General features: G+C 64.0%; 236 protein-coding genes and 2 tRNA genes (1 of these 238 running past the window's edge). 111 read left to right on the top strand and 127 right to left on the bottom strand.

The features are described 5' to 3' along the window. The 3 genes in view from nadB to H535_RS22770 are tightly spaced (each overlapping or abutting the next) and all read right to left on the bottom strand, a layout consistent with a single transcriptional unit that may run on beyond the window. Positions 1-1,330 carry the 5' portion of an L-aspartate oxidase gene (gene nadB, locus H535_RS22775; protein WP_051298294.1) on the bottom strand. Its footprint begins 218 nt before the window's first position, so 1,330 of the gene's 1,548 nt are visible here — the first part of the coding sequence; its start codon is at positions 1,328-1,330; its stop codon lies beyond the left edge, outside the window. Then, positions 1,327-2,613 (bottom strand): quinolinate synthase NadA, encoded by a 1,287-nt coding sequence (gene nadA, locus H535_RS0101190; RefSeq protein WP_026818093.1) that lies wholly within the window; start codon positions 2,611-2,613, stop codon positions 1,327-1,329. Before nadA ends, nadB begins: the two co-directional genes overlap by 4 nt. Continuing rightward, on the bottom strand, positions 2,591-3,394 hold the full coding sequence (locus H535_RS22770; protein WP_081416357.1) for an NUDIX hydrolase: 804 nt from the start codon (positions 3,392-3,394) through the stop codon (positions 2,591-2,593). Before H535_RS22770 ends, nadA begins: the two co-directional genes overlap by 23 nt. A gap of 228 nt (positions 3,395-3,622) precedes the next feature. Between H535_RS22770 and H535_RS0101180 the strand changes: the two genes are divergently transcribed. Continuing rightward, entirely contained in the window at positions 3,623-3,934 is a 312-nt protein-coding gene (locus tag H535_RS0101180; RefSeq protein WP_026818092.1) for a hypothetical protein, read from the top strand. 116 nt (positions 3,935-4,050) lie between these two features. On the opposite strand, the gene H535_RS0101175 is transcribed toward H535_RS0101180, so the two are convergent. Further along, the gene (locus H535_RS0101175; protein WP_026818091.1) at positions 4,051-4,521 is read right to left on the bottom strand and encodes an Lrp/AsnC family transcriptional regulator; all 471 of its coding nucleotides are present in this window, start codon (positions 4,519-4,521) and stop codon (positions 4,051-4,053) included. Between the two features lie 297 nt (positions 4,522-4,818). Between H535_RS0101175 and H535_RS22765 the strand changes: the two genes are divergently transcribed. The 7 genes from H535_RS22765 (at position 4,819) to H535_RS0101140 (ending at position 11,487) form a co-directional block, all read left to right on the top strand. Next, entirely contained in the window at positions 4,819-6,168 is a 1,350-nt protein-coding gene (locus H535_RS22765; RefSeq protein WP_035768049.1) for an amino acid permease, read from the top strand. Continuing rightward, a complete protein-coding gene (locus tag H535_RS0101165) occupies positions 6,165-7,178 on the top strand; it encodes a thiamine pyrophosphate-dependent enzyme (RefSeq protein WP_026818090.1) in 1,014 nt (337 codons plus the stop codon). Before H535_RS22765 ends, H535_RS0101165 begins: the two co-directional genes overlap by 4 nt. 121 nt (positions 7,179-7,299) lie before the next feature. Beyond that, entirely contained in the window at positions 7,300-8,271 is a 972-nt protein-coding gene (locus tag H535_RS0101160) for an alpha-ketoacid dehydrogenase subunit beta (protein WP_051298383.1), read from the top strand. Beyond that, entirely contained in the window at positions 8,264-8,596 is a 333-nt protein-coding gene (locus H535_RS0101155; RefSeq protein ID WP_026818088.1) for a biotin/lipoyl-containing protein, read from the top strand. Before H535_RS0101160 ends, H535_RS0101155 begins: the two co-directional genes overlap by 8 nt. 3 nt (positions 8,597-8,599) lie before the next feature. Beyond that, entirely contained in the window at positions 8,600-9,577 is a 978-nt protein-coding gene (locus tag H535_RS22760) for an alpha/beta fold hydrolase (protein ID WP_081416355.1), read from the top strand. Between the two features lie 57 nt (positions 9,578-9,634). Beyond that, the gene (locus H535_RS0101145; RefSeq protein WP_026818086.1) at positions 9,635-10,279 is read left to right on the top strand and encodes a dienelactone hydrolase family protein; all 645 of its coding nucleotides are present in this window, start codon (positions 9,635-9,637) and stop codon (positions 10,277-10,279) included. A gap of 233 nt (positions 10,280-10,512) precedes the next feature. Continuing rightward, the gene (locus tag H535_RS0101140) at positions 10,513-11,487 is read left to right on the top strand and encodes a serine/threonine-protein kinase (RefSeq protein WP_026818085.1); all 975 of its coding nucleotides are present in this window, start codon (positions 10,513-10,515) and stop codon (positions 11,485-11,487) included. A gap of 90 nt (positions 11,488-11,577) precedes the next feature. Here the strand turns inward: H535_RS0101140 and H535_RS0101135 are convergent, their stop codons facing one another. Continuing rightward, positions 11,578-11,823, bottom strand: coding sequence for a hypothetical protein (locus H535_RS0101135; RefSeq protein WP_026818084.1), 246 nt, complete (start codon positions 11,821-11,823; stop codon positions 11,578-11,580). Positions 11,824-11,989: 166 nt separating this feature from the next. Here H535_RS0101135 and H535_RS0101130 point away from each other — a divergent pair, with 166 nt between their 5' ends. The 10 genes from H535_RS0101130 (at position 11,990) to H535_RS0101080 (ending at position 20,075) form a co-directional block, all read left to right on the top strand. Further along, complete coding sequence (locus H535_RS0101130; protein ID WP_026818083.1) at positions 11,990-12,472, top strand: hypothetical protein; 483 nt, start codon at positions 11,990-11,992, stop codon at positions 12,470-12,472. Continuing rightward, positions 12,469-12,786 carry a transcriptional regulator gene (locus tag H535_RS0101125; protein WP_026818082.1) on the top strand — a complete coding sequence of 106 codons (318 nt, stop codon included), beginning with the start codon at positions 12,469-12,471 and terminating at the stop codon, positions 12,784-12,786. Before H535_RS0101130 ends, H535_RS0101125 begins: the two co-directional genes overlap by 4 nt. Positions 12,787-12,941: 155 nt before the next feature. Next, positions 12,942-13,181: a ribbon-helix-helix domain-containing protein gene (locus H535_RS0101120; protein ID WP_026818081.1), complete on the top strand. Its 240-nt coding sequence runs from the start codon at positions 12,942-12,944 to the stop codon at positions 13,179-13,181. Continuing rightward, entirely contained in the window at positions 13,181-13,480 is a 300-nt protein-coding gene (locus tag H535_RS0101115) for a type II toxin-antitoxin system PemK/MazF family toxin (RefSeq protein ID WP_026818080.1), read from the top strand. The genes H535_RS0101120 and H535_RS0101115 overlap by 1 nt, the downstream gene beginning before the upstream one ends. A gap of 169 nt (positions 13,481-13,649) precedes the next feature. Then, on the top strand, positions 13,650-15,095 hold the full coding sequence (locus H535_RS0101110; protein ID WP_026818079.1) for a fumarylacetoacetate hydrolase family protein: 1,446 nt from the start codon (positions 13,650-13,652) through the stop codon (positions 15,093-15,095). Next, the gene (locus tag H535_RS0101105) at positions 15,092-15,778 is read left to right on the top strand and encodes a GntR family transcriptional regulator (protein WP_026818078.1); all 687 of its coding nucleotides are present in this window, start codon (positions 15,092-15,094) and stop codon (positions 15,776-15,778) included. Before H535_RS0101110 ends, H535_RS0101105 begins: the two co-directional genes overlap by 4 nt. Further along, positions 15,778-16,722, top strand: a complete 945-nt coding sequence (gene dapA, locus H535_RS0101100; protein ID WP_026818077.1) for a 4-hydroxy-tetrahydrodipicolinate synthase — start codon at positions 15,778-15,780, stop codon at positions 16,720-16,722. The genes H535_RS0101105 and dapA overlap by 1 nt, the downstream gene beginning before the upstream one ends. Before the next feature lie 27 nt (positions 16,723-16,749). Next, positions 16,750-18,288: a 5-carboxymethyl-2-hydroxymuconate semialdehyde dehydrogenase gene (gene hpaE / locus H535_RS0101095; protein ID WP_026818076.1), complete on the top strand. Its 1,539-nt coding sequence runs from the start codon at positions 16,750-16,752 to the stop codon at positions 18,286-18,288. A gap of 161 nt (positions 18,289-18,449) precedes the next feature. Further along, entirely contained in the window at positions 18,450-19,523 is a 1,074-nt protein-coding gene (gene hpaD / locus H535_RS0101085) for a 3,4-dihydroxyphenylacetate 2,3-dioxygenase (RefSeq protein WP_026818075.1), read from the top strand. Between the two features lie 282 nt (positions 19,524-19,805). Next, entirely contained in the window at positions 19,806-20,075 is a 270-nt protein-coding gene (locus tag H535_RS0101080) for an MBL fold metallo-hydrolase (RefSeq protein ID WP_026818074.1), read from the top strand. 18 nt (positions 20,076-20,093) lie between these two features. On the opposite strand, the gene H535_RS0101075 is transcribed toward H535_RS0101080, so the two are convergent. Next, a complete protein-coding gene (locus H535_RS0101075; RefSeq protein ID WP_026818073.1) occupies positions 20,094-20,975 on the bottom strand; it encodes a DNA-formamidopyrimidine glycosylase family protein in 882 nt (293 codons plus the stop codon). A gap of 103 nt (positions 20,976-21,078) precedes the next feature. Here H535_RS0101075 and H535_RS22755 point away from each other — a divergent pair, with 103 nt between their 5' ends. From H535_RS22755 to H535_RS0101060, 3 genes are all read left to right on the top strand, one after another. Further along, positions 21,079-21,996, top strand: a complete 918-nt coding sequence (locus H535_RS22755; protein WP_051298290.1) for an MBL fold metallo-hydrolase — start codon at positions 21,079-21,081, stop codon at positions 21,994-21,996. A 104-nt stretch (positions 21,997-22,100) separates the two neighbouring features. Continuing rightward, the gene (locus H535_RS0101065; protein WP_211236495.1) at positions 22,101-22,682 is read left to right on the top strand and encodes a TetR/AcrR family transcriptional regulator; all 582 of its coding nucleotides are present in this window, start codon (positions 22,101-22,103) and stop codon (positions 22,680-22,682) included. Further along, positions 22,679-23,617: an EamA family transporter gene (locus tag H535_RS0101060; protein ID WP_026818071.1), complete on the top strand. Its 939-nt coding sequence runs from the start codon at positions 22,679-22,681 to the stop codon at positions 23,615-23,617. The genes H535_RS0101065 and H535_RS0101060 overlap by 4 nt, the downstream gene beginning before the upstream one ends. A gap of 34 nt (positions 23,618-23,651) precedes the next feature. Here H535_RS0101060 and H535_RS0101055 read toward each other — a convergent pair whose 3' ends face one another. The 4 genes from H535_RS0101055 to H535_RS0101040 form a co-directional block, all read right to left on the bottom strand. After that, positions 23,652-24,044: a hypothetical protein gene (locus tag H535_RS0101055; protein WP_155838457.1), complete on the bottom strand. Its 393-nt coding sequence runs from the start codon at positions 24,042-24,044 to the stop codon at positions 23,652-23,654. Positions 24,045-24,054: 10 nt separating this feature from the next. Next, positions 24,055-24,519: a hypothetical protein gene (locus tag H535_RS0101050; protein ID WP_026818069.1), complete on the bottom strand. Its 465-nt coding sequence runs from the start codon at positions 24,517-24,519 to the stop codon at positions 24,055-24,057. Further along, positions 24,519-25,976 (bottom strand): MFS transporter, encoded by a 1,458-nt coding sequence (locus tag H535_RS22750; RefSeq protein ID WP_051298288.1) that lies wholly within the window; start codon positions 25,974-25,976, stop codon positions 24,519-24,521. Before H535_RS22750 ends, H535_RS0101050 begins: the two co-directional genes overlap by 1 nt. A 66-nt stretch (positions 25,977-26,042) precedes the next feature. Beyond that, complete coding sequence (locus H535_RS0101040; RefSeq protein ID WP_026818068.1) at positions 26,043-27,380, bottom strand: MFS transporter; 1,338 nt, start codon at positions 27,378-27,380, stop codon at positions 26,043-26,045. A 246-nt stretch (positions 27,381-27,626) separates the two neighbouring features. On the opposite strand from H535_RS0101040, the gene H535_RS0101035 reads away from it, so the two are divergent. Continuing rightward, positions 27,627-29,552, top strand: coding sequence for an FAD-binding monooxygenase (locus H535_RS0101035; RefSeq protein WP_026818067.1), 1,926 nt, complete (start codon positions 27,627-27,629; stop codon positions 29,550-29,552). Positions 29,553-29,586: 34 nt separating this feature from the next. After that, positions 29,587-30,312 (top strand): IclR family transcriptional regulator, encoded by a 726-nt coding sequence (locus tag H535_RS0101030; protein WP_026818066.1) that lies wholly within the window; start codon positions 29,587-29,589, stop codon positions 30,310-30,312. Positions 30,313-30,329: 17 nt separating this feature from the next. On the opposite strand, the gene H535_RS0101025 is transcribed toward H535_RS0101030, so the two are convergent. The 4 genes from H535_RS0101025 to H535_RS27505 all read right to left on the bottom strand — a co-directional run bounded on the left by H535_RS0101025 (position 30,330) and on the right by H535_RS27505 (position 37,164). Continuing rightward, on the bottom strand, positions 30,330-31,655 hold the full coding sequence (locus H535_RS0101025) for an MFS transporter (protein WP_425387249.1): 1,326 nt from the start codon (positions 31,653-31,655) through the stop codon (positions 30,330-30,332). Between the two features lie 72 nt (positions 31,656-31,727). Next, entirely contained in the window at positions 31,728-34,772 is a 3,045-nt protein-coding gene (locus H535_RS0101020) for an AAA family ATPase (RefSeq protein ID WP_026818064.1), read from the bottom strand. Continuing rightward, on the bottom strand, positions 34,769-35,932 hold the full coding sequence (locus tag H535_RS0101015) for an exonuclease SbcCD subunit D (RefSeq protein ID WP_026818063.1): 1,164 nt from the start codon (positions 35,930-35,932) through the stop codon (positions 34,769-34,771). Before H535_RS0101015 ends, H535_RS0101020 begins: the two co-directional genes overlap by 4 nt. Before the next feature lie 89 nt (positions 35,933-36,021). Next, positions 36,022-37,164 carry an aquaporin gene (locus tag H535_RS27505; RefSeq protein ID WP_051298286.1) on the bottom strand — a complete coding sequence of 381 codons (1,143 nt, stop codon included), beginning with the start codon at positions 37,162-37,164 and terminating at the stop codon, positions 36,022-36,024. A gap of 189 nt (positions 37,165-37,353) precedes the next feature. Here H535_RS27505 and H535_RS0101005 point away from each other — a divergent pair, with 189 nt between their 5' ends. Further along, the gene (locus tag H535_RS0101005; protein WP_026818062.1) at positions 37,354-38,445 is read left to right on the top strand and encodes an ADP-ribosylglycohydrolase family protein; all 1,092 of its coding nucleotides are present in this window, start codon (positions 37,354-37,356) and stop codon (positions 38,443-38,445) included. 16 nt (positions 38,446-38,461) lie between these two features. Here H535_RS0101005 and H535_RS0101000 read toward each other — a convergent pair whose 3' ends face one another. The 6 genes from H535_RS0101000 to H535_RS22740 form a co-directional block, all read right to left on the bottom strand. Then, complete coding sequence (locus H535_RS0101000; protein WP_026818061.1) at positions 38,462-38,815, bottom strand: TfoX/Sxy family protein; 354 nt, start codon at positions 38,813-38,815, stop codon at positions 38,462-38,464. Positions 38,816-38,822: 7 nt separating this feature from the next. Next, positions 38,823-39,182, bottom strand: a complete 360-nt coding sequence (locus tag H535_RS0100995; RefSeq protein ID WP_026818060.1) for a nuclear transport factor 2 family protein — start codon at positions 39,180-39,182, stop codon at positions 38,823-38,825. 34 nt (positions 39,183-39,216) lie between these two features. Next, positions 39,217-39,651 carry an SRPBCC family protein gene (locus tag H535_RS0100990; RefSeq protein ID WP_026818059.1) on the bottom strand — a complete coding sequence of 145 codons (435 nt, stop codon included), beginning with the start codon at positions 39,649-39,651 and terminating at the stop codon, positions 39,217-39,219. Beyond that, positions 39,644-39,979, bottom strand: coding sequence for an ArsR/SmtB family transcription factor (locus H535_RS0100985; RefSeq protein ID WP_026818058.1), 336 nt, complete (start codon positions 39,977-39,979; stop codon positions 39,644-39,646). Before H535_RS0100985 ends, H535_RS0100990 begins: the two co-directional genes overlap by 8 nt. A 246-nt stretch (positions 39,980-40,225) precedes the next feature. Further along, entirely contained in the window at positions 40,226-41,053 is an 828-nt protein-coding gene (locus tag H535_RS0100980) for a hypothetical protein (RefSeq protein ID WP_026818057.1), read from the bottom strand. A 112-nt stretch (positions 41,054-41,165) separates the two neighbouring features. Continuing rightward, complete coding sequence (locus H535_RS22740) at positions 41,166-42,059, bottom strand: aminoglycoside phosphotransferase family protein (protein WP_051298284.1); 894 nt, start codon at positions 42,057-42,059, stop codon at positions 41,166-41,168. Positions 42,060-42,123: 64 nt separating this feature from the next. Here H535_RS22740 and H535_RS22735 point away from each other — a divergent pair, with 64 nt between their 5' ends. Continuing rightward, positions 42,124-43,647, top strand: a complete 1,524-nt coding sequence (locus H535_RS22735) for a CYTH and CHAD domain-containing protein (RefSeq protein ID WP_051298282.1) — start codon at positions 42,124-42,126, stop codon at positions 43,645-43,647. Between the two features lie 49 nt (positions 43,648-43,696). On the opposite strand, the gene H535_RS0100965 is transcribed toward H535_RS22735, so the two are convergent. The 8 genes from H535_RS0100965 to clpS form a co-directional block, all read right to left on the bottom strand. Next, complete coding sequence (locus H535_RS0100965; protein ID WP_026818056.1) at positions 43,697-44,698, bottom strand: 3'-5' exonuclease; 1,002 nt, start codon at positions 44,696-44,698, stop codon at positions 43,697-43,699. A 41-nt stretch (positions 44,699-44,739) separates the two neighbouring features. Next, positions 44,740-45,426 carry a DedA family protein gene (locus H535_RS0100960; RefSeq protein WP_026818055.1) on the bottom strand — a complete coding sequence of 229 codons (687 nt, stop codon included), beginning with the start codon at positions 45,424-45,426 and terminating at the stop codon, positions 44,740-44,742. Positions 45,427-45,457: 31 nt separating this feature from the next. Further along, positions 45,458-46,096 carry an RdgB/HAM1 family non-canonical purine NTP pyrophosphatase gene (gene rdgB / locus H535_RS22730; RefSeq protein ID WP_035768031.1) on the bottom strand — a complete coding sequence of 213 codons (639 nt, stop codon included), beginning with the start codon at positions 46,094-46,096 and terminating at the stop codon, positions 45,458-45,460. A 67-nt stretch (positions 46,097-46,163) separates the two neighbouring features. Then, on the bottom strand, positions 46,164-46,907 hold the full coding sequence (rph, locus tag H535_RS0100950; RefSeq protein ID WP_026818054.1) for a ribonuclease PH: 744 nt from the start codon (positions 46,905-46,907) through the stop codon (positions 46,164-46,166). A gap of 130 nt (positions 46,908-47,037) precedes the next feature. Continuing rightward, complete coding sequence (locus H535_RS0100945) at positions 47,038-47,820, bottom strand: MBL fold metallo-hydrolase (protein ID WP_026818053.1); 783 nt, start codon at positions 47,818-47,820, stop codon at positions 47,038-47,040. Then, positions 47,811-48,797: a glutamate racemase gene (murI, locus tag H535_RS22725; protein ID WP_051298280.1), complete on the bottom strand. Its 987-nt coding sequence runs from the start codon at positions 48,795-48,797 to the stop codon at positions 47,811-47,813. Before murI ends, H535_RS0100945 begins: the two co-directional genes overlap by 10 nt. A 114-nt stretch (positions 48,798-48,911) precedes the next feature. After that, complete coding sequence (locus tag H535_RS0100935) at positions 48,912-49,508, bottom strand: DUF2017 domain-containing protein (protein ID WP_026818052.1); 597 nt, start codon at positions 49,506-49,508, stop codon at positions 48,912-48,914. Between the two features lie 5 nt (positions 49,509-49,513). Beyond that, positions 49,514-49,816, bottom strand: a complete 303-nt coding sequence (clpS, locus tag H535_RS0100930; RefSeq protein WP_026818051.1) for an ATP-dependent Clp protease adapter ClpS — start codon at positions 49,814-49,816, stop codon at positions 49,514-49,516. Positions 49,817-49,955: 139 nt separating this feature from the next. Between clpS and H535_RS0100925 the strand changes: the two genes are divergently transcribed. Both H535_RS0100925 and H535_RS0100920 read left to right on the top strand, forming a co-directional pair. Then, complete coding sequence (locus H535_RS0100925; RefSeq protein WP_026818050.1) at positions 49,956-51,269, top strand: nicotinate phosphoribosyltransferase; 1,314 nt, start codon at positions 49,956-49,958, stop codon at positions 51,267-51,269. A 2-nt stretch (positions 51,270-51,271) separates the two neighbouring features. Continuing rightward, on the top strand, positions 51,272-51,889 hold the full coding sequence (locus H535_RS0100920; protein ID WP_026818049.1) for an isochorismatase family protein: 618 nt from the start codon (positions 51,272-51,274) through the stop codon (positions 51,887-51,889). A 74-nt stretch (positions 51,890-51,963) separates the two neighbouring features. On the opposite strand, the gene H535_RS0100915 is transcribed toward H535_RS0100920, so the two are convergent. The 14 genes from H535_RS0100915 to H535_RS0100850 form a co-directional block, all read right to left on the bottom strand. Further along, positions 51,964-52,242 carry a GIY-YIG nuclease family protein gene (locus H535_RS0100915; protein ID WP_026818048.1) on the bottom strand — a complete coding sequence of 93 codons (279 nt, stop codon included), beginning with the start codon at positions 52,240-52,242 and terminating at the stop codon, positions 51,964-51,966. Positions 52,243-52,411: 169 nt separating this feature from the next. Continuing rightward, the gene (locus tag H535_RS0100910) at positions 52,412-54,178 is read right to left on the bottom strand and encodes a DEAD/DEAH box helicase (RefSeq protein ID WP_026818047.1); all 1,767 of its coding nucleotides are present in this window, start codon (positions 54,176-54,178) and stop codon (positions 52,412-52,414) included. 305 nt (positions 54,179-54,483) lie between these two features. Further along, the gene (locus H535_RS0100905) at positions 54,484-54,843 is read right to left on the bottom strand and encodes a DUF3039 domain-containing protein (RefSeq protein ID WP_026818046.1); all 360 of its coding nucleotides are present in this window, start codon (positions 54,841-54,843) and stop codon (positions 54,484-54,486) included. Positions 54,844-54,904: 61 nt separating this feature from the next. After that, on the bottom strand, positions 54,905-55,687 hold the full coding sequence (gene nagB, locus H535_RS0100900; RefSeq protein ID WP_026818045.1) for a glucosamine-6-phosphate deaminase: 783 nt from the start codon (positions 55,685-55,687) through the stop codon (positions 54,905-54,907). A 31-nt stretch (positions 55,688-55,718) separates the two neighbouring features. Continuing rightward, positions 55,719-57,281 carry a hypothetical protein gene (locus tag H535_RS0100895; protein WP_026818044.1) on the bottom strand — a complete coding sequence of 521 codons (1,563 nt, stop codon included), beginning with the start codon at positions 57,279-57,281 and terminating at the stop codon, positions 55,719-55,721. After that, on the bottom strand, positions 57,263-58,129 hold the full coding sequence (locus H535_RS0100890) for an ABC transporter ATP-binding protein (protein ID WP_081416351.1): 867 nt from the start codon (positions 58,127-58,129) through the stop codon (positions 57,263-57,265). The genes H535_RS0100895 and H535_RS0100890 overlap by 19 nt, the downstream gene beginning before the upstream one ends. Before the next feature lie 166 nt (positions 58,130-58,295). After that, the gene (locus H535_RS0100885; protein WP_026818042.1) at positions 58,296-59,057 is read right to left on the bottom strand and encodes an ABC transporter permease; all 762 of its coding nucleotides are present in this window, start codon (positions 59,055-59,057) and stop codon (positions 58,296-58,298) included. 10 nt (positions 59,058-59,067) lie between these two features. Beyond that, positions 59,068-59,898, bottom strand: a complete 831-nt coding sequence (locus H535_RS22720; RefSeq protein ID WP_081416350.1) for an ABC transporter ATP-binding protein — start codon at positions 59,896-59,898, stop codon at positions 59,068-59,070. Continuing rightward, positions 59,898-60,287 (bottom strand): DUF1048 domain-containing protein, encoded by a 390-nt coding sequence (locus H535_RS22715; RefSeq protein WP_035767904.1) that lies wholly within the window; start codon positions 60,285-60,287, stop codon positions 59,898-59,900. The genes H535_RS22720 and H535_RS22715 overlap by 1 nt, the downstream gene beginning before the upstream one ends. Positions 60,288-60,289: 2 nt before the next feature. Continuing rightward, on the bottom strand, positions 60,290-60,619 hold the full coding sequence (locus tag H535_RS0100870) for a PadR family transcriptional regulator (RefSeq protein WP_026818041.1): 330 nt from the start codon (positions 60,617-60,619) through the stop codon (positions 60,290-60,292). 211 nt (positions 60,620-60,830) lie between these two features. Then, the gene (locus H535_RS0100865; protein ID WP_026818040.1) at positions 60,831-61,934 is read right to left on the bottom strand and encodes an NADH:flavin oxidoreductase/NADH oxidase; all 1,104 of its coding nucleotides are present in this window, start codon (positions 61,932-61,934) and stop codon (positions 60,831-60,833) included. Beyond that, positions 61,931-62,392, bottom strand: a complete 462-nt coding sequence (locus tag H535_RS29525) for a hypothetical protein (protein WP_211236494.1) — start codon at positions 62,390-62,392, stop codon at positions 61,931-61,933. The genes H535_RS0100865 and H535_RS29525 overlap by 4 nt, the downstream gene beginning before the upstream one ends. Before the next feature lie 21 nt (positions 62,393-62,413). Further along, positions 62,414-63,412 carry a tetratricopeptide repeat protein gene (locus tag H535_RS0100855; RefSeq protein WP_026818039.1) on the bottom strand — a complete coding sequence of 333 codons (999 nt, stop codon included), beginning with the start codon at positions 63,410-63,412 and terminating at the stop codon, positions 62,414-62,416. Positions 63,413-63,475: 63 nt separating this feature from the next. Then, the gene (locus H535_RS0100850) at positions 63,476-65,191 is read right to left on the bottom strand and encodes a DUF8094 domain-containing protein (protein WP_026818038.1); all 1,716 of its coding nucleotides are present in this window, start codon (positions 65,189-65,191) and stop codon (positions 63,476-63,478) included. A 229-nt stretch (positions 65,192-65,420) separates the two neighbouring features. Between H535_RS0100850 and H535_RS29785 the strand changes: the two genes are divergently transcribed. Next, on the top strand, positions 65,421-66,968 hold the full coding sequence (locus H535_RS29785; protein ID WP_245580099.1) for an AI-2E family transporter: 1,548 nt from the start codon (positions 65,421-65,423) through the stop codon (positions 66,966-66,968). A 62-nt stretch (positions 66,969-67,030) separates the two neighbouring features. Here H535_RS29785 and H535_RS0100840 read toward each other — a convergent pair whose 3' ends face one another. Together H535_RS0100840 and H535_RS0100835 are read right to left on the bottom strand one after the other, a co-directional pair. Continuing rightward, a complete protein-coding gene (locus tag H535_RS0100840) occupies positions 67,031-67,762 on the bottom strand; it encodes an alpha/beta hydrolase family protein (protein WP_051298279.1) in 732 nt (243 codons plus the stop codon). Positions 67,763-67,864: 102 nt separating this feature from the next. Further along, the gene (locus H535_RS0100835; protein ID WP_026818035.1) at positions 67,865-68,194 is read right to left on the bottom strand and encodes a hypothetical protein; all 330 of its coding nucleotides are present in this window, start codon (positions 68,192-68,194) and stop codon (positions 67,865-67,867) included. Positions 68,195-68,288: 94 nt separating this feature from the next. Here H535_RS0100835 and nucS point away from each other — a divergent pair, with 94 nt between their 5' ends. The 3 genes from nucS to H535_RS0100820 all read left to right on the top strand — a co-directional run bounded on the left by nucS (position 68,289) and on the right by H535_RS0100820 (position 70,813). After that, positions 68,289-68,984, top strand: a complete 696-nt coding sequence (nucS, locus tag H535_RS0100830; protein WP_026818034.1) for an endonuclease NucS — start codon at positions 68,289-68,291, stop codon at positions 68,982-68,984. 42 nt (positions 68,985-69,026) lie between these two features. Beyond that, positions 69,027-70,361: an N-acetylglucosamine-6-phosphate deacetylase gene (locus H535_RS0100825; protein ID WP_026818033.1), complete on the top strand. Its 1,335-nt coding sequence runs from the start codon at positions 69,027-69,029 to the stop codon at positions 70,359-70,361. Positions 70,362-70,609: 248 nt separating this feature from the next. Further along, positions 70,610-70,813, top strand: a complete 204-nt coding sequence (locus tag H535_RS0100820; RefSeq protein ID WP_026818032.1) for a cold-shock protein — start codon at positions 70,610-70,612, stop codon at positions 70,811-70,813. Between the two features lie 138 nt (positions 70,814-70,951). Here H535_RS0100820 and H535_RS0100815 read toward each other — a convergent pair whose 3' ends face one another. From H535_RS0100815 to argS, 21 genes are all read right to left on the bottom strand, one after another. Next, the gene (locus H535_RS0100815) at positions 70,952-71,383 is read right to left on the bottom strand and encodes a DUF2550 domain-containing protein (protein WP_026818031.1); all 432 of its coding nucleotides are present in this window, start codon (positions 71,381-71,383) and stop codon (positions 70,952-70,954) included. A gap of 10 nt (positions 71,384-71,393) precedes the next feature. Continuing rightward, positions 71,394-71,687 carry a F0F1 ATP synthase subunit epsilon gene (locus tag H535_RS0100810; protein ID WP_026818030.1) on the bottom strand — a complete coding sequence of 98 codons (294 nt, stop codon included), beginning with the start codon at positions 71,685-71,687 and terminating at the stop codon, positions 71,394-71,396. A gap of 2 nt (positions 71,688-71,689) precedes the next feature. Next, complete coding sequence (atpD, locus tag H535_RS0100805; RefSeq protein WP_026818029.1) at positions 71,690-73,162, bottom strand: F0F1 ATP synthase subunit beta; 1,473 nt, start codon at positions 73,160-73,162, stop codon at positions 71,690-71,692. 69 nt (positions 73,163-73,231) lie between these two features. Then, the gene (locus H535_RS0100800) at positions 73,232-74,122 is read right to left on the bottom strand and encodes a F0F1 ATP synthase subunit gamma (protein WP_026818028.1); all 891 of its coding nucleotides are present in this window, start codon (positions 74,120-74,122) and stop codon (positions 73,232-73,234) included. Between the two features lie 63 nt (positions 74,123-74,185). Continuing rightward, the gene (gene atpA, locus H535_RS0100795) at positions 74,186-75,823 is read right to left on the bottom strand and encodes a F0F1 ATP synthase subunit alpha (RefSeq protein WP_026818027.1); all 1,638 of its coding nucleotides are present in this window, start codon (positions 75,821-75,823) and stop codon (positions 74,186-74,188) included. 125 nt (positions 75,824-75,948) lie between these two features. After that, the gene (locus H535_RS0100790; protein WP_026818026.1) at positions 75,949-76,767 is read right to left on the bottom strand and encodes a F0F1 ATP synthase subunit delta; all 819 of its coding nucleotides are present in this window, start codon (positions 76,765-76,767) and stop codon (positions 75,949-75,951) included. Next, positions 76,767-77,321 carry a F0F1 ATP synthase subunit B gene (locus H535_RS0100785; RefSeq protein ID WP_026818025.1) on the bottom strand — a complete coding sequence of 185 codons (555 nt, stop codon included), beginning with the start codon at positions 77,319-77,321 and terminating at the stop codon, positions 76,767-76,769. Before H535_RS0100785 ends, H535_RS0100790 begins: the two co-directional genes overlap by 1 nt. Before the next feature lie 49 nt (positions 77,322-77,370). Further along, positions 77,371-77,580 (bottom strand): ATP synthase F0 subunit C, encoded by a 210-nt coding sequence (atpE, locus tag H535_RS0100780; protein ID WP_026818024.1) that lies wholly within the window; start codon positions 77,578-77,580, stop codon positions 77,371-77,373. A gap of 69 nt (positions 77,581-77,649) precedes the next feature. After that, positions 77,650-78,453, bottom strand: a complete 804-nt coding sequence (gene atpB, locus H535_RS0100775) for a F0F1 ATP synthase subunit A (RefSeq protein WP_026818023.1) — start codon at positions 78,451-78,453, stop codon at positions 77,650-77,652. A gap of 85 nt (positions 78,454-78,538) precedes the next feature. Continuing rightward, positions 78,539-78,841 (bottom strand): AtpZ/AtpI family protein, encoded by a 303-nt coding sequence (locus H535_RS22705; protein ID WP_035767902.1) that lies wholly within the window; start codon positions 78,839-78,841, stop codon positions 78,539-78,541. Further along, positions 78,838-79,326 carry a hypothetical protein gene (locus H535_RS0100765; protein ID WP_026818022.1) on the bottom strand — a complete coding sequence of 163 codons (489 nt, stop codon included), beginning with the start codon at positions 79,324-79,326 and terminating at the stop codon, positions 78,838-78,840. Before H535_RS0100765 ends, H535_RS22705 begins: the two co-directional genes overlap by 4 nt. A 152-nt stretch (positions 79,327-79,478) precedes the next feature. Beyond that, a complete protein-coding gene (locus tag H535_RS0100760) occupies positions 79,479-80,594 on the bottom strand; it encodes an MraY family glycosyltransferase (RefSeq protein ID WP_026818021.1) in 1,116 nt (371 codons plus the stop codon). Beyond that, the gene (locus H535_RS22700) at positions 80,594-81,277 is read right to left on the bottom strand and encodes an L-threonylcarbamoyladenylate synthase (protein ID WP_051298277.1); all 684 of its coding nucleotides are present in this window, start codon (positions 81,275-81,277) and stop codon (positions 80,594-80,596) included. Before H535_RS22700 ends, H535_RS0100760 begins: the two co-directional genes overlap by 1 nt. Before the next feature lie 52 nt (positions 81,278-81,329). Beyond that, positions 81,330-82,199 carry a peptide chain release factor N(5)-glutamine methyltransferase gene (gene prmC, locus H535_RS0100750; RefSeq protein ID WP_245580098.1) on the bottom strand — a complete coding sequence of 290 codons (870 nt, stop codon included), beginning with the start codon at positions 82,197-82,199 and terminating at the stop codon, positions 81,330-81,332. A 2-nt stretch (positions 82,200-82,201) separates the two neighbouring features. Then, positions 82,202-83,284, bottom strand: a complete 1,083-nt coding sequence (gene prfA / locus H535_RS0100745) for a peptide chain release factor 1 (protein ID WP_026818019.1) — start codon at positions 83,282-83,284, stop codon at positions 82,202-82,204. A 120-nt stretch (positions 83,285-83,404) separates the two neighbouring features. Continuing rightward, positions 83,405-85,681, bottom strand: coding sequence for a transcription termination factor Rho (rho, locus tag H535_RS0100740; protein ID WP_026818018.1), 2,277 nt, complete (start codon positions 85,679-85,681; stop codon positions 83,405-83,407). 271 nt (positions 85,682-85,952) lie between these two features. Next, positions 85,953-86,921 carry a homoserine kinase gene (thrB, locus tag H535_RS0100735; protein ID WP_026818017.1) on the bottom strand — a complete coding sequence of 323 codons (969 nt, stop codon included), beginning with the start codon at positions 86,919-86,921 and terminating at the stop codon, positions 85,953-85,955. A gap of 26 nt (positions 86,922-86,947) precedes the next feature. Next, positions 86,948-88,048, bottom strand: a complete 1,101-nt coding sequence (gene thrC, locus H535_RS0100730; protein ID WP_026818016.1) for a threonine synthase — start codon at positions 88,046-88,048, stop codon at positions 86,948-86,950. Then, positions 88,049-89,386, bottom strand: coding sequence for a homoserine dehydrogenase (locus H535_RS0100725; protein ID WP_026818015.1), 1,338 nt, complete (start codon positions 89,384-89,386; stop codon positions 88,049-88,051). It lies immediately after the preceding gene. 9 nt (positions 89,387-89,395) lie between these two features. Beyond that, positions 89,396-90,871 (bottom strand): diaminopimelate decarboxylase, encoded by a 1,476-nt coding sequence (lysA, locus tag H535_RS0100720; RefSeq protein ID WP_026818014.1) that lies wholly within the window; start codon positions 90,869-90,871, stop codon positions 89,396-89,398. Positions 90,872-90,879: 8 nt separating this feature from the next. Beyond that, entirely contained in the window at positions 90,880-92,538 is a 1,659-nt protein-coding gene (gene argS / locus H535_RS0100715; RefSeq protein WP_026818013.1) for an arginine--tRNA ligase, read from the bottom strand. A gap of 842 nt (positions 92,539-93,380) precedes the next feature. Between argS and H535_RS28825 the strand changes: the two genes are divergently transcribed. The 5 genes from H535_RS28825 to H535_RS22670 all read left to right on the top strand — a co-directional run bounded on the left by H535_RS28825 (position 93,381) and on the right by H535_RS22670 (position 97,834). Further along, on the top strand, positions 93,381-93,911 hold the full coding sequence (locus tag H535_RS28825) for an AAA family ATPase (protein WP_155838455.1): 531 nt from the start codon (positions 93,381-93,383) through the stop codon (positions 93,909-93,911). Positions 93,912-94,313: 402 nt separating this feature from the next. Beyond that, a complete protein-coding gene (locus H535_RS22685) occupies positions 94,314-94,619 on the top strand; it encodes a hypothetical protein (RefSeq protein WP_051298271.1) in 306 nt (101 codons plus the stop codon). A gap of 464 nt (positions 94,620-95,083) precedes the next feature. Next, positions 95,084-95,659 (top strand): hypothetical protein, encoded by a 576-nt coding sequence (locus tag H535_RS22680; protein WP_026818012.1) that lies wholly within the window; start codon positions 95,084-95,086, stop codon positions 95,657-95,659. 391 nt (positions 95,660-96,050) lie between these two features. Then, positions 96,051-97,556, top strand: coding sequence for an FAD-dependent monooxygenase (locus tag H535_RS22675; protein WP_035767896.1), 1,506 nt, complete (start codon positions 96,051-96,053; stop codon positions 97,554-97,556). Beyond that, the gene (locus H535_RS22670; protein ID WP_051298270.1) at positions 97,556-97,834 is read left to right on the top strand and encodes a putative quinol monooxygenase; all 279 of its coding nucleotides are present in this window, start codon (positions 97,556-97,558) and stop codon (positions 97,832-97,834) included. Before H535_RS22675 ends, H535_RS22670 begins: the two co-directional genes overlap by 1 nt. Before the next feature lie 34 nt (positions 97,835-97,868). Here H535_RS22670 and H535_RS22665 read toward each other — a convergent pair whose 3' ends face one another. Then, positions 97,869-99,299 (bottom strand): MFS transporter, encoded by a 1,431-nt coding sequence (locus H535_RS22665; RefSeq protein WP_155838453.1) that lies wholly within the window; start codon positions 99,297-99,299, stop codon positions 97,869-97,871. Between the two features lie 50 nt (positions 99,300-99,349). After that, entirely contained in the window at positions 99,350-99,619 is a 270-nt protein-coding gene (locus tag H535_RS22660; protein WP_051298268.1) for a PLD nuclease N-terminal domain-containing protein, read from the bottom strand. A 170-nt stretch (positions 99,620-99,789) separates the two neighbouring features. Between H535_RS22660 and H535_RS0100675 the strand changes: the two genes are divergently transcribed. Beyond that, positions 99,790-99,865: transfer RNA gene (locus H535_RS0100675), tRNA-Arg, on the top strand. A gap of 1 nt (position 99,866) precedes the next feature. Here the strand turns inward: H535_RS0100675 and H535_RS0100670 are convergent. The 8 genes from H535_RS0100670 to H535_RS0100635 form a co-directional block, all read right to left on the bottom strand. Then, positions 99,867-100,517 carry an alpha-ketoglutarate-dependent dioxygenase AlkB family protein gene (locus H535_RS0100670; RefSeq protein ID WP_026818011.1) on the bottom strand — a complete coding sequence of 217 codons (651 nt, stop codon included), beginning with the start codon at positions 100,515-100,517 and terminating at the stop codon, positions 99,867-99,869. A 10-nt stretch (positions 100,518-100,527) separates the two neighbouring features. Next, positions 100,528-101,163 carry a methylated-DNA--[protein]-cysteine S-methyltransferase gene (locus tag H535_RS0100665; RefSeq protein WP_081416348.1) on the bottom strand — a complete coding sequence of 212 codons (636 nt, stop codon included), beginning with the start codon at positions 101,161-101,163 and terminating at the stop codon, positions 100,528-100,530. Next, entirely contained in the window at positions 101,156-101,689 is a 534-nt protein-coding gene (locus tag H535_RS0100660; protein WP_051298267.1) for an RNA polymerase sigma factor, read from the bottom strand. The genes H535_RS0100665 and H535_RS0100660 overlap by 8 nt, the downstream gene beginning before the upstream one ends. Positions 101,690-101,693: 4 nt before the next feature. Then, positions 101,694-102,191: a methylated-DNA--[protein]-cysteine S-methyltransferase gene (locus tag H535_RS0100655; protein ID WP_026818008.1), complete on the bottom strand. Its 498-nt coding sequence runs from the start codon at positions 102,189-102,191 to the stop codon at positions 101,694-101,696. A gap of 204 nt (positions 102,192-102,395) precedes the next feature. After that, the gene (locus H535_RS29520) at positions 102,396-104,309 is read right to left on the bottom strand and encodes an HNH endonuclease (protein WP_245580096.1); all 1,914 of its coding nucleotides are present in this window, start codon (positions 104,307-104,309) and stop codon (positions 102,396-102,398) included. A gap of 331 nt (positions 104,310-104,640) precedes the next feature. After that, the gene (locus tag H535_RS0100645) at positions 104,641-105,435 is read right to left on the bottom strand and encodes an ABC transporter ATP-binding protein (RefSeq protein WP_026818007.1); all 795 of its coding nucleotides are present in this window, start codon (positions 105,433-105,435) and stop codon (positions 104,641-104,643) included. Further along, complete coding sequence (locus tag H535_RS0100640; RefSeq protein WP_026818006.1) at positions 105,422-106,348, bottom strand: ABC transporter permease; 927 nt, start codon at positions 106,346-106,348, stop codon at positions 105,422-105,424. The genes H535_RS0100645 and H535_RS0100640 overlap by 14 nt, the downstream gene beginning before the upstream one ends. Positions 106,349-106,375: 27 nt before the next feature. After that, entirely contained in the window at positions 106,376-107,371 is a 996-nt protein-coding gene (locus H535_RS0100635; protein ID WP_026818005.1) for an ABC transporter substrate-binding protein, read from the bottom strand. A 197-nt stretch (positions 107,372-107,568) separates the two neighbouring features. Between H535_RS0100635 and H535_RS27495 the strand changes: the two genes are divergently transcribed. From H535_RS27495 to H535_RS0100610, 5 genes are read left to right on the top strand one after another with little or no spacing between them, the layout of a single operon-like run. Continuing rightward, on the top strand, positions 107,569-108,378 hold the full coding sequence (locus tag H535_RS27495; RefSeq protein WP_026818004.1) for a DUF4129 domain-containing protein: 810 nt from the start codon (positions 107,569-107,571) through the stop codon (positions 108,376-108,378). Continuing rightward, complete coding sequence (locus H535_RS22645) at positions 108,375-108,956, top strand: hypothetical protein (RefSeq protein WP_026818003.1); 582 nt, start codon at positions 108,375-108,377, stop codon at positions 108,954-108,956. The genes H535_RS27495 and H535_RS22645 overlap by 4 nt, the downstream gene beginning before the upstream one ends. Continuing rightward, on the top strand, positions 108,953-109,933 hold the full coding sequence (locus H535_RS0100620) for an AAA family ATPase (RefSeq protein ID WP_026818002.1): 981 nt from the start codon (positions 108,953-108,955) through the stop codon (positions 109,931-109,933). The genes H535_RS22645 and H535_RS0100620 overlap by 4 nt, the downstream gene beginning before the upstream one ends. Beyond that, positions 109,926-111,293: a DUF58 domain-containing protein gene (locus tag H535_RS27490; RefSeq protein ID WP_162144842.1), complete on the top strand. Its 1,368-nt coding sequence runs from the start codon at positions 109,926-109,928 to the stop codon at positions 111,291-111,293. Before H535_RS0100620 ends, H535_RS27490 begins: the two co-directional genes overlap by 8 nt. After that, positions 111,290-111,844, top strand: a complete 555-nt coding sequence (locus tag H535_RS0100610; RefSeq protein WP_026818001.1) for a hypothetical protein — start codon at positions 111,290-111,292, stop codon at positions 111,842-111,844. Before H535_RS27490 ends, H535_RS0100610 begins: the two co-directional genes overlap by 4 nt. Before the next feature lie 7 nt (positions 111,845-111,851). Here H535_RS0100610 and H535_RS0100605 read toward each other — a convergent pair whose 3' ends face one another. After that, positions 111,852-112,502 (bottom strand): DJ-1/PfpI family protein, encoded by a 651-nt coding sequence (locus tag H535_RS0100605; protein WP_026818000.1) that lies wholly within the window; start codon positions 112,500-112,502, stop codon positions 111,852-111,854. 83 nt (positions 112,503-112,585) lie between these two features. On the opposite strand from H535_RS0100605, the gene H535_RS0100600 reads away from it, so the two are divergent. Continuing rightward, positions 112,586-113,551 (top strand): helix-turn-helix transcriptional regulator, encoded by a 966-nt coding sequence (locus H535_RS0100600; protein ID WP_026817999.1) that lies wholly within the window; start codon positions 112,586-112,588, stop codon positions 113,549-113,551. 56 nt (positions 113,552-113,607) lie between these two features. Here the strand turns inward: H535_RS0100600 and H535_RS0100595 are convergent, their stop codons facing one another. Further along, positions 113,608-113,994 (bottom strand): hypothetical protein, encoded by a 387-nt coding sequence (locus tag H535_RS0100595; protein WP_026817998.1) that lies wholly within the window; start codon positions 113,992-113,994, stop codon positions 113,608-113,610. A 192-nt stretch (positions 113,995-114,186) separates the two neighbouring features. Here H535_RS0100595 and hrpA point away from each other — a divergent pair, with 192 nt between their 5' ends. After that, positions 114,187-118,173: an ATP-dependent RNA helicase HrpA gene (gene hrpA, locus H535_RS0100590; protein ID WP_026817997.1), complete on the top strand. Its 3,987-nt coding sequence runs from the start codon at positions 114,187-114,189 to the stop codon at positions 118,171-118,173. 102 nt (positions 118,174-118,275) lie between these two features. Beyond that, positions 118,276-118,725, top strand: a complete 450-nt coding sequence (locus tag H535_RS0100585; RefSeq protein ID WP_026817996.1) for a DUF6174 domain-containing protein — start codon at positions 118,276-118,278, stop codon at positions 118,723-118,725. Between the two features lie 32 nt (positions 118,726-118,757). On the opposite strand, the gene H535_RS0100580 is transcribed toward H535_RS0100585, so the two are convergent. Next, on the bottom strand, positions 118,758-119,321 hold the full coding sequence (locus H535_RS0100580) for a TetR/AcrR family transcriptional regulator (RefSeq protein WP_026817995.1): 564 nt from the start codon (positions 119,319-119,321) through the stop codon (positions 118,758-118,760). 53 nt (positions 119,322-119,374) lie between these two features. Here H535_RS0100580 and H535_RS0100575 point away from each other — a divergent pair, with 53 nt between their 5' ends. Then, positions 119,375-120,424, top strand: coding sequence for an FAD-dependent oxidoreductase (locus H535_RS0100575; RefSeq protein ID WP_026817994.1), 1,050 nt, complete (start codon positions 119,375-119,377; stop codon positions 120,422-120,424). A gap of 404 nt (positions 120,425-120,828) precedes the next feature. On the opposite strand, the gene H535_RS0100570 is transcribed toward H535_RS0100575, so the two are convergent. From H535_RS0100570 to H535_RS0100550, 6 genes are all read right to left on the bottom strand, one after another. Then, positions 120,829-121,557, bottom strand: a complete 729-nt coding sequence (locus tag H535_RS0100570; RefSeq protein WP_026817993.1) for a class I SAM-dependent methyltransferase — start codon at positions 121,555-121,557, stop codon at positions 120,829-120,831. Between the two features lie 98 nt (positions 121,558-121,655). Beyond that, a complete protein-coding gene (locus H535_RS0100565; protein WP_035767886.1) occupies positions 121,656-122,114 on the bottom strand; it encodes a GNAT family N-acetyltransferase in 459 nt (152 codons plus the stop codon). Positions 122,115-122,233: 119 nt separating this feature from the next. Continuing rightward, the gene (locus H535_RS28165; RefSeq protein WP_081416345.1) at positions 122,234-122,626 is read right to left on the bottom strand and encodes a hypothetical protein; all 393 of its coding nucleotides are present in this window, start codon (positions 122,624-122,626) and stop codon (positions 122,234-122,236) included. 125 nt (positions 122,627-122,751) lie between these two features. Continuing rightward, positions 122,752-123,294: a GNAT family N-acetyltransferase gene (locus tag H535_RS0100560; protein ID WP_026817991.1), complete on the bottom strand. Its 543-nt coding sequence runs from the start codon at positions 123,292-123,294 to the stop codon at positions 122,752-122,754. A gap of 115 nt (positions 123,295-123,409) precedes the next feature. After that, entirely contained in the window at positions 123,410-123,778 is a 369-nt protein-coding gene (locus H535_RS0100555; RefSeq protein WP_155838451.1) for a hypothetical protein, read from the bottom strand. Between the two features lie 260 nt (positions 123,779-124,038). Beyond that, complete coding sequence (locus H535_RS0100550) at positions 124,039-124,257, bottom strand: hypothetical protein (RefSeq protein ID WP_026817989.1); 219 nt, start codon at positions 124,255-124,257, stop codon at positions 124,039-124,041. Between the two features lie 143 nt (positions 124,258-124,400). Between H535_RS0100550 and H535_RS0100545 the strand changes: the two genes are divergently transcribed. From H535_RS0100545 to H535_RS0100535, 3 genes are all read left to right on the top strand, one after another. After that, positions 124,401-125,585: a thiolase family protein gene (locus H535_RS0100545; protein WP_026817988.1), complete on the top strand. Its 1,185-nt coding sequence runs from the start codon at positions 124,401-124,403 to the stop codon at positions 125,583-125,585. 71 nt (positions 125,586-125,656) lie between these two features. After that, positions 125,657-126,358 (top strand): enoyl-CoA hydratase/isomerase family protein, encoded by a 702-nt coding sequence (locus H535_RS0100540; RefSeq protein ID WP_051298375.1) that lies wholly within the window; start codon positions 125,657-125,659, stop codon positions 126,356-126,358. Beyond that, on the top strand, positions 126,355-127,212 hold the full coding sequence (locus tag H535_RS0100535; protein WP_026817986.1) for a 3-hydroxyacyl-CoA dehydrogenase family protein: 858 nt from the start codon (positions 126,355-126,357) through the stop codon (positions 127,210-127,212). The genes H535_RS0100540 and H535_RS0100535 overlap by 4 nt, the downstream gene beginning before the upstream one ends. Before the next feature lie 7 nt (positions 127,213-127,219). Here the strand turns inward: H535_RS0100535 and H535_RS0100530 are convergent, their stop codons facing one another. Then, positions 127,220-128,179, bottom strand: a complete 960-nt coding sequence (locus H535_RS0100530; RefSeq protein WP_026817985.1) for a 5'-3' exonuclease — start codon at positions 128,177-128,179, stop codon at positions 127,220-127,222. Positions 128,180-128,235: 56 nt separating this feature from the next. On the opposite strand from H535_RS0100530, the gene H535_RS27485 reads away from it, so the two are divergent. Continuing rightward, on the top strand, positions 128,236-129,516 hold the full coding sequence (locus H535_RS27485; RefSeq protein WP_162144840.1) for a GNAT family N-acetyltransferase: 1,281 nt from the start codon (positions 128,236-128,238) through the stop codon (positions 129,514-129,516). Between the two features lie 21 nt (positions 129,517-129,537). Here H535_RS27485 and H535_RS0100520 read toward each other — a convergent pair whose 3' ends face one another. Further along, positions 129,538-129,975: a hotdog fold thioesterase gene (locus tag H535_RS0100520; protein ID WP_026817984.1), complete on the bottom strand. Its 438-nt coding sequence runs from the start codon at positions 129,973-129,975 to the stop codon at positions 129,538-129,540. Between the two features lie 152 nt (positions 129,976-130,127). Between H535_RS0100520 and paaZ the strand changes: the two genes are divergently transcribed. Then, a complete protein-coding gene (gene paaZ, locus H535_RS0100515; RefSeq protein WP_026817983.1) occupies positions 130,128-132,221 on the top strand; it encodes a phenylacetic acid degradation bifunctional protein PaaZ in 2,094 nt (697 codons plus the stop codon). 61 nt (positions 132,222-132,282) lie between these two features. Here the strand turns inward: paaZ and H535_RS0100510 are convergent, their stop codons facing one another. Further along, positions 132,283-133,005, bottom strand: a complete 723-nt coding sequence (locus tag H535_RS0100510; protein WP_026817982.1) for a nicotinamide mononucleotide transporter — start codon at positions 133,003-133,005, stop codon at positions 132,283-132,285. 130 nt (positions 133,006-133,135) lie between these two features. Between H535_RS0100510 and H535_RS0100505 the strand changes: the two genes are divergently transcribed. Beyond that, a complete protein-coding gene (locus tag H535_RS0100505; RefSeq protein ID WP_026817981.1) occupies positions 133,136-134,251 on the top strand; it encodes a GTP pyrophosphokinase in 1,116 nt (371 codons plus the stop codon). Between the two features lie 102 nt (positions 134,252-134,353). Here the strand turns inward: H535_RS0100505 and H535_RS0100500 are convergent, their stop codons facing one another. The 9 genes from H535_RS0100500 to H535_RS0100460 all read right to left on the bottom strand — a co-directional run bounded on the left by H535_RS0100500 (position 134,354) and on the right by H535_RS0100460 (position 140,567). After that, a complete protein-coding gene (locus H535_RS0100500; RefSeq protein ID WP_026817980.1) occupies positions 134,354-134,761 on the bottom strand; it encodes a type II toxin-antitoxin system VapC family toxin in 408 nt (135 codons plus the stop codon). A gap of 90 nt (positions 134,762-134,851) precedes the next feature. Then, a complete protein-coding gene (locus H535_RS0100495; protein ID WP_026817979.1) occupies positions 134,852-135,472 on the bottom strand; it encodes a TetR/AcrR family transcriptional regulator in 621 nt (206 codons plus the stop codon). A gap of 26 nt (positions 135,473-135,498) precedes the next feature. Next, a complete protein-coding gene (gene paaK, locus H535_RS0100490; RefSeq protein WP_081416387.1) occupies positions 135,499-136,767 on the bottom strand; it encodes a phenylacetate--CoA ligase PaaK in 1,269 nt (422 codons plus the stop codon). Positions 136,768-136,836: 69 nt separating this feature from the next. After that, entirely contained in the window at positions 136,837-137,214 is a 378-nt protein-coding gene (paaI, locus tag H535_RS0100485) for a hydroxyphenylacetyl-CoA thioesterase PaaI (RefSeq protein ID WP_245580129.1), read from the bottom strand. Positions 137,215-137,387: 173 nt separating this feature from the next. Further along, a complete protein-coding gene (locus tag H535_RS0100480) occupies positions 137,388-138,095 on the bottom strand; it encodes a hypothetical protein (protein WP_026817976.1) in 708 nt (235 codons plus the stop codon). A gap of 14 nt (positions 138,096-138,109) precedes the next feature. Further along, positions 138,110-138,841, bottom strand: coding sequence for a hypothetical protein (locus tag H535_RS0100475; protein ID WP_026817975.1), 732 nt, complete (start codon positions 138,839-138,841; stop codon positions 138,110-138,112). A gap of 2 nt (positions 138,842-138,843) precedes the next feature. Further along, the gene (locus tag H535_RS0100470) at positions 138,844-139,200 is read right to left on the bottom strand and encodes a PadR family transcriptional regulator (protein WP_026817974.1); all 357 of its coding nucleotides are present in this window, start codon (positions 139,198-139,200) and stop codon (positions 138,844-138,846) included. Between the two features lie 57 nt (positions 139,201-139,257). Continuing rightward, a complete protein-coding gene (locus tag H535_RS0100465; RefSeq protein WP_026817973.1) occupies positions 139,258-139,977 on the bottom strand; it encodes a PspA/IM30 family protein in 720 nt (239 codons plus the stop codon). A gap of 11 nt (positions 139,978-139,988) precedes the next feature. After that, a complete protein-coding gene (locus tag H535_RS0100460; protein WP_026817972.1) occupies positions 139,989-140,567 on the bottom strand; it encodes a hypothetical protein in 579 nt (192 codons plus the stop codon). A gap of 222 nt (positions 140,568-140,789) precedes the next feature. On the opposite strand from H535_RS0100460, the gene paaA reads away from it, so the two are divergent. The 6 genes from paaA (at position 140,790) to H535_RS0100430 (ending at position 145,739) form a co-directional block, all read left to right on the top strand. Further along, positions 140,790-141,815, top strand: a complete 1,026-nt coding sequence (gene paaA / locus H535_RS0100455; protein ID WP_026817971.1) for a 1,2-phenylacetyl-CoA epoxidase subunit PaaA — start codon at positions 140,790-140,792, stop codon at positions 141,813-141,815. Further along, entirely contained in the window at positions 141,812-142,168 is a 357-nt protein-coding gene (gene paaB / locus H535_RS0100450; RefSeq protein ID WP_026817970.1) for a 1,2-phenylacetyl-CoA epoxidase subunit PaaB, read from the top strand. Before paaA ends, paaB begins: the two co-directional genes overlap by 4 nt. Further along, the gene (gene paaC, locus H535_RS0100445; RefSeq protein ID WP_026817969.1) at positions 142,165-142,992 is read left to right on the top strand and encodes a 1,2-phenylacetyl-CoA epoxidase subunit PaaC; all 828 of its coding nucleotides are present in this window, start codon (positions 142,165-142,167) and stop codon (positions 142,990-142,992) included. Before paaB ends, paaC begins: the two co-directional genes overlap by 4 nt. A gap of 6 nt (positions 142,993-142,998) precedes the next feature. Beyond that, a complete protein-coding gene (paaD, locus tag H535_RS0100440) occupies positions 142,999-143,526 on the top strand; it encodes a 1,2-phenylacetyl-CoA epoxidase subunit PaaD (RefSeq protein WP_035767874.1) in 528 nt (175 codons plus the stop codon). Between the two features lie 41 nt (positions 143,527-143,567). After that, entirely contained in the window at positions 143,568-144,773 is a 1,206-nt protein-coding gene (gene paaE, locus H535_RS0100435; protein ID WP_081416386.1) for a 1,2-phenylacetyl-CoA epoxidase subunit PaaE, read from the top strand. Between the two features lie 198 nt (positions 144,774-144,971). Continuing rightward, on the top strand, positions 144,972-145,739 hold the full coding sequence (locus H535_RS0100430; RefSeq protein WP_026817966.1) for an enoyl-CoA hydratase/isomerase family protein: 768 nt from the start codon (positions 144,972-144,974) through the stop codon (positions 145,737-145,739). A gap of 24 nt (positions 145,740-145,763) precedes the next feature. On the opposite strand, the gene H535_RS0100425 is transcribed toward H535_RS0100430, so the two are convergent. Both H535_RS0100425 and H535_RS0100420 read right to left on the bottom strand, forming a co-directional pair. Beyond that, a complete protein-coding gene (locus H535_RS0100425; RefSeq protein WP_026817965.1) occupies positions 145,764-146,138 on the bottom strand; it encodes a hypothetical protein in 375 nt (124 codons plus the stop codon). A gap of 104 nt (positions 146,139-146,242) precedes the next feature. Next, positions 146,243-146,902, bottom strand: coding sequence for a hypothetical protein (locus tag H535_RS0100420; protein ID WP_026817964.1), 660 nt, complete (start codon positions 146,900-146,902; stop codon positions 146,243-146,245). A gap of 257 nt (positions 146,903-147,159) precedes the next feature. On the opposite strand from H535_RS0100420, the gene H535_RS29780 reads away from it, so the two are divergent. Continuing rightward, entirely contained in the window at positions 147,160-148,764 is a 1,605-nt protein-coding gene (locus tag H535_RS29780) for a MinD/ParA family protein (RefSeq protein ID WP_245580094.1), read from the top strand. A gap of 88 nt (positions 148,765-148,852) precedes the next feature. Here H535_RS29780 and H535_RS0100410 read toward each other — a convergent pair whose 3' ends face one another. Continuing rightward, the gene (locus H535_RS0100410; RefSeq protein WP_026817962.1) at positions 148,853-149,305 is read right to left on the bottom strand and encodes an Lrp/AsnC family transcriptional regulator; all 453 of its coding nucleotides are present in this window, start codon (positions 149,303-149,305) and stop codon (positions 148,853-148,855) included. Positions 149,306-149,487: 182 nt separating this feature from the next. On the opposite strand from H535_RS0100410, the gene pdhA reads away from it, so the two are divergent. The 5 genes from pdhA to H535_RS0100385 are packed head-to-tail and all read left to right on the top strand — an operon-like array spanning position 149,488 to position 155,285. Then, positions 149,488-150,615, top strand: a complete 1,128-nt coding sequence (pdhA, locus tag H535_RS22630; protein WP_035767872.1) for a pyruvate dehydrogenase (acetyl-transferring) E1 component subunit alpha — start codon at positions 149,488-149,490, stop codon at positions 150,613-150,615. Between the two features lie 2 nt (positions 150,616-150,617). Next, positions 150,618-151,700 (top strand): alpha-ketoacid dehydrogenase subunit beta, encoded by a 1,083-nt coding sequence (locus tag H535_RS0100400; protein WP_035767869.1) that lies wholly within the window; start codon positions 150,618-150,620, stop codon positions 151,698-151,700. After that, the gene (locus H535_RS0100395) at positions 151,701-153,119 is read left to right on the top strand and encodes a dihydrolipoamide acetyltransferase family protein (RefSeq protein ID WP_026817960.1); all 1,419 of its coding nucleotides are present in this window, start codon (positions 151,701-151,703) and stop codon (positions 153,117-153,119) included. Positions 153,120-153,154: 35 nt separating this feature from the next. Beyond that, entirely contained in the window at positions 153,155-153,976 is an 822-nt protein-coding gene (locus H535_RS0100390) for an MBL fold metallo-hydrolase (RefSeq protein WP_026817959.1), read from the top strand. A 22-nt stretch (positions 153,977-153,998) separates the two neighbouring features. Next, positions 153,999-155,285 carry an MFS transporter gene (locus H535_RS0100385; protein WP_026817958.1) on the top strand — a complete coding sequence of 429 codons (1,287 nt, stop codon included), beginning with the start codon at positions 153,999-154,001 and terminating at the stop codon, positions 155,283-155,285. Between the two features lie 110 nt (positions 155,286-155,395). Here the strand turns inward: H535_RS0100385 and H535_RS22625 are convergent, their stop codons facing one another. Then, on the bottom strand, positions 155,396-156,307 hold the full coding sequence (locus H535_RS22625) for a phosphatase PAP2 family protein (protein ID WP_051298261.1): 912 nt from the start codon (positions 156,305-156,307) through the stop codon (positions 155,396-155,398). Between the two features lie 195 nt (positions 156,308-156,502). Between H535_RS22625 and H535_RS0100375 the strand changes: the two genes are divergently transcribed. From H535_RS0100375 to menD, 3 genes are all read left to right on the top strand, one after another. Further along, complete coding sequence (locus H535_RS0100375) at positions 156,503-157,507, top strand: o-succinylbenzoate synthase (protein ID WP_026817957.1); 1,005 nt, start codon at positions 156,503-156,505, stop codon at positions 157,505-157,507. Positions 157,508-157,742: 235 nt separating this feature from the next. Then, positions 157,743-159,833, top strand: a complete 2,091-nt coding sequence (locus tag H535_RS0100370) for a PhoX family protein (protein ID WP_026817956.1) — start codon at positions 157,743-157,745, stop codon at positions 159,831-159,833. 61 nt (positions 159,834-159,894) lie between these two features. Beyond that, entirely contained in the window at positions 159,895-161,619 is a 1,725-nt protein-coding gene (gene menD, locus H535_RS0100365; protein ID WP_026817955.1) for a 2-succinyl-5-enolpyruvyl-6-hydroxy-3-cyclohexene-1-carboxylic-acid synthase, read from the top strand. 74 nt (positions 161,620-161,693) lie between these two features. Here menD and H535_RS0100360 read toward each other — a convergent pair whose 3' ends face one another. From H535_RS0100360 to H535_RS0100340, 5 genes are all read right to left on the bottom strand, one after another. Next, a complete protein-coding gene (locus H535_RS0100360) occupies positions 161,694-162,449 on the bottom strand; it encodes an amino acid ABC transporter ATP-binding protein (protein ID WP_026817954.1) in 756 nt (251 codons plus the stop codon). A 5-nt stretch (positions 162,450-162,454) separates the two neighbouring features. Then, a complete protein-coding gene (locus H535_RS0100355) occupies positions 162,455-163,243 on the bottom strand; it encodes an amino acid ABC transporter permease (RefSeq protein WP_026817953.1) in 789 nt (262 codons plus the stop codon). Positions 163,244-163,306: 63 nt separating this feature from the next. Beyond that, positions 163,307-164,107 carry a basic amino acid ABC transporter substrate-binding protein gene (locus tag H535_RS0100350; RefSeq protein WP_026817952.1) on the bottom strand — a complete coding sequence of 267 codons (801 nt, stop codon included), beginning with the start codon at positions 164,105-164,107 and terminating at the stop codon, positions 163,307-163,309. 212 nt (positions 164,108-164,319) lie between these two features. Beyond that, a complete protein-coding gene (locus H535_RS0100345) occupies positions 164,320-165,111 on the bottom strand; it encodes a transporter substrate-binding domain-containing protein (protein WP_026817951.1) in 792 nt (263 codons plus the stop codon). 115 nt (positions 165,112-165,226) lie between these two features. Beyond that, entirely contained in the window at positions 165,227-166,636 is a 1,410-nt protein-coding gene (locus H535_RS0100340; protein WP_081416342.1) for an isochorismate synthase, read from the bottom strand. Between the two features lie 76 nt (positions 166,637-166,712). On the opposite strand from H535_RS0100340, the gene H535_RS0100335 reads away from it, so the two are divergent. From H535_RS0100335 to H535_RS0100325, 3 genes are read left to right on the top strand one after another with little or no spacing between them, the layout of a single operon-like run. Beyond that, positions 166,713-167,483 (top strand): demethylmenaquinone methyltransferase, encoded by a 771-nt coding sequence (locus H535_RS0100335; protein WP_026817949.1) that lies wholly within the window; start codon positions 166,713-166,715, stop codon positions 167,481-167,483. After that, positions 167,484-168,884, top strand: coding sequence for an FAD-dependent oxidoreductase (locus H535_RS22620; protein ID WP_035767865.1), 1,401 nt, complete (start codon positions 167,484-167,486; stop codon positions 168,882-168,884). Between the two features lie 17 nt (positions 168,885-168,901). After that, positions 168,902-170,005 carry a polyprenyl synthetase family protein gene (locus H535_RS0100325; RefSeq protein WP_026817948.1) on the top strand — a complete coding sequence of 368 codons (1,104 nt, stop codon included), beginning with the start codon at positions 168,902-168,904 and terminating at the stop codon, positions 170,003-170,005. 6 nt (positions 170,006-170,011) lie between these two features. On the opposite strand, the gene H535_RS0100320 is transcribed toward H535_RS0100325, so the two are convergent. From H535_RS0100320 to H535_RS0100265, 12 genes are all read right to left on the bottom strand, one after another. Then, a complete protein-coding gene (locus H535_RS0100320; RefSeq protein ID WP_026817947.1) occupies positions 170,012-170,431 on the bottom strand; it encodes a hypothetical protein in 420 nt (139 codons plus the stop codon). Between the two features lie 119 nt (positions 170,432-170,550). Continuing rightward, entirely contained in the window at positions 170,551-171,396 is an 846-nt protein-coding gene (locus tag H535_RS0100315; protein ID WP_026817946.1) for a hypothetical protein, read from the bottom strand. Beyond that, positions 171,393-171,860: a hypothetical protein gene (locus H535_RS0100310; RefSeq protein WP_026817945.1), complete on the bottom strand. Its 468-nt coding sequence runs from the start codon at positions 171,858-171,860 to the stop codon at positions 171,393-171,395. The genes H535_RS0100315 and H535_RS0100310 overlap by 4 nt, the downstream gene beginning before the upstream one ends. A 22-nt stretch (positions 171,861-171,882) precedes the next feature. Continuing rightward, the gene (locus tag H535_RS0100305) at positions 171,883-173,172 is read right to left on the bottom strand and encodes a WXG100 family type VII secretion target (RefSeq protein ID WP_026817944.1); all 1,290 of its coding nucleotides are present in this window, start codon (positions 173,170-173,172) and stop codon (positions 171,883-171,885) included. After that, on the bottom strand, positions 173,159-173,485 hold the full coding sequence (locus H535_RS0100300; protein ID WP_026817943.1) for a DUF6507 family protein: 327 nt from the start codon (positions 173,483-173,485) through the stop codon (positions 173,159-173,161). Before H535_RS0100300 ends, H535_RS0100305 begins: the two co-directional genes overlap by 14 nt. A gap of 98 nt (positions 173,486-173,583) precedes the next feature. Next, positions 173,584-173,964, bottom strand: coding sequence for a hypothetical protein (locus tag H535_RS0100295; protein WP_026817942.1), 381 nt, complete (start codon positions 173,962-173,964; stop codon positions 173,584-173,586). A gap of 17 nt (positions 173,965-173,981) precedes the next feature. Beyond that, positions 173,982-175,004, bottom strand: coding sequence for a DUF6177 family protein (locus tag H535_RS0100290; protein ID WP_026817941.1), 1,023 nt, complete (start codon positions 175,002-175,004; stop codon positions 173,982-173,984). Further along, complete coding sequence (locus H535_RS0100285; RefSeq protein ID WP_026817940.1) at positions 175,001-175,438, bottom strand: hypothetical protein; 438 nt, start codon at positions 175,436-175,438, stop codon at positions 175,001-175,003. Before H535_RS0100285 ends, H535_RS0100290 begins: the two co-directional genes overlap by 4 nt. Further along, positions 175,428-179,420: a type VII secretion protein EccC gene (locus H535_RS0100280; RefSeq protein WP_026817939.1), complete on the bottom strand. Its 3,993-nt coding sequence runs from the start codon at positions 179,418-179,420 to the stop codon at positions 175,428-175,430. The genes H535_RS0100285 and H535_RS0100280 overlap by 11 nt, the downstream gene beginning before the upstream one ends. A 1-nt stretch (position 179,421) precedes the next feature. After that, entirely contained in the window at positions 179,422-180,393 is a 972-nt protein-coding gene (locus tag H535_RS0100275) for a nucleotide-binding protein (RefSeq protein ID WP_026817938.1), read from the bottom strand. Then, positions 180,393-181,721, bottom strand: a complete 1,329-nt coding sequence (eccD, locus tag H535_RS0100270) for a type VII secretion integral membrane protein EccD (protein ID WP_026817937.1) — start codon at positions 181,719-181,721, stop codon at positions 180,393-180,395. The genes H535_RS0100275 and eccD overlap by 1 nt, the downstream gene beginning before the upstream one ends. Beyond that, positions 181,714-182,010, bottom strand: coding sequence for a hypothetical protein (locus tag H535_RS0100265; protein ID WP_026817936.1), 297 nt, complete (start codon positions 182,008-182,010; stop codon positions 181,714-181,716). Before H535_RS0100265 ends, eccD begins: the two co-directional genes overlap by 8 nt. Positions 182,011-182,268: 258 nt before the next feature. Between H535_RS0100265 and H535_RS0100260 the strand changes: the two genes are divergently transcribed. The 12 genes from H535_RS0100260 to H535_RS0100205 all read left to right on the top strand — a co-directional run bounded on the left by H535_RS0100260 (position 182,269) and on the right by H535_RS0100205 (position 188,903). Beyond that, a complete protein-coding gene (locus H535_RS0100260; protein ID WP_245580092.1) occupies positions 182,269-182,604 on the top strand; it encodes a hypothetical protein in 336 nt (111 codons plus the stop codon). Positions 182,605-182,671: 67 nt separating this feature from the next. Further along, positions 182,672-182,977: a pore-forming ESAT-6 family protein gene (locus tag H535_RS0100255; RefSeq protein ID WP_026817934.1), complete on the top strand. Its 306-nt coding sequence runs from the start codon at positions 182,672-182,674 to the stop codon at positions 182,975-182,977. Continuing rightward, positions 182,977-183,345: a DUF6507 family protein gene (locus H535_RS0100250; protein WP_026817933.1), complete on the top strand. Its 369-nt coding sequence runs from the start codon at positions 182,977-182,979 to the stop codon at positions 183,343-183,345. The genes H535_RS0100255 and H535_RS0100250 overlap by 1 nt, the downstream gene beginning before the upstream one ends. Before the next feature lie 65 nt (positions 183,346-183,410). Beyond that, positions 183,411-185,681: a hypothetical protein gene (locus tag H535_RS0100245; protein WP_026817932.1), complete on the top strand. Its 2,271-nt coding sequence runs from the start codon at positions 183,411-183,413 to the stop codon at positions 185,679-185,681. A gap of 17 nt (positions 185,682-185,698) precedes the next feature. After that, the gene (locus tag H535_RS28160) at positions 185,699-185,962 is read left to right on the top strand and encodes a hypothetical protein (RefSeq protein WP_026817931.1); all 264 of its coding nucleotides are present in this window, start codon (positions 185,699-185,701) and stop codon (positions 185,960-185,962) included. Beyond that, positions 185,938-186,207 (top strand): aldehyde dehydrogenase family protein, encoded by a 270-nt coding sequence (locus H535_RS0100235; protein WP_081416341.1) that lies wholly within the window; start codon positions 185,938-185,940, stop codon positions 186,205-186,207. Before H535_RS28160 ends, H535_RS0100235 begins: the two co-directional genes overlap by 25 nt. After that, positions 186,200-186,628, top strand: coding sequence for a hypothetical protein (locus tag H535_RS0100230; RefSeq protein WP_026817929.1), 429 nt, complete (start codon positions 186,200-186,202; stop codon positions 186,626-186,628). Before H535_RS0100235 ends, H535_RS0100230 begins: the two co-directional genes overlap by 8 nt. Next, positions 186,621-187,085: a hypothetical protein gene (locus tag H535_RS28815; protein ID WP_155838449.1), complete on the top strand. Its 465-nt coding sequence runs from the start codon at positions 186,621-186,623 to the stop codon at positions 187,083-187,085. Before H535_RS0100230 ends, H535_RS28815 begins: the two co-directional genes overlap by 8 nt. Before the next feature lie 211 nt (positions 187,086-187,296). Continuing rightward, a complete protein-coding gene (locus H535_RS0100220) occupies positions 187,297-187,683 on the top strand; it encodes a hypothetical protein (protein ID WP_026817927.1) in 387 nt (128 codons plus the stop codon). A 46-nt stretch (positions 187,684-187,729) separates the two neighbouring features. Beyond that, complete coding sequence (locus tag H535_RS0100215) at positions 187,730-188,194, top strand: DNA circularization N-terminal domain-containing protein (protein WP_035767859.1); 465 nt, start codon at positions 187,730-187,732, stop codon at positions 188,192-188,194. 101 nt (positions 188,195-188,295) lie between these two features. Further along, complete coding sequence (locus tag H535_RS0100210; protein ID WP_026817925.1) at positions 188,296-188,541, top strand: AbrB/MazE/SpoVT family DNA-binding domain-containing protein; 246 nt, start codon at positions 188,296-188,298, stop codon at positions 188,539-188,541. Beyond that, on the top strand, positions 188,538-188,903 hold the full coding sequence (locus H535_RS0100205) for a type II toxin-antitoxin system VapC family toxin (protein WP_026817924.1): 366 nt from the start codon (positions 188,538-188,540) through the stop codon (positions 188,901-188,903). Before H535_RS0100210 ends, H535_RS0100205 begins: the two co-directional genes overlap by 4 nt. A 32-nt stretch (positions 188,904-188,935) precedes the next feature. Here H535_RS0100205 and H535_RS0100200 read toward each other — a convergent pair whose 3' ends face one another. Both H535_RS0100200 and H535_RS0100195 read right to left on the bottom strand, forming a co-directional pair. After that, positions 188,936-189,562, bottom strand: coding sequence for a trimeric intracellular cation channel family protein (locus tag H535_RS0100200; protein ID WP_035767857.1), 627 nt, complete (start codon positions 189,560-189,562; stop codon positions 188,936-188,938). Between the two features lie 6 nt (positions 189,563-189,568). Then, positions 189,569-189,937 carry a VOC family protein gene (locus H535_RS0100195; RefSeq protein WP_026817922.1) on the bottom strand — a complete coding sequence of 123 codons (369 nt, stop codon included), beginning with the start codon at positions 189,935-189,937 and terminating at the stop codon, positions 189,569-189,571. Positions 189,938-189,974: 37 nt separating this feature from the next. Between H535_RS0100195 and H535_RS0100190 the strand changes: the two genes are divergently transcribed. Continuing rightward, positions 189,975-190,535, top strand: a complete 561-nt coding sequence (locus H535_RS0100190) for a GNAT family N-acetyltransferase (protein ID WP_026817921.1) — start codon at positions 189,975-189,977, stop codon at positions 190,533-190,535. On the opposite strand, the gene H535_RS22610 is transcribed toward H535_RS0100190, so the two are convergent. Continuing rightward, a complete protein-coding gene (locus H535_RS22610; RefSeq protein ID WP_035767855.1) occupies positions 190,528-191,289 on the bottom strand; it encodes a phosphotransferase in 762 nt (253 codons plus the stop codon). The genes H535_RS0100190 and H535_RS22610 overlap by 8 nt on opposite strands. 7 nt (positions 191,290-191,296) lie before the next feature. Further along, positions 191,297-192,793 carry a PucR family transcriptional regulator gene (locus H535_RS22605; RefSeq protein ID WP_051298260.1) on the bottom strand — a complete coding sequence of 499 codons (1,497 nt, stop codon included), beginning with the start codon at positions 192,791-192,793 and terminating at the stop codon, positions 191,297-191,299. Positions 192,794-192,999: 206 nt separating this feature from the next. Between H535_RS22605 and H535_RS0100175 the strand changes: the two genes are divergently transcribed. Both H535_RS0100175 and gabT read left to right on the top strand, forming a co-directional pair. Next, on the top strand, positions 193,000-194,427 hold the full coding sequence (locus H535_RS0100175; RefSeq protein ID WP_026817920.1) for a gamma-aminobutyraldehyde dehydrogenase: 1,428 nt from the start codon (positions 193,000-193,002) through the stop codon (positions 194,425-194,427). Between the two features lie 122 nt (positions 194,428-194,549). Continuing rightward, positions 194,550-195,893 carry a 4-aminobutyrate--2-oxoglutarate transaminase gene (gene gabT, locus H535_RS0100170; RefSeq protein ID WP_026817919.1) on the top strand — a complete coding sequence of 448 codons (1,344 nt, stop codon included), beginning with the start codon at positions 194,550-194,552 and terminating at the stop codon, positions 195,891-195,893. Between the two features lie 61 nt (positions 195,894-195,954). Here the strand turns inward: gabT and rarD are convergent, their stop codons facing one another. Next, positions 195,955-196,914, bottom strand: a complete 960-nt coding sequence (rarD, locus tag H535_RS0100165) for an EamA family transporter RarD (RefSeq protein ID WP_081416340.1) — start codon at positions 196,912-196,914, stop codon at positions 195,955-195,957. Positions 196,915-197,181: 267 nt separating this feature from the next. Here rarD and H535_RS22600 point away from each other — a divergent pair, with 267 nt between their 5' ends. The 13 genes from H535_RS22600 (at position 197,182) to htpX (ending at position 212,935) form a co-directional block, all read left to right on the top strand. Beyond that, positions 197,182-198,567, top strand: coding sequence for an FAD-dependent oxidoreductase (locus tag H535_RS22600; protein WP_035767853.1), 1,386 nt, complete (start codon positions 197,182-197,184; stop codon positions 198,565-198,567). Between the two features lie 159 nt (positions 198,568-198,726). Next, the gene (locus H535_RS0100155; RefSeq protein WP_026817917.1) at positions 198,727-199,923 is read left to right on the top strand and encodes a TerC family protein; all 1,197 of its coding nucleotides are present in this window, start codon (positions 198,727-198,729) and stop codon (positions 199,921-199,923) included. Positions 199,924-200,136: 213 nt separating this feature from the next. After that, on the top strand, positions 200,137-201,525 hold the full coding sequence (locus H535_RS0100150) for a sigma-54-dependent transcriptional regulator family protein (protein ID WP_026817916.1): 1,389 nt from the start codon (positions 200,137-200,139) through the stop codon (positions 201,523-201,525). 169 nt (positions 201,526-201,694) lie between these two features. Next, positions 201,695-203,218: an acetaldehyde dehydrogenase ExaC gene (gene exaC / locus H535_RS0100145; RefSeq protein ID WP_026817915.1), complete on the top strand. Its 1,524-nt coding sequence runs from the start codon at positions 201,695-201,697 to the stop codon at positions 203,216-203,218. 78 nt (positions 203,219-203,296) lie between these two features. Next, a complete protein-coding gene (gene adhP / locus H535_RS0100140; protein WP_026817914.1) occupies positions 203,297-204,307 on the top strand; it encodes an alcohol dehydrogenase AdhP in 1,011 nt (336 codons plus the stop codon). A gap of 3 nt (positions 204,308-204,310) precedes the next feature. Then, complete coding sequence (locus tag H535_RS0100135) at positions 204,311-204,733, top strand: DUF779 domain-containing protein (RefSeq protein ID WP_026817913.1); 423 nt, start codon at positions 204,311-204,313, stop codon at positions 204,731-204,733. Between the two features lie 84 nt (positions 204,734-204,817). Next, on the top strand, positions 204,818-205,477 hold the full coding sequence (locus tag H535_RS0100130; RefSeq protein ID WP_026817912.1) for a TetR family transcriptional regulator: 660 nt from the start codon (positions 204,818-204,820) through the stop codon (positions 205,475-205,477). A gap of 28 nt (positions 205,478-205,505) precedes the next feature. After that, the gene (locus H535_RS0100125; protein ID WP_026817911.1) at positions 205,506-208,085 is read left to right on the top strand and encodes an MMPL family transporter; all 2,580 of its coding nucleotides are present in this window, start codon (positions 205,506-205,508) and stop codon (positions 208,083-208,085) included. 53 nt (positions 208,086-208,138) lie between these two features. Continuing rightward, positions 208,139-208,561: a Fur family transcriptional regulator gene (locus tag H535_RS0100120; protein WP_026817910.1), complete on the top strand. Its 423-nt coding sequence runs from the start codon at positions 208,139-208,141 to the stop codon at positions 208,559-208,561. A 42-nt stretch (positions 208,562-208,603) separates the two neighbouring features. Then, positions 208,604-210,097: a catalase gene (locus H535_RS0100115; protein ID WP_026817909.1), complete on the top strand. Its 1,494-nt coding sequence runs from the start codon at positions 208,604-208,606 to the stop codon at positions 210,095-210,097. A 132-nt stretch (positions 210,098-210,229) separates the two neighbouring features. Further along, positions 210,230-210,610 (top strand): ankyrin repeat domain-containing protein, encoded by a 381-nt coding sequence (locus H535_RS0100110; protein ID WP_051298259.1) that lies wholly within the window; start codon positions 210,230-210,232, stop codon positions 210,608-210,610. A gap of 68 nt (positions 210,611-210,678) precedes the next feature. Continuing rightward, positions 210,679-211,950, top strand: coding sequence for an MFS transporter (locus tag H535_RS0100105; RefSeq protein WP_026817907.1), 1,272 nt, complete (start codon positions 210,679-210,681; stop codon positions 211,948-211,950). Positions 211,951-212,062: 112 nt separating this feature from the next. Further along, positions 212,063-212,935 (top strand): zinc metalloprotease HtpX, encoded by an 873-nt coding sequence (gene htpX / locus H535_RS0100100; RefSeq protein WP_026817906.1) that lies wholly within the window; start codon positions 212,063-212,065, stop codon positions 212,933-212,935. Positions 212,936-212,970: 35 nt separating this feature from the next. Here the strand turns inward: htpX and H535_RS0100095 are convergent, their stop codons facing one another. Together H535_RS0100095 and H535_RS0100090 are read right to left on the bottom strand one after the other, a co-directional pair. Continuing rightward, positions 212,971-213,402 (bottom strand): hypothetical protein, encoded by a 432-nt coding sequence (locus H535_RS0100095; RefSeq protein ID WP_026817905.1) that lies wholly within the window; start codon positions 213,400-213,402, stop codon positions 212,971-212,973. A gap of 111 nt (positions 213,403-213,513) precedes the next feature. Next, complete coding sequence (locus H535_RS0100090) at positions 213,514-214,005, bottom strand: YajQ family cyclic di-GMP-binding protein (protein ID WP_026817904.1); 492 nt, start codon at positions 214,003-214,005, stop codon at positions 213,514-213,516. A 157-nt stretch (positions 214,006-214,162) separates the two neighbouring features. Between H535_RS0100090 and H535_RS22595 the strand changes: the two genes are divergently transcribed. The 5 genes from H535_RS22595 to H535_RS0100065 all read left to right on the top strand — a co-directional run bounded on the left by H535_RS22595 (position 214,163) and on the right by H535_RS0100065 (position 217,227). Further along, positions 214,163-214,495 (top strand): hypothetical protein, encoded by a 333-nt coding sequence (locus H535_RS22595; RefSeq protein ID WP_155838447.1) that lies wholly within the window; start codon positions 214,163-214,165, stop codon positions 214,493-214,495. 153 nt (positions 214,496-214,648) lie between these two features. Beyond that, positions 214,649-214,730 (top strand) — tRNA-Tyr (locus tag H535_RS0100080). A 217-nt stretch (positions 214,731-214,947) separates the two neighbouring features. Beyond that, positions 214,948-216,417: a catalase gene (locus H535_RS0100075; protein ID WP_026817903.1), complete on the top strand. Its 1,470-nt coding sequence runs from the start codon at positions 214,948-214,950 to the stop codon at positions 216,415-216,417. A gap of 151 nt (positions 216,418-216,568) precedes the next feature. Continuing rightward, a complete protein-coding gene (locus tag H535_RS0100070) occupies positions 216,569-216,835 on the top strand; it encodes a type II toxin-antitoxin system Phd/YefM family antitoxin (RefSeq protein WP_026817902.1) in 267 nt (88 codons plus the stop codon). Beyond that, complete coding sequence (locus tag H535_RS0100065; protein ID WP_026817901.1) at positions 216,823-217,227, top strand: PIN domain-containing protein; 405 nt, start codon at positions 216,823-216,825, stop codon at positions 217,225-217,227. Before H535_RS0100070 ends, H535_RS0100065 begins: the two co-directional genes overlap by 13 nt. Here the strand turns inward: H535_RS0100065 and H535_RS0100060 are convergent, their stop codons facing one another. After that, entirely contained in the window at positions 217,228-218,097 is an 870-nt protein-coding gene (locus H535_RS0100060; RefSeq protein WP_026817900.1) for a Rieske (2Fe-2S) protein, read from the bottom strand. It lies immediately after the preceding gene. Positions 218,098-218,245: 148 nt separating this feature from the next. Here H535_RS0100060 and H535_RS0100055 point away from each other — a divergent pair, with 148 nt between their 5' ends. From H535_RS0100055 to H535_RS0100030, 6 genes are all read left to right on the top strand, one after another. Continuing rightward, positions 218,246-218,653 carry a thioredoxin family protein gene (locus H535_RS0100055; protein WP_026817899.1) on the top strand — a complete coding sequence of 136 codons (408 nt, stop codon included), beginning with the start codon at positions 218,246-218,248 and terminating at the stop codon, positions 218,651-218,653. 248 nt (positions 218,654-218,901) lie between these two features. Further along, positions 218,902-220,593: an AMP-binding protein gene (locus tag H535_RS0100050; RefSeq protein ID WP_026817898.1), complete on the top strand. Its 1,692-nt coding sequence runs from the start codon at positions 218,902-218,904 to the stop codon at positions 220,591-220,593. A gap of 94 nt (positions 220,594-220,687) precedes the next feature. Then, positions 220,688-221,044 (top strand): hypothetical protein, encoded by a 357-nt coding sequence (locus H535_RS29310; RefSeq protein ID WP_026817897.1) that lies wholly within the window; start codon positions 220,688-220,690, stop codon positions 221,042-221,044. 754 nt (positions 221,045-221,798) lie between these two features. After that, the gene (gene hchA, locus H535_RS0100040) at positions 221,799-222,662 is read left to right on the top strand and encodes a glyoxalase III HchA (RefSeq protein WP_026817896.1); all 864 of its coding nucleotides are present in this window, start codon (positions 221,799-221,801) and stop codon (positions 222,660-222,662) included. Positions 222,663-222,887: 225 nt separating this feature from the next. Next, the gene (locus tag H535_RS22590) at positions 222,888-223,154 is read left to right on the top strand and encodes a ribbon-helix-helix domain-containing protein (RefSeq protein WP_051298258.1); all 267 of its coding nucleotides are present in this window, start codon (positions 222,888-222,890) and stop codon (positions 223,152-223,154) included. Beyond that, positions 223,118-223,360 carry a hypothetical protein gene (locus tag H535_RS0100030; protein WP_026817894.1) on the top strand — a complete coding sequence of 81 codons (243 nt, stop codon included), beginning with the start codon at positions 223,118-223,120 and terminating at the stop codon, positions 223,358-223,360. Before H535_RS22590 ends, H535_RS0100030 begins: the two co-directional genes overlap by 37 nt. Before the next feature lie 78 nt (positions 223,361-223,438). On the opposite strand, the gene H535_RS0100025 is transcribed toward H535_RS0100030, so the two are convergent. Both H535_RS0100025 and H535_RS0100020 read right to left on the bottom strand, forming a co-directional pair. Then, a complete protein-coding gene (locus H535_RS0100025; RefSeq protein ID WP_026817893.1) occupies positions 223,439-224,434 on the bottom strand; it encodes an NAD-dependent epimerase/dehydratase family protein in 996 nt (331 codons plus the stop codon). Positions 224,435-224,540: 106 nt separating this feature from the next. Further along, positions 224,541-225,080, bottom strand: a complete 540-nt coding sequence (locus tag H535_RS0100020; RefSeq protein ID WP_026817892.1) for a putative immunity protein — start codon at positions 225,078-225,080, stop codon at positions 224,541-224,543. Positions 225,081-225,291: 211 nt separating this feature from the next. Between H535_RS0100020 and H535_RS29305 the strand changes: the two genes are divergently transcribed. Then, positions 225,292-225,480, top strand: a complete 189-nt coding sequence (locus H535_RS29305) for a hypothetical protein (RefSeq protein ID WP_026817891.1) — start codon at positions 225,292-225,294, stop codon at positions 225,478-225,480. Beyond that, a complete protein-coding gene (locus tag H535_RS29300; protein WP_051298257.1) occupies positions 225,477-225,719 on the top strand; it encodes a PLD nuclease N-terminal domain-containing protein in 243 nt (80 codons plus the stop codon). The genes H535_RS29305 and H535_RS29300 overlap by 4 nt, the downstream gene beginning before the upstream one ends. The last annotated feature ends 147 nt before the right edge of the window (positions 225,720-225,866 follow it).

The following is a 225,866-nucleotide window of genomic DNA, read 5'->3' as shown; positions in this document are numbered from 1 at the left end:
TTAACGCCGCGTTGGCCGACATCAGCCGTTGAAGCTCCACACGAGTGAACGGCTCGCCGTCCGCCTCGGCCGGAAGGCGCAGCGGTTCGGCGTCGAACTCCGGCCACGGCCCGGGGCCGCCGGAGGTGATGTGCTCGACCGTACGCCGGGCGAACACCAGCGCTTCGAGCAACGAGTTGGACGCCAGCCGGTTGGCCCCGTGCACTCCCGTGCATGCAGCCTCGCCCGCCGCGTAAAGCCCGGGCACCGAGGTGCGGCCCCACAGATCGGTGGTGATGCCGCCCATCCAGTAATGCGCGGCGGGTTTAACCGGCAGCCATTGGGTGTCCCAGTCGAATCCGTGCTCGCGGGTGCGGCGGTCCAGGGTGGGGAACCGGCGGGCGAGGAACCCGCTACCGTGGCGGGCGGCGATGCCGGTGGCATCCAGGAAAACCGCGGGTTGTTCCCCATCGGGCCCCAGGGCCTGCAGCCGCCGGGCGATCCCGCGGGCCACCACGTCCCGCGGGGCCAGTTCGGCGTCCGGATGGATATCCGCCATGAACCGGTGCCCGTCGCCGTCGCGCAGCACCGCCCCTTCGCCGCGGACGGCCTCGGAGATCATGAAGCCACCGGGAACGTCGAGCCAGGTGGGGTGGAACTGGAAGAACTCCAGGTCGCTGACCGCGGCGCCGGCCCGCCAGGCGGCGGCCAGCCCGTCTGCGGTGGCCACGGCCGGGTTGGTGGTGTGTTCGAACAGCTGCCCTGCTCCCCCGGTGGCGAGGACGACGGCACCGGCAGCTATGGTTTGCACCGCGCCATCGCGTTCGACAGTGACGCCGGATACCGCACCGTCGGTGCAGCGGATGCCGTTCAGCCGGGTGTGTTCGAACACCGTCACGGCATCAGAGGCCCTGACGGCTGCGGTGAGCGCGGCCACCAGGCTCGCGCCGGTGGCATCGCCGCCGGCGTGCAGGATCCGGGGGGCAGAGTGCGCCGCTTCCAGCCCCAGCGCATAGAACTGTCCTTGGCCGAAGGTGGACCCGTCGAAACCGACCCCGAACCGGCGTAGTTGGTCGATGTCGTCCGCGGCCGCCGAACACAGCAGGTCAACGGCTTCCGGGGCATTCAGCCCGGCACCGGCGCGCATCGTGTCGCCGCGGTGGGCGGCGACAGTGTCACCGGCCGCGGCCCGTTCCGGGTGCAGCACGGCCGAAATTCCACCCTGCGCACAGGAGGTGTTGCTGTCGGACAGGGACGCCTTGCTGATCAGCACCACTTCGGCGCCGCGTTCAGCGGCGATCAATGAAGCGTACAGTCCGGCCGCGCCGGAGCCGACGACGGCGGTGGTCATGGCTTCGCCGCCAGCATCCGCTCCAGTGCGACCGTGGCCGGGGCGGAGACATCACCGGGCACGGTGATCTGGTTCCGCACCTCGCCGTCGACCAGCCCCTCCAGCACCCAGGCGAGATAGCCCGGGTGGATCCGGTACATGGTCGAGCAGGGGCAGATCACCGGATCCAGGCAGAAAATGGTGTGCTGCGGGTACTCGGCCGCCAGCCGGTTCACCAGGTTGATCTCGGTGCCGATCGCAAACGTGGTCGGCTCGGTCGCCGCGGCGATCGCCTTGCGGATGTAGTCGGTCGATCCCGATTCGTCCGCGGCGTCCACCACCGGCATCGGGCATTCGGGGTGCACGATCACCCGCACATCCGGGTAGTCCTCTCTGGCCTTCTCGATCTGCTTGACGTTGAACCGCTTGTGCACCGAGCAGAACCCGTGCCACAGGATGACCTTGGAGTCGTTCAGCGTCTGCTCGTCCGAGCCGCCGAAGGGCTTGCGGGGGCTCCACATCGGCATCTGCTCCAGCGGTATGCCCATCGCCTTGGCGGTGTTGCGGCCCAGGTGCTGATCCGGGAAGAACAGCACCCGCTGCGCCCGCTCGAACGCCCAGTCCAGCACCGTCGCGGCGTTGGACGAGGTGCAGACAATCCCACCGTGTTCGCCGCAGAAACCCTTCAGCGCGGCCGAGGAATTCATATACGTCACCGGCATCACCGGCATCCGACCGTCCTCGTCGGGCTCGGTGCCGAAGAGTTCCTCCAGCTCCTCCCAGCATTCGGTGACCGAGTCGATGTCGGCCATATCCGCCATCGAACATCCCGCCGCGAGGTTCGGCAGGATCACCTTCTGCTCCGGGGCGGACAACAGGTCCGCCGTCTCGGCCATGAAGTGCACGCCGCAGAACACAATCGCCTCAGCCTCGGGCTTGTCCCGGGCGGCCTTGGCCAGCTGGAAGGAATCACCCACGAAGTCCGCGTACTGCACCACCTCATCCCGCTGGTAGAAGTGCCCGAGGATCATCAACTTCTCGCCCAATTTCTCCTTGGCAGCCGTGATCCGCGCGTCGAGCTCCTCCTGCGGAGCCTGACGGTATTCATCCGGCAACTGGCCCTGAACCGGCGTCGACGACGGCGCGGTGTCGTCCATCGAGGCCCCGGGACCGTAGGATGGCTCGCCGGGCAGATCGAAGGCCCACGGGCCTTTGGCCAGGTCATCGCTGCACGTGGATGTGCCGGTGTTCGCCTGTTCGGCCGCTTCACGGGTGATCAGTTCAATGCTGGTCGCTACGGACATGCTTCACTCCATTACTCTGTGTTTGATGGTCAGCACCGCCACTGCCGGCGGCAGCGGCCGGTTCCGGCCTGTAGCGGTATAAGCGTGGCGGTCGATGGCGGCCGCCCTGAAGGTATTCGTCGGTGGGTTCAATATCGCGGGCACCGCGCAGTTGCCGGCGGAAATTCGCCGGGTCCAGGCGTTTATCAAGCACCGCCTCGTACACCTCGCGCAACTGCGCCAGCGTGAAGCGGTCACCCAGGAAGTGGTAGGCAATAGAGCCGTATTCCATCTTGTTCCGCAGCCGCCATAAGGCGTACTCGACAATTTCGTTGTGGTCGAAGGCCAATTCCTCCAGTCCGTCCGCCCGGAACCAGCGCACATTGTCGGTTTCTTCTGCCATGGCCGCCGCCTCGGCCTGGACCAGCGCCCAGTACACAATGCTGACCACGCGCTCGGCCGGGGAACGGTCGACGGCGCCGAAGCAGTACAGCTGCTCGAGGTAGCCCGGCTCCAGCTGCGTGGTTTCTTTCAGGTTCCGCCCGGCCGCTTCCACCAGCGATTCGCTTCTGGCCAGCGGGCCCCCGGGCAGCGCCCATTTACCCCGGTATGGTTGGCGGATCCGGCGCACCAGGGGCAGCCACAGCGTCGGCCGGCCGGAGGTCACGCTGGGCCGCAGCGCGAAAATCACCGTGGAAATAGCCAACGACGGCGGCACGAACTGCCGTTCCGTGACATTGGCTGCGTTGGTGTACACACCGTCTCCCCGGGTCGCTCTGAGTCGTCCGTGTCGTCTGATCATGTAAAGGTCATCTTGACTTTAAGTCATTCTAGACCCGCCGGGGCATCTGCACCAATCGAAGGGGTGAAATATGACGCCCGCGATCATCGCACCGGCCGACCCGGGCTCCCGCCAGGCAGGCACCGTCTCATTTAGCTCTCATATATGACGCCTACGCTCGGTGGAGGAAGCTGGAGAGAAAACGGAACGCCTGAATACGCATTCCGACGAAGACAAGGAGCAATTCCAATGGAGACCCAAAACTTGCGGAAACTGGCCGCCATCGTCGCCTTAAGCGCCCTGTTCCTGGTCGGCTGCGACAACAACACGGAGAACGAGGACGGCTCGGGCGACCAGGTGGAGCAGCAGCAGGAAACCAACCAGCAGGACGGCGATGACGATCAGGATGGCGGCGACGACAGCCAGGACGATCAGGATGGCGGCGACGATGGCGCTGGCGACCAGAACGACGGCGACGGCCAGGACGATCAGGATGGTCAAGATGATGCGAATGACGACCAGGGCGGCGGCAACGACAACCAGGACGACGACGGCAACTGACCGGCCCTCCCCGCTCCGTCAGTCTTTCGGAGGCCTGCTCCGAACGAAATGCACCCGTTCTCGGCGCGAGTGAGTTCAACGTGGAGAGGCTTCGGCGCAATGTCTGCCTCAGGGATTCAGGGCATCCGGGTGGTTTGCACCAGGGGCAGTGACCGATCCTGGAAGTGGGTATTCAAGACGAGCGTGGACGAGGATCTCACGACCATCCGGGTGGCGACGATGCTGTCGATGACGCGCTGCAGATCCGGATTGGAGCGGGCAACCACTTTCACCAGCAAATCACTGCCGCCGGAGACGGTATGGACCTCCTGCACCTCCGGGATGGAGGCCAACTTGTCGGCCACGACGTCGTGCCCGCTGTCCTGCTCGATGGTCAATGAGCAAAAAGCCATCACCGGATAGCCCAGGCTGGACGGATCGATTTTCGGCCCCCAACCACTGATCACGCCGCCCTTCGTCATCCGGTCCAGACGCGCCTGGACCGTCGCCCGGGCCACGGAGAGAATCCGCGAAGCCTCCAACACCGGGATCCGGGGCTGTTCGGTGAACAGTGTCAGGATCCGGCGGTCCAATTCATCCAGTTCCATCCGAGGCTCCTTGTCCCGGCGGGTGTGCAGGCCCGCACCGTCGATCGCTTTACATTTTGCACATCCAAAGTGTGCCCTACGCCACCATAGTGCACATTGTGCTCAAATTTTGGTGACGAGATTGCACACACCTCGTCAGGTGAATAGCGTCACAGCGTAGATCGCGTTTCCAACTTCGCAAGATTGCAGTTTCCTGTACGCCAACCTACGGAGCTTTCAAAGGTGACAGCCACCCCGCAGCAACAAACCACGGACCACGGATCCCCCGCCGGCAACGAGCCCGGCCTGGGACGGAAGATGAAATCCCGCCACCTGGTGATGATGAGCCTGGGCAGCGCCATCGGCACCGGGCTCTTCGTCGGCACCGGTGCCGGGATTGCCGCCGCCGGACCGGCCGTGCTGCTCTCCCTCATCGTGGCCAGCACACTGGTGATCCTGGTGATGCGGATGCTCGGCGAGATGGCCGCCGCCAACCCGAACAGCGGCGCGTTCTCGGTGTACGCCGAAAAGGCCATGGGCCGCACCGCCGGTTCCACCGTCGGCTGGCTCTGGTGGATCCAGCTGGTCGTGGTGGTTGCCGCCGAGGCCACCGCCGCGGCAGCCATCCTGAACTCGATGTGGCCGGTGCTGCCCCAATGGGTGCTGGCTCTGGTGTTCATCGCCGGCTTCACCGCCATCAACTTGTTCGGCGTCTCCAAGTTCGGCGAGATGGAATTCTGGTTCGCGATCCTCAAGGTCGCCGCCATCGTGGTCTTCCTCGCCGTCGGCGCCGCGCTGCTGTTCGGTTTGCTGCCCACCGCCGACTCCCCCGGCCTGAGCAATCTCTTCGAACACGGCGGCTTCATGCCCAACGGCCTCAGCGGCATCGCCGCCGGGCTGTTGGTGGTGATCTTCGCCTTTGGCGGCACCGAGATCGTAACTGTTGCCGCGGCGGAAACCGAAGACCCCGAGCGCAACGTGGGCAAGGCCATCCGCACGGTGCTGTGGCGGATCCTGGTGTTCTACATCGGCTCAGTCATCATCATGATCACCGTGCTGCCCTGGAACTCCGAGCAACTGGGCGCCAGCCCCTTCGTCGCCGTGCTGACCTTCGCCGGACTGCCCGGAATGCAGACCGCCATGGGCGTGGTCATTGCCATTGCGCTGCTGTCGGCACTGAACGCCAACCTCTACGGCGCCTCCCGGATGATCTATTCATTGAGCGAACGCGGCCGCGCTTCGGCCCGCCTGTCGAAGTTGTCCTCCAAGGGCGTGCCGCAAACGGCCGTGCTGGCCTCGGTCGGGTTCGGCTTTATCGCCGTCGTGCTGAACTACCTGTGGCCGGAGACCGTGCTGAACATCCTGCTCAACGCCGTCGGCTCCACCATCCTGCTGATCTGGGGGTCGTCGATCATTTCGCAGATCATCCTGCGACGCCGCGCCGACCGCGACCCGGATGCGCACCTGCCCCTGAAAATGTGGGCCTTCCCCTACCTGTCCTACGCTGCGCTGGCGATCCTGGCCGGCATCGTGGCACTGGCCCTGTTCGACCCCGCAGCCAGGACCCAGCTGCTGGCGACCGCCGCACTGACCGCGGTGATCGCGCTGGTGAGCTGGATGCGGGACCGGCGTTCCGCCGTCGACCACCTTGTGAAGGAGTCAGCATGAATTTCAGCAACGAAACGCTCAAAGAGCTGTACCGGTTGATGGTCTCTGTCAGGCACGTGGACCAGGCGGCCGTCTCGTGGCAGCGCCAGGGCCTGCTTCCGGCCTACGCACCGGAACTGGGCCAGGAGGCGGCCCAGGTGGGTAGCGGCTATGTCGTGGACACCTCGCGGGACTTCGTCTTTCCCACCTACCGCGAAATGGGCGTGGCCCGGGCGATGGGCGTGGACATGGTCGAGTACATGTCCACCCACAAGGCCACCTGGCACGGCGGCATGTACAACCCGGTCGAGACCCGGCTGGCCCCGATTCAGGCCGTCGTCGGCGGCTCGGTGCTGCATGCGGTCGGCTGGGCCCATGGTGCCCGGCTCAACGGCCCGGACGACGACGGCACGTACCCGGTGGCCATGACCTACTTTGGCGACGGGGCCAGCTCCCAGGGCGACGTCCACGAGGCAATGAATTTCGCCGCTGTGATGGCCGCACCGGTGGTGTTCTTCGTGCAGAACAATGGGTGGGCCATCTCCGTGCCAACCGAGCGGCAGGTAGCCGGCGGCTCCGTCGCGGCCCGCGCCGCCGGCTACGGCATGGAGTCGGTGCAGGTGGACGGGGACGACGTCGTCGCCGTCGCCGAAGCAACCTCCCGCGCCTTCGAACACGCCCGCGCCGGCAAGGGTCCCATGGTGGTTGAAGCGATGACTTACCGCCGCGGCCCGCACTCGACCAGCGATGACCCGGGCCGTTACCGCACCTTGGATCAGGAACGGGACGACGCCGGCGAGGACCCGGTGACTCGGCTGCGGAAGCGGCTGGAGGCCGACGGCGTGGCCGACGAACCCTTCTTCACCCGGGCGGTCGAAGACGCCAAGGCCGAAGCGGAACAGATTCGGGCGGGCATTGAGGCACTCGGCTCCCGGCCGGGGTCGGAGATGTTCGAGTACGTTTTCCAGGAATCGACGCCGGCCCTTCACGAGCAGGCACGGCAGTGGCGAGAGGAGTCCGAACATGTCTAACGAGGTAGCCGAAGACATCCAGCCGGCTGGGTCTCCACCACCGGTGGTCGACCAAGGCGCTCCGCGCCGCGCGGAGACCCGCGCGGAGACCCGCGCGGAGACCCCGGGCAACACGGTCACCATGTCCATGCAGCAGGCGCTGAACCGGGCGTTGACCGAGACCCTGGAGGAGAACCCGAAGACGCTGGTCTTTGGTGAGGACGTCGGCCGGCTCGGTGGCGTCTTCCGGATCACCGACGGGCTGCAGCAGAAGTTCGGCGCGGACCGGGTGTTCGACACCCCACTGGCCGAATCCGGCATCCTGGGCATGTCGGTGGGTCTGGCCATGGCCGGCTGGCATTCCATTCCGGAGGTCCAGTTCGACGGGTTTGCCTACCCCGCCACCAACCAGATCATTTCCCAAATCGGGCGGATGAACTACCGCAGCCGCGGGACCATGCCAATGCCCATCACCCTGCGCGTTCCCAGCTTCGGAGGCATCCGCGCACCCGAGCATCACGGCGAATCCCTCGAGGCTCTGTTCGCGCACGTGCCCGGGCTGAAGGTGGTGTCGCCGTCGAGCCCGCATGAGGCGTACCACCAGCTCAAGTACGCCGCCACGCGGCCGGACCCTGTGATGTTCATGGAGCCGAAGTCGCGCTACTGGCAGAAGGGCACCGTCGACCTGGACAACGCAGGCACCCGCACAGGTGCCGCCGTCGTCCGCGAAGGCAAGCACGCCACCCTGGTGGCGTGGGGGGCGATGGTGTCCCGCTGCCTGCAGGTGGCCGAGCTGGCCGCCGAAGACGGTGTCGAGCTGGAAGTGCTGGACATGCGCTGGCTCAAGCCCATCGACGCTTCAGCCCTGGCGGCGTCCGTGTCCAGGACGCGGCGCGCCGTCGTCGTCCATGAAGCACCCCGGACTTCCGGACTCGGTGCCGAGGTGGCTTCGACCGTTACTGAACAGTGCTTCAAGACCCTGAAGGCCCCCGTTGAGCGGGTTACCGGTTTCGATGTACCGTACCCTTCAGGTGATCTCGAAGACGAGTACATTCCCAACATTGATCGGATCCTCTTCGGGGTCCAGCGAGTATTGGAGTATCGCCGTGGCTGAACTTTCCTTCCCCCTTCCCGACCTCGGCGAGGGCCTGATCGAGGCGACCGTGCTGGAGTGGCTGGTGTCGGCCGGCGACCAGGTCGAGCGGAACCAGCCCCTGGTGGAGGTTGAAACGTCCAAATCCTCCGTCGAGCTGCCGTCCCCGCAGGCCGGCAAGGTGGTCAAGACTCACGGTGAACCTGGGGAAACGATCAACGTGGGAGAGCCGCTGATCGTCTTCGAAGTGGCCGATGACACCGCCGGCATCGTCGGGACCGTCCCGGCCGAGGAAGCGCCTAAGCGCCGGGTACGGCTCAGCGCACTGCCCGACGACGAGGACTAGGCGATGACGGCACAGGAGTCCGCCGGCGGAGAGCCGACCACGGTGAGCGCCGAGTCGACCCAAACAGTGGAGGGCAGGCAGGCCGGACTGCACGTGGAATTCCACGAGCCTGCCGGGTCTCCGCGCGGCGCGGAGCGCCTTGGTCGACCACCGGCGGTCGGTGATCGAGTAAGCGAGGAACGAGCGCATCGAGATCGCGAGCGCGCCCCGGTGGTCGACCAAGCGAGCGCCAGCGAGCGCGCGGAGACCCGCCCGGAGACCCGCCCGGTACTGCTGCTGCATGGGTTCGCGTCGTCGTCGAAACTGAACTGGCACGACGCCGGATGGCTGACCGCACTGACCGGCGCCGGCCGGCGGGTGATCAGTGTCGACCTTCCCGGCCACGGACACAGCGCTTCGCCCGAAGACCTGGACGCATATACGCCCAGCCGGATGCGTGCCGACATTCTGCAGGTACTCTACGACGCTCACGTCTCCCCCGTGGCCGATGATGATCCGACGTCGGGGGTGGACATCATCGGATACTCGCTTGGCTCCCGGCTGGCTTGGGAGTTTGGCGCCACCCAGCCCGAGTTGGTGCACCGGATGGTCCTCGGCGGTCCGTCCACGGATGATCCGCTGGCGGACTTCGACCTGGCGGCCGCCCAGCAGTATCTGGCTGACGGCACTGCAATGGCCGATGAGCGCAGCTACAGCCTGTTGAAGATGGCCCAACTGGTGCCGACCAACGATATTTTTTCGCTGCTGAGCATGATTCAGGCGATCAAAACCGAGCCATTCGTACCCGCCGAGGCGGTGCCCCACATGCCGATGCTGCTGGTGGCCGGGGAGAAGGACGAGTTGGCCGAGACCATGCCCCGGCTTGCCGGATTGAGCGCGAACGCGCGGACGCTGGTGCTGCCGGCCCGCTCCCACACCAATGCGGTGACATCGCGGACCTTCAAGAACGCAGCGGTCGATTTCCTCGCCGCTGGAGATTAGCCGGGACGGAGCCGGAATCCGCGCCGGGACCTGACGGGAACAGACGGGAGGTTTTCGATGGACACGCTTTCCTTGCAGGTGGACCAAGTGGAATTGGCTGCCGACCTGCATCCGGTTCCAGACGCAAACGGCCTGGTGGTGTTTGCCCATGGCAGCGGCAGCAGCAGGCGCAGCCCGCGCAATGTCTTCGTCGCCGAACAACTCCAGCAGGCCGGTTTCGCCACGCTGCTGTTCGACCTGCTGACAGCCGCTGAGGAACGCCGTGACGGACTGGACGCGTCATTGCGCTTCGACATCGACCTGCTCGGCGGGCGGCTGACTGACGTGGTGGACCAGGCCCCACGGCTTCCGGAGGTTGGTGGTCTGCCGATCGGGCTTTTCGGTGCGAGCACGGGGGCGGCTGCCGCACTGCGCACCGCCGCGGACCGCCCGGATCTGGTGAAATCCGTGGTCTCCAGGGGCGGGCGCCCCGACCTGACGGGAGATGCCCTGGAAAGGACCCAAGCGCCGGCGCTGCTGCTGGTTGGCGGCCGGGACCATCAGGTGATCCTGTTCAACGAAGCCGCCGCCGGTCGGATGCCCGTGGAGCCGGAGCTGTCGATCGTCGATGGCGCTACGCATCTGTTCGAAGAACCCGGCGCGCTGGAGGAAGTGGCTCGCCGGGCCACCGGTTGGTTCGGCTCGACACTGGCCAGGCAGTAGCGCGCAGTAACCGCCGGACCACGTTATACTGGTATGCGGGCCGTTCCAAGACAGTGGACGCCCTTCGGTTATTCCGGTCTCGAACCGCAACGGCGTTCAACCCCAGGGCAGTCACATCGGTAACACCTCTGCAATGGAATCGTTAGGGTCCTGAGACGCGTATGCCATGGCAGCTGCGCTAGGATAGCCGTAGTTATCAGTACACTTAGCGTTATTAAAGGGCCAGAGGTCTCGTGGATTTGTTACTGGGTGGGCGATATCGCGCGCACGATCTTTTGGGCACCGGCGGAGGCGCCACGGTGTACCACGCCGCCGACGAGTCCCTGGGCAGGGATGTGGCGGTGAAGATGTTCGCCCCCGCCACAGCCGATGACGACGATTACCGGCGCCAGCACACCGAAATGCAGCTGCTCGCCACGCTGAATCATCCCGGGCTGGTCACCCTCCATGACGCGGGCCTGCACACCGACGACGACGGCGCCATCGCCAGTTATCTCGTGATGGAACTGGTTGACGGCCAGGACCTGCGCAAATGGCTCAAGTCCGGACAGTTGGACCCGGTAACCATCGCGGAATTGGGCGCCGATCTGGCCGATGCCTTGAACTACATCCATCACAACGGGGTCATCCACCGCGACGTCAAGCCCGCGAACATCCTGATTTCAGGCGAGGACGAACAGGACACCCGGCTGACGGCCAAGCTGACGGACTTCGGTATTGCCAAGGTAATGGAGTCCACGCTGGCCACGGCACAAGGAGCGGCACTGGGCACTGCCAACTACCTCAGCCCCGAACAGGCCGAAGGCGTGCAGGTTGCACCCCCATCCGACATCTATTCACTGGGACTGGTGCTCCTCGAGTGCCTCACCGGGGAAAAGGCATTCCCCGGTCCAGTGGTGGAAGCAGCAGTTGCGCGGCTGCTGCGCGACCCCCTGATTCCTTCCGCCCTGGGACCCGGCTGGTGCGATTTGCTGGAACGGATGACACATCGGGACCCGCAGCAACGCCCCGAAGCCCACACCGTGGCATTGACCCTGCGCGACTGGACGCTGCCCCACGATGAGGAACCGAACCTCCATGCCGGCAGTGCCAGGCCGTCACCGGATCACCCGGACGACCCGCACACCGGCGGCAACTCGACCGGAAACGTGCATATCCCCAGCCCACCGAACCGGGCACCGAGCATCGGTACGGCATTTTCCCCCTGACCAGGTTCATGCGTTCAGTGTGACCGCGTCGCTTCCTGTCGTGAAGTGAAGCTCACTGGTTGAGCGCAGCGCCGGCCCAGGCCGGCAAGCTTAGTAGCCGAGCGCCGTGCCTACAGGAACAACCAGCCAAGCGAGCAACATACCGGTTCCGATGTATATGCCATACATGGCCCACTGGTTGTAGAAACCTTCTTGCGCGGACCACCGCTTCGCCACAATGCTGACCGGTAAACCGACGGGCGGGAGAAAGAACGCCACGATGAGTCCGATAACCCCCATGGGCTGGTACGGGTCAGTGATGGTTCGCTGTTGGCGACCAACGGGTATTGAGCTCACTCTTCGATTCTTCCTGCCTGCTCGTCCGGACTCTTCGTCCAGACTCCACCCTTGTTGCCCTTGTCGATGTGTGTTGCCAGTGTACGCGACCGGGACAAGGCTCTGGCTTCCACAGGGGCACCTGAGTCGCTTGCCATTACGGCAAGCCATTTATAGACTTGCCGTAATGGCAAGCGACTCAGAATCCAACAGGATCTCCCCTGCTGCGGCCCGGGAATCACTCGCGGGGCTCGACGCGGACCGGTCCCGGCTGGCCGGACGTATGGTCACGCCGTGGTGGTATTACCCCGCGCTGGGGCTGATCACCGTGCTTTTGGTGACGGCTCCGGCTCTGGACGGCACGATGGCGAGCATCCTGATGGCGATCGTCGTCATCGCCGCCGTGACTGTGCCGTCCATTCACGCTCGCCTGCACGGCGTCAGGATTTCCGGGCCGGCAGGCAAGGGAACCCGGACCATCGGCTTCAGCCTGGCCGGCATAGTCGTGGTGTTGATGCTCGCATCATTGAGCATCAACATCTTCGATATCCCGACCTGGTGGGCTCTGCTCCCCGCTATGGGTGCGTTCCTGGCTGTCGCATTGCTGGGCCCCCGGTATGATCGGCATTTACGCCGCGAACTCGGCGAACGCACCGGGGCGCGTCCGTGACTGCAGACGCAGGACCGGCCTTTGACGATATTGTTCATTCGCCTGTGCGGCTGAGGATTTGCGGGATACTCCACCGGGTGGATCGAATCGAGTTCCACGTGCTTCGAACAACCATGGAAATCACCGACGCGCACCTGTCGAAGAACCTGAAAATCCTTGTAGAAGCCGGGTATGCAGCCGTGACAAAGGAAGCGTCCCGAACGCGAGCTGATGCTCGACGCCTCACCTGGATCACAATCACCCAGGAAGGAAAGAAAGTCTTCGATCAACACGTCAAAGCGTTAGAGAACATCGCCAACGGGATACCCTCATGAGCACCCTGCGGACATCGCCACCGACTGGACACCGGGGATGGAACCATCCGGGAATGGTTGTATTTATACCAGCGGTTCCCCTCCGCCGAATCTACACGGCTCCGCTGCGTCTTTAGCATGCATAAGCGTGCATCCCAATCCGGTATCATTATGGTATGAGTAAGCAGATAGCCGTGCGGTTGCCCGAGGATCTGGTCGCCTTTCTTGACAGTCTTGTCACACACGGGCGGGCTCCGAGCAGAGCCGCAGCAGTCGCCCATGCGGTGGAACGGGAACGCCGAAACGAGATCGCAGCCCGCGATGCCGCCATCCTGGCGCGCACGAAGGGCGATGTTGACGACCTGGATGCGCTGGCCGATTTCGCCGTTGCAACCCCGATGGAAGACCTCGACTGATGCGGCCAATCCATATGGCCCAACTCGACAAGATGCGACCCGTGCTCATCCTTACCCGCGAGTTGGTGCGCCCGCATCTGACGCGGGTCACGGTCGCCCCAATCACGAGCACCATCCGCGGACTGTCGACCGAGGTACCTGTTGGGCGCGATAACGGCTTGGACCATGAAAGCGTCGTCAGCTGCGACAATCTCACCACCGTCCCGGCCTCCACGCTGCGCCGAAAAATCGGGTACTTCCTGCCCCACCAGGAACTTCAACTGGGCGAAGCGATCTGCACTGCGTTCGACCTCTACTAATCACCCGTTGATCCGCGCCTCGCTATGCCACGCCAGCCGTCGGCGCCGGCCCTCCCTTCATGAAAGAAATCCGCCTCAACTCCATCGCGCGGGCCCTTGACGTGACCGCCCGCACACGGTTAACTGATCGTATACGATTTTATACATCACCAACGGAAGCAGGGAACATATGGAGCAGGTGTCCGCGCAGACCATTTCCGACGCCGGTAAGGTCATTGCCGTCCACATCAATTATCCGAGCCGTGCGGCGGAGCGGGGCCGGACGCCGGAGCAGCCCTCCTACTTCCTCAAGCCCGGCTCGTCGCTGAGCTTGTCCGGCGGCACCGTGGAACGCCCCGCCGGCTGTGAACTGCTCGCCTACGAAGGCGAAGTTGCACTGGTGATCGGCACCCGCGCGCGCCGGGTGAGCCTCGAGGACGCCTGGGGCCACGTCGGGTACGTGACCGCCAGCAACGACCTCGGCGTCTATGACCTGCGCTACGCGGACAAGGGCTCCAATTTGCGGTCGAAGGGCGGCGACGGTTTCACCCCCGTCGGCCCGGGCCTGATCCCCGCCGCCGACGTCGACCCCGCCTCGCTGCGGGTGCGCACCTGGGTTAATGATGCGGTGGTGCAGGACGACACCACCGACACGCTGCTCTTCCCCTTCGCCCGGCTGGTCGCGGACCTGTCGCAGCTGCTCACCCTCGAGCCCGGCGACATGATCCTGACCGGCACCCCGACCGGAGCATCCGTGGCCCAGCCCGGCGACGTCGTCGAAGTTGAAGTCGACTCCCCCGCCGCATCGTTGTCCACCGGCCGGCTTTCCACCACCGTGACCCAGTCCGAGGTGCCGCTGGCTTCCTTCGGCGCCGGTCCCAAGGTCAACGACTCCGAACGTGAGGCTGCCTACGGAGCCGGCCAGGTCCCGCAGCCGGAACCGGTGTTGACGGCTGCCTTGAAGGACAAGCTCGCCTCGGTCGCCACGGCGACCCTGAGCTCGCAGCTGCGCAAACGCGGCCTGAACAATGTCAGCATCGACGGCCTGCAGTCCACGCGTCCGCAGCAGCGCATCGTGGGCCAGGCCCGCACCCTGCGCTACATGCCCAACCGCGAAGACCTGTTCAAGGCCCACGGCGCCGGATTCAACGCCCAGAAGCGGGTCATCGACTCGCTGACCGACGGCGATGTGCTGGTGATGGAGGCCCGCGGGGATAAGAGCTGTGGCACCATCGGAGACATCCTCGCGCTGCGTGCCCAGGTCAATGGGGCTTCCGCGGTGATCACCGACGGCGGCGTGCGCGACGTCGAAGCCGTCGCCGAACTGGACATGCCCACCTTCTTCGCCAGCGCCCACCCGGCCGTGCTCGGCCGCAAGCACATCCCATGGGATATCGACGCCACCATCGGCTGCGGCGGCGCCACCGTGCAGCCCGGCGACATCATCGTCGGAGACTCCGACGGCGTACTGGTGATCCCGCCGGCCATTGCCGAAGAACTCGCCGACGACTCCGTCGAGCAGGAACGCCAGGAAACGTTCATCGCCGAAAAGGTCGCGGCCGGACACAGCGTCGACGGGCTCTACCCGATGAACGCCGACTGGAAGAACACGTACCAACAGTGGGACGGCTCATGAGCCTCGCGGCGAATGTGGAACCGGCACCGGGCAGCAAGTCGGAGCGGGCCTATGACGCGATCAAGGCCAAAATCGCCGACGGCAGCTACGGTGCCGGCTACCGCCTGGTGCTCGGGCGGATCGCCAAGGACCTCAACGTCAGCGTGGTGCCCGTCCGCGAGGCGATCCGCCGGCTCGAAGCCGAAGGGCTGGTGACGTTTGAGCGAAATATCGGCGCCACTGTGGCGGGCATCGACACCGGCGAGTATCTGCACACCATGCAGACGTTGAGCATCGTCGAGGGAGCGGCCACCGCGCTGTCGGCCCCGCTGGTCAGCGACGCCGATATCGCCGCCGCCCGCCGCATCAATGAACAGATGCGCGACTGCCTGGATCATTTCGATCCGGTGCGATTCACCTCGCTGAACCTCGAATTCCACTCGGTGCTGTTCACCCACTGCCCCAATCCACACATCCTTGACCTGGTGCACCGCGGATGGGACCGGCTGAACACCATCCGCGCCTCCACCTTCAACTACGTACCGGGCCGGGCCCGCGAATCGGTGGCCGAACATGAAGAGCTGCTGCAGCTGATCGAGTCCGACGCCGACGTCGACACCATAGAACGCGCCGCACGGAACCACCGCGCGGCCACCCTGACCGCCTATTTGAACCACGCCGAAACATCCGTCGAAGGAGCATGATGAAATTCCGCAACGATCCGCAGACCCACCTGAAGGGCGCGCTGGCCGCCCTGTTCACTCCGTTCACCGACTCCGGCGAGGTCGACCATGACAGCCTGCGGAACATGATCCGCTGGCAGCTGGCCAACGGCACCGACGGCATCACCATAGGCGGCTCCACCAGCGAGCCGGGCGCGCAGTCCGTCGAAGAACGCGCCGCGGCCATCCGCACCGCCGCCGACGAAATCGGCGACCAGGCACCGCTGATGCCCGGAACCGGCACCGCCAAGATGTCCGAGACGCTGGAACTGACCGCCGCCGCCGTCGACGCCGGCGCCGACGCGGCCATGATCATCACCCCGTACTACGCCAAGCCCACGCAGGAGGCGCTGTACCAGTGGTTCGCCACCGTGGCCCGCGAATTCCCGCAGATGCCGCTGGTGATCTACAACGTGCCCACCCGCACCGCCGTCGACATTTCCCCGGAAACCGTCGCCCGGTTGTTCAAGGACTTCGACAACATCGTCGGCATCAAGGAGACCACCAAGGACTTTGAGCACTTCTCCCGGGTGATGCACGCCGCCGGCCCTGAGCTCATGGTCTGGTCCGGCATCGAACTGCTGTGCCTGCCGCTGATGGCCCTCGGCGGCGTCGGCTTCATCTCCGCCCTGGGCAACATGGCACCGAAGGCAGTGGCCGACATGTACGACGCCTGGGAGGCCGGCGACTTCGCCAAGGCCCGCGAGATCCACTACGGCGTGCACCCGCTGGTGGACCTGCTGTTCGCAGAGACCAATCCGGCGCCGTCGAAGTTGGTGATGGCCCAGCGCGGCCTGATCGCCTCCGAGCACGTCCGCCTGCCGCTGGTCGCCCCCACCGATGCGGGCCAGCGCAAGATCAAGGCGCTGCTCGACGAAGGCGCCGAGTACATGACCAGCGTCGACGGCTTCCAGATCACCAAGTAATCACCGGCACCACGTAAGGAGAGTGGCATGACACAGAATACGACTCAGACCGCGCAGACAGCAACGGAACACTTTGTCCCCGACAACCTGCCGACCAACCTGAAGCACTACATCGCCGGTAAGTTCGTTGATTCGGCCGACGGCGGCACCTTCGACATCCTCGACCCGGTCACCAACCAGCCCTACTGCACCGCCGCGTCCGGCCAGCAGGCCGACGTCGACGCCGCCACGGCAGCGGCCAAGGATGCCTTCGCCAACGGCCCGTGGCCGACGATGAAACCGCGCGAGCGGGCCAACGTGCTGTACAAGATCGCCGACGCCGTCGTCGCCCAGGAGGACCGGCTGGCGGAGATGGAGACCTTCGACACCGGCCTGCCGATCACCCAGGCCCGTGGCCAGGCACGGCGTGCGGCGGAAAACTTCCGGTTCTTCGCCGACCTGATCGTCGCCCAGCACGACAACGCCTTCAACGTCCCCGGCTCGCAAATGAACTACGTCAAGCGCAAACCAATCGGCGTTGCCGGGCTGATCACCCCGTGGAACACCCCGTTCATGCTCGAATCCTGGAAGCTGGCTCCGGCCATCGCATCCGGCTGCACGGTGGTGCTCAAGCCCGCCGAGTTCACCCCGCTGTCGGCCTCGCTGTGGGCGCAGATCTTCGAAGACGCGGGACTGCCCGAGGGGGTGTTCAACCTGGTCAACGGCTTTGGCGAGACCGCCGGCGATGCGTTGGTCAAGCACCCGGACGTGCCGCTGATCTCGTTCACCGGCGAATCAACCACCGGCCAGACGATCTTCCGCAACTGCGCCGAGGGCCTGAAGGGCATGTCCATGGAGCTGGGCGGCAAGTCACCGGCCGTGGTGTTCGACGACGCGGACTTCGATGCCGCCATCGACTCCACCCTGTTCGGTGTTTTCTCGCTGAACGGCGAGCGCTGCACCGCCGGTTCGAGGATCCTGGTCCACCGCAGTATCTACGACAAGTTCTGCGAGAGGTATGCGGCCCGTGCGAAGAACATTGTGGTCGGCGACCCGCACGATCCCGATACGCAAGTCGGCGCGCTGGTGCATCCCGAGCACTACGACAAGGTGATGTCCTACGTCGAGATGGGCAAGAGCGAAGGCAAACTGCTCGCTGGTGGCGGCCGCCCGGAGAACCTGCCGGCCGGCCAGGAGAACGGCTCCTACGTGGCCCCGACGGTCTTCGCCGATGTTGCCCCCGACGCGCGGATCTTCCAGGAGGAAATCTTCGGTCCCGTCGTGGCAATCACCCCGTTCGACACCGACGAAGAGGCCCTGGAACTGGCCAACAACACCAAGTACGGGCTGGCTGCCTACATCTGGACAAACGACCTGAAGCGCGGGCACAACTTCGCGCAGTCGGTGGAGGCCGGCATGGTGTGGTTGAACAGCCACAACGTGCGCGACCTGCGTTCCCCCTTCGGCGGGGTGAAGGCCTCCGGCCTGGGCCACGAGGGCGGCTACCGTTCCATCGACTTCTACACCGACCAGCAGGCCGTGCACATCACCCTCGGCGACGTGCACACCCCGAAGTTCGGCGCCTGACCTCGGTCAATAATCCACCGGTGGTCGACCACTCCAGCCCGGTCTCGATGCGGCGCGGAGCGCCTTACTCGACCAACGCACCGGCGGTCGAGTAAGCGAGGAACGAGCGCACCGAGACCCGCGCGGAGACCCGGAGAGCCCAGCAGAGAAAAGAGCACACCATGAGTGATTCCATCCCCACCCCCACCATCGCGCCGCCGGATATTGTCCGGTCCGCGTACATGGATATCGTCGTCACCGATCTGGCCAAGTCCAGGGAGTTCTACGTGGGCCTGCTGGGCCTGCATGTGACGACCGAAGACGAGAACGCGATCTACCTGCGCTCCTTCGAGGAGTTCATCCACCACAACCTGGTGCTGCGCGCCGGGCCGATTGCCGCCGTCGCCGCCTTCTCCTACCGCGTCCGGACTCCACAGGACGTGGACCAGGCCGAGGCGTACTACCAGGAGCTCGGGTGCCGCACTGAACGCCGCACCGAGGGGTTCAGCAAGGGCGTCGGCGACTCCGTGCGCGTGGAGGACCCCCTCGGGTTCCCCTACGAGTTCTTCCACGAGGTCGACCACGTGGAGCGGCTGACCCAGCGGTACGACATTTACAGTGCCGGCGAACTGGTGCGCCTGGATCACTTCAACCAGGTAACCCCGGACGTACCCAAGGGCCGTAAGTACCTCGAGGACCTGGGGTTCAAGGTCTCCGAGGACATCAAGGACAGCGACGGCGTCACTTATGCGGCCTGGATGTATCGCAAGCAGACCGTGCACGATACGGCGCTGACCGGCGGCGACGGCCCGCGGATGCACCATGCGGCCTTCGCCACCCACGAGAAGCACAACATCATCCAGATCTGCGACAAGATGGGTGCACTGCGCATCTCCGACCGGATCGAGCGCGGACCGGGCCGGCACGGCGTCTCCAATGCGTTCTACCTGTACATTCTCGACCCGGACGGCCACCGGATCGAGATCTACACGCAGGACTACTACACCGGCGACCCGGACAATCCGACGATCACCTGGGACGTCCACGACAACCAGCGCCGCGACTGGTGGGGCAATCCGGTGGTTCCCAGCTGGTACACCGACGCCTCACTGGTGCTGGACCTGGACGGAAATCCGCAGCCGGTTCTCGAGCGGAGCGAATCGCGGGAGATGGACGTCACGGTTGGCGCCGATGGCTTCTCCTACACGCGTGAGCCGGGCGAAGAGCGCGGCTTCAAGGTCGGCGAGCAGCTCTAAAGGAGGCTAACTCCAGTACCCACCGAAGCACCCCTCAGCAGAAGATGTGCGCCCGGCAAACCCTGCAGCCCGGCGCACATCTTCTGCTGTTTCGTTTAAATGCAGGTTTGCACAATCCCGACCCCGTCTCCGCCGTCCGCCCCGTCATCGCCGTCACTGCCGCTCCTATATAAGCAGACCTGATATTGAAGCATAGTTTTAACAGTTTTACAGGTGTTCGGTTCGTATTCATGATGGTGACAGACGTGACGCACACCATAACCATTGAGACGAAGGGTGCATATGCCTCCCCACAATTCCGACGCCCGCCCCCGGGTCATCACCCTCGGCACAGCCGGTGGCCCCCGCTGGTGGTCCGGCCAGACCGCCGGACAGCGGGCGGGCATCGCCACCGCCATTGTCGTCGGCGACAGCACATACCTGGTGGATGCAGGCCACGGGGTCGGACGGCAGCTCTCCCTGGCGGGACTGCCCGTCGGCTCGTTGCGGGGCATATTCGTAACCCACCTGCACTCGGACCACACCATCGATCTGGCCAGCCTTGCCACCTGACAAGCCCGCCCGCCGGTGCTATTTGAGAAATTTCGAGGTGCGCCGGTCAGCCAATGGTTTGCCGCCGGTCTGGCAGGTCGGGCAATACTGCAGCGCGGAATCCGCGAAGGACACCTCCCGCACGGTATCGCCACACTCCGGGCAGCTCTCACCGGCCCTGCCATGGACACGCATATTCCGCCGCTTGGCATCCTTGAGTTCGGCGGCCGGGCGCCCCGATGCCGCTTCGAGGGCGGATCGCAGCAGCTCCTGCATGCTCGAGTAGAGGGTCGTCACCTGTTCGTCATCGAGGGACGTGACCAGTGTGAACGGAGATAAGCGTGCCGCATGCAGAATCTCGTCGCTGTAGGCGTTGCCGATTCCGGCAATGACGGATTGGTCCCGCAACAGCCCCTTGACCTGGCCCCGGTGCCCGACGATGATCGCGCCAAATGCGTCGCGGTCCAGCTCCAGCGCATCCGGGCCAAGCCTGGCCACACCGGGGACCTGGTCCAGCGACTCCACCAGATACGCAGCCACGGATTTTTTGGTGCCCGCCTCGGTGACATCGAATCCGGCCTCGGGGGCGGCCGACGTCGAACATCGCACCCGCAGCGCAATCACCCCCTTGCCCGGCCGCAGTCGCCCCGGTTTGAACTCCTCAGACCAGCGCAACCATCCCGCCCTGGCCAAATGGATCACCAGATAGAACTTCCCTGCCTGCACGGCAATGAACTTTCCCCAGCGCTCGACGGCGGCCACCTCCAGTCCGCGCAACGACTCAACCGGCACGCCGGCCGTCTTCAGCACAGAAAAGGAAACTATCTCGACGTCGGACAGTACGGCGGGCTCGCCGTCATCGGGTACCAGTTTGCGGCGCAGGAATTCGACGAGTCCGGCCACTTCGGGCATCTCGGGCATCCCCTTAAGGTACCAGCAGCGCCCCACCCCGCTGGATAGACCGCAGCCTTTCAGCCACCGCACCCTATCGACATGCGGCAGCATTGACCGTAGGCTCCTCCCTATGGCCGACCCTGACCCGGATTCCACCGCCGCTATGCCCGCCGAGCTCAATCTTGACGTGCAGTGGATCGACGGGACGGACCCGGACGAGCCGTCGTACCAAACCCATCAGCTGGAGGCGCACACCTTCGTTATCCGGCAAAGCCTGCGCCTCAGCCCCGAAGGGCCCTTCATCTTCCTGCTGTTCGGGGCATCGAGGGCACTGCTGCTTGATACCGGTGCCGCCAAGGGGCCGGCCGCCTCGCAGCTGCGGTCCGTCGTCGACACGTTGATCGACGACTGGCTCACCGCCCATCCGCGTGAAAATTACGAGCTGCTGGTTGCCCATTCGCACGGTCACGGAGACCATACCGCCGGCGACGACGAGTTCATCGAGCGGCCCCGGACAACCGTGGTGCCCGGTGAGCTGGATTCCGTTGTTGAGTATTTCGGTTTCGCGCAATGGCCCGCCGGAACTGCCACCCTGGACCTGGGCAGTCGGGAGTTGTTGGTGATTCCGTCTCCTGGCCACCAGGCGGCCGCGGTTACGTTTTACGACCCGTGGACCGGCCTGCTGCTGACCGGCGACACCGTATATCCGGGACGGCTTTATGCCCCCGACATGGGCGCCTTCGCCTCAACAATCGACAAGCTCGTCGATCTGGCTGCCCACCACCCCGTGAGCCACCTCCTGGGCTGCCACATCGAACTGCCCCGCAAGCCCGGTGCAGATTATCCGCTCGGGGCACGCCGGCATCCGGATGAGCGGCCGCTGACCATGAGCGTTCCGCAGCTGCAGGCGCTCCGGAAACTGGCAGCCGAATGCGTCGACAATCCCGGCGTCCACGCCACCGATGACTTCATTGTCTACAGCGGCATGAGGAGGCGGGACCAGCTGAAACTCCTCTTCCGTTCCATCGGCTCCCCGCTGCGGAAATAGCGCCGTTCGATCTGAATCATGCCACAGATGACAGAAACGGCCTGAAATTGGCGTGCCTTACCGTAGTAGGTAGACTGGTCTACCTACCAAGTATGAGGTGTTCGATGGATGAAGTAATCAGTCGGGAGCGTCCGGCGCGTGAACGGCTGCTGGAGGCCGCTGCGGACTTGTTCTATGCCCACGGGATGGTGGGCACGGGCATCGATGCGATCACTGCGAGGGCCGGCGTGGCACGGAAGAGCCTGTACAACAATTTCACGTCCAAGGACGACTTGATGCTGGCCTACATCCAAGCCCGGCATCAGGAATGGATGGAGCTATATGAGCGGCGCCTGACGGCCGCGCAGACCGCCCGCGACCGAGTGCAGGCGGTGTTTGACGCATACATCGATCATGCTGAAAAGGCTCACACCCACGGGTTTCGCGGCTGTGGGCTGCTCAACGCCGCTGCTGAACTGCCTGTTGGTGCGGCGGGGCGCGTGGCTGTTCGTCAACACAAGGAAGTGGTCGAGGCGATCCTGACCGATCATCTGGCCGGGCTCCTTGGCAACCGGGAGGCCGCGGTTCTTGCCGAGCAGATGGCCTTCCTCCTCGAAGGGGCGGTGTCCCGTGCCGGTCTTGAAGGATCGTCACAGCGGCTAATGCGCGCCCGGATGATTGCCACCTCGCTGGTGGATGCTGCGTGAGGCAACAGTTGATCGCCATCGGTGCGATCACAGTCGCTTCGATTTTGTGGGGCACTACTGGCACCGCCGCCAGTTTCGCTCCCGAGGCTGGACCATTGGCGATCGGAGCCGCCGCCTTGGGCGTCGGAGGCGCCCTGCAGGCACTCGTCGCTCTCCCGGCATTGCGCCGGGCCGGCGGACAACTGCGTGCCAACCTGCCGTTGGTCTGTTCCGGCGGGTTAGCGGTGGCGATTTACCCACTCACGTTTTACAGCTCGATGCATCTGGCCGGCGTGGCGGTCGGCACAGTGGTGTCGCTCGCCTCAGCCCCGCTTGCGTCAGGGGTCTTGGAACGATGTGTGCAGCACGTCCCGCTCAGCCGGTGGTGGTTGATCGCCGTCGCCCTCGGGATCGTCGGCAGTGCCCTTCTCTGCTATTCGAAGATGACCTTCGCCACTGGCGATTTCGGGTCGACTATTGGTGGAATCATCCTCGGCCTCGTCGCCGGAACCAGCTATGCCGGCTACTCGTGGGCAGCCCATCGCCTGATGAATCGAGGCATCGGCCGGGCTGCCTCAATGGGCGCAGTGTTCGGCACGGGTGCCCTCCTGCTGCTTCCGGTCCTCCTCCTCAAAGGTGCACAACTGACCGTCACTTCCGATGCGTTTATGGTCTCGGTGTACATGGCTCTGATTCCGATGTTTCTGGGGTACCTTCTGTTCGGCTACGGGTTGACGCGTATCACTGCCAGCACCGCCACGACTATCACCATGAGTGAACCCGCTATCGCCGCGATCCTTGCAGTGACCATCGTTGGCGAACGCCTCACCACCATTGGCTGGGTCGGATTGGGCGTTATCGCCTTGGTGCTCGCAGTCCTGTCCTGTGCGCCCGCCAACGCCTCCACTGCACGAGCCGGAAGACCGGGCACCGCGCGTGAGGTCATCAGCACCTGACCTCGGGTTACCCGGATTCTGCGGCCCGCCTGCATCATTGACCGTCCCTGCGGGACGGGTCCTGGACAGGCCACAGCACTGCTCCGGCCACTGCTCCCGTGCACAGAGCCGCCGTGGATACGATGTCCGAAGCTCCCGGCGTTCCGAGGAACAACAGCGACAATCCCATCACCGCCAGCGACCCGCCAATCAGGATGATGTACCTCAAGGGACTGGGCACCAGCCTCGTCAGGCTGCGAGGTCCGTACCAGTGACCAATCAGCAGTCCCACCGGCCAGGCAGCCACTGCGGTGGCACGGAGCAGCTCAAAAAAGTCATTGAACACGCCTCCGGGAATGGTTTGGGTGACGATGACGTCCAGCAGCAGCAACAGCAGCGGCCCCAGGGCAAGGCCGATCGTCGTCATCGTAGCCCGTGTCATTGCCATGGGTCCCCCTTCACCCGACCGGCCACAACAGGGCGCCGGAGATCAGCCCGCCGACCACGATCAGCCAGGACGGGACGGGGCGGATATATTGCCGGCAGAGGTGAGTGCCAACCACCACCACGAACGTCACCGCCAGCAGCACCACCTTCCCGTCAGCGCCGAGCACGTCGAGACCGTCGAACGGGTGGAACCAGCGGCCGGCAAAGATACCGAGCGTCCACGGTATGACGGCCATCTGACGGCCGCCCTGGCGCAGCAGCTCGCTGAAAGTATTGCCTTCGACGGCGTCTATCGCGGCAGGCACATCCAGCACAATCAGCGCAACGACCAACACACAGGCCAGCCCGGCCAGCAAGGCCGCCCCGCCGGAGGATTGCAGCAGGAAATCTGCGAATACTCCCACTGCCGCGGCCGCAGCCACCGGCAGGAACGCCACCAGAATGGATACCCGGTGCCATCGGGTCGGACGTTCCATTAGACCACCGCCGCGTTGTGCCGCTGCCTGCGGTGCAGGTCATGGAAAGCCACCGCCAGGGCCAGCAGGATGATCAGGCCGATGACGACGAACCCGGCCGTGATTGCCGCAGCCCAATTACTCATGCCCAGCACGGCGAAAGCCACCGCGGTGATCATGGCGATGCCGACGGAGGTCCCGATACGTTGGCCGGTCTGCATGATGCCGCCGGAGCTTCCCGCATATTGCAGCGGCACCTCAGCGAGCGTCAACGTCTGGTTGGGGGTCACCACTGCCCCCTGGCCGACACCCACCAGACCGAGGCTCGCCAACAGCCACCACTCACTTGCCATGCCGGCAGCAGACAGCTGGATGACCAGTATGCTCAGCGCCAGACCGGCCAAGGCGCACAGCATGCCGGCGATCACCAGCGTGCGTCCGTAACGCAGTACAACCCTTCCTCCCCAGTTGGCCGCGACAGCCCCCAGGATGGCACTGGGAAGTCCCACTGTCCCGGCGGCCAGCGCGGAGTATCCCTGCCCCTGCTGCATATACAAGGCAACCAGGACGAAAATGCTCGTCATACCGGTGAAGTACAGGCTGATCAATAAGGCGCCGTTGGTGAAGCTGGACGTCCGGAAGATCGCCAGGTCGACCATGGGGCTGTACCCGGACGCCTTATAGCGACGCTCCCATAGCATCCACAACACGACGAGCATTGCGCTGACCGGCAACAGCGCCCACACCCACGCTGATCCCCGGGTTTCCACGAATGGCAGCAGCACCGTCAGCACCGCCAGGCCCAACAGCAATGCGCCAATGGGATCGAAGTCCTTCGAACGCAATCGTGCCGCATCCGGTGTACGCCGGTTCCGCAGCGGCCGGGGGAACCAGCGCAGTGCGAGGACCACGGCGGTGATGCCAACGGGAAGATTGACCAGGAAGGTCCAGCGCCATCCGTTCTCCGGTCCGCCGAGTTCGATCAGCAAACCTCCCAGCAGCGGGCCGACCGCCACTGACAAGCCCACGACGGTGCCGAAATAGCCAAATGCCTTACCCCGCTCCACGCCCTGGAAATAGTGCTGGATCATTCCGATTGCCTGCGGGTTGAGCAGTCCGGATCCAATGCCCTGAACGAAGCGGGCAATGTTCAACGACACCGGGTCGGGTGCCAGCCCCGCAGCGACCGAAGAGACGGTGAATATTACGACACCTGCAATAAAGATCGGTCCCCGGCCGAAAATATCGCCCGCGCGTCCGGCTGCCACCAGCACGATGCCGAAGGTCAAGGCGTACCCGGACAACACCCATTGGATGTCCGAACGGCTTGCTCCAAGTCCTTCCTGGATCGACGGGAGCGCAACATTGACGATGCTCACTCCAACCAGCGACATGAAGATAGTCACCAGCAGAACAGAAAGCACCCGCCAGCGTGCCGGGTGCTGCGTTCCTGGGGCCGGATTATCGTCGATGCTCACGTGTCTATTTCTACCCCGTCCGGGGTACAGCCCAAAGTCACGCACCCGGCACGTGGGTGGAACGGCTTAGCGCCCGGCGTGCGGGTGGACTTCCTCCACCCGCAGGTTGTTGCCCTTTGTCTCCCCCGCCACCATGGCGGCGATCCCGGAGATGAGCGCCAGGACCATAATGTAGAGCGCGATGGAGCCGGACCAGCCGGTGGTGCCCAGCAGCGCATCGGCGATCAGTGGCGCAAATGCCCCGCCGAAGACGGCACCCATGGCATAGCCGATCGATATTCCCGAATAGCGCACGCCCACCGGGAAGAGTTCGGCGAACATTGCCGACATCGGACCGTACGATATGCCCAGGCCCGCAGCCAGCACGATCAGGGCCAGCGCGTACAGCCAGATGTTGTTCGCGTCGATCATCAGGAACAGCGGGATCATCCACACGAAGATGATTCCGTAACCAATCTGCTGGCACCGCACCCGGCCGATCCTGTCCGAGAGCACCCCGCCGTACATGGTGAAGACCAGCCAGCTAAAGGCTCCGACGAGGGTGGCGGCCAGCACCGACGTCGGCTCCATCCCGACTTCGCGCTGCGCATAGGTCGAGAAGTAGGCGATCAACAGATAGCCGGCGGCATTGTTGGCGATGAAGATCAGCGCCGTGAGCAAAAGCGGCCTCTTGTGCTGGCGGAACAGTTGCCCCAGAGGAGCCGAGGACTCCTTCTTGCGCTCCTGCATCTCCTTGAACACCGGGCTTTCCGCCACCCGGGACCGGATGATGTACCCGATCACGATCAGCACGACGGAGAACAGGAACGGGATCCTCCAGCCCCAGGCCAGGAACTGCTCCTGGGTCAGGGCCCCGCGAAGCAGCAGGATCACCAGCGTCGCCAGAATCATGCCCACCGGCACCCCGATTTGCGGGTAGGCGCCCCAGAATCCGCGTTTCTTCAACGGTGCGTGCTCGACGGCCATCAGGGCGGCGCCGCCCCACTCGCCGCCGGCGGAGAAGCCCTGAATGATGCGCAGCACGATCAACAGAATCGGAGCGGCAAGACCGATTTGCCCGTAGGTGGGAATCAGGCCGATCAGCGCGGTCGCCGATCCCATCATGACCAGGGTCAGCACCAGCGTCGCCTTCCGGCCGATGCGGTCGCCGAGGTGGCCGCCCACGACCGCACCCAGCGGGCGGAAGAAGAAGCTGATACCTAGAGAGGCCCAGGACACCAGCTGGGCGAGCCCGTATTCCTCCAGGGGTTTGAAGTAGATGCTGGCAAAGATAAGCCCGGCAGCCTGGGCGTAGATGAAGAAGTCGTACCACTCGATGGTGGTACCGACCATTGTTCCGGCAACGACCTTGCGGTCCTCTGCCGACATGCGCTGCCGTCCCCCGACGGCGGATGACGATGACATGGAAAACTCCATTGATTGGGGAGCAGAATGGTCTTCACAACCAACTGAATTACTGAAAGAACGGTCAGTCAGTGTGACTCAGCACATAATACATGCTGGTGAACTCAGGCACAGCCCGGGGCGCGCTTGTAACCCAGATCATATGCATCGTATAGTCTTCACCAGCGATTGTTCAATAATAGAAAGACGAATTCTAATAGCGAACACGCACCCACGACAGGCGATACAGCGAAGCGAGGAAAACCCGTGCAGTTCCACCACCACGGTTACGTATCCGGCGACCCGAAGGTCGAGCCGGCGGCCGGCGTCGGCATTGACCGCCCCGAAGACCTGCCCGACGAGGTTGATGTGCTGATTGTCGGCACCGGACCTGCCGGCATGGTGACCGCCGCCCAGCTCGCCCAGTTCCCGAATGTGACGACCCGCGTCATCGATCGGCGCGGCGGACGGCTGGAAATCGGCCAGGCCGACGGCATCCAGGCCAGATCCGTGGAGACATTCCAGGCGTTCGACTTCGCCGCCGAACTCACCGCAGAGGCGTACTGGATCACCGAGATGAACTTCTGGAAGCCCGACGACGAGGACCCGTCCAGGATCGTCCGCTCCGGCCGCGCCGTCGACGACGAGACCGGCAACATCAGCGAATTCCCGCACCTGATTGTGAATCAGGCCCGGGTGCTGGACCACTTCGCCCAGTTCATGGCCAACTCCCCCGCCCGGATGAAGCCGGACTTCGGCTACGAGCTTCGGTCACTGGAGGTCGCTGACGAAGGCGATCACCCGGTCACAGTGCAGCTTGCCGGCACGGCAGGCGACAACGAGGGGCAGCAGCGCACCATCCGGGCCAAGTACGTGCTCGGTGGCGACGGTGCACGCAGCAAGGTCCGCGAGTCGATCGGCTGCACCATGGCGGGCAACCAGGCCAACCACGCGTGGGGCGTGATGGACGTGCTGGCCAACACGGACTTCCCCGACATCCGCACTAAGTGCGCCATCCAGTCCGGCTCGGGCGGGTCCATCCTGCTGATCCCGCGCGAAGGCGGCTACCTATTCCGCATGTATGTCGACCTCGGCGAAGTGGACGCGGATAACAAGCGCGCCATCCGCAGTACGACCATTGACGAGATCATCGCCCACGCCAATGCGATCATCCATCCCTATTCGCTCGATGTCCGCAGCGTCGCGTGGCACAGCGTCTACGAGGTGGGGCACCGGCTGACCGACCGGTTCGACGATGTGCTGCCGGAGGACATCGGCACCCGCACTCCCCGTGTGTTCATCGCCGGCGACGCCTGCCACACCCACAGTGCCAAGGCCGGCCAGGGCATGAACGTCTCCATACAGGACGCCTTCAATCTGGGCTGGAAGCTCGGACATGTGCTCGACGGCCGTGCCCCCGAGTCACTGCTGTCCACCTACTCCGCCGAGCGGCAGGTGGTCGCGAAGGATCTCATTGACTTTGATAAGGAATGGTCGACAATGATGGCGATGAAGCCCGAAGAGTTCGACGATCCGTCCGAACTCGAGGACTTCTACGTGCGCACCGCCGAATTCCCGGCCGGATTCATGACCGAGTACGCGCCGTCCATGCTCACCGCCGGTCCGACGCATCAGGACCTGGCGACCGGGTTCCCGATCGGCAAGCGCTTCAAGTCAGCCACCGCGGTGCGGGTGTGCGACACCAACCCGAAGCACATCGGCCACCAGGCGAGGGCGGACGGGCGCTGGCGCATCTACGTCTTCGCCGACGAACCCGCCGCCGGCGCTCCCTCCCGTGCCGCGGACTTCGCCGAATGGCTCGACACGTCGGCGGAATCTCCGCTGGCGGCCACTCCCTCCGACGCCGACCGCGACGCGTGGTTCGATGTGAAGGTCGTCTACCAGCAGGACCACACAAATGTGGACATTAACGCCGTCCCCACGGTGTTCAAGCCGCAGGTCGGCCCCTTCCAGCTCACCAACCTGGAAAAGGTCTACGGCGCTCTGCCCGACGACGACATCTTCGATGCCCGGGGGCTCAGCCGCGACGGCGCCGTCGTCGTCGTCCGTCCGGATCAGTATGTCGCACATGTGCTGCCGTTGACCGCGACCGACGAGCTTGCCGCTTTCTTCGCGCCGATCCTGCAGTCCCGCCCGGCCGTGGGCCAAGCTGCCGGATCCACCCCCTCCTGACGGGGTCATTGCCCACGATCATCAGGAGGTACTTATGACAACGGTGGAACCTGTCCAGAGTCCGCGCGGCTCGAAGCATTCCCAAACGCTTTCGCGGGGTATCCGGGCCTTGGAGATCCTCGCCGACGCCCAGGCGCCGATGAGCATCGCAGAGCTGTCATCGGCCTTGGGGGTGCATCGTTCCATTGCCTACCGGATCCTGCGGACCTTGGAGGATCATTCCCTGCTGATGCGCACCGAAGGAGGGCTGGTACAGGCCGGACCGGGCCTGGCCGCGCTGGCCCGGGGGGTCTCGCGGGATCTGCAGACGGCGGCTCTTCCTGAGCTGACCGACGTCGCCAACAGCCTGCAGATGACGGCGTTCATCGCCGAGTGGGACCGGCATGACTGTGTCACGCTGATGACGGTGGAGCCGCGCCACTCCGAGACCACGCTGGCGCAGCGACCGGGAACGCGGCACCAATTCAGCGCCGGAGCACCGGGCATTGCCATCCAATCTGCGCTCACTGAGGGCCAGTGGAACCAGATCGCGCCCGGCTTGCCCTACCGACAGGAGGCTGTCGAGGCCGCCGGCCGGGGCTACGCGGTCAGCCACGATGAAGTGATAGCAGGCGTATCATCGGTGGCCGTGCCGATCCAGGTTCCCGGACAGTTGCCGGCGGCCATCGCCGTCATTTATATCCGAGGCACGAGAGACACGGACCCGATCGGCTCCCGGCTGCTCGCCAGTGCCGCCGAAATCGCCGCTCAGCTGCACTGATTCACAGCTGCACCGAGCTACGGCACCTGGCGGCGGTGGGTGATCATCGTGATGATTCCCAGCGCCAGCAGTAGTGCCGCGGCCGACGTCGGCACTGCGAACGCCGCCGTATAACCGGCACGCTCGGCGATACCGCCACCAATGGCCGAGCCAATCGCAGTGCCGGCAACCGTGCCGCTGGCCAGCAGGGTCATCACGGTTCCCAGCCGGTTCCGTGGAGCGATGTCTCCGGCCACGCTGAAAATCGTCACCATAGTCGGTCCGACGGAAAAGCCCAGCACGAACAGCGCCAAGAGCATGGCAGGGGCAGCCTGCGGCAGCACCAGCAGCAGGGTCAGCGCCACCATGGCGGCGGCCGCTGTGGTCCAGCGTGCCGGGTGCGAAAACGTGACTGGCCAGTACGCAACGGACAGCGCGGCGGCGGCCGAGCTCAGGCCCATCGCCGCATACAGGAGGCCGCCTGCCGCCGCGGTGCCCGAACCGGCCCCGGCGAAGGCGAAGAGGGCGGTCTGGGTGGAGCCGAAGAATGTGCCCATGCAGATCATGCCCAGCACCGGAATACTGATCGGCCACCAGTTGGTAAGCTGCCGGGCCGCAGGGTCGCTGCGGTGGGCGGAGACCGTCTTCCGCGGTATGGCGGCAACGACATGGTGCGTGCGGTGGACGGCGAATGCCGACACCAGGGTAATGGTGATCAGTGCTGCAAGTGCCAGCGGCAGCCAAGGTGCAAGGATGCTGGCCAGCAAGCCGACCAGCGCTGGCCCCAGTACGAAGGTGAGTTCGTCCGCAGTGCTCTCGTAAGACAGGGCCGTGTCCAGGTCACGCTGCCCGCCGGCCCTGTCAGTCAGGGCCATCCACCGCACCCTCGCGAGCGGACCGACCTGCGGGCAGGTGGCTCCCATCACCAGCGCCGAAGCGAGGATCAGCAGCAGCGAGCCTGTTCCGGAACCCGGTACCAGATACGTCGTGGCGATCAGCCCGCAGATGGCCAGGGTGTTGGCGGCGGCTGCCACCAGCAGCACCGGGCGTTGTCCGGTCCTGTCGGCGAGGTAACCGAAAACCGGCGCGCCTGCTGCCGACCCAATTCCCACCGCGCCGGCCGCGTAGCCGCCGATAGCGTAGGACTGGGTGGCTGCCTGCACCAGAGCCAGTGCTCCCACGGTGAGCATCGCCAGTGGCAGCCGGGCGAACAATCCCAGCGGCAGGAAGCCGCCGCCGGCGAGTTGGGGGAGCCGGCCGAACCGGCCCAGCGGGCTGCGTGTGTTCTCTTCGGTCGCTGGTGGTGCCTGTGCTTGCGGGGCGGAGTTCATGAAGGTTTTTCCGGTTCGCTCTGGTACGCGCATCGTCCCTCCACCCGATGCGCACGACCCGGATAACACGACCATTCTACCGCTTACCCGACCGGTTCCAACTGCTTACCCGACCGGTTCCAACTGCCGCACCTGCACCGTCGAACCATTACGGCCCTTCACAATCTGGAGTTGAGCGGGAATCCGCTGCTTCATTTCAGGAACGTGGCTGACCAGCCCGACCACACGGCCCCCGTCGCGAAGCCCTTCGAGGGCATCCATCACCTGCTCCAGTGCTTCTTCATCCAGGCTGCCGAATCCTTCATCAACAAAGAGCGTTTCAATATCCACTCCCCCGGATTCCTGCTGCACCACATCGGCGAGACCCAGTGCCAGCGCCAACGAGGCCATAAACGATTCGCCACCGGACAAGGTGGAAGTATCCCGCGCCTGACCTGTCCATTCATCCACCACCTGCAGGCCCAGCCCGGATTTTGCGTTGCGGGCGGCCCTGGAATCGTCGTACACCAGGCTGTACCGGTCGGACGTCATGGTGGCCAGCCGCTCCGTGGCAGAAATTGCAACCTGCTCAAGCCGGGCGGCCAGCACGTACGTACTCAACGTCATCCGGTAGCTGTTCTCCCCTGTCCCCCGCACCAGGTCTGCCAGCTCACGGAGCTGCCGGCTGTGCTCACGGACCGGGCCGGCCGTCTCCAGCGCGGCTGCCAGCTCCTCGTGCAACCGCTTCAGGTGTTCCAGCGATGACTGCACCATCCGGTGGGCCACGACGGCTTCTTCGGCAGTGGCGGCGGTGTCTTCCGCCGCAGCGCCCTGGCGGGATACTTCGGCCTCCCCGGGCGCGGTCACCCCCGCCTCCTGCTCCTGAGCCGCGAGCACGACGCTTTCCTCGCAGAGCGCGGCGCGCACCCGGTGCTGCTCGGCCTCGTAGTCCTGGATCCGGCTATCCAGGGCCCCAGCTTCCTGGTGGGACAGCAGCGCCTGCCCGGCCGCGGTGACTGAATCAAACACGGATTCGGCAACCGCTTCATCCACGTCGGCAGCCACCGCGTCCAGATGTTTCCGTGCGGTGTCTTCTTTCCGCATCCCCTCCAGGTATTGGCCCATCAGCCGGCTGCACTCCTGCAGTGCCGCGACCCGCTTCTGCAAGGTCTCATGGCCGTCCTTTGCGGCGCGAATCTCCTCGGCCAAGGTGGCAACCGTTTCCTGCAACGATTTGGCATCAGCCCGAAGCTGGGTCAGCTCGCCGGAGATCTCTTGGCTGCGGGTGTTCAGTGCCGTCGATTCGGCACGCAGGGCTTCCAGCTTCCCTGCAAGCTCTTGCTGCTGCCGGGCCGCTTCGGCCGCCTCCGCGGCGGTGGATGCTGCGGCGGCCGCCTCTGCCTCAGCCGCGGTTGGATCCGCATCCCCGCCCTGGGATGCCAGCACCGCCAGTTGTTGCCGGACCGCCTGCAGATCCTGGTCCGCTTCCTGCACCCGGGAGTCCGCTTGCTCCTGTTGCTGCCGGGCTTCTTCTTCCTGCTGGTCCGAGTCACGGACGGCTTCGGGAACTTCCGAGGGTTGGGGGTGTTCGGTCGAGCCGCACACCGGGCAGGGCGAATCCTCCTCAAGCCGCCGTGCCATTTCCCCGGCGGCATGTTCCAGCCGGCTCCGCAACAGCTCCAGCCAGCGTTCCTTGGCATCCAGCTGTTGCCGGCGCAGCCGTTGGTGGCGGCCGGACAGCTCTTCGTCCTGCTGCAGCAGGCGGTTCCGTTCGGCGATCGCCGCGACCACTGCTCTAGTGCGTTCCTTTTCGGCAGCAGCCTGGTCGACCGTGCCGGCACGTTCGCGTTTTTCGTCCGCTCGTGCGGCCACGGCGGCGATGTTCTCATCCAGGTCGGTGCTCTGCCGGCTCACCTGATCCGCCGCGGAGGCCAGCTCAGATTCCTGAGCGCCCAAGGCGGACAACCGGTTTTCCTTGTCCTGTAGTTCCCTTTCCTTGGGGATCTGCGACTCGAGGACGGCCAGGCGGGCGTCGATCTCGGCCTTGGCAGCCTCAATATTCTCCACGATCGCATCCGAGGCGGACAAGGGTTCGTTTCCGGTAAACGCTGTCGCTGTCAGCGGGTGATCGATCACAGCCTGCCGCTGCCACTGAGTCGCGGCCGTACATTCTTCCAGCGAGGCCGTGGCACTGCGCATGGCCTGGATCCGGGTGTGCAGCAGTTCGGCGGCGCGGTGCCACTGCTGCCGTTCCCTCCGGTCTGCATGGGCGGCCGCCTGCTTATCCAACGATGTTTCGGCCTCACGAGCAACCTGCAGCTTCCGGAACCGTTCCAGCCGATCGGTCAGCTTCCGGTGCTCCGTACGGGCTGTCTCGGCGCGGGAGCGTGCCGTGGCGGCGGCCTGGGATGCGTTGTCGACCAGCTCTTCGATGCCGACCAGCCAGCCCTCCAACTGGCTCTGCTCCGAGCCGGGCGACACGTCCTCGCGGTCCAGGTGTTTGGCCGCTTCATCTGCGGCCTTGCCCGCGATCAGTTCGATGTCGGATTCGGCGTCCCGGAGTCGCTCCCCCGCCACAGCCGCATCGTCCAGAAGTTGTCGCTCGACCGATGTAAACCGCTCCGTGCCAAAAAGTTGCTGAAGCAAATCCTGACGATCTTTGGCATCCGAGCGGAGGAACGCGGCGAATTGGCCCTGCGGCAGCATCACCACCCGGGTGAATTGCTTGGCGTTCATTCCCAGCAAGTCTGTGATTTCCTGCGCTGCTTCGTCATTGCGGGTGGACTTGGCCTCCCAGGAACCGTCCACCAGTTCGCGCAGCAGCGTCTTGGCCTGTTCGGGGGTCGTCCCCTTGGCGGCACGTGCCGAGGGACGCTGCCAGGCCGGGCTGCGGACCACTTCGAAGCTCCGCCCGCTGGCGGTGAACCGGCACAGCACCTCCGGCGGGGTGGCCGGGTCTGCATGATCGCTGCGCAGCCTCTTGCCGTCCTGCCGGGCGCCGGGAACGGATCCGTAGAGCGCGAAGCACACGGCGTCCAACACGCTGGTTTTCCCGGCGCCGGTGGGGCCGTTGAGCAGGAACAGCCCGTGGGAACTGAGGTCATCGAAGTCAATGACCTCGCGGCCGGCAAACGGGCCGAACGCCTGGATTTCGAGTCTGCTGATCCTCATCGGCTCAGCTCTTCTTCACGCACCCGGTCCAAGGCAGCAGCCAACAGCTCCCGCTCGCCTTCTTCGACGGCACGGCCGCGGACATGTTCGACGAATCCGCAGCTGATCTCGAGGTCGCCCCGCGCCTTGGCAATCCGGGCTCCGTACGTCTCATACCCGTCCGTTGACCCGCCTTCCGGGTCAAAGCCGAGCACCAGGGTATGTGGAAAGCGGGAACGGACCCGTTCCATCGCATTCTTCGGACGTTCGGCGTCTGTCAGGGTGATCTGGCAGTACGAGTCCTCCGCCGACGTGTGGCTATCCTGGGTCAGCAGATCTTCCAGATTCCCGCGCAGCACCGCCAGCTGGCGTTCGGCAGGCCAGTGGACCGGCTCGACACTTTTGATCCCGGATGGTCCGGCCTCGATCAGCCAGCCGCCCTTGGCCTGGCCTGCTTCCGAAAATGAATACGGCAGCGGGGACCCGGCATAGCGCACTGACTTGCTGAGCTGCTGACGGCCGTGCAAGTGGCCCAGCGCCACGTAGTCGATGTCGTCAAACGCATCCAGTGGAACGGCCCCCACCCCGCCAATCGCCAGGTCCCGTTCGCTGTCTGCCGTGATACCGCCACTGGCGAAGGTATGGGCGAGCACGATGGACAGCGGCCCCCCGGCTTCTCCGCCACGCTGCTCAAGGTCCGCGCGGATTCTGCCCATAGCGGCCTCGATCACCGCGGCATGAGTGGTGGCCTCGGCATCCAGCTCTCCGGCGGCCAGCCTGGGCTCCAGATAGGGAATACCGTAGATAGCCAGTTCCACCCCGGCGTCGTCGATCAAAACAGGCGAATCGAGTTCCCCGATCCTGGTGCGCAAGTGCACACCGCCTGATTCCAGCAGCCGACTGGCGAAGCCCAGGCGCGCCGCGGAGTCGTGGTTGCCGCTGCTCAGCACCACTCGGGCACCGGCCGCGGTGATGCGGACCAGAGCGTCGTCGAGCAGATTGACCACATCGACGGCGGGCAAGGCTCGGTCGTAGACATCGCCGGCTATCAGTACGACGTCGATCTCTTCGTCGATCACGGTGGTCACCAGCTGATCGACGAACCGGCGTTGGGCGTCGAGCATGCCGACCCCATGGAACGACCGTCCCAGGTGCCAATCCGAAGTGTGTAGTATCCGCATACTTTTAACCTAGTTCCCGGTACCGACAAAAACGCCGCCGGCACTCCCATGTCGGGAGTACCGGCGGAGAAAACATCGAGCCGGCCGGGCTACTTCCGGCCGCCGGGGCCGTCGAAGAAGTTCCGGGCCTCGTCTTCATCGCCCGGCTCAGCATGCCGCCCGCCGGCGCGGGGCTCTGCGGCGTCCGCATCCGAGTCATCAGAGCCGGTCGCGGCGCTCCGGCCATTCGCACCGGCGCTATCCGTACCGGCGTCATCCGAACCGGCGTCATCCGAACCGACATCCGCATCCCGCTGGTCAGCGTCTTGACCGGCCTTATCGGCATCTGCACGGTCCGTACCAGCGTCGGCGCCGGCACTATCGGCGCTATCTGCGCTATCCGCGGCCGTGCCACCCGTGGCAGTTGTTCGGCCGGCGTCGGCCTGATCGGATGGAGCCGGTTCAAAGCTGCGGTACAGCAGCCCGGCGATTGCGGCACCGGCCAGCGGCGCCACCCAGAACAACCACAGCTGCCCGGCCGCGGCGGCGTCGGCAAACACCACAGTCGCCGTCGACCGTGCCGGGTTTACTCCCCCGCCGCTGACCGGCAGGCTCACCTGCAGCACCACCGCGTAGGTCAGGCCGGCCGCGAACGGGGCCAACGCCTTATTGGCGCGCCCGCTGGTTGCGGTGAGGTACACGCCTGCCAGCACCGCCGTCAGGATCACCTGAAGCAGCAGCACGCTGGTCAGCGGGAACTGGCTCGGGGAATTTTCGCCGAATCCGGGAGATACTGAGCCGAAAAGGGCCCCCATCTGCTGGGCGATCTGTTGCGGTCCGCCGCTGAGCACCACCCACAACAGGCCCATGGCCGCGGCGCCGCCGATCACCTGGCCGACGATGTAGGGCAGCACGTCCTTCCAGGACAGCCTGCCGGCCACCGCGAAACCGAGCGTCAACGCCGGATTGAAGTGTCCGCCCGATATGTGGCCGACGGCGATAATGCCTGCGATGAACAACAGGCCGAACGCCAGCGCGCCGGGTATGCCCGCCTGGCTTCCGAACATTGACACGGCAACGCCGCCCAGCACCAGCACAAAGGCGCCAAACGCTTCGGCCGCGGAACGGCTCAACACACCGTACTTCTTCTGGTGTCGGACCAAGGGGTCGCTCTCTGCAGCGCCGACTGAGCCGACTGGGCCGGTCGAGGAGACCGCGGGCGCGGCCGACGTGCCGGGATGCTTCTCTGCCATTTGTCGTACGTCCAATTTCTCGTCGGAATCTTCACAGGCGCCGAATCGACGCGGCGTCGATGACCATGCTTTCATTCCCGGCGCGGGATTCGCCAACGGCGATTACGGGCCTGAAACAGCCATCAAAAGTCACACTGGACAAAGTTTATCGCCTGTCACCGGCAATGCCGGGATTGGTAGCCTGAAACCATGCCCCGCGCCCCCTCGCTGCCCTCCCGGATCCATGGCTGCCTGCTCGGCGGCGCGCTGGGAGATGCTTTGGGCAGCCCGGTCGAAACAATGAATGCAGAGTACGCCCGGAACTATTTCGGCCCCGCTGGTCCAGCCGCGTTCTCCCCGGCTTCCGAAATCCGCTTCACTGATGAAACCCAACTCAGTCTCTACAGCGTCGATGGTTTGCTGGAAGCCGTCCGGTGGGCCAACGACGGCGTCCCGGCAGACGAAACTGCCTGCGTGTGGCTGGCCTACCTGCGCTGGTTGCGGTTGCAGGGGGTTCCAGTACCCGACGGCGCTCCCGCGCCACCCGCGCAGTGGCTCGACCAGCACCCGGTGATGCAACGCCGCGGGGAACCCGATCAAGCGTGTTTGACCGGGCTGGCCTCCGGCGACATGGGGACCCGCGCCCGCCCGGTGAATCCGCAGGCCCGCGGCGCCGGCGCCGTCGTGCGGTCCGCCCCATTCGGGCTGCTCCCCTACGTCGGTGCCGAGACAGTCTCCAAGCTCAGCCGCGACACGGCGGCGTTAACCCATGGCCATCCCTCCGCGATACACGGCGCTGAGGCATTCAGCCTGATTGTCCACCACCTGATGCACGACGGCGGCAGCCTGGCCGGGGCTGCCGCAACAGTTCTCGCCCGGTTACGGGCTGAACATGATGCCAAACAGGAGGTGGTGAGGATGCTTGCCGCCGTCGTCGAACTGGCCGGCGGTCCGCCGGTGGCTCCCGAAGATTTGGCACCGCAGTTCGAGGGCGGAACCTCGGCAGTCGACGTCCTGGGCATCGGGCTCTATGCGGCGCTCAGCGCCGAAGCGGCAGACGCCGAGACGGTGGGCGGCCACGCCACAGATGCGGAAGAAGCCGGCACGCGGTTCCGTTACGGTGTCGGAACCGCCATCCATCACGACGGCAAATGCGACGCTGCCGGTTCCATCGCCGGCAACCTGCTGGGCACCAGATACGGCGACCATGTGCTGCCGGCCGAATGGCTTGAGGCCCTGCAGGGGCGGGAGGTAATCCACACCCTGGCTGATTCCCTGATCGACGCAACGTTCGGTCCGTAGGAATCACGAAAACTGCTCAGCTACTGCCCGGTCCGGCCCGCTGGTTGTATTCCAGAGTGACGCCGACCCAGTAGGACAGTTGCTCTTCGCTGGTGATCGAATCCGCGCCGACGGATATCCAGCCTTGGCCCATGGACCGGCCGGCTCCCATCTCGGCCCGTGAAGCTCCAGTGCTCTCAATTAAGTCCCCGTCCCGTTCAGGGGCCACGCGGACCAGTAGATCTCCGTTTCCCTGCGCGCTGACGATCATCTTGTCGTTGACCATGAATGACCGGCCACCGAACATCGAGACCTCACGCGTCGACGGTTCGTCCGCCAGCGATGCGCGCAGACGTTCGACCAGCGCTGCTTGTCCCTGCTTCACTGTCATACCCCGCTCAGGTGTCACTTGGCGGCCCATAGGAGAGCCGGTCGAAAATCAGCACGTTCTCGACGATCTTTTCGTCCCGGACTGTGAAGCATTCAGCAGCGACAGCCGTGGTGGTCGTGGCCGTCTGCGGGTAGTAAAACAGCGCAACACGGTCGCCATCGACAAAGGTCGCAATGTCGGCCAGGCCGGTCAGAGCGGGGGCGAAACCTGCCAGAAACCGGCGATACGCCTCTTTGCCGGTGAGGTCTTCCCCCGGAGCGCGGCAGACGATGTCGTCGGCCACCCACGCCATCGCCCGGTCGACGGCGCCGCCCGTCCAAGCGCGGTGGTAGTCCTGCACGATCGCGAGAGCGGTTCGCTGTGCCATGGTTCACTCCTTCACATTGCTGGTTTAGACCGGCTTAGTCGTCGATAGGGCGCCAATCGTCTGGTCCGGGGTCGCCTCCTGGTGCGGCAACGCTCAACCGGACCAGAAAGTGGACCCACCCATCCGCATGACCTTCCAATTCGGTCTCGGGAAGGTCTGAATGGAGCAGGTCGACGCGGGTGCCGCCTTCAGTGGACGTGAGGGTGAACTCGACCGTGGACGTACCGGACGGCAGGCCGGTGCTGCCTGCGACGCCCCATGAGACGACCACGCGAGTGGGCCGTTCGACGTGAAGATACTGGCCTCGGATCGCATACCCGGCGATATCGACGGCGAAACCCCCGCCCGGACGCGGGTCGAGGTCAGCATGCTGGCCCATCCACCCCGTCATGCCCGCCTCAGTGACCAGGTAGTCGAAAACCGTGGCTGGCTCCGCGTCGATTTCGATCGATGTCGCATACTCAGCCACGGCCGCTCCCCTGACGCGATTCGACAGCCGATTTCAGCGCCGACAATTTCGCAGGCCAAAAGTCGTCCAAATAGCTTCGGACGGCAGCGAGCCCGTCAGTTTTGACGGCGAACAGATGGCGCGTCCCGTCCCGGGTCCCGACCGCCAAGCCTGCGTCACGAAGCACGCCCAGATGGTGTGATGTCGTTTGCTGCGACAGACCGACCTCGCCGGCAATGAACCCCACAGAGCACGGCTCAGACCGGATCGCCTTCAAAATCGCACGCCGATTCGCATCCACCAGCGCACGGAAGGCCAGGTCGGGATCGGGGGCAGATTGGGATGCCATTGCAGTCCTGTCGTCGGTTGCGCTCCACTATAGCACAAATGTACACTTGTACTTATAGCGATAGGTGGAGTCGAGACGCCCCGCTGGGCTGGCTGCAAACATTGAACGCGACACGGATGACGGCTGATTTTCCCAACACCGCGACATGGTGCAAGGCGCCGTGGTGATAGGACGCTTTGCTCCATTCCAGCCTTGGCCATACTGCTGCGAGAGCCACCAAATGGCCGGGACTCCGGAACGGGTCATTCACAGCAAGCAGTCTTGGAGAAACACCAGGGTCTCCTCGTACCCCCATTGCAGAAGGTCCTTTGGATCAGTTCCATCATCGATGAGATCAGTAATTATTTTGTCCCCCAACCAGTATCCACAGCGGCTCGGAAGGGTGGATTCATTGGAGATGCTGAAATAGGACTGGCGCTTTTCAGCAGAGGTGCTTTCCAGATCGTCCAGTACATACGCGCGGATGCGGTGCTCCTCGCCCTGGCAGTCTGCGACCCATCTCGAATTCGAGTTGCCGAACCAGAGGTAGGCAGAATCCATTAACCCCGGTCGCAGCCTCCGGGACATGGCGACAGCGAGTCCTTCCAAAAATAGATTGGCGGCTACTGTGGCCGGCCACTGCGGCATGGAATATTGGGCATGGGCAACATGGAGAGATTCGTGGACCACGAGTATGTCGTCGTACGGTGCCGGCCCGAGCATCTCCAGAGCCAAAAACAGCGTTGCCTGCCCGTTGAATTCAGCCACCCAGCCATTTGAGGTATGTCCACCGACGAGGAGCACTGTGGGGATGTCTGGTTCAGCAAATAGCCCCACGTCGACAAAATTCTGCCCGGCAGCACTGACAAGCGCCCGAGCCCTCATTTCCCGGCGCGAGACCTTTGGGGCTAGTCCGGCAACTGAATCTGCGGCATCGTGCCGGAATTCCGGGTCACCCCAGCCCTCATAGTATTTCGCGAAGATTTCCGGGTGAGAGGCCTCGTATACGTCGGTCCAAGCCCTCCTTCGTGGTTCGCCCTCCTCCCAGTCTAGGAGTTGGCGATATGAAGTGACGGTTGAAGAAACATTCGCCACAACCTTGCCCCTTTGCTCGTTGGCGGAGGATTGTCCTTCGTTCTGGAATCATACCGTTCGCCCCGGTTGAGGGCCGCGCTCCGCATTTCGGTCTCTACCTGCACGCCCCCGCTCAGCGGACAGTGGCGAGGTTGCGCATCAGGGCGACAGCGTCCGTCCCGATGTCGCGACGGGCGAGTGAGACTGCCATCAGCGGCGCGAAGCTGCGGCACCAGGACCATATCCGATCTGCGTCTATCGGATCGGCAATCCCGGCCAACTGCCGGCATCGGCTGCGGATCTGGGTTTCACTGGTCGTTCCGGTCATGGCGAGATCGACGAGATCCATCGCCGGATCGCCGATGCAGGGGCGTGGGTCGATGGCCACGATCCCTCGCCCATCGCCCACCCGCAGAATGTTCCCCGGGTGAAGGTCGCCGTGGAGAAGTGAATCGCCGTCGCCTGCCATGTCGCGGGCAGCCGTGTGGCATCGGTGCCACACTTCCGTGCTGATCGGCGGATCCGCGAGAGCCCGTCGGCGCCGGTCCCACAACTCGAATACAAAGTCCACGCGCTCACGGCCGGAGGGAACATTGGACGGCGGTACTCGCTGCCGTCCGAAGAGATCAGCGATGAGGCCTGTGACCTCCACGTCGACGCCGGTGTCGAGGGTCAGCGTGGAGGCGTCGGGAAGCCACTCGAGCAAGAGCGCGCTGCGGGTGGTGTCCGTGTCCACCAGATCGACCACCGTGTGCGCGTGTGCCCAATATGTCAGCGCGGCGGCTTCTTCCTCCGTCACCGTGCGCTCGGGCGAGAGCTTGAGCGCGTACCGTGTTCCGTCCACGCGCGCGGCGCACTCGATAATGGCACCCGTTCCGCCCGTGTGAACGGTGTGTGGCTCGAGTGTCCACTTTCGACAGAGCTCGCTGACGATCGCGGGGAAGTCGTCGATCCAGGCCCGGGCGCCGGTACCGAATCGATCGAGGAGCCGGTTACGGGCGGTCGACGGGAGCTCGACGTGTGCCATGCTACGACGTTACGCGGTGCCGCGGCCCGGTGCTTGTTCACCCCAACCTGCTAAAAAGGGTGAGATGGCCGACATCGAGATGCAGCGTAGCTATACACCACCTGATGAAGCCACGCGGCCTGACCTGACTGGGCTGGAAGGTGTTGCCCGGGCGATGGTGGCCGGGGATGTCGAGTTGACCGAGGCCTACTTCGACACTCCGGACTCGGCACTGCCGCGGGCAGGGGTGACGCTGCGGCGGCTCGCAGGCGGCGACGACGAAGGATGGCGCCTCCACCTGCCGGCCGGCAGCGCCCACGACGAGGTGAGGCTTCCGCTGTCCCGGGCGCGGAAGTTGCCGCCGAAGCCGATGCGTGAGGCCGTGACGGGCTGGACACGCGGGACTACGCTCGGGGCAGTTGCCACGCTCACCACACGGCGCACGGACCTCAACCTGCTCGACCAGCACGGCACCGTGCTGGCACGCTTCGCCGACGCCGACATCGAGGGTGTTCGACTCGCGGAAGACGCAACGGAGCCGGTCTGCTGGAGCGAATGGCACTTCGAGCTCGTCGGTGGGAATCCGAAGCTCCTTGCCGCCGCCGACAAGCTGCTGGCAGCTGCCGGCGGCGATGGCGGCAACAATGGCAGCGAATACGAAAGCCGGCTGGAGCACTTACTTGGCGTACCGATGCCGCCGCATCCGGTGCTTCCGCAGCCGAAAAGGCGCAAACCGGCGCGGCTTTTGGTGCACGCAAGGATCGCCGGGCAAGTGACCGAACTCGGTCGGCGGGACAGCGAGATCCGGCGCGGGAAGCCCGAGGGCGTGCACAAGGCGCGGCTGGCGTGCCGCCGGTTGCGGGGAGCACTGGGGACGTTCCGGCCGGTACTTGATCGGGAAGTGACCGAACCGATCCGGGCCGAACTGCGCTGGCTGGCTCACGCGCTGGCCGAGGCCCGCGACCTCGACGTCGCCCACGACCGGCTCCGGGGACTGGCCGACGACGTGGCTCCTTCCCTGGTGATGGGTCCGGTGCGCCGCCGCATCGAGCGTACTCATACTCCGCTTCGCAAGGCCGCCCATGCCCGGGCCCGGGAGGCCCTCGCCTCCGAGCGGTACTTCGCGCTGCGGGAGGATCTCGACCGGCTGGCCGCCGAGCCGCCGTGGACCGCCCGCGCCGAAGACGATGCGAGGGATGTGCTGCCGCGGTGCCTGCGCAAGGACCTGAAGCGGCTCCGCAAGCGCGTCCGCCGTGTCCGGAGCAGTGACGATCCGGCGCAGCGGGACAGTGCCATCCATGCCGCCCGCCGGACCGCCAAGCGGCTTCGATACGCCGCGGAGACCCTGCAGCCGGTGTGGGGCAGGGAAGCTAAGGCAGTGGCCAAGCCCGCGAAACGGATGGCCTCAATTCTCGGCGTGCGGCAGGATGCTCTGGTGACCATGCCGCAACTGGTCGGCCTGGCGAAGGAAGCGGACGCCGCCGGCGAGAGCACCTTCACGTACGGTCTGCTACACGCCGAAGAGCAACGCCGTGCCTCGGATATCGAGAACCGTTTCGAAGAGCTGTTCTCCGACGTCGACCACGCGGCGCGGCAGACAAACTTCTGAGCCCGGCGACGCACCGGTTCGCCCCCTCTGTTCCGAACAATCGCCGTGTTTAAACCGCGGCGGCGGGCCACCGTCCACCGGTCATTTGGAGGAACTCGGCCTCCGACAACACCTCGATCTGCTGTCCGCGCTGATGCAGTTCCATCACCCGCCCGGCCTTCGCGGTCACTCGTCCGGAGACCAAATCATCGGCGACGAATCCGTCACCAACCACCAGCACCGTCGTCCCGCGGGTCACTCGGCTGGCCGGCTGCGCCCCGAGTTCGGCCGCCCGCTGCTTCGCTTCGGGCCGGCTCATGCCCAGGTTGCCGGTAAAGACGACCGTCTGGCCAAACAATGGATGGGTGCTCTCGGCGTCCGGATTAGGCGGCGGATTGTCGCCTTCGGTGGGCCAGCTCACCCAGCCATTGAGGGCCGTTCCATTGGCCAGCCGTTCGGCCGCCGTGCGGGTGTGCTTGGACAGCGGCACCACGCCGGGGATATAGGCCTCCGACGCGGGGAGCTGCAGCCCGAGTGTTGCATACAGGCCATGGAGGCTTGAGGCCTCGTTCCGGGCCGCCACGTCAATCATGATGCCGGCGCAGGCCCTGGCATCCTCGACGGCGTCGTGATGGTTGATCAGCGGCACGCCGGCGGCTTCCGCGGCAAAGGGCAGCGAATGCGACACCAGGCTGTAGCTGCGGCGGGACAGAATGACTGTACAAGCGTACTCGTAGGCAGGCCCGGCCAGTTCGGAGACTTCCAGTGCTGAACGGATCACGCCCATATCGAACGCGGCGTTGTGGGCCACCAGCGGATCTGAACCGATGAACCCGCCGATCTGGTCGAAGAGATCCGCGAAACGCGGTTCGTGGGCCACCATGTGCTCTTCGATGCCGTGGATACGAACATTGCGGGGGTCGAAATGGTCATGCCCGGCCGGAGGCCGCATCAACCAGGAGGCCTCCTCGACAATCCGCCCGCCCCGGACTTTGCTCAACCCCACCGCGCACGGAGAGCCGCGAAATCCATTGGCAGTTTCGAAGTCGATCGCGGTGAAGTCCAGTGGCACGCCCACAAGGTTACTACCGGGAGCGCATGGCTCACGGTTATTTACGACGGCGGGCCGTCGGTCCGTCCGGCACGGTTCTTCCGGTACTTCACGGTCTTCGACGCCAACCAATACACCACAAAAAGCACGACGGCGACGATCACGATCTTCTTGAACACCCCGGAGTATTGCTCCACGATGTGCCAATTCTCACCGAGATAGAAGCCCGCCAGTACGAAGATGACGTTCCAGATCAGGCTTCCCGCCGTCGTCAGCAGCATGAATATGCCCAGCGGCATTCGTTCAATGCCGGCCGGTACCGAGATCAGCGAGCGGAACAGCGGGATCATCCGCCCGAAGAACACCGCCTTGTAGCCATGCCGGGCAAACCATGCCTCCACCCGGTCGATGTCGTCGATGTCGACCAGCGGCACCTTGCCCACCAGCACCCGCATGCGGCGCCGGCCCAGTGCAGCCCCCACCCCGTACAGCGCCAGGGCACCGACGATCGAGCCGAGGGTGGTCCAGAAAATGGCTTCAAACAGGCTGAAATTGCCCCGGCTGGCGGTAAAGCCTGCCAGCGGGAGGATGATTTCGCTGGGCAGCGGCGGAAACAGGTTCTCCAGGGCGATGGCCAGCCCCGCGCCGGGCGCACCGATGGCTTCCATCAGATCGACCGCCCACCCGGCGATCCCGGACAGGTTCGCGGCGGGGTCGGACGTCTGAGCGGCCGCAATCGTATTCGTCATATTGGTCTTAAGTCTGCCCTACACCGATCGATTACTCCGCATCGCGCCGTCCGCCGGCCAGCGCCTTAACGATGGAAGGCAGCAGCGCTCTGAACGCCTGGCCGCGGTGGCTGATGGCGTTCTTTTCCTCGCTGCTCAATTCCGCGCAGCTGCGCTCCTCGCCCTCGGGCTGCAGGATCGGGTCGTAGCCGAATCCGCCCTCGCCGCGCGGCTCGGTCAGCAATGTCCCCGGCAGCCGTCCTTCTTCGACGACGGCGGAGGCCGGGCGCTCTCCGGCGCCGGGCACCGCGAGCACTGCCGCACAGACGAAGGCGGCGGAACGGTGTTCAGCGCCGACGTCGGCCAATTGGTCCAGCAGCAGCTTCAGGTTGGCGGCGTCGTCGCCATGGGCGCCCGACCAGCGTGCGGAAAAGATGCCAGGGGCACCGCCGAGCACGTCGACGGCGAGTCCGGAATCGTCGGCGATAGCGGCCACGCCGGTCGCTTCCGCCACGGCGAGCGCCTTCAGCCGCGCATTGCCGGCGAAGGTGACTTCGGATTCGACGACGTCGGGTGCCCCTGCCGTTGCCGCGTCGATGACCTGGGTGTCGACGTCGAGCCCGGTCACCTGTCCGCGCAACAGGTCACGCAGTTCGGCGAGTTTGCCCTGGTTCCGGGTGGCCAGCACCAAGCGCGGTCGTGGCTGGTATTCGTCCGGGTGCCCGCTTCCGCCGGTCTCTGCGGCGGCATGTGCCTGTTCAGTCACGGGTGATCTCCTCTGCCAGTGTGGTCCGCTGGATTTGAGCCAATTCGGCCGTGCCCTGTACGGCAAGGTCGAGCAGCGCGTTCAGTTCATCCCTGTCGAATGGTGCACCTTCGGCGGTGCCCTGCACCTCGATAAACTTACCGGCGCCTGTGACCACCACGTTCATGTCCGTCTCGGCCCGCACGTCTTCCTCGTACGGCAGGTCCAGCATCGGGACGCCATCGATAATGCCAACGCTGACCGCCGACACGGTGTCGACCAGCGGGTTGCCGGCACTGATCATCTTGCGGCTTTGGCCATAGCGGATGGCCTCGGCGAGCGCGACGTAGGCTCCGGTGATCGCCGCGGTCCGGGTGCCGCCGTCGGCCTGCAGTACATCGCAGTCCAGCACGATGGTGTTTTCCCCCAGCGACTTCATGTTCACGATCGAACGCAGCGACCGGCCGATCAGCCGGGAGATTTCGTGGGTGCGGCCGCCGATCTTGCCTTTGACCGATTCCCGGTCCGAGCGGGTGTTGGTGGCGCGCGGCAGCATGGCGTACTCGGCGGTGACCCATCCGCGGCCTTCGCCCTTCAGCCAACGCGGCACTCCGGGGGTCAGCGAGGCGGTGCAGAGCACGTTGGTCTGGCCGAATTCAATCAGTGCCGATCCCTCGGCCTGCTTGGACCACCCGCGGGTGATGTTAATCGGTCGTAGCGTCTCTGGAGTGCGGCCATCTGCGCGGGTGTCTGTCATGCCTCCACCCTATCGCCCGCCGCGTCAATGGCGGCCGATACAAACCGGCGCGCGTGCCCGATTGGGGCGTGAGGCTGCCCACGGCCCTTCGCTGCGCCGCCACGGCCCGCCATGTTGCTGTGCTGCGGCCTCAGACCTTGTAGGTGGCGCCCGGGACGACGACTTCCAGCTCGCCGGAGAAGACTTCGCGGGCCTCGGCAGCCGAACGTTCCGGGTCGTTCCAAATCGGCAGGTGGGTCAGCACCAGCCGCGCCGCGTTGGCTTCGGCAGCCGCCTCTCCTGCGCGGCGCCCGGTGAGGTGCACGTCGCGCACCTCGTCCCGGCCTTCGTGGAAGGCCGCTTCGCACAGGAAGAGATCCGCCGAGCCGGCAGCCTCCACCAACCCGGGGCAGGAATCGGTGTCTCCGGAGTAGGCCAGCGTGTGCGTGCCGTCGTCGTCGGTTGTCTGCACCCGCAGGGCGTAGGCCTCATCGGTCGGGTGGTTCGCCGGGGACGGTGTCACAGTGAACGGCCCGACCTGGACCGGTCGACCGGTCTGCCAGGCCGCGAAGTCGAACTCGCCGGTCATCCCGGGGTCCGACTCCAGCCCGTAGGCCAGGGCCATCCGCTCGTTGGTGCCTTGCGGGCCGTAGACCGGGATCCGGGGTACCGGCCAACCGGAGGGGCACCACTTGATCGCCACGTGCAGCCCGCACAGGTCCAGGCAATGGTCCGCATGCAGGTGTGTCAGCAGCACGGCATCGATCTGGGTCAGGTCGATGTGCTGCTGCAGGGTCCCCAGCGCCCCGCTGCCCAGGTCGAGCAACACGCGCCAGGTGCGCCCGTCGGCGTCGTCGGCGGTCAACAGGTAGCACGACGCCGGCGAGTTCGGCCCGGGGAAGGAACCTGTACATCCAATAATCGTCAGTTCCATTCGCTGCCCCCTCCTGCCGGGACACGCGCCGGCCGCTTGGCGCCGTCGCCGGCTGTCCGGGAGGCGCCGGCCTGCGCCGCGGCAATCATCTCCGGAGTGATCCTGGCCAGGCTCCCGGTCGGATACTGGGCCGAGACATGATCGACGTGCTGCACGCTGAGCACCTCCGGTCCCAGGAACCGCCGGGCCAATTCCTCGAACTGGGTGCCGCGTCCGGTTGCCATGAAGGTGTGCGACGGCGGGGAGTCTTCGGTGCGCAGCAGGTTGTGGGTGGTCAACGCGCGGTAGACGTCCTTGGCGGTTTCCTCGGCACTGGAGACCAGCGTGACGCCGTCGCCCATCACCAGCGAAATGACTCCGGTGAGCAGCGGATAGTGGGTGCAGCCAAGAATCAAGGTGTCGACGCCGGACTGCTGCAACGGCTGCAGGTACTCTTCGGCGGTGGCAACCACTTCGTCTCCGGCGGTGACACCGGCCTCGACAAACCTCACGAAGTCCGGGCACGCCGCTGAGGTAATGCCCAGCTGGGGCGCGGCGGCGAATGCGTCCTCGTAAGCTCTGGAGCTGACGGTCGCGGCGGTTCCGATCACGCCGACCTGCCCGCTGCGGGTGGAGGCGACGGCGCGGCGCACGGCTGGCTGGATAACCTCAACCACCGGGATGCCATACCGGGCGGTGTAGCGTTCCCGGGCATCGCGCAACACGGCCGCCGACGCGGAGTTGCACGCGATCACCAGCAGTTTGACCCCCGAATCAACCAACTCGTCCATCACGCCCAAAGCGTTGGCGCGTACCTGGGCGATGGGCAGCGGGCCGTAAGGCCCGTTGGCGGTATCGCCGACGTACAGGATCGACTCATTGGGAAGCTGGTCAATCACAGCGCGGGCGACGGTCAGGCCACCCACCCCTGAATCAAAGATGCCGATCGGAGCCGACGTCAGATTCTTCGTTGAATTCTCATCCGGTGCGGAGCTCATGATCTACCGACCATAGTTGTTCGCCTCGCCGAAGGTGAACTTGAGACGGCGTTCCCTTAATCACATTTAGCCGACCCCCCGGGACGGAGGCCTCCGTTCCGGCTGGTACCGGCGTCACTGATCGCCCGGCGGTTCAGGCGGTTGCTGTCCCCTCTGGTCCAGCTGGTCCACCAAGGCCTGCATCAGCGACTCCTGCAACCAGGTGGTGAAGTTGTACACCAGGGCGAGGTATTGTTCGACGTCTTCGGCCTGCGACGGCTCCAGCACCTCGTGGATGCGGTCGGCGTCTTCGGTGCTTTCGATCTCCAGCCGCTGCGCCAGCACCAGCCGCACATCGTTCAACGCCCGCGAGAAGATCTGGCCCTGTTCGTAGTCCAACAGCAGTCGGCTGCTGTCCAACGCCAGGGACGCTGCACGCAGTGCGCCGACCTTCGTTTCCCGCAGCGAGCGCTCGGTGAGGCGGCGGAATTCCAGCGCCTCGTCGTCGTCATTATTTACCGCGTTGGGCAGCAGCCGGAACAGCGCCGGGTCCGACGGCGTTTCGGCCTTCTCGTCGAGACCAACCATGGCTGCCAACGGGTCCTCGTTGGCAACCTCGTCCGGCTCCAGCATGGTGATGATGTCGCCAAAGAGCTTGCGGACCAGGTCCCGCTCGCCCGGCTCAAGATAGCCGGCGATACCCTTGCGCGTGTTACGGAAAGCTTTGGCCACGTCGATTAGTCCGCTTTCTGGTAGGTTGCCCACAGCCCGTACGAATGCATGGCCGTGGTGTGTTGTTCCATCTTTTCCTTGGCCCCGTTGGCCACCACGGACTTGCCCTGCTCATGGACCTCCATCATCAGCCGGTGGGCCTTGGCATCCGAATATCCGAAGTAACTCTGGAAGACGAAGCTGACGTAGCTCATCAGGTTCACGGGGTCGTTCCAGACAATGACCACCCAGGGAATATCGGTATCAATGAGTTGCTCGACGTCCGTCTGCTGGTCAGTGTCGGGGGTGGAGCCGGCGATGACAGTCATGACTTCTATTATAAATTGCCGCGGCCGGTTTGCGGGACGGACCACGGCGGAGGGTGCCAACGCGGGTACTCAACGCTGATCCCAACGCGGGCACTCAACGCGGGTACTAAACATGGCACTGGGCCATTAGAGTCTTGGTGTGAGCACCCCTGGATCCAACACCTCGCTTTTCACCGACCACTACGAACTGACCATGCTCCAGGCAGCCCTGCATTCGGGCGCCGCACACCGCCGCTCAGTCTTCGAGACATTTTCCCGGCGGCTGCCGGAGGGACGCCGGTACGGGATCGTCGCCGGCACCGGCCGGCTGCTGGAAGGGCTGGCCGATTTCCGCTTCGGGCAGCAGGAACTGGACTTCCTCGCCCGGGCCAAAGTCGTCGACGACGCCACGATCTCCTGGTTGGCCGACTTCAAGTTTTCCGGCAACATTTACGGTTATGCGGAGGGAGACGCCTACTTCGCCGGCTCCCCCATCCTTACTGTGGAATCGACCTTCGCCGAGGCGTGCCTGCTGGAAACCTATATTCTCTCGGTGCTCAATCACGACAGTGCCATCGCTTCGGCGGCCAGCCGGATGACGTCAGCGGCCGCGGGTCGCCCGTGTGTGGAGATGGGGTCGCGTCGCACCCATGAGTCCGCCGCCGTCGCCGCGTCCCGCGCCGCTGTGATCGGCGGATTCGCCGGGACCTCCAACCTGGCCGCCGGGCAGCAGTACGGCGTGCCGACCATGGGCACCGCCGCCCATTCCTTCACGCTGCTGCACGACTCCGAGCAGGATGCTTTCACCGCCCAGCTGGAATCGCTGGGCCGTGACACGACCCTGCTGGTGGACACCTACGACGTCGACACGGCCGTACGCAATGCCGTGGAGCTGGCCGGCAATCAGCTGGGCGCCGTCCGGCTGGACTCCGGGGACCTGCTGACCCAGGCACGGGACGTCCGCTTGCTGCTGGACTCGCTGGGCAACCACCACACGAAAATCACCGTCACCTCCGATCTGGACGAATTCGCCATCGCCGCGCTTGCCTCCGCTCCGGTGGATTCCTACGGTGTCGGGACCTCACTGGTGACAGGTTCAGGCGCGCCAACGGCGAGCATGGTATACAAACTGGTCAGCCGCGAAGACGACGACGGCAATTTCGTCCCGGTGGCCAAAACCAGCAAAAACAAGGTGTCCGTGGGCGGGCGCAAGCACGCCGTACGGCGCCAGGACCGGAACGGCACCGCGACGTCCGAAGTGATCCGCATCGACGGGCAAGCCGAGGACGACGACGGAGGGCGGCCGCTGCTGGAACAGTTCGTCGCCGACGGCGAAATCGTGACCGGCTGGACCGGCCCCGATGCTGTGGCGCGGGCCGCACGGCGGCATAATGAAACTATGGCAGAACTTCCGGCCGAAGCCCTGCGCCTGCAGCGGGGCGAGGCAGTCATCCCCACTGAATTCGAGGAGTAAGAATGACGCGCGCACTGATCATTGTCGACGTGCAGAACGACTTCTGCGAGGGCGGCTCTCTCGCCACCGATGGCGGAGCCGACACCGCCGCCGCAATCAGCGATTTCATTGAGCAGAATTTCGACCGGTACGACTTCATCGTCGCCACACAGGACTGGCACATCGACCCGGGTTCACATTTCTCTCAGACGCCGGATTTTGTGGACAGCTGGCCGGTGCACTGCGTCGCCGGAACCGAGGGGGCACAACCCCACCCGGGGTTCGACACCGAGCAAGTGGACGCCTTCTTCCGCAAGGGTCAGTACGACTCGGGGTATTCGGGGTTCGACGGCGTCGCTGCCCCCGATGTGGTGGTGCCCACCGGCGACCGGGAGCCCACCGAGGAAGTGCCGGATGACGACGAGAAGATAAGCCTCGACGACTGGCTGCGGCAGAACGAAGTCGATGAGGTCGAGATCGCGGGCATCGCCACCGACTATTGTGTGAAGGCCACGGTCCTCGACGCAGTGCAGGCCGGCTACGCCACCGCGGTGCTGGTCGGCCTCACCGCCGGAGTTTCACCGGACACCACGGACCGGGCGCTCGAAGACATGGAGTCGGCCGGCGTCGACCTGAAATAGCCCCAACCCGGTGGTCGAGTAAGGCGCGAAGCGCCGCACCGAGACCCGGCATCGAGACCCCGCCATCGAGACCGCTACTGTGCCCGTTTCATGTTGCTGCGGATCGCGTCTGGACGTCCACCGATCAGAGTCTGCCGTTTCGCTCTGCTCCAGTTCTGCACCTGCTTCTCCCGCACGAAGGCATCCCTGATTCGGGTGAATTCCTCGCAATAGACCAGCTTTACCGGCAGACGCCTGGCTGTATAGCGGGCGCCTGCCCCCGCTTGGTGCTGGGCCAATCTACGTTCGATATCCCACGTGCTTCCCACGTAGAAGCTGCTGTCTCCACATTCGAGGATGTACATATGCGGCATGGCGCCCTCCGTTATCTCTTGAACGAAGGTTCTCCGAAGCGGACCAGTGGGTAAATGGTGCCTGGCGCAATTGTGGATAAGTCGCGGTCTCGGTGCGGGGTCTCGGTGCGGCGCTGCGCGCCTTACTCGACCACCGGGGTGTTGCTGCGCGCCTTACTCGACCACCGAGCTATTTCCGGCCGACGAACCAGTTCTGCAGTTTCTTCAGACGCTGGGTCAACTGCTCCTCATCGGCCTGCGCCACGGGAGGTCCGCCGCAGATCCGACGCAACTCACTGTGCACCACCCCGTGCGGCGTGCCCGAACGTGCCGACCACGCCGAGACATTGCGCGCCAGTTCGTTACGCAAATCCTTCAACTGCCGATGGTCGGGTACCTGAGTTTCCGTTTCCTGGGCGGGCTTGCTCCGGCGCGACTGTTGCTCGGCTTGGCGCTGCCGCAGCAGGGTCCCCACCTGCTCGGCGTCAAGCAGTCCCGGGATCCCCAGGAAGTCGAGCTCGTCCTCGCTGCCGAGGTCTCCCCCGGCACCGAACTCGCCGCCGTCGTACAGCACTCGGTCGAAGGACGCCTGGGATTCCAATGCCTCGAACGGAGTACGGGACAGCTCGTCGGAGGCCTTCTCCTCCCGGTTGGCCGCCAGCATCTCCTCGTCTTCCTCGGAGAACGCTTCCTCTTCGTCGGACTGCGGCCGGTCCAGCGCATGGTCGCGCTCCAGTTCCAGCTGGTTCGCCAGTTCCATCAGGATCGGCACGGACGGCAGGAATATCGACGCCGTCTCCCCCCGCTTGCGGGCACGGACGAAGCGGCCCACGGCCTGGGCGAAGAACAACGGCGTGGAGGTGGAGGTGGCGTACACGCCGACGGCCAGCCGCGGCACGTCGACCCCTTCGGAGACCATCCGCACGGCGATCATCCAACGGCTCTCACCGTCGGAGAACTTTTCAATCCTGGATGATGCCTTCGGATCGTCGGACAGGATCACCGTGGGGGATTCGCCGGTGATCTTCTTCAGCTGTCCAGCGTAGGCACGGGCATCCTCGTGATCGGTGGCAATCACCAGAGCACCGGCGTCGGGCACCGTGTGGCGCACCTCGGTGAGCCTCCGGTCCGCTGCGGCCAGCACCGAGGGAATCCATTCGCCCTGCGGGTTGAGCGCAGTCCGCCATGCCTGGGCGGTGATGTCCTTGGTGGCTGCCCCGCCCAGATTCGCGGCGATTTCATCGCCGGCGCTGGTGCGCCACCGCATCTCCCCTGAGTAGGCCATGAAGATGACGGGCCGGACCACATGGTCCTTCAACGCCTCGCCGTAGCCGTAGGTGTAATCCGCGCGGGAACGCCGGATGCCGTCGGAATCCTCGACATACTCCACGAACGGGATGGCAGCCGTGTCGGAGCGGAAGGGCGTACCGGTCAGTGCCAGCCGCCGGGCGGCCGGGTCGAAGGCCTCGGCGATGCCATCGCCCCAAGACAGCGCGTCGCCGCCATGGTGGATTTCGTCGAGGATGACCAGGGTCTTGGCGGCCTCGGTCTTGGCCCGGTGCAGCATCGGTTTGTTGGCCACCTGGGCGTAGGTCACGGCGACGCCGATAAAGCCTTGGCCGTGCCGCCCGTCGGCATTCTTGAAGTTCGGATCGATGGCGATGCCGATCCGTGCCGCCGCGTCGGCCCACTGCTGCTTCAGGTGGTCGGTGGGCGTGACAACGGTGACACGGTTGACGGTTCCGCGTTCGATGAGTTCGGCGGCGGCACGCAGGGCGAAAGTTGTCTTGCCGGATCCGGGCGTCGCCACCGCCAGGAAGTCCCGGGGGGCGGCTTGGAAGTACTGCTCCAGCGCCTCGGCCTGCCAGGCACGCAGCTTTTGAGCGGTGCCCCAGGCGGCCCGGTCCGGGTACGCCGGAGGCATGGAGGAGCCGGCGCTGAACAATGTGTCGTTCACGATCGTGCCCCCATTCCTGCTCTTCCGGTCTGCCGGTACGGCGCGCAGATCCGGGTTCCGGCTACTGTCATCGGCACTGCGGACAGACGCGATCGTCCAAACGGCAAAAAATACTCCTGTGTTGCTCATCATGACCGCCGCAGCGAGCACGGCTTCACGCGGGCTTGCCGCTGTGCGGCGGGCTTGTGCGGCAGCTACAAAACGCGGTGACGCACGCGCGGGCCGGCACCTGCGGTCCAAGCACCTGCGGGTGGCGCTGCGGGCCCGCGCCCAAGGCTGACGGCTAAAGACCGACCACGGACCGGCTACTTGCCGGAGTCTCCGCCGCCGTCCTGGTCGCCGCCTTTGCCACCTTTGCCGCCCTTGCCTTTGCCGTCCTTGCCGGGGCGAAGACCGTCATAGATGTCCTTGCATTCGGGACACACCGGGAATTTCTCCGGGTCGCGGCCGGGAGTCCACACCTTCCCGCAGAGAGCGATCACCGCGTCACCGGACATCGCCGACTCCATGATCTTTTCCTTGCGGACGTAGTGGGCAAACCGTTCGCTGTCGCCCGGTTCAACCTCCTCGCGCAGTTCCTCGCGCTCGATAGTGGCTGTTGAACCACCTGGGCCGGATCCCTCCCGGGAGGGATCTGTTTCGAAGGGATCGGAGGGCATACTCATAGTCCTATTCTAACCGCTGATGGTGTTCGATGCGCGCTGCTCCCGATGCAAGTCGACGTCGCTAGAGTCCCTGCCAGGCCGGCTTGTGATCATAAGTGTAGCGGTAATAATCGGCCAGCTTGAGGGCCGAAGCCGCGGCCTCGTCCACGAGAATGGTGGCATGGGAGTGGAATTGCAATAACGACGCCGGGCAGCGAGCCGCCACTGGGCCTTCCACCAGGTCGCGCACCGCCTCGGCCTTCTGTCCTCCGGCGGCGAGCAGTATCACATGCCGGGCTTCCATAATGGTGCCCAGGCCTTGGGTGATGACATGACCGGGGACTTCATCCGGGTGGTCGAAGAACCGCGCATTGTCCTTGCGGGTCTGCTCAGTCAAAGTCTTGATCCTGGTGCGGGAGGCCAGCGATGACGTGGGTTCGTTGAACGCCAGATGCCCGTCAGTTCCCACCCCCAGCAGCTGCAGATCCACCCCTCCGGCACTGACCATGGCCCGCTCATATGCGGCGCACGCGGCCGGGATGTCGGTGGCGCCGCCGTCGGGCCCGTGCACCCGGTCCGGATCGATATCCACGCGGTTGGTGAATTCGCGGCGGATGACTTCGCGGTATGACTGCGGGTGCCCGGCCGACAGCCCGACGTATTCATCAAGAGTGAAAGCCGAAGCAGACGAGAACTCAAGTCTTTCGCTGGTGTGACGTCTGGCGAGCTCGTCATAGACAGGCAGCGGCGACGAACCGGTGGCAAGGCCGAGCACGGCGTCGGGTTTGTCATGCAATAACGCTTCGACGGCGTCCGCCGCCGCTGTCCCCATCGCTCCGCTGCCGGGAAGTACTACAACCTCCACCTGTCCTCGCTCTCATGGTCGCCGCCGGCGCCTACTGGTTCCGGGTCACCGCCAACAGCAGTTCCGGGGCGCGTTTGTCGTACCATTTTCCACCCAACCGGACCCCCAGCAGCAAAAGCGCCACGCCCAGCACCAGGCCGCAGGCCAGCGTCAACCAGCCAAACAGTTCCCGGTCCCCCAGGATGGCGATCAGTGCCAGCACCAGTTCGGGGATAATCAGCGCGGCCATCACCAGCCAGCCAACGAGCTGGACGACCACCGTCCGGGCGCCCGAACCCGGCGGGGTCTTGAACGGGCTCTCCCCGGGCGGCGGAACAGCGTAGGTGTAACGGGCTGAGATGACGCTGGACAGCCCCAGCCCGGTGAACAGCGCTCCGACAGTGAGTCCCAGGATTGGCGGCAACAGCGCCCAGTCGGCATTGATCCACAACGGCACGACGACGAACAACAGCGACACCGGCAGGGCGAACACCAGGCACGCCAGCACTCGTCCCGCCCGGTCCGCCCAGCCGCTGACACCAGTGGTGAGGTGAGTCCAGAAAGCTGTGTTGTCGTAGGACACGTCGGCGGAAATCGACCAGGCCAGCAATACAGCGGTAATGGGTCCCAGGTAGTTGAGCGCGCCGAGGCCATCGCCGATAAAGAGCAGCAGCACCGGCAGCACAGGAACCATGATCAGCGAGGCACCGTACCGCGGGTCGCGGATCCAGTACGTCAGCGCACGCGCAGCCACGGCTCCCGTCGGGTTCGCCGGGAAACGGGCAAAGAACCCCAGGTCCCCCGCCTGCTTGCGCGTCACCGCGCTGTGAGCGGGAGTGACAAGTGCGCTGGCCAGCGCCAGCTTCCACAGCCAGGCAAGCAGCGCGAGGGTGGCCGCCGCGATCAGAAACTTCAATGCCGCGGAGCCGTAGGACCCCAAGGCCAGATCCGCAGGAACCGACCACACGGCGCCCAAGGGGGTCCAGGACAATGCCGCCGCCAGTTCCGGCAGGAACGACTGTGCATTCTCCAATCCGGTTGCCACCGTGCCCATAATCGGCCCCAGCAGGATCAGAGGAATGAACGCGATGATTCCGCTGACGTCCTTGAAGCGGCGCGAGGAGGCCAGACTGGTGGTGGCGGAGGTGACCAGCCTGGAGAGCACAATACAGGTGAAGACGGCGATGACGGCGCACACCAGCGCAGCCACCAGGGACACCGGGCGTTGCCACCAGGTTCCCACAGTGGCCAGGGCTGCCAGCAGCGTGATGAAGCCCGGAACACCGACCAGGCCCGCCAGCATCATACCTGCCAGCAGCTTGTTCATCGGAACGGCGAAGGTGACGAATCGTGCCGGATCCAGCGTCATATCGACGCCTCCGGCGACCAGCGGAATCACCATCCAGCCCAGGAACAGTGCCGAGCCGCCGAGCACGACGACGGTGCGCGCCAATTCGACGTCAGCGAAGCTCAGCGCCACCAGCCCGGCGACGACACCGGTCATCACCCCGAGCCCGTAGAGGCCGCCGATGATGACTCCAACGAGCTGCCACGTGCTGCGGCGCAGCGAGTTGAACAGCAGCTGGACCTTCAGCCTTACGAGGTGCGCAACCATTCGAGCCCCTCCGTCTGATTGCGTCCGCCCACCAGTTCCACGAAACGGTCCTCCAGGCTGGAGTCTCCGCGCACTTCGTCCACGGTGCCCGCTGCCAGCACGTTGCCACCGGCGATCACGGCCACGTGATCGCACATCCGCTGCACCAGGTCCATCACATGGCTGGAGACGATCACTGTGCCGCCCGATCCAACATAACTGTGCAGAATATCGCGGATGTTCGCGGCCGAGATGGGGTCGACCGATTCGAACGGCTCGTCAAGCACCAGCAGCTTCGGCGCATGGATCAACGCCGACGCGAGCGCGATCTTCTTGGTCATGCCTGCCGAGTAGTCGACAACCAATGTTCCGGCGTCGTTGGTCAGGTCGAGGGCCTGCAGCAGGTCCGCGACGCGGCTGGCCACGGTATTGCGGTCCATCCCGCGCAGCAGGCCGGCGTAGGTCACCAGCTGCTCGCCGCTGAGGCGGTCGAAGAGCCTCACGCCGTCCGGCAGGATCCCCATCAGTTTCTTGGCTTCCAGCGGCTGGCCCCACACGTCGACGTCGTGGATCAGCACCTGGCCGTAGTCCGGGCGCAGCAGGCCGGTGGCCATGGATAACGACGTCGTCTTGCCGGCCCCGTTGGGCCCGACCAGCCCATAGAACGATCCGGCCGGGACGTCGAGGTTGATTCCGTTGACGGCGATCTTCTCCCCGAACCGCTTGGCCAGTCCGCGGATGCTCAGGGCACCGGGCGCGTTCGCTGCAGCGGGGCGGGCGGCTTCCCTGTCGGCGTCGGCCGGCACACCGGGATACAGCCCGGGTTCGGGTACATCGTCCGTACGTGGGGCGAATGGGTCTTGGGTCATGCTTCAACGCTAGCAAGCAGTCCTGCCGGCGGGGCTCATCCTTGCGGAGTAAAATTGCCGGACCTGCATGGGTCCTGCGGGATGAGTGCCGCTCAGTTGCGCAAGGACGCAGAGCTGTTGGGCCTGGAGGAACGAACCGAGCTCGGCATGTGGAGCCCGGGCCCGGTTAGGCGATTTTGCGGCGGTAGGCGCCCATGGCGAGGCCGTACCCAGCAAGCAGGATACCGACGCACCAGCCGAGTGCGATCCACATATCGTCGCCGATTGGCTGCTGCGTGAACAGGTCGCGGATCGTGTTGACGATGGAGGTGACCGGTTGGTGCTCGGCGAAGGCACGCACCGGGCCGGGCATTGTCTCGGTGGGCACGAAGGCTGAGCTGATGAACGGCAGGAAGATAAGCGGGTAGGAGAATGCAGTTGCCCCATCCACGGTCTTCGCGGATAGTCCCGCGATGACGGCCAGCCATGTCAACGCCAGGGTGAACAAAACCAGGATGCCGACCACCACCAGCCACGCCATCACACCGGCTCCTGTACGGAAGCCCATCAGGATCGCAACGCCGACAACGATCAAAAGTGAGATCAGATTGGCGGTCACTGATGTAAGCACGTGTGCCCACAGCACCCCGGACCGGACAATCGGCATGGATTGGAAGCGTTCGAAGACACCGCTCTGCATATCCATGAATAGCCGATGGGCAGTGTAGGCGATGCCTGAGGCGATCGTGATGAGCAGGATGCCGGGCAGCATGTAGCTCACATACGAATCCGACCCGGTATCGATCGCGCCGCCGAACACATAGACGAATAGCAGCATCAGAGCGACCGGGGTGACTGCGGTGGTGATGATCGTGTCCAGGCTGCGGGTGACATGGCGCAGGGACCGGCCTGTCAGGGCGGCGGTGTCGGCGAAGAAATGCGTGGCCATGGTCGTTTCCTTACCCCTTGTTCGACTTGGTTTTGCGTTTTGCGTTGGGCTGCTCGGCCGCACTGTATTTGTCGTCTTCTCCTGTCTCGCCGACGACGGCGAAGAAGATCTCTTCGAGGGAGGGTTGCTTCTCCACGTATTCGACTTCGGCAGGCGGCAGCAGTTGCCTGAGTTCCGCCAGGGTGTCGTTGACGATGATTTTCCCCTGGTGCAGGATCGCGATCCGGTCGGCGAGCTGCTCGGCCTCCTCGAGATACTGCGTGGTCAGCAGCACCGTGGTACCGCGCCCGGCGAGCTCCTTCGTCGCTTTCCACACCTCGATGCGGGCCTCCGGGTCGAGCCCGGTGGTCGGTTCGTCCAGGAATATGACCGGCGGGTTTCCGATCAGGCTCATCGCGATGTCGAGCCGGCGGCGCATCCCGCCCGAGTACGTGGACACCCTCCTCGCTCCCGCATCGGTCAGCGAAAACCGCTCCAGCAAGTCATCCGCGATCGCTCCCGTGCCTTTGAGGTGTCGCAGCCGGGCGACCAGCACGAGGTTCTCCCGCCCGCTGAGGATTTCATCGACGGCGGCGAACTGTCCGGTCAGGCTGATGGCTTCTCGCACGTTGTCCGGTTGTGTGGCCACGTCGAAGCCGCCGACGCTCGCAGTGCCCGCGTCTGCCCTCAGCAGCGTCGACAATATTTTCACTGCCGTGGTCTTTCCCGCTCCGTTCGATCCGAGCAAGGCAAAAATGCTGCCCTTCTCCACGTCGAGATCCACACCGCACAGAACCTGCAGATCCTGATATGACTTCTCCAGACCCCTCACAACGATCGCCGGTGGCTGCTGTGTTCTCATCAAATGCGCCTTTCATCATCGTTTCCGGCGTCGCCCACAGCAGCACGGTCGATGACCTGCGTCAGCCGTTCGCGCTCTTTGTTGATCCACTGACCCTCTGAGTAGTTCTGCAGGAACGCCTCAGCGAACTCCACAGGATCCTGACCGACGATCTCGCGGATCTGGATTCCGTCCGCGGCGCTCTGCTCGAACAATTCGGCAAGATCATCCAGCATCGAAACCAGGATGCCGCCCTTCGTTATCGCCCCGAAGTACATCAAATACCGTTCCAGGGCCTCGGCCGCCGTGCGATAGTTTTCGGGAAGCTGTTTGATACGCGCCTTATTCCGCCGGTAGCGCTTCTTGTCCTCGAGCGACCCTGTGAGGTGCTCGACCCACTTTGTGGCCATGTCTAATTACCTCCTTCGCGGAGCTGTTCAAGTCGTTCTGTGAGAAAGCTCCAGGTCTTCCAAAACTCTTCAAGGTATTCCCGTCCCTGGGCGTTGAGTGTGAACACCTTGCGCGGAGGCCCCTTCTCGGACGGCACCTTCTCCACGTCGACGAGGCCGCGCTGCTCAATCCTGACCAGCAGGGCATAGACGGTGCCTTCGGCGATGTCTGAGAAGCCCCACTCCCGCAACCACCCAGTGATCTCATAGCCATACGCCGGACTGCCGGACAAGATCGCCAGGACGACGCCCTCGAGGACTCCCTTGAGCATCTCCGTCGTTTGTTTGCCCACAAGTACGATCTCCTGCTACTCAGTAATGCTTATTACCAGTACATAGTAACACCGAGTAGTAGCGAAATGACAAGGGGCGAAAGAGGATACATGACACTGTGCGCGCGCCGTCCCGTATGACCTACCTTGGGTTCTTACGGCCACACCCCATCCTGACCTGCGGCGGTGCGGCTCGGATTTTACCCCGTGCCCGCCAAGGGCAAGCGAACGCTTAGAAGCTCCCGCGCGGGGCGGCCCGTTCGTACTGCGGAGCCCACGAAACGGGTTGGTCGAGGGCGTGTGCGGCCCGCTGCCACCAGTGCGGGTCGCGCAGCGCGGCGCGGGCGATGAGCACCCCGTCCGCCTGGCCGGTGGCGATGATATGTTCGGCCTGGTCGGCGGAGCCGATGAGCCCGACCGCACCGACCGGAATCTTGGCTTCTGCCCGGATCCGGGCGGCGAAGCCGGTCTGGTACCCGGGCCCGATCCGCATGCGGGCGTCGGCCACCGCTCCCCCGCTGGAGACGTCGATCAGGTCGACACCGCGTTCCTTCACTTTTCGGGCCAGCCGGACGGAATCGTCGATATCCACCCCGCCGTCGGCCCAGTCGGATGCGGAGATCCGCAGCAGTACGGGAAAATCGTCCGGCACCCGGGAGCGGACGGCGTCGATGACGTCGAGGGTCAGCCTGGCCCGTCCGGCTTCGTCGCCTCCCCAGTCGTCGGTGCGGGTGTTGACCAGCGGCGAACGGAATTGGTGCAGCAGGTATCCATGGGCGGCGTGGATCTCGATGGTGTCGAATCCGGCCTCCACTGCCCGGGATGCGGCATCGGCGAAGTCCCTGACGACGCCGGCAATATCGCTTGCGGTCATCGCCTGCGGCGGCGCCAAGGTGCCAAACGCCGCCGTCGTCGGCCCCACGGTCTGCCAGCCGCCGTCGGAGGCCGCCACACTGCCAGACTGACCGGAGAAGGGCCAATAGGCCGAGGCTTTCCGCCCGGCATGGGCCAGCTGCACCCCGGCCTTCGCCCCGGCCGCGCCATGGGTGTGGATGAAACGGGTGATCCGGCGCCAGGCGTCGACCTGCTCGTCGTTGTACAGTCCGGTGTCACGCGGGCTGATCATCCCGACAGGGTTCACCGCGGTGGCCTCGGTCATCACCAGGGCCGCGCCGCCGACGGCGAACGATCCCAGGTGCGCCAGGTGCCAGTCATTGGGCACGCCGGGCGCGGTGGCCGGGTCGGCGGAGTACTGGCACATCGGAGAGACCCATCCCCGATGGCTCAATTCCACACCACGCAACGTCAGGGGTGAGAAGAGTTCGGATGTGGTCAATGGCGGCCCTTCACACGGCGTTTCAACCGGGCGATCCAGCGGCCGGTCCGCCGACGGCGATGGTGCCCGTCGTCGTCGTCGGCGTTGCCGCCGCGGCCACGGGGATACCCGGCCCTCCACCGGCCGACGGCCTGCTCTACGTCACGCAACGGCGTCACCACCGGTGGTCCGCCCTCCAGTTGTCGCCGGGCCTCGATCACCCGGCGGTTGAACTCGGCGAGCATGTTCCGCACTTCCTGTTCCGACCGGCAGGCGGCGAGCTTCCCATCGAGCTGTGCGTCCTCGGTCCTCAGCAATAAGGCTTCCGGCCCCAGTCCGGTGATCTTCTCCCGCTCGATGAGGCTCTTCAGCCACCAGTCCGGATCGTAGGTGCCGTCGACGACGGCGTCCCTCGCGTCGCGGTAATGAGCCGCCTTGCGCAGCGACTCGTTCCGCTTGTCCGGATCGGTGGCGTTCATGGCCTGAGGCAGTGATCCGGGCTAAAAGAGGGCCCGCGCCAAGGCGGAGCGTGCCTTGCTGACCCGCGGATCGGAATTGCCGACGACGTCGAACAGCTCCACCATCCGCGCCCGGACCGTCTCACGCTCATCGCCGGCGGTCCGTCCCACCAGCTTCACCAGCCGGGAGAACGCGTCTTCGACATGGCCGCCGACCACATCCAGGTCCGCCACCGCCAGCTGGGCGGGCACAGAGTCCGGCGCGTCGGCGGCTTCCTGCCGCACCTTGTTGCCGTCCATGTCCTGGACCCGCTGCATCAGCTGGACCTGCGCCAGCCCGGCCTTGGCTTCCGCATCGGCCGGCTGTTCGGCCAGTGCCTTCTGGTATGCCGCGCTGGCGGCAGCGTAATCGCCGGCCTCAATGGCGTCGTAGGCTTCCTGGTGCAACGGGGGCAGCGGCTTTTCGGCCTCTTCCTGCTCACCTTCTTCGCCATCGAGGGTTCCGGTCACGCCGTTGGCTTCGGCGACCTTGAGCAGTTCCTCGAGGAAGCTGCGGATCTGCTCTTCGGGCTGCGCTCCCTCAAACAGCGGTACCGGCTGGCCCTTCAGCACGGCGACGACGGCGGGCACCGACTGGACCTGGAAGGCCTGGGCAATCTGGGCGCTGGCGTCGGCATCGACGTGGGCCAGCAGAATTTTACCGTTGTATTCCACGGCCAGCTTCTCAAGCACGCCGGAGAGCTGCACACTGGCGTCGCTGCGCGATGACCCCAGGTCCACCACCACGGGAACCTGCTGGGAAAGCTGAACGACCTGGCCGAAGGACTCCTCGGTGACGTTCAGGATGAACCGGTTTCCCGACGTCGACCCCGGTTTTACAGCGCCGCCAGCGCCGCTGCCAGGGCCACCCGCGCCCGGGCCGCCCGGTGCTGAGGGCGCTGTCGGGGCTGTTGAGTTGTTCTTTTTCAGTCCCGACAGGTCCACTGCTCCGCGCAGGTTCATCGACGGTGCGCCATCGGGACTCGAACTTGGTGTAGTCATACAAATACCGTATCTGTTTCTATCGTCTCGGGCTTAATAATTCGCCGGCCCAAAGAGGCCGCTTTACTTCATCAGCTTCGCGTCGACCAGATTCTCCGCTGCGCCAATGACCTGCACCCGCTCGTCGCTTCCGGCCGGGGGCACGTAGAGCATGATGGATTCGCCGAAGGTTATGCTGACTCCCTTCGAGCTGCTGTCGCCTCCCGCCAGGGCTGCATAGTTCTCATCCAGCTTGACGGTCCCGCCATCTTCGGCGGGCTTGCTGACCATGCTGTTGGAGAGGTAGCCGAACACCAGCGCCCCGCCGTCGGCTGTCCGCAGCGCCCGGGTGTTGTCCTCCACCACGGTGTGGCTGAACGTGATGTCCGCACTCTTGTTGGCTTTGATCTGCTCCTTTTGGAAGGCGGTGATCTGCTCAACGAAGGTGTTCTTCGCCAGTCGTGACGCGAATTTGCTCTTCTTTTCGGTCAGCACATCGGCCAACCCGTCCAGTGCCGCCTCCGGCGACGTCACCAGCGGGCCGGCTTGGTCCGGCCGCAGCGTCTTGACGTTCGAGGGATCGTCGGACACCTGCGGGAAGGTGGTGCCCGGAAGCATCGCGACGATGGACCTGAGCTTGTAGTTCCGGCGCGGCTTATCCTGGACGAGCACCATGGCCTGGGGCACCTCGCTGGCTTCGCTCTGGGTGACCGCCACGACCGTGCGCGGCCATTCGAAGCTGGAGGTGATGACCGAGGCCATGATCGGCCCGCCCGAAATCGGTGCCGGAGCTCCGTCAGCTGATTTCTTCTCCCCGATCTTGTAGGCGGTGGCCCGCAGTTCCAGCGCCGGACCGGCCACCCGCTGGCGCAGTTGTCGGGCGTCCTTGCCGGCGTCGGCCTCCTTGACCGTGCCGGCCACCGATTCCACAATCTGCTGCAGCTGGCCCTCCAGCAGCACGGGGTACCCGCCTGGACGCGTCGGCGCACCGGCAGTTTCGCCGCTGTCGGAGGCGCTGCCCGGCCCGGTTGGACCGTCGGTCGCCACTGCAGCGCCGGAAACTCCGCCTGCGAGCAGCAGTGCCAGGACACCGGCTGTTCCGGCCTGCAGCGAGCGCCGCATGGCACCGAGCTTGGCACGGCCACCGCGCCTCTCGCTCTGTCGACGTGCGGCACGGGTGCCCGGCGCCGGTTCGACTGAGCGCCCGCGCCGGTTTCCCCTTGTGGGGCCGAACAGCAGGGCCAGTCCCAGTACAGTCAACAAGGCTCCAATCACGATCAGCGGGATGGCCCACGGTGTTGCTGCCGTATTCGGCACCGTCACGCTCACGGTGGTGGGGGCAGGCTTGGTCCCGTCGGTGGCCAGCAGGATGGCCCACTGTCCCGGGGCCGGATCGGCCCACGTGTAGTTGATTTCGCCTTCGCCGGTTTTGACGCTCTGCCACATATCCGAACCGCGCGGATCAGGAACATTCATTGCTCCATCGGCGCGCTCGGCCACCAGCTGCCGACCTTCCCGCTCCACCACCTCCACGTGCGCCGCGTCGCCGACCCAGGCTTCGACGTCGTCGGCCCTGCCAACGGCCAGCATCAACTCGCCCTCGCCCTTGACCGTCACCTGGACTTCGCCATCGGCGTCATTGAGGCTATGGTCGAGCACCGTCAGCGGCGCGTCCTCGACGTCGCCGGCCACCGAGGCCGTGACCGTTTCTTCGGGTGCCCAGAAGGTCCGCTGGCCGACGCCGGCTCCCATGGCAAGCAGACCAAGGATGACCAGTGTGGCCGCAATCTTCAAACGCACTAAAAATACCTATCCATCAATTCCGCCGTCGTTGCCCGGTCCTGGCACCGCACCATCGCCCGACCGGCGCAGCCCGGCGCAGCCCGGCGCAGGCGATTCCATCATGGGGCGGTACGGGAGAATAGCTCAATGATAACGGTTTGCGGAGGCAAAATTCCCACCGGTCGGGCGCGCATGGCAGCCGCTGCTGCAGGCGGGCGGCTGATAATGTACAGCTGAATACAAGGAATTGACGGCGAACGAAGGCAACGAATCCACCGTGACCAGCGACGACGAGCGGCCCCGCAGGCGCAGCGGAGCGCCAGGTTCTGCCGAAAGCAACGCCGGCGAGCAGGCATCATCGGGCACCGGCGCTGACGCCGGGCCTCCCGCCCCGGGAGAGGCGGACCCGGCAGCCGCTGCCGCGCCGCAGCCGCCGACCGGCGAAACGCCGGCGCCGCAGAAACAGGCCGCTGGATCCCGAAAATCCCGGGTGGCCGCCCTGGTCGCCCGGGCCAGGCGGCCGCTGCCCGGCGCGAAACCGCGGCGCAGGTTTGAATGGCCACCGGAGTCTATCGTCGGCCCGGAAGAGTCCGCCGCTGCGGACGAAGACCGATCCGAGGCGCCCTCGGACGGGCCCCATGGTGGGGGGACAAATGGCGGCGGTGCCCATGGCGGGGGGATAAACGGCGGCGGGCCGAACGGCGACCCGGAATGGGACGAGTCGGGCCGGCCCCGCTTTGGCGAGCCAGGGCCACGGCTGTCCAGCCGCAACCCCATTTACCTTGGTTTCATGGGGACCGTCGGCGTCGGGTTCGCCCTGCTGATGTATTACATCGTCACCCACGTCGGCCAGCTGCTGGGCTGGATCGCCGCTGCCCTGTTCATCGCCCTCGGCCTGGATCCGGTGGTGCGGTGGCTGGAAAAGCGCCAGTTCCCCCGCCCGGCCGGCATCCTGATCTCGCTGCTGATGCTCGGCGGGATCGCAGCTGCGTTCATCAGCACCCTGATTCCAACTATCGTGGAGCAAACCACCCAGCTGGTCAGGCGGGCACCCGGTTTTGCGGAAGATTTCCTGAATTCACCGTTTTTCGTCTCCATCGACCAGCAGTTCGATGTCCGGGAACGGGTGGTCGACGAGGTACAGAACTTCTTCCGGGACTCGGAGTCGCTCGGCGGCATCTTCGGCGGCGTGGTCAATGTCGGCCAGGTGATCGCCAATAGCCTGTTTGGCACGTTGATCGTGCTGGTGTTGACCCTTTACTTCCTGGCGTCCCTGCCCACCATGAAGCGCTGGGCGTACCGGCTGGCACCGCGCAGCCGCCGCAAGCGGGTGGAGCTGCTCTCGGAGGCCATCACCCGCAGCGTAGGCAATTATGTCATCGGCCAGGCCTGCGTCGCGGTGCTCAATGCCACCTACGCGTTCATCCTGATGTCGATCCTCGACGTGCCCTTCGCCTTGCTGCTGGCCTTCATGGTGGCGCTGCTGGCTTTTGTGCCCCTGGTCGGCGGCATGATCGCCGGCATTCTGGTCTCATTGATCGCCCTGACGGTGGGCTGGCAAACGACATTGATTTTCGCGGTGCTCTACATCGCCTACCTGCAGTTCGAGGCGTACTTCATCTCGCCCAGGATCATGCAGAAAGCGGTGGCGGTTCCCGGTGCCGTCGCGGTGATCGCCGTCATCGCCGGTGGCAGCCTGCTGGGAGTGCTGGGTGCGCTGATGGCTATTCCGACGGCGGCAGCGATCCTGTTGCTGCTGCAGGAGTTGTACATCGCCCGCCAGGACCGGCACTAGGACGACAGGAAACCGCGCCAAGACCCAGTGACAGCCGCCACCGCCCCTCGAGTTTCCGCTGGTCAGCCGAGCAAGGTGCCCGCGACCCACCGCATGGCCCGGTCCACCGCTGCCCGCGATGGCTCGTCATAGCCGGAGTACTCGAATCCGTGTTCCGCCTCCGGCAATTCGATGACGTCCAGCGTGCTGTCATGTGCACGGGCGGCGGCGACCAGATCGTCCTGGTTCTGCGCGAAGTACTCATGTTCGCCGCCGACCCGGAGCAGAAGTTTAGGCAGGGTGGCAGCTTCGGACGCCGCGGCAAGCGTGTCAAAGCGGGCACGGTCGCCCGGCCAGTCGGGCGGAGGCACGAGTAACGGATATGTCCAGGCGATGCAGGATAGCCAGTCCGGGCGCTTGACGAGCCAGTCCGCGGCCAGTCCCCCGCCGCTGGAGAAGAACCAGAGACCAATCCGGTCCGGGTCAACGGAGTCGAGGGCCCGGGTCTGCTCGACGGCCTCCGCCACGTCGTCCGCGGCGACCGGGTAGGACGACTCCAAGTCGTGGAGCCGGTGGTTGAATGTGACCCCGACCAGGCCGGACGCCGCGGCAAGCGCGCCGTAGCCGATGAAGCCCTCCCAGTCCCTGGGCCGTGGCTGCTGCGCTTCGGGTACAGGGCCGCCGTGCACAAATACGACGGCAGGCTTTCGTCCGCCGTCGGCCTCCTGGCTGGTGTGCACCTCAAGGAGGTCCTGGCGATCACGCCGCGCCGGCTCTACATCACCGAAGAAGGGCTTGCCGGCAAAGTCGATCATGACTACATTCCAGCACAATCACGACAGAGCCGAAACCCGGGGCCTGCACTGCCACCCAGGACCGGCCGGCAACGCAGCGGCAGACCGGCGCCGGCGGCAGGCTCACCGGTAGCGGTAGGTGCGGGACTTCCAGCAGCGGCTGTGCCAGTGCCTGCGGTCGATCACCGCCGCCTCCTTGCCCAGCAGCGAGTCCTCCTGCCAGACCACCAGATGAGCGGTGCCCGGCTGGATCAGTTGCCCGCATCCCGGACAGACGTATTCCTTCACGGCGTTGGATGGCCGGATGGGACGGATCATCCAGGCGCCGTCGGGTGCATTCTCCCGACGGGCAAAACCGGAACGAGCCCGTTCCAGATCGATTTCTGCCGGCTCCTGCTGGTGCTTGTTCCGCCGGCCCTTTGGCGGACGACGGGGACGGTTGGAACGGGGCATGGTTCCATTGTGCCAGCCGGCATCAGTGACAGCGTCCCGGAACATGACGACGCCGGTGCGCGCTGTCATGCCCGGCGGCGGTAGAGTGCTCCATGTGCGATTAGTGATTGCCCAATGCTCTGTTGATTACGTCGGCCGGCTGCGTGCCCATCTGCCCCTGGCCACACGATTGCTGCTGGTTAAGGCGGACGGTTCCGTGCTGGTGCATTCCGACGGCGGCTCGTATAAGCCCCTGAACTGGATGAGTGCACCGGCTACGATCCGTGTGGCCGAGCCAGAGGAAGATGCCGCCGGAGTTGGCGTGCAGCAAGTCTGGACGGTGCAGAGTTCCAAGAGCGATGACCATCTGGTGATCAACATCCACGAGCAGCTGCACGACTCGGAGCATGAGCTCGGCGTGGATCCCGGCCTGGTCAAGGACGGCGTGGAATCCGACCTGCAGCGGCTGCTGGCCGAGCAGATCGACACCCTAGGCGCGGGTTACACCTTGGTGCGCCGGGAGTACATGACCGCCATCGGCCCGGTCGATATCCTGGCCCGCGATGCCGACGGCGCCACTGTCGCGATCGAGCTCAAACGCCGTGGCGATATCGACGGCGTGGAACAGCTGACCCGCTATCTGGAGCTGCTCAACCGCGACCCGCTGATGGCGCCCGTGCGCGGCGTGTTCGCGGCCCAGCAGATCAAACCACAGGCAAAGGTACTGGCCGAAGACCGGGGCATCAGCTGCCTCACCCTCGACTATGACGCCATGCGCGGGGTGGACGACAGCGAATCCAGGCTGTTCTAGGGTCTCGCAAGCTCGACCACCGGTTGTGCATAGAATCGGCCCATGAGCGAACAGCCCGACGACGCCCAATACATCACCGGCCGCATCGTCACCAACGGCACAGTGATCGATGACGGCCTGCTTGCCTTCCGCCGGGGACGGATTGTCTACTGCGGGCCCGCGGCCGACTTCTTTGAAAGCCGCGGCGCTAATGGTGTGCCCGACGGCGGCGCGGGCGGCCTGCCCGATGGCGGCGCCGTCCGGGACAATGCCTTCGCCCCGGCCTCGGAGTTCGTCCACAGTGTCTCACTGCCTCCCGGGTCGATGATCCTGCCCGGGCTGGTGGATATGCATTGCCATGGGGCCCATGGTGGCGATTTCCCTTCCGGTGACGAAGAGCAAGCCCGTGGCGCCATCGATTTCCTGCACCGAAGCGGCACCACCTCGCTGCTGGCCAGCATGGTGACCGCGTCCCATCCGGACCTGCTGCATGGTGTCAGGACGTTGAGGCGACTGGCCGCCGAGGGTCTGCTGGCAGGTATTCACCTGGAGGGTCCGTTCCTCTCCCACAGCCGCTGCGGCGCACAGAATCCACGCTGGCTAACGGACCCCGACCTGGAGTTCACCGCCCGGCTGCTCGATGCCGCCGGCGGGACTATCAGCACCATGACCTACGCACCCGAATTGCCCGGGGCGAATGACTTGGTTGCCGCACTGGCTTCGTCCGGCGTCGTGCCGTCCCTGGGCCATACCGACTGCGACGCCGACACGGCAGCTTCCGCCCTGGAGTCAGCCGAGGCTGCACTGGCCGGGCACATGGAGGCACCGGCCGCAGGTTCCGGCCCGGTCCGCCGTCCCACGGCCACCCACTTGTTCAACGGCATGCCGCCCGCCCATCACCGCTTGCCCGGCCCGGTTCCGGTCTGCCTGCGGGCCGCCAAGGCAGGCCGCGCCGTCGTCGAACTCATTGCCGACAACATTCACCTTGCGCCGCAGACGGTGTTGAGCGTCTTCGAGTTGGCAGGGGCAGCCAACGTCGCGCTGGTGTCCGATTCCATGGCGGCAGCAGGCTTGAGCGACGGGCAGTATTGGCTCGGCCCCTCCGAAATCACGGTCAGCGACGGGGTGGCCACCCTGGCCGGCGGTTCAATTGCCGGCGGAACCGCCACGCTGCTTCAGGTGCTGCAGCGCACTGTGGAGGCGGGTGTCCCCCTCCCCGATGCGGTCACCGCCGCCACCGAAGTTCCGGCCGGTGTGATCGGCTGCGGTAACGACGTCGGACGGCTGCAAGCGGGCTACCGGGCCGATGCCTTAATCGTCTCGGACAGCTGGCAATTGCAGCACGTGCTGCGCAATGGTCAGTGGCTCAAGCAGCTCCCATCCAACACCCCCGGCTAAAGCACCGTGAGAATTTCACGCGACATTAACCTTTTGTATCCCCGGTGCCGTTGACCTGAACCGGAGGCCGTGCCATGCTTAACGCAGTCTTTGTGTACGTGTATTTTTCATGCTCGCAAGACGCAGTTGCGAGCGTGAAGCTCCCCTAAGGAACCGCCATCGGCGGATCCGGATGGAACTTCCCGCGAAGTAACACCCCGGTACGAGGTGTATCGGGATTAGTAAAGTTCCATTAAGAGGAGAAATAAATGGCTCAGGGAACCGTCAAATGGTTCAATGCCGAAAAGGGATTTGGTTTCATCACTCCGGATGATTCCGAAGGCGATGTTTTCGTCCACTATTCCGAAATTCAGGTTGGTGGCTTCAAGACGCTGGACGAGAACCAGCGCGTAAGCTTCGAGATCGGTCAGGGCGCCAAGGGCCCCCAGGCCACCGGTGTCACCATCGTCTAGTCTTCTCAGAGGCGCGTAACCGGTTCCGGCCGGTGTGATACAGGAAAAGTCCCTCTCCTCCATTGGAGGCGGGGGACTTTTCTGCGTCCAGGGCGGGTATAGGGCGCCGTTGACGACGACGGGATCTCACGCCGGCGCTCAACGCCAGGTCCCGATACCAATCACCGGTCCGGCCTCCAGCCAGGAGCACAGACCGGTGTAGGCCTCGTGATTCATGGCCAGCAGCAGTTCTTCGCCACGATAGGTCAGCATCACAATGATGGCCCCGGGCTGAATCTTAACCCGCTCTGACTCGGTGGGGTTCCGCCATCCCTGCATCACCAGCGAACTGCGCACAAACCGGCGGCGGGGGCGGGGGCTCAGCGAGAAGAGCCTGAGCCATTCAAGATGTCTGTCTGTATAACGACAAACCCCCATGCGCCAGCGGGCAGAGCGCTGGCGCATGGAGGCATCGAAGGTACCGAGGGCGCGCCGCAGTTGGTAGCGGCGCAGGCCGAGGGCAAAGAGCGCAAACGCCAGCAGCGCGAATACGACCGCCAGCGTGATAAACGCAATCCCCGCCTCGTCCATCAAGGTCCGGTTAGTTGGTTCCTGATGTAGCGGACTCTTCCACCTGCGCGTTGTCGGCGACGATCACCACGCGGTTGCTGTCCACTGAGAAGAATCCCCCGTCAACCTGCACGCTGATCCGGGACCCGCTGACCGGCTCAATAGCCAGCTCGCCTTCGGCCAGTACGGCCAGCACCGGCGAGTGACCCGGCAGGATGCCGATCTCGCCGTCGGTGGTACGGCCCTTGACCATGGTCGCCGCCCCGGACCACACGAAGTGGTCCGCGGCGACTATCTCGACTTCGAGCTCTGCTCCGTTTGCCATGGCTACTTGGTCTGTTCCTGGATCTTGGCCCAGGCACGCTCCACGTCTTCCATGCCGCCGGTGTTGAAGAAGGCCTGCTCGGCGATGTGGTCGACCTCGCCGTCACAGATCATCTTGAAGCTTTCGACGGTCTCCTTGATGGGAACAGTCGAACCTTCGACGCCGGTGAACTGGATGGCGGTGTAGGTGTTCTGGGACAGGAACTGCTGGATGCGACGTGCCCGGGAGACAGCGATCTTGTCCTCTTCGGACAACTCGTCGACGCCGAGGATCGCGATGATGTCCTGCAGCTCCTTGTTCTTCTGCAGAATCTGCTTGACCCGCACCGCCGTGTCGTAGTGCTCCTGGCCGATGTACTGCGGGTCCAGAATGCGGGAGGTGGAGGTGAGCGGGTCAATCGCCGGGTACAAACCGCGGGAGGCAATTTCACGCGACAGCTCGGTGGTGGCGTCCAAGTGGGCGAACGTCGCCGCCGGGGCGGGGTCGGTGTAGTCGTCCGCAGGAACGTACACGGCCTGCATGGAGGTAATGGAGTGGCCACGGGTGGAGGTAATGCGCTCCTGCAGCAACCCCATCTCGTCCGCCAGGTTCGGCTGGTAGCCCACCGCGGAGGGCATGCGCCCCAGCAGGGTTGAAACTTCCTGGCCCGCCTGGGTAAAGCGGAAGATGTTGTCGATGAACAGCAGCACGTCCTGGTTCTGCACATCGCGGAAGTATTCCGCCATGGTCAGCGCGGACAGCGCCACTCGCAGACGGGTTCCCGGTGGCTCGTCCATCTGGCCGAAGACGAGGGCGGTGTCCTTCAGCACACCGGATTCTCCCATCTCCACCCAGAGGTCGTTGCCCTCACGAGTGCGCTCACCGACACCGGCGAACACCGAGGTACCGCCGAAGTTGCGTGCCACACGGGTGATCATTTCCTGGATCAGCACGGTCTTGCCCACACCGGCGCCGCCGAAGAGGCCGATCTTGCCGCCCTGAATGTACGGAGTGAGCAAGTCGATGCTCTTAATGCCGGTTTCCAGCATCGCCGTGGAACCCTCGAGCTGATCGAAGGGCGGCGGGTCCCGGTGGATTGGCCAGCGCTCGGTGATCTCCAACGAGGAGGTCTCCACGTCCAGCGAGTTGCCCAGGACGTTGAAGATGTGTCCCTTGACCACGTCGCCGACGGGCACCGAAATCGCGGCGCCGGTGTCATGCACCGGAGCACCGCGGACGAGACCGTCGGTGGCCTGCAGGGCGATGGCCCGCACCAGGTTGTCGCCGAGGTGCTGCGATGTCTCGAACGTGGCCAGGGTGGTCTCGCCGCTCAGGGTGATCTCCGCGGTGAGGGCGTTGTAGATCCCGGGGATGGCGTCAGCCGGGAACTCGACGTCAACAACCGGACCAATGACACGTGCAATGCGGCCCGTGGCACCGGCGGCCGGGGCATTGCCCTCCGTGCTCGCTGACGCTTCGTTTGCTGTGGCAGTCATCTCTCTCACTTCACTATTGAATGCGTGGGGTTAGTTTATTGGATTTAGTGGCCAGGTGGACAGGTGCCGCTAGGCGCCGAGCGAATCGGCCCCGGCAACAATCTCCGACAGTTCCTGGGTGATTTCCGCCTGCCGGGCGGTATTGGACAAGCGCGTGTACTTATCCACCAAGTCGTCGGCATTGTCGGTGGCAGCCTTCATCGCCTTCTGCCGAGAAGCCAGTTCGCTGGCCGCTGCCTGCAGCATCGCAGCGAAGATGCGCGATTCGATGTACCGGGGAAGCAAAGCATCGAGGACCTGTTCGGTCTCCGGTTCGAAGTCGTAGAGCGGCAGCGTCTCCGAACTCGCGGTGACCTCTTCCTCCACCACCTCCAGCGGCAACAGGCGGACGACCGTCGGGACCTGAGTCACCATCGACTGAAAGCGGGTGTAGACGATATGGATCTCGTCCACTCCCCCTTCCTCGTATTCGGTGCTGAAGTCCTGCAGCAACGTCTGCGCAATTTCCTGGGCGGTCTCGAAGACAGGTGCGTCAGTATTCCCCAGCCAGGACCGCTCAAAGGGACGATCCCGGAACTGGTAGTACAGCTGGGATTTGTTCCCCACCAGGTACGTCTTAATGTCCTTGCCCTCGCTGTGCAGCAGCTCATTGAGCTGCTCGGCCTGCTTGATCACGTTGGTGGAGTAGGCTCCGGCCTGTCCGCGATCTGAGCTGAGGAGGACGACGGCGGCCCGGCGCACTTGATCCGGTTCCGTGGTCAGGGGGTGGTCGATCTCTGTCTGCGAAGCAACAGCCGACACCGCGCGGGTGATGGCGTTGGCGTACGGCAGTGAGGCAGCGACGCGCGAACGAGCCTTCGTGATGCGCGAAGCAGCGATCAGTTCCATCGCCTTGAAGAGCTTCCGCATCGACTTGGTCGAATTGATCTTCTGGCGGTAGACCCGAAGCTGGGCTCCCATACTTTTCCTTTCACATACTGCCCCTCCCCCTCCCGGACCGTTCCGGCAAGGGGGAAGGAAGTACTAGCGCTTCTGCTTGACGATCTTTTCCTGATCCACTGCGTCTTCTTCCAGCGGCTCGTGCTCCTCGTGGCCCGCCGACACCAGATGGCTGTCGCCCTGGCCGAAGAAGCCCTTCTTGAATTCCTGCACTGCCTCGGTCATCGCGGCGAGCGTGTCATCGTCAAGCTTGCCCGTCTCACGGATGGTGGTCAGCAGCGAACTGGAGTGCTTCAGGTGATCCAGGAACTCTGATTCGAAGCGCCGGATGTCTTCGACCGGTACGTCGTCCAAGTGTCCGTTGCTGCCGGCCCACATGGAGATGATCTGGTCCTCCACCGGGTAGGGACTGTACTGGCCCTGCTTGAGCAGTTCCATCAGCCGTTCGCCGCGGGTGAGCTGCTGGCGCGAGGCCGGATCCAGGTCCGAAGCGAACATGGCGAAGGCCTGCATGTCGCGGTACTGAGCCAGGTCGAGCTTCAAGGTACCAGCGACCTTCTTCATCGCCTTGACCTGCGCGGACCCACCGACACGGGACACCGAAATACCCACATCCACGGCCGGACGCTGGTTCGCGTTGAACAAGTCGGACTGCAGGAAGATCTGCCCGTCGGTAATGGAGATGACGTTGGTCGGAATGAACGCGCCGACGTCGTTCGCCTTGGTTTCGATGATCGGCAGGCCGGTCATCGAACCGCCTCCCAAGTCGTCGGACAGCTTGGCGCAACGCTCCAGCAGTCGGGAATGCAGGTAGAACACATCGCCCGGGTAGGCTTCACGTCCCGGCGGACGACGCAACAGCAGCGACACGGCACGGTAGGCCTCGGCCTGCTTGGACAGATCGTCGAAGATCACCAGCACGTGCTTGCCCTGGTACATCCAATGCTGCCCGATCGCCGATCCGGCGTACGGAGCCAAGTACTTGAACCCGGCGGGGTCGGAGGCCGGTGAGGCGACGATGGTGGTGTAATCCATGGCGCCGTGGTCCTCAAGGGTCTGGCGCACCTCGGCAATCGTGGATGCCTTCTGTCCGACCGCGACGTAAATGCAGCGGACCTGCTTACTGACGTCGCCGGACTCCCAATTGTCCTTCTGGTTCAGGATGGTGTCGACGCCGATAGCGGTCTTGCCGGTCTTACGGTCGCCAATGATCAGCTGGCGCTGTCCACGACCGATCGGGATCATCGCATCGATGGCCTTCAGGCCGGTCTGCAGCGGCTCGTTGACCTCCTGGCGCTGGGTCACGCTGGGCGCCTGCACCTCGAGGGCACGGGATGTTTCGGACTTGACCTCGCCACGGCCGTCGATGGGATCGCCCAGCGGATCAACGACGCGACCAAGGAATTCGTCGCCGACCGGAACGGAGAGAATCTCGCCGGTGCGGTGCACCTCCTGGCCTTCTTCGATGCCGGTGTAGCCGCCGAGGACGATTACACCGATCTCGCGGACGTCGAGGTTCTGGGCCAGCCCCAACGTCCCGTCTTCAAATCGCAGCAACTCGTTAGCCATGACCGAGGGCAGTCCCTCGACCTTGGCAATACCGTCACTGGCTGTTGTCACACGGCCGACCTCTACGCGCTCGGCGGTGCCGGGCTCGTAGGACGCCGCGAACTCATTCAATGCGTCGCGGACGTCATCGGCATTGATGGTCAAATCGGCCATCTGCAGTCCCTGCTCTCCTGTTTCGTGATCACCACGGATCTATTGCGGTGACCTGGGTTTACCGGCCTCGGGCGGTTCCGGTCGTTGGCCGGTCCCCGCTGCCTCGTCCTTCAAGTTCTCAGTTATCAGCCGGCCATTTGCCGACGCAGTTCGCCAAGCCGGGTAGTGACTGAGGCGTCCATGACCTCGTCACCAACTTTCACACGTACACCGCCGACCAGCTGCGGGTCAACGTCGACGGTGAGTTTCAGTCGGCGTCCGTAGAGGCGGTCCAGTCCGGTCTGCAGCCGGTCAAGCTGCTGCCCGCTGAGCGGACGGCTGGTCGTGACATAGGCAATCCACCGTTGTTGCCGCTCGGCCACCAATTCCACAAAGCGTTCGACCAGCGCCGTCGGCTTCAGCCCCCGGGGGTTGGACACAGCCTGCCGGATCAGCGCCCGGGCCGGTTCACCCGCTTGAGGGACGAGCTTCAACGCCAGGGTGGATTTCGCCTCGTCACCTGCCTGCGGATCGTCGAAGGCCCGCTGCACCTCGTGGCTTGCGCCAACCACCTGGTTAAACGCAAACAGGTCGTTCTCGAGCCGTTCCAGGCCGTCAAGTCCGCCGCCTGATGCCCGTTCGGCCACGGCGGCAACCACCGTTGCGGCCAGCGTTTCGACAGCGTCCCCGATGTCCCGGGCCCGTGACCAGCGGGAGGAAGCCAGCGCGGCCATGATGGATTCAGCGTCAGCAGAGACCTTGCCGCCAAACAGCTTGCGGGCCAGCGCCTCTTTATCCTTGCCCGGACGGGAAGGATCAGTGATGGACCGGCGCAGGCCGGCTGAGCCGTCCAACGTGTCGAGCACGCCGAACAATTCTTCAGCCAGGCCCAGCGTGGCGTCCGGCAGCACAGCGGCCAGCCGCTCCCGGGCTGCGGCCAGCGATTCACTCGATACGCCTGCCATTACTTCGCGGCTCCCGCGTTCTCGTTCTCCGACTCAAGGTCCGCCAGGAACCGGTCCACCACACGCGCCGAGCGCTCGTCGTCGTTGAGGGACTCCCCGACGATGCGGCCGGCCAGTTCCGTGGCCAGGCTGCCTACCTCCGAGCGCAGCGACGCGACAGCAGAGGCACGCTCGGCCTCAATCTGTGCGTGGGCCTGCTCAGTGATACGGGCCGATTCGTTCGCCGCCTTGTCCTTCAGGTCGGCAAGAATCCGGGCGCCTTCGCTGCGGGCTTCCTCGCGGATCCGGTTGGCTTCGGTGCGTGCGTCAGTGAGCTGCTGCTTGTATTCCTCCAAGGCAGCAGTCGCTTCAGCCTGGGCTTCTTCCGCCTTGGCAATGCCGCCTTCGATGGCTTCCGTGCGTTCTGCGTAAATCTTCTCGAACGCCGGAACGACCTTCTTGACGACGATGTACATGAGGATCGCAAAGGAGATGGCGACAACCAGAATTTCCCAACCATTGGGAATAATCGGGTTTGTCCCACCCTCGGCGGCGAGAATCATCGCCTCATTCATATTTCACCCGTCCTATTACTTTCCGTCTGCTGCTTGAGTCAGGCGCTGGTTAGACAGGCAGGACGAATGCGAACACCAGGCCGAGAATGGCCAGCGCCTCGGTCAGTGCCAGGCCAAGGAATGCAATCGGCTGCAGCACGCGCTGCGCTTCCGGCTGACGGGCGACACCGTTGATGTATGCGGCGAAGACGAGACCAACACCGATACCACCACCGATGGCCGAGAGACCGTAACCGACGAGATTGATAGAGCCTTCCATTATGTTCCTTTCAAGATGCCGCAGGGTGCGGCAGGTTGTTTGGGATCATCCCCGGCGGGGAAGTCTTTTCTAGTGGGCGTCGGCGTGGAGTGCGCCTTCGATGTAAATTGCGGTCAACAGTACGAAGATGTACGCCTGCAGCACCATGATCAGCGCCTCCAGGAAGTACATTGCAATGGCCCCGGCCAGTACCAGCAGGGACGTGCCCTGCAGCAGGATGTTCTCCTGCATGACCAGGAACTCGATACCCGAGCCCGCGACCATCACGATCAAGTGTCCGGACAGCATAGTGGCGAACAAACGAAGACTGTGAGTAATCGGGCGGACCAGGAAGTTGGAGATGATTTCGATCGGGATAATCAGCGGCAGCAGGTACCACGGCACGCCCGAAGGAACGGTGGCCAGTTTGAGGTAGCGGATGCCGTGCTTCTTGAAGCCGAGTGCGATCCAGATGACCCAGACCATGGCGGCAATGAAGTAGGCACCGCCAACGTGCGAAAACGTCGGCAGCTGGAGGATCGGGATGGCCCCGTAGATGTTGTTCACCAGCACGAAGAAGAAAATCGCGAACAGCAGCGGAACATACTTCATGAAGTCCCGGCCGCCGATGATGTCCTTGCCGATGGAATTGCGCACGAAGCCGTAGCCGAACTCACCCAGGAACTGCATCTTGGACGGCACCAGGCTGCCCTTGCGTGCGGCGTACATGAAGAACCCGGCAATGATCACCACGGACAGCAGCACCAGCGCGGTGTGCTTGGAGAAATCGAAACTTCCAATGGAGAACAGCGGAGGCAGGTGCATATCCGCGATTGTCGGGGGAGAAAATCCGCCCTCGTCCTGTGTTGTGGCGGGGAGCGCAAGCGCGATCAACGCGTTTCCTCTCTGCAGTGTCCATCATTGGGCAGTTCATTACCGGGCACAGATCCAGCGCACCGACATGTTAAGTTGTTCGACTTCACTGGTGTGGCCTCTCAGTCCGATCAGAAGACCGGCTGTCACCATGCGTGGCCGTGTGGCGGGTGAGACCGTGGGCATACGCCAAATAGAAACCTCCGGCGGCGCCAAGAATTGCACCGGCCAGAACGATCCAGCTGGTTCCCAACAGATTGTCCAGACCCCACCCTATCAAAGTCCAGACAATGATCCCCCCAACGATGTAGCTGAAGACGGCGAGTCCGGCGTTATAGGGTCCTTGATTGCTGAGGTCGGATTCGTCCGCCGAAGACCGGCGTCGTCGATGGTTCGGCTCTGCCATCATCGCGGCACACCTTCCGAGTCCGAACCGTACAGCAGGTATCGGGTGCGCGAGAAAGCGACGATCTCGGCAACTTGCCAGACCAGCACAGTTCCGACGGCGGCCCCGAAGAACCAGGCCCCGGCCAGCCAGGCCGGCTGGCCGACGGCGAACAGCGCCACCGCAAAACCCACCACCTTGATGACATAAGTGACCACGAACACTCCCAGGGCACCGGACGGATTCTTCCGGCCCACGAAGTGCCCGAGCAGCAGGCTGACCCCGAAGAAAGCGATCACCAGAACGCCGCCGAACAGGGCGCTGCCGGAGGCGGCCGGACCGGTCAGCAGCCATGCTGCCACCGCGGCCAGGACCAACGCCGCGCCGCTCATGGCCGAGCACGTTCCCAGGATTTTCATCCACGGGGACGGCGTCTCGCCCGAGGCAGGAGTGGTTCCTCCCGGCCCGGTTCCGCGGCCGGCCGGGGCGCCGGCACTGGATGCAGTCACAGATATCCTCGTCGTGGGTGAGCGGCTGTACAGCGTGGTCGCCGCACACAAATTCTACATGAGATAGAAGAGCGGACAGAATCGTCCCGGCGGCGGCGGAATCGGGTGCGATCGCAGCCGGAGGTGGCGGGGCGCAGGCCGGCGTTGGATCCTCAATGCCGCTCCAGCGGCTCGTCCTCTCCGGGCCGGGCAACCCAGGGGTGCAGCGTCAAGGCAAGAGCAACGACGACGGCGACACTGTCCACCGCCAGCACCCAGCGCCAGGGGAAGAAGGCGAAGGCAACCACGCCGAAGGCGACCACACTGGACCACAGATACATCATCAACACGGCCTTGGGGTGGCTGTATCCGGCATCAATCAGCTTGTGGTGCAGGTGTCCACGATCGGCGCTGAAGGGCGAACGCAGCCGGGCGGTGCGGCGCAGCACGGCCAGCGTCAGGTCCAGCAACGGCAGCAGCATCACCGCCAGCGGCAGCAGAATCGGCATGAAGGTGGGCAGGCCATTGGCCCGGTTGAACATATCGCCGCCGATCTGCGTCGTGGCCGCTATCGCGGATGAGGAGAGCAGCAGCCCGATCAGCATGGATCCTGAATCGCCCATGAAAATCTTCGCGGGAAAGAAATTGTGAGGCAGGAACCCCACGCAGGCACCGATCATCACCGCCATGATCAAAGTGGCCATGTTGGAGTAGTCCGTGGGGAATGCGAAGCGGGTGACCCAGTACGTGCAGAGGAAGAACGCTCCCCCGCCGATCACCGCCACCCCGGCGGCCAGCCCGTCCAGCCCGTCGACGAAGTTGATTGCGTTCATGGTCAGCACGATCAGGAAAATGGTCACGATGTACTGCAGGAACACCGAGTCGATCACCAGTCCGCCCACCGGCAGCATCACGATACGCACGCCCAACCATGCCACCGTTGCCGCGGCCAGTATCTGGCCGCCCAGCTTGAGGGTCCAATGCAGGTCCCACACGTCGTCGACCACGCCCACAAACGTGACAATTGTCGCGCCCAGCAGGATGCCCCAGATGGCGCCGGAGCCCTCGAAGATCCCGCGCAGGAAGGTCATTTGCGTGGCCACCATCAGAGCCAGGGCGATGGCGATAAACATGGCAATGCCGCCGAGCCGGGGCACCGGTTGGCTGTGGATGTCACGCGTACGAATGGGAGTGAACACCCTCAGCCGCTGGGCCAGGCTGCGTGCCATCGGTGTGCACAGATAAGCGACGGCGCCGGCGATCATCATCAACAGCAGGTAATTCCTCATTAGCCGTCTGTCACCGCCGGATCGTCGGGAGCATCGATTTCAGGCACCACCGCACGCAATTCCTCGATCGACAATGCGCCGGGCCTCACGACGGTCAGCCTCTCACCGGTGGCGTCGATGATGGTGGATGGCACGCCGTCGGCCGCCGGGCCGGCGGGACGGGGGCCGTCGTCGAGATACACCTGAACCGACTCGGCCAATTGAGCCCGGGCTTCGGCCGCGGTTTGCGCGGCCCGCTGCCCGCTCCGGTTGGCCGAAGAGACGGCCAGCGGGCCGGTCTGAGCCAACAGGTCAATGGCCAGCGCGTCGTCGGGCATCCGCAGCGCCACAGTTCCCTTGGTTTCGCCCAGGTCCCAGCTCAGCGATGGCTGTGCGTGGAAGATCAGGGTCAGGGCGCCGGGCCAGAACGCTTCGGCCAGCTGACGGGCGCCGGAGGGAATGTCGCTCGCCAGCCCGTCCATGGTCCCGGCCCTTGGGATCAGCACCGGCGGCGGCATGTCCCGGCTCCGTCCTTTGGCGGCCAGCAGGGTGGCGACCGCCTGGGAGGAGAAGGCATCCGCGGCGATGCCGTAGACGGTATCCGTGGGAAGCACGATGCATTGCTGATGGCCAATGGCGCGCTGAGCATCGGCCAGACCCTCGCTCCGCTCGGCGTCCACGGCGCAGTTGTAGCTGGTGGTCACGGCAACATTCTTTCATCTATCGATTGCGGAATCGTGCATCTGTGCTTGCTGGTCACTGCAGCACGGCACTGGTCGCCCGATCCCGCCCGGTCAGATCCTGATGGGTAGTCACGACGGTCCACTGCCCGCCCTGCAAAAGCCGAACGACGGCGGCAGCCTGCACCTCAGCGTGTTCCATCACGAACCAGCCACCGGGCTTCAGCAGCCGTGCGGCCGCTGCGACTGCCGTAGCCGGCATCGCCATACCGTCCGCTCCCCCGCCGTACAGCGCAATGGCCGGGTCATGCTCTGATACTTCAGGCTCCTGCGGCATCGAATCGGCCGGAATGTACGGGGGATTGGAGACGACGACGTCGAAGGTGCCGTTGTCGGCCGCCAGCGCCTCTGCCATATCCCCGGCCAGCAGCGTCACCGGCCACGCGGCCAGATTCTGTTCCGCCCAGCCATAGGCCAGCGGGCTGAGCTCGACGGCGAAGACCTCGGCCGCCGGCACCTCCTGCGCCACGGCGGCGGCGATCGCCCCGGAGCCGGTGCCCAGATCCACGATTCGTGGAGCTTCGGTCCCCTGGGCCTCCAGCTCACGGCCGCGGTCGATCACCAACTGCGCCACCGTCTCCGTCTCCGGACGCGGGACGAAAACGCCGGGGCCCACGGCGAGCTCCACATAGCGGAAGTGTGCCGTGCCGGTGAGGTGCTGCAGCGGAATGCGGCGGGCACGCTCGTCAATCAAGTCGTCGAATCCGGGCGGCGCCGGCGCGTCGGCCAGTGCCAGCGCGCGCACCCGGCCGCGGGGCACCTGCAGCAGATGGGCGGCCAGCAATTCCGCGTCCACCGCCGGCGATGGCACGGCAGCGGCGGCCAGCCGCCGGGCGCCCGAGGCCAGTGCGTCGGACAGGGACTGGTGGGTCAAGGACCCGTTCACCGTCAGGACGCGTCCTCGCCCAGAGTGCTGAGCCGCTCCTGCTCGTCCATTTCGATGACCGATTGGACCACCGGCTCGAGTTCCCCGCCCATCACATGGTCCAGGTTGTAGGCCTTATAGCCGGTGCGGTGATCGGCGATCCGGTTTTCCGGGAAGTTGTACGTGCGGATCCGCTCCGACCGGTCCATCGTGCGCACCTGCGACTTGCGGACGGCGTCATTGGCCGCGTCCAGCTCTTCCTGCTGCGCGGCGCGGATCCGTGCCCGCAGCACCCGCATGCCGGCTTCACGGTTCTGCAACTGGGACTTTTCGTTCTGCATGGCCACCACGATGCCGGTGGGAAGGTGGGTGATTCGCACCGCCGAATCGGTGGTGTTCACTGACTGGCCACCCGGTCCGGACGAACGGTAGACGTCGATCTTCAGGTCGTTCTGGCTGATTTCGACCTCTTCGGGTTCGTCCACTTCAGGCAGCACCAGCACGCCGGCGGCCGAGGTGTGGATCCGGCCCTGGGATTCAGTCACCGGCACCCGCTGCACCCGGTGGACTCCGCCCTCGAACTTCAACCGGGCGTAGACACCTTCGGCCGGGTCATTGGACGATCCCTTGATGGCCATCTGCACATCCTTGAAGCCGCCCAGATCGGATTCGGTGGAGGAGATGATTTCGCTCTTCCAGCCGCGCTGCTCACCGTACCGGCTGTACATCCGCAGCAGGTCCCCGGCGAACAACGCGGATTCGTCACCGCCCTCGCCGGCCTTGATTTCGATGATGATGTCGCGGCCGTCGTCGGGATCGCGCGGAATCAGCAGTCGGCGCAACCGTTCCTGCGCTTGAGTCAGCTGCGCCTCCAACACGGGGACCTCGGCGGCGAACTCGGGGTCTTCGCCGGCCATTTCCCGCGCCGCCGCCAGATCCTCTTCCAGCCGGTGCCACCGATGGTAAGCCTCGACAATGCCGTTCAGCTCGGAGTACCGTCGCCCCAGCTTTTTTGCCTTCGCCTGGTCCGCGTGCACTGCCGGGTCGGACATCTGAACCTGCAGGTCGGCGTGTTCGGTAAGCAGGGTCTGGACTGACTCAAACATCTTCTTTTCCTCATTCTTCTGCTGGACAAGATCAGTTAACCGACAAATCTCCGGCGGCCGCCAGCGCTGCATGATTGTCTCATGACAGCACCGGCCGCCACCGGAGATGAGGGTCAGTCGCTAATTGTCGTTCTTGGATCCCAGCGTGGTCTTTTGGACCTGCATCAGGAACTCGACGTTGGACTGCGTGTCCTTGATCTTGTTGGTCAGCAGTTCAAGACCTTGCTGGAGCTCCAGCCCGGACAGCACCCGGCGCAGCTTCCACATGATCTTGATTTCATCCGGCGAGAGCAAAGCCTCCTCGCGGCGGGTGCTGGAAGCATTGACGTCCACGGCCGGGAAGATGCGCTTGTCCGCCAGAGTGCGGGACAGACGCAGTTCCATGTTGCCGGTGCCCTTGAACTCCTCGAAGATAACTTCGTCCATCTTCGACCCGGTCTCCACCAAGGCGGTGGCCAGGATGGTGAGCGAACCGCCGTTCTCGATGTTGCGTGCCGCGCCGAAGAATCGCTTCGGCGGGTACAGCGCGGCGGAATCAACACCGCCGGAGAGGATGCGGCCCGATGCCGGAGCGGACAGGTTGTACGCGCGCCCCAAACGGGTCATCGAGTCGAGCAGCACGACCACGTCCATGCCCATTTCCACCAGCCGCTTGGCGCGTTCGATGGACAGCTCCGCCACGGTGGTGTGGTCGTCTGCCGGGCGGTCGAAGGTGGAGGCGACAACCTCGCCCTTCACCGTGCGCTGCATGTCGGTGACTTCTTCGGGCCGCTCATCGACGAGGACCATCATCAGGTGGACCTCGGGATTATTGATGGTGATCGCGTTGGCGATGGCCTGCAGAATCAGGGTCTTGCCCGCCTTGGGCGGGGACACGATCAGTCCACGCTGGCCCTTGCCGATGGGCGAGACCAGATCGATGACCCGGGGGCCGATCTTGGTGGGCTCGGTTTCCAGGCGCAACCGTTCCGTCGGGTACAGCGGGGTAAGTTTGGAGAAGTCGATGCGCGTCTTCTGCGCTTCGGCTTCCTGCCCGTTGACCGTATCGAGCTTCACCAGTGCATTGAACTTCTGCCGGCTGTTGCCGCCCTGGTTTTCGTTGTCCCGCGGAGCGCGGATGGAGCCGGTGACGGCATCGCCCTTGCGCAGGCTGTACTTCTTGACCTGGGCCAGCGAGACGTAGACGTCGTGGGGGCCGGGCAAGTAACCGCTGGTGCGCACGAATGCGTAGTTCTCCAGCACGTCCAGAATGCCGGCAACCGGCACCAGGACATCGTCCTCGGTGATTTCGGTTTCGTCGACCGCCGGACCCTGATTGCGGCGGCCGCGGCGGTCGTTGCGGTCGTTTCGGTCATTGCGGTCACGGAAGCGGTCATTGCGGTTCCGGTTGCGGCGGTTGCGGTTCCGGTTGCCACCGTCGTTGTCGTCATTGTCGTTACGGTTCCGGTTGCGGTTCTTATCCCGGTTATTGCGGTTGTCCCGGGTGTCGCCACCGTCTCGGTTATCGCCGCCGCCGCGGTTGTCCCGGGTGTCGCCACCGTCGCGGTTATCCGACTCACGGTCGTCGGTGCGGCCGCCCCGGTTATTGCGGTTATCGCGTTCTGCCGAGTCGCTGGAGCGCTTCTGCTCCTGTGCCTGGTCGCCGTCGGCTGCAGGCTTGGCGCCGTCCTGGGGCTGGCCGGCTCCGCTGGTATCGCCGCCCTCCCGGTTGTCCCCACGGTTGTCCGAGCCGCGGTTGTCCCCACGGTTGTCCGAGCCGCGAGACCGGCCGCGGCGATTGCCGCCGTCGTCCTTCTTGCCGCCGTCGTCCTTCTTTCCGTCGGAAGAGGCCTCATCATCGGATGCGGTGGCCGGCTGCTCCTGGGCCGTCTGGTCGACGTTTCCGTCGCTGACTGCCCTGCGGTTGCGATTGCGGGACCGCGAAGGCTTGCCGCCGTCATCCTTTTTGCCGTCGGAGGCGGCGGATTCTGCCGCAGCGTTGCCGGAGCCTTCGCCCTGGCTGCCAGGGGCCTGGCTGCCAGCGGCCTGGTCGGATGAAGCCTGGGCACCGTTGCTGCCGGTGGTGTCTTCAGCACCGGCACTACGGGCACCCTGCTTGCCGCCGCGTTGTTTACCGGCCTCTTGCTTACCGGCCTCCTGCTTACCGGCCTCCTGCTTACCGTCGTCCTGGTTCTTCGCGCCGGCCTCGCGGTCTGCGACCGCACCCCCGCGCTGATGGTTGGAAATTGCCGCCACCAGGTCGCTCTTGCGCATCCTGGATCCGCCGGTGATGCCGAGCTGGCCGGCTAGTGCCTGCAGCTGCGCAAGCTTCAGCCCGGATAAACCATTGCTCTTGTTGCCATCAGCGGCGGCTGGGTCTTTGTCCACACCTGCAGTCAGGTCAGTGGTTTCTGTCACGAAGGATTCCTTCCCCCTCGATGGGCGGTCCTTGAGAGACGGACCGCGGATTGTATGCTCTGGCACCGGTCAGATATGCGCACCAGAGTTCAGGTTTGCATTACAAAGCCGATGGATTCATAACACCTTGCCGAAGGCGGTTGCCTGCAGCGGCGCAATCAGCACAGATCTGATGATTACGCGTTCCATGACAGGCCCGGAAAAGGTGGCACCTGGGTCACCCTGTGGTTACTCTAGTGGCTACTCCACGTTTGATGGCGACTGACAGTTATTACCGTTGGTGCACTTCCACTTTAGCACCTTCGGGGGCAACTTTCAGGTTCAGCACACGCCAGGAGTTTTCTATTCCGGCATCTGCCAGCAAATCGGCCAGTTTATCCTGCGCCGCCTGCGCCTCGCTCCCGTCTGCAGCAAGGACCAGCACGGTCGGTCCGGCGCCCGAGACGACCGCGGCGAAGCCCGCGGCGCGCATGTGATTGATCAGCATGGCACTGTCCGGCATGGCTGAAGCGCGGTATCCCTGGTGCAGGCTGTCGTCGGTTCCTTCCAACAGATAAGAAGGATCGGATGTGAACGCGTGGACCAGCAGCGCCGTCCGTCCGGCGTTGGCTGCGGCGCTCAGGTGCGACACAGACTGCGGCAGCAGTGAACGCGCCGCATCAGTGGACAACGGTGTGTCGGGAATAGCCACCACCGGGACAATCTGCCTGAGCACATCAATCCGGGCGGTGCGGAACCGCGAACCAGCGTGCCAGGAGACGGACAGTCCTCCGTACAGAGACGGGGCCACGTTATCCGGGTGCCCTTCCATGTCCACACAGAGCTGGAACAATGTATCGTCGTCGAGCCGCACTTCATCCGGCAGCAGTGCATTGGCGGCCAAGGCCCCGGACACTATAGCGGCAGCCGAGGAGCCCAGACCTCGGCCATGGGGAATCGCGTTGTCCGCCCGCAGGCCGAGACCGCAGGCAGTTGCGCCCGCCCAGTGCCAGACCTTCTTCATCACTTGGATGATCAGGTGGGTGTCGTCGGCCGGGACCTTACCGGCGCCCTCACCGGTGACCGAGACCTCGACAGTTCCGAGCCCCTCACCTGTGGTCACCGTCAGTGTGTCGTACAGCCCCAGCGCCAGTCCCATCGTGTCGAAACCCGGACCGACATTGCCGCTGCTGCCGGGCACCCGCACGGACACATATTGACCGGCACGGATCTGCGGCGGCGTCGTGGTGTCGCCTGGCACGCTTTCTTCCACCGGCCTGATACCTCTCATTCCAGGCCCAGGGCCGAGGCAACGCTAAAGACGTCGAAATCCACACGCACCGGCTCCACGTCACTGCCGTCAGCATTGCGCAGCGCCCACTGCGGGTCCTTGAGACCGTGACCGGTCACCGTCACCACGATGGTCTTCGACGACGGGACTTCACCGGCCTCATGCTGCTTCAGCAGTCCGGCAACCGAGGCGGCGGAACCGGGTTCGACGAAAACGCCTTCCCTGGAGGAGAGCCAACGGTGGGCGGCCAGGATTTCCTCGTCGCTGACCGAGTCGATCAGCCCGCCGGACTCGTCCCGTGCGGCGACCGCACTTTCCCAGGAGGCAGGGTTGCCGATCCTGATGGCGGTGGCGATGGTGTCCGGTTCGGTGACCGGATGTCCCAGCACCAGCGGCGCCGAGCCGGCCGCCTGGAAACCCCAGAGGGTCGGAGTCTTGGTGGAGACGGCATCGAGCATCCGCCCGTCGGTCGACTCGGTGGGCCGGGCGTATTCGCGGTAGCCCCTCCAATAGCCGGTGATGTTGCCGGCGTTGCCGACGGGAAGCACATGGATATCCGGGGCATCGCCCAGCCGGTCAACGACCTCGAATGCGGCGGTTTTCTGCCCCTCGATCCGGGCCGGATTGACGGAATTGACCAGGAACACCGGGTAGGCCTCGGACAGTTTGCGGGCCACTTCCAGGCAGTTGTCGAAGTTGCCCTTGACCTGCAGCAGTGTTGCCCCGTGGGCGATAGCCTGGCTCAGCTTGCCCATGGCGATGTTGCCTTCGGGCACCAGCACGGCGCAGGTCAGGCCCGCCTGGGTGGCATACGCGGCCGCCGACGCCGAGGTATTGCCTGTGGACGCGCAGACCACGGCCTGGGCCCCTGACTCCAGGGCTGCCGTAATTGCCATGGTCATGCCCCGGTCCTTGAAGGATCCGGTGGGATTCATCCCCTCGACCTTCAAATAGACATCCGAGCCGGTCAGTTCCGACAGGGCCGGCGCGGGCACCAGCGGCGTGCCGCCCTCCCCGAGGGTGATCACCCGGGTCTGTTCGGTCACGGGCAGGCGTTGGGCATATTCGCGAATGACTCCGCGCCACTGATGGGCCACTTAGACTCCTTCGACCCGCAACACGGACGTCACGGAATTGACCGGTTCCAGCTTCTTGACGGCCTCGACGGTCCGGGCCAGCGCATCCTCGGCACCCCGGTGGGTGACGATGCGCAGTTCGGCCGAGGCCGGAGGCGTCGCGTCCTCGTCGGCTGCACGCTCGGCCGGGCGGACCAGGTCCAGGTGAGTGGTCTGCCGCATGGTTTCAATTGACACCCCGTGATCGGCAAACACCTGGGCGATCTTCGCCAGCACGCCGGACTCGTCGGCCACATCCAGTCCGACATAGTAACTGGTTTCAGCGGTGCCGATGCCCCGCACCGGCAGCTGGGACGAAGCGCTTTCGGTCCTGCCCGGGCCACCGAGGACAATCCTGCGCGCCGCGGTCACCAGATCGCCGAGCACGGCCGAAGCCGTCGGCGTGCCCCCGGCGCCCTGGCCGTAGAACATCAGCTCACCGGCCGACTCGGCCTCGACGAACACCGCGTTGAAGGCACCGTGGACGGCCGCCAGCGGGTGTTCGCGCGGCAACAGGGTGGGGTGGACGCGCACAGCCACTCCGCCGCCGTCGTCGTCGTCCTGCAGTTCGCAGATGGACAGCAGCTTGATCACATAACCGGCGTCGCGCGCGGCCGCGATGTCCTCCGCCGTCACTGACGTGATGCCTTCGCAGTGCACTTCAGAACGGGGGAACCGGGTGTGGAAGGCCAGCGATGCGAGGATCGCGCCCTTCGCCGCCGCGTCGTAGCCCTCGATATCCGCCGTGGGATCCGCCTCGGCGTAGCCCAGTGCCTTGGCGTCGGCGAGCGCATCGTCGAACTGGGCGCCGGTGGTGTCCATCTGGTCGAGGACGTAGTTGGTGGTGCCGTTCACGATCCCCAGCACCCGGGTGATCCGGTCGCCGGCGAGGCTGTCCCGGATCGGACGCAGGATCGGAATAGCTCCGGCGACGGCGGCCTCGAAAGACAGCTGCACGCCTGCGGCGTCAGCCTTCTCATAGAGGGTGGGCCCGTCCTCTGCCAGCAGGGCCTTATTGCCCGTGATAACCGAGGCGCCGTGACCGATGGCGGACAGCATCAGGCTGCGGGCCGGCTCCACTCCGCCCATCAGCTCAATCACCAGGTCCGCTTCGCTTACCAGCGTGTCCGCATCGGTGGTGAACAGCGCCGGATCCAGCTCCACTTCCCGCGGCGTATCCGGGTTCCGCACCGCGATACCGGCCAGTTGAAGCCGCGCCCCCACCCGTTCGGCGAGAGCGTCGGCGTCTTCGGTGAGAATCCGGGCCACTTGGGAGCCGACGTTGCCGCATCCCAGCAGCGCTACTTTGAGTGTTTTCATGTTCAGCTCCTATCCGCAGTCCCGCGCCAGCAGGTCGTCCTCGGTCTCGCCCCGGATGATGAGCCGGGCGGCCCCATCGGCCACCGCAACCACCGGCGGCCGTGGCACATAGTTGTAGTTGCTCGCCAGCGCCCAGCAGTACGCACCGGTGGCCGGCACCGCGATGAGATCGTCACGGGTGGTATCGGCCGGAAGGTAGGCGTCGCGGACCACGATATCCCCGCTTTCGCAGTGCTTGCCCACCACGCGGGACAGCTCCGGCCGGCTGGATGAGGCGCGGGCCAGCACTGCCGAGTAGTCGGCATCGTAGAGCACCGGCCTGGCATTGTCGCTCATGCCGCCGTCGACCGAAATATACCGCCGGCCCGCCGGCCCGGGCTGCACGGCCTCGGACTGCACTGCCCCGGACTGAGGGACGGCCGCTGTGTCGACCGCGTCCACCTGGACAGTCTTGGTGGTCCCGGCACGGTAAAGCGTGAAACCTGCCGGTCCGGATATCGCCCGGCCGGGTTCAATGGAAATCCTCGGCACCGCCAGCTGCAGGCTGGCACAGGTATCGCGGACGACCGCGGCCATCGCGCCGGCGATATCGGCGGGTGGCCGCGGTGTGTCGGCTTCGGTGTAGGCAATCCCGTAGCCACCGCCGAGGTCCAGTTCCGGCAGCGCCGTCCCATGCTCGGCCTGCACGTCGGCGAGGAATCCGAGCAGCCGCTCCGCCGCCACGGCAAAGCCTTCCGGTTCGAAGATCTGCGAACCTATGTGGCAATGCACGCCCCGCAGCTCGATCGACCCGGCCGCCAGCGCCGCGGCGACTGCCCGCGCGGCCGGGGACGTGCCGCCGTCGTCGGCCAGTGACAGGCCGAACTTCTGGTCTTCATGGGCGGTGGCGATGAACTCATGGGTCGAGGCGTGAACGCCGGGTGTCAACCGCAGCATCACTTGAGCCGTGGCACCCCGCTGCGCGGCAATGGCAGCCAACCGCTCAAGTTCATCAAGGCTGTCCACAATGATCCGCCCGACGTCCATGTCGAGGGCACGGTGGATCTCGGCGTCGGACTTGTTGTTGCCGTGCAACCCCAGCAGTCGACCGGGAATGTCCGCACGGGACGCGACGGCCAGTTCGCCGCCGGTGCAGGTGTCCAGGTGCAGTCCCTCCTGCTGGACCCAGCGGGCCACCTCGGTGCACAGGAACGACTTGCCGGCGTAGTACACGTCCACACCCCCGCACAGGTCGGCGAAGGCGGCGTCGAACGCTTGCTTGAAGGAACGCGCGCGGGCGCGGAAGTCCGCCTCGGAGACCACCATCAGCGGTGTGCCGAAGTCGCCGGCCAGGCGGGAGGCGCTGACCCCGGCGACGGCCAGTTCGCCGGAGTCGTCGCGGGCCACGTCCCGGGCCCAGAGCTTGGCATCCAGCCGGTTGACGTCGTCGGGCAGGCTCAACCACGCCGGCGCCAGCGCCGGGCCGGTCCTTGTGTCTTCACTCATTGAGCCACTCACATCCGGTGTGGAGCCGAGACACCGAGCAGGCCCAGCCCGTTGGCCAGCACCTGGCGGGTGGCGTCGTTGAGCCACAGTCGGGTGCGGTTCACATCGGTCACCGGCTGATCGCCCATCGGCACCACCCGGCAGGAGTCATACCAGCGGTGGTAGGAACCGGCAATCACCTCGAGATGCCGCGCCACCCGGTGCGGTTCCCGGAAACTGGCCGCGTGAGCGACCACTGACGGATACGCACCCAGATGTGCCAGCAGCTCCGACTCCGTCGGATGGTCAAGCGCACCGGCGTCAAAGGCGGAACGGTCGACGCCGGCATCGGCAGCATTGCGACCCACCGCCGTGGTGCGGGCATGGGCGTACTGGACGTAGAACACCGGGTTCTCGTTGGTGTGCCGGGTCAGCAGATCCAGGTCAATGTCGATATTCGAATTCACCGAGAAGCGGGTCAACGCATACCGGGCGGCGTCGACGCCCACTGCACCGACCAGATCCTCGAGGGTGACGACGGTTCCGGCGCGCTTGGACATCCGCACCGGCACGCCGTCCTTGACCAGGTTCACCATCTGCCCGATGAGCACCTCGACGGTGTCCGGATCGTCGCCCAGGGCCGCCGCGGCGGCCTTCAGGCGTGCAATGTAACCGTGGTGATCGGCGCCGAGCATGTACACGGCCAGGTCGAATCCGCGGCTGCGCTTATCGGCGTAATAGGCGATATCGCCGGCGATGTAGGCGGCCGAACCGTCGGACTTGATCACCACACGGTCCTTGTCGTCGCCAAAGTCAGTGGACTTGAGCCACCAGGCACCATCGGCGAAATACAGGCTGCCGGAGGTCTTCAGCTTGTCCAGCAAGACCGACACCGCACCATCGTTGTGCAGCGAGTCCTCGTGGAAGTAGACATCGAAGTCGACTCCAAAGTCGTGCAGCGACTGCTTGATGTCGTCAAACATCAGTTTCACGCCGGCAGCCCGGAAATGCTCCTGCACCGCGTCCGGCTCCCGATCCAGCACTCCCGGCTCGGCAGCCAGCACACGGTCAGCAATGTCGCTGATGTATTGGCCGGCATACCCGCCGTCGGGGGCCGGCTCGCCCTTGGCCCGGGCCAACAGCGACGACGCAAACCGGTCAATCTGCGCCCCGTGGTCGTTGAAGTAGTACTCGCGAGTCACCTCGGCGCCCTGGGCAGAGAAGATCCGCGCCAGTGAATCGCCGACGGCGGCCCAGCGGGTTCCGCCCAAATGGATCGGCCCGGTGGGGTTGGCTGAGACGAACTCGAGGTTGATCTGCTGTCCGGACAGCGCAGAGCTGGTACCGAATACCTCGGCCTGCTCCAGGATCGTCTTGGCCAGCGTTCCGGCCGCAGCAGCGTCGACGGTGATGTTCAGGAAACCCGGGCCGGCGACTTCGACCGAGGCGACACCGTCGATTCCCTTGAGCTTGGTGCTCAAGGTTTCGGCGATGGTCCGTGGCGGCACGCCGGCGGGCTTGGCCAACTGCATGGCGATATTGGTGGCCCAGTCACCATGCGCGCGATTCTTCGGTCGCTCCACCCGCACCCGGGCGGGAACCGCGTCGGCGGGCACGGTGATTTCACCGGCGCTGATCGCGTCGTTCAGGCATGAAGTAATGGCGATGGATAACTCTTCTGGGGTCACTGTCCAAGCGTACCCGTGGTGCAGGGACGCCACAGAATCGCCGGCACAGTGTGACAGCCAGTGTCACGGCACCTGGAGGTTCCGCGTTAACGTGTCAATTTTCGGATTGCGTATCCGCTGTTTTGCATCATCCGAGTTCTGTATCGGCGGGACTGTGTTCCACCGGCAATTGTGCGGGCCATCCGGTTTCATGGCACCGCAGCGGGTGTTCCGCAGGTACCCCAGCGGGATTCTTCAGCGGCCCCACTAAAGGGACACGACCCACCGCGGCCCCATCGTCGCAGGTCAGGGCGACGTGTGACCGTGGGGTTCCTCTTAACGGGAGCGAGCAGTCTGCGCCTTTAGCGCATCCGCTCCCTAAGAAAATGCGGTCCTTCGTTGGGATGTCGGCTCAGGTCGCCGTTAAGGTTTGCGTGCGGTTATGACCGGACTGCCGATGCCTTGTCCGACTGGCTCGCCATCAAAGCCTCCGCATACCTCATCTACGACCGGCCCTGCCTTGCTGAGCATTGTGCGGAATTGCTTCTGACCGGAAGCGGAGTGTGTCGCATTCGACGTTGTCATTCCCATCGACGCTGATCTCGTGCGAGCAGCCGGAATCGATGTGGCGCATTTCAGGAAGCACTCATCATCGAGACCCCAAATATTGACGGCATCATACAAGTCGAAGAAATGAGAGCCAGTCATCGAGCCTGAGTACATGGCAGCCCCGCGCCAATCAGCAGCACCCTCCCAACGGGCACTAAGTTGGTGGATCTACGGCGACGTTGAATTGCGGAGACGACTGATCTTCCGCACGCCAAGTCAACACTCCGCGAGACAACAGCGATATTGTCGGATGAATGGACAGAATTGGGACTGCGAACACACGACTGGTGGTGCTACGCGGTAATTCAGGATCCGGTAAGTCAGCGCTCGCTGCATCTCTTAGGGATCGCTTTGATTCAGGCGCCGCGCTTATCCAACAGGACTATCTGCGACGGGTAGTTCTCAGCGAACGTGAAAGTGCCACCGCCGATAATATTTCTCTCATCGACGAGGTAACCCGTTTTTGCCTCAGCCGAGGTAGAAACGTCATTCTTGAAGGAATTTTCAATGCATCCCGTTACGGAAGAATGTTGGAGAAGTTGGCTCGCGACCATGCGGGACGCACGGGCTTCTTCGCTTACGACCTGACCTTCGAAGAAACGCTGGCACGTCATCGAACCCGCCCACAAGCCGCAAAATTTGGGGCAGAAGAGATGCGGGCGTGGTATCACGGCTGGCAACCGCTCCGTTTTGTCCGCGAGGGCCGCTTACTGTCCACGATGAGCGTCGATACAGCAGCAGATGCAGTAGTCCACCAGCTGGAATCTGCGGCAACCGCGCAATAGAGCATCCGCTGTGGGACTCCTTGTTGCTCAGAATTGATTTCGCTGGTGGATGGTCGGAACTGGCCTCAACTCACGCTGGAGGCGTCGGGTCGCCTCCCATGGTTGCCGGTTAGATCCATGCCATTTCAGCCAGTCCGGATAGGTTCGAATGCATGGATTTTGCGATTCCCAGCCACGCTCAGGTCTTCGTCGACGAGTCGAAGGCAAAGAGATACTACATCGCAGCCGCTGTCATTTCCCCCAGCGATGTCGCTGAGGCCCCCCGCATCCTTCGCGCCGCATCCTTCGCGGACTTCGGCACAAGAACTCGGCCGCAGTGCACTTCAAGAGCGAGAAGGATGCAGTGCGTAAAGCTTTCCTTGCCGGTGCGGCAAGCATAGAAGTGCAAACACTGGTGTATGTGTGATCCGTGGTCTACCTGACAAGGCGGCCCGCCCCGCATGTCTTAATGCCCTCATCGACGATCTTTGCGACGCCGACGCTGGCAAGCTGATCCTGGAGCAGGATGACTCGCTGGCCAAAGCGGACAGGCAGGTGATCGCCGCGCAATTGCGGAACCACCATGGCGCCGCACTTGAGTACACGCCCATGAGACGAAACGACGAGCCCCCGCTCTGGGTGAGCGACGCCGTCGCGTGGTGCCATCAGCGCGGCGGTTCCTGGATCGAGCAGGCCGCACCGCTGGTGGCAGAAGTGCGCACCCTTTAAATACGCAAGCCTGGCTCGTCGTACCATCCGGAAGACTGCCAGACTTACTTCTCAGGACTACTGTCCCTCGCAATTAAGACTTTACCGGGGTTAGTCCATTGCCACAACAGGCGGCATACGGCGACCCTTCTACGTCCATACTCCAGACCCTGCGAGGCGACCGCAAGCCGATCCTCAAGTGACGCTGCAAGCCGGGGGGTGGGTTGTCGACGTCGTCTCAGTTCCTTGTCGGAAGAGGAATTCAGTGGAGCCGGTAGGCTCGTCAGACAGACCTTCTACGAAGTCTGATCCGCAAGAGGGGCAATGGAATATCTTGCAATGATCATCGGGCTGTTCCGAGCGTCCCTGTTTGTCCCCGTCAGTTGGGGATGCCCTAGCGGGCCGGCGTGCTCCGCCCGTAACGTCGGGTCTGGAAGGCTCAAAGTCTCCCAAGATGAATTGGCACTCGATGTGAGGAAGCATTCATGAGCAGCATGCCTCCACCGGCGGACGACTCGGACAATCGCTCCCAACACACTGGAGAAGAAGGGCCTGGACGATGGCATCAAAACGCAGGCCAGGACCAACCCGTCAGGCAGGATATCCCGCAGCCGCAATCCGTCAGGACAGCTGTCCTGATGATGCGGATAGGAGCTGTCATCAGCTTAGTTTCATTGATCGCCTCCTTGGTGCTCATGGGCACGTCGGAGAACCAGGTCAGCGCACAATTGCAGCAGAGTGGCCAGGAGTTTGCCACCTATGGCTTTGCAATTGGCACCGCAATTGGCACTTCCGTCGTTACTGTCCTTTTATGGATTTGGATGGCTTGGAAGAACGGCCAGGGCCGTGCGTGGGCCCGGATTGTCGCCACGGTGCTTGGTGCTCTCAATTTTCTTTCCACGCTCAACGGCATCTTCATCGCTAATCAGACGGTAATTGCGATGATTCTTACCGTGCTCAACCTGCTGTTGGCCATCGTGATCCTGACCCTGTTATGGCGCAGGGAATCCAACGAGTTCTACGCGGTCGCATCAGACCGTAAGCTGCAGCAAACACAGTGATTCTACTTGCGTTCGACATGGCATAGGTGCAAATGACCGTTGAGGATCCTCAACTTATACACGTTGCCGGCCAGTGATGGGTATGACCGTGGGCGCGGCGCCGATTCCGCTTACACTTCCCAGGAGGGTGGTCCCGGCCGAATAATTATGTATCGAAGGACTGTTGACTGGGGAAGGTGCTTCGACGACGGTCAGATTAATAACGCGTGGACCGGCTGTAGGAATATGACACGAAGCGCGGAATTTCGGCTTGAGGATGCAAAGCAAAGCTACCGGTCAGCGGCCTGCAGGGATGACGATTGAGGCGGGTTCCAAGCCACCGTACCGTTGAGTGCAGTCCCACTGGCACCTAGACTCCAAGTGATGCGTCCCCTGTGCCGGAGGTATTGCAATGGAGCAACAGACGGGTAGCGACGCCGATGTGATCATCGTGGGCGCCGGACCTACAGGATTGCTGCTGGCCGGTGATCTTGCCCGGGCAGGTGTGTCCTGCCAGGTTCTCGAACGCCGCGGGGAGGAATCGAATCTCACCCGGGCGTTCGCCGTTCACGCCCGCACGCTGGAGATACTGGACGCCCGCGGCGTCGGTGATGACCTGGCCGCCACCGGCGCCCAGGTGGGCGGACTGCGCCTCTTCGGCCGGCTCGAGATTGACCTGTCACGGCTGACCACCCGGTATCCCTACGTGTTGGTGACGCCGCAGTACAACACCGAGCGGGTGCTCGCAGCCCGGGCGCAACAGCTTGGCGTCGAAATAGTGTCCAATGCGGACGTCGTCGGTTTACATCAGGACGCCGACGGCGTCGAGGTCGACATCCGCGGCAATGATGGTGACCGCTCTGCCCGCCGGGCAGCATACGTCGTCGGCGCCGACGGTGTCGGCAGTACGGTGCGGAAGGCGATGAACCTCTCGTTTCCCGGAAAATCGGCAGTACAGTCAGTCATTCTCGCCGATGTCCGCCTGCGCACACAGCCTGCAGAGGTGTTGACCGTCGACGCCGCCGGTGACGGATTCGCTTTCCTGGCACCGTTCGGCGATGGCTGGTACCGGGTCATTGCCTGGAACAGGCGCCGGCAGTTGCCCGACACTTCACCGGTTGACCTCGACGAAATCCAGCACATCGTCAAGTCGGTCCTTGGGACCGACTACGGGATGCACGAAGCGCGCTGGATGTCCCGCTTCCACAGCGACGAACGCCAGGTCACCAGTTACCGGCAGGGGCGAGTGCTCCTGGCCGGTGACGCCGCGCATGTGCACTCTCCCGCAGGCGGACAGGGAATGAATACCGGCATGCAGGACGCCGCTAATCTTGGTTGGAAGCTCGCCGCCGCGGTGCACGGGCGGGGGCCGGAAGCCCTGCTGGATAGTTATCAGTCAGAGCGGCATCCGGTGGGCCGGGCCGTTCTGCGCGGCAGCGGCCTGTTACTTCGTCTCGCACTCGCCCGCTCCTGGGCCAGCCGGCTGCTCCGCACGCTGCTGAAAGGCACTGCCGGACGACTCGGATTGGTCCAGCCGCAAGCAGCGGCGGCCGTGTCCGGCATCGCCATCTCCTACCCGGCAGCTGCCGGTGAACATCGGCTCGTCGGCCACCGGGCACCCGATCTGCCGTTGGTGCAGTCCGGACAGGGGCCACGCCGTCTGTATGAGGCACTGCGCCCGGGGAAGTTCGTGCTCCTCAGCCACCATCGCCTGCCCGGATTACCCGAATTCTGGCGCGACCGTGTCATCTCAGTGACGGTTGAAGACACCGTTCCTGCCAACGCCGTGCTGGTGCGTCCGGATGGGTATGTGGCGTGGGCCAGTAATGAGGCCGATCCGCGTGCGTTGGAGGTCGGCGTGCATGAAGCACTCGCCCATTGGGACGGGAACCATCAAGGAAGCCAGGAACGTTACTGATGCCGTATGTGCTCGTCCAGCAAGCCACGGACAACTACCACCAATGGAAGCAGACGTTCGATAGTGCCGCTGAGATGCGGGCGGAAGCGGGCTGCGTCAGCGCTCTCGTGCTGCAGGGTTCGGCGGATCCCAACGAACTGGTCATCCTGTTCGAGTTCGAAGACCTCGACCGGGCCCGGCGGTATATCCAAAGCCCGCAACTTGAGCAGGCCTGGGAGCGGGCGGCTGTCAGACCCGGAACGCAGATCCGGTTGCTCACCCGCCCCGACAGTGCCTGACGTGCCCGACGTTCCTTCAGCCCAACAAGACCGGCTAACGCCAGGACACTCCCGGTCCGTCTTCGAGCATCGCCGGCCGGCAAGCGATGAAGGAGCCAATCCCCAGCAGCACCAACGTCCCGCCCAGGAAGGCGAACGAGGCCAACCAACTGCCCGTGGCCGCCTCCAGAATGCCGAACAGTAACGGCCCGGAACACGCAAGCGCATAGCCGACGCCCTGGCCGAATCCCGACAGCGCGCCGGCGCCGACGTGCGTGCGGGTCCGCAGGTTGATCATCACCAGCGCCATCGGGAATGTTCCGGGCCCAAGCCCCACCAGTACCACCCAGAGCCAGGTGGTCTGTTCCGGAACCAGCAGCAGCCCGGTGTAGCCGGCGACGAAGCAGCTCAGGAAGATCATCACCACCGGAAAGGGATTGCGCATCCGGGCGGCAATGATCGGCACCAGCAAGCTCAGCGGCAGACCCAGAATGCCGAACAGGGCGAGCATGCTGCCAGCCTGGCCCGCGGACAACCCGGCCTCGGTCAGCATCTGCGGCAGCCAAGCGAACATAGCGTACGTCTGCAACGAGGTGCAGCCGAACATGAACGTCAGCCCCAGCGCGAGCGGGGACTTCCACAGGTTGATCCGCATCCGGGCTTCGCTGCCCGAAGCGGTTGATCCGGTGGTTCCGGTGGTTCCGGTATCCGGATCCGCCGCACCGGCGCGGGCCACGTCGGCCTCTTCAGCACCTCGCCCCTTAATAGCGGAGCCTTCAGCAGTCGACCGTTCATCGGCGGAGCCTTCACCGGATGCGGTGGACGCATCAGCTGCGGACCCGGCCGGCCCTCCCGGTTCTTGCAGACCGCCGCCATCGTCCCGCCGTCGTTGTCCCCACACCAGAGAGACCCAGGGGACGGCAGCCAGCAGACTGAACGCAGCCCACATGGCGATGGAGAACCGCCAGCCCACCGAACCGGCCACCGGCACCGCGAATTGCGGCGGCAATGCAGTTCCCAGGGCCAACGACGTTGAATACAGCGCGGTCAGCAGGCCGATCTTGTCCGGAAAGTACTTCTTAACCAACGGTGGAAGCAGCACATTGCCGGCGCCAAGGCCCGCCAGCGCCACCACGCTGAGCACCATGAATGGCACGGTCCCGGTCACCAAAGCACGCCCGACCTGCCCCAGCACCGCCGCGGCAATAAAAATCCCGAGCAGCCGCTCAAGGCTCGCCCACCGGATCACGTAGGGCGTCATGAAGCCGAAAACGGCGAATGTGGCAGTGGGCAAGGTCCCCAGCAGGCCGATGGTGGCCGCGGACAAGGTGATGTCCTCGCCGATCCGGCTGATCAGCGGCGAAACGGCCGTCACGGCCATCCTCAGCGTAATGCCGAACAGCAGGATCCCGGCGAGCACCAGAAGCCGCCCGCGGAAGCGTCCCGCCTCTCCTACTGGCAGGCGGGAAGCAGGCAGCGTGGACACATCCAGCACCTTACAGCCGCCTGTCGTGCCAGTTGAAATATTGCGGCTGCTTACTCGCTTGAGCCCTCCCGCGGACGGCTATTTACCCCCGCAGCGTGGTCGACTTCGAGACCCGACGGCGCATTACGGCCGATCAGGAACCATAGAACCGGGCCAAGAAGCGGTATGAGAATGCTGACGAGTACCCACACACCCTTCGCCGTGGAGGTATGGCGACGGCTGCGTCCAATACTGATCAGTGCCAGCACGAACAGCACCAAGTGCACGATCACCGGAAGCAGCGCAGCCACTTCAAACCACATCGGTACGACCGGATTCATTCCCGTTCCCCCAAGCTCCAACTCGTCAGGACCTATGTAGACGCTCATCCTACCCGCAGCGGTTTCGCAGCAAGACCTTAACGGCGTCGGGCCAGGCCCGGTTACGACTCAACGCCGATGACCTGCTAAGCTTTTTTAGTTCCCAATTGATGTGGAAGTTTCCGCGTCGGGCCCTCGTAGCTCAGGGGATAGAGCGTCTGCCTCCGGAGCAGAAAGTCGTAGGTTCGAATCCTATCGAGGGCACCATTCACTCCATGCCGGTTCTGCGCATGGTGATATTGATCCTCCCTTGTTTCATCCCGCACTCCGGATCCGACGTCCCCGGGTACGTTTTCGGCACGCCATGGTAGGCGAACCGGCTGGGCCCGCCGAACACGAACAGGTCTCCGGAGTGGAGTTCGACGTCGGTGTATGGCTTGGTCCGCGTTTCTGTGTTTCCGAACCTGAACACGCAATTGTCACCGATGCTGAGCGAAACGACTGGGGCATCGGTTTTCTCGTCCTTGTCCTGGTGCATCCCCATGGCAGCCGCGTCGTCGTAGTAGTTAATCAGGGCAGTGTCCGGACAATATTCCCGTCCCGCATCCTCGTCCCGGTAGGCGGCGCTCACGGCCCTGCGCCCCAGTTCAGCCATCCATTCCGGCAGCTCGGCAACCTGCCCTCCCCCGGCGTCGTCGGCCGTCCTGCTGTACTTGTACGGTTGCCAATGCCAGCCCAGGCAAACAGTCTGGACCGACATCCGGCGGCCACCTGGCAGACGGGCGGAACGCATCGGTACCGGGCCAACCGCCCAGCGGCGGCACGCCTCAACGATCCGTCGTTGTTCCGCGCCATCAAGCCAGTCCGGCACGTGCACCGCGCCTGGTGCGACCTCGTTGTGTTCGCGTGGTAACAGCATGCCGCTCATCCTAGGCAGCTCCTTCCAGTTTCAGCAGGGCTTCCTTGGCTTCAGGCCCCCCGGCGTACCCGCCTGCTGACCCGTCAGAGCGGACAACCCTGTGACAGGGCACGACGACGGGCAGCGGGTTAGCGCCGCAGGCCGTGCCGACGGCGCGCGCCGCCTTGGGATTTCCCGCCATGGCCGCCAACTCTCCATAACTGACAGTGCTGCCATAGCCGATCCCCGGCAATTGCGACAGCACGCTCCGGCGGAAGCCCGGGGAGAGCCGGTTGTCCAGCTGCAAATCGAACTGTCTCCGGCGGCCCGCAAAGTACTCATCCAGTTGGCGAGTCGGCTCCCTGAGCTGCTCAGGGGCATGCAGAATCCGTGGACTGATGTCCGAGGCCAGTTGTGCCAGCACCGCATCATGGCCCTGGATCGGGTAGGCAACCCGGACCAACCCCTCTTCCGTAGTTGCCAGCAGAAGTGTGCCGACAGGTGTATCAACAGTGTCGTAGGCAACATCGAGTACACCGGCGCTTTGGGCCGCGGCTGCCAGCCGCTCGTGGAGGCGGCTGACGTCGTCGTCCTCGCTCAATTGGCGGATGATTGCGCTGTCAGGGTCCTGCCAGCTGTCCCTAGCGGTACCGTCTAAGTCACTCATCGTCTCTGGCTCCCTGGTAACTGCTTCGAAGATTCTTCATTCCATCGGCTGCGGCACGCCGGGCGGCCGACTCGGAGTTGCCGAGCAGTCCGGCCACCTCGATGTAAGGCATGCCCGCCAAATAGTGATATGCGATCGCTTCCCGTTGCTTTCGCGGTAATGCGCCCACGGCCTTCCAGAGCTGCCCGTCAGGAGAATCCGGGATTCCGGCGCCTCCGGGCTGATCGGGCAAAGAATTCACCGGTACAGGGTTCCGCGCCGCTGCGCGGCGCTGGTCAATCGCCTTCCGCTTGGCAATAGTGACCAGCCACGCCTGAACATTCGTGCTCGGATCGAGCTCAGGGTAGGCGCGCAGTGCCGCGAGGAAAGTTTCCGACCAGGCATCCTCCGCCTCGTGCGGTCCAAGGATCGCCCGGCAAACACGCAGGACGGTGCGTCCGTGCTCCGCGACCACGTGTTCGAACGGCTCGAGACCAGCCGCGGTAGGTGCCTGCGATGGCGTCGTGGGTATATGCGATGGCTCCATGCGGTTAGAAGAGCGCCGGTTCATGTGTACGTGCGGGGTTCTCCAAATCCAGCAGGAACCTTTTCCTCTCCAGTCCCCCGCCGTAACCGGTCAGCGAACCGTCAGCGCCAATGACTCGATGGCACGGAACAATAATACTGATGGGATTTCTGCCGTTCGCCGATCCCACCGCACGAACGATGTGCCGGTTGCCCAACTCGTCCGCCAGTTGCCCGTACGTCCGGGTCTGGCCGTAGGGAATTTCCGTGAGGAGCTGCCATACCCGCTGCTGGAAAGGGCTGCCCTCCGGAGCCATCGGCAGGGAGAATTCCTGTCGATCGCCGGCGAAGTATTCATTCAATTGCTCTGTCGCAGCTTCGAAACCGGCGCTGGTGCTCGAGCCGAAACTATCGCGGTTTGGCATCCGGGCTTGCTCGCCCATATAGGCAGCGCTGAGCACGCCGTCGGTATTCACCAGAGTGAGCATCCCGATTGGCGAGTCAATAGTGGTGTGCGTTTTCATGCCGAGTCCTCCATGGCCATCGGATACAACCCGCAGCCCGGCACATCCAAATTGTGCCCCGCCGGAGCCGTTCCGTGGCAGATAGTCTGCCGATTCTATAAGGTAGACGCACTGCAATCGGTAAACGTGAGATCGGAGGCCGGATTTCAGGCGTTAACTTTCGGCACCGCCCGGGCCAACGCAGCGCGCGCAGCGCCAGGGGGTTTATCCGGTGTCGGCGAACTCGATGCTGGTTTGTTGGTGGCCTCGGTGGGGTGTGCGGTTGAAGTAGTGGTTGCGGATCGGTTTCCGGTCGGGGTCCACGTAGCCCGGCGGGGTGAACCAGGGGATCCCGTGGCGGACGGTGATGACCCACTTTTCCTTGTGGATCAGGTGGTGGTGGTAGCTGCATAGCAGGCACCCGTTGTCAGTGGATGTCTCTCCGTCGTCGCTGGCGTATCGAATGTGGTGAGCCTCGGTCCAGGGTGCGGGCATGGTGCAGCCGGGGAAGGCGCATCCGCCGTCTCGGGCGACGAGGGCCCGGCGCAGGTTCGGTGGGAAGATCCGTCGGCCGGTGCCGAGGTCGAGGATTTGGCCGTTGCCGGCCAGCACGGCCGGGATGATCTCGGCGTCGCAAGCCAATTGGCGGATGTTGCCGGCGTGGACGGGACCGGAGAACACGTAGGAGCCGGTCCCGCCGGTACCAGTACCGCTGCCGTGTCGGCTCGGGCTGAAGACTGTTCCCGCCCGGTCGGGGCTGCCGTCACGGTCTGGGTGGTCTGTTGCGTTGGTGAGGTGGGCCAGGAGTTCCTGGTAGTCGATGACGGCCATGATTTGGGGCCGGTGTCCGCCGGTGTCGGGTAGTCCGCCGGTGGCCAGGGCGGCGTCGCAGGCGGCGACGAGCCCGTCGAGGCGTTTCTGCGCCACCGCCCGATTATCGATCGCCGCCGCCGGCACCGGAACACCACCGGCGGCACCACCATCACGATCGTCGGCATCCGAGCCAGTGCTGGTGTGGGCCGAGCTTGCCGAACCGGTGGCGGACGCGCCGGAGCTGGCGCCAACGGCGGTGGAACCGCCGGCACTGGCATACTGGCTGCCGCTGGTTTCGTCGGCGCCATCGGTACTACCCGCGCTACTGATGCTCCCCGTGCCGTTAGTGGCGATGGCTTCGCTTGCACCTGTGCCGGTGGCGCTTCCGGCGCTACTTCCCGCACGGCTGGCGGTGGCGCCGTTTCGGGTCGAACCCGTAGTGGTCGTGTTGCCTGTGTCGGGGTGGCAGCCGCGGGCGCGGGGGTTGGCGGCAGCGTTCATGGTAGTGATGAGATGTTCGTATTGGTCGTCGGTGGCCAGGATCTCCATCCGGTGCAACCCGGAGCGTTTACCGCGTAGGAATACTCCTTGCCGGTGGCGTAGTTCGGCCTCGGAGGGTTCGGGCCCGTCCTGGTCGATATGGTTCAACCACCGAGCGGCAGCCACCGTCACGAACTGCGGATCCCGCTCGGCGGCGACCTGGGCCAGTGATTGTTCCATCGCCTCAACCGTCTCCGGGCCAGCCCCGGTAGCCTTGGCCTTACCCAACGCGGTGGTCGCCGCCGTTGCCGCGGCGGCGGGGACGTGCCCGTCGGCCATCGCCACCGCCAACTGCTCATGAGCCGGCGGCACCGGCTGACCCGCCAACCCGGCCGAGGGCAACAACCCGGCCGCCAACTTGAGCCGCTTGGCTGCCTCGGGACGGTTCACCCGCACCACGTCACGCAAATAATCGGCAGTATTGCGGTACTCGCCCTGCCGCTTCCCCTCCGGCGTCACCCAACAATCAGCCGTACCCGATGTTTCGGCCTCATCGCGGACCTGCTCCAACCGGCCCGCGGCCACCACCTGCAAATGCTCCACCGTCCGCGAGAGCTCCTCAACCGAGGCCGCGAACCGCGCCGCAGCCTCCGCCGTGACCACACCGGATTGGCCCGACACCGCCCGGCGAGAGAAGTCCCGCAACGCGGCCGTGACCTCAGCGACCAAATCAGATTCAGAGCCGGCCGGCACGCCGCCGGCAGCGGCAGCGCCCACAGGCATGCCGCCGCCCGACGCCGGGGACCCCGGCGCCGAAACCACTGCTGCAACTGGCCTGTTCTCCATACCACCAACACTAGAACCGACCACCGACATTATTCGAACAAAGTACGAATCCAAGATAACGAACTGGTAACGAAGAAGTGGATCCAGCCTTCGGTTCTGCCCTCTTGCCGGGTCCATGGCTCCGCCATCCGCGACTGCCTGACCGGGCTGTACCGCTTCCGCCATCGCCCGCTACCCTCAAGCCCTGAGTGCAGCGCAACAGCACTTGCCCCACAGCTCTCTACGGCCACTATCTCTGCACTCACTAAGCAAACGCCGCTCCGCGCCCAGGGTGGAAACCCACCTGGTGCGGAACGGCGTCGTACTTTATAAGCGCTGCCGCGGAAGCGGACTATTGCAGCATGGCCCGGTCGTCATTGAGTGTCTCCCCCTTGACGTTCTCGAACTCCTGCAGCAAGCCCTTCACAGTCATCCTGGACTTACGCTCTTCATTCAGGTCAAACAGGATTCTGCCTTCATGCATCATGATGAGGCGGTTGCCGAGGCGCAGAGCCTGCTCCATATTATGGGTGACCATCAACGTCGTGAGTTTGTGCCGCTCGACGATCTCCGTAGTCAGCCGGGAGACCAGTTCCGCCCGCTGCGGATCCAATGCTGCAGTGTGCTCGTCCAGCATCAGCACTTCGGGCTCACTGAAGGTCGCCATCAACAGCGATAAAGCCTGACGTTGACCACCCGAGAGCAGCCCCACCTTGGCCTTGAGCCGGTTCTCCAGCCCAAGCTCCAAGGATTTCAGCTCCTCAGCAAACAGCTCACGCTTTTTATTGGTGACACCAATCCGGAAGCCACGGCGGCGGCCGCGCTCGTAAGCAATGGCCAGGTTCTCCTCGATGGTCATATTCGGTGAGCTTCCCGCCATCGGATCCTGGAAAACCCGGCCGATGTACTTGGCCCGCTGATGATCCGCCAGCTTGGTGACATCACGGTCCCCGATGATCACTCTTCCCGTTTCCGGCAGGAGTTTTCCCGCGGCGATGTTGAGCAGTGTCGACTTCCCCGCGCCATTACTGCCAATGACCGTGACGAAATCGCCACTGGGCAGCTGCAGCGACACGTCGTCCAGCGCCACCCGTTCGTTGACGGTGCCGGCGAAGAACGTCTTGCTGACATCATTAACTTCCAACATAGCTGCCCCTCGCCTTCGCACTCGTCTTGGTCTTCTTCAACGTACTGAAGGTGGGCAAGCGTTTGAAGAACTTCCATTGCGGCAGGATCAACGCAAGAATCACCAGCACCGCGGAGATGAGCTTCACGTCGGACGGGTCAAACCACTCGATCTGAAGCGCCAGTGTGATGAACACCCGGTAGGCAACGGCGCCCAGAATCACGGCGAGAGTCGAAACGAAGATCACCCGGCTTCCGAAGACCGCCTGGCCGACAATCACCGATGCCAGCCCCACCAGGATGAGCCCGATCCCCATGCTGATATCCGAAAATCCCTGATACTGCGCGATCAATGCGCCGCACAATGCGACGAATCCGTTCGAGATGGCCAGGCCCACGATCTTTGTCCGGTCTGTGCTGACGCCGAAACTGCGGATCATCTCCTGATTATCGCCGGTGGCCTGCATCGCCAGCCCCATATCGGTGTGCAGGAACCAGTCGAGGAACAGCTTCACGGCGATGGCAATCAGGGCGAAGATGGCAATCGATACCCAGGTTCCCAGCCATTCGTTCTCGCGTAATGGCGTCATCAGAGTGTCTTCGCGCAGCAGCGGTATGTTGGCGCTGCCCCCCATGATCCGCAGGTTGACGGAGTACAGCCCGATCATGGTGAGAATACCGGCAAGCAACCCGTTAATCTTCCCCTTGGTATGGAGAAGCCCCGTGATCACCCCGGCGAGCAGCCCGGCCACGAAAGCCGCGATGGTGCTCAGCAGCGGGGGCGCACCGCTGACGATCATGATGGCCGCAACGGAGGCCCCCGTGGTGAAACTCCCGTCAACCGTCAAATCGGGGAAGTCCAGGATGCGAAAGGTCAGGTAGACCCCTAGAGCCATAATCGCGTAGATCAGCCCTAATTCAACAGCTGTATACATTAACTAAGTACCTTGGTTCCTTTACCCTTACTTGATGACCTGGTCGGCCTCGTCCAGCAGGTCCTGCGGAACCTCAACCCCCATCCGCTCGGCGGCCTTGGTGTTGATCACGAGTTGAATATCGTCAAGGGTCTCGATCGGCATGGACGCCGGATCTGCCCCTTCGAGGACTTCGATGGCCATCATGCCGGTCTGGTAACCGAGCTTTTGGTAATCGATGCCGTACGTTGCGACACCGCCGCCTTTGACGGAGTTGGCTTCGCCAACGATCAACGGGATCTGCTTCGACTCCGCCACCTGGACCACAGACTTCAGGGCCGAAACGACGGCGTTATCGGTAGGTACGTAAATGGCGTCGACGTCGAGGGAGTTCGCCGCCTGCTGCACCTCGGAGGAGTTGCTGACCGTGGCTTCCTGGACCTTGAGTCCCATTTCCTTGGCCGCCTTGCGGGCTATCTTCACCTGGACTTCGGAGTTCACCTCGCCGGAGCTGTAAACGATTCCCACACTCTTGGCATCAGGGGCCAATTCCTTAACCAGGCTCAACTGCTTCTCGACCGGGTTCAGGTCACTGGTGCCGGTGACATTACCGCCAGGCTTCTCCAGCGAGTCCACCAGACCGGCTTCCACCGGAGCGGTGACGGCGGTGATCAACACCGGGATGTCGGTAATGGTCTGGGCTGCTGCCTGGGCGGTTGGCGTTGCGATGGCCAGCACCAGGTCCTTGTTGTCGGAGGCGAACTGGCTCGCGATCGTGGTTGCGGTTGCCTGATCGGCCTGAGCGTTCTGCTCGTCGAACACGGCATTCTCATAGCCGTTCTCCTTCAGCGCCTGCTTAAACCCCTTGCGGGCGGCATCGAGTGAGGGATGTTCGACAATCTGGGTGATGCCGATCTGTACGGGTTCCGAGCCGCCGGCCTCTTCGCCGCCGCCTCCGGAACCGCCGCTGCTGCCACAGCCGGTCAGCATGAGGGCCGAGGCGAAAAGCCCCGCGCCAACTTTAATGAGTGATGAACGGTTCACTGGGATAGTTCCTTTCACGGAATGGAGTTTCCGGTAGTAATCATCTGTGATTTGACTCATATTGTCTAAGCTTGCCAGCGCGCCAAATACAAATTGTCTCCACGCCGGGCTGATTACTGTCAGGATGATCGCTGCGAACCACGACGGAGACGATTCGTCCACTACGTAATCAATTCGTTAGCGACCACCCGCCGCCAGTGACGGTTGTCACCGCCAGCGGCTACACTGTCGGCCAACGGTCCGACAACAGCAAAGGGGTGTCGCGAGTGCGGGATAACGAGACGTCAAACGCCGTTCTGACCCGGACCGTGATGCTGGTGCTCCTGGCGTTGGGGTTGATAGTTCTCGGTGCCAATTCAATGGGCCCGATCGCAGCAGTTCCGCGCTTCGACATCGACCAACTGCGGCCGCCGGAGCCGATCAGCGAACAGATCCGGCCATCCTCTCCGGCCACCGCAGCGCCCGGTTCCGATTCGGGCACGGACGACCAGTCATTACTCCCGGTGGTGGTGATGGTGGCCGCCGGCGTGATCGTGCTGGCCGGCTTCGCCGCCGTGGCCCACGCCGCCGCACGGACCCTGTATTCGGCCCGGCGGCGGCCCGTGGAAGACACGGAACCCGGCCGTGCAATCGCACCGACACTCTCTGATGCTGAAGCAGCGCAATTCCATCAGCATTTCGACGACGCTCAAGCCGCGCTGCTCGACCCCGGTGCCACCGACAACGCGGTGATCCGCTGCTGGCTGTCATTGGAACGAGCCGCCGCATTGGCCGGTTCCGGCCGCAGGCTCAACCAGACGCCGTCGGAGTTCACGACGACCGTGCTGCATGCCTTCGATACCGACCCCGGCGACACCGCCGTCATCCTTCGCCTGTATCAACGTGCCCGGTACGGGGCTACACCGTCGATCCCCATGAAGCCGGACGACCTGGCAGCCGCGCGGACTGCCCTCGAGTCGCTGCGCCGCGACATCGAAAAGCATCTGCCCCGGAGCCCTGCCCGATGAAACCGCCGTCGACGGACAAGCGCCAACCGAAGACGGGGGCCGTCGCGCCCAGCCCTCCCGGGCGGAAACGGCGCCCGTGGCGACTTCCGGCACTGTTCGCTTTGATCGCCCTGTGTTTGGTCTGGGTCTACACAGTGGATATCAGCCATGCCGCGGCTATTGTCGCCGGTGCCGTCGTGCTGGGTCTGTGCAATGAATTCGTGGAAGGACTCACCACCGCGCGGCTGCGGCCGGCACAACTGAAAGGTCTGGAACACGGTGCCAACGAACAGCAGTTCCTCGCTTATTCACTCACTGGTGACCGTCCGGTTGGCGAGCGGGCGTACCGGCGCTTCGTCCGGCTGGCACGGGGCAGGCTGGCCAAGGTGGGCATCGGTTTGGCAGACGACGACGGCGGCAGCGCATCCGAACGCCGTCCCGGTACACCGAGTCCGTTGTTGCGCGCCATCATCACCGACCCGGAACGCGGAGCCCGCATGACCCACGCCGAATTATCCAACTGCCTGGACGAACTCGATGCGCTGGACCGCCCGGCACGGGCGGGACTGCCACAACAGGAAAGCAGGTCGGCACTATGAACAGCACCGCAACCATGTCCATCGAGGAGGTGAGCCAGCGCAGCACGGAGATCCTCGACGAAGCGGGGACGGTCATTGTCGGCATGGAAGAGCCGCTGAGGCTCGCCCTCGGCGCGGTGCTCGCAGGTGGCCACGTTTACTTCGAGGATATGCCCGGGCTGGGCAAGACGCTGGCCGCAAAAAGCCTGGCCGGAGTACTGGGGCTGGGGTTCCGCCGGGTGCAGTGCACCCCTGACCTGTTGCCGGCCGACATCACCGGATCCTCTATCTACGATCCGGCGGCCAGGCAATTCGAGTTCCGGCCCGGACCGATCTTCACCGGCCTGTTCCTGGCCGATGAAATCAACCGCACCTCTCCGAAAACACAGTCAGCCCTGTTGGAAGCGATGGCCGAACGCCAGGTATCGGTTGAAGGCGGGAGTCTGCCGTTGCCGCAGCCGTTCCACGTGTTCGCCACCTCCAACCCCATCGAATTCGAAGGCACATACCCCTTGCCCGAGGCGCAACTGGATAGATTCCTGGTCCGGCTGACCGTCGGATACCCGTCCGGATCGGGGGAAGCCGAAATTATCCGGCGCCGGATTTACAGACGGCAGGAAGCTGCCGAGGTGCGGACGCTGTGCGACCCGGATACGCTGCTGGCCATGCAGACCGCCGTCGAACACGTGAATGTTGACCCGGACATCCTCGCCTATGCAGTCGGCATCGCCGCCGCCACCCGGAACCATAACGACGTCGAGGTTGGTGCCTCTCCGCGTGGGTCCCAAGCGATGATTCTGCTCTCCCGGGCACTGGCCGCCGCAGAGGGGCGGGACTTTGTAGTGCCCGAAGACATTAAGGGCACCGCCGTGCCGGTGCTGGCCCATCGCCTCACCTTGACGCCATCATCATGGGCACGCGGAATACGTCCCGAATCCGCAGTCGAGGACGCCGTCAACCGGGTGGCTGCTCCCCCATCAGTGGGCCACAGTGCCTGAACGCCGACCCTTCAGACTTCGACCCGATCCATCGCTTCTTACCGGCCCGTGGAGCGTCGCCGCGCTGCTTGGGTCCGCGTGCCTCGCTGCAGGACTGATCGCCGGTCGCGCCGACGTCGTCGTGACCGGCATCCCGCTGATTCTGGCCGCGGTGGCGGCACTGGCCTCTCCCAGGAGGCCGGATGCGCCTGTCACGGCGGACAATGACGCCGCCGTGCGGGATGGTCAGTTCTATCAGGTCCCGCTCCATGTCGACGCCGACGGCGGATTGGTGGCCATTGCGGTCACCGGTTCCGGACCGACGCCACGCAGCTACCTGTTGGACGCCTCTCAGCGGGACCTGCAGCTGACGATTGAACTTCCGTTATCCGGTCGGCGGGATATTTACGCGTTGAGCTGGGCGTCGATTTCGGCCGACGCGGCCAGGATTGGGCAGTTGGGGGCCGCGCCGTCCGTTCCCTACACGGTGCTGCCTTCCATCGACCGACTGGACATCCTGCCGCTGCCGCCCAGGCTCAGCGGACTGACCGGCGATCATTCCTCCCGCAATCCCGGCGACGGCGGCGACCTGCGGGACGTGCATCCATTCCGCCCGGGCGATGCGCGGCGCCGCATCGATTGGCGTGCCACGGCCCGGCTCTCTCCGGACCAGAGCGACCTCTATGTCCGCCGCACGCATACAACGTCCGAGGCCACAGTGATGCTGGTGGTCGATGCCCGGAGCGACCTGAGCAGCGAAGCCGCCACCTGGTACGGCGGGCAACCTCCCACACCGCTGACCTACTCGTCGCTGCATCTGTCCCGCCAGGGCGCCACACTGCTGGCCGCATCGTATCTGCACCGCGGCGACCGGGTGGGGGTGATGGAGCTGGCCGGCTACCGCCGGGGTTTGCGTGCCGCTGCCGGACGCCGCCAGCTGGAGCTGATCCGGCTCAGGTTGTCGTCGTTGCGGGTGGACCAACACCTGGACAAGCCGCGGCAGGATCCGGTGCTTCCAGCCGACTGCCTGGTCATGATGCTGTCACCGTTCATGAACGACGACGGCGAACGGCTGCTGCTCAAATGGCACCGCCTGGGTCATTCAGTGATCGGTATAGACACGCTTCCCCGGCTCAATACCACCGGACTGTCCAAAACTGAGGGACTTGCGCTGCGGATGGAATTGATGGCGCGGAAGGACCGGATCGAGCGCGTGCGGCAGCGCGGATTGCCGGTATTTGGATTCAGGGGTCCGGAGGACGCTGCCAGCGAGACGGATCCCGATGCGGTTGCCGGAGTGTTGCCGCTGGCCGCTGGGCTGCGCATGATGCAGCGAACCGCCGCACACCGGCGCACCACTGCAGGCAGGAGCACATCGTGAGTTCCGGTTCCTGGATCCGCCCGCCGATGGAAGGCGCCCATCCTGCCACCGGTCTGGCAATCGGTCGGTCGGTCCCCGCCTGGGCACTCTCTGCAGCGGCATTGCTGATCGCGCTGGCAGTCAGTGCCCCGATGCTGGCGCTAAACAGCGCCTGGATGGTGTTGCCGGTCGGTTCATTTGTGCTGACGGCCCTGCGCCCCTCCGTCGGCGCCATGCTGCTGTCGCTGTTCCTGCTGGCAGCCGGCTGGTACTTCAGCAATGACGGTCTGTCGCTGCTGACTCCGGTGCTGGTGCTGGCCGTGCACGGACTGTACGTGCTGTACTCGGTGACGGCGGCAGTGCCGGCGCGCACCCGGGTCTGCCTGCCGGCGCTCAAGACGCTTGCGGTGAGCTTCCTGAAAATCCAGCTCATCGCACAGGCACTGACTGTGCTGGCGTTGCTGACAGAACAGCCCCGGGGTATTACCGCCGTGTCGGTCGCGGCCGCAGCCGTGCTGATGATGGTGGTGGGATTCCTCTGGAGGGCCGTGTCGAGGACCCGGGCACGGTGATCCTGCACTAGACCTTTTCGCCGCTGCCTGCGGGCTGCGCCGCCGCCATCAACTCGAAGATCGCCTCCGCGTGGCGGTCTCCCCAGAACCGATGCCAACCCGCCAGCGCCTCAGGGACCATCACGTCGAGCATCTTGAATATCTCATAGGCAAATTCCACCGGAGCCCAGGAACCAGCGGTGATAATACTGGAGCCGGCGACGGCGAAACGTTCCCGATAGAGGTGATGGCCGGTGTAGCCGGGCAGCGAAGCGATTTCCTCCAGTGCATTGCTGGTGTGTTCCACCTGATTCAGCGCACCGCTGGCGGCGAGCGCCTCGGTGGCCCCGCAGATGGCGGCGACGGGCACCTCACGGGCGGCCAACGATCTGGCCAGTTCCAGGATCGGCTCATGGGGCTCCAACTCGCCCCAGCTTTCAGCGCCCGGAAGAATGAGCAGGTCGATCTCTCCGGGATCCAGCGCCCCGACGGTGGTGTCCGGCAATACGGACATGCCGCCCATGGTCCGGATGGCGGCGGCGGACGCACCCGCCGTGTGCAAGGTGACGGCAACATCAGGCCTGAGGAAGCGGCCGGTCGCCAGCTCCGCCGTCGCATATCCAACTTCCCAATCGGCCATCTGGTCCGGCAGGTACATCACTACATTAATGTGTCGCATTACGAGCCCCTTGGTCGGTGATGTTTTGATGTTACGGACCATCGCGGACCGGTTTGGTCCTGAATATCGGATAGATTCAAAACATGTTGGAAACGTCAGCGCGGTTGCTGCAATTGCTGTCCCTGTTGCAGGTGCACCGGGAGTGGACCGGCGGCGCCCTGGCCGAACGAATGGAGGTCACCGAACGCACCGTCCGCCGCGATATAGGCAAACTGCGCTCCCTCGGCTATCCGATCTCGGCCTCCCCGGGAGTCGCCGGTGGGTATCAGTTGGGTGCCGGAGCCCGGTTGCCGCCGTTGCTGCTCGACGACGGCGAGGCGCTGGCCGTCGCGCTCGGACTGGCGACCGTGGCCTCCGGACCGGTGGCCGGAATCGGCGAATCCTCCGTTCGTGCGCTGGCGAAGCTGGAACAGGTGCTGCCGCCCCGGCTGCGGCCAAGATTCTCCGCGCTGAAGGGATCGGTCAGCACGTTGCCCACTCCGGCGTCGCCCGTGGATCCCGACTATCTGACGGCGGTCTCGGGGGCCATTTCAGAACGGCGGGCTATCGGATTCACCTACAGCAAATCCGAAGGCGCACCCGAGCGGAGAATCGTGGAGCCGTACCATCTGGTCAACACCGGGCGACGGTGGTACCTGGTCGCCTGGGACACCATGCGCCAGGACTGGCGGACCTTCCGGGTGGACCGGATCAACAGCGCACCGACCGAGCGGCATAAGTACCTGCCCCGCCCGCTACCGGCCGATAATGTCGTCGACTACGTGCAGCAATCCATTACCCGCTCGCCCTACCGTTACGACGTCGTCGTCCGTCTGCATGCGCCCATGGCGCATGTGGCCGAATATATTGGGCCCTCGCTGGCCCAACTGACGCCCGACGGCCCTGGCCACACGATACTGAAGGCGGGCTGGGATTCACTGGACTATGCGCTGATGCATCTGTCAATACTCGACGTCGACTTCGACGTGCTGGAGCCGGCCGAGCTGCGGGACCGCGCCCGGCAGATGGCCGAACGGCTGGCCCGATCGGGAAGCGGAGAAGCGGATTGATCTGACGCCTCCCGGCGGTATCCGTGACCGACTACCCATCACCACGGCCTTGACTGTCACCATCGCCGAAAGCGGTTTTTCCGCTGCAGCCGGCTTTCCAAACGTTCTGCCGTCATCCGCGTCGTCTTCCGGCCCAGGTAGGGCTCATCCGCCTCATGCCCGGGCTCACCACGACCTCCGTGGCCGACCACGCGGTTGCGATACGCCCTGCGCCGGACCATTCCCATCACCAGCACCACCAGCCCGGCCAGGAACAGCGCCCCTCCCAGTCCCAGCAACAGGGCAATCATGAAGGTGTCGCCCTCCCCGTTGAGGTACACCATGCGTGAATACTGGTTAACCCCCGGCACCAGCAAAAACAGCGAGCCGATGACGGCCAGGCCGCCGATCAGCAGCCGCACGCTTCCCGACGCGTCCTTATCCGGTGCGGAGCCGCTGCCCATCTGGCGATCCTCTCTGCAGGCACGGTATGCCGGACGATCGGCGGGATCGGCGGCCATAGCCACAAAGTACCACGCCGTCGGTGGGCGCATATCACCCCCGCCGCGGCGCGAAGGAGGGGCCGGCTCCCCCGGACGGGCCTCCGACCGGCCGTTGTCCGCACCTGTGCCAATGGCCGATAAACTGGCACCGACATGACACTGCAGATCACCTATCCTCCCGAGCTGCCCGTCACCGAACGCCGCGAGGACATCAAGGCGGCCATCGCCGCCAACCAGGTGACCATCATTGCCGGCGAAACCGGATCCGGGAAGACGACGCAGATCCCGAAGATGTGCGTCGAACTCGGATTAGCTGAGAACGGCCTGGTCGGCCACACCCAGCCGCGGCGGCTGGCGGCACGCACTGTCGCGGAGCGGATCTCCTCCGAGCTCGACGTCGAGTTGGGCGCCGAAATCGGCTACCAGGTCCGTTTCACCGGTCGGGTCGGCGACAACACGCAGATCAAGCTGATGACCGATGGCATCCTGCTGGCCGAGATCCAGCACGACAAGCTGCTCAAGCGGTACAGCACCATCATCATCGACGAAGCGCACGAGCGCAGCCTCAACATCGACTTCATCCTCGGCTACCTCAAGCAAATCCTGCCCAAGCGCCCGGACCTGAAGGTCGTCATCACCTCGGCCACCATCGACCCCGAGCGGTTCGCGGAGCATTTCGCGGGTCCGGACGGCCCGGCACCCATCGTGGAGGTGTCCGGGCGCACCTATCCCGTCGAGGTCCGGTACCGCCCGCTGAACCAACCGCCCGGAGAATCCGACTCCGACGACGAACTGGAAGAAGACCGCGACCCGCTCGACGCCGTCGGCGATGCCGTGGAGGAGCTCGCGGCCGAGGCACCGGGCGACATTCTGATCTTTTTCTCCGGTGAGCGGGAGATCCGCGACGCTTCCGACGCCTTGCAGCGCCGAGTCAAGCACAATCCACGGCTCTCGGAAGCCGAAATCCTGCCGCTGTTTGCCCGCCTGTCATTGGCGGAGCAGCACCGCGTCTTCAACCCCGGAGGACGACGGCGGATCGTGCTGGCCACGAACGTCGCCGAAACATCGCTGACCGTCCCGGGCATTAAGTACGTGATCGACCCGGGCACGGCGCGGATTTCGCGTTACTCTCACCGCACCAAGGTGCAACGGCTGCCCATCGAACGGGTGTCCCAGGCCTCGGCGAGCCAGCGCGCCGGCCGCTGCGGACGCGTCTCGGACGGTATCTGCATCCGGCTCTACTCGGAAGAGGATTTCGAGGCCCGCCGCGAATTCACCGATCCGGAGATCCTGCGCACCAATCTCGCCGCCGTCATCCTGCAAATGACTGCCATGGGGGTGGCGAAGGGACCGAAGGACATCGGCAACTTCCCCTTCGTCGAACCGCCGGATGCGAAGGCGGTCAACGACGGCGTCACCCTGCTGCGCGAGCTGGGAGCCCTGGCGGACAAGCACGGCGGGCTCACCGCCATCGGACGCAAACTCTCCCGGCTGCCTGTCGATCCGCGACTGGGCCGGATGGTTATCGAAGCCGGCACCCGCGACTGTGCCCGCGAAGTGATGGTGCTGACCGCGGCGCTGACTATTCAGGACCCCCGCGAGCGCCCCCAGCGGGACAGCACAGATAAACAGCAGCAGGCGAACGAAATGCACAAGAGGTTCGTCGACGAGAATTCGGACTTCACCGGGTACCTGTTGTTGTGGCGCTACATCCAGCAAAAGCAGCAGGAGCTCTCTTCCAGCCAGTTCCGCAAGCTTTGCCACCGCGAATTCCTCAATTACCTGCGGATCCGCGAATGGCAGGATCTGTTCACCCAGCTGCGGCAGTTGGCCAAGCCGCTGGGAATTAAGCTGTCGAACAACCGGGATGTCGACCCGGTGGCCAAGGACGAGCCGGTCCATATCAGCCTGCTGTCCGGGCTGCTCAGCCACATCGGCCTGCGCGACGAACGCAAACGGGACTACGCCGGGGCGCGCGGCACCCGCTTTGCCATCTTCCCCGGTTCGGCCCTGTTCAAGAAGAATCCGGACTGGGTGATGGCCGCCGAGCTGGTGGAAACCAGCCGGCTGTGGGCACGCGTGGTCGCCAAATTCGACCCGCTGTGGGTGGAGCAGGTCGCTCCCCAGCTGGTCAAGCGCAGCTACAGCGAACCCCACTGGTCCAGGAAGATGGGCTCGGTGATGGCCTACGAGAAAGTCACCCTCTACGGGGTGCCGGTGGTTCCGCAGCGCCGGATCAACTACGGGCGGATCGACCGTGAACTGGCCCGGGACATGTTCATCCGCCATGCACTGGTGGAAGGCGACTGGCGCACCCACCACAAGTTCTTCCACCGCAACCGGGCGTTGCTGGACGAGGTCGAGGACCTGGAAAACCGGATGCGCCGCCGCGACATCCGGGTCGACGACGAGACGCTCTTCGAGTTCTACGACCAACGCATCGGCGAAAACGTGGTCTCGGAACGGCATTTCGATAAGTGGTGGAAGCACGCCCGGCATGAAGACCCGAACCTGCTCGACTTCAGCGAAGACCTGCTGCTCAGCGATGAGGCCGAGGAACTGGACGAATCCGCCTTCCCGAAAACCTGGCTCCAGGCGGGCTTCGAGCTGCGGCTCGACTACGAATTCTCGCCGATGGAACCCAACGCTTCCGACGGCGTCACGGTGACCGTGCCCGTCCTGTTCCTGAACCAGCTGGACCCGGCACCGTTCCAATGGCAGATCCCCGGACTACGCACCGAACTGGTGACCGCGCTGATCAAGTCCCTGCCCAAGGCCGTGCGGAAGAACTTCGTTCCCGCCCCGGATGTTGCCCGGCAGGCGACGGCGGCGCTGGAGGCGGACTTCGATCCGGTCTCGGACCCGCTGGAATCGTCACTGGAACTGGCCCTGCGGCGGCTCAAGGGCCACATGATTCCGCCGGGCTCCTGGAACTGGGAAACGGTCCCGGAACATTTGAAGATGACCTTCAAGGTGGTCGACGACGGCGGGAAGGTGCTCAGCGAGGGCAAAGACCTGGCAGCCGCGCAGCAGGAGCTCGCCGGCGCATCCCGCCAGGCCATCGCCGAGTCCCTCGGCGCCACCCCCAAGACCGTGCACCAGGGTCTCCACGCTGGGTCTCGATGCGGGGTCTCCACGCGGCGCGGAGCGCCTTGGTCGACCACCGAAGCGGTGGTCGACCAAGCGAGCCCCGGCGAGCGCGCGGAGACCCGCGCGGAGACCCGCGTCGAGACCCCTGCAACCCACGAGACCTCGGGCCGGACGAGCTGGACCTTCGGCTCCATCGACAGCCAGGTGAGCAGGATCGTTGCGGGACACGAGGTCACCGGCTATCCCGCATTGGTGGACGAAGGCAAGACGGTCGGGCTGCGAATCTTCCAGTCCGGCGCCGAACAGCGCGAAGCGATGCGGGCCGGGCTGATCCAGTTGCTCGCGCTGCGTGTCCCCTCCCCCGCCAAGTACGTGCTGGACCACCTGAGCAACCACGAAAAACTGACCTTCAGCCAGAACCCGCACGGCAGCGTTGCTTCGCTGATTGACGACTGCACGGTTGCCGCCATCGACAAGCTGACTCCCGCCGTCGTCGACCCGGCCGGCAACCTGGCAGTGGCCACCGAAACCCAGTTCAACGAACTCTACGAACACGTGCGCGCGGAATTAGTGGACACCATGTTCACGGTGACCGCCGCCGTGGAGAAGATCCTGGCCAGCGCCCGCCGGATCGAGAAACAGCTCAAATCCAGCAGCAGCCTGGCCATGATCAGCGGACTCAACGACATCAAGGCGCAACTGGAGAATCTCGTCTACCCGGGCTTCGTGGCGAACACCGGGTACCAGCAACTCAGCTCACTGCCACGCTACCTCGCCGCCATCGAACGGCGACTGGAGAAAATGCCATCCAATCTGCAACGCGACGGGCTCAATATGGCCGTAGTCCAGCAGTTGGAGGATGAGTACGACGACGCCGTCGCCGCCTTGCAGCCCGGCAGCAGCCCGACGGCGGAACTGGGCCAAGTGCGTTGGATGCTCGAGGAGCTGCGGGTCAGCCTCTTCGCCGTCGAACTCGGCACGCCATATAAGGTCTCGGAGAAGCGGATCCGGAAGGCCCTGAGCGGGGCCATGGAGTCCGCGGCCGTCTAGAATCAGCCTGCCCGGCCACTGGCCGGGCAGGTGCTTGAGACCAAAACAAGGGATACCTGATCGTTAGGACCTTCCCCTGCTGGTGCACGTAGGCTGATCTGCATGAAACTGATACGCAGCGCCACATTGATACTTGCGCTGGCAGCAGCAACCGGTTGCTCCAGCGTGGAAGTGGATGCGCGGCAGGCAGCGATGAATCAGGCACGCGAGCTCTGGAAAACCGAAAGCCCCGAGGATTACCGGTTCACCTGGCAGTTCAGCATCATGGCAGGCCAAACGCGCACAGTGGTAACCGTCCACGATGGTAAGGCGACGATAGGCGAGCCTGCAGGACTGCGCTCCAGAAATGAGTTGTTCCTGACCCGATCCGGGCGTTCAGGAACCATGGAAGACGTATTCAAAATTCTTGAACATGAGCTGGCGGAAGCACATGCCGTCGAGGTCCGCTACAACTCAGAGTTGGGCTATCCCGAATCGGTTTTCGTCAATGATGATCCGAACATGGTGGACGAAGAATCCACATTCAGGATCCTTAAGTTGCAGGAGCTTTAGACCGCCAGCAGCCGTGGCACTGTCCATTTCCATCACGCCAGCGCCGCCAGGAATCGTCCGATGTCGGAACGGACCACGTCCCGTTCGAAGGTCGGCCTGGTCAGATGATGGAAGATGACGCCGTCCAGATAGTCGACCAGCATGGCGGCGGCCCGCTCCGGCTCGGCCATTCCGACGTCGGCGGCGATTCCGGTGCCCCATTGCCTCAAGTTGGCCCGGCTGCGTTCAATGGATTGGGCAATACCGGAATCCGCGCCGGTCATGGCGGCTTCGACAAATATCGCGTAGCGGGCCTGGGTCCGGGTGCGGTCTGCAGCGACTGCCGCTGAAACGAACGCCGTGAGAATATCCGCAAACCCGGATTCGGATTCCACCACGGGACCTGACGACTGCCGCGCCCAATCCTCGTAATCGAGTTCCTCCATCCGACCAACGATGCCGTTCATCAGTGCATGGCGAGAACGGAAATAATTCGAAGTCGAGCCGGACGGCAGACCCGCCTCGCTGTCAACGTTGCGGTGAGTGAGACCTCGTGACCCCGATTTTCCCAGCACGCCGATTGCAGCGTCGAGAATGTGCTGTTTGCGGGTCCCCATGAACACCAGATTACAGCTGCCTCGGTACATACTACAGGTGTAGTATGGATGGAATGGCGCGCACAGCACTGATTATCGGCGCGGGCATCGGCGGCCTGAGCACCGCACAAGCCTTGCAACGACACGGCTGGTCCGTCACTGTGTTGGAGCGGAGCGGGGCCCTGCCGAGGTCGGGCACGATGCTTGGCATGTGGCCCGCCGCACTGAAAGCACTCGACGACATCGGCATTGGGGAAACCCGGCGCCACGGCGAGGGATGGGCCGATATCACCGGGGCCACGGCCACAGCACTATGGACCCCGGCCGGAAGAGCGCTGCTCAGGAGACCGGGCGGCGTCAATCTGAAGATGGTATCCCGGCCGACGCTACTGGCCACTCTCTCGGAGGGAGTGGACATCGCCTTCGGCACGCCTGTCAGTGACCCTGGACAACTCGAGAACGCCGATCTGGTGGTCGGTGCCGACGGAACTTTCAGCACTACCCGGCAACGTATATTCGGCGACCGGTTCCGCGCCCGGCCGCTTGGTGCTGTCGCATGGCGTGGCACCATTGACGGCACTGTCCGTGAGTACGGCGAGACGTGGGCTCCCGGCGCTTTGTTCGGCATCACTCCCGCAGGACCGGAGGCAACGAACTGGTATGCCTCAGTTCGCGCCCCCGGCACCTTCGAAGGACCACACCTGTCGCATTTGAAGGAGCATTTCGGGTCCTGGCACAACGCTATCGGCGAGGTGCTGACCCGGATCGATGAAGACGGCATCCTGCATCATGGGCTGTTCGAGACGCCACGGCTTCCCTCGTTTGTCAACGGAAATACCGCACTGGTGGGCGATGCAGCCCATGCCATGGCCCCGTTCCTCGGCCGTGGCGCGTGCGAAACGCTTGTTGATGGAGCCGCTCTGGGGCATGCAGTAACTAGGCCGACCGGCATCGACGACGGCCTGGCCAACTATGACCACCGACGTCGAACACAGACGCAGCGGCTGGTGCGCGCGTCACGCCAGGTGGGCAAACTCGCCATGCTGGACACCGGAAGCCGGGCCCGCGACGCAGCAATCGGCGCCATCGGCACGGTGATGATGGCCAAGGCTGGATCCCACTAGCCATTCGCAAATGACCGTGGGTCTCGCATCTTTCCTGTCCTCTTCCGCATTTCCGCGGACCGGTGTCTTGTCTCCAATTCCGGGACTTGGTGGCACGTCTCTGCCACCGCAGCACATTGGTGCGGATGGTAGTGAACGCAGTGGCCCGCACAAATGTGCGCACCGGTGCTTGAGCACTTGCCAGGCAGCTTAGGCGTGCTTCGCAATGGCAGAGACGGAGCTTCACAACAAGGTGCCAAGGCTTCGGGGCGTCGCAACAGATGTGCCATATATGGTCCGCCACCGGACAGAGGTCCGGACGGCCTAAACGGACAGGACCAGACCTCGGGATCGTATCGCCCCAGGTCGGGGGCGAGATTTGGCCCGTGTGGGTTGGTATTACGGGACGACGACTCAGGTCGTCGTTAAGGTTTGTGTGCGGTAATGACCAGACTGCCGATGCCTTGTCCGACTGGCTCGCCAGCAAAGCCTCCGAATACGTCATCTACGACTAATCCGGCTTCGCTCAGCATGGTGCGCAGTTGCTCTTCTGAACGGAAGCGGAGGGTGTCACATCCGATATTCTCAGTGCCATCAACTCCGACTTCGTGCGCGCAGAATTCAACCGGGCCGTTCGCCTCGTCAACATGGGTGGTCTGGTACCAGTGCTGGCTTTGCCCTTCGGGAAGTTTGACGATCTTGTGGCTGCGCTCTTTTGTCCATGCTTCCCACCCTCGTGCCATTGGGTCACGGCTGTCGAAGGCAAGTCGGCCGCCCGGGACAAGCTGGCCGGCGATATCGGCGGACGACCGGGCTAACTCTGCGTCGTCGAGAATTTCCTGCGCGACGTTCGCGCTCATAATCGCAGCATCGAACTCATAGTCTGCTGGAATCACTGTCGAGTCACCCACGATCCATTCCACACGTCCGGCCTTCGGCTTTGCCCGAGCCGCTTCTAATCTTGGCCCATCAGGGTCAACACCTGTGACCATGCATCCTGCCAGCGCGACCGCAAGAGTCACGCGTCCTGTACCGCAGCCTAGGTCGAGCACCCTGGCAGCAGTGGCCGATGTAGCGAATTTCAGGAAGAACTCGTCATCAACGCCCCAGGTGTTGACGGCATCGTACAAATCGGAGGAATGAGAGTCAGCCATCGAGCCAGAGTACATGGAGGCCTCGCGCCAATTAGCGTCCTTTCGCGAAGACTCTACGGAGTCCGCCAAGTCCCGGGTGGCTCGATTAGTGCGGCGACTCATCCCAGGTCAGGAAGGCCGCGTTCCATTTCGATAAAGTCGTGAACACCGCCATTGGTCTCCTGAGGAAATTCACGCACTATGGTGAAGCCGGCGGCTTGGTAAGCCTTGATGGCCCGAGTGTTGAAGGCAGCTACGCTGAGCACCGTCCTTAGCGGGTAACCGTGGGCGCCAAGCCACGTAAGCACGGCGTTCAGGAAGGATGGACCTGCGCCCTTTCCTGTGAGGTCGGGGCGTAATCCAAGGTTGATTTCGTAAGCGGCCCCGTCACGAACGGGTTGGGCGGCGAAGAAACCTATCAGAGCGCCGCGAAAACGTACCTGCTGAAAGACTTCAGGCCACAGGTCACAAGTGACAAATTCTTCATAGTCTTCTGGGTCCGCGGTCGCGTCGTAAAAGTCAAAAGGGACCGGGTATTTCCAATTGTCCGCAATCTCATGACTCGCTGCGCGAGTCATCCTCGAAAATTCCAGGTGTGATGCCCAAGCGTCACCTCCGCATCCGAGAGGCCCAGCCGAGTTCGTCATGTCAGCATTGTGGCACGCCAAGCAGGCTGACGGTGCCCGGTGAGGATCGGTTAGTGAGGAACAACTACTATTTGGAATTCGTCCTCATAGAGGATCGTCCCCGGATCATCTGAGGCGACCCGTTCGCATTCCACGCCATACCGATGGAGCAGGGAAAGGTACCCATCGACCTTCGCAAGAAGGTGAGGAGCTGGGGTGGCGACTTTAAACCATGCCTGTGCAGTTGGGTTAACGGTCCGATCATAGATACTGGGATCGCTCGTAGAAGGATCGGGGTAAGCGGTGTTGCACCAGTCGTTGGCGTTCCGCCACCAGGTGAAGTCAGCCTCAGATAATCTTCCATCGTGAGCCAGTCCGTTGGCCAGCCCGAAAATGCCGGGAAACGTACCTCGATGGTTGGCGGATGATGCTTGGTATCTCACAAACTTGGCCTCGCCCGTCACAAGATCATTATGCCACCGAGCTCGTACACGAACAGAACAACCAAACCATTCCTGAGCGTCCGGCGCCGAAGATTCCAACTGGTGCAAACAAACGAACCCTGACAAGGGTACAGCTGGAGTGGCTGTCAGTACAGAACGCGTTGGTAAAGCATGTGGTCTTGCCACTGACCAGCAATTTTCAGATACGAAGGAGCCAGCCCTATTTCGTCGAATCCGGTGTGCTTGAGGACCTTCTGGGATGCAACGTTACCGCAGAGAGTCGCTGCCTGGACCCGATGTAAACCGAGCTCATTTCTCGCAGTTTCGACGACGAACGCTAACGCTGCCGAGCAGACCCCGTGGCCGTTGAATTCCTTATCCACCCAGTAGGCGACATGGCCGTTGAGGAAGGGGCCACGGACAATATCATTGAGCGTGATCGTTCCAACGATGCGCTCCCCTTGCAGAAGGACCCATGGGACCAGGCGACCAGCCTCATACTGGTTCAGTTTTGCATCGACGCTTGCCATCTGGCCCTCGTCCGTGAAGAACTCGTCGGGTCGTACAGGCTCCCAAGGAGCGAGAAAGTCCCGATTCACCTGATAGGCAACTCGTAGCCGACTACCGTCGGACCGTCGAAGCCCCCTGATCTGAATGCCGCCAGTCAACGTCCGAGTATCTACAGCCACCCAGCGACTCTAGCCGATCCAGTAACACTTTCACCCGAATCCGCGAGCGAACCGGTAACGGATCCCCCAACGGGCGCGCTTTGGGCGGTTCACATCGCTGGACTCCGGATACGCCTCAGAGCCCTTGATGCAGGACGGCATCGGCAGTATTGCGGTACTCGCCCTGCCGCTTCCCCTCCGGCGTCACCCAACAATCAGCCGTACCCGATGCTTCGGCCTCATCGCGGACCTGCTCCAACCGGCCCACGGCCACCACCTGCAAATGCTCCACCGTCCGCGAGAGCTCCTCAACCGAGGACGCGAACCGCGCCGCAGCCTCCGCCGTGACCACCGGCGACTGCCCCGACACCGCCCGGCGAGAGAAGTCCCGCAACGCGGCCGTGACCTCAACGACCAAATCAGCCTCAGACCCCGCAGGCACGCCGCCGCCAGCCGCGGGGGACCCCGGCGTCGAAACCACTGCTGCAACTGGCCTGTGTTCCATACCACCAACACTAGAACCGGGCACTGACAAAATAGGAACAGATGCGCGACTGTAGGTAACGGAATGATAACGAATGTGCGGTTCCGGGCGTCGAAGGGCTGGCGCTTCCGCCGCACATACTGAGTGGCCGGACAGTCCCCAATCACAACGATTCCAGTTTCAGCGGCATTGTCCATGGCCGCAGCTAAACCTGTGGATAGCCAGCGCTGTGGTCCCGCGGCACGCAGGTTGGAAGTCCTTATCCAATCCTTAAGGTGCAGTCAGTCCCGCCGGCTGTAGCGGCGGATTCCCGTCGTCCAGAGCAGGATGGCAGCAACGATTCCCACGGCGAGGAAGAGCCAGTCGACAAAAGTCTTGTCCGGTTGCTGAACCATGCCGAACAGCACGCCGGTGACGAAACCCGCCGCGACCAGCGGCCAATAGCGCCAGAGGCGGCCTCTGCTTCCCTGCGGCGACTGAGGGTCGTTGGATGTGCTCACCGGTCCAGCGTATCTTTTAGTCCAGCAACGCGAGCACGTTCAGTTGACCGGACCGTCCCTGCGTGCGATTCTTTATAGAACGAACGGTCAGTAATGGCAGGCCGCGGTGCCCCGCGTCCCGCCCGCACGGATACGGAGAGCGCATGCCTGAGGCATTTCTGGTGGGAGGGGTTCGTACCCCGGTTGGTCGATATGGGGGAGCGCTGTCCAGCGTCCGGCCCGATGATATGGCCGCCTTGGTGCTGAGAGAAGCGGTGACTCGCTCCGGCGTCGATCCGGAGACGGTCGAAGAAGTCATTATGGGCAACGCCAATCAGGCCGGTGAAGACAATCGCAACGTCGCCAGGATGGCAAGCTTGCTGGCTGAGTTCCCCGACGCGGTGCCTGGTATTACGGTGAACCGGCTGTGCGCCTCCGGGCTTTCCGCCATCATCATGGCTTCCCACATGGTCAAGGCGGGCGCGGCCGACGTCGTCGTGGCAGGCGGTGTTGAATCCATGAGCCGCGCGCCGTGGGTGCTGGCCAAGCCGGAGAAGCCCTTCGCCCGTCCCGGCGAAATCGTTGACACATCCATCGGCTGGCGTTTCACCAACCCGGAGTTCAAGAAGCAGGACAAGACCACCTTCTCCATGCCCGAGACGGCCGAAGAAGTCGCCGAGGTCGACAACATCACCCGCGACGACGCTGATGCCTTCGCGCTGCGTTCCCACCAGCGTGCTGTCGACGCAATCGATTCCGGCCGGTTGGCCCCGGAGATTGTCGGTGTGGAAACCAAGAAGGGCACCGTCGATGTCGACGAAGGCCCCCGCCGCGACACGTCAATGGAGACGCTGGGCAAGCTCCGTTCGGTGGTCAAACCCGAAGGGATTGTCACGGCCGGCAACGCGAGCTCACTTAACGACGGCGCCTCGGCCATTATCATCGCCAGCGAAGCCGCCGTGGAGAAGCTTGGCCTGAAGGCGCGCGGGCGGATTGTCGACGGCGCCTCGGCCGGTGTGGCCCCGGAGGTCATGGGGCTGGGTCCGGTTCCGGCCACCGAAAAGGTGCTGGAGCGGAACAAGATGAGCGTCGACGACCTCGGCGCCGTCGAACTCAATGAAGCCTTTGCCACCCAGTCGCTCGGGGTGATGCGCCGACTGGGACTGGATGAGGAGATCGTCAACCGCGACGGCGGCGCCATCGCCACCGGCCACCCGCTGGGTTCTTCCGGATCGCGCATCGCGATCACCCTGCTGGGCAGGATGGAACGCGAGGACGCCAAGGTCGGGCTGGCCACCTTGTGCGTCGGCGTCGGACAGGGTGTTTCGATGCTGGTGGAGCGCGTCTAGTGCCACAGCCGGACAACGCCCTCGAAACCTCGGCATTCATCGCCCTGCTGGTCACCGAGACGGAAGACCGGATGCATGTCCAGTTGAACCGTCCCGACGTGCGCAACGCCATCGACCAGCAGATGATCAATGAACTGCACGCCGTCTGTGCTCATCTGGAGGACAATCCGCGCACCCTGATCCTTTCCGGGGCCAACGGGGTCTTCGCCTCCGGCGCGGACATCGCCCAACTGCGGGAACGACGGCGGGATGATGCCTTGGCGGGCATCAATTCCACGCTCTTTGACCGCATCTCAAAACTGCCGATGCCGGTTGTCGCCGCCCTGGACGGCTACGCCCTGGGCGGGGGAGCGGAGTTGGCCTACGCCGCGGACTTCCGCATCGCCACGCCGTCCGTGAAGATCGGCAATCCCGAGACCGGGCTCGGCATTCTGGCCGCCGCCGGAGCGTCGTGGCGGCTCAAGGAGCTGGTGGGCGAGCCGGTGGCCAAGGAAATCCTGCTGGCCGGGCGCGTCCTCACCGCCGACGAAGCGCTGGCACTGCACCTCGTGACCGAAGTCCATGAACCGGGTGATCTCGCGGACGCCGCGAACGCCCTGGCGGACAGGATCGGCAAACAGGACCCGCTGGCCACCCGGATCACCAAGTCTGTGTTCACGGCCCCGGCCGAGTCGCACCCGGTGATCGACCAGCTGGCCCAAGCCGTGCTTTTCGAGTCCGAAGCCAAGTTCGACCGGATGGGCAAGTTCCTGGACAGGAAGAAGAACAAATGATCAACTCACTCCCAGCCAAGGTCGGCGTCCTCGGTGGTGGCCGAATGGGTGCCGGCATCGCCCACGCCTTCTGCACCTCCGGCGCCACCGTCGTCGTCGTTGAACAAGATGAGGCAGCCGCAGCCGCCGCGCGGGAACGCCTGGACGGGTCGCTGGCCAAGAGCGTGGAAAAAGGCACGACGGCGGAATCGCTTGACGATCTGAAGGTGCGGTTGTCCGTCAGTACCGATTACGCGTCCTTCGTCTCCGCGGACCTCGTGGTGGAAGCTGTTCCCGAGGATTTCGACCTCAAGACCGAAGCGTTGACCAAGGTCGAGCAGATGCTCGGTTCCGATGCGTACTTGGCCACTAATACATCGTCGTTGTCGGTGAACCGGTTGGCCGGAGAATTGTCCCGGCCTGAGCGTTTCTGCGGCTTGCATTTCTTCAACCCGGTTCCGGCATCGCTGCTTGTTGAAGTTGTGCTCGGGGAGAGGACGTCGCGGGACCTGGCCGGTGCTGCCAGCCGGTGGGTCGAGGCGCTGAACAAGACGCCCGTCGTCGTCAATGATGCCCCCGGATTCGCCTCATCCCGGCTGGGAGTTGCCATCGCGCTGGAGGCCATGCGGATGGTGGAGTCGGGTGTGGCCACGGCGGAGGATATCGACGCAGCGATGACGCTGGGCTACAAGCACCCGGTCGGTCCGCTGAAGACCACCGACATTGTGGGTCTCGACGTCCGGCTGGGCATCGCCGAGTACCTGCACTCAACCCTCGGGGACCGGTTTGCTCCGCCGCAGATCCTGCGGGACAAGGTGGCCGCCGGACACCTGGGACGGAAGATGGGACAGGGCTTCTTCACCTGGGATAGCTGAGCTCTACTTAGCTTGGCGGCGTTGAAGCCTCGTTGCCGAGGGCGAGTAGCGCCCGCTTCATGGAACCGCCGAGCCCCCGCCTTTCTGCCAGTTTGTCGACGTCGGCGCGCTGGCTGGGCGGCAGCGGCTTGAGCCGGGCATCGAACTTACCTACATCGAGGTTCCGCACCACGCCGACGACTGTCGGCGCAACGGCTAAGTATTCTTCGGCCGCCGCAATCCTGGCGCGGACGGAATTGGATAATCCGGTCTTGGAGAGCGACGATGACGGTTCGCCGGCAGCGGCGATGATCCTGTCCAGGCTGCCGTGCTCGGACAACAGCCCCGCAGCCGTTTTGTCGCCGACTCCGGCGACGCCGGGAAGCCCGTCGGAGTTGTCGCCGCGCAGCACTGCGAAATCCGCGTACTGGCCGGCGCTCACGCCATACTTCGAGCGCACAACGTCGTCGGTGAGGACCTCGAGTTTGTTCATCCCGCGAGCGGTGTAGATGACGCGGACACCAGCGTCGTCGTCGACCAGCTGGAACAAATCCCGGTCGCCGGTGACGACGTCGACGGGCAGCTGCGACTGGCTCGCCAGGGTGCCGATAACGTCGTCGGCCTCGTGTTCAGTCGCGCCAATGACCGTGATGCCCAGCGTCTCCAGCATCTCGCGGATCAGCGGAATCTGCTCCACCAGCTCCTCAGGCGTCTCTTCGACATCCACCCCGCCCGGCACGAGTTCCCTGACCCGGTGCTCTTTGTAGCTGGGAATCAGGTCAACCCGCCACCGCGGGCGCCAGTCGTCATCCCAGCACGCGACCAGATGCGTCGGTTCGAAATCGGCGACCAGCTTGGCGATGATGTCCAGCAGGCCCCGTGCAGCATTGACCGGAGTCCCATCGGGTGCCCGGACCTTGGTAGGCACACCGTAGAACGCGCGGAAGTACAGGGACGCAGTATCGAGGAGCATTAAGCGTTCGGCCATGTCTTGATGATGGCATGGATGACCGACAATTTCGCGCCGGCATGCTTGACTGTGCCATGGACAGAATCGTGACCTGGGACGGTATCTACAACGCAAGGGACCTGGGCGGGCTGCGGACGGCGGCGGGTACGACGGCGTTTGGAGCCTTCTACCGGACGGCCCGTCTGGAGTGCCTGACTGACGGCGGCTGGCAGCAGATGTACGACGCCGGTGTGCGTACCATCGTCGACTTGCGCAATGAAGAGGAGAGGGCACGCCGGGATGGGGATCCGCGGATCGATGTTGGCGCGTTGCCCACGGTGACCGTGGTGAGCTGCCCGACCGAGGACCAATCCGATCCGGAATTTATGGAGATCTGCGGCCCATACCTGGATTCGCCCGAGTACTACCGGGAAAACCTGCGCCGCTGGCCGGAGAAGTTCGCGGCGGTCTTCCGGGCACTGTCCGCCGCCGTCGATGGGGGTATCGTGGTGCACTGCGCGGGCGGGCGCGACCGGACCGGATTGATCACTACGATGCTGCTATTGCTGGCCGGCGTCGAGCATGCTGACATCGCCGCCGACTACGAGCTTAGCTGCCGGGCGGTCAACGAGTACTTCAAGACGTTGTCGGCGCCTCAAGCCCGGGAAACACCGCGCACGGAAGCGGAGCTGAGGGTTGTGCTGGACCACCGGACCGCCGCTTTGCGGGAGCTGGTGGAGGGGTTCGACGTCGAACATTACCTGTTGGATGCCGGGCTCACCTCAGCAGAGCTCGACAAAGTAAAGAACCGTCTCCTGACGTTGCCGGAATGGCATCATAGGGACATGTCGTTCGATGTCGAGTTTCCGCAACAGTTGACTGGTCCAGGCGTGACGCTCCGCGCGCTCGCGGCCAGCGACTGGGAACTCGAATATGCCCTCAGCAGGGTGTCCGATGTGCCGCAATGGACGTATTACCCGGTGGACATGGACGAGGAAACAGCCCGGCACCGGGTCGAGCGGACTAAGCACCGGCATGAGCAGCGGATCGCTGCCAGATACGCCGTGATGCACGACGGCGTGACGCTGGGAACGGCGGGCATGGGATTGGCCGGCGGCGACGAGCCTGAAGTGTTCTACGTGCTGCTTCGCGAAGGCCGCGGCCGAGGTCTGGCCACGGGCGCTGCGCGACTGCTGTCCGATTGGATGCTCGATCATGGCTGCCAACGCGTTGCCTTGGAAACGATCGTCGGGAACATTCCGAGTGAACGTGTCGCCCAGGGCGCGGGCTTCGTGCATGAGTCGACTCATGCCGGTGACCAGCGGGGCGAACCGGTGCAGTTGAAGCGCTGGATCCGACACCGGTCGGCACCATGATTCAGGACGAGCTCGTAGCGTTTATTCGCCGGGCTTTGGCCGGTCGAGGATGAGATTGGTGATCCGCAGCGTGCACAACCGGCGGTCTTCTTCGTCGTAGATGACCACCTCATGCGACGTCGTCGTACGCCCCAAATGTATAGCGGTGGCGACGCCGGTGACCATGCCGGAACGGGCTGAACGGTGGTGGGTGGCCGAGACATCGACCCCGACGGCGGAGCGGTTCGACCCGGCATGGATGACGGCGGCCCAGGACCCGATGGCTTCGCCGAATGACAGCGATGCGCCGCCGTGCAGTAGTCCGAAGGATTGGCGGTTACCTTCGACTGGCATGGTGGCGACCACCCGCTCGGCCGACTCCTCGAGGACTTTGACGCCCATCTTCTCGTCCAGTTCGCCCAGCACGATTTTCCAGGGCGCTGCGGCCGGGGCTGCTTGTTCTTCGGCTTCGTCAGTCATAAGTCCTTCATTTCCAGCGCCGGTCTGCGACCGGCGGGTTGGCGGGATGGCGGTTTAAGCTAGGGTGGTCATATTACCGAACGAGCGGTCAGTTTACCTCCGACCGACCCCGTTGCCCTGTGTATGCCACCTTGTTGGAAGGACCGTCGGCGATGACAACAACAGCCCCAGAGACCACGGAAACGGCAGTGGACCCCGTCCCGAGCTTTGTCGAAGACGCTTGGTGGACCCCGGAGCCGGAGGCGGCCGCCGCCGGAGCTGACGTCCGTGACGCCAGCACCGGAGACTTGCTGGCCAAGGTCAGCACCGACGGGCTCGACCTGGAAGCGGCCGTGCATTATGGCCGCACGGTGGGGCAGGCGTCGCTGGGGGAGCTGACCTTTCACCAGCGGGCGCTGAAGCTGAAGGCCCTGGCACAGTACCTCAATGACCAGCGCGACTACTTCTACGGGATCTCAGCCCAGACCGGTGCCACCCGAAAGGATTCGCTGGTCGATATCGACGGCGGTATCGGCGTGCTCTTCACCTTCGGCTCCAAGGGCCGCCGCGAACTGCCGAACTCCCAGGTGGTGATCGACGGCCCCGCCGAGCCGCTGTCCAAGGACGGATCGTTCCTTGGCGAACACATCTACACCCGGATCCCCGGTGTCGCAGTGCAGATTAATGCGTTCAATTTCGCGGTATGGGGCATGCTGGAGAAACTCGCTCCCGCCTTCCTGGCCGGAGTGCCGACCATCGTGAAACCGGCGACGCCGACCGGCTACCTGACTGCCGCCGTCGTCAAGTCCATTATCGAATCCAACCTGCTGCCTGCCGGGTCGCTGCAGCTGATTTCCGGCAGCGCACGGACCATGCTCGATCACCTGGATTACCGTGACATGGTGTCCTTCACCGGTTCGGCCGCCACCGCGAACCACCTCAAGAGCCACGACAACGTGGTCTACGGGGGTGTCAGGTTCACCGCGGAGACCGACTCACTGAACGCTGCCATCCTCGGCCCTGACGCGGTTCCGGGCACCGAAGAATTCAGCGCTTTCATCAAGTCAGTGGTGACCGAGATGACGGTCAAGGCTGGACAGAAGTGCACCAGTATCCGCCGGACCATCGTGCCACGCAACTTGATTCCCGACGTCGTCAACGCCGTCCGCGAGCGGGTCGAAGAGCGGGTGATCCTGGGCGACCCGCGAGCCGAAGGCGTCACCATGGGCGCGCTGGCCTCGCTCGATCAGCTGGCCGAGGTGCGCAAGAGCGTGGAGATGCTGATGACCGCCGGCGGCCGCATCGAGATGGGCAGCATGGACGCGCCCCAGGTGATGCACGCTGACGGATCGGTGTCCGCTTCACGTGAGGGAGCCTTCTTCGGTCCGATGCTGCTGACCTTCGACGACGCCGAGACACCCGCGGTGCACGATATTGAGGCCTTTGGGCCGGTCGCCTCGGTGATCGGCTACGACGACCTCGACGAAGCCGTCCGTCTTGCTGCGATGGGCAGCGGATCGTTGGTGGCAACGGTTGCCACCAACGACGGCGAAACGGCGCGCAAGCTGGTGACCGGCATCGCCGCGTACCACGGCCGGGTGCTGACCCTGAACCGGGAGGACGCCAAGACCTCCACCGGCCATGGCTCGCCGGTGCCGCACCTGGTCCACGGCGGACCGGGCCGCGCCGGCGGCGGCGAGGAACTGGGAGGCATCCGTTCGGTCTATCACCACATGCAGCGCACGGCCCTGCAGGGGTCGCCGAACATGCTGACCGCCGTGACCCAGGTCTGGCATCAGGGCGCGGATCGGAACATCGACGACACGCACCCGTTCCAGAAGAACCTGGCGACGCTGAAGCTGGGGGACACCGTTGCCTCTGAGCTGCGGCAGGTGACCGGTGACGACATTGCCGCATTCGCCAACACCACCGGCGATACGTTCTACGCGCACACCAATGAGCAAGCCGCCGCGGCCAACCCGTTCTTCCCCGGAATCGTGGCCCACGGCTATCTGTTGCTGTCCTGGGCGGCGGGGCTGTTCGTCTCGCCCGAGCCCGGACCGGTGCTGGCCAACTATGGTTTGGAGAATCTCCGTTTCATCACGCCGGTTGCCGCGGATGATTCATTCCGCGTGACCCTGACGGCCAAGCAGATCACCCCGCGCGAAGACGATGAGTACGGTGAAGTCCGTTGGGACGCGGTGCTGCACAATCAGCACGACGAGATCGTCGCGACCTACGATGTGCTGACCCTGGTGGAGAAGTAGGCCAGGCAGCGCTGGAACGGGCCAAGCTGCGGTACAGCGGGGAACGTTTCGATGTCGCGGCCTATGCGCGGTTGGTGACGGATCCGGCGCCGGACATGGAACTGGTGCCGGTGCGGGAGTTCCAAGCGCGGTAGCCCAACACGGCGGCGATGATGACGCCGGCGTGCAGCACGGCCATCGCCACGTGCGCAGCTACGGAAACGTTCAATGGATCGATGGTGTTCAGTCCCAGCACGGCGGGGAGCAGGTACCACGCGCTGTCCAGCACCAGCAGCCACCAGCTCTCCACCAGGCCAAACGCGAGCCCCAGCAGTGCCACGAACAGCATGCCGCGCATGAACTGTCCCAGAACCGCCAAGGCCGCTTGGCCTGCGGACAGTTCAGCCAAGGCGCCCTGGGGCGCGAGGGAGACAACTGAGAAGAGCGCGGGGACGACGAGAATGACAGCGGCGATGAGGTAATGCTTCCCGGTCGCGTGCCGGACGGGTAACGCGCCTGCAGTATGCTCAGTTCCGGCGCGGTGCCAGATCCACCATCCGAGCAGCGGCACCAGCAATGTGAGGAATGCGAGGGGCGACAGCCCGAATGCAGCCATGCCTGGCCCGGCGACAAGGAACGGCACCATGGTGACCAGCACCGATAGACCCGCGGCCAGCCAGGCCCACGTCGACCTCCGGGCGGCCAGGGCAGCGAAGACGATCAGCAGTGCAACAGACAGCACCGGCAGCCACGTGGATGCCAGGTCGACCAGCTGTGTTCCGCCGTCGTTCCCCAAGCCATTCACCGATCCCCCTTTGGGTCATGCCGCAGTCGTTTGCAGTCTAGTGCGGCGCCGCTGGCACCAGCCAGAGCGCGTGCCGGATTGAGACCGTGATGTTATGACCATAGGGTGAATCCAGCGAGATAGGAGAGAAATGGCGAGCAACTGGGAGGAACTGGACGACCGGCTGCGGCCTGCTGTGCGGCGAAGCGTCGAAGAGTACGAGCGGGTCCGTCCGCTGCTGGAATCCGTCACGGCCGAAGTGGAGTCGACCATCCGGGCGGTATTTGACGGCGCAGAGGTGCAACCACTGTTCATCACCAGCCGGACTAAAACCGTGGAGTCGTTCCGGGAGAAAGCTTCGCGGATGCTCGCTCCGGTTGACGACGATAGTGCGCCGGCGCTGGAATTTCCCGATCCGCTAAAGAACCTGAATGACGTGGTCGGTGTCCGCGTCATCACAACGCTGTCGACGGAGAACAGCACGGCCGCGTCCTTGATTAAACGCCGACGCAGTACCTTCGACTGCCGTGGCGACAGGGAAAAGGACATTGGAAGCATCGAGTCGGGAACCTACGGGTATTCCAGCCGGCACCTGATACTGCGGACCATCCAGAACGACGTCGTCAGGGCCTATCAGCGAACCCTGGACCCGGAGGCTAACCCCAACGGCAGCTACTTCTTCGAGTGCCAGATCAGGACTGTCTTCGCCCACGCCTGGTCCGAAATTGAGCATGACATCCGGTTCAAGGCCGAAGACCCTCGCGCCTGGAGCCCGTACTTCGACCGGCAATTCACGGCTACCGCAGCGATGCTGGAGACGGTTGAATCCACGTTCTCCGAGCTGAACGACCGCTACGAAACGGTCAAGGGCTATTGGGATGAGGATGGCGAGGGTGCCGTGCCGCTCACCCCCGACCGGATCAAGGAAGTGTGGCAGATGCTGCTGCCGCATGTCGACCGCAAGGCCGACGACGATTGGGGCTGGGCGGCGGAGTTGCTGGCCTCCCATGGACTCGACCGGACAGTTCAGCTGGTGGATTTGCTGCAGTCCGACACCATTAGCGCTGTTCGCAAGTCGCTCCAGCACCGCTATTCGCCAGGACCGGACCGTCTCCTCGACGACGTGCTGCTGTGGCGTTTCGGCAACGCACACATCGACAAGACGGCCGAAACAGCTAAGGCGGAATCAGCTCCGCGTCGCGACAGCCTCCGTCGCAGGCTGGGCCAGATGGAACGGTACCGGCAGCGTGCCGAGCAGGAGGGGTAGGGGTGCCGGCCAGCGTGGCCGGCGGCTCGTTGTACGCGACTGGACGCCACGATCGCGGGTGGCGTCCCGCGCCGTCGCACTCGTATCAGTGTTCGATCGCTATCAATAGTCCTCTGCGGTGAGCGCTTCAAGAGGTGCCAGGGAGACGATGTCCTCCGCTTTGGCGGCGAAGGCACGGTCAATGGTGACGAGAGCGTCGGCCTGGAGTTTGGTGACGGCCAGATACTCCGCGTCGAACGTCGTGTCCCAACCTTGCTCGAGGGCGATCTTCCACGCGGTGCCCCGGGACACCCGGTCACCGAGCAGTCGCATCTTCAGTTCGGTGAGTCGCTCATGATGTTGAAGCGCCAGGTTCTCGGCAAGGTCTCCTCGCTGCACGTCCTCAAGCAGCAGGCTGAGCGCCTGGGAGCGAATGAGATTCGGAGCGACGAGCTGATGGGCCGAACTGACTCGGATCTCCTTGGCGACTATGTGCAACAGGGTGGGGGCGTCGATGACGTAGCGTGTCATGTTCACAGCCTATGACGCCGTTCGGCCAGTAGCCCATACCTCGGGAGCCCGTACATCGGGCAGGCGCCGGCCCGCAATACTGAGCTTGATCTAGCCGATCCGGGCGGCCGCCGGCAGGTGCAGGCCGTCGAAGACCATGGTGATGACGTCGTCGGCCAGCTTCTCCGGGCTCAGCGGCCCGCCGGGCTTGTACCACTCGACAATCGAGTTGATGGTCCCAAACAGCAACCGCGTCGTTGTCCGGGGATCGATGTCGCTGCGGACTGATCCCTCGGTCCGGGCCGCGTCGACCAGGCCGGCGATGGTGTGGTCGAAAGCCCGCCGGCGTTCCATCGCTTCCCGCTCGACCTCCGTGTTGCCGCGCAACCGCAGCAGCAAGGTGACGAAGGGCAGCCGCCCGGTCAACACTGCCACCGTCCGGCGCAGCACAAATTCCAGCCGTGCATCAGCGCGTCCGCTCAGGGCATCGGGTTCGGCGAGGATGTCCTCCAGCCCGCTCAATGCGTGATCCAGAGCGAGCCTCAGCAGGTCCCCCTTGGACGGGACATGGTGGTAGATGGCGGACTTGCTGATGCCCAGGTTGTCGGCGAGCACACCCATCGACGTTGCCTCGTAGCCGTGCCGGTTGAACACGTCGACGGCGATGCGCAGCACGGTGGCCTGGTCGTAGCCGGGACGGCCGCGGCGGGGTGTTGTATTGTTTTGGGACATAGGGGCAAGTGTGCCATCCACCGGCATCAACCCTGCTCTTTGTCGCGCAGGTCGTAAATCCGGCGCAGCTTGCCGCTGGAGCGGGCGAGGGTTCCGGGTTCGGCCACTTCGATGCGGGCGCTGGAGCCGATGTGGATCTTGATCTGCTCGCCCAGTTCCCTGCCCGCATTAGCGCACGCATCCGCAGGGAACTCCTCGCGGCGTTCGATCTTCACTGTCAGCTCGTCCATCCGGTCGGGGCGGGAGATCTCGAGCTGGAAGTGCGGACTGAGTTCGGGAATCTTCAGCGCGATCTCCTCGACCTGGGTGGGGAAGAGGTTCACCCCACGCAGGATGATCATGTCGTCGCTGCGTCCGGTGATCCGTCCCATCCGCCGCATGCCCTCACGTGCCGTGCCGGGCAGCAGCCGGGTCAGGTCGTGGGTGCGGTAGCGGATGACGGGAAGTGCCTGCTTGGTCAGTGAGGTGAAGACCAGTTCACCGTGTTCGCCGTCGGGCAGCACCTTGTCGCTGAAGGGGTCGATGATTTCGGGGCGGAAATGGTCTTCCCAGATATGCGAACCGTCTTTGGTTTCGCAGGATTCGCCGGCGACCCCGGGACCCATGACCTCGCTGAGACCGTAGATGTCGCAGGCGTTGACATTCATCTTGGTTTCGAGCTCATGGCGCATCTCGGCGGTCCATGGTTCGGCACCGAGCACCGCGGTCTTCAACGATGTCTTCGTCGGGTCGATGCCGGCGGCCACCATCGCGTCGTGGATGGTCAGCAGGTAGGTGGGCGTGCACATGATCGTCTCGGGGCCGAAGTCCTGGATCAGCTGGATCTGCCGTTCCGTCTGGCCGCCGGAGATCGGGACCACCGTGCAGCCCAGCCTTTCCGCGCCGGCATGGGCACCCTGCCCGCCGGTGAACAGTCCGTAACCGTAGGCGTTGTGCACGATGGTGCCGGGCTTCACGCCCGAAAGCCGCATGCTGCGGGCAACCATCTTGGCCCACTCGTCCAGATCCCGTTCGGTGTAGCCGACGACGGTTGCCTTGCCGGTGGTACCCGACGACGCGTGGATCCGGCTGACCTGCTCCATTGGCACGGCGAACATGCCGAAGGGGTAGGTCTGGCGGAGGTCTTCCTTGGTGGTGTAGGGGAACTTGGCCAGATCGGCCAGTTCCTTCAGGTCCGAGGGGTGGACACCGGCGTCGTCGAACTTTTTGGTGTACATCGGCACCCGGTCGTAGGCGTACTGCACCGTGTCCTTCAGCCGCTGCAGCTGGAGAGCCTCGATCTCATCGCGGCTCATCGTCTCTTCGGGGTCGAGCCCGGCGGTGCCGGTGGCGGGAACTGTCTGTGTCACGTCGAACTCCTGGTGTTACTTGGCAGCTGGGTTGGGAACGGTCCGGCTGCGGCCGCGGAACTCGGCAACCACGACGCCGTCGGCCTTGATGTGGATGTCATAGATGCCGCTGCGGCCGGACTGGTGGCGCTGATGCGCTTCGGCCGTGATTAATTGCCCGGGCTTGGCGGGCCGGAGGAAATTGATGTCGACGCCGGAGGCCACGGTGATGCTTGAGGGGTCCAGCAACTGGCCGTCGTCGTCGACATGATTGCAGGCCAGCGCGAAGGCGCTGTCGGCAAAGGCGAACAGCATTCCCCCATGGGCAATACCGAATCCATTGAGCATCTCCTCGCGCAGCGTCATCTGGATCGTGGCGTGTCCTGCCGACAACTCGATGACCTCGTACCCCATCCAATCCGAGGCAGGGTCGTTGGCCAGAATTGGATGTTTTGGCACGGTCACTGGCGCAGCCTCTGTACCGGGCATGTGGTACCCCTCACTCGATTTACTGAATGGTCATTAGGTAATCCTGTTAGGGGTGTCGCTGTCAAGCCGTGCAGCAGATGTCACCGCTGGCGGATGCACTACGTAAAGGCCAGCCAGCCTGCGGAGAAGAGGACGGCGCCGGCGGGCAGCGCCCAGTTGATGATCAGCGTGACCAGTTGGCCGCGGAGCGTCGCCGCGTGGTTCGAGCCGACTGGCTTGACGACCGGGTCCTGTTCGTTTCCCCTGAGTTGGCCGAGGATCGAACCGGCGAGAAGCATTGAAAAACCGATCAACATGGTAGCGACTGCCGGCAGGGTGATCGACGGGACGTTCGTACCCTGCTCCAACAGCGTCAGCGCAAGGACAATACCGGTGAACGGCAGGAGGACGACGACGGCGAGCAGCGGTTGCCGCGCCAGCTTGTCCAGGTGCACCCCGGCCAGGATGAGGCAGCCCGCCGTCATGATGGCCAGCAGCAGGAAATAAGCACTCAGGTTCACCACCGCACCGTCCGTCAGCGAGAACAGTCCGGGCAATAACACCAGAAGGCCAAGAACTTGAAGGGTCACCGGAACGAGGCCCACCAACTTCTGCCGGGTACTCCAAGGTCTGCGACGCGGCAGCGGCAACGTTGCAGCGTAGACGACGGGATCGCCGAACGCTTGGGCCGGCGACTCTCCGCTATCGGCACAGTACGATTCGACGTGGGCCACAGCATCGCCGGTATCCCTGCCGCTGACATTGCGCTGGCGCAGTTTGAGGGCCAGATCATCCAGCCATTTTCTGCTTGACTTCGTGCCGGCCATTATCGGACCTCCGATCACGTAACGAGGAAGTACTGGAAGAGGGCGGTCCCGGCCGCGGCGAGCACCAGCAACCAATGCGGCAGTATCTGCAATATCCGGCTCCAGCGATGATTCTTGGCGGTCGTCGTACTGGTGTCGGTCGGTCGTATGATCGGGTCCCTGTCCTCATTTCGGTCCCTTAGGTGTCCCCACAGGGCGGCGGCAACAAGGACGACGGCGGCCGCAATGACGACTGGCAACGCCGGAAGGACCAGCGCCGGGCTGCCCGCCGCCGTCGTACCACTGATGGCGAAGCCGACCCCACACAATGGGCCCGCGACAGCGAAGGCAATCAGCACCCACTTGTTCCTGACCAAAATGCCCAGGTTGGCAATGGCGGCAATGATGATGGCAGCCAGCAGCAGGATGAACCCGATCTGCCATATGTTGATCGTGACAGGGCCACCACGATAGGCGGCACGAATAGCCGGCAGGAATACGAATAGCCCGATCACGCCTGCCAGTGAAGGAAGCGCATACCGGAGTCGGCGATGGAGATCCCCCTCAGACTCCTCCGGCCTCAGCTCGAGCCGCTGCGCGTACTCAACAGGATCGCCAAAGGCTTCGACCGGCGTCTCACCACTATCGGCGCAGTAGGACTCGACATGCGCGAGTGCGTCTCCAACGTCCTGCCCGCTGACGTTGTGCAGCCGGAGTTCGAGAGCGAAGTTGTCCAGCCATTTCTTGTCGGTCCTGGTCTCGGTCATGACTATGCCCTTCCACTGAGTTGTGAGCCGGTGCCGGTTAGATGATTCACGGTATGCATAGCGAACCGTTCCCATTGCTGCGTCCGGCGGTCCAGTTCCTGCTGCCCGGATGTGGTCAAGGAGAAATACTTCCGGCCCGGCCCCGCTTCACCGGCCCGCCATTCGGTTTCCAGCCACCCTGAATTCTCCAAACGGGTCAAGAGCGGATACAGCGTGCCGCCCTTGACGGTGCCGAATCCGGCTGTTTCGAGGGTGGTGGCAATCGCATACCCATAGGTGGGCCCGCTTTCCAGCGACTTGAGGACGCAGAGCCCGAGGATGGCACGCATCCATTCATTGGGCCACGTCTCTTGTTCCATGGCTAGACAGTACCTCTATGTAGTTAGACTGTCTACCTAGTCGTGCGTAACGGGAAATTACTGGCCGCGCGAGGAATCATCCGAGAATTGAGGCGGTTCCTCGTTATTCTTCAGCTTCGCCAGCTGGCTCTCGACGTCGGGGGAAGTCTCCAGTTCCTCGAATGCCGCATCGAACCGGGCGGATCCGGAGGTGTGGGCCGATCCGGCAGGACCGGAAATCTCATCCCGGGCAGCTGCCGTGTGGTGGCGGTGCTTGTCCTCGCGTTGGGCCGTATGGGCGGCATCTGCGGCTTCGAACGCCGCCTGGTCCGATGCCGTGACCGCCTGCTGCATGGAGCTCGTTGCTTCAGTGACACCGTGGCGTGCGTGGAGGTGGTGGTAGTGCAGCTGCTGGTCCGCCACCCGCGAAGCAATGCGGTCCAACTGGTCCTGCAGCTGGCCCAACTGGTTCGCAGCATCGCTGCGCTGGGACGTCAAGTGATCCAATCGTTTCCGGGCGGCGAGACTGTCCCGCAGGGCCCGCCGGGCGGCGTCGTCATCACCGGCCGCCACCGACCGTTCCGCCTGGCGCTTCAGATCCTCAACTTCCGACGTCGCTTGCTGGCACAGCACCTCAAGCTTGCGGTGCGTGGCGGCCAGATCGGCGGTGCTCCGACGGGCCTTCTCGTAGGCCTCGAGCTGGCGGTAGTGGGCGTCTTCCACGGTTTGCATGCCCGAGGGCTGATCCGGGGCGCGTTTGACCCGTATCAGGCGACTGATGCGGCTGCGGATCGACATTGGCTCCTTCCCTAAGCCGTGGTCCGGTTCCTCGGGGCGGAGGTATATGAAGTGCTCCACGCCTGCAGCCCGGCCAGTTCAAGCTTCAAATGCTCACCGGCTTGCCGGGCGGCGCCGGTGCCGACATCGTCGGACAGTTGCAGCAGTGTGTGTCGCAACTGTGCCGACAGGTTGGTCAGTTTGTCCGCTTGGCGGCGGAACCGGGCGGCGTGGGACATCCTCGTTTGCCGGTTGGTTTCTTCTTCGGCGATTCGGATACTTTCCTGTAACGAGCGATGAGCCCGTTCCAAGTCGGCGGCCACTGCGGGCAGGTCGCCGAGGGGGTGCCCTGCGGAACGGGCGGCGGCCAGCGATCGCCCGGTGGCTTCCGTGGAGCGATGCAGCTCAAGGCGCAGCTTGGCCAATTGCCGGACGCTACTGTCGCCCGAAAGAGCGCGCATTCTCATGAGCCCGGCTTCTTTCATCCGGCCCACTATGCCTGAACGACGCACTTTCCTGACCACGAACCAGGTGGACAGGGCGAAGACCAGCGTGGAGGTCAACAAAACGATTCCTCCAACGAGGAGGAGTTGCGTCAGGAATTCCGTCATGGCCGTGCCACCCTCTGTCGGACGTATAAGGGACTATACCTCCAGTGTGCACCCGAATGGACAGCGATTCCAGTGCGGTGCCCGCCACCAGCTGGTGCCCGCGGCTACGAACCGTGCTGTGAGCGCTTGCACTTCGGAAGCCCCGCCTATATCCTGAACGAACGGTCAGTAAATATCCGTGGCGCTGAAGGCTGCGGTCTCAACATCATCGAGGTGATCATGATGGCAACTCCCCAGACAGGTCTTTCGGCGGTCAAGGAAGACCCGGGCACAACCGCTGCAGCCGACGACGCGGCCGAGGCCGGCCAGGCGCGTTTTGACCAGATCCTTGCCGACGATTCAAGAATTGAGCCGCGGGACTGGATGCCTGAGAAGTACCGGAAGTCCCTGGTCCGCCAGATCGGCCAGCATGCCCACTCGGAGATTATCGGCATGCAGCCCGAGGCGAACTGGATCACCCGGGCACCGTCGCTGAAGCGCAAGTCCATCCTGATGGCCAAGGTGCAGGACGAGGCCGGACACGGGCTCTATCTGTACTCTGCCGCCGAGTCCCTGGGCACCACCCGCGACGCCATGACGGACCAGTTGATTGAGGGCAAGGCGCGCTACTCCTCCATCTTTAACTACCCCGCAGTGACGTGGGCCGACATGGGGGCCATCGGCTGGCTGGTCGACGGCGCCGCCATCGTGAACCAGGTTCCGCTGTGCCGGGCATCCTATGGTCCGTACGGGCGGGCCATGGTCCGGATCTGCAAGGAAGAATCCTTCCACCAGCGGCAGGGGTTCGAGATCCTGATGGAGCTGGCCAACGGGACTCAAGCCCAGAAGCAGATGGCCCAGGAAGCCGTCGATCGGTGGTACGCGCCGTCGTTGATGATGTTTGGGCCGCCGGACGGCGATTCGCCCAACTCACAGCAATCCATGCAGTGGAACATCAAGCGTTTCACCAACGATGAACTCCGTCAGCGTTTTGTCGACATGCTGGCCGAGCAGGTCAAGACGCTGGGGCTGACATTGCCGGATGAAGACCTGAAGTGGAACGAAGAGCGCGGGCACTACGACTTCGGTGAACTGGACTGGAATGAGTTCAAGGAAGTCCTCGCCGGCCGCGGTCCCTGTAATTCGCAGCGGATGGAACGCCGTCGGGAGGCTCACGAGGAAGGCGCATGGGTGCGGGAAGCCGCTGCCGCATACGCCCGGAAGATGGCCGCCAGGAACGCCGAGCAGACAGTAGGAGCAGCATCATGACCGGTGGATCAACCACGGGCGACGACGGCACCCGCCCGGTCGACACTGAGGCCGAGGAGGACCAGTACGCCAACGAGCCTTGGCCGCTCTGGGAGGTGTTCGTGCGGTCTTCCCGCGGGCTCTCCCATGTTCATGCCGGGTCTTTGCACGCGCCGGATGCGGGGATGGCAGTGCGGAACGCACGCGACCTCTATACCCGCCGCAACGAGGGCGTTTCCGTCTGGGTTGTCCCGGCCAACGCCATCACGGCCAGCGATCCCGATGCCAAGGGCGCCTACTTCGAATCAGCCGCAGGCAAGGACTACCGGCACGCGACGTACTACAAGAAGAGTGAAGGGGTGAAGCACCTGTGAGCGGGGAAAGCGCAACCCGGATTTCCGCCGGTGAAGCCTTCACGGCCGAAGATATTGCCGCCGCAGTTGAGGCCGGCACCCGTGCCTCCGACGATGTCGCCAAATACGCCATGCGGCTGGGCGATGACTCACTGATTCTTGCCCAGCGGCTGGGATGGTGGATCTCCCGGGCACCGGAACTGGAAGAAGACGTGGCCCTGGGCAATATCGCCCTGGACCTGATCGGCCATGCCCGGTCGTTTTTGACCTACGCCGCCGGCGCCTGGGACAAAACCGAGGACGACCTGGCCTACTTCCGGGCCGAAGCCGAGTTCCGCAGCGCCCACATAGTCGAGCAGCCCAATGGCGACTTCGCGCGCACTATCGCCCGCCAGCTGGTGGTCTCCTACTTCCAGTACGAGCTGTACAGCCGGCTGGTCGATTCGACGGACGAAACGCTTGCCGCGGTCGCTGCGAAAGCGATCAAGGAAGTCGCCTACCACCGCGACCACAGCGCCCAGTGGGTGCTGCGGCTGGCACTCGGAACCGAGGAATCCCGGCGCCGGATGGTCGACGGACTGACTTTGGTCTGGCCCTACGTCGAGGAACTCTTCGTCGATGATGAACTCATTGATCAGCTCGAGGGCGTCGCTGTTCGGCCCTCCGCACTGCGCGAACCGTTTGATGCGCTGATCGGGGAGGTGCTGGCAGAGGCGGAGCTCGAGGTTCCCGACGTGCCCGGTTCCATCGGCGGAGGCCGCCAAGGGCGGCACTCCGAACACCTTGGATACGTGCTCGCCGAAATGCAGGTACTCGCCCGGGAACACCCCGGCGCATCCTGGTAGGTGGATATGTCTGAGTCAACTGTTGCCATCCGCCCGTCCGACCAAGCGGCGGCCGAAGCCTGGGACATCGCGGCAACGGTCTGCGACCCGGAGATTCCGGTGCTGACCATTGAAGACCTGGGCATCCTGCGGGACACCACGGTCGACGACGACGGGGCCGGTACTCAGCGGGTTAAGGTCACCATCACGCCGACCTACTCCGGCTGCCCCGCCATGGACACCATCCGGGACGACGTCGTCACCGCCCTGGCTTCCAAAGGGTACCAAGACGTGGACGTGAACCTGGTGCTGTCGCCGGCCTGGACCACCGACTGGATGACCGACGCCGGCAAGGCCAAGCTGGAGGAGTATGGCATTGCCCCTCCTACCGGCAAGGCCGCCGCCGGGCCGGTCAAGGTCGGGCTCAGCGTGAAATGCCCGCAGTGCAGTTCCCTCAACACCCGTGAACTCACCCGCTTCGGCTCCACCTCCTGCAAGGCGCTGTACGTCTGCCAGGAGTGCAAGGAACCATTCGACTACTTCAAGGTGCTCTAAAAGTGACAAACGAGAAACCCCCGACGTCGGCGAGCGACCCGGTGGTCGACCAAGCGAGCGCCAGCGAGCGCGCGGAGACCAGCGCCGAGACCGGCGCCGTGACCGGCAAGCGCCGCCGCCCGACCTTCCATACCCTCACGGTAGCTGAAGTCCGCCGGCTGACCGCCGACGCCATCGAAGTCACCTTCGCAGTGCCGGAGGAGCTGGTCGACCAGTACGACTACGCCCCGGGCCAGTATGTTGCCCTGCGCACGACCCTCGATGGCCAGGAAGTGCGGCGCAGCTACTCCATATGTGCCGAGCCGAAGCCGGGCGAAATTCGTGTGGCCATCAAGCAGGATCTCGGCGGGCTGTTCTCCACCTGGGCCAATGAAAATCTTGCCGCAGGCGCACAGATGGATGTGATGAGCCCTCAGGGCGCCTTCATTTCCCAGCACAATATGAACGAGATCAACCACCCGGAGCAGATCGCCACGGAGTCGACCGAACATCCCGGCGGGGCGAACTTCGTCGCCTTCGCCGCGGGTTCAGGCATCACCCCGGTGATTGCCATCGCGCGCACCGTGCTGGCGGCGAATCCGACCACCCGATTGGATCTCGTGTACGCCAACCGTGCCGCGATGGATGTGATGTTCCTCGAGGAGCTGGCGGACCTGAAGGACCGGTATCCTTCCCGTTTCGCGCTCCATCATGTGCTCTCCCGGGAGCAGCGCACCTCGCCGCTGATGAGCGGGAGGATCGACGCCGAGAAGCTCTCGACCATGTTCGACACGGTCATCCGTACGGACGGAATCGACGAGTGGTTCCTCTGTGGTCCGTTCGAACTGGTTCAGCTGTGCCGGGACACCCTTGAAGAGCGTGGAGTTCCCAAGGAGAAGGTGCGCTACGAACTGTTCACCACCGGGAAGCCGGAAAAGCCGGAGGGCCAGCACGGCCGGCCGGTGAAGATCGAGTCGTCCGAGGACAATTACGCCATCACATTCAATCTCGATGGGCTGTCGGGACAGGTGGAGACACCTACGCATTCCAACGAATCGATTCTCAACGCTGCCTTGCGGGTGCGTCCCGATGTTCCGTTCGCCTGCGCGGGCGGGGTGTGCGGTACCTGCCGCGCCAAGTTGACCAGCGGTACGGTCGACATGGAGGAGAACTACGCGCTGGAGCAGGACGAGATCGAAAAGGGGTTCATTCTGACGTGCCAGTCTCGGCCGACCAGCAAGGAAGTGGCGGTCGACTACGACGCATAGCGAGCGGTGGTCGACCAAGGCGCCCCGCATCGGTGGTCGACCAAGGCGCTCCGCAATCGGTGGTCGACCAAGGCGCCCCGCATCGGTGGTCGACCAAGGCGCTCCGCGCCGCGTGGAGACCCGTGGAGACCCGGCGGTCGTCCCATCCAGCCCCCTGTAACTTGACCGGCACCACCACTCGAAGGAGAGACCATGAGCATGATTGACCTGACGATCGACAACGATGTTGCCGAAGTGGTGCTGAATGCGCCGCAGAAGCTGAATTCGCTGGACGAGAGTGCGCTGTCGGAGCTGGAGAAGGCCTACGATGACGCGGCCGACGCCAAGGTCCGGGCGCTGGTGCTCCGAGGGGAGGGGCGCGGCTTCTGCGCCGGCCGTGACATCTCCAACGTCACTCCTGCCAGCGACGATGCCTACGGGTATCTGGGCGGGACCGTCACTCCGTTGCTCAAGAAGATGAGCGCTTTTCCGGCGCCGACTTTCGCCTCCGCTCACGGCGCCTGCCTGGGCGTCGGGCTGGGACTGCTGGTGGCCACCGACGTCGTCTATGTCGCCGAGGACGCCAAGATCGGCTCACCTTTTGCCAATCTGGGTGCCACGCTCGACTCCGGTGGTCATTGGCTCTTTACCGAGCGGCTGGGAGCTCACCGGACGCTGGACATGATCTACACCGCCGAACTGATCAGCGGTGCAGATGCCGTTTCGTCCGGTTTGTTCAGCCGTGCCATGCCGGCCGACCAGGTCCTGGAGAAGACCCGGGCCACCGCGGCCAAGGTCGCCACAGGCGCCACCGGTGCTTTCAACGCTTCCAAGGAGCTGGTCGCCCATATCCGCGATCAGCGGCTGGGGCTATGGACCGCCATGGAGGAAGAGAACGTTGCCCAAGGCGATCTCTGCAAGAGCGAGGACTACGCGGAGGGTTTCCAAGCATTCCAGGAGAGGCGCAAGCCAAACTTCAAGGGCTGACCGTAGCCGGCCGGAGGAAGCAGGTTAGAAAATTCCGGTTTGGAAACCGCGGCCTGGCATGTCGTAGGGGTTCTCCGGCCGATCCTCGGACTCTATTGTGTGGTCGTCGTGTCGGTCTTCGTGGGTTCTGGGCCGATTCATATAGGTGCGATATTTCAAGTAGCCAATGAGAAGCAACGTGATCGCGCAGAGAAGTACTGCGCCTCCTGCACTCATAAGGAAGATGCCGAGCTCGGCACTCGCTCCGACATCTGTGTAGACCGCTGCTGAGTACTTGTTGATGCCCGGGATAAGCATGAACAAAGAGGCGAGCATCAACAGGCTTCCGGTCAAAGTCTGCCAGCTCCAGGCCGGGTGCCGGGTGCCGCCGCGGCGGGAGTGGTTCTTTCCGCCAGTCATTTCGAAACTCCTGCCCGTTCGCGTCGGTGTCGCAGTGCGTCACCTGCGGCCAACATAACATGCATATGTGTGACGTAGTTCTCAACAAGGTAGGGCGTCGTGATTCAATCGGCAAACGGATCCGGCTTCTCGTAGGGCGTCACGACAGTGTTTGCGATAAGATCCGGCCACGGGTCCGAGCCGCCCTCCACGATATCCGTTGGGCATATCAGGAGCACCCATAGTGCGTTGTCCGACTGTGGCATATTCCGTCCGGCAATTCGCATTGTTCCCGAGGTGGCCGTACCGGGTACCACATAGTCCATTCGCGCGACTTTGAATTCGAGTCCCGGAGCCGAATTCGACTGTTGCGGAATAACTACATTCTCTGCTTCGATTATGGACTCTGGACCGGGAAGGCTTCTTGCAAATTCTTTCTTTAGCCGCGCAAGCATCTTCGCGGTAGTGGAACTGCCGTCATCGGACAGATATTCCGGGCCCGATTCTCCGGTGAACTCGTTGACCGTATATGTGCAGCGGGATGCGGGATTGGCGATAGCGTCGGCGCCGCGCGAGTGCCATCCCTCCATCTCCGGTATCTGGAACCCGACCGCCTCTTTGAAGTCGCCAGCCTCATCCAACAAAATAACGCCGTGATCCCTGCCAAACGAACTGAATAGTGCCGACGTGGATTGTTGGTTCAGCGCCCACATGACAAGACCGAGCACAAGGAGCAGGGCGAGCCCGGCTGCCGTTGAGAGTATGACGATTGATCGACGTTTCATTTGCCGTTCTTCCTGGTGGAATTTATGTGGCTGTTTCGAGTCTGCCGTTCCTGTCTCGTCGACGCGACGAGTACCCTGCTACCTGTGGATAACTTTCGTGGTGGGGTCAACGAGCGGCATTAAACGAACCCAATATCGCTTTCGCCATGAATCCGCATTCACCGTTGGCATAGGATGGTGCGCAGGACGAGCGGGCCGGGGGACGGCGCGTGGCAAGCGTCGTCGCATTTTTGCAGATCCAACCCGGAGCAGAGGTAATGAGCCAATCAGCAGAGCACATGGTCGTCCAGATCCATAAAGATGGCACCGTGATGGTCGGTGCCAGCAGGATCAACACATCCCGGTATCCGGATGCCTATACGGCGGCCTTCGACCAAATCGCGCAAGAGGCACAGCGCCGGGGCGAGAAGGTGCTGACCCACGGTGTCGACCACGCGATCGGCGAGGACACATGGTTCTACGTCACCGACGCTGGCGACACCGAAGCCACCACGGCACCGTCCGAGAACAGCCGGCCGTCAAACAACGCCGGCGCTGAACCGGTCGAAGCGCCAGCTGCGCCTGAGGACCATCAAGCGTCTGCCCCGGCAGAGCCCGCGACCGAGGACCAACCGGAGCCTGCACCGGTGGAACAAGAATCGCTCTCGACGGCGCCAACTCCGCAGGCATCGACAACTACAGAGGTGCCGCGGCCCGGTCCAATAGACTCTGTGCCGCTCACTACTGCGTCACCGGCTGCCGGCCCCGATCCGGATAACGCAGCACCTGATGCTGTTCCGGACCGGGCGACTGAACCACCGCCGGCTGCTGCTCCGGCCCCGGCTTCTGCTCCGCCCGCGTCCGACCCCGATCCGGCAACCGGGCCACCAGCTGCTGCGCCCGCTCCGGCTGCCACCACGGAGACGTCGTCGCCCAACGACTTGCCCCAGACACGGTCCGGACGCCGGGCGGAAACGACGTCTTTCGTCAAACCTCCCAAGGACCGTCCCACAGGTGGCCTTCGGGGAGCCGTGTACAAGGCTTCCATCGGAACGGTGAATCTCGGGCCCAGCGCGAAACAGCGGCAAGAGGACGCACTGGAGAAGCGGATTTCACGCCAACTGCATGGCGCATACAACACCGCTGTACTGTCGCTCAAGGGCGGAATCGGAAAGACCTCCACGACCGTCGGCGTCGGCATGACACTTGCCGAGTTCCGTGGCGACTTGCCGTGTGCCATCGATGCCAACCCTGACTCTGGCGACCTGGCCGAACGGGCGTTGGGCGAGAGCATCCACCAATCCTCCGACCCCCGGACGGTCTCGGACATCATTGACGATCTGGAATCCATCACCTCGTTGACCGAGCTGTCCCGCTATATGCAGCATGCAGGCCGGTTCCATGTGTTGGCCGGGGAACAGGATCCGGAGGTTTCGGACAGCCTTACCGCGGACGAGTACCTGAAGATCCGCACGCTGATTGGAAAGTACTACTCGGTGTTGATGACCGATTGCGGTACCGGCGTGACCCACAATGCTATGAAGGGAATACTGCAGACGGCGGACAACTTGGTGATCGCCGCCGGGTACGCTGTCAGCGGCGCCAAGAGGGCACGAAGTACGCTGTCGTGGCTGGCCAGCCACGGTTACGAGGAACTCGCTCGCAACGCGATCGTGGTGATTACGGACAAGGACGAGGTGTCCGCGCGGGTCAACAAGGATGCCATCAACCAGCATCTGTCAGGTATCTGCCGCCAACTCATCGCCGTGCCCCATGACCGGGGCGTCGCAGACGGCGACGTGATCTCCCTGGAGACGCTGAAGCCGGCCACCCGCCGGGCGTACAAGGAAATCGCCGCGGCCATTGTCGACGGCTACCAGTAGGGACACCGACTGCGGGACGACGACGGACTGCGCGACTGTTCGCACCAGGAGTAAGTACGCGCCTTCCAGGCACAAACCCCGTCGGGCTCTATCGCGTGTCGATGTCCTCGAACACCAGGAAGGTCTGGGTATCGAGCACTCCGTCCATGGATTGCAGCTTGTCGAAAATGACGCGCCGCAGGTCCAGGTTGTCCTGGGCCCGCACCAGCAGGATGACGTCGAAATCGCCGCCGACCAGGGCGATATGGTGCACTTCGGGAATCGCCTGCAGCGTCTCCTTCAGCGCACGCCACGAGTGCTGCCGCACCTTCAGGGTCACATAGGCCGAGGACTTCAGCCCTGCTTTCGCCGGGTCAATCAGCGCCGTGAACCTCGTCAGCACTCCGTCCCCGGTCAAACGGGAGATCCGCGAGTACGCGTGGGCGCGGGAGATGTGCACTTTTTCGGCCACGGCCGTCACCGACATCCGCCCGTCCGCGGACAGCTCGGACAGTATCCGTCGGTCCACATCATCCAGTGCCGGTGCCCGTTGCTCAACCATCCGTCTACATCCCTCCGCAGTAACCCAGCTCACAATTACAATGTGTCTACAAGAATAGCCTTACGACACCAAAAATTCCACAGTAACGCCTGAAACTGGATACGAATAGCTGGCGGAACCCATAATGGGTAAACACAGTATCTTTCGCTGAAGTCCTCAGCGCTGAGGAAAGGTGGACTCCCATGAGCAGTTCCACAGCCGAAGAATCGGCCCGCTCCGAAGCCGCGATGCTTCCATCTCCGACGCCGGTGCAGCTGATCAACGAGCGGGGCGTCGCCGTCGACAATGACACTGAGACCGCTGCCAAGTACCCGATGCCCTCGCCTGAGGCGCTGATGCGCGCGTATGACAAGCTCGTCACGGGCCGGCGGGTGAACGACCAGGCCGGAGCCCTGGTGCGGCAGGGCAAAATGGCGGTCTATCCGTCTTCGCACGGGCAGGAAGCCTGCCAGGTTGCGGCCGCCTTGTGCCTGGATGCGCAGGATTGGCTCTTCCCGACCTACCGCGACACTGTTGCCGTGATGACCCGGGATGTGGATCCGGTTGAAGTGATGGTGCTGCTGCGCGGCGACTGGCACAGCGGCTATGACCCCATCGAGCATAAGGTCGCCACGCAGTCGACTCCGCTGGCCACTCAACTGCTGCACGCCGTCGGAGTCGCCCATGCCGCCAAGCTCAAGGGCGAGGACAGCGTCGTCGTCGCCATGTGCGGTGACGGGGCCTCAAGCGAGGGCGACTTCCACGAAGCACTGAACTTCGCGGCGGTCTTCCACGTGCCGGTGGTCTTTTTCGTGCAGAATAACCAGTACGCAATCTCGGTGCCGCTCTCGCACCAGTCGGTCGCGCCGTCGCTGGCGCACAAGGCGATTGGTTACGGGATGCCCGGTGAACGGGTGGACGGCAATGATCTGGCCGGGGTGCTCTCGGTGCTTGGAACAGCCGTGCAGCGGGCCCGTGACGGCGGCGGCCCCACTCTGGTGGAGGCACACACGTACCGGATGCAGTCCCACACCAATGCCGACGACGCCACCCGCTACCGCACCGACGCGGAGGTGGCCGAATGGGCGCCGAAGGATCCGCTGGTGCGGATGAAGAAATACCTGACGGACGCGGCGGTGCTGACCGACGAGGCGGAAGCGGCGATTGGCGATGACGCCGAACGGGTCGCCGCCACCCTTCGCGATGGCCTGAACTCAGAGGTCTCGGTGGATCCGGACGACCTGTTCAAATATGTGTACTCGGAGCCGACCCCGCAGCTCAATGAGCAGGCCGCGATGCTCCGCGACGAACTGTCCCGGGAAGGGGAGTAATCATGACTTCCGTTGCAGATCAGCAGACCCCGGCGCAGGCTGCGGCCGGCAGAGTGGCCGACGACGACGGCACGACGACGGCGGCGCCTGTCACCTTTGGCAAGGCGTTGACTGCCGCCCTGTCCGACGCGATGGATTCCGACGAGGGCGTGGTTGTTTTCGGCGAAGACGTCGGACCGCTCGGAGGGGTGTTCCGGATTACCGATGGCCTCACCGACCGTTTCGGCGAGCAGCGGTGTTTCGACACTCCGCTGGCCGAGGCCGGGATCATGGGAATGGCTGTCGGAATGGCGATGAACGGGATGCGTCCGGTCGTCGAGATGCAGTTCGATGCGTTCGCCTACCCGGCGTTCGAGCAGGTGGTCAGCCATGTCGCGAAGATGCATAATCGGACCAAGGGCAAGGTGAAGCTGCCGATCGTGATCCGGATTCCCTACGCCGGCGGCATCGGCGGGGTGGAGCACCATTGCGATTCTTCCGAGTCCTACTACGTCCACACGCCAGGGTTGACTGTGCTGGCTCCGGCCACCGTGGCCGATGCTTACACCATGCTCCGCGATGCCATCGACTCGGACGATCCGGTGGTGTTCCTGGAACCGAAGAAGATGTACTGGTCCAAGGACGCCGTGGACCTGAAGGCGCTGGAGACGGCGCGCCGCGATCCGGAGGTTGCCTCCGGAATCGGCAAGGCCGTCGTCGCCCGCGAGGGAACCGACGCCACCCTGATTGCCTACGGCCCATCGGTGCCGACGGCGCTGGCTGCCGCCGACGTCGCCGCATCAGAGGGGCGCAGCCTGCAGGTGGTCGATGTGCGCTCGCTGGTGCCGTTCGACGACGAAACCGTTGCCGCCGCGGTGCGCACCACCGGACGTGCCGTGGTGATTGCCGAAGCGCCGGGCTTCGCCTCCGTTGCCTCTGAGATTGTCGCCCGGGTGCAGGAGCGCTGCTTCCACTCGCTGGCCGCGCCGGTGCGGCGTGTGGTTGGTTTCGATACGCCGTTCCCCGCGCCCAAGCTGGAGCACTATTACCTGCCGTCCGTGGACCGGATCCTGGACGCCGTCGATGACCTGCAGTGGGAGGACTAGATGAGTGCGACACAACAGCGGCAGGTGTTCCTGCTTCCTGACCTCGGTGAAGGCCTCACGGAGGCTGAGCTGGTCAACTGGCTGGTGGCGGTAGGAGACGAGGTCGCGGTCGACCAGGCGGTGGCGGAAGTGGAGACCGCCAAATCCGTGGTGGAGGTTCCCTCTCCCTTCGCGGGGACGGTTGCCGTGCTGCACGGTGACGCCGGTGCCACCATCGACGTTGGCAAACCGCTGATCTCGATCGATGACGCCGGTCCTGGCAATTCAGCTGCGGGCGAGGCCTACCGCACCGAGGAGCGCGCAGGGACTCAGGCACCGGCCGGAACAGAGCCGGCCGAATCCGGGGACTCCGGGTCGGGTAACGTGCTTATCGGTTACGGCACACCTGCCGGAGCAGGCGGAAGCAAGCGCACCCGCCGGCCGAAGAAGGCCTCACCGCCGACGTCGGGGAGGCCGATTTCGACGCCGGCCGGACAGGAGGCCGCCGCCGGCACTCAGGCACCGCTGGTGATTTCCCCGCTGGTGCGCAGGATGGTTAAGGACGCTGGCCTGAAGCCGGCCGATATCGCCGGTTCCGGATCGGGCGGAATGATCACCCGCAAGGATGTGGAAGCGCGGGCGGCATCTGCATCCAAACCCTCGGCGCAAGCACAGCCTGCGGCCGTACAGACTGCAACCGGACGGCAGGAAGAGTCCGACAAGCGCTCGGGCCTCGGTATCGCTTCCCGCATACCCATGACCGGGGTGCGGAAGACGGTTGCGGCGAATATGTCCAAGAGCCGGACCGAAATCCCCGAAGCGACAGTCTGGGTCGACGTCGACGCCACCGAACTGCTGCAGATGCGCTCGCAGTTGAAGGCGGCGCAGCCGGAGGATACGCCCGGTCTGCTTGCCTTCATCGCCCGGTTCGTGCTGGCGGGCCTGGCGAAGTACCCCCAGCTCAACACCAGAGTGGTCGACGGCGGCGACGGCACTGAGGAGATCATCGGGTTTGACGGGGTGAACCTTGGCTTCGCGGCCCAGACGGACCGCGGGCTGATGGTTCCATCAGTACGGCGTGCCGAAGCTATGAGCGCCCGCGGGCTGGACGCCGAAATCCGCCGGCTGACCGCCGTCGCACGCGATGGCAAGGCCACTCCGGAGGAGCTGACCTCGGGCACCTTCACGCTGAACAACTACGGGGTGTTCGGGGTGGACGGCAGTGCTGCGATCATCAATTACCCCGAGGCCGCCATCCTTGGCGTCGGACGCATTATCGATAAGCCGTGGGTCGTCAACGGTGACCTTGCGGTCCGCAAGGTCACTGAGCTGACGCTGACCTTCGACCACCGGGTGTGTGATGGTGGGACCGCCGGCGGGTTCCTGCGCTATGTGGCAGATGCGATGGAAAAGCCCGGATTCGTGCTCGCCGACCTGTAGTCTCATACAGAGGCGAGAACGAGGAGTGCGGCCCCATGTCACAGGCGGAAACCACTGACGGCTGGCATCAGGTGGGGCCGCAGACATATGTGCTGGCCACTGGCACCTACCTGCTCAATGCAGGGCTCATCGTCGGCTCAGCTCGTGCCGCCGTCGTCGATACCGGGGCTGGTCCCCGGCACGGACTGGCCATTCTGGACGCCGTCCGCTCGATGACCCAACTGCCGCTGGTGGTCATCAATACCCACGCGCATTTCGACCACTTCTTCGGCAACGCTGTGTTTGCCGCTGATGGCGTCGAGGAGTTCTGGTCCCATGAAGCTGCGGTGGCCGGGATCTCCGCTGGCGAATCCCAGCGGCACTTCGTGGCCGAACCAGAGCCGGAGATGGCCGCAGCCACAGGGAAAACCACCGCCCTGGTGGTCCCGAATCGCACCGTCGGAGCCGACTGCGTGACCCTTGAGCTGGGGGATAGGTCGGTGGAGCTGTTCCACCTTGGACGCGGACATACCGACAACGACTTGCTGGCGGCGGCGGGGCCGGTGGTGTTTACCGGCGACTTGATCGAGGAGGGCGCGGACCCGGCCTTTGAGGATGCATACCCGCGCGAATGGGTGCAGACTCTCGAACAGCTGGCCCGCCTGCAGCACCGGTACGACATCTTCGTCCCCGGCCACGGCAGGCCGGTGGGCATAGACCACGTACGGGTGCAGGCCTCAACCATGTCCCGCGCCATCCGGATCGCCACCCAGGCGAAGCGGGAGGCCCCGGCGGACACCACCAAGGCGATCCCCATCATGCCGTATGCGCCGGTACAAGCCCGTGAACTGATGGGCCGGCTGCGCAGCGGCGCCTGACGTGCCCGCATCCGGACGGAGCGTGACGGCCGAGGGATTCGACTGGCGTCCACTGGCGGTCCCCGTCTACGGCCCGGCCTTGCTCTTCGGGCTGGGACATGGCTCCATCGTCCCGGTGATCGCCCTCAGCGCGAGGAATCTTGGCGCCAGCGTGGCGATGGCGGCCCTGGTGGTGACGTTGATCGGCATCGGTTCCTTATTGACCAACATTCCCGCATCCCTGATCACCACGCGGTTCGGGGAGCGCCGGGCGATTATTGGCGCCTCTGCGTGGTGCGCCCTGGCCATGGGCGTGTGCATTGCTGCCGGATCCCTGTGGGTCTTTTCAGCCGGCATTTTCATGATCGGGATGGCATCGGCGGTCTTCCACCTGGCCCGGCAGACGTATCTGACCGAGACGGTGCCTGCCCGATTCCGGGCTCGTGCCTTGTCCACACTCGGTGGGACCATGCGGATCGGAGTCTTCGCCGGACCATTCGTCAGCGCGGGGGCCATTCACTTCCTGGGACTGGCTGGCGCGTACTGGGTGGGAACCGGGGCACTGCTGGTCTCCGGGGTCGTCGCCATCGGGATGCGGGATCTGCCGCACCACCCGGGCGCAACAAGCCGGACAAAGACAAGGTCACAAGCCACTGGCAATGGCTCGCAGGACGCGGGGAGGCAAGGCGCGGCGGGCGGGACGGCTGCCGCGGGAGCAGTTGGATCCGCAGCGTCGGTCCGCTCGATTGCCCGCACCCACGCGGGAGTCCTGCGGACGGTGGGCATCGGCGTTGTGCTGGTGGCAGTGGTACGTTCCTCCCGGCCGGTGGTGATTCCGCTGTGGGCGGAGAACATCGGCCTGGATCCCGGCACCGCAGCGCTGATTTACGGAGTCTCCGGTGCTATCGACATGTTGCTGTTCTATCCGGCGGGCAAGCTGATGGACCAGAAGGGGCGGCCGTGGGTTGCGGTGCCCTGCATGGTGATTATGGGGCTGGCCTTGATTCTCGTGCCCTTCACCGTCGGCACGGTGTCGTTGCTGGTCGCAGCCGTGCTGATCGGCTTCGGCAACGGTATCGGTTCCGGGATGATCATGACCCTGGGATCCGACTATTCGCCACCGGTGGGACGGACCAAGTTCCTTGGGGTGTGGCGGCTAATGGCCGACGCCGGTTCGAGCGGGGGACCGGCTCTGCTCTCCTCCGTGACTGCGTTGGCAACCCTTTCGGCCGGCATCTGGGTGGTCGGAGGAATCGGACTGGCCGGGGCAATGTTGCTCGGCTACTTCCTCCCGCGGGTGCACCCGGCGGACGACGCCGGACCGCGCTGAAGTCCGCCACCCGGCCCGGTTGACCGCCGGGTTGGCGCCACCTTTGGGGTGCAGGCGGAACCCGCGCCGGGGTGCGGGCGGATCCCGCGCCCGGGATCCGCCCGCCGGTGTCAGCGACGGATCCGGGCGGCACGGCCAAAGAGCACCGCACCCAGCGAGGCCAGCAGGTACCCGGACGAGACGATCATCGCCAGCCCCGCCCAGTACAGCAGGGGCAATCGCTCCGGTGCTGCCGGCGTCGTCAGCGTCGGCGTGCTGACCAGCACAAACAGCACCGCCATCAAACCTGTGACCAGGCCGGCTGCGGCGGTACCGGCAGGCCAAACCCGCGAAGCTGCCCAGTGCTCGCCGAACCCGCTCCAAACGTTCCACGCTGTGCCGGTGCGCATAATGATCCACCCGCCGACGGCGGTCCAGAACCCCACCACCAGGAATGCGGCAATGATATCCGCGGGCCGGTGCCATAGATTGATCAGGGTCGCGGCACCGGCGATGACGGCGTAGCTGCCCCCGCCGGCTGCCGCGAGCGGACGCCAGCGCGGGGCGACAACCAGGATCACGGCCGCGGCCGAAGAGGCGGCAAGAGTGGCATGCCCGGACGGCAACGAGTTGGTCCCCAGTGTCTGCACCCCGAGTTCCGGCCGCACCAGCACCTCCTTGAGCACCTGGGTGGTCAGGTTCGCGCCAAGAGCCGCCGCTATCGCCACCCCTGCGGCCAGCCATCGTCGTCTGGCCAGGGTGACAAACAGGATGAATGCCGCTGCAATGACCGCCGATATCAAGGGCAGCAGGTCCAGGAAGTCCTGCAGACGCGAGGACATGCCGGTTGCGCTTAGTTCTGCCTCGCGCAGAGCCCCTTCACCGATCAGTTGGCCCGTCGTGGTGCGGACGAACAGGATGTAAATTCCCACCAGCGAACCGGCACAAAGCAGTGCTGCCGCGATGAACGGAAAGGGGTTCGAGGCTGCGGGCTTCGCCGGTCGGCGCCCGGCCTTCGTTTGCCGGGCAGATCGCTTGTTCATTCCTCCTAGGATTTCACACCCGGCTGTCGACGACGGATATCGGCACGTGATGGGCCTGCAGGCACCCGCGCTGCCACCCACGCAGGCACCCACGCTGCCACTGCCGAGACCCGGGGGACTGTCAACCGACGACGGCGGTTCACCCGCCCGGGTGCTGAACGGAAGCGCATCGCGGCGGTGCGTACAGTGGAGGGCATGCGACTGGACGTTCCGGAATTCGACGAGCTGGTGGCGGGCGCCCGCGTTGTCAGCCTGCCGATGCGTGTGAAGTTCCGCGGCATAACGCAGCGCGAGACCATGCTGCTGCGTGGCCCGGCGGGCTGGGCCGAGTTTGGGCCGTTCGGCGAGTACGACGACGAGGAGTCGGCCCGCTGGCTGGCTGCGGCGGTGGAGGCCGGCTGGCAAGGCTACCCGGACCCGGTCCGGACGAAAGTCCCCGTCAATGCCACGGTGCCGGCGGTGGACGCCGGCCGGGTCGACGACGTACTCGACGGATTCGACGGCGTTCCCGCGGTGAAGGTCAAGGTGGCCGAGGCCGGTCAGTCGCTGGCCGATGACCTGGCGCGGGTGCGAGCCGTGCGGAACGCACTTCCTTTCACGCCCGTCCGGGTGGACGCCAACGGAGGATGGACGGTCGACGAGGCTCTGCAGGCGCTCCAAGGACTGGCCGAATACGGCCTGGAATACGCCGAACAACCGGTGATGAGCATCGATGGATTGCGCCAGGTGCGCGAGGGATTGCGCCGTCGCGGGGTCCCCGTTCCGATCGCCGCTGACGAAAGCGTCCGCAAGGAAGCCGATCCGCTGCTGGTCAGCCGCAGCGGAGCGGCCGACCTGATCGTGGTCAAGGTCGCTCCGCTGGGCGGGGTGCGCAACGCACTGCGGATCGTCGCCGAAGCGGGACTGCCCGCCGTCGTCAGCAGCGCCCTTGACTCTTCGGTGGGTATCCGCGCCGGAGTGGCGCTGGCCGCAGCGCTCGATGAACTTCCCTACGCCTGCGGTCTGGGCACGCTGTCGCTGATGGACGCCGATGTGAGCGGCCGGCCGCTTAAGCCGGCCGGCGGCGTCATCGAAGTCCGGGACCCTGAGGTCAGCGATGAGCTGCTGGAGCGTTACGCGGCCGACGGCGAACGCCGTGCCTGGTGGCTCGAACGGCTTGAGCGGGTCCACCGGGTGCTGGCCCGTTCGGCCAGGCAGTAGGCCTTCACCGCAAGAACCGACGGGTGGTTGTTCGGCCGGGGAGTAGCTTTTGCCCAAATTTGCCGGTTTGGGCAGCGGAAGGGCGCGTTGTACTCCCTGGACGAACGGCACCCGGTGCGAGGAGGCACCGTCGGGCATCGGACGTTCAGCGGACGTTTACCTGTCGGTCGAAGTTTCGTTGCCCGTGCCTGAAACCGTGAGAATGCACAACACCTCACGGAAGGACAACAGCCACATGAGCACCACGGAAACCAAGCGGCCTCTGCTTCCCATGCTTGGCCATACCCGCGGCAAGCGAAGCCCCGTCACCTGTGCCCTGAAATGCGACAACGCCTGCGCCAAGGGCGTCTGCAACCAGTCGGGCAACGAATACTTCCGGGACATTGCGTCAGCGGCCATGACCCGCCGCAATATGCTGGGACTCGGTGCTGCCGGCGCCGTCGGCCTGATGGTTGGCAGTGCGGCACTCGATGCCCCGGCCGCCCAGGCGTCGGCGCCCGGCCCGCGCCCCGGTGCTCCGGCCGGCGGCCCCCCTGGCCGGCTGCCGTTTACCCCGATCGCCCCGGTCGACGCCAAGGTGGACGCGTTCACGACCCCGGCCGGATACGACTGGGAGCCCATTCTGCGCTGGGGAGACCCGCTGTTCAACGATGCCCCGGTCTTCGACGCCGGCCGGCAGACAGCCGCCTCGCAGTCCCGCCAGTTCGGTTACAACAACGACTACCTGGAGATCCTGCGCACCCCGAACAGCAAGAAGGGGCTGCTGGTGTGCAATCACGAGTACGTCAACCAGAACATCATGTTCGATCCTGCCAACGCCCCGGCTGAAGCCGCGGAGCGCCGTGCGGTGACCCGCGCCGCCGTCGGCCTCTCCGTCGTCGAGCTGGAACGCGACCACAAGGGAAACCCGTGGCGCTACATCAAGGGCGCCCGGTTGAACCGCCGCGTCACCATGGACACCGAATTCGGCTTCACCGGCGCTGCCGCCGGCACCGATCTGCTCAAGACGGTCGAGGACCCGCAGGGGACGACCGTCCGCGGCACCCTGGGCAACTGCGCCGGAGGCACCACGCCGTGGGGGACGATTCTCTCGGGCGAAGAGAACTTCAACGGTTTCTTCCGCAGCCCGGCCGACACCGAGGCCCGCCGCCGCTACGGTTTCACCAACACCCCCACGGGCACCGGATGGGAACAGGATGAGCCGCGCTTCGACGCCAACAACGCCGGCTACGAAAACGAGCAGAACCGTTTCGGCTACATCGTCGAAATCGACCCGCAGAACCCTTCCTCCACGCCGGTAAAGCACACCTCGCTCGGCCGGTTCAAGCACGAGGGAGCCACCATCAGTGTGGCGGCAAACGGCCACGTCGTGGCCTACTCCGGTGACGACGAACGGTTCGACTATCTGTACAAGTTCGTGTCGAAGAAGAAATTCCGCAAGGGCAACGGGCCGAAGCAGCGTGAGCACAACAAGACCCTGCTGGCCGACGGCGACCTGTACGTGGCGAAGTTCTCCGGCAACTCCGGCTCCGAGATCGACGGATCCGGTGAACTGCCCGACGACGGCGCGTTTGACGGCACCGGACAGTGGCTGCCGCTGGTGGTCGGCGGCACGTCGAAGGTCAGCGGAATGAGCGTGACTGAAGTGCTCGTCTACACCCGGCTGGCCGCGGACAAGGCCGGAGCCACCAAGATGGACCGGTGCGAGGACGTGGAGCCGAACCCGGCCACCGGCAAGGTGTATGTGGCATGCACCAACAACACCGATCGCGGCAAGGAAGGTTTCGCCGACGCGAACGAGGCCAATCCACGCACTGTCAACCGTGACGGCCACGTGGTGGAAATCTCCGAGCGGTACGGGGACCAGACGGCGACGTCGTTCAACTGGAACCTGCTGCTGGTGTGCGGTGACCCGGCGGCCAACGATTCGACGTACTTCGGCGGGTACCCGCCGGAGGTCGTTTCGCCGATTTCGTGCCCCGACAACCTGGCATTCGACAGCTCCGGACAGCTGTGGATCTCCACCGACGGCCAGCCCGGAACCATCGGGCTGAACGACGGGCTGTTCAAGGTGGATCTGGAAGGGGCCAGTCGGGGACGCGTCCAGCAGTTCCTTGCCGTGCCCAGGGACGCCGAGACCTGCGGACCGATCATCCACGACGACGAGTCGATGGTCTATGTCGCCGTGCAGCACCCGGGCGAGGAAGGCAGTTACGACGAGCCGACGTCGTACTTCCCCGACTACGTGGACCGGGCCAAGGCGCCGGCCGGACAATTCCGCGGCCCGCGGCCCTCGGTGGTGCAGGTCTTCCCGACGGTTCGCTGATCCGTCACGCCGGGCGGGGGCGTGCACGTTTTGGCCCCGCCTTCAGGCAAGATGGAAGGTAATGGAGTCAATCGAAGCCGCCAGCCGCACCGTCGCGGCGCTGATCCAAGGCGGGATGCGCCATGCCGTGGTCGCGCCCGGATCCCGCAGCGCCCCGCTGGCGTACGCGCTCGCGGCGTCGGCCGCTTCCTCACAGGTGGCGCTTCATGTCCGGATCGACGAGCGGGACGCCGGCTTCACCGCGCTGGGGCTGGCGCTCGCGTCCGGAGCTCCGGTGGCGGTGGTGACCACCTCCGGCACCGCCGTGGGGAATGTGATGCCTGCGGTGATGGAAGCCAATCACAGTGCGGTTCCGGTCGTTGTCCTCAGTGCTGACCGCCCGGAGGAGTTGCGCGGCACCGGGGCAAACCAGACCACCCGGCAGGCCTCTTTGTTTGGCACGGCGGTGAGGTACGACGCCGATATCAGCGCTGGCGACGATCCGACCAGCGCGGTCCAAGCCGGCCTCGCAGCGGCCATGGGAACGGGTGGCCGGTTGCCGGTGCGGGGGCCAGTGCAGCTGAACCTCGCCCTGGCCGATCCGCTCACCCCCGATCCGGAGGCCGGGATGCCGGAGGCCCCCGCACCGGGTCCCGTGGCCGAGGCCGCGCCGCCCGTGACGCATGCGCCGATCGACCCCAATGCGCATGCGGCCGGAAGCGCACCGGCGACAACCGGAGTCACCCTTCGTTCGCCGTCGGCCGCGCGCCGCAGCGTTGTCATCGCCGGAGCCGGTGCCGGAGCGGGTGCCGAATTGTTCGCCTCCCTGCTGGGATTGCCGCTGTTTGCGGAGCCGTCGTCGAACGCCCGGCACGGTGCCAGCGCGGTTGGCCCCTATCGGCTGCTGCTGGAGCACCTCGGGGCGGATATTGAACGGGTCGTGATGTTCGGTCGGCCCACCCTGAATCGGCAGGTGGCTGCCTTGCTGCAGCGCGACGACGTCGAGATTGCCCGCTACGAACCGGAGCCGGTGGCGTGGTATGAGCCCGGCAGGCGCCCGGAGCAGAGAGTTGCCACCCGGGACGAACTGGCTGAATTCGCCGGAACAGGCCCCGCCGGGTGGCTGGCGCAATGGCAACGCGCCGCCCAAGCGGCCGAAGCCGCCATCGACGAAACGCTCGACAGCGAACCCGTGGTGTCCGGACTGCACGTGGCGCGGGCGTTATGGTCGGATACCATCCGGCGCAATGCCCGGCTGGTGGTCGGTTCCTCCAACCCCATCCGCGATCTTGACCTCGTGGCGACCCCCACAGAGCGCTCCTGGGCGGGGGTCTTCGCCAACCGGGGGATTGCCGGAATCGACGGGACGGTGGCCACCGCGCACGGCATCTGCCTGGCCGAACCCGCCCGGGAAACCCGGCTGCTGCTCGGCGACCTGACCCTGCTGCACGACGTCGGCGGGTTGTTCCTGGGCGCCGGGGAGCCGGAGCCGAACCTGCAGATCATCGTGGTCAACGACGGCGGCGGAGGGATCTTCTCACTGCTTGAGCACGGCGGACTGGGGGAGCAGGAACGTTACCGGGCCGACGTCGAGCGTCTCTTCGGCACGCCCCACAGCGTCAACATCGCCGCCCTCGCGGCCGCTTACGGGGTGCGCCACCGGGCGGCCGGCACAGCCATCGAACTGGAAGCGGCGCTGGCCGAACGGATTAATGGCCGTTCCATCATCGAAGTGCACACCCGGCGTTCCGAGCTGCGGGCGCTGCATGAACGCATCAAGGCCGCGGTGACCGCGTCTCGACCCTGAGGTAGCGGCCGCCCCGTGAGTCAGCGGGTTGCAACGGGCTACCTCGCGGGTAGGCCGCTACCTGGACATCGGGGCTACAGCACCTTGGAGAGGAACCCCTGCGTCCGCTCGTGCTGCGGCGCGGCCAGTATCTCCTTGGGCTTGCCCTGCTCCACCACGACGCCACCGTCCATAAAGACGAGCCGATCGCCGACCTCGCGGGCGAAGCCCATCTCGTGGGTCACCACCATCATGGTCATGCCTTCGTTGGCCAGGGTGCGCATCACGTCCAGCACATCGCCCACCAGCTCTGGGTCCAGGGCGCTGGTCGGTTCGTCGAACAGCATCATGTCCGGATCCATGGACAGCGCACGGGCAATTGCCACACGCTGCTGCTGGCCACCGGAGAGCTGGTTTGGGAATGACTCTTCCCGGCCGGCAAGGCCCACCTTGGCCAGGTTCTTCCTGGCGATGTCGGCGGCCTCGGTTTTGCTGCGCTTCTTGGCCCGTTGCTGTGCCAGGGTCAGGTTTTTCAGCACGTTCAGGTGCGGGAACAGGTTGAACTGCTGGAAGACGATGCCGATCTTCGTCCGCACTCTGTCCAGGTCGATCTCCCGGTCGGTAATGTCCACGCCCTCGACGACGATGGTTCCGCTGGTTGGTTCCTCCAGCCGGTTGACGCACCGCAGCAGCGTCGATTTTCCGGAACCGGATGGGCCCACAACGCAGACTACTTCACCCTGGTTGACGTGGAAGTCGATGCCCTTGAGCACCTCGTTCTTGCCAAAGTACTTGTGCAGGTCCTGCACTGCGATGGCGGGAACATCCTTGCGGTTGATGTATTCACTCACCGTGTTCACCGGCTCCTTTGGTTGTGTCGTTCAAGGCGTGCCACCAGCCGCGTCAGGGGCAGCGTAATCACCAGGTACAGCAACGCGGCCATCACCAGGGGAGTGGAATTGGCGTGCTGCGATACCGCATCGCGGGCGAACGTGGTCAATTCACGGTCACCCAGCGCCATGCCTGCGATGAACAGCAGGGACGTGTCCTTGATGATGATGACCAGCTCGTTGGTCATCGGGGGAGTAATGATGCGGAATGCCTGTGGCAGCACCACGGAGATCATCGTCCAGCTGGGCCGCATGCCCAGGGAGCGGGCCGCCTCGACCTGCCCTTTCGGCACTGCTTCGATGCCGGCACGGATTGTCTCGGCAATATAGGCCGCCGACACGACGATCAAGGCGATCAGGCCGGCGCCGGTGCTGCCGCCCGGCGGATTCCATTCGGTGAATGCGATCGGGACCGCGTAGGCGAACCCGAAGATCACCAGCAGCGCCGGCAGGCCGCGGAAGGTCTCAATGTAGGCGGTGGCGACCCAGCGGTAGGGGGCCACCGGAGAGAGCTTCATCAGCGCCAGGGTCAAGCCCAGGATCAAACCGCCGACAAACGCGATGAATGTATAAATGACTACGTTCTTGGCGGCGGTGGTGATGATGGTGGGGAATTGCTCGGCCGCAACCCCAAGGTCCAGGAAGTTGGTGGCGATGGTTTCCCAGTCGGCGACAATGACAAGGGCGGCAACGGCCACGAGAAAGATGACGTAGAGTACGGCCCGAAACAGGCGCCTACGGGTGGAGGGTTTCAAACCTTAGCCTTCCGGTGGTTAACAAAACTGTGGCCCGGCCAGAGACCCGGGCCACAGTGGATCCTACTGTTCAGAGAAGTATTTATCGTAAATCTTCTGGTACGTGCCGTTCTCGCGAATCTTGGCCAGCTCCTTGTTGACGGCCTTCAGCAAGGCTTCGCTGCCTTCTTCCTTGACGGCGAATCCGTACTGTTCGTTGGTGTCGTACTCCTGGACGATGGTGAAGGCACCTTGTTCGGTGTGCCGCAGGTTCACCGGCAGATCCTGGAGCACGGCGTCGATGCTGCCGGACTTCAGCGCGGGGAACAGTTCGGCATCGCTAGGGTATGACCTGATGGTTGCCTTGTCCGGGACATTCTCCTGGGCGTAGTTCTCACCCGTGGTGCCCTGCTGGACGCCGACGGTCTTGCCCGCCAAGTCCTCGATGGTTTTGATGTCAGAATCCTTGGGGACCAGCAGCGACTGCAGCGAGTCGTAGTACGGCTTGGAGAAATCGAGGTTCTCTTCCCGGGGCTTGGTGATGGTCATGGCGCTGGCGCCGATGTCGCAAGTTCCCGCGGCCAAGGCGGCACCGCTTTGAAGCCCTTCGAATCCGACGTCCTTAATCGCAACCTTGAGGTCGAGCCCCGAAGCGATTTTCCTGATGATTTCGATATCGAAGCCGGTGTATTCACCGCCTTCTTCGAATTCGAACGGCGGATACGGGATGTCGGAACATACCGTCAGCGTCCCGGGCTGGATGAGGGCCATCTCAGACCCGCTGCCGCTGGTTTGACCGCCGCCTTCACTGCCGCTGCCGCCGCCACATCCCGTCAGGGCCAGCGTCGTTGCTGCCATCAGGATGAATGGGACACGTGCTCGCATGGGAGCCTGCCTTTCATTTTTTCTCTGTGGGAATGCGGACCAAGGCAGGCTGCATTGAAGCTTCCTGTCCCCCCTTATGTCCTGAGTGTGGAACGACTTTATCACCTGAAGATTGCAGAGGTGACAAAGGTCTCACCTCAAGACGGCCGCCGTCCGGCCGCGGCCTGAACCGCAGCCGGACGGAACGCGGCGCGTCTGCACCATGGAGCAGCTTACTTCGTATCGAAGTACTTGCTGTAGAGCTTGTCGTACGTGCCGTTCTTCTTCAGCTTGGCCAGCTGCTTGTTGACGTTCTTCAGGATGGCTTCGCTGCCTTCCTCCTGAACCGCGAACCCATACTGCTCACCGGTGTCGTACTTCTCGGCGATCTCGTACTTGCCGCCTGCCTGGTGCTGGATATTTGAGGGCAGATCCATGATGACTCCGGCCACAACTCCTGACTTAAGCGAAGGGTAGAGCTCGGTGTTGCTGGGATACGCCTGGACCTGGGTATCTTCCGGGACGTTCTTCTGTGCGTACGTTTCGCCGGTGGTCCCCTGCTTCACGGCTACGGTCTTGCCGGAGAGGTCCTCGATCGAGGAAATGCCTGAATCGGAGGCCACCAGCAGTGACTGGAGGGAATCGTAGTACGGGTCCGAGAAGTCAATGTTCTTCTCGCGGTCTTCGGTGATGGTCATTGCGGCCGCCGCCATATCGCAGGTATTGGCAGCCAGCGCCGCGCCACTTTGCAGACCCTCGAAGCCGACGTCCTTGATCTTATGCTTCAGGCCCATGCCCTTGGCGATTTCTTCGGTCAGCTCCATGTCGAAGCCGGTGTACTTGCCGCCCTTTGCGAAGGCGAACGGCGGGAAGGGGACGTCGGCGCACACGGTCAGCGTGCCGGGCTGCACCAAGTCCATCCCGGATGCCTCGGAGGAACCGTCGCTGGATGAACCGCCCCCTCCGCAGGCGGTCAAGGCAAGAGTGGATACAGCCACCAACAAGAATGGAGTGCGTGCCCGCATGGGGACTTCCTTTCGGTCAACATCGAGAAAATGTGCATGGGACGCTGGCCGTCAAGCTCGTATCCCCCTGCACTGACTGGTTATGACGGTATCACTGCCAGCGGTGTGATTCATATTACGAACGCATTCCGATTGCCTGCAGCATCGGGCGGAATTTGGCCCACGTTTCGGCCAGTTCCGCCTCCGGGTCGGAGGCGGCGACAATGCCGCAACCGGCGAAAAGCCTGATCGTGAGGGGGTCTTCGACCACCGCGCCGCGCAGTGCGATGCCCCATTCGCCATTGCCGGCGGCGTCCATCCAGCCCACCGGCCCCGCATACGGGCCGCGGTCCAAATGTTCAAGCTCGTGGATCAGCGTGGCTGCGGCCTCGGTCGGGGTGCCGCAGACGGCCGCGGTGGGGTGGAGCGCAGCGGCGAGGGCCAACGACGTCGGCAGTTGCCCATTGCTGCGGGCCAGTTCAGCGGTGACGTCGGAGGCGAGGTGCCACACATTGGGCAGCTCCAGCACAAACGGCTCACTGTGCGCGGTCATAGTGGAAGTGAAAGGTTCCAGTTGCCGGGTCAGCGATTCAATGGCGAACTGGTGTTCGTGGCGCTGCTTCTCATCGGACGTGAGTCCGTCTTCGGCGTATCGAGCATCGGCGTGCGGGGCGTTGGCGCGGTCAAGGGTGCCGGCCAGCACCCGGGCGCGGGCCATGTCGCCTTCGACCATGATCAACATTTCCGGCGTGGAGCCGATGACCCCGTCGACGCCGTAGGTCCAGCACTCGCGGTAGCGCATCGCCAGCTCCCGCAGCACCTGGGCGGTGTCCACGGGGCGTGACAGATGCGCCACCACGTCGCGGGCCAGCACCAGCTTCTCCAGGGCACCGGCCTTGATGTGTTCGACACCGTCGGTGACGGCCGACTTCCACTGCTCTTCGCTCAGCGAGCCGGTGTTCAACCTGGTGTCCCCGTCGGTGCCGCCGATGGTGGCCCCAACGGGGGAAGGATCTTCCGCTGTCGGGTCCTGCTGGTCGGGTTCGGGGCCTTCGAGCACCATTTCCAAGGCAGCCCGGGCACCCTCGGCCGTCAATTCGCCGCCGACGTCGGCTCCGTCGCTGGCTAGTTGGGTCAGCCAACCCTGCCCGTCGCGGGAGCCGACAATGAGCCGGGGGACGATGAGCCACGACTTGTATTCCGAATTGCTGGAGAAGGTGAATGAGCCGAATGCCACCGGTCCGGTGCCGGGCAACCCGACGTGGTCTTCGACTTGGGCGGCGGCGGCCAGGTGGCGCCACCATTGCTGGGCCGCCTCGAACCGTTCGGGCCCGGTTGTCTCGATCCTGGCCAGCTCGCCAAAGCCGACCAGCCCTTCTTCGTGCCGGATCCAGCAGAGCAGGTCGTCCCGGACCAGATAATCCAGCAAACCGGTCAGTGATGTGATGTCGCCCAGTTCCACGGTGATGGACCGCAGGGGGCCGGCCGATGACGCCGGGGCAGCAGTGGATGAAGCCGTGGTCACGGCAGCGGACGGGATGGTCATGATCCCTTAAGCCTACCCGCAGCTGCGCCATGGACGCGGTTCTGCGCCGCTTGGGAAGATTTGAGACAATGCTCAAGTGAACCGTGCATCTTTGGATAAGCGCCCTGACGAAGTGGCGGCCATGTTCGACGACGTGGCCCCCAAATACGACGTCGTCAACGACGTGCTGTCCATGGGACAGACCCACCGGTGGCGGCGTATCGTCGTCGACGCCGTGGACGCCTCGCCGGGGCAGCGCGTGCTTGATTTGGCCGCCGGAACCGGCACCTCCAGCGAGCCGTATGCCGACGCGGGTGTCGACGTCGTGGCCTGCGACTTCTCGCTGGGCATGCTGCGGGTGGGCAAGCGCCGGCGCCCGGATATCGACTTCGTCGCCGGAGATGCCACCGCGCTGCCGTTTGCCGACGACTCCTTCGACGCCACCACGATCTCCTTCGGCTTGCGCAATATCAACGACCCGAAGCTGGCGCTGGCCGAGATGTTCCGGGTGACCAAGCCAGGAGGGCGGCTGGTGATCGCCGAATTTTCCCATCCGGTGTTCCCGCTGTGGCGGACCATGTACACCGAATACCTGATGCGTGCACTGCCGAAGATTGCCACCAGGGTCAGTTCCAACCCTGTGGCCTATATCTACCTGGCCGAGTCCATCCGCGCCTGGCCGGACCAGGACGAACTGGCCGGCTGGCTGACCGGCAGTGGTTTTACCGACATCGCTTACCGCAACCTCAATGGCGGCATCGTCGCCGTCCACCGGGGAACGAAACCCGGACAGCATGTACCGGGTACAGCGGCGAAAAAGGGCGCCCCGGCCAGACTCCGGAAAAAGAGCACGAGGGCAGTTAATTAAGTGTCGGTATTGATTGTCGGGGCCGGGCCTGCCGGCTCCACGGCCGCGTATTACCTGGCCCGGGCCGGGATCGAAACCACGGTGCTGGAAAAAACCACCTTCCCGCGCGAGAAGGTGTGCGGCGACGGATTCACCCCGCGGGCCGTCCGGGAAATCCAGCGGCTCGGCTTGCCGCATGACGAGGCCGACGGTTGGCGGCGGAACCAGGGGCTGCGGCTGATCGCCGGTGGCCGCACGGTGGAAGTGCCATGGCCGGACTTGACCGATTTCCCCGGCTACGGTCTGGTGCGGACCCGGCTGGGCTTCGACGAGGCGCTGGCCCGGCATGCCGAGCAGGCGGGCGCCACCATCCTGGAGCGGCACAGCGTCACCGCAGCAATCAGAGACGACGCCGCCAGGGTCATCGGCGCGCGGGCGAACGTGCTCGACGGCGCGGGCAGGAAAACCGGCGAGACGAAGGACTTCCACGCCGATGTGGTGCTGGCCGCCGACGGAAACTCCGCCCGCACCGCGCTGTCCCTGGGGTTCCAGAAGCGTGACGACCGCCCGATGGGGGTCGCGGTCAGGACGTATTACACCAGTCCGAGGCACGACGACGACTGGATGGAGGGCTGGCTGGAGCTGAAGGCCCCGGCCAACGGATCCTCGACCAACGCAGCCCATGGGTCCACAGCCAACGGGGGCTCCGGACGGAACGGCCCCACCAAGGTGCTGCCCGGCTACGGCTGGGTCTTCGGCGTCGGCGATGGCACCTCGAACGTGGGGCTGGGGGTGCTCAACTCGTCCAAGTCCTTTGGCAAACTCGACTACCGTAAGGTGCTGCGCGAATGGACCGAGTCGATGCCGGAGGAATGGGGATACCGGCCGGAAAACCAGGTGGGCGAAATCCGCGGGGCGGCACTGCCCATGGGATTCAACCGCACCCCGCACTACAGCCCCGGCCTGCTGTTGCTGGGCGACGCCGGGGGCATGGTCAGTCCGTTCAATGGCGAAGGCATTCCCTACGCGATGGAATCGGCCCGAATCGCCGCCGAACTGATTGCCGACTCGATGCCGCCGCCACAGGGCACGCTGGCCGGTGTCGCCAGTGCCACTGGCTCCGGGAGGACCACCGGAGGAAGCAACCTCGACGCCGCTCTGCACAGGTACCCGGACATCATCCGCAGCGAATGGGGCAGTCATTTCACCCTCGGGAGGATGTTCGCCAAGCTCATTAGCAACCCCGCCATCATGAAGCTCGCGTTGCGCACCGGAATGCCCATCCCAGTGCTGATGCGCTTTGTCGTCCGCCTGTTGGCGAACCTGACAGATAACGATGGGAAGGGGTTTGAAGATAGAGTTGTACATCTATTGGAAAGGCTCACCCCGCCCACTTCCAACCAAGCTTCCACTCGTCCATAGAAGTAAGTGTTTATCCAGTGACTCATTCTGCCGACACCAGCTGGACCAGCGCCGGCCATGGTGTTCCCGACGCCGCCGAGGTGGACACATCAACGAGCCAGATTGCAGCGGCTCTGAACCTGCCCGATGGCTTCGCCCGGATCTCGGAAGATGACGACCTGGGCCCGGCGGTGTCGACGTCGTTGGCACGGGTGGAACGCCAACTGCGCGAGGCGATCGCCAACTCGGACCCCTTGGCCGACGCCACCAGCCGCCACCTGGTCGAGGCCGGCGGCAAGCGGATCCGGCCACTGCTGACGATCCTCGCCTCCCACTTGGCGGACGCGTCCCAACCCGCCGTCTCCCAGGCCGCCGTCGTCGTCGAGCTGACGCACCTGGCCACCCTCTACCACGACGACGTGATGGACTCCGCCCCGTACCGACGCGGCGCACCGACCGCACATGAAGTGTGGGGCAACAGCGTCGCTATCCTCACCGGCGACCTGCTGTTCGCCCGGGCATCCATCCTGGTGTCCGAGCTCGGCGCCGAGGCGCTGGGGATCCAGGCGAGGACCTTCGAGCGGCTGTGCCTCGGCCAGCTGCACGAAACCGTCGGCCCGTCCGAGAGCGATGACGCCGTCGAACACTACCTGTCGGTGATCGCCGACAAGACCGGCTCGCTGGTGGCCGCCTCCGGCCAGCTCGGCGCGCTGATGGCCGGTGCGGACGAGAAGATCATGAAAACCATGGTCTCGTACGGTGAGAAGGTCGGCGTCGCGTTCCAACTGGCCGACGACGTCATCGATGTCACCGGCCTGAAGAATGTTTCGGGCAAGACCCCGGGAACCGACCTGCGTGAGGGTGTGCCCACCTTGCCGGTGCTGCTGCTGCGCAAGGCGGCCGACGACGGCGATCAGTCCGCCGCGGATGTGCTGACGATGGTCGACGGCGACTTGGCCGCGGACGAGGCGCTCGCCGCCGCGGTCACCGCGCTGCGCGAACATCCGGCGACGGCGGAGGCATGGGAAGTCGCCCAGCAGTGGGCCGACGACGCCGTAGCCTCGCTTGGGCCGCTGCCGGAGGGCGCGGTGAAGGAAGCCTTGGCAGGTTTCGCCCAGGCGGTGGTGGTCCGGAGCAGCTGACTGGCCTTACTCTTCCTCGTCTTCTTCGAAGACCCACTCGAACATGTCGAAGACGAACTCGCTGAACGTCCCCTCTTCGCTGTGCCACCGCCCGTTGGGGTTGCGGCGCCAGACGATCGGATCCGGCACATCGAGGTCCTGGACCTGGAAGCCCCAGTACGTGGTCTCCTCCTCATCTTCCAGGAAGAGCAGGTACCCGCCGTCGACCTCCAACTCATCCGGGTCCCAGAAGTAGTTGTAGATCTCCATCAGCTCGCTGTTGCCGAGGCAATGCAGGAACTCGCGCAACACCAGCGGCACCTCGAAGTCGTACTGGTCCAGTTCCGTATCAAGCACCGGTGCGGCGATCGCATCGTCCTCGGTCCAGTCCCGCTCCAGATACTTGGGAACCAGGCCCCGGAACTTGTCGAGGTACATGTTGGGCATGCGGATTCTCCTGCCGATGCTGTTAAGTGATTATGCACGCCCCAGCCTACCGGGCGAGGGACCCCAAGTGGGCTTGCGAACTTGGGTCCCCTGGTGGGCGATGCCGGACCCGGTAGTCGCTATTGCAAGAGCGTTCGTTCGGTCTCGGTCACGAGCATGTCCCATAAGGCACCGGAAGGTGTGGCTTGGAGCGCGGCACGGTCTGCGTCGATGCCGCCGTAACTGTAGAATCCCGCGGCCCCGGCATTGACCAGGCCGGCACGGAAATCTCCGGGTTCCATGCTGAGGGTAAAGACAACCCAGGGTTCATGCCACATCCGCAGGAAGCGATCATCGGCTTCGGCAGGCGCCGCAGTCATGTCGTCGACGAACCTGGACTCGAGAGTCGCGACCGGAAGCTGTTCGGGCACCATCTCGATGGACCATGCAGGCCCGAGCCCGATCCATCGGCCGATCATCTCGGGCACCGCCTCGTTTTCCACCATCTCGAGCTGTGCCGAACCTTCGTCGACCCGGGACGAATCCTGATTGGATGTCCCGGCATCCTGTTCCAGCAGACTGTGATGCGACCGACCGGCGGTGATGAGTGCCCCGGAATCCCCCATGTGGATCCGGAGCCCGGAAGAATGCCGACCGTACTGCGCCGACAGCGAGACCACCGCCCGAGTCGCCCTGAGCGGACTGAGCAGGAATTCGCCCTCGTCCGTCAACTTGCCCTTCTCGGTGATGACGTCCGCCTCGACCAGATCCCGCACGGCAGTTGGATTACCCTGGAGATCGAACCGTCCCAGCCGGTGCCGTTCGGCGAGTTGAGTGAGTAGCTCCAGGCCGGTGGAGCTGAGCCACGGACCGTCCGACGTGTAGGGTTGGGTGGCCGATATCCCGGACAGCTCCTCGACCTGCTCACCGGTAACTTCCGAAACCCACCGGTCCAGCCGGGGTTCCTTTGCGGGAAAATTGCTCATCGACCCTCTTCCGTAAATTCCACCGACGAAGCGATGTAATTGGCAAGCTCTGCATACGCCGACCGTTCGCTGACCAGACAGCTGAACGTCAACTCCACGGCAAGCTCCGGCGTTGCGAAAAGATGCTTCACGACGTCGACCAACATGGGACCAACGCGGTGAGTGAATTCGATCCGCCGCGCGGGATAGCCGGCCTCCCAGAGGTTACAGGAGGCGATATAAGTTGAGGTCGCATCGGCGATGGCCGATGCCATAGTCCGGGTCGACAATTGCTGGATCGAAGCGCTGGAGGGTTCGGTGAGCACCACTAGATTGGGACGGAAGTCCTGCGGTGCGTCCGATATTTCCGGCCCTGCGATGACCAGCTCGGTGCCCGGAACGTCCAGCCGCTCCCAATCACCGGGTGCCCGCAAGGATAGCCCCTGCAACTGGATTAATGGATGCTGCATGGTCTGGTCGGTCATGCATGCTCTCCGTACTTCCGGCTTATCCCCACAGGGAGTCCCATAGTTCTCCTGCCTTTTCGGCCGTGGCATCAACGGCCCCGTCGATTCCTTCTCTGATCTCCTCGCCGAACTCCTTGCCGATCCACCCACCGACAGCACCGAGGCCGGCGCCAACGACAACCCCGACGGCGAGTCCCACCGGCCCACCGATAGCCGTGCCGACCATGGCGCCGACCTTGGCACCGGCCGCTGCCCCTGCCACTGCTGCCCCGCCGACGACGGCGACGTCGGTGGCGGCGCTGACGGTACGTTCGGTGGTTCCCCAGTCGGGGTGCTCGGCGAGGTCCTGACGCCAGCGCGAAGCCCCTGCGTCCCACAAGGTCATCGCGGTACCAACCCCTGCCAGTCCCTTTCCGCCCAATTTGGCCCAGCGGGGAGTGTTCGCGACTGAAGGGTCGGCCACTATCTTCGTCGGACGCGAATGCGAATTCGCCTTGATTGGTTGGGGATTGGACCGCACGGTAGCCCGTCCGGTTTCCAAGTAGATTCCGCCCACTTTTGTGTAGGGTGTGCCGTTATGCACATAGTCGACGCGCGCGTTGTCAAGCCTCAGCGGGTTGGGCGCACCCGAGGTAGGGCCGAGCTTGGGGAGATCCTGTACGGGGGCGATCCTGGGGACATTCCCCGGGCGGGAGTCCCACCCCGTGCCGAACTTGGGGGCGCCCGGCACGGGGTCGAACTTGGAAGCACCTGGCTTGGGCACCCAGAGGGGAGAACGGTGCGTCCTCTTCGCTATCCCCTCGCCTACAGAATAGCCCATGCCGACAAGGGGAGTGCCGAGTATCCCCGGACCGCTGGCTGCGGTACCCTTCCAAGACGGATGCGCGCCCAGTATTGTGCTGGCGCAGGTGTCTTCAGCCGCCTTGTATTTACCCGCCAGCGTTGAAATCTGGCCAGCATAGTTCGGAGTGCCGGGCACGTTATCGCCTGGATCTCCAGGTTCGGCGTTTGCCGTGGCGGCCTCGTCAAGGAGCCGGTTTCTTTCAGGCATCAGTGTCCGGACTTCGGAAGCGAAGGTGATCAACGCGTCGCGGACCGTGATTGCCGCGTTCTCCACGTCGTCACCGGCGGTGGCGACATCGTCGAAGGCGCTCAGTACGATTTCCTGTTCGGGCGCTTCATAGGCGCCGCTGAGACCTGCCCAGGTGCTCTTGGCGTCTGAAGCGGTGTTCTGTATGGCCTGTCCGGCATCCTTAATGTCCCCTGCTGCGGTCTCGACGGCATCCGGACTGGCCCAACCGGTCAGCGCCGACGTATCAATATTCCCCATCAGGTGCTCCCGCCGCCTTGTCGCTTGCGTTGGCTGCCATGTCCAAGTCGCCTTGGGCATAATGTTCGACGGCGGCCGCCGTGTTGCTGGTCGCGCTTTCCGCCTGCTCCGCTGCGTCGCTGGCTGGCCCGACGAGAGCGGGGCGGCGGACATAGTCCAGCGCTGCAGTGATCAGTGAGGAGTTGCAGGCTGTCGAGGCGCTGTCGATGGCCGAGCCCAGGGTTCTTTTCTCTCTCGGCAACGACGAGTGCTTATCCTCGGTGGACGAGATGATGCTTCGTGCTGTGGCGACGTCGATATCCCACTTGGCCATTTATCCTCCTTCTTCTTCCAGCGACTACGCTACCAACGCGTCTCGGACGGTTCCACGGCCGGGCATGGGGCGAACTACCCATCCCGTTTGCGCGGAGGTCAGCGCCGACGCCGGCCGAATCGTGGAACAGGAAACTCGCGGGGGTCGCAGCCCCTTGCTTCCCAGGAACGGAGCCATCGAGGACGGGCGAAGACCGGCAGCCAGAAGAAACTGATGATGAAGATCCAGATCCCGGCGACGGCTGCCAGCAGCAGGGTGACGCGCAGGGCATCCCAGGCGGGGTCGAAGAGGGCTACGAGGGGAACCAGGCAAAAGCCGATTCCGGCATACAGCAGTCCAAGGCCTGAGAACGTCTTGCCGCGGGGATTGAGCCCGGTCATCGTGACCCAACTGCGCCAGCGGCCGGCGTAGGCCAGGCTGCCGAAGACAGTCATTGGGATGCCGAGCAGCAGGCCAATGGCGGAGTCGCTAAATTCCATCTATTGAGTCCCTCGGTTTACCGGTCGTTGAGATTGTGTCCGTCACTCTCCCCGGAGGCCCCCGTCAGCGCGGCCACCAGTTCATCGTAGGCTGCCAATGGATGCGGACGGCCTGCCGTCGGCTCCGTCGAATAGGTGATGAGTAAGGACGTCAGGGGGCCGGCACCCACGAGCTGCGCAGTGTCACCGGCCAGCTGGAGCGCGTTGCGGGGACCGGCTGTCTCCAGCGTCTCCGGCCCGAACAATGCGCAGGCCGGGACGGTCGCCCCGGTGAAGCGGGCCGGTCGGTTCAGATTGGTATGTCCCAGGCCGTGCCCCAGCACAGCATGACGGGCCCTGGCGTCGTGCATAGCCCGGGCGAATCCCTCAAGCTCGCCTTCGGATACTGGTTCCGGTGTCTCGGCCAGGAATGTGACTATCTCATGGACACCCCTGGAACTGCGTTCCATGCTCAACGTGGCAATGGACGGCGCGCCGGATCCCGGCCGTGGCGCCCCGATGACGACGGCGGTGGTTGGCATCGGTGCCCGGTTCCGGAAATAGGCATTAAGCTCCGCGGTGTCCCATAGTTCGCTGGCCGGTTCCACCAGCCCCCAACCAGCGGGAGCTGCACCGGTGAGTTCAGTGAAGATCCGCTCGCAAAACCTGCCTACCCGGGTGTTGGCGCTGGCCGGGTGCAGGGTGTCCGCCTGTACCCGGATGTGTCCCTGGCCGGCCGGCGCGGCGAGGAACTCGTTCGCAGGTTCGCCAATGGATTCAAACCCGCCGTTCGTCCACTGCAACAGCTGACCGGTGGTGGCATCGAAAAAGCTGCCGTCTGCAGTGGCCACCACCCATTGGCACCCCGGCCGGGAGAGCAGCTCGTCCAGCGGAAGGGTGATTGCAGCGTCCGGTGGACTGAGCACGGCAAAGTCACGGCTGCTGGTCACTGCTGCACGGTAGGCGCGGGTGATCCAGTGGGAGAGATGGAGTACGGATTTGTCCTGGTGGACCACGCCCATTTGTCCGGTGCTGAAGTCGAACGGGACTTCTGTGCTCATGCGGCCTCCCCTCGTGGCAGGATGACGGCGCCTTCCGACCTCCCGGCAACGGCGTGGGCGAGCCGGTTGGCCAGTGGATCGGTGACCTGCAGGTCTGCGAGGGCATGGATGTCCTGCCACCAGATCACCTCGTCGGATGGGATTCCTCCGGAGCCTTCGGTAAAGACAAGCGGCACGCTGACCCCCTCAACCGCGGAGACGTCGGCGCCTTCCAGCAGTCTTTGCAGTTCGGCAGGGTTCTGTATTCGGCGGGGAAGCTCGACCGCGAGCAGGGCGGGCGGATTCTCGCCGCCGTCGGATTCCACTACGATCTCCCACACCGTCTCTTCCGCGGTCGTGCGGATGCTGGATTCCGGCATCACCTCGAGCAGGGCAGCGATCAGCACCTCGTGGGTCTGCTCGTACCGGCTGATCACAACCCAATCACTGCTCATCGCTGGCTCCGTTCGCGTCGTCATTGTGGAACAGCTGAACTGTTTGCAGCGGTTTGCCGGACTGGACGAGCTGCGCACGGCCGGTAGGCAGACTCCGCGCCCGGATGCCATTGAGGAGGGTGCCCTCACCCCGATCCCCGGACATAATCAACCCGGTGCTGCCGGAGTCGCGCAAGGAGGTGAAGAAAGACTCGAACATTCCGCGCCCGGCCCCGCGCACCCTCCGCGCGAGGATCCCGTGCAACCCGATCTCCGGGCCCATGGGAAGGTAGGATCCGAGTCGCGACAAAGGACTCTGGCCCCCCGCGGTCAGAATGTCGTAATCGTCGATGATCAGGACCACCCGGGGATGCGGCCCATCGTCGTCATTGACTCGCTTATCGAGTTCGGTCGTTATCGCCGCAGACAGTTTCTCGGCCAGAGCCACGCTATTGGCGTAGCCGCCCAGATAGGCGTCAGGCACTTCGCCCGCCAGGGTCCGACGCGGATCGTAGACCGCAAAGACCAGTTCTTCTTCGGTGTGCTGCTCAATCAGTCTGCGGATGACCGTCCGCATGGCATTTGTCTTGCCGCACTCATCGTCACCAAGAATCAGCAGGTTCCGATCGGCCGAATCCATATTCAGGGTCAGCGTGCCCAGGTCAGTTTCCCGCAGCCCCAGCGGAACCATCCCCGCCCGCCCTGGCGTCTCGGCGGCAGCGGCTTCCACCAATTGCGGCAGCACTCGCACCTGCATGGCGCGTTCGTCGGTTGCTTCGGTGACTGCGGCCGCCATGTCCCGCATGCCCTGGACGGCAGTGTCCTCGTCCGCGGCTCCGTCAATCCGTGGCAAGGCCAATTGCCCCTGCAGCTTGCTGTCCATCAAGGCCCGTCCCGGAGTGTTCGGGCTGACGCCTTCGGCCAGTTTCCGTCCGTAGGCAGATTCGCCGGGATCTCCCAGACGCAACTCGATCCGGTTGCCGAAGAAACTCTGCTGCGATATCCGTACTTCGTTGAACCGTGTTGCCGTGACGATCACGTGGATTCCGTAGCCGCCGCCGCGGGCGATCAGTGAATGCACGGACTTTTCAATGTCCTCGAACTCGTCGCTCAACTGCCCGTAGCCATCGATCAGCAGTATGACGTCGGCACTGGCCAGTTCCGGCAGCTTCCCGGCGGCGGACATCCGCCGCATGGTGGCCAATGAGTCGATATGGTGGCGCTCAAACAGCGCCTCGCGTGACCGGAGCATCCCGTGGACTTCTTCCACCGTGCGGCGGACAACCTCCCGGTTGGTGCGCATCGCCACGCCGCCCACGTGGGGCAATCCTTCCAGCGGCATCAGTGCCGAGCCCAACAGGTCGACAGCGTAAATCCCCACCTCCGTGGGGTCGTGAGTCAGCGCCAGCGAGGCGATAATCGTGCGCAGCGCGGTGCTCTTGCCCGAGTGGGGGCCACCGACGATCATCAGATTGCCACCACCGGCGGCAAGATCCAGTTCCCAGGTGCCTTGCCATTGGCCGGCCGGATCATCCAGCAGGCCCAGCGGGATCTGCAGGTTTCCACCTTGGTTGAGCCGGAGTCCGGCGCTGGTGGCGCTCGTGCCTCCGGCGGCGGTGTCCAGCGCGATCCCGTCCGGCAGCGGTGGCAACCAGATCGGAGCGACCGCGCGGGGGAAGGACTGCAGGGTCTGAACCAAGGTGCTCAGCACGGTGGGTCCGGTGGTCCGTTGGGAGGCGCCCGAGCGTGCCGGCGTGGCGGGCTGATCCTCGGTGCCGGGCGCGGACTCCAGCGTTGCGGCGTAGGTGGGGACGGGGACGACGGCGGGCACTTCCTCGCTCTCGTCTTCCTGTTCTTCTTCGACAGCTTCCAGCGCTCCGGAGACGTAGCCGGCCTTGAAGCGGGTATAGGTGGTGGTGTCGACCTTGAGGTAGCCATAGCCCGGCACCGCCGGAAGGTGGAAGGCGTCGGGTGTCTCCAGCACGGTCCGGCTTTCGCCTTCGGAGAGGGTGCGCAGGCCGATCCGGTATGAAAGGTAGGTATCCAAGCCCCGAAGCTTGCCGCCCTCAATGCGCTGGCTGGACAGCAGCAGGTGGACGCCGATGGAACGCCCGATGCGGCCAATGGACAGGAACAGTTCGATGAAGTCCGGCCTGGCGGTCAGCAGCTCGCCGAACTCGTCAATGATAATCACCAGATGGGGAAGTGGTTCCATGTGCTGGCCGTCGGCCAGCCGTTGCTCCCGGTGGAGGTGGTAATCGGTGATGTTGGCCAGGTTTCCGGCGTCCTTGAGTACCTGTTGCCGCCGCTGCACTTCGCCCGACAGGCTGGCATAGACCCGCTCGATCAAACTGACGTCATCAGACAAGTTGGTGATGATGCCTGCGACCTGCGGCACGCCCTCAAACGGGGCGAAGGTTGCTCCGCCCTTGTAGTCAACCAGCACCATGGAGACCGTTTCCGGAGAATGGGTCGCCAACAGGCCAACCACCAGCGAACGCAGCATCTCGGACTTGCCCGAGCCTGTCGCGCCGACACATAACCCGTGCGGACCCATCCCGAACTGCGCAGATTCCTTCAGGTCCAGCATCGCCGGCCGGCCGGTGTCGTCTGGTCCCAGCGGCACCCGCAGGAAGTCCGTCTCGCCGCGGGGCTGCCACAGTCGTTCGATGTCGGCACGGTCCAGCCGCGGGGACAGCCCGAGCATGTCCAGGAAGCCAATCGCGCTGGAAGAGGCGTCGTGTTCAAGCGAATCCTCCGACAGCCGCAGTGGTGCCAGCGTGCGGGCCAGTGACTCGGCCGTTGCCACGCTCAAGTCGTCGAGCGTTCCCGTCGCGACTGCGGGATCCACAGGGTCCCGGCGGTAATTTTCGATGAGCAGCTCGTCTTCGGTTCCACTGACGCGGACGGAGACCTCCGAAGGCTCGAACTTCCGGTCGCTGACCAGGAACACGGTCGTGACGCCGACCTGCCCCGTGGCCGGCCGGTTATCGGGCAGCCGCAGGTCCGTGGGCAGTTCTCCATGTGCGTCAGAAATGACCAACAGCCGGGGAACGGTGTTGCCAAGACCGGATTTGAGGAAATTCCGCCGCGATTCGGCCGCAGCCGTGGCCCGCGCACCCAGATCGGAGGACAGCAAGGCTGACAGTTCGTTCATGTCGGGCGCCAGCCGCCGCACCGGACCGGTGGCGTGCGTTTTGGTCTGGTCGGCCAGATGCGGGAGCCACGACGCCCACTGCCAGTCGGCGATGCTGTCCGAGTCCGCCGCGACGGCCAGATGAAGGTCCTCGGGGGAATGGAAGGAAGCGGCCTGGATCAACAGGGCCCGGCAAATTGCGAGTCCGAACTCGCGACTGCCAACAATGCTGACGTTTCCGGCCGAATCCAGCGGCAGGGTCAGCGGCAACGACGGCGACGTCGAGTACCGCGCGCGCAGGATATCCAACTCGTTCACCATGAAGGTGTCGGTCTGTTGCATCCCGTTGGCCGAACCATGGACCGGCAGTTCCCGGTTGGCTCGTTCGCCCTGGCCAATCCGCACTGTCAGGAAGTCTTCATCCGCCCGACGCCGTTCCCACAGCCTGCGGGGGTTGCGGAGAATGTCAAAAAGGGCCCCCGGAGGCGGATCTGAGATCCATGAACTGCGGTAATCACGGCGCTCGTCCGAACGCAACTGGTTCCTGGACCGCTCAAGATATTCGAGGTAGTTTTCGCGTTGCTCGCGCCGCTGCCTGGCCTGCTTACCCCGCTGGCTGACCAGCATCACCAGCGAAGCGATCACTGTGACTATCATCATGAGTGCCCCGACGGCGGCCAGGCCGGAGCCGCGGAACAGCATCATCACGGTCATCGATAGGCCGGCACCGAGCATCGGGACAATCGACATCATGCTCATCCCGCCCTTGCCGCCTTCACTCGGCGGCGGCGCATCCAGCGGATAGGGATCCAGTGGGCGGGCCGGCGCGGTCGAGCGGGCGGGCCGGTGTACTACCTTCTGGCTCATCTCAGTTGCTCCCGTTTGCCAGCTGCAGCGCCCGGGAGGCGATCCGGGTGGTGTGCAGGCGGGTGTCGGGCCTCAACAGCGGCAGGTCGATTTGCAATCCCGCGGACAGGTGCCGGTCATACAGCAGGTGCATCGCGTCCAGACCCTGGCGCCGGAAGGTCTCTGCCTCTGCGGCAGGATCAAACGGCCCGCCGGCGTCGACCCCGGTCAGCACGGGAAGCAGCGGGGTGGCCGCCAGTTCCGGATTGGAGCGCCACATCCCCGCGTACCAGCGCAGATCTTCCATTCCCGCGACGGTGGCCGGGGCGACAAAAACGACGGCGTGGGCACGGGCGAGCGCCCAGGACGATTCCTCGGTCCTGATGCCCGTCGGGCCGTCGAAGATGGTTACAGGAAAGTACCGGCTGACCGAGGTCAACACATTGGACAGGGCGGGGCCGCTGGTATTCGGCCGGTTGCCACGACTGCCCGAGACATAGAGTCCACCGCCGGCATCACCGAGCAGCGACGCCAGCACGGCCTGGTCGAGCGATTCCGCGTTCCGCAGCCTGCCGGTGAAGTCCTCCAATGACGGCGCATTATCTGATCCGGCACGCAGGGCGAGCGTGCCCAGGCCGGGATCGAGGTCCAACCCCGCGACCGATTCCTGCCGTACAGTGGCGAAAGTCCTGGCGACCAGCGCCGCCGTCGTCGACTTGCCGCCACCACCGCGGGAACCGGTCACCAGGATCCTGCGCCCGGTGGTGATTGGCTCCTGCGCCGCGGCTGCGGCCCCGGCCAGTTGTTCCGGATAATCGTCCGAACCGAGCATGGCCCACGCCGACCGGACGACCCGCCTCGGCCAGGACTCCGCTGGCCGGGTGCGCAGCCGCCGCTGCCGTCGCTGCACCTCCGATTCGAAGCCGGTGCCGGGCACGCCGCTATAATCGGGGCGGCGTGCAGCGTCCTGCTGATTGATGTTGTGTTGTTCCATTAGAAGGTCTCCAGCAATTGGCCGAACACTCCGAACAGGCCTATCAGCAGCGGGATGATAGCCAGGATGGAAATCGTCTCAAACCGTTTCCCGGCCAGCCTGAACCGTGCTGCGACATGGGCGGGCAAGCGGATCAGCAGCATGGCACCAATCACGAGGCTGATCACCAGTATTAGCGTTCCGGCCACCCAGAACAACGACGGCGACAGACGGATCAGCGAGTTGGCGGCGGCGAGCACGCCGATGGATGAGGCCGCATACAGCGCCAGCCGTTGGGCGGCAAGCGGAAACGACATCGCCCGCAAGAAGTTGGCTAACGTCAGCGCCAGCAGCAAGGGCAGTGTCCATTCCTGGCTGTCGTCATCCAGGCCCAGCAACCAGAGCCCTGCTGCAAGCGATAGCGCGCATACGATGGCACCCAGCACGAGCGTCTGATGTGCTGCCGCGATCGAGGCCAGGGCATCCCGGCGACGGATCAGGGTTCCATGAGCGCGCCGGTCATCGAGCGCGGCTAATCCGGATAATGACAGGGCAAACTTGGGCAGCAGCCCCAGCACCAGCACGGACGCGGCAGCGGCGATGGCAGGAACCCTCACGGGATCGCCCGTTGATAGAGCGGCCGCGGACCAGGTTGCGAGCAGTACTGCCAGCACCAGGGCGGCGCTGTAGAAGCCCCTGCCTTGTTCAACGACGAAGCCCAACACAGCCAACGTGAAGGCGGTGAGGGCAGCCAGCAGCAAGGCCTGCAACGGCCCGGACCATGGGCCGTCAACTATACTGCTTGCACCGATCAACCAGCCAGTCCCGGCCAGCGAAGCAGCGACGGCAACCGGAACCGTGCGGCTCGCTCCCAACGCCGCTGCCAGGATCAGCAATACTGCGGATTCGGCCACCAGCCCCCATGAGACCGCCGAACCTTCACCACCGGGCATCAGGAACAGCGAAGCAGCCCACAGCCCGGCGGCGGCGAACGTTCCGGCGGCGATCTCCCGCCAGCGCACGGACCATCGGCCGGTCACATGGCCGGACTCGGCCACCACCGTGTCGGTGACGTCGTACACCACCGGGGCCGGCGGAGCGTCGGCCGAACTATGCAGCCGGAGGGCAGTGCCGTCGGCCACACCCGCCGCGGCGAGGGAATCGCCGTCGTCAATTTCGTTGCCGCCCGGCGTCAGCAGCACCTTTGCCGCGACGTCGGCCTTCGGCTGGTCATCCAGCAGTTCCAGAATCTGTGGCAACAGTGTGCCAACCGGCTCCCGCGAGGGCAACACAAGGTCGACGTGGCGGCTGGACCCCATGAGGGTCACCCGTGTCATGGAATCAGCCATGGATGGCACGCACTTCCGAAGTGGGGAGGTCCATCACTTGAATGACGGAGGCGCTCTGGCTGCGCTGGCGTTGCTCGGCTCGTTGTTCGGCCAGCAGATTGCTGATGAAGGAATATCCGACGCAGATGGCAGCAACCAGCGCGGCGACGGCCACGCTGAACAGGAACAGTTTGATAATGTCAGTCCACCGCCGTTGCAAGGGATTCTGCCCGAAGAGCAGTGCGGAGGTCAGCCGGGTGCGGCGAACTGCTACTGATTCAATCAGCTGCGTGTCGTAGTCATACGGCATTCAGACCTCCAAGCAGGGCGGTTCGGGTGGACGTTTTCATCTCATATTGCCAATTCGCGCCTGTCAATTTGATAACACGCGAAGAGCATGGGTACTTATACCCATGCGATTCGATTGACTCTGCACCCGGACCACGATTCCATATAAACCACGGGGTTAAGAATCCCGGGTAATGGAATGTTCAGGCAGCGTCCGTGCCGATTGCAACAATTGCGGTTGGCGGAATGCGGACGCGGTACGGATTTTTAGGAGGTTGTTATGCCGAAGTTCGACATGGACAATCAGACGCTGTCACAACTGCGGCAGCGCTCGAGTGGATCCAATGAAGACCTTGGCGGTTTAGTGCGCCAGCTGGTCGATTCAGTCGCGCCGCTGGAGGGAAAGTTCAACGGCTCCGGCCGTGCACGTTTCGACGAGTTCAAGCAGCGGGCCGATTACGTGGCCGACGACATCAACCGGGCGCTGGGCAGCATCGTGGAAGGCCAGGGAGGCATGGACGTTGCCTTCCAGACCGGCGACCAGGAAACGGCCGACAACTCGCAGCAGGCTGCGAGTGGCGCAAACTTTGACGCTGCCAAATTCATGGGACGCTAAGCACTTCCTTCGACCCCTTACAACTGCTGTGCGGAGTATCTGCACGCAACGATGAAAGGTGCATCTGATGGCACAGGACCGTATTTCGTATGACACCGACGCTTCCGCCCAGGTGGAGACCGATATCGGCGGGATTGTCGGCAGGCTCGAAGCCCTGATCGGTGACCGCGACCAGCAAGTCGCCACCGCGATGGCTGACTTCTACGCTGAGGGAATCTCCGAAGACTATCAGCACATCGAACAGAAGTGGAAGGGCTCGGCCGATGAGGTGCGGGAGATCATCCGCTTGGTAAAAGAGACCCTGCTCAATAACGACGAGACGGCGGGAACCACCCAGCAGCGTGGCCGCACTGCCGTACAAAACATCCACTGATGAAGTGGGACGTTGACCCTTCCGGCGTCCAGAGCATCCTTCAGGAAGTGCAGGGCTACGCCACGGACTACGAATCGGAGTTCTCCGATATGGGGACGTCCTTGGGGGCAATCAGCGAGGCAGGCAAGTCAGGCATCATTGCAAAGGCACTGCAAGGACTGTCGGATGAAAACCTGGCGCCGGCGATGAAGAGCATTGCGGGTAGGACCGGCATAGCGTTGAACGCGACAGCCAAAGCCGTCCGCGCCTATGGGCAGGGGCAGATGGAGATGGCTGCAAACGCCCAAGAGAATGCGGACAACGCTCCGAAGCTGGTGGAGAGCTCGCCGGGTGGAACCGGAGGGGCGCAGCCGGGCGACTTCCGGTAGCGCAGTCGGGCCCTCTATCTGTCGACTTTCAGTAGAACGACCTCATACCTTGACCTAGGACAATCGTGGGTTTCAATCCTTCCAACTTTCCGCCAATTGCTGATGCTGAGCGGCTGCGGACACAAGCGGACAAATTCAAGACCGGCGCCGACAAGGTCGAGGATTTGGCTACGGATTCATACACCGCCTGGTCCAAGATGCCAAGCGTGTATGAGGCGCCGGAGGCATCGATCGTCTATGGTGCCTTTGGTCCTGTCAAGACCAGTGGGCAGGATCTGGCGGACGATGCTGCGACGGTGAAAGCCGCCATCGACACCTATGCCGGTGAGGCCGAGAACATCAAGACTCGATACGACGCACTGATGGTGCGTTATCGGGATGTGGAGGCACAGAAGGCTTCTGACGATGAATGGCAAGAGGATGAGGAACTGGTCAAGGAGGATAACGACATCCTCTCTGACGCCAACGCTTTGATGGCCGACTACATGGCGGCTCAGCGAACGTGTGCCAACAAGATCTCCGGGATCTATGGCGGCACCACGTACGTTCCGACTACGCAGGAGGGTGCCGACCCCGGAGAAAAGCAGTTCGGTTTTACCGGCGAGCAGTTGGATGCCGCAGCGGGCGAGGGCAAACTTCCGTGGGGCGAGCCCAGTGAGTATGACGCGCCATGGTGGGAGGACGGCCTGAACATGGTGGGGTCGTTTTTCAAGGGCGTTTGGAGCGGTGTCACAGGTACCGCGACCGGCTTGTGGAACATGGTCAACTTCACCGACTGGGAGACGTTCTCCACCACGTGGAAGGGCATCGGGACGTTGGCCGTGGATGCGGCCATTGTATCGAATCCTGCGCTTGCGATGACGGTCGGCGCAGAGCGCAGACAGCAAGCGGGGCAGCGATTGTTGGCCGTTGGTAAGTCTGCCATCCATTGGGATGAGTGGCAGGAGGATCCTGCTTATGCTGCCGGAGCTTCCACATTCGACCTGGCGACGATTCTGCTGACGGCGGGCGCCGGGGCAGTAACGAAGACCGGCTCTGTGGCTTCGAAGATCTCTACCGTGGCCGGTGCAGGGTCGAAGGCCGGTACCGCGCTGAAGGTCACTGGCTTGGGGGCGGCGGCTCGCACGACGGTGAAGGTCTCTGATCTTGCCACTGATCTGAAGATTAAGTCGTTGGATTTGGGCACTTCGGTCACACAGAAGTTGGGGAACGTGGCTCCTGGGACTCCTCGCGTTGACGCGATGCCTGAGCCGGCTCCGGCGCACGTGGGGGTCGATTCTCCTGATTCAGGGCCATCCACCAGTGCGGTTGACCACGGGAACACCCGGATGGATACGCAGGCCGATGGCCGCGGAAGCGGTCCTGCCGCTAGTACGACGGGGCCCAATAGTGGTTCGAGTGCTCCTGCCACAACGGGACCCCAAGGTGGTTCCCCCGACGGTGGCAGCTCGAGTGGTGGTTCGACTGATGGCCGGAGCTCGGATGCCGGTGCGCCGGTTGCCGGCGGTGAAGGACCTGCTGATGGTGGCTCGTCGGATGGGCCGGAGTCGGCTCCTGCCGGGGATACGGCAGAGCCCGGTAGTGGCGCCCCGGACGGTGGGGACACGGGCACGCCGGACCGCGGCGATTCGGATCAGGGCGCGCCTGCCACGGATGCGCCGGACGGAGGGGACGCTGACTCGGATGCCGATACAGCGTCGAACGGCGGCGACTCGGATGCGGGTACGGAGACCGCGGACGGTGACGTGGACGCAGGTGATGGAGCAGGTACTGGTTCAGAAGCGACCGATGTCGCTAACTCTACGGATGTAACCAGCCATTCCGAAAGTTCCGGAGATGACGCCGGCGGGGCCCAAGACTCCGGGCTCTCAGCCTCAGAACGTGACCGCATCGTCGCAATGGACAAGGGTACGCGACCTGATCCAACTACTTATTTGTCGCCCGAGTATATATCCGAGCATCTGGCCCCGTTTGAAGAGGGCGCCACTCGGTTTATGACCGAGTCGAATCTCGAGAAGTACGGTATCGCTCAGCGGGACGGCACGTCGTTCGTGATGCCGAAGCCAGAGGTTGATGCGCTCGTGGAGTCCACTGGGGGGAATCCGCGGGCGATGGAAGAGGCTCTGGGACTTCCCGAAGGGTTCTTCGAAAATGGAGCAGTTCGTGTTGACATCGAGTCGCCCGGCGAGAGCGGGCTAAGAATGCCGTCTGGTAACGAGGCGGGGGCAAATGAGCAGTGGGTTCCAGGTGGACAGCTTCCGACCGGTTTCTCTGAGGCCGTCGTCGATGGGGCCGATATTGATCCTTCAGAGTACGATGTTTCCACGCTTGATTAGTTTGGGAGGTGGCTTCCGTGAAGTTCGTTGATGCGTATTTTTCTCGCGAGAACCGCTACGCCTTGGGCGTCGAGCAAGAAGCGGGTCGATACTACGCGTCGCTGCCTGTGAGCAATGGGGTTGTCGATTACGAGGAATATTACGAACTCACTAAAGCGCAATTCGATCATTTTCGCGCTGAACCTGATGACGCCATTGAATTCATCGAGGCATGCCGTCGGCGTGAGCATGATGATCTTCTGATCCAGAAGCCCGGCTGGAATCGCGGAACGCCGGTCTAGCTGAGTTCGGGTACTTCAATGCAGGGCAGGACTGCACTGCCGTCACCCGCGTGCTGGTCCAGGACGGGGTGCATGATGAATTCCTCGACATGCTGGCCAAGGCAGCGGAGGGTCTTGAGACAGGCAACGAGGACGAGTCCAAGAACTACTTCGGACCGCTGAACAACATTAACCACTTCAACTCTGTGCGCAGCGTGTTGGACTCTGTCCCGGATCACGCCGAATGCCGGTGGTTTCGTGTCTGATGGTGCGGATACTGCGCATCTGCGCACTCCGCAGGCGATCATCGAGGGGCTCCGGCTTGACTACCTTGAAAACGGCGGGTCACCGTACGATCGCGATGTGATGCATCTCGTTCGGTTCCAGACTCCCGAAATAGACGGGGTCGGTATTCCGTATGAAGCTGCCCGCGCAAGATTGCCGGAGGAGCATCGCTATAAGGATCTGCCTGGTTTGTATGAGAATATCCAGGGTCCTCCTCACAGCAGTAACGGATTTACCACGAGTGAAGTCGGCGGCGAGCGGATTATCCCCGAATACTTTACGGCTGACGGCGGCAATGTTCCCATGCGCGAGGGTGCAGAGATGTGGCGGATCAACCGTGCAGGTGAAGAAGTGCTGGTCGGGATATTTGATGACAACAGGAAGTGGATTCGCGTTGGTTGAGCAGAAGCTGTCCGGGGGAAAGCGCTTGTCCGGCAGATACGCTGTGTGGCGCGGACAAGAGTACGACGTTGGGGCGGTGGATCGAGAACGTGCTCGTGTGCCGATTTATTTTTATGGTCCTGAACCTGCCGGAATGGGTTTTGAGAGGGATGGACGGCATCCGGATCAGCGATGGCCATGGTGGTCGCGCTGGGTTCCTGTGGATGAGATTGAGAAGGCATACAAGGTGTCTTCACGGGGCGTGTGGCGGGAGGCGGAGTTTTTTATTCACGCCATGAACTCGAACGGGGAGATAAATATCGAAGGGCCCACGCGGCAGTACGGCGAGCAGAAGCCGATTAGCTGGTGGCTGGGACTCCCAGGGTTCGCGTCCTCGGACTTCCGCCGGGCAGAGGGCTGGGTGCCGTTGTCTGAGGTGACAGACGTTAGCGAAGTAATCACGGAGATGAAAATGTAAGTTGGCCGGATCGGCTCCGTCGGAGTCCAACATGGCAAGACGGTGGTTTGTTAGTTCCCTGGGCTGCGACTCAACGATGTCGCAATTCAGGAAAGCTGGATGACCTGCATCTCTATCGGGAAGGTTCCCAGCTGTGGGTAGGTGTCTCCGATACGAGAGCGTTCATCTAGACTGAAAGTTCGCCAGTGCAGCAGACACGGAGGAGCAGAGCGTGGCAGCCATCTTGCAGAAGGCCTTGAACGAATACCAGGTCAAGGAACTGGTCGAAGGAAACAAGGATCGGGTTTCCGGGTTCGTGCTCAAAGCGGTTGATGTAGCCGCCGTCAAGGATCCGGCTTTGTTATTTCAAGCTCACGGGCTCGGCTTTGCGGGATCTCCGTGGCGCGAGGATGCGTCGTACCTGGACGTGCTGCGGTTTGCCACTCCACCCAACGTGTATATTCACACTCCTACAACTCCCGACTTCGTGGACCGAGCACCGTTCAATGGGACAGGTTTTGCAACTTGGGAGGGCGGCTCCGCGCCGCTGTACTTTCTCGACGAGGTGCGGCTGCCCCCCCGGGGCGGAGCTGTGGAGGATTCACAGGGACGCGCCTGAGGAATTGGTTGCCGTGTACGGGGATGTTGCCTCAGGGTGGACAGCGATGCCTGGCAACGGGTTTGGCGCGCCGCAGCAGAACACCCCGGCCTCGGTCATTGGGTGGACTGCCATCTGGAACGGTTACCGGCTCAGTGCGGATCTGGTCGACGGGAACTCGTCGGTGGTGCTCGCGGCATCCAGCGAACCACCGGCCGATGCCACGGGTTTCGAAAAGACACCGCGGAGTGCCTGGCGCAAAAAGGTCTCCATCGATGAAGTCGCCGACGTCTTCGAGCTCTTTGGCCGGGTGACGTACCAGGGTGCTCCGTTCCGGCTGGTCGACGTCGGGCAGGAGGGTGGGCGACGATTGTTCCGCTTGTTCTATACCGGCCATGACGCGGATCAGGCCGAAGCAATGGGGCTGACAAAGAGCGACGCCGGTGTGTACTGGACAGTGGTGGACGAGTCCACGGTGGAGAATGTCGAGTTCCTGCAGAACAGGTTGGCCGGGTTGCCGGGGGCGGACTAGGTGTACTGACCATGGAGGGTGCTGACGGCGGCGTGTCGTGGACGGGCTCGGTGGCATCCTGGAGCCCTCCCATTCGGGGCCTCGCGGTGTATTATGGATTCATGAGTGGGACATATCCGGTTGTGATGGGAGATCGGGGACGAATGGTCGTTCCGGCAGAGCTTCGGGAACGGCTGGACCTGCAGGCTGGCTCAGCCCTGGTCATGGTGGACACACCTCAGGGCGTGGTCCTGGTGACACGAGATCAGATGAAGAGCCTGGTCCGCGGAAAGTTGCAGGGGTTGAACCTCGTCGATGAGTTGTTGGCGGATCGGCGGCGTCAGGCGGCGGCGGAAGATGCTGCGTGAATCTTTTCGATGCATCTGCATTGCTGTGTTTCCTGCAGGGTGAGGAAGGTTCCGATGTCGTCGAACGCGAACTCGTCGCCGGTGGAGCGTGCAGTGCTGCGAATTGGTCAGAGACCGCCCAGAAGCTGATTGCCCATGATCAGGATTGGGATTTTGCCCGCGGCTTGATCCTGAGCTTCGATCTTACCATCGAGCCCGTCCTTGGCGATGACGCTGAGCTCGCGGCGCGACTGTGGCGGAGGGGGAGCGGTCTCTCATTGGGGGACCGACTGTGTTTGGCAACGGCGCAGCGGCTCGGTGCCTTCATATGGACCGCAGATGCCTCGTGGGGAAGCTCGGATCAGGTGCGCCAGATTCGTTAGCCCGGCTCAACCGCGTTAGAAGAGTCGGTACTTTAACGCCGCCATCCCCGCACGGCCAGCGGTACCTTCCAGCTGAAGCGCCAGGCCAGCACGCGAAAGGCAAAGACAGCGGCGGCCACTGCCGTGATGGTGAAGACGTTCGACCAGCCGATCGAGTTCAGTAGCACGATCAAGGCCGCTCCGGCGAATGCCGGGATGGCGTAGACATTCCGCGGGTCGAAGATCCGGGGAATCTCATTGGCTGTGACGTCCCGCAGCAGGCCGCCTCCCACCGCCGTCGTCACCCCCAGCAGAATTGACGACACCGGATTCAGATCGAATTCCAGCGCCTTTTGCGTACCGATGGCGCAGAAGACCGCCAACCCGCCGGCGTCGAACACCACCAGCAGGCCGCCGAACCGTTCCACGTGCGAGAAGAGGAAGTAGACCAGCAGTGCAGCCAGCACGGGCGGGATGATGTAGAGCGGATTGGAGAAGGCGGCCGGGGCGATGCCGATGATCAGGTCGCGCATCACTCCGCCGCCGAGACCTACCAACGACCCGAGCAGCAGCGAACCGACGATATCGAACCCCTTGCGGGCAGCCAGCAGGCACCCCGACATGGCGAAGAAGAAGACGCCGAGCAGGTCGAGGATCAGGATGACGTCAATGTCAGCCATGTATGCCTACAGCTCCTGGACCGTGCGGGCGAGCAGGCAGAATTCGTTGCCTTCCGGGTCGGCCAGCACCACCCAGGTGACATCCGGTCCCTGACCGACGTCGACGTGTGTCGCGCCCAGTTCCAGCAACCGTTGCAGTTCGTCTTCAGTGCTGGCTCCGTCGGCGCGTACGTCGAGGTGCAGTCGGTTCTTCACCGTCTTTCGTTCCGGTATCGGGAAAATGTCGATGGTCGGCCAGTCGCGGTCCTTCGGGGCGATGCTGACGCCGTCGTCGTCGGCTTCGATGACCCGCCAATTGAGGACTGAGCACCAAAAGTCGGCGATGACGCCCGGCTCGATGGAGTCGATGGCAAGTGCGGCGATACGGCTGGTCATGGCCCTTATTGTGCCACCGTGGCGTAGGCTTCTGTGGATGGAAACCACCAATGTCGTCATCCGCCCGCCCGGACCAGCAGACGCGCGGGAGCTCGCCGAGGTCCATATTGCCGCCTGGCGTGCGGCCTACCGTGGCGTGATGAGCGACGAATTCCTGGACGGGATCGACGTCGAACGCCGCGAATCGGGCTGGCGGCTCCAAATCGAAGATCCACGGGAGGGAACCGCGTATCTGGTTGCTGAGACCGCCTCGCGGATCGCCGGTTTCGTCATCGTGGGACCACCGGTAGGGGATGCGGACGCAGGCAGTAGTGCCGACGACGGCGCCAGTCCCGCCAATCGTGTGGGCCAGCTGTACGCGATCAACCTGCACCCGGACCTGTGGGCCCGGGGAATCGGCACCCTGCTATTGCGCGCGGCGGAGGACCGGCTGCGCGGACTCGGCTACACCAGCGCATACCTGTGGGTGGAACAGAGCAACGAACGTGCCATCGCGTTCTACATCGGGGCAGGATGGGCGGCCGACGGCGGGACCAAGGAAGACACAGCCTACTCGCCTCCGGTCACGGTGAAGCGGTACCGCAAGAACCTCAGCTGAGCTCGCGCATCTGGCGGGCCGCTTCCTCGAGCCCATCAGGATTCCCCGCGGCCACCATGTGCTCGTGCAGCGGGTCGCCGCCCGCGGCCAGTTCACGGATCAACCGTGCGGTCTCGGTGACGCGGCTAATAGCGACGTCGAGAATCTCCGCCGTCGAGCCGTCCCAGCCGTATTCGTCAAGGAACAGCCGCAGCCGGCGGGGACGAGCGGCAAAGTCGGTGAAGCCTTCGGCGGCCACGACACTCCTGGCGTGTAGCGGGACCCAGGCGAAGGCGGTGAATGCGATGTCCTCGGTGACGCCCACGGGGCCGGCCAGATCCCAATCGAAGAAACCGGTCAAACGCCCGTCGTGCCACGCCGCATTGTACGGGGCAGCGTCGTTATGGCCGATGATCAGGCCGGGCTTCCATTCACGGCCCTGTCGCCATTCGTCGTCGTCCGCCGGCTCGAAGTCCGCCACCGCCTGATGATAGTCCCGCAGCCAAGCGGCCACCTGCACCAGCGCTGCCTCCGAGTGCACCCAGGCTGGAAACGGCTTCTGGTTCCCGACGCTTTCGCCCTCCAGGTAGGTCAGCACTTCGCGTCCCCGGGCGTCATAGTCCAGCGGACGCGGCGCCCGGTCGAACCCCTTGGCCGCCAGGTGCCGCAGCAACCGGTGGACCGAGCGGGTCCACGGGCCGACGGCGCGGTGTACAGTTCCGTCGTCGTGGACAGCTCCCGAGTCGCTGCCGCCGGCGAGCTCATGCTCGGTCATGTCCCAATTATGAACGACGGCGCGGCGATGGCTGACGACGCCGGTCCTGCCGGGTGTGTTGTGCTGTCTCATCTGGACTCTGCAGCCGGCTCACCGCGATGGCCAGCCAGAGATGGACACGGTCGGCGGTGACGGCGGGGTCGTAGCCGGTCAGGGCGGTGATCTGCGACAGCCGGTAGCGTACGGTGTTCCGGTGCAGGCCCATAGCGGATGCGACGCCGGCAACGGAGCCATCCAGCTGCAGGTAGGACTCCAGGGTGCGCATCAGCTCGGCGTCGTGCTTCAGGTCGAAGCTGGACAGCGGATCCAGCGCCTCGGCGGCAAGGTCGTTCAGCGGGACATCCTCACTGGCCAGCAGCAGGGACGTGAGATTCAGCCTCTCGGGTGCATTGAGGCGTTCACCGCGGGAGAGAGCCTCGCGGGCTTCAAAATAGCTCCACCGCAGCCCGTTGGCCTGCGCATAACTGCCGCCCTGGCCAACGGATGCGTAGATGCCGGCATTGTCCAGATAGGAACTCAGCGCCCTGGCGCGTTCGGCCACGGTGCCGGTGACAATGACAGCCAGACGTTCCCCGAGGATCGCGCTGGCGCAATCCTGCAATGACGGGGGCAGCGGAAGGGTGGGCAACGACCGGCGGTCGCCGCCGGCTGCCTCGACGAGCAGGATGGCGTGGCGGCCGGCGGACGTCATCCCCGCCGCGCTGAGCCGCGCCTGAGCCTCGGCTCCGGCCAGGTTGCCGCGGATAATGTCATCCAACACCTGTCCGGCGATTTGCCGCTGGGTATGGCGGTGCCGGGCCTGGTTGCTCAGTTCCAGGCTGATCAGCGACTGGGCATAATTGACGATGCCGTCGGCGGCGTACGGACGGCGGATGCGCAACGTGGTGCGGTCCTTCCACCCGGTGCTGATCGCCACTTCCTCCCAGTCCTCCCCGCCGGACCCGCCGTCGTCGGCTGCCGACGGGGAGCGGTGGATGGGTGCTCCATACTGGATCAGTTCCAAGTCAGCACCGAGCATCGAGCTCAATTTCTGCAACATCGAGTCCAATCCACCATCGCTGAGCAGTGCGGAAGCGAGGATCTGGTGGCTCTTGAGCAGCCGTTCCAGGCTGGCGTAGTGGTCGGCCGAGAGCGCGTCGGCGACAAGTTTTCCGATGGCCATAAATGGCGTCGGATACGGCACTTCGAATACAGCCAGCGCGTGCTTGTCGGCCTCTTCAATCAGCGCGGCCGGCACATGCGGGTGCGACAGCCCGCTGCCAAACCCGATGGCGAGCACCCCGGCCTGGTGGGCCATGCGCACAAAGTCCCGTTGGTCGGCGCTGGTCTGCTGCCGCAGTCCGGTCGTCAGCAGCACTTCGCCGCCGCTCAGGAAAGGTGTGGGGTCGGCCAGTTCGGTCACTGCGACCCACTGGATGGGCGCGGTGCTGTCTCCGGTTGCGGAGCCGGCGATCCTCAGGTCGAGGCGGGGCGTGGCGATGAGTTCGGCGAGGGTGACTGCCATGGGCCAACTATAACCGCGCGTTATGCGCCTGCACCATAGTCAGGTGATCATCCTGTGCTGTCGCCCATTACCAGCTGGCCTGACTCTGGCGTACGCTCGGCAGTAATGTGCTCCTGGTAACACCATCGCCCGTTATCGGGAGCGTTTCAATGAGGAAACCAGCGCTGATCCGCGCCTGATGCGAAATCGACAGAAGGGTCATTAAAGTGGCACAGACGTTACAGAACTTCATCAACGGTGAATTCGTCACCCCGCAGGGCACGGACCTGCTTGACATCATCAATCCCACCAACGGCGAAGTGGTTGCGCAGGCGCCCGTCTCCAACGCTGCCGACGTCGATACTGCGATGCGCGCTGCCGCGGCAGCGTTCAAAACGTGGAAGCGGACGACGCCGGCGGAGCGTCAGGCAATGCTGCTGAAGCTGGCAGACGCTGTCGAGGCCAATCAGGATGAACTGGTCGATGCCCAGCACCGCAATACCGGCCAGGTCAAGGCCCTGGTCGCGAGCGAAGAGATAGGCATGGGGGTTGACCAGCTGCGCTTCTTCGCCGGGGCTGCCCGTATGCTCGAGGGCAAGTCCGCCGCCGAGTATATGGAGGGATTCACCTCCTACGTCCGTCGGGAGCCGGTGGGCGTGGTGGCCCAGGTGACCCCGTGGAACTACCCGCTGCTGATGGCAGTCTGGAAGATCGGTCCGGCGCTCGCCGCCGGCAACACCATTGTGCTCAAGCCAAGTGACACGACGCCGGAAAGCACCCTGGTGCTGGCGCGGTTGATCGGCGAAATCTTCCCGGCCGGCGTCTTCAACCTGGTGCTGGGCACCGGCGAGACAGGTTCGGCGATGGTTGAGCACAAGACTCCGGCGATGGCATCTATCACCGGGTCGGTGCGTGCCGGAAAGGCTGTCGCTCACGGCGCCGCCGAAGGCCTCAAGAAGGCCCACTTGGAATTAGGCGGGAAGGCGCCTGCTCTGGTGTTCAATGATGCTGATCTGCAGAAGACCGCAACCGAGTTGGCGGAGTTCGGGTACTTCAATGCAGGACAAGACTGCACCGCCGTCACCCGCGTGCTGGTCCAGGACGGGGTGCATGATGAATTCCTCGACATGCTGGCCAAGGCAGCGGAGGGACTTGAGACAGGCAACGAAGACGAGTCCAAGAACTACTTCGGACCGCTGAACAACATTAACCACTTCAACTCTGTGCGCAGCGTGTTGGACTCGGTCCCGGATCACGCCACCGTCGTCACCGGCGGCAAGCGGGTGGGGGAGAAGGGTTACTTCATCGAGCCGACAGTGATCTCCGGCGTGAAGCAGACCGACGACCTGGTGCAGAAGGAAACCTTCGGCCCGGTGCTCACTGTGCAGAAGTTCAGCACCGAAGAAGAGGCCCTGGAGATGGCCAACGATGTGGACTACGCCCTGGCCTCCAGCGTCTGGACCTCAAATCACCAGACGGCGCTGCGGGTCTCCCGCGACCTCGACTTCGGCTGCGTCTGGATCAACACCCACATCATGCTCATCGCGGAAATGCCGCACGGCGGTTTCAAGCAGTCCGGCTACGGCAAGGACCTGTCGATGTACAGCGTCGAAGACTACACCCGCGTCAAGCACGTGATGAGCTCGCTCGACTAGTCCCCACCCGCTCCCTAACCTCGCAAGCTCGGCCAGGGAACCCTGCGGGCGTGGGCCCAGGCTCGACCACCGGGTCTCGGTGCGGCGCTTCGCGCCTTACTCGACCACCGAAAGGTAAGCAAATGGCAGAAATTCAGTACCGGCTGGAACAGAAGCGCAACATCGTTGGCGAGTTCCCCGGTCCCAAGTCCAAGGAATTGACCGAACGCCGCAACGCCGTCGTGGCAGCCGGAGTCGCCTCCGGCGTGCCTGTGTACGCCGCAGACCTCGACGGGGGCATCATCGTCGACGTCGATGGCAACTCGTTCATCGACCTCGCCGCAGGCATTGCCGTCACCGGCGTCGGCGGATCCGCACCCGCCGTCGTCGAAGGCATAAAGGAGCAGGCAGACTACTTCACCCACTCCTGCTTCATGGTGACTCCCTACGAGGGGTACGTGCGGGTGGCCGAACTGCTCAATGAACTGACGCCGGGTGGCCACGAAAAACGTACGGTGCTGTTCAATTCCGGGGCGGAAGCCGTGGAGAACGCGGTCAAGGTCGCCCGGCTGGCAACAGGCCGGGACGCCGTCGTCGCTTTTGACCACGCCTACCATGGCCGGACCAACCTGACCATGGGGCTGACGTCGAAATCAATGCCGTACAAGGCGAACTTTGGTCCGTTCGCACCGGAGATCTACCGGGTGCCGATGAGCTACCCCTTCCGTGAGGAAAACCCGGATATCACCGGTGCGGAGGCGGCGCAGCGTGCCATTACGGCGATCGAGAAGCAGATCGGGTCGGACTCCGTGGGAGCCATCCTGCTGGAGCCCATCCAGGGTGAGGGTGGATTCATCGTTCCAGCCGAGGGATTCATGCCGGCGCTGGCCGCATGGGCCAGGGAGAAAGGGATTGTCTTCATCGCCGATGAGGTGCAGTCCGGATTCTGCCGCACCGGTGCCTGGTTCGCGTCCGAGCACGAATCGGTGGTGCCGGATATCGTCGCCACGGCCAAGGGCATTGCCGGAGGGATGCCGCTGTCGGCCGTTACCGGCAGGGCGGAGCTGATGGACGCTGTGCACGCCGGCGGACTCGGAGGCACCTACGGAGGCAACCCGGTCGCGTGTGCCGCTGCCATCGGAGCGATCCAGACCATGAAGGACTATGACCTGCCGGCACGGGCGCGCAGGATCGAGACCCAGGTGATGGATCGACTGCGCCCGCTGGCAGAGCAAACGGAGATTATTGGCGACCTCCGTGGACGCGGGGCAATGCTGGCCATTGAGCTGGTCAAGCCCGGAGGAAAGGAACCGAACCCGGAGGCCACCAAGGCCATTGCCGCGCAGTGCCAGGCCGAAGGCGTCATCATCCTGACCTGCGGCACCTACGGCAACGTGGTGCGGCTGCTGCCGCCGCTGGTGATCGGTGACGAGTTGCTCGGCGACGGGCTCGACGTGCTGGAGGCGGCCATCCGGGCGCAGGCGTAAGGCCGGCATCCGGCAGTGGTGGCGGTCGGCCGGACTGGTGGCAGCCGGCCTGCCGCCGTCACTACCCGGAGCGCAGTGCGGCCCGCATTTTGCGGTTGGTCCGGTACTGGCGGACCATGTCGGTACTGAGGAATACCAGTGCCAGCCACACCAGGGCGAAACCGATCCAGCGTTCGAACGCCATGGTCTCTCCGAGCACGGTGATAGCAATAATGAACTGCATCGTCGGGGTCAGGTACTGGAGGAACCCAATGGTGGCCAGCGGCAGCCGGTGCGCAGCACCGCCGAACAACAGCAGGGGCACGGCGGTAATCACCCCGGATGCCGCCATCAGCCAAAAGTGGCCTGCGCCCTCGGTGGTCAGAGTGGCTGCGCCGGTGGTGGCGAGCCAGAGCATCACGCCGCCTGCCAGGGGCGTGAGTACGGCGGTTTCGACGCTCAGGCTGGTCACCGCGTTCACACGTTGCCCCACGCGCTTCTTGACGAACCCGTACATGCCGAACGATCCTGCCAGGGTGAAGGCGATCAGAGGCAGGTTTCCGTAGGCCACGGTCAGTACGACGACGGCTGCGCCGCCAATGCCCACGGCGGTCCACTGCAGCGGCCGGAGCTTTTCCTTCAAGATCACTACTCCGAGCAGCACGGAGACCAGGGGATTGATGAAATACCCCAAGGACGTTTCAATGGCGTGTCCGCTGGTGACTCCATATACATAGGTAAGCCAGTTGGTGGCAATCAGCACCGCCGCAATAGCCAAGGTCCCCAGCGTCTTCGGGTCGGAGACCGCGGTCCGGAACCCGCGCCAGGAATGGGTGAAGGTCAACAATCCGGCGCAGAACACCAGGGACCACACCACCCGGTTGGCCACGACTTCGACAGAACCCGCCGGGATCAGCAGGACGAAGTAAAGTGGTAGCAGGCCCCAGAAACCATAGGCGCCGAACCCGAAGATGAGCCCTTTGGCGCCGTCACTGCGGACGGGCTTGTTGAGAGTGACACCGGTTGAGGACACGTCTCCCATAACTGCATCCTCCACTTCCTGTATTCCAGATGCCCATGAACTACTCTGGGCCGTCACCGGCTTTAGCACAAGCAAATCCTCTTTGCCCCATAGTTAAGTATCCCTGAACTATCACCGCACTATAACCGCGCTCTCACCGCGTAAGGAGTCTCACTTAGCGCTGAGGGCTCGGGGGATTTAGACTAGATAGTTGTGCGCTAATTAATGAACCGCGGTTCCGCGGGTGGATCAGCGCCACACCGCACTTGTCTTTCGGAAGGACTGACTATGTCTCGCCCACTACGGGTGGCAATTATTGGAGCAGGCCCCGCTGGAGTCTACGCTGCGGATATCCTGACCAAGGCCGAGCGTGACTTCGAGGTCAGCATTGACTTGTTCGAGCAGCACCCGGCGCCGTATGGATTGATCCGCTACGGCGTCGCCCCGGATCATCCGCGCATTAAGGGTATCGTCAATGCGCTGCACAAGGTGATGGACCGGGGAGACATCCGGTTCCTGGGCAACGTCACTTATGGCAAGGATCTGACCCTTTCGGATTTCCGGCATTTCTACGATGCCATCATCTTTTCCACCGGTGCGGTCAGAGACGCTGATCTGAACATTCCGGGCATCGACAAGCCTGGCTCCTTCGGCGCCGCAGACTTCGTCTCCTGGTACGACGGACATCCTGACGTGTCCCGTGAGTGGCCCTTGGAGGCGAAGGAAATCGCCGTCATCGGCAATGGCAACGTCGCATTGGATGTGTCCCGGGTGCTGTCGAAGCATCCCGAAGACATGCTCTCCACTGAAATTCCCGACAATGTGTACAGCGAGCTGAAGCGCTCGCCCGTCACGGACGTGCACGTGTTCGGCCGCCGCGGACCTGCCCAGGTGAAGTTCACGCCGTTGGAATTGCGCGAGCTCGGCCACGTCAAGGACGTGGATATCATCATCGATCCCGAAGACTTCGATTTCGACGAAGAATCGATGAAGCAGATCAGTTCGAACAACCAGACCAAGAACATGGTCAAGACGTTGCAGAACTGGCTGCTGGAGGAACCGACAGACGCATCCCGCAGGCTGCATCTGCACTTCTGGCACCAGCCCAAAGAAATCTACGGCGATGGTGCGGTGGAAGGCATCAGGTTCGATCGCACCGCGGTTGACGACGAGGGGCGCCTGGCACCCACCGGCGAGGTGCTCGACTACCCGGTCCAGGCGGTGTACCGGGCTGTCGGTTACTTCGGTTCGGCACTAGAGGAGATCGAATTCGACCATAAGCGCGGGGTGATTCCCAATGAAGGCGGCCGCGTGCTGAATGTGCACGAGGAGCCGGTGCCCGGAGTCTTCGCCACCGGATGGATCAAGCGCGGACCGACTGGCCTGATTGGCCACACCAAGGGCGACGCGCTGGAAACGATCGGCTTCCTGCTGGAGGACCGGCTGACGCTGCCGCCTGCCGCTGAGCCGGGCGAAGATTCAATCATCGAATTGCTGGAGGAACGTGGCATTGAATACACCACGTGGGAAGGCTGGCTGAAGCTGGACGCCCATGAAATGTCCCTGGGGGCCAGCTATGATTCCAACGGCGTGGAACGGGAGCGAATTAAGGTGGTCCCGCGCGAGGAAATGGTGACCATTTCCCGGGATTTTGCCACCAAGCCTCGTTCGTGAATTCTCCGGTGTGCAGTACACTGACAATGCGTAGGGGAGTATCCCTCAGCGCTGCACACGTCAACACGTTAGGCTGATGCCGGACCGGGTGCAGCGGCCGGTGGCGCCGGTGGAGAGACTTGTGCTTCGACCAGCTGACACTCTTCGAAAGCAGAGGATATGACCGTCTCACCACTTATATGGTCACTGACCATTGTCCTGATTCTGGCCCTGCTGGCCTACGACTTCTTCTTCCACGTCCGCAAGGCGCACGTGCCGACCCTGAAGGAAGCGTCCATCTGGTCGGCTGTCTATGTCGGCATCGCTGTGGTGTTCGGGCTTGCCGTGCTGATATTTGGCGGGGCAACTATGGGGTCGGAATACTTCGCCGGTTACCTCACCGAAAAGGCCCTGTCGGTCGACAATCTCTTTGTCTTCCTGATCATCATGGCCAGCTTCAGGGTCCCGCGCGAGGACCAGCAGAAGGTACTGCTGTTCGGCATTATCTTTGCCCTGATCACCCGTACCGGATTCATTTTCCTCGGCGCCGCGCTGATCAACAATTTCGCCTGGGTGTTCTACTTCTTCGGCCTCATCCTCTTGCTCACCGCCGGCAATATGATCAAGCCGGAGGGCGAAGAGAGCCACTCGGCGGACAACTTCATGATCCGCATCGCGCGAAAAGTGTTCAAAACCACTGACTATTACGACGGCGACAAACTGTTCACCGTCGAAAACGGCAAAAAGGTGATGACACCGATGCTGGTGGTCATGGTGGCCATCGGCGGGACCGACATACTGTTCGCCCTTGACTCCATACCGGCGATTTACGGGCTGACCCAGAATGTGTTCATTGTCTTTACGGCAACGGCGTTCTCCCTGCTGGGGCTGCGGCAGCTCTACTTCGTGATCGACGGAATGCTCGACCGGCTGATCTACCTCTCCTATGGACTGGCCGCGATCCTGGCCTTCATCGGGGTCAAGCTGGTGCTGCACGCGCTGCACGAAAACACCGTCCCGTTCATCAACGACGGCCAGCCGGTGCCGGTCATCGAAATCACCACGGGGCTGTCGCTGTCGGTCATTATCGGCGTGCTGCTGGTGACCATTTTCGCGTCGCTGTACAGTCCGGCCGGCAAGGCCCAGACGGCTGTGACCAACGCCCGCCGGCACGCGGAAAATTACCTGGACCCGGATTACACCGACGATGCCAACGAGCGGGAGCGGGTATACCAGGCGCTGGTGGACGAGGAGAAGGAGATCTTCGGCATGGATCTCAAGTACCGCAACAAGGTCAAGGACATCGAACATATTCGCGAACAGGCCCGTGAAGCGCACCGTCGTCACTCAGCCCAAGAGACGGAGAAGCGGGAGTAAGTCGCGTAGCGAAACGGCCCGGTGGTCCAGCCTTGCCGATCCGCTCCGTGAATCCGGCTCTGAACCGCTAGACTGTGATTCCGCCCACGATAAGTCTGGCACTTAGGTACGCAACGGAGTGGAGCAACGGTGGATATTCCAGCTTCCCGGGTGCGGCGCGATGGCAGGCAGCAGACGGATCGGGCCGCACCCGGCCCGACGTCGAACCCCTGGATCGCCGTTCCGGTCGGGATCAACGCCGACATTGCGCAGCATCGAGCCTCCAAGGCCCACGAAAGCCTCAGCCTCGGACTCCGGTCCGTGACGGGCTTGAGGGACTTGGTGCGTGATTCCTGGGCGCGGTCGTTGAATTACCACGCAGATCCCGAAGCGGCCAGTCCGGTGTTGGTGTACGACGGCGGCGAGTTGGATGAGTACCGGAGGAATCATCCGCTCTCGGCGGTCATGCCGGTCATACATCAGCTGTTGGTGCGGCCCACCTATGACAGCGGCCTCATCGTCGCAGTCGGGGACGAGCATGGCAGGCTGCTGTGGGTCGACGGTGACACGTACATGCGCCGCAAGGCAGAGGATATGAAGTTCATTGCCGGCGCGGACTGGTCCGAATTGCGGGTGGGAACCAGCGCACCTGGAACTGCGTTGGAATTGGACCACGGGATTCAGATTTCCGGGGCCGAGCACTTTAACCGGACAGTGCATCCATGGAGCTGCACAGCCGTTCCGCTGCACGATCCCGAGTCCAGCGCGGTGCTGGGTGTGGTGGACATTACCGGCGGAACCGAAGCCGTGGCCCCGCACACGCTGTCCCTGGTGGAAGCCGCCGTTGCCGCGGCGCAATCACACTTGCAGATTGAGCGGCTGCAACACGCGGGCCGCCAGCCGGGGCCAGGTCAGCCAGGGCCCCCCGCCGGCGTCAGTCCGGCCCTGCCTGCCCGGGAACCAGCTACAGTGCAGGATGCGGCTTCGAACACCGGCGGCAGCGCTTCCCGGCGGCCGAAGCGGCTGTACCAGAACAGTCTGCAGGTCCTGGGCAGGAATTATGGACAGGTCAGCATCGGCGGGATCACCGGAGAGCTCTCGCAGCGGCATGCCGAAATCCTGACCCTGCTGTCCTGGTATCCGGAGGGACTGTCGTCCCAGGTGCTCAGCACCATGCTCTATCCGGCCGACAAGCCCAGCACTGCGCTGCGCCCCGAAATGGTACGGCTGCGCAGGGTGCTGGAGAAGCTGGATCCGTCGATGGTGCCGCAGTCGCGGCCGTACCGTCTTCCCGAGGCGCTGGTGGTGGACGGGCGACAGGTGCTGAACTATCTCTGGCGGGGTTCGCACCGAATGGCGCTGCAGATCTACAAAGGTCCGCTGATGCCCTTTTCGGAGGCACCGGCGATCATCCAGCTGCGTGAGGAAATCAGCGCTGCCCTCCGCGAAGCGGTCCTCAATGACGCGAGCCCGGAGGTACTGCTGCAGTACGCTCAACTTCCCGAGGCCGCCGACGATTCAGCTGTGTGGAAAGAGTGCCTGAAGGTGCTGCCCGCCCGCTCGCCGAAGCGGGCCGCCGTCGTCGCCCGGCTGGAAAAAATCGAAGCTGAACTGCAGGGCTGAGGCCGGCAGTAGCTGCCGTCAACATGCCGCCCTGTGGCAACGGAAGGCTGCAGCGATCCGGCTGCACCCGCCGTGATCCGCGTCACGGCAATGCTGCAACCTGAATGCAACCTCTTGCTCCCTACGCTCAAGTAGTGACGACGACGTCGCTATTGAGAAGGAGAATGCAATGACCGTTTATGCACAGCCGGGCCGGGACGGATCCAAGATCACGTTCAAGCCGCGCTACGAGAATTGGATCGGTGGCGAATGGGTGGCACCGATCGGTGGTGAATACTTCGAGAACGTCACCCCGGTGACGGGTAAGCCGTTCACCGAAGTGGCCAGAAGCCAGGCCGCCGACATCGACCTCGCCCTCGACGCCGCGCATAAGGCCGCACCATCGTGGGGCAAGACGTCGGTGGCCGAGCGGGCGCAGATCCTCAATAAGATCGCCGACCGGATCGAAGAGAACCTGGAGACGTTGGCTGTCGCCGAGACCTGGGACAACGGCAAGCCGATCCGCGAATGCCTGGCGGCCGACCTGCCGCTGGCAGCCGACCACTACCGGTACTTTGCCGGCGCAATCCGGGCCCAGGAGGGCGGACTGTCCCAGATCGACGACGACACAACGGCCTACCACTTCCACGAGCCGCTGGGTGTCGTCGGGCAGATCATCCCGTGGAACTTCCCGATCCTGATGGCCACTTGGAAGCTGGCGCCGGCGCTCGCGGCCGGCAACGCCATCGTGCTCAAGCCGGCCGAGCAGACGCCGGTGTCGCTGCTGGTGCTGATGGAGCTCATCGGCGACCTGCTGCCGCCGGGCGTGCTCAACGTGGTCAATGGGTTTGGCGTCGAGGCGGGCAAACCGCTTGCCTCGTCGAGCCGGATCCGCAAGATCGCCTTCACCGGTGAAACCACTACCGGCCGGTTGATCATGCAGTATGCCAGCCAAAACCTGATTCCGGTGACGCTTGAACTCGGCGGCAAGAGCCCGAATATCTTCTTCTCGGACGTGGCCGAGGCTAACGACGGCTTCTACGATAAGACGCTGGAAGGCTTCGCAATGTTCGCGCTGAACCAGGGCGAGGTGTGCACTTGCCCGTCGCGGGCGCTGGTGCAGGAGTCGATGTATGACTCGTTCATGGCCGACGCGGTTGCCCGTACCGAGAAGATTGTCCAGGGCAACCCGCTGGACACCGATACACAGATCGGCGCACAGGCATCCAACGACCAGCTGGAAAAGATCCTCTCCTACATGGACATCGGCAAACAGGAAGGGGCGAAGATCCTCACCGGCGGGCAGCGGGCTATGCTCGACGGCGATCTTGCTGGTGGGTTCTACGTACAGCCGACGATCTTTGAAGGTCAGAACAGCATGCGGATTTTCCAGGAGGAGATTTTCGGCCCGGTGCTCGCTGTGACCAAGTTCAGCGGCTATGCCGACGCGATGCATATCGCCAACGACACGCTGTACGGATTGGGTGCTGGAGTCTGGTCCCGCAACGGTAACGCCGCTTACCGGGCCGGACGGGATATCCAAGCCGGTCGTGTCTGGGTGAACAACTACCACTCCTACCCGGCACACGCCGCCTTCGGCGGATACAAGTCATCGGGCATCGGGCGGGAGAACCACCAGATGATGCTCGACCACTATCAGCAGACGAAGAACCTGCTGGTGAGTTACTCCGAATCCAAGCTGGGATTCTTCTAAATGACCCTGGAAGCAGACAAGCAGACAAGCCGGTTAACGATGACTGGCACGGCCACAAGGAGAACACATATGGACACTATGAATGCAGCAGTAGTCACTGAATTTGGAACCGACCTGAAAGTACAGGAAGTGGCAGTTCCTGAACCCGGACCCGGCCAGGTGCTGGTGAAACTGATCGCCAGCGGAGTATGCCACACCGATCTGCACGCCGCGGAGGGTGATTGGCCGGTGAAGCCGACTCCGCCGTTCATCCCCGGCCACGAGGGCGTAGGTGAAATAACTGCCCTGGGCGAGGGCGTATCCGGCCTGCAGGTTGGCGACCGGGTGGGCAACGCGTGGCTGGCCTCCGCATGTGGAAGCTGCGACTACTGCAATACCGGGTGGGAGACGCTGTGCGAGCAGCAGCTGAACAGCGGTTACACAGTGGACGGTTCCTTCGGCCAGTACATGGTTGTCGACGCACGCTTTGCGGTCCGGATTCCGGATGGAGCAGACCCCATTGAAGTCGCTCCGGTGCTGTGCGCGGGCGTTACCGTGTACAAGGCGCTGAAGCAGACCGAGGCGCGGCCCGGGGAATGGGTCGTCATCTCCGGCATCGGCGGTTTGGGTCATATCGCGGTCCAGTATGCGGTGGCGATGGGCTTGAGGGTTGCCGCCGTCGACGTGGCTGACGACAAGTTGGACCTGGCGCGCAAACATGGCGCGGAGGTGACGGTCAACGCATTTGCCCATGACCCGGCGGAGGCTATCCAACAGGAAATTGGAGGCTCCCATGCGGTACTGGTCACCGCCGTGCACCCGTCGGCGTTCGGCCAGGCAATCAACATGGCGCGGCGCGGCGGTACCATCGTGTTCAACGGGCTGCCTGCCGGCGATTTCCCGGCGCCGATCTTTGACATTGTCCTCAAGGGGCTGACCGTCCGGGGTTCCATCGTCGGTACACGCCAGGACATGATCGAAGCATTGGACTTTTACGGCCGTGGCCTCATCCACCCGACGGTATCGAGCCGGAATCTTGACGAAATCAATGCCATATTGGACGAGATGACGCACGGGAAAATCGACGGCCGTGTCGTCATCGAGTACTGAAACATGGCGGAGAGCACCATAGAAGCCTCAGCGGCCATCCCGGGAGAAGACTTCTCCCGGGTGGCGCTGACCGCTGAAGCAGTTGAGTTGCTGTGGCAATTATGGCGTCGCCACGGACCGCTGATGTTCCATCAGTCCGGTGGTTGCTGCGACGGATCGTCGCCGATGTGCTATCCGGCCGGAGAATTGCTGACCGGAGATGCGGATGTGCTGCTCGGGATCTTCGACATCGCCGACGACGTTCCGACAGGTGAGGCTGCCGACGTCGGCCCTCAGCCGGTTGAGTTCTGGATGTCCCGCGAACAGTTCGCCTACTGGAGCCACACGCACCTCACCGTCGATGTGGTGTCCGGCCGCGGCAGTGGATTCTCGCTCGAGGCGCCGGAGGGGAAACGTTTCCTGATCCGCTCCAGACTGTTTGAGTAGAAGAGGCGGCGGCGATGGCGGTGTCCTGAAGATCACACCACACCCATTTGCCCTGAGTGCAAACTTGCACATAGTGTAAATTTCATGACCACGCGCTCCAGCGACACCGAAGGAGTCACGGCCGAGTCCGTGGCTCCTTCGCGTCGTGAGATGAACAAACAGGCGAACCGCCGGGCGATGGCCGATGCCGCCATCGAACTGGTCCGCTCCCGCGGCGCCGGCAATTTCACTGCCGACGACGTGGCGGCCGCAGCAGGGGTGTCGCGGCGGACGTTCTTCAACTATTTCCCCAGCCCGGAATCGGCCCTGGCGGTGCACATCGAGGATTTCCTGGACAATGTGCTGCCGTATTTCCATCAACGTCCGACCGGCGAGCCTGTTGTCGAGTCCATGCTGCAGGCGCTGACGGAGCTGGCCGATCCGGCGCTGCTGGAACGTACAGCGGAATTGTTCCAACTCGCTGAAGACAACCCCCAGATGCACCGCTTCCAATTGGAAGCATGGACCCGGGCGGAATACAAGATCGTTGATGCCATCGACGATCGTCTCGATCCCGCCGATCCGGCGCGGCAGCATCCCCTTTTTGTCCCGGCATTGGTGGGCTCCGTCTTTGCCTCGGCGCGCGCCGCTTTGTCCGAGTGGCTGCGCCGCACGGGCGGGGACTTGAGCCCTGCATCGCTCTCTGGTCTGCGCGAACTGCTCATTGCCGCTTTTGGCCACCTCCGCAGCGGATTCCACAACTGAATCGCCGCTTAACCAAGAAAGTACTTCGATGGCTTCACTTCTCTACCGTCTTGGCAAATTCTGCTATCGCAACGCCCGCTGGGTCATCACCGCATGGGTGGTCGCCGTCCTCGCCGTCGGCGGCGCGGCCGCGGCGTTCTCCGGAACCCTGAGCAACAGCTTCAGCATCCCCGGCACCGAGTCCCAGCGCGTGCTGAACCAGCTCGAGGACGAAATGCCAGAGGCCACCGGAGGCAGCGGCAGTATCGTGTTCGATGCCGGTTCGAAGGCGTTCAGCGCCGACCAGAAACAAGCAATCCGCGACGCCTTGAACGAACTGGACGACGTGTCCGGCGTGCAGTCCGTGGCGCGTCCTTTCCAGACCGAGCAGCAGCTGGCGGACGCCCGCCAGAAGCTGGAGAACGGCGAACAAAAGCTCAGTGATGCCAAGGCGCAGTTGCAGGATGGCACCCGGAAGCTGGAGCAGGCTGCAGCCGACCTGGAGCAGCGCCAGGCCCAGCTGGACACTGCCTTACAGCAGGCTGAGGCTGCCGCAGCCGCCGGGGTTCCCGGAGCGGCGCAGCAACTGGCCGTACTGCAGGCCGCCCAGGCGAAACTCGATGCCGCGGCCGAACAGCTGCAGGCCCAGCGTGAACAACTCGATGACGGCCGCGCGGAGATCCGTGCCCAGGAAGACAAGCTGACTGAGGGGCGTCAGCAGTTGAAGCTCTCCAGCGGCGTCGAATTGATCTCCGACGACGGATCGGTGGCGGTGGCCAGGGTCCAGTTCGACAAAGAGATCCACTCCGTCAGCCCCGAAACCCGCCAGCAGGTCCAGGACGTCGTCGACGCCGCCGAAGCCTCGGGAATCGAAGTCCACTACAGCAAGGAAATCGTCCAGGACATCTCGGAGATCTTCGGGGCGGCCGAAGTCATCGGCGTGCTGATCGCCGCAGTGGTGCTGATCGTCATGCTTGGCACCTTGATAGCGGCCGGGCTGCCCCTGCTGATGGCCATCACCGGCGTCGCGGTTGGTGTGGGCGGAACCTTCGCCCTCTCCGGCGCGGTGCAGATGAGTTCGGTCTCGCCCATGCTGGCGCTGATGCTGGGGCTGGCCGTGGGGATCGATTATTCGTTGTTCATCGTCAACCGGCACCGCACCCAACTGCTGCACGGGATGCCCACCGGAGAATCGGTCGGCCGCGCCACTGGCACAGCGGGGAACGCAGTGCTGTTTGCGGGCCTGACCGTGGTGATCGCCTTGGCCGCACTGGCCGTGCCGGGCATCCCGTTCCTGACCGTGATGGGACTGGCCGGGGCCGCCACGGTGGCATTCGCCGTCGTCGTCGCCCTGACCCTGACACCGGCCATGCTCCGTGTCATTGGCACCCGGCTGATCTCCAAGCGCGCCTGGGCCAAGGCAGACCTTGGGGGTGCCGAGGAACAAGACCGCGCCGAACAGGCAAAGATCGACGCCGGCCGCGGCTGGGGTGGCTTTGTCACCCGGCACCCGGTGATCCTGCTCCTTATCACGGTTATCGGGCTGGGTGCGGTCGCGTTGCCGGCCACCCAACTGCGCGTCGGACTGCCCGACGGCGGTTCGGAACCGGCCGATTCGACGGCCTACCAGGCATATACCACCATGGGCCAGGCCTTCGGAGAGGGGATCAATGGGCCGCTGCTGGTGGCGGGCGAGATGCCTTCCGGACTCAGCGACGAGGAGGCCGAGGAAACCAGGTTCGATGTGGTCCGTGAACTGCGGGACATCGACAACGTTGCCACAGCCATCCCGGCCGGGGTCAGCGAGGACGGCGACATGGCGATCTTCCAGGTCGTTCCGACCGGAGGGCCGACCGACCAATCGACCGAGGAGCTGGTGCACGAGCTGCGGAACTCGGCCTCCGGGATTGAAGACGCCACCGGAGTGGAGATCGGGGTCACCGGGCAAACGGCAGTCAATATCGATGTGTCCCAGAAACTGCTGGACGCCTTGCCGCTCTACCTGGGCATCGTCGTCGGGCTTTCGCTGCTGTTGCTGCTGCTGGTGTTCCGCTCGATTGTGGTTCCGCTGCTGGCCACTGCCGGCTTTCTGCTCTCGCTGGCAGCCAGCTTTGGCGCCGTGGTGGCCATCTACCAGTGGGGATGGCTGGGCGATGTCTTTGGCGTGCACAATCCGGGCCCGGTGCTCAGCTTCCTGCCGATCATCATGATCGGCGTGCTGTTCGGGCTGGCGATGGACTACCAAGTGTTCCTGGTCTCGGGGATGCGCGAGGCGTATATGCATGGTGAGTCCGCGCGCCATGCGGTGCGCAGCGGGTTCAGCCACGGCGCCCGGGTGGTGACGGCCGCGGCCATCATCATGACGTCGGTCTTCTCCGGCTTCATCTTCTCCCACCTGACGATGATCCGGCCGATCGGCTTTGGCCTGGCCTTCGGTGTGCTGGTGGATGCCTTCCTGATCCGCATGGTGGTCGTCCCCGCGGCGATGCATCTGCTCGGCCGTTCGGCCTGGTGGCTGCCGCGGTGGCTGGACCGGATGCTTCCCGACGTCGATGTGGAAGGGGCAAAGGTCGCAACAGAGACAGCTGAGGCGCACACGCCGGAACTTGCCGGCCAGCGCAGCAATTGACCCGGCGCAGCCCTTTATTTGAATAGTTCCAGAAAACCTGTTTGGCTTGTCCCATGACGACCATTGATGCCGCAGCACTCCTGAGGGGGGTGCCCATGCGGGTGACCCGTCCCAGGGCGGCAGTGCTGACGATGGTCGCGGATCATCCCCATTCGGATGCCGACGCTATCGCGTCAGCCGTTCGCCGCGACCTGGGGTCGGTGTCGATACAGGGGGTCTATGACGTCCTGCACGCGCTCACCGACGCGGGTCTGCTGCGTCGAATCGAACCCGCCGGCTCGCCGGCGAGGTTCGAAACCCGCGTGGGGGATAACCATCACCACCTGGTGTGTCGCACATGTGGCGCCGTCACCGACGTGGAATGCGTGGTCGGCGAGGCGCCGTGCCTCGACGCTGCGGTCCCGGCCGGGTTCGCGGTGGAGCAGGCGGAAGTGACGTTCTGGGGCACCTGCCCCGGGTGTCTCGCGAACGAATAACCAGCACACAACAAGCGAAATTGATCATCCAAGGAGCGAGTTTTGCCCGAAAACAATCAGAAACCCTTGACGACGGCGTCAGGTGCGCCGGTCGCCGACAACCAGAACTCCATGACTGCCGGCCCGCGCGGCCCGATGCTGCTGCAGGACCTGTGGTTCCTGGAAAAGCTCGCCCACTTCGACCGCGAGGTTATTCCGGAGCGGCGCATGCACGCCAAGGGCTCGGGCGCATTCGGCACCTTCACGGTGACCAATGACATCAGCCAGTACACCAACGCCAAGATCTTCTCGGAAGTCGGCAAGAAGACCGGGATGTTCGCCCGCTTCTCCACCGTGGCCGGTGAGCGCGGTGCCGCCGACGCCGAACGCGACATCCGCGGATTCGCGCTGAAGTTCTACACCGAAGAGGGCAACTGGGACCTGGTAGGCAACAACACCCCGGTGTTCTTCTTCCGCGATCCGCTGAAGTTCCCCGACCTGAACCGCGCCGTGAAGCGCGATCCCCGCACCAACATGCGTGACGCTGAGAACAACTGGGACTTCTGGACCAACCTGCCCGAGGCGCTGCACCAGGTCACGATCGTGATGTCCGACCGCGGGATTCCGGCCTCCTACCGGCACATGCACGGCTTCGGCTCCCACACCTACAGCCTGATCAACGACGAGGGCGAGCGGTTCTGGGTGAAGTTCCACCACCGCACGCAGCAGGGCATCAAGAACCTCACCGACGAGGAAGCGGCCAAGGTCGTGGGTGAGGACCGGGAATCGCATCAGCGTGACCTGTTCGACTCGATCGAGAACGGCGACTTCCCCAAGTGGAAGCTGATGGTCCAGATCATGCCCGAGGCGGACGCCGAGAACTACCGCTTCCACCCCTTCGACTTGACCAAGATCTGGTCGAAGAAGGATTATCCGCTGATCGAGGTCGGGGAGTGGGAGCTGAACCACAACCCGGAAAACTACTTCGCCGACGTCGAGCAGGCCGCGTTTGCCCCCTCCAACCTGGTTCCGGGCATCAGCTACTCGCCGGACAAGATGCTGCAGGGCCGGCTGTTCTCCTATGGCGACGCACAGCGCTACCGGCTGGGCGTCAACCACCACCAGATTCCGGTCAATACCCCCGTCAACCCGGTGAACACCTTCCACCGGGACGGGACCATGCGGGTCGACGGCAACCAGGGCCGAACTCCAGGCATCGAACCGAACTCCTATGGCCGCTGGCCGGAACAGCCCGCCTACCGCGAGCCTGCCCAGGCCATCGGGGACACCGCTGACCGGTTCAACTACCGGGAGGACGACGACAATTACTTCGAACAGCCCGGTAACCTGTTCCGGAACATGTCCGGCGACCAGCAGCAGGTGCTCTTCGAGAACACCGCCCGGGCGATCGACGGCGCCTCACAGACGACCATCGACCGCCACATCCACAACTGCACCCAGGCAGACCCCGCCTACGGCGAGGGTGTCCGCAAGGCTGTCGAGGCGCTGCAGGCCGGCAAGGTCTCCGCTACCGACGTGAACTCAGACTCGGTCTGATCCTGGCCGCGACGGATTGGCCACGGCTGGTCCATCAGTAATGGAACGCAAGGACCGGCGTGGCGCAGCTGATGCTGTACCACGCCGGTCTTTGCGTTGTACCGTTTGAAGCAAACCGGAAGACTGATACTTATGAGCAATTCACTGACGCCTGAACAAACCAAGCGGGTGGTGGCCATCGCGATGGATCTTGCCCGCGCAGGCGACACCGGTGAACTGACCGGTTTCATCGAGCACGGGCTGCCGGCGAACACCGCCGACGAGGCAGGCAATACGTTGCTTATGCTCGCGGCCTACCACGAACACGCCGGCACGGTCCGCGCCTTGTTGGATCTCGGGGCTGACCCGGACCTGCGCAACGACCGTAACCAGGCACCCATCGCCGGCGCGCTCTTCAAGGGAGCGGACGACGTCGTCGTCCTGCTGAGGGAGGCAGGTGCGGACCTCGACGCCGGGACGCCAAGCGCCCGGGCCGCAGCGACCATGTTTGGCCGGGAGCATCTGCTGGGCTGATAGTCCGGCCCGACTCATCCCGGCGGCGAAGTCGCGCGTGGCCGCATAGAGCCGCATAGAATCGTCTGGTGCCCCGACTCCTTGCCGACCTGACTCCGCTGAAGGAGAGTCCCGCATTCCGCCGGTTATGGACCGGCACCGCGCTTTCCGCCATTGGAACGCAGCTGACCTTGGTGGCGGTCAGCTTGCAGGTTTACGAGCTGACGGGTTCCAGTCTTTACGTCGGGCTGCTCGGTCTGGCCGGCCTGCTGCCCTTGGTGGTGGCCGGCCTCTACGGGGGGTCGGTCGTCGACGCCTACGACCGCCGCAAGGTGGCGCTCGGCTCGGCCATTGCCCTCTGGCTCAGCACCATGGGCATCGCCGCCCAAGCCTGGCTGGACCTGGACAGCGTCTGGTTGCTGTACTGCCTCATCGCCGTACACAGCGGCGCGGCCGGTATCAACCAGCCCGCCCGCAGCGCCATCATCCCGCGGCTGGTAGGGCCTTCACTGCTGCCCAGCGCCAATGCCTTGAACATGGTCACCTTTGCGGTGGGGATGACCATCGGCCCGCTGGTGGCCGGGCTGCTGGTGGCCCAAATCGGCTACGGCTGGACCTACACGTTCGACGTCGTCACGTTCACCGCCGCGCTGTGGGCGCTGTTGAGACTTCCGCCGCTGCCACCGGAGGGACACGTCCAGAAGGCCGGTTTGCGCTCGGTGCTGGAAGGCTTCCGGTTCCTGTCGACGCGGCCGAACATCAGGATGACATTCCTGGTGGACCTGGCCGCGATGGTCCTCGCCCAGCCGCGTGCCCTGCTGCCGGCCATCGGCGCCGTGCTGATCGGCGGCGGCGAACTGACCGCCGGCATCCTGCTCGCTGCCATGGCCCTGGGATCGACCCTCGCCGGCGTCTTTTCCGGACCATTGGGAGGAGTCCGACGGCAAGGCAACACGGTGCTGTGGTCAATCACTTCCTGGGGGCTGTCCGTATCGTCCTTCGGCATTGTTGTCGTGCTGGCTGGCCAAAGCGAGCATTCCGGTATCAGTCTCTGGATCGTTCCTGCCGCCGCCTGCCTCGTCCTGGCCGGGATCTCCGACTCGGTCAGCAGCGTTTTCCGCACCACCATTCTGCAGGCTGCCACGCCGGACGCCATGCGGGGCCGTCTGCAGGGTGTGTTCATCGTCGTCGTCGCCGGCGGTCCGCGGCTGGGCGATGCGGTGGTGGGCGGCAACGGTGCGCTGATTGGCGAAGGCTGGGCGGCAGTCGTCGGGGGAGTGGCGTGCATTATCGTGGTGTGGCTGCTGGCGGCATGGCAGCCACGGTTTGCCCGATATGATGCCCGGAATCCGGAACCGTGACCTGGCTCTCTCCGCTGCTGTGATGCGGAACGGCCGGGGCCGGTCGAGCGTTATACCGAATGAGTTGCCCGATCGAATTTCTCACAGGGTGCTCAGAAGGAGAATCGGACCGGTGCACAATCATTTCAACGGACTGAAGACAGCGGCGCTATTCGGCGTGATGTTCGCCGTGCTGCTCGGGATTGGCGCCTTGATCGGCGCCGGCACGGGCAGCAGCATGTTTATCTGGCTCTTTGCCCTGATCGGTATTGCCACCACCGCCTACGGGTACTGGAACAGCGACAAGATCGCGATCAAATCCATGCGCGCCTATCCGGTCACCGAACAGGAACAACCGGAAATGTACCGCATTGTCCGGGACCTCTCCGCCAAGGCCAACCAGCCGATGCCCCGGCTCTACGTCTCACCGACCCCGGCGCCCAACGCGTTCGCCACCGGCCGCAATCCCGAAAACGCCGCCGTGTGCTGCACTGAGGGCATCCTGCGGCTGATGACTGAACGCGAGCTCCGCGGAGTGCTGGGCCACGAACTGATGCACGTCTACAACCGCGACATCCTGACTTCCTCGGTGGCGGCGGCCGTTGCCGGCGTCATTACCTCCGCCGCCCAGATCATGCTCTTCTTCGGCGGTGGACGGGAGAGGGGCGGTAATCCGTTGGCGATGATTGCCACCGCCTTGCTGGCTCCGTTGGCGGCCATGCTAATCCAGATGGCCATCACCCGGACCAGGGAGTTCGATGCCGACGAGGACGGCTCAAAACTCACCGACGATCCGTTGGCACTGGCCTCCGCACTGCGCAAACTCGAGACGGGGACCCAGCGGGCGCCGTTGCCGGAGGATCAACGGCTGGTTAATACGTCGCACCTGATGATTGCCAACCCCTTCAAGGGCGGAAACCTGAAGAAGCTGTTCTCCACCCATCCGCCCATGGATGAACGGGTGGCCAGGCTGGAGAACATGGCAGGGCGTCCGCTCGGCCGCTGAGTGCCTGGCCGACTTGGCTTTCCGCCCGAGGCGCCCTATGCAGCGCCGGGACGCGCTTCGGGCTGGAAGTCCCAGAGGAAGCACAGGTTCGAGTCGTCGACTTCCTGCATCACGTTGTAGAACAGCCATTGCCACGCTGTGGCGCCGTTGTCGTCGGACGGAGGCGGCGGGCAGTCCTCCGGGGTGTGCCACTTTCCGTTCGCGAAAAGATGCTGGATTTCGCCGATTGGTGTGCCCGCCGGGCTGTACTCCGGCCGGCTGCGAGGGAGGTCGAACTCCCGCCGGATTGTCCCGCCCGGCCCGATGGCAACGAGTTCCGTCGTCGACCGATCGTGCACCGGCGACAGGTCGCTGGCCAAATCGTCGAGCAGGGTCGCGCTCCGCCTCGCGGCGTCCGCCAGGCCCGGGTACGCATCACCCGGGCCGTGGTCGACGTCCATAATGATCATTGCGCTGTGCCGGTTCATCTGCTGTCCTTCCAACGGTCGTGATGTCAGAACTGACACTATGACCGGTCACATATCAGCGGAAGGGCAGCCGCCCAACCTGTGGATAACCACAGGCTGGGGTTGTTGCGGCTACCGGAAGTTGATGAACTGCAGGTCCACGTCCAGGTCTGCGCCCTTGAGCAGCGAAATCACTTCCTGCAGGTCGTCCCGGCTCTTGGAGCTGACCCGCAACTCGTCGCCCTGGATCTGCGACTTCACGCCCTTTGGCCCGTCGTCCTTGATCAACTTGTTGATCTTCTTGGCTTGCTCCTGGGCGATGCCTTCCTTGATCGACGCCTCAATCCGGTACTCCTTGCCGGAGGCATAGGGTTCACCGGAGTCGAGGGATTTCAAGGAGATGCCCCGCTTGACCAGTTTTGACTGGAAGACGTCGAGGACCGCGTTGACCCGCTCTTCGGAGTTGGCCTTCATCAGGATCTTCTCGCCGCTGAAATCAACCTCGGCTCCGACTCCCCGGAAGTCGTAGCGCTGTGAAATTTCCTTCTGCGCCTGGTTCAGGGAGTTCGAGATTTCCTGCTTATCAACTTTGCTGACGACGTCGAACGTGGACTCGCTTGCCATGTCTCCTCCTGGGTGCTCGCTGATGGTTTCTCTTACAGCCTACTGTTTCGCCCTGATTCTCAGCTCGTGTTCAGCTTCCTTGGCGATGGTCTTAACCCTGATCCGAAAGACTCTGTATATACGGAGGATGAATAGCCCCCGATTCCAGGAGGATCGATTGAAACGCCGACGGAAGTACATTGTCCGATCGATGCGGGCTGCGGCCGGAACGTTTTTGGCCGCGGCCACCCTCGCCGGCACGACGGCGATAGGCAGCCTGCCGGCGAACGCCGCCAAGACGGCTGCTCCGGCCATCCAGACGAATGTGGTCCGCACGATGGCGGCCGTGCCGTTGTTGCCCCAGCGGAAGGCGCTGAGCTCCGACCAGAAGAACCGTATTGACGGCGTGCGCCAGGACATGGAGACAGCCGTTTCGCTGGGCAGCGTCACCCGGGAGCAGGCCGACCGTTTCACCGCTCAGCTGGAGCATCGGATTGCGGGCGATCGCTGACACCGGCCGACGCGGAACGGGCACCGGGCAGCAGTACTTCGGGGCGGGCAGGCACGAGCAAACCCGATTCGATTCTCAGCCTGATCCCTAGTACAGTTTTACTGCTCCCTCGTTGAGGGGAGCAGGTCCTGAAAGACACTTTCGGGGCATCTCGGCAGATTACCCGAGTGGCCAAAGGGGGCTGACTGTAAATCAGCTGGCATCGCCTTCATAGGTTCGAATCCTATATCTGCCACCGATAGGGAAGCCCCGTCTCACCAGTTCCAACGCTGGAGAGACGGGGCTTTTTCATGCCCGGACCAGGTCCGGAAGCTGGACAGCGCTGCAGCCGGACCGGGACCGGTGGCAGCCGTCCTGGTCCGTCAAAACCCTTGACGATTCGTCCCTGCGGGAGTGGTATGGGGTTAACGCTTCTTTGCATGTCTGCCAGACGACCACATAAGGGGAGTCACATGACCACGCACGATGACAAGGGACAATTCACCACCACCAATGCCGGAATTCCGGTCGAAAGTGATGAGCATTCGCTGACGGCCGGACCGGACGGGCCGATCCTGCTGCAGGATCATTACCTGATTGAAAAGATGGCCCAGTTCAACCGGGAACGTGTCCCGGAACGGCAGCCGCACGCCAAGGGTGCCGGGGCCTTCGGCCATTTCGAAGTCACCAACGATGTCAGCGCCTACACCAAGGCCGATCTGTTCCAGCCGGGCAAAAAGACCGACATGCTGATCAGGTTTTCTACAGTCGCCGGCGAGCGTGGCAGCCCCGACACATGGCGTGACCCGCGGGGATTCTCGATCAAGTTCTACACCGAAGATGGCAATTACGACATGGTCGGCAACAACACCCCCGTGTTCTTCATGCGGGACCCGATGAAGTTCCAGGACTTCATCCGCTCGCAGAAGCGCCGTGCCGACAACAATATGCGTGATCACGATATGCAATGGGATTTCTGGACGCTGTCGCCGGAATCGGCGCATCAGGTCACGTGGTTGATGGGCGACCGCGGCATCCCTCGGACCTGGCGCCATATGGACGGGTTCTCCAGCCATACCTACATGTGGGTCAATGCCGACGGAAAGCGGTTCTGGGTCCGGTACCACTTCAAGACGGATCAGGGTGCAGACTTCATGCCGCAGGCAGAGGCTGACGAGTTGGCCGGCTCCGACGGCGATTACCACACCCGTGATCTCTGGGAGGCCATCGACCGCGGCGACCATCCCAGCTGGACGCTGAAGATGCAGATCATGCCGTTCGAGGACGCGAAGACCTATCGGTTCAATCCGTTCGACCTGACAAAGACAATCTCGCAGCAGGATTATCCGCTGATCGAGGTCGGGAAGATGACCCTGACCAGTAACCCGGAGAACTACCACACGCAGATTGAGCAGGCCGCGTTTGAACCGAACAATCTGGTGCCGGGTGTCGGCCCGAGCCCGGACAAAATGCTGCTGGGACGGCTGTTCTCCTACGCGGATGCCCACCGGTACCGGATCGGCGCCAACTACAACGAGTTGCCGGTCAATGCGCCGGCCAAGACGGAACTCCACTCGTATTCCAAGGACGGCCACATGCGTCACCACAACCCCGGTGACCCGGTATACGCCCCGAATTCGAAGGGCGGACCCGAGGCGGACTCTGAGCGGTATGGCGAACCTGCCGGCTGGCATACCGACGGCGACATGGTCCGCGCCGCGGCCACTCCGCATGCCGAGGACAGCGACTGGGGCCAGCCGCGGACCTTGATCCGCGAGGTGATGGACGACGCCGCCCGCAACCGGCTGGTCGACAACGTCGTCGGGCATCTGCTCGACGGGGTGAGCGAGCCGGTGCTCGCCCGTGCTTTCGACTATTGGAAGACCATCGACCCGGAAACGGGCGACCGGATTGAGAAGGGAGTCCGCAGCGCCCAGGGATGACCCGCCCCTGGGCGGCACCGGGATGACCCGCCCATACCGGCCCGCTCTGGTTTCGGCTTGACCTTCTATTCCGGGCCAGTACGGCGAATCACGTGAGTGCCGCGACGACGCATACTCTCGGCTTAAAGTCTGATTCTGATATTCTGAATTTATGCGTGAGATGACCGCCTCGGAGGCGTCCCGGAGCTTCTCGGCCGTGCTCAACGCTGCCGAGCATGGGGAAACCATCGTTGTCACCCGCGCCGGGCGGCGCGTGGCTGCGATCACCCCGGCACCGCGGGCAAACGGGGGTGCACTGCGCGCGGTGTTCGAGCGCTGGCACGGGACCCCTGCGTTGGATGACACTCTGGCCGCCCGGGTGGCTGCGACGCGCGAAACCGCCTCAGCGGAGCTGGACACAGACCCGTGGCGCGACTAATCCTCGACAGCGGTGTCGTCATCGCCGGCGCCCGCGGACACGTGGATGTCGCCGCGCTGGCAGACGGTGACGACGTGGCAATGCCTGCCGTCGCCGTGGCCGAATACCTCGCCGGAACCTTGCTCGATACCGATCCCGGGCGCGCGGCCGCACAGCGCGCTTTCCTCGATGAGGTCCTCCAAGTCCTGCCGGTCCATGAGTATGACCGGGGCGTCGCCGAACATCACGCCGCGCTACTGGCCCACGTTCAACGCAGCGGTGGCAAGAGGGGCGCGCACGACCTCATCATCGCGGCTACTGCCCGGGCCTCTGACCGGATACTGCTGACCACCGACGAACGCGCCCGCTTCGGAGAACTTCCTGAAGTAAGTGTGCGCCTTGTCACCGCCTGACTACGGCTGCTGGAGGCGGGCCTCCACTGTGCCCTCGACGATCCGCGTCTCGAAACGCGGCTGTGGCGCAGTTGCAGGTCCGTGAACGACTCCGCCGGTACGCATGGAGAACACGCTCTTGTGCCACGGGCACTCGACACAAGGATCGCCGTCGTCGATCATTTTGCCTTCATTGAGCGGCCCGCCCAGGTGGCTGCAGGTGTCCACCAGTGCGTGGACGGTTTGTCCGCGGCGGAGCAGCACCAGCGGCGTCTCGCCGACCAGGCCCTTGGCCAATTGCCCGTCGCTGAGGGAATCCAGCGTCGTGACGCGTTGCCAGCCCGACGGGACTTGGCCGGCAATATCGATGACCCGGCTCATGCCGACGCCCTGCCGGTAGGCCACATGCCCGCCCAGGAACCCACTTGCCGAGGCGGTGGCGAAGCCAATTGCGCTGAAGACCTTGCCGGCCCGGTGGTGGCCGGTGCAGCGCTGGATCAGCGAGACCCAATAGAAGCTGGTGGCGGCCGCATTGACCGCTGCGTGCACCAAGCCGGTCCGCTGCGCGCCCCGCCCTGCCTTGGACCAGTCGATCAGGCCGGAAGCGGCGGCCGGCATTACACCGGCGATCCCGGTGCCAACCAGCAGGGTGGAGGTCTTTTCGTTCCCGGGAAAGAGGTCAAGGATGGACGCCGAGGCCCATGCTCCCAGCGGTAATTGCACCACCGCCGGGTGCAGCGGGTGCCCTAACGGCACGCCATGGAGCAGGTCCCTGACATCGCGCTGCGGCACGGCCTTTTTCACGATGCGGTTGACGGTTTTGATGGCCGGATCCAGCCACGAGGCCTTCTCCAGGTGTTGTACTGATTCCAGCAACGGCAGCGATTTCATGAGGAACTCCCGACAGGTGGATATGTCCAAAATGGCAATCGTGGTGCAAGCCAGCCTACGCCGGTTTTGCCCCTTTGTAACCGGCCATGGTGTCATGCGCTCAGCGAACAGCCTGTTGTGCAGCGGCCGGGGAAGTTAGCGTAGGGGAATGGCTACTGTAGAAGTTACCGAAGCAAGCTTGGCTCCCACACTTGAAGACAACAACATTGTGTTCGTTGACTTCTGGGCCGACTGGTGCCAGCCGTGCAAACAGTTCGCACCGACGTACGAAGCCGTCTCCGAGAAGCATGACGACATCGTTTTCGCCAAGGTGGACACCGAGGCCGAGCAGCAGCTCGCCTCCGCCGCGGGAATTACCTCCATCCCAACCCTGATGGCCTTCCGGGAGAAGGTTCTGGTCTTCTCCCAGCCGGGTGCGCTCAATGCTGCACAACTGGACCAGGTCATCGACGCGGTCAAGGATCTGGATATGGAGAAGGTGCATGCCGAGATCGCCGAGCGCGAGAACGAAACCGCGGACGAAGGCAGTGGGGAAAAGGACGAGTCCGCCAGCTAGTCTTATCGGCGCAATTGACCGTTGCGCCTGATCGGCCAGCGAACGGCCGCAACCGGCCAGTGAGGGCCGCCAAAAAGCTCCGCAGGGACACCCTGCGGAGCTTTTTGCGCCCTTCAGACATGCGTGCTCCGGCACCGGGCGTGGCCTCCAGGGGAGGCCCGTGTGCCCCTTCGCAGGATGTGGCACGGCGCACATGGCTTTGGTAGCGTGCTTCGAAGCAGGATGACCGTCCACGAAGGAGACCGAGCTTGCAGTCCTACACATCAGCCTCATCCGACCAGCCGCTGCTGCAAGCCACCATCGGCGACCACTTTGAACAGACCGCCGCGCAGTTCGGCCGGCGGGATGGGTTGATCGAAGCGGAGACCGGGCGTCGCTGGACCTACGCAGAACTCAACGACGACGTCGACCGGCTGGCACGCGGCCTGCTCGCCATGGGAATCAACAAAGGGGACCGGATTGGCATCTGGTCGCCCAACTGCGCCGAATGGACCATCCTGCAGTACGCCACGGCGAAGGCCGGGGCGATTCTGGTCAATGTGAATCCCGCCTACCGCTCGCACGAGCTGCAATTCGTTGCCAAACAGTGCGGCATGCGGATGCTGGTGGTCGCGCCGTCGGACAAAAACAGCGATTACGTGTCCATGGCACGGGAGGCTGTTCAGGCCTGCCCGGATTTAGCGGAACTGGTGCTCATTGAAGCCCGGGCGGACGACGGCGGAGCGGACGACGACGGCGGCGACAGGGGAGCAGGCAGCGGCGCTGGCGGGACCGGCGAATTCACCTTCGGCCAGGTCCTGGACCGCTCCGCCGATGTCGGCGGTGCCGCCCTGAAGGAGCGGATGGCCGGACTGGATCAGCACGACGCGATCAACCTGCAGTACACCTCCGGGACCACGGGTTTTCCCAAGGGCGCCACGCTGACCCACCACAACATCCTGAACAACGGGTTCTTCATCGGCGAGCTGCTCCGCTACACCGAACAGGACCGGGTGGTGATTCCGGTGCCGTTCTACCACTGCTTTGGCATGGTGATCGGCAACCTCAACGCGCTGTCGCACGGCGCCGCCACCATCATCCCCGCCCGCAGCTTCAGCCCGGCCGCAACCCTGCAGGCGGTGCAGGACTATGGCGGAACCTCCCTCTACGGCGTCCCGACCATGTTCATTGGAGAACTGGCCCTGGACAACTTCAGCCACTACGACCTGTCCACGTTGCGGACCGGGGTGATGGCCGGTTCCACCTGCCCCGTTGAGATCATGAAGAGGGTGGTCAACGAGATGAACATGGGTGAGGTCGCCATTTGCTATGGCATGACCGAAACATCTCCCGTCTCCACGATGACCAGGCCGGACGACACCCTGGCCAAGCGCACCGAGACGGTGGGCCGGACCATGCCGCACCTGGAAAACCAGGTGCTCGACCCGGTCACCGGCGGCGTCGTCGAACGCGGCGAACTGGGGGAGTTGTGCACCCGAGGGTACAGCGTGATGCAGGGCTACTGGAACGCACCGGAGAAGACCAGCGAGGCGGTCGACAGCAAAGGCTGGATGCGCACCGGCGACCTGGCCAGGATGGACGACGACGGGTACATCACCATCGAGGGGCGGATCAAGGACATGGTAATCCGCGGCGGGGAGAACATCTATCCCCGCGAGATCGAAGAGTTCCTCTACCAGCATCCGGGCGTGCAGGACGTACAGGTGATCGGTGTCCCCGACGACCGGTACGGCGAGGAACTGATGGCCTGCATCATCCTCAAGCCCGATGCCGGGATCCTCACCGCCGAGGACGTGGACCAGTTCTGCCGGGGACGGCTGGCGCACTACAAGATTCCCCGTTATGTCGACGTGCGCGAAGCCTTCCCGATGACGGTCTCCGGCAAGATCCGGAAAGTGGAAATGCGCCAGGAAGCGGTCGACAGGCTCGGTCTCGGCTGACTTCGGACACTGTGCCGGGGCAGGAACAGCCCGGTCCGCAGATTCCGCAGCGGCCGGCCGCGGAGTCTTTACGTGTTCGGCGACTCCAAGCGCCATGAGCACCAGGGAGGCCGACGCCGTCGAGCGTGCCGTGGCGGAACTGACCGACGGCGTGCGGCTGCTGTACTTCGACGAGTTCCATGTCCACGATTCCGGTGATGGGACAGGCATCGCTGGAAGCGGGAACTGGTTGGCTCCGGGGACGAGGGAGCAGCTGGCCAACCATGGAGTACGAGCCCCGGAACCGGGCGAAGCTACTGACCTGCGGGTGCGGAAACGGCAGTTCACCGTGGTGGCTGCACGACCGGAAGAGTTATGGACTACCTTCGCCCAGACATGTGAGGCCACGACGTCCTCGATTGGACCCGGAAGCACAGCAGCGGTTCATCAACCTCGTGGACATCGTCTGTGACCGGGGCATGCCGATGTATATCACGTCGGGCTTCAGCCTGGAGGAACTCAGTACGACGGCGGAAGGCCGGCCTGATGCCTTACGGACGCTCAGCTGGCTCCTAACTGCTTGCAACGGGTCATATCCAGGCAACGACCAGGCCCTGACGGACGCAGGGAACCGACACGGCGGTTACGAACAAGGTCCAGTGGTGCGACCTGGTTTGCTGACTGGTTTGTTAACCCGTGGTGTAGGTTCCGCTAGCTAGGTTCCGCGTCAAACTGTAAATTTCCGGACTTCGTGTCACCAGTGGCCATACTGGTGGCGCGGCTGGAACTGTATAAGTATGCGTCCTGTTGAGTGGGTACCCATTGGTTAATACAGGTGCGTTCTGGTCTCGGGAGGGTTGGGGTTACAGGTTGGGTGGCATGTCAATTCCGACACCCTCGACATCTTCTAGGTGTCGCAGCAGGTGTTCCGTATAGCGCCCGCCCCGTCACCGGACAGATCACCGGACGGGTCAATTGGGACGGTCTCGGCCGCGACACTTCAACGTTGCTGGTCAGAGCTGGGTTTGTCCGGTGGAGGTTCGGCTTGCGGGACGCGAGGTGAAGCACCGCGGCAAAGACCTCCGTCAGTTGCAAGTACCGATAGGGGGCTGACCTGAGCACGCGCCGGTGGCAGAATGGTGGAGTGTTCAGCATGATTATCTGCCTGGCCACCGAGACTGAGACCTGAGACAGGCCGGAATCACAACCCACAAAGGGGAACGGCGATGACATCGAAAGAACCCACACCCGATCAGGCCGAGCACAACGCATTCTTTCCCTCCCCATACTCGCTGGGTGAGTACGTGCCGTCGCGCACCGACTTCGACGGAGCCGACCACTCGGAGACCACTGCCGCTCGGCGAAAGATACTGCTGATCGGCGCCGACGAGCGATACCTGCGGGTGGATGGCGACCGCTTCTTCTCCACAGGCAACCACCCGGTCGAGACGCTGTTGCCGGTGCTGCATCTGCAGGCCGCTGGCTACGAGATCGAGGTCGCGACCGCATCGGGCAACCTGATGAAGTTTGAGTTGTGGGCCTTCCCTGCGGAGGATGTGGCCGTCAAGGATGCCTACGAGCAACTGCTGCCGCAGACCGAGAGCCCCAGGAAGCTCTCCGACGTGCTCGAGAATGACCTCGGTGACGGCAGCGACTACGCTGCGGTCTTCATCCCAGGCGGGCACGGCGCGATGATCAACATGGTCGATGATCCAGTGATCGGCGAGACCGTCGCTTGGTTCCTCAAAAATGACCGCGTGGTAATCACTCTGTGCCACGGTCCGGCGGCCCTGTTGGCCGCCAAGGATGACAACGGTGATTCACTGTTCGCCGGTTACAGCATCTGTTCCTTCCCCGACGCGCTCGATTCCGGTGCCAACGTCGACATCGGCTACCTGCCCGGCCCGATGACCTGGCTGCTTTCCCAGCGACTGCGCGAGCGCGGTGTGACCGTGGTCAACGACGACATGACCGGGGCAGTGCACCGCGACCGGCTCGTGGTCACCGGCGACAGTCCCCTGGCCGGCAATGCCCTGGGCAATCTCGCGGTCGAAACCCTCGCGGACGCGGCGCAGGGCGGCGGCGCATGAGCAAACCACCCCGCGTCCTATTCGTTACCGACATGCTCCGCGCGACCATCTGCTTATGGACGTGAACCGTCATCCGCGTGGTACATCGAGCAACCGCTTGGGAGAGGTGTCGTAAGCCGATCCTCAACCGGGATGGCTTCTGTGGCTCGGCACACACTCGTGCCGATGGTCGGACGCTTTCCCCGGCCTCTACCGCACAGACTATTTTCGTTATACGATTTGTTTATGGTCACTGACGAGCAGATCCAGAAGTGGGCAGACGAGGCAGAAGCTGGTTATGATGTCGAGGAATTGAAGCGTCGCGGACGCGGTCGCCCCGGTCGCGGTGCTGAGCCGATGCAGGTCGTTGCCGTGCGCCTCACTGCCGAGGAGATCGCAGCGCTGGACGAGCTGGCCGAGCGAGAGCACCTGTCACGCTCGGAGGCCATCCGCCGCGCCCTGGTTGACTTTGCGGCGTGGGGGTTCACGCCAACGCACTCAAGCACGGGGTGACGCCCGAGGACGCCGTCCAGGCAGCCGACTGGTCCCAGTGGATCGAACCCCTTGAGGAGGGTGAGTGGCCACATCGTGAGTTGCGGCTCGGCTTCGACACGCGGGCTCGCTTGCTTGAGACTGTTGTGCTGGTGTTTGAGAGTGGCGAAGAGATGGTGATCCACGCTATGCCCGCCAGAAGGCAATTCTGGGATCTGCTGCCCTAATCACACTCTCGCGCTTGCCGCGAAGCGGACCCACGTCCCCTGAGGGATCGTCCAATGGGAGCTCTCGATGAACCGAGATCATTGGTTTTGCAGGTTTGATTCTTGAGAAAGCTGGTCGAGCAGCAGCATCTCTTCGTCACGGCTCAGTCCGGATCTGCGTACCCGGTTGAGACCCTCCGATTTCTCAGCATCCAGGATGCGTTGCATTGTCTGCCGGAGATCGCTGAGGTCACCTCTGGCGGCGTGGAATGCGGAGTTGTCTCTCTGGGCGAATGGCACATCAACTTCGGGCAGCCATAGCGGCAGTGACCGTGGTCCGGCCCAGTACCGCACATCGTTGCTTCGGAGCCACTCGTCGTCAGCGCTCACCATCCGCCCGTTGAAGTCGGCTACGCCGGCGGCCAGAGCGAGCACGTCCGCCAGAGGGTACTGATCGCCGGTGGCGTTAATGACTCCGGTGATGCCTTCCCGTCCTGCTCTCACAATCCAGTTAGCCAGGTCCTGCACGTCGATTACCTGCACTGCCCGGTTGTCGGTCACGGGCGTCAGGACTGGCTCATTGGCAGCGAGAGCGAAACGGCTGACCCAGTAGCTGAATCGGTCACTTCCATCACCCGGGCCGGCAATCAAGCCCGGCCGGACGATGAGGAGCCGATCGCCCAACGCTTCCCTCGAAGTCCGCTCAGCAGCCACCTTCGCCTGCCCGTAGTCCTCCAGATCGACCGGGTCGAGCAGCTCAGCGGTCTCGTCGGCATTGGGTTCAGAGTTGCTCGCATATACGGAGACGGACGAGACCAAGGTCCAGTGTGTCGCTTTCCCGGCTAGCGCGTCCAGCGCTCCCGTCACAAGGTCAGGCTCGTAGGCGAGTTCTATGACCTCGTCCCAATGTTGGCTTGCCACGGCTGTGTAGGCACCTGCGGCCCTCCGCTCGGCCTGCACAAAATCGGCTTCAGCAGAGGGCTGGCCCGACTCCCCGCGAGCCAAACAGGTCACTTTATCGCCGCTCGCCAACAATCGCTCAGTGATCTTACGACCGAGCCAGGCAGTACCCCCAAGCACCAATACATTTCGCATCTCAACAGCTAACCTCAGCAGCCCCTCCCAGACAACCGATTCGTCCGCCAGCGTAAGACCCAATCGCTAGCTAGCGTCCTAACAGACGTGTCCGCAGGCCGATCGGTCAGCGGGACGCGCGCATGGCGGCATCCAAGACGAACATGAGCTCCGCGGGGCGGCTCTTGCCGCGTGGGGCGGTGGGATACCGGCAAAGGACCTCGATCAGTACGGGTGTGGCTCGATCGCGCGCCACCGAGAGCATCTCATCTGCTGCCCGTGGATCGTCGCCAGCGTAGATCTCAGCTACGCGTGCCGCATTCGCAGGGGCCCGAAGAATGTGACCTACCTGGTGAGCCTTGGCGATCGGGTGTAGGTAGGCGGCAGAGGCGGCATCCCCGGCAGCTTGCGCAGCCAGCCGGGAGACCTCGGTAGGCGCATCCTTGGCGGCTCGGTGCGCGGCCAACGAGGCAACGCGCTGAAGCTTGGTCCTTCGCGCGCCGCTGACGAACTCCCAGGCAGCGTCAATGGCCACCCGTGGCCGGGAATCGCCGTGAACTGCCTCCTCGAAAGTGGGCAGGAGCTCCCGAGCGATTTCAGACACGTAGCGCGCGACAACCCGCAACTCGTCGATGTTCAGCTCGAAGTCTCCGGTCACGGTTGTCATGGGGCAATCATGTCAATCCTGAACGTACACGCGCATCTCCGCAGAGTCCGTAACCCGATCGTGCTGCGGGAAGGGCCGGATGTTGGCCAAGGCGACTGAGAAGCTGCTCCTTGCCGCGATTCCGGATGTCGACTTCAGTGCAGGCGATGCCGACGGAAGCAATCAACTAACATGAGCACAACGTCTCAACATCAAAGGGGAAATCGACTCCATGGAAATGGCTGCTGGGTTCGGAATTGTCGCAATTCTGTATTTCGTCTTTGTGGTTGCTGTAGCGGTGCTGGGCATCTGGATTGCCATCTTGGTGATCAAAGTTCTGCAGCTCAAGACCACCGAGCTCAAACTGCGGATCGTCCGCCATGGCGACGAACCCCCGCGGCTGGGAGGAAATGGAGAATGAATCCCGTCATCCCTATGTGGTTTGAAGTGGCGGTGTTGTTGCCCCTGATCCTGCATTTCCTCTTACTGGTTGCAGCACTGATCAGTGTTGGCCGCAATAGTCGTCACACCTCTGCTGCCAAGGGGGTGTGGGTCATCATCATTCTCGCCGTACCTGTTCTGGGGCCAATCCTGTGGTTCCTGATTGGCCGTAACGCCACACCCGGAATCGAAGCCCATAACAGGACCAGCGCCAACTAAGGTTTCGCTGACCATCGTCCAGTGGTGTCTCCTCGCCTGTCGGATGTACGAGAAGTAGTCTTCGATTATGGGGAATACGGATGAAAGTGCTCATGGTGCACCGGCAACAGTGGACGACATAGCTCACCGGAGCCGGAGAGAAACACC

Source organism: Arthrobacter castelli DSM 16402 (assembly GCF_000430705.1).
Classification (GTDB): Bacteria; Actinomycetota; Actinomycetes; order Actinomycetales; family Micrococcaceae; genus Arthrobacter_C; species Arthrobacter_C castelli.
The sequence above is the reverse complement of the archived record's forward strand: the minus strand, read 5'-3'. Positions and strand labels throughout refer to the sequence as shown.

What these genes read in the sequence shown, in the direction of transcription:
- H535_RS0100905 (WP_026818046.1), bottom strand. Translation starts at nt 54,843, where the DNA reads ATGAGTATGCCCTCCGATCCCTTCGAAACAGATCCCTCCCGGGAGGGA.
- H535_RS0101020 (WP_026818064.1), bottom strand. Translation starts at nt 34,772, where the DNA reads ATGAGGATCAGCAGACTCGAAATCCAGGCGTTCGGCCCGTTTGCCGGC.
- H535_RS0100620 (WP_026818002.1), top strand. Translation starts at nt 108,953, where the DNA reads ATGAACAGCACCGCAACCATGTCCATCGAGGAGGTGAGCCAGCGCAGC.
- H535_RS0100425 (WP_026817965.1), bottom strand. Translation starts at nt 146,138, where the DNA reads ATGACTGGCGGAAAGAACCACTCCCGCCGCGGCGGCACCCGGCACCCG.
- hpaD (WP_026818075.1), top strand. Translation starts at nt 18,450, where the DNA reads ATGAGTGATTCCATCCCCACCCCCACCATCGCGCCGCCGGATATTGTC.
- H535_RS0100810 (WP_026818030.1), bottom strand. Translation starts at nt 71,687, where the DNA reads ATGGCAAACGGAGCAGAGCTCGAAGTCGAGATAGTCGCCGCGGACCAC.
- H535_RS0100820 (WP_026818032.1), top strand. Translation starts at nt 70,610, where the DNA reads ATGGCTCAGGGAACCGTCAAATGGTTCAATGCCGAAAAGGGATTTGGT.
- atpE (WP_026818024.1), bottom strand. Translation starts at nt 77,580, where the DNA reads ATGGAAGGCTCTATCAATCTCGTCGGTTACGGTCTCTCGGCCATCGGT.
- H535_RS0100785 (WP_026818025.1), bottom strand. Translation starts at nt 77,321, where the DNA reads ATGAATGAGGCGATGATTCTCGCCGCCGAGGGTGGGACAAACCCGATT.
- H535_RS0100790 (WP_026818026.1), bottom strand. Translation starts at nt 76,767, where the DNA reads ATGGCAGGCGTATCGAGTGAATCGCTGGCCGCAGCCCGGGAGCGGCTG.
- H535_RS29780 (WP_245580094.1), top strand. Translation starts at nt 147,160, where the DNA reads ATGAGCCAATCAGCAGAGCACATGGTCGTCCAGATCCATAAAGATGGC.
- adhP (WP_026817914.1), top strand. Translation starts at nt 203,297, where the DNA reads ATGAATGCAGCAGTAGTCACTGAATTTGGAACCGACCTGAAAGTACAG.
- H535_RS0100130 (WP_026817912.1), top strand. Translation starts at nt 204,818, where the DNA reads ATGACCACGCGCTCCAGCGACACCGAAGGAGTCACGGCCGAGTCCGTG.
- H535_RS0100265 (WP_026817936.1), bottom strand. Translation starts at nt 182,010, where the DNA reads ATGCCGTATGACTACGACACGCAGCTGATTGAATCAGTAGCAGTTCGC.
- exaC (WP_026817915.1), top strand. Translation starts at nt 201,695, where the DNA reads ATGACCGTTTATGCACAGCCGGGCCGGGACGGATCCAAGATCACGTTC.
- H535_RS0101015 (WP_026818063.1), bottom strand. Translation starts at nt 35,932, where the DNA reads ATGCGGATACTACACACTTCGGATTGGCACCTGGGACGGTCGTTCCAT.
- H535_RS0100110 (WP_051298259.1), top strand. Translation starts at nt 210,230, where the DNA reads ATGAGCAATTCACTGACGCCTGAACAAACCAAGCGGGTGGTGGCCATC.
- H535_RS22675 (WP_035767896.1), top strand. Translation starts at nt 96,051, where the DNA reads ATGGAGCAACAGACGGGTAGCGACGCCGATGTGATCATCGTGGGCGCC.
- H535_RS0100315 (WP_026817946.1), bottom strand. Translation starts at nt 171,396, where the DNA reads ATGAGCAATTTTCCCGCAAAGGAACCCCGGCTGGACCGGTGGGTTTCG.
- rarD (WP_081416340.1), bottom strand. Translation starts at nt 196,914, where the DNA reads ATGGGAGACGTGTCCTCAACCGGTGTCACTCTCAACAAGCCCGTCCGC.
- H535_RS0100395 (WP_026817960.1), top strand. Translation starts at nt 151,701, where the DNA reads ATGAGTGCGACACAACAGCGGCAGGTGTTCCTGCTTCCTGACCTCGGT.
- paaZ (WP_026817983.1), top strand. Translation starts at nt 130,128, where the DNA reads ATGACAACAACAGCCCCAGAGACCACGGAAACGGCAGTGGACCCCGTC.
- H535_RS0100725 (WP_026818015.1), bottom strand. Translation starts at nt 89,386, where the DNA reads ATGAAAACACTCAAAGTAGCGCTGCTGGGATGCGGCAACGTCGGCTCC.
- H535_RS0100835 (WP_026818035.1), bottom strand. Translation starts at nt 68,194, where the DNA reads ATGCCCCGTTCCAACCGTCCCCGTCGTCCGCCAAAGGGCCGGCGGAAC.
- H535_RS0100585 (WP_026817996.1), top strand. Translation starts at nt 118,276, where the DNA reads ATGAAACTGATACGCAGCGCCACATTGATACTTGCGCTGGCAGCAGCA.
- H535_RS0100060 (WP_026817900.1), bottom strand. Translation starts at nt 218,097, where the DNA reads ATGAAATCGCTGCCGTTGCTGGAATCAGTACAACACCTGGAGAAGGCC.
- H535_RS22625 (WP_051298261.1), bottom strand. Translation starts at nt 156,307, where the DNA reads ATGAACAAGCGATCTGCCCGGCAAACGAAGGCCGGGCGCCGACCGGCG.
- H535_RS0100895 (WP_026818044.1), bottom strand. Translation starts at nt 57,281, where the DNA reads ATGGTTGCGCACCTCGTAAGGCTGAAGGTCCAGCTGCTGTTCAACTCG.
- H535_RS0100135 (WP_026817913.1), top strand. Translation starts at nt 204,311, where the DNA reads ATGGCGGAGAGCACCATAGAAGCCTCAGCGGCCATCCCGGGAGAAGAC.
- H535_RS0101180 (WP_026818092.1), top strand. Translation starts at nt 3,623, where the DNA reads ATGGAGACCCAAAACTTGCGGAAACTGGCCGCCATCGTCGCCTTAAGC.
- H535_RS0100055 (WP_026817899.1), top strand. Translation starts at nt 218,246, where the DNA reads ATGGCTACTGTAGAAGTTACCGAAGCAAGCTTGGCTCCCACACTTGAA.
- H535_RS0100025 (WP_026817893.1), bottom strand. Translation starts at nt 224,434, where the DNA reads ATGCGAAATGTATTGGTGCTTGGGGGTACTGCCTGGCTCGGTCGTAAG.
- hchA (WP_026817896.1), top strand. Translation starts at nt 221,799, where the DNA reads ATGACATCGAAAGAACCCACACCCGATCAGGCCGAGCACAACGCATTC.
- hrpA (WP_026817997.1), top strand. Translation starts at nt 114,187, where the DNA reads ATGACACTGCAGATCACCTATCCTCCCGAGCTGCCCGTCACCGAACGC.
- H535_RS0100535 (WP_026817986.1), top strand. Translation starts at nt 126,355, where the DNA reads ATGATCAACTCACTCCCAGCCAAGGTCGGCGTCCTCGGTGGTGGCCGA.
- hpaE (WP_026818076.1), top strand. Translation starts at nt 16,750, where the DNA reads ATGACACAGAATACGACTCAGACCGCGCAGACAGCAACGGAACACTTT.
- H535_RS22660 (WP_051298268.1), bottom strand. Translation starts at nt 99,619, where the DNA reads ATGAATCCGGTCGTACCGATGTGGTTTGAAGTGGCTGCGCTGCTTCCG.
- H535_RS0100285 (WP_026817940.1), bottom strand. Translation starts at nt 175,438, where the DNA reads ATGAGCAGTGATTGGGTTGTGATCAGCCGGTACGAGCAGACCCACGAG.
- H535_RS0100555 (WP_155838451.1), bottom strand. Translation starts at nt 123,778, where the DNA reads ATGGAACACAGGCCAGTTGCAGCAGTGGTTTCGACGCCGGGGTCCCCC.
- gabT (WP_026817919.1), top strand. Translation starts at nt 194,550, where the DNA reads ATGGCAGAAATTCAGTACCGGCTGGAACAGAAGCGCAACATCGTTGGC.
- H535_RS0101160 (WP_051298383.1), top strand. Translation starts at nt 7,300, where the DNA reads ATGTCCATGCAGCAGGCGCTGAACCGGGCGTTGACCGAGACCCTGGAG.
- H535_RS0100020 (WP_026817892.1), bottom strand. Translation starts at nt 225,080, where the DNA reads ATGACAACCGTGACCGGAGACTTCGAGCTGAACATCGACGAGTTGCGG.
- H535_RS0100250 (WP_026817933.1), top strand. Translation starts at nt 182,977, where the DNA reads ATGAAGTGGGACGTTGACCCTTCCGGCGTCCAGAGCATCCTTCAGGAA.
- eccD (WP_026817937.1), bottom strand. Translation starts at nt 181,721, where the DNA reads ATGGCTGATTCCATGACACGGGTGACCCTCATGGGGTCCAGCCGCCAC.
- H535_RS0100920 (WP_026818049.1), top strand. Translation starts at nt 51,272, where the DNA reads ATGACGCGCGCACTGATCATTGTCGACGTGCAGAACGACTTCTGCGAG.
- H535_RS0100195 (WP_026817922.1), bottom strand. Translation starts at nt 189,937, where the DNA reads ATGACCAGCCGTATCGCCGCACTTGCCATCGACTCCATCGAGCCGGGC.
- H535_RS0100375 (WP_026817957.1), top strand. Translation starts at nt 156,503, where the DNA reads ATGCGACTGGACGTTCCGGAATTCGACGAGCTGGTGGCGGGCGCCCGC.
- atpD (WP_026818029.1), bottom strand. Translation starts at nt 73,162, where the DNA reads ATGACTGCCACAGCAAACGAAGCGTCAGCGAGCACGGAGGGCAATGCC.
- H535_RS28825 (WP_155838455.1), top strand. Translation starts at nt 93,381, where the DNA reads ATGGACAGAATTGGGACTGCGAACACACGACTGGTGGTGCTACGCGGT.
- H535_RS0100260 (WP_245580092.1), top strand. Translation starts at nt 182,269, where the DNA reads ATGCCGAAGTTCGACATGGACAATCAGACGCTGTCACAACTGCGGCAG.
- H535_RS22610 (WP_035767855.1), bottom strand. Translation starts at nt 191,289, where the DNA reads ATGACCGAGCATGAGCTCGCCGGCGGCAGCGACTCGGGAGCTGTCCAC.
- H535_RS22740 (WP_051298284.1), bottom strand. Translation starts at nt 42,059, where the DNA reads ATGGCACACGTCGAGCTCCCGTCGACCGCCCGTAACCGGCTCCTCGAT.
- H535_RS0100350 (WP_026817952.1), bottom strand. Translation starts at nt 164,107, where the DNA reads ATGCGAGCACGTGTCCCATTCATCCTGATGGCAGCAACGACGCTGGCC.
- H535_RS0100945 (WP_026818053.1), bottom strand. Translation starts at nt 47,820, where the DNA reads ATGGAACTGACGATTATTGGATGTACAGGTTCCTTCCCCGGGCCGAAC.
- H535_RS0100660 (WP_051298267.1), bottom strand. Translation starts at nt 101,689, where the DNA reads ATGGAGCCATCGCATATACCCACGACGCCATCGCAGGCACCTACCGCG.
- H535_RS0100470 (WP_026817974.1), bottom strand. Translation starts at nt 139,200, where the DNA reads ATGGAACAAGAGACGTGGCCCAATGAATGGATGCGTGCCATCCTCGGG.
- lysA (WP_026818014.1), bottom strand. Translation starts at nt 90,871, where the DNA reads ATGAGTGAAGACACAAGGACCGGCCCGGCGCTGGCGCCGGCGTGGTTG.
- H535_RS0101000 (WP_026818061.1), bottom strand. Translation starts at nt 38,815, where the DNA reads ATGACAGTGAAGCAGGGACAAGCAGCGCTGGTCGAACGTCTGCGCGCA.
- menD (WP_026817955.1), top strand. Translation starts at nt 159,895, where the DNA reads ATGGAGTCAATCGAAGCCGCCAGCCGCACCGTCGCGGCGCTGATCCAA.
- H535_RS0100255 (WP_026817934.1), top strand. Translation starts at nt 182,672, where the DNA reads ATGGCACAGGACCGTATTTCGTATGACACCGACGCTTCCGCCCAGGTG.
- H535_RS0100275 (WP_026817938.1), bottom strand. Translation starts at nt 180,393, where the DNA reads ATGGAACAACACAACATCAATCAGCAGGACGCTGCACGCCGCCCCGAT.
- prfA (WP_026818019.1), bottom strand. Translation starts at nt 83,284, where the DNA reads ATGTTTGAGTCAGTCCAGACCCTGCTTACCGAACACGCCGACCTGCAG.
- H535_RS0101065 (WP_211236495.1), top strand. Translation starts at nt 22,101, where the DNA reads ATGGATGAAGTAATCAGTCGGGAGCGTCCGGCGCGTGAACGGCTGCTG.
- H535_RS0100320 (WP_026817947.1), bottom strand. Translation starts at nt 170,431, where the DNA reads ATGCCCAACATGTACCTCGACAAGTTCCGGGGCCTGGTTCCCAAGTAT.
- H535_RS0100890 (WP_081416351.1), bottom strand. Translation starts at nt 58,129, where the DNA reads ATGACCCAAGACCCATTCGCCCCACGTACGGACGATGTACCCGAACCC.
- H535_RS22765 (WP_035768049.1), top strand. Translation starts at nt 4,819, where the DNA reads ATGAAATCCCGCCACCTGGTGATGATGAGCCTGGGCAGCGCCATCGGC.
- H535_RS0100420 (WP_026817964.1), bottom strand. Translation starts at nt 146,902, where the DNA reads ATGAAACGTCGATCAATCGTCATACTCTCAACGGCAGCCGGGCTCGCC.
- H535_RS22760 (WP_081416355.1), top strand. Translation starts at nt 8,600, where the DNA reads ATGACGGCACAGGAGTCCGCCGGCGGAGAGCCGACCACGGTGAGCGCC.
- H535_RS0100290 (WP_026817941.1), bottom strand. Translation starts at nt 175,004, where the DNA reads ATGAGCACAGAAGTCCCGTTCGACTTCAGCACCGGACAAATGGGCGTG.
- H535_RS0100840 (WP_051298279.1), bottom strand. Translation starts at nt 67,762, where the DNA reads ATGATCGACTTTGCCGGCAAGCCCTTCTTCGGTGATGTAGAGCCGGCG.
- H535_RS0101105 (WP_026818078.1), top strand. Translation starts at nt 15,092, where the DNA reads ATGAGCCTCGCGGCGAATGTGGAACCGGCACCGGGCAGCAAGTCGGAG.
- H535_RS0100500 (WP_026817980.1), bottom strand. Translation starts at nt 134,761, where the DNA reads ATGACACGCTACGTCATCGACGCCCCCACCCTGTTGCACATAGTCGCC.
- H535_RS0100125 (WP_026817911.1), top strand. Translation starts at nt 205,506, where the DNA reads ATGGCTTCACTTCTCTACCGTCTTGGCAAATTCTGCTATCGCAACGCC.
- H535_RS0100300 (WP_026817943.1), bottom strand. Translation starts at nt 173,485, where the DNA reads ATGGCCAAGTGGGATATCGACGTCGCCACAGCACGAAGCATCATCTCG.
- H535_RS0100495 (WP_026817979.1), bottom strand. Translation starts at nt 135,472, where the DNA reads ATGTCCCAAAACAATACAACACCCCGCCGCGGCCGTCCCGGCTACGAC.
- H535_RS27485 (WP_162144840.1), top strand. Translation starts at nt 128,236, where the DNA reads ATGGACAGAATCGTGACCTGGGACGGTATCTACAACGCAAGGGACCTG.
- H535_RS0100575 (WP_026817994.1), top strand. Translation starts at nt 119,375, where the DNA reads ATGGCGCGCACAGCACTGATTATCGGCGCGGGCATCGGCGGCCTGAGC.
- H535_RS0100640 (WP_026818006.1), bottom strand. Translation starts at nt 106,348, where the DNA reads ATGTATACAGCTGTTGAATTAGGGCTGATCTACGCGATTATGGCTCTA.
- H535_RS0100345 (WP_026817951.1), bottom strand. Translation starts at nt 165,111, where the DNA reads ATGCGGGCACGCACTCCATTCTTGTTGGTGGCTGTATCCACTCTTGCC.
- H535_RS22680 (WP_026818012.1), top strand. Translation starts at nt 95,084, where the DNA reads ATGAGCAGCATGCCTCCACCGGCGGACGACTCGGACAATCGCTCCCAA.
- H535_RS0100465 (WP_026817973.1), bottom strand. Translation starts at nt 139,977, where the DNA reads ATGTCGATCCGCAGCCGCATCAGTCGCCTGATACGGGTCAAACGCGCC.
- H535_RS0100670 (WP_026818011.1), bottom strand. Translation starts at nt 100,517, where the DNA reads ATGCTGTTACCACGCGAACACAACGAGGTCGCACCAGGCGCGGTGCAC.
- H535_RS0100155 (WP_026817917.1), top strand. Translation starts at nt 198,727, where the DNA reads ATGACCGTCTCACCACTTATATGGTCACTGACCATTGTCCTGATTCTG.
- H535_RS22735 (WP_051298282.1), top strand. Translation starts at nt 42,124, where the DNA reads ATGGCCGACATCGAGATGCAGCGTAGCTATACACCACCTGATGAAGCC.
- H535_RS0100915 (WP_026818048.1), bottom strand. Translation starts at nt 52,242, where the DNA reads ATGCCGCATATGTACATCCTCGAATGTGGAGACAGCAGCTTCTACGTG.
- murI (WP_051298280.1), bottom strand. Translation starts at nt 48,797, where the DNA reads ATGAGCTCCGCACCGGATGAGAATTCAACGAAGAATCTGACGTCGGCT.
- H535_RS22705 (WP_035767902.1), bottom strand. Translation starts at nt 78,841, where the DNA reads ATGATGGCAGAGCCGAACCATCGACGACGCCGGTCTTCGGCGGACGAA.
- H535_RS22770 (WP_081416357.1), bottom strand. Translation starts at nt 3,394, where the DNA reads ATGATCAGACGACACGGACGACTCAGAGCGACCCGGGGAGACGGTGTG.
- H535_RS0101115 (WP_026818080.1), top strand. Translation starts at nt 13,181, where the DNA reads ATGCGGCCAATCCATATGGCCCAACTCGACAAGATGCGACCCGTGCTC.
- H535_RS0100070 (WP_026817902.1), top strand. Translation starts at nt 216,569, where the DNA reads ATGCGTGAGATGACCGCCTCGGAGGCGTCCCGGAGCTTCTCGGCCGTG.
- H535_RS22755 (WP_051298290.1), top strand. Translation starts at nt 21,079, where the DNA reads ATGGCCGACCCTGACCCGGATTCCACCGCCGCTATGCCCGCCGAGCTC.
- H535_RS0100475 (WP_026817975.1), bottom strand. Translation starts at nt 138,841, where the DNA reads ATGACCGAGACCAGGACCGACAAGAAATGGCTGGACAACTTCGCTCTC.
- H535_RS0100370 (WP_026817956.1), top strand. Translation starts at nt 157,743, where the DNA reads ATGAGCACCACGGAAACCAAGCGGCCTCTGCTTCCCATGCTTGGCCAT.
- H535_RS0100295 (WP_026817942.1), bottom strand. Translation starts at nt 173,964, where the DNA reads ATGGAATTTAGCGACTCCGCCATTGGCCTGCTGCTCGGCATCCCAATG.
- paaA (WP_026817971.1), top strand. Translation starts at nt 140,790, where the DNA reads ATGGCAACTCCCCAGACAGGTCTTTCGGCGGTCAAGGAAGACCCGGGC.
- H535_RS29305 (WP_026817891.1), top strand. Translation starts at nt 225,292, where the DNA reads ATGGAAATGGCTGCTGGGTTCGGAATTGTCGCAATTCTGTATTTCGTC.
- H535_RS29525 (WP_211236494.1), bottom strand. Translation starts at nt 62,392, where the DNA reads ATGAACGCCACCGATCCGGACAAGCGGAACGAGTCGCTGCGCAAGGCG.
- H535_RS0101030 (WP_026818066.1), top strand. Translation starts at nt 29,587, where the DNA reads ATGACAACGGTGGAACCTGTCCAGAGTCCGCGCGGCTCGAAGCATTCC.
- H535_RS0100460 (WP_026817972.1), bottom strand. Translation starts at nt 140,567, where the DNA reads ATGACGGAATTCCTGACGCAACTCCTCCTCGTTGGAGGAATCGTTTTG.
- H535_RS0101145 (WP_026818086.1), top strand. Translation starts at nt 9,635, where the DNA reads ATGGACACGCTTTCCTTGCAGGTGGACCAAGTGGAATTGGCTGCCGAC.
- H535_RS0100540 (WP_051298375.1), top strand. Translation starts at nt 125,657, where the DNA reads ATGCATGTCCAGTTGAACCGTCCCGACGTGCGCAACGCCATCGACCAG.
- H535_RS29520 (WP_245580096.1), bottom strand. Translation starts at nt 104,309, where the DNA reads ATGGAGAACAGGCCAGTTGCAGCAGTGGTTTCGGCGCCGGGGTCCCCG.
- paaD (WP_035767874.1), top strand. Translation starts at nt 142,999, where the DNA reads ATGTCTGAGTCAACTGTTGCCATCCGCCCGTCCGACCAAGCGGCGGCC.
- dapA (WP_026818077.1), top strand. Translation starts at nt 15,778, where the DNA reads ATGAAATTCCGCAACGATCCGCAGACCCACCTGAAGGGCGCGCTGGCC.
- H535_RS0100200 (WP_035767857.1), bottom strand. Translation starts at nt 189,562, where the DNA reads ATGGCTGACATTGACGTCATCCTGATCCTCGACCTGCTCGGCGTCTTC.
- atpA (WP_026818027.1), bottom strand. Translation starts at nt 75,823, where the DNA reads ATGGCCGATTTGACCATCAATGCCGATGACGTCCGCGACGCATTGAAT.
- H535_RS0100605 (WP_026818000.1), bottom strand. Translation starts at nt 112,502, where the DNA reads ATGCGACACATTAATGTAGTGATGTACCTGCCGGACCAGATGGCCGAT.
- H535_RS0100530 (WP_026817985.1), bottom strand. Translation starts at nt 128,179, where the DNA reads ATGGCCGAACGCTTAATGCTCCTCGATACTGCGTCCCTGTACTTCCGC.
- H535_RS0100570 (WP_026817993.1), bottom strand. Translation starts at nt 121,557, where the DNA reads ATGGCTGACTCTCATTCCTCCGATTTGTACGATGCCGTCAACACCTGG.
- H535_RS0100645 (WP_026818007.1), bottom strand. Translation starts at nt 105,435, where the DNA reads ATGTTGGAAGTTAATGATGTCAGCAAGACGTTCTTCGCCGGCACCGTC.
- clpS (WP_026818051.1), bottom strand. Translation starts at nt 49,816, where the DNA reads ATGACTGTCATCGCCGGCTCCACCCCCGACACTGACCAGCAGACGGAC.
- H535_RS0101165 (WP_026818090.1), top strand. Translation starts at nt 6,165, where the DNA reads ATGAATTTCAGCAACGAAACGCTCAAAGAGCTGTACCGGTTGATGGTC.
- H535_RS0100280 (WP_026817939.1), bottom strand. Translation starts at nt 179,420, where the DNA reads ATGAGCCAGAAGGTAGTACACCGGCCCGCCCGCTCGACCGCGCCGGCC.
- H535_RS0100090 (WP_026817904.1), bottom strand. Translation starts at nt 214,005, where the DNA reads ATGGCAAGCGAGTCCACGTTCGACGTCGTCAGCAAAGTTGATAAGCAG.
- H535_RS0100600 (WP_026817999.1), top strand. Translation starts at nt 112,586, where the DNA reads ATGTTGGAAACGTCAGCGCGGTTGCTGCAATTGCTGTCCCTGTTGCAG.
- H535_RS0100075 (WP_026817903.1), top strand. Translation starts at nt 214,948, where the DNA reads ATGACCACGCACGATGACAAGGGACAATTCACCACCACCAATGCCGGA.
- H535_RS22600 (WP_035767853.1), top strand. Translation starts at nt 197,182, where the DNA reads ATGTCTCGCCCACTACGGGTGGCAATTATTGGAGCAGGCCCCGCTGGA.
- paaK (WP_081416387.1), bottom strand. Translation starts at nt 136,767, where the DNA reads ATGAGCCGCGATGAGATCGAGGCTCTCCAGCTGCAGCGGCTGAAGGAC.
- H535_RS27505 (WP_051298286.1), bottom strand. Translation starts at nt 37,164, where the DNA reads ATGGCAGAGAAGCATCCCGGCACGTCGGCCGCGCCCGCGGTCTCCTCG.
- H535_RS0100390 (WP_026817959.1), top strand. Translation starts at nt 153,155, where the DNA reads ATGTCACAGGCGGAAACCACTGACGGCTGGCATCAGGTGGGGCCGCAG.
- H535_RS0100665 (WP_081416348.1), bottom strand. Translation starts at nt 101,163, where the DNA reads ATGAGTGACTTAGACGGTACCGCTAGGGACAGCTGGCAGGACCCTGAC.
- H535_RS22605 (WP_051298260.1), bottom strand. Translation starts at nt 192,793, where the DNA reads ATGGCAGTCACCCTCGCCGAACTCATCGCCACGCCCCGCCTCGACCTG.
- H535_RS0100410 (WP_026817962.1), bottom strand. Translation starts at nt 149,305, where the DNA reads ATGGTTGAGCAACGGGCACCGGCACTGGATGATGTGGACCGACGGATA.
- H535_RS0100210 (WP_026817925.1), top strand. Translation starts at nt 188,296, where the DNA reads ATGAGTGGGACATATCCGGTTGTGATGGGAGATCGGGGACGAATGGTC.
- H535_RS0100310 (WP_026817945.1), bottom strand. Translation starts at nt 171,860, where the DNA reads ATGACCGACCAGACCATGCAGCATCCATTAATCCAGTTGCAGGGGCTA.
- H535_RS0101050 (WP_026818069.1), bottom strand. Translation starts at nt 24,519, where the DNA reads ATGGAACGTCCGACCCGATGGCACCGGGTATCCATTCTGGTGGCGTTC.
- H535_RS0100995 (WP_026818060.1), bottom strand. Translation starts at nt 39,182, where the DNA reads ATGGCACAGCGAACCGCTCTCGCGATCGTGCAGGACTACCACCGCGCT.
- H535_RS22715 (WP_035767904.1), bottom strand. Translation starts at nt 60,287, where the DNA reads ATGGCCACAAAGTGGGTCGAGCACCTCACAGGGTCGCTCGAGGACAAG.
- H535_RS0100960 (WP_026818055.1), bottom strand. Translation starts at nt 45,426, where the DNA reads ATGACGAATACGATTGCGGCCGCTCAGACGTCCGACCCCGCCGCGAAC.
- H535_RS22590 (WP_051298258.1), top strand. Translation starts at nt 222,888, where the DNA reads ATGGTCACTGACGAGCAGATCCAGAAGTGGGCAGACGAGGCAGAAGCT.
- rph (WP_026818054.1), bottom strand. Translation starts at nt 46,907, where the DNA reads ATGACAGACACCCGCGCAGATGGCCGCACTCCAGAGACGCTACGACCG.
- H535_RS0101025 (WP_425387249.1), bottom strand. Translation starts at nt 31,655, where the DNA reads ATGCGCGTACCAGAGCGAACCGGAAAAACCTTCATGAACTCCGCCCCG.
- H535_RS22670 (WP_051298270.1), top strand. Translation starts at nt 97,556, where the DNA reads ATGCCGTATGTGCTCGTCCAGCAAGCCACGGACAACTACCACCAATGG.
- H535_RS0100480 (WP_026817976.1), bottom strand. Translation starts at nt 138,095, where the DNA reads ATGGCCGGCACGAAGTCAAGCAGAAAATGGCTGGATGATCTGGCCCTC.
- H535_RS0101120 (WP_026818081.1), top strand. Translation starts at nt 12,942, where the DNA reads ATGAGTAAGCAGATAGCCGTGCGGTTGCCCGAGGATCTGGTCGCCTTT.
- H535_RS0100885 (WP_026818042.1), bottom strand. Translation starts at nt 59,057, where the DNA reads ATGGCCACGCATTTCTTCGCCGACACCGCCGCCCTGACAGGCCGGTCC.
- H535_RS0100985 (WP_026818058.1), bottom strand. Translation starts at nt 39,979, where the DNA reads ATGGCATCCCAATCTGCCCCCGATCCCGACCTGGCCTTCCGTGCGCTG.
- H535_RS29300 (WP_051298257.1), top strand. Translation starts at nt 225,477, where the DNA reads ATGAATCCCGTCATCCCTATGTGGTTTGAAGTGGCGGTGTTGTTGCCC.
- H535_RS0100305 (WP_026817944.1), bottom strand. Translation starts at nt 173,172, where the DNA reads ATGGGGAATATTGATACGTCGGCGCTGACCGGTTGGGCCAGTCCGGAT.
- H535_RS0101175 (WP_026818091.1), bottom strand. Translation starts at nt 4,521, where the DNA reads ATGGAACTGGATGAATTGGACCGCCGGATCCTGACACTGTTCACCGAA.
- H535_RS0100800 (WP_026818028.1), bottom strand. Translation starts at nt 74,122, where the DNA reads ATGGGAGCCCAGCTTCGGGTCTACCGCCAGAAGATCAATTCGACCAAG.
- H535_RS22720 (WP_081416350.1), bottom strand. Translation starts at nt 59,898, where the DNA reads ATGAGAACACAGCAGCCACCGGCGATCGTTGTGAGGGGTCTGGAGAAG.
- H535_RS0100505 (WP_026817981.1), top strand. Translation starts at nt 133,136, where the DNA reads ATGGCGAGCAACTGGGAGGAACTGGACGACCGGCTGCGGCCTGCTGTG.
- H535_RS0100855 (WP_026818039.1), bottom strand. Translation starts at nt 63,412, where the DNA reads ATGACTACACCAAGTTCGAGTCCCGATGGCGCACCGTCGATGAACCTG.
- pdhA (WP_035767872.1), top strand. Translation starts at nt 149,488, where the DNA reads ATGAGCAGTTCCACAGCCGAAGAATCGGCCCGCTCCGAAGCCGCGATG.
- H535_RS0100095 (WP_026817905.1), bottom strand. Translation starts at nt 213,402, where the DNA reads ATGAACCGGCACAGCGCAATGATCATTATGGACGTCGACCACGGCCCG.
- H535_RS0100190 (WP_026817921.1), top strand. Translation starts at nt 189,975, where the DNA reads ATGGAAACCACCAATGTCGTCATCCGCCCGCCCGGACCAGCAGACGCG.
- H535_RS0100120 (WP_026817910.1), top strand. Translation starts at nt 208,139, where the DNA reads ATGACGACCATTGATGCCGCAGCACTCCTGAGGGGGGTGCCCATGCGG.
- H535_RS0100545 (WP_026817988.1), top strand. Translation starts at nt 124,401, where the DNA reads ATGCCTGAGGCATTTCTGGTGGGAGGGGTTCGTACCCCGGTTGGTCGA.
- H535_RS0100655 (WP_026818008.1), bottom strand. Translation starts at nt 102,191, where the DNA reads ATGAAAACGCACACCACTATTGACTCGCCAATCGGGATGCTCACTCTG.
- H535_RS0100520 (WP_026817984.1), bottom strand. Translation starts at nt 129,975, where the DNA reads ATGACTGACGAAGCCGAAGAACAAGCAGCCCCGGCCGCAGCGCCCTGG.
- paaI (WP_245580129.1), bottom strand. Translation starts at nt 137,214, where the DNA reads ATGGGGTACGAGGTCATCGAGTTGTCGGCAGGACACGCCACGATCCAG.
- H535_RS29310 (WP_026817897.1), top strand. Translation starts at nt 220,688, where the DNA reads ATGAGCACCAGGGAGGCCGACGCCGTCGAGCGTGCCGTGGCGGAACTG.
- H535_RS22645 (WP_026818003.1), top strand. Translation starts at nt 108,375, where the DNA reads ATGAAACCGCCGTCGACGGACAAGCGCCAACCGAAGACGGGGGCCGTC.
- H535_RS0100565 (WP_035767886.1), bottom strand. Translation starts at nt 122,114, where the DNA reads ATGACTCGCGCAGCGAGTCATGAGATTGCGGACAATTGGAAATACCCG.
- H535_RS0100580 (WP_026817995.1), bottom strand. Translation starts at nt 119,321, where the DNA reads ATGGGGACCCGCAAACAGCACATTCTCGACGCTGCAATCGGCGTGCTG.
- H535_RS0101130 (WP_026818083.1), top strand. Translation starts at nt 11,990, where the DNA reads ATGGCAAGCGACTCAGAATCCAACAGGATCTCCCCTGCTGCGGCCCGG.
- H535_RS0100215 (WP_035767859.1), top strand. Translation starts at nt 187,730, where the DNA reads ATGCCTGGCAACGGGTTTGGCGCGCCGCAGCAGAACACCCCGGCCTCG.
- H535_RS0100340 (WP_081416342.1), bottom strand. Translation starts at nt 166,636, where the DNA reads ATGACCATCCCGTCCGCTGCCGTGACCACGGCTTCATCCACTGCTGCC.
- paaB (WP_026817970.1), top strand. Translation starts at nt 141,812, where the DNA reads ATGACCGGTGGATCAACCACGGGCGACGACGGCACCCGCCCGGTCGAC.
- H535_RS0100760 (WP_026818021.1), bottom strand. Translation starts at nt 80,594, where the DNA reads ATGAGGAATTACCTGCTGTTGATGATGATCGCCGGCGCCGTCGCTTAT.
- H535_RS0100815 (WP_026818031.1), bottom strand. Translation starts at nt 71,383, where the DNA reads ATGGACGAGGCGGGGATTGCGTTTATCACGCTGGCGGTCGTATTCGCG.
- H535_RS0100430 (WP_026817966.1), top strand. Translation starts at nt 144,972, where the DNA reads ATGATTGACCTGACGATCGACAACGATGTTGCCGAAGTGGTGCTGAAT.
- H535_RS0101075 (WP_026818073.1), bottom strand. Translation starts at nt 20,975, where the DNA reads ATGCCCGAGATGCCCGAAGTGGCCGGACTCGTCGAATTCCTGCGCCGC.
- H535_RS0100400 (WP_035767869.1), top strand. Translation starts at nt 150,618, where the DNA reads ATGACTTCCGTTGCAGATCAGCAGACCCCGGCGCAGGCTGCGGCCGGC.
- H535_RS0101005 (WP_026818062.1), top strand. Translation starts at nt 37,354, where the DNA reads ATGCCCCGCGCCCCCTCGCTGCCCTCCCGGATCCATGGCTGCCTGCTC.
- nadA (WP_026818093.1), bottom strand. Translation starts at nt 2,613, where the DNA reads ATGTCCGTAGCGACCAGCATTGAACTGATCACCCGTGAAGCGGCCGAA.
- H535_RS0101055 (WP_155838457.1), bottom strand. Translation starts at nt 24,044, where the DNA reads ATGGCAATGACACGGGCTACGATGACGACGATCGGCCTTGCCCTGGGG.
- H535_RS0100825 (WP_026818033.1), top strand. Translation starts at nt 69,027, where the DNA reads ATGAGCGAACAGCCCGACGACGCCCAATACATCACCGGCCGCATCGTC.
- H535_RS0101080 (WP_026818074.1), top strand. Translation starts at nt 19,806, where the DNA reads ATGCCTCCCCACAATTCCGACGCCCGCCCCCGGGTCATCACCCTCGGC.
- H535_RS0101040 (WP_026818068.1), bottom strand. Translation starts at nt 27,380, where the DNA reads ATGTCATCGTCATCCGCCGTCGGGGGACGGCAGCGCATGTCGGCAGAG.
- H535_RS0101110 (WP_026818079.1), top strand. Translation starts at nt 13,650, where the DNA reads ATGGAGCAGGTGTCCGCGCAGACCATTTCCGACGCCGGTAAGGTCATT.
- H535_RS0100595 (WP_026817998.1), bottom strand. Translation starts at nt 113,994, where the DNA reads ATGGGCAGCGGCTCCGCACCGGATAAGGACGCGTCGGGAAGCGTGCGG.